Below are 229,522 nucleotides of genomic sequence, written 5' to 3'. Positions count from 1 at the left end.
TGCCTGTCAACCGAATACACGACCGCTCATCAGAAAGCCCAATGGCAATGTGCTGAGGGTCATGTTTGGTCGGCTTCGCCCTCGAACATCCTGGGCGGGAAGTGGTGTCCAAAATGCCGTGGGCGCATGCCACCTGAAGAGCAGCTCGCGCTATTTGCCAAAATAGCGCATGAGCGCGGCGGGAAATTACTCTCCACCACCTACGCCGGCTCCGATAGGCCGCTGTTATGGTCTTGTGCGCAAGGGCATTCATGGCCGGCCTTGTCCGGCAGTGTGAAACGTGGAGGCTGGTGTCCCTAGTGCCGAGGTCGGTACTCGAAAGAAGAAGCGCATGCGATTTACAGCCAGATTGCAAAAGATCGTGACGGGGAGCTGCTGTCGAAAGAATTCCTCACCACGACGGACAAACTGAGCTGGCTTTGCCACCGGGGGCATGTCTGGCAGGCGTGTCCGATCTTCGTCAAGCGTGGAACTTGGTGTCCGCAGTGCGCAATTCTCGACAGGTGTGGGCCGGAAGCGGCTCGAAAATACCTATCACCATCAAACCAGCGGGACGATGCCCTACAGCCCCAAAAACAAGCTGCCAAGCGTCGAGTAGCCACTCAACGAAAGTGAAGCGTAAAATTGTCATTAAGCTATTTCATAGCAAAGCCCATGTCATCCCACGCCCCACTCCGGTGCATCATGCATTGCCAACCCGCCAATGCATGTCAATCGCTAACATTTTGTTGGTGCTGGAACCCAACTGCGAATAAACTTCATCCTTTGAGATGAAATTTCATCCCTTGGGATGGAAGCAGCCTTCATCCAGGCAAGCATTGCCCATCAAAATTAGCAATCTGCAAACTAATTCAGCGCGCCCTTAAGCTTGGTGAAAGCAAACACCAATATCATGTGGCGGCACCAACCAACGCATCAACCGCTAGGAGAGTTACAGTGACTGCAAGTAAATCGACCATCATCTACACCCTGACCGACGAGGCGCCGCTGCTGGCGACCGCTTCTTTCCTGCCTATCATCAAGACTTTCGCTGCACCGGCAGGTATCGATGTCGTCAAGAGTGATATTTCGGTGGCAGCGCGGATTCTTGCCGAATTCTCCGACAACCTCAAGCCAGAGCAGAAAGTGCCGGACAATCTGGCCGAACTGGGCCGCCTGACCCAGCTCCCTGATACCAACATCATCAAGCTGCCTAACATCAGCGCCTCGGTGCCGCAGCTGATCGCGGCGATCCGCGAACTGCAGGCCGGCGGCTACAACATCCCCGATTTCCCGGAAGATCCGAAGTCTGATGAAGACAAGGCGATCCAGAAGCGCTATTCGAAGATCATCGGCAGCGCGGTCAACCCGGTCCTGCGCGAAGGCAATTCCGACCGCCGCGCACCAGCCGCCGTCAAGCGCTACGCCCGCAAGCACCCGCACTCGATGTCCAAGTGGAGCCCGGCTTCGCGCACCCACGTTTCGCACATGCACGGCGGCGATTTCTACGCCAGCGAAAAATGCATGACGCTGGCCGAAGCCTGCGACGTCCGCATGGAACTAGTCACCAAAGCTGGTGAAACCGTCGTCCTGAAGAACAAGGTATCGTTGCTGGCCGGCGAAATCATCGACAGCATGTTCATGAGCAAAAAGGCCCTGTGCGCCTTCTACGAAGAACAGATGGAAGATGCGCGCGAAACCGGCGTCATGCTGTCGCTGCACGTCAAGGCGACCATGATGAAGGTGTCGCACCCTATCGTGTTTGGCCACGCCGTGAAGATCTTCTACAAGGAAGCCTTCGCCAAGCACGGCAAGCTGTTCGAAGAACTGGGCGTGAACGCCAACAACGGCCTCTCCAGCGTCTACGAAAAGATCGCCACCCTGCCGGAATCCAAGCGCGATGAAGTGATCAAGGACCTGCACGCCTGCCACGAACACCGTCCGGAACTGGCGATGGTCGATTCGGCCAAGGGCATTTCCAACCTGCACGCACCGAACGACGTCATCGTCGACGCCTCGATGCCGGCCATGATCCGCCTCGGCGGCAAGATGTGGGGCGCCGACGGCCGTCCGAAGGACACCAAGGCGGTGATCCCGGAAAGCACCTTCGCCCGCATTTATCAGGAAATGATCAACTTCTGCAAGACCAACGGCGCTTTCGACCCGACCACCATGGGCACCGTGCCGAACGTCGGCCTGATGGCGCAGAAGGCGGAAGAATACGGTTCGCACGACAAGACTTTTGAAGTGCCGGCCGACGGCGTGGCGCGCATCGTCAAGACCGACGGCAGCGTGCTGCTGGAGCAGAACGTCGAGCAAGGCGACATCTGGCGCATGTGCCAGGTCAAGGATGAGCCGATCCGCGACTGGGTCAAGCTGGCGGTGAATCGCGCGCGCCTGTCGGGCATGCCGGCGATTTTCTGGCTGGACGAGTACCGTCCGCACGAAGCCGAGCTGATCAAGAAAGTCCGCGCCTACCTCAAGGAATACGACCTCGCCGGCCTCGACATCCAGATCATGTCGCAGGTACGCGCCATGCGCTACACGCTGGAACGCGTGATCCGCGGCAAGGACACCATCTCGGTCACCGGCAACATCCTGCGCGACTACCTGACCGACCTGTTCCCGATCATGGAACTGGGCACCAGCGCCAAGATGCTGTCGATCGTCCCGCTGATGGCTGGCGGCGGCATGTTTGAAACCGGCGCCGGCGGCTCCGCGCCTAAGCACGTCAAGCAACTGGTGGAAGAAAACCATCTGCGCTGGGATTCGCTGGGCGAGTTCCTGGCGCTGGCGGTATCGCTGGAAGACATGGGCATCAAGACCGGCAACAACAAGGCCAAGATCCTGGCGAAAACCCTGGACGACGCCACCGGCAAGCTGCTCGACAACAACCAGTCGCCATCGCCGCGCACCGGCGAGCTGGACAACCGCGGCAGCCAGTTCTACCTGGCCCTGTACTGGGCGCAGGCGCTGGCGGCGCAATCCGAAGACAAGGAACTGCAAGCCCATTTCGCAGTCCTGGCCAAGACACTGACCGAGAACGAGCAAAAGATCGCCGCCGAACTCAAGGACGTGCAAGGCCATGCAGTGGACATCGGTGGCTACTTCCTGCCTGACCCGAAGAAAATGGAAGCCATCATGTGTCCAAGCACGACTTTCAATGCTGCATTGAGCGCCGCGCGCGTCTGATTGCTTCGTAAGTAAAGCAAGACGGATCTGCACAGCGCTGCGGATCCGTGCTGGCAAGTTGCGGCTTGCCAGCCCCCCCCCTCTTTTCGACAATGACTTGAACGTAGTCTTGTCGCCCTACAGCACAATCAACGTTTATACTCTTAGCCGGCTTCCGGGAATCGCTAGTCATCGATGACTACACGCCAAGGGTAATCGTTCATGCCGTCTTCAGGACGGTGAGCTGGCCGCCCGACGCACGCCCCTCCCCTCAGTTTTGTAGAAGGCCCTGGCTAAAATGTCGTTTACGTTTAAATGCAGCTCATGCGATGAAGTCCATGAAGGCATGCCAAGTTTTGGCGCACATGCCCCGCTCAGCTATTACGAAGTTCCCGAGAGCGGCAGGACAGACCGTTGCGTCTTAGGCAGCGACGATTGCGTCATTGACAAGCAGTATTTCTTTGTTCGCGGATGCATTGAAATTCCCGTAAAAGGCGAAGCCGAGCCATTCAGTTGGGGCGTATGGGTCTCCGTCAGCGAAGTCAGCTATGCGGCCTGGCTCGAGCATTTTGAACAGGAAAAGCGCTCTCACATCGGACCGTTCTTCGGGTGGCTTAACGCATGGCTAAAGCCTTACCAGGACACCATAGGCCTGAAAACCATGGTTCACCTGCGCGATGACGGCATTCGTCCTTATATTGAACTTGAACCGACCGAACATCCGCTGGCCGTCGAACAACGCGATGGCATCAGCGTTGAACGCGTTGCGGAGCTTTACTCGCTCATGATGCATCAACACGATCAATGATGACCGCTAGCGGCAGTTTATCAAAACTCTATCTGGAAATTGTTCAGCAAGAGCAGCGCATCAGCCGGGTCGTATTATGCCTGGACGATAGCAACTGGATTGAGCTGACCGATATCGTCACAGAAGACGGGTTTACCGTGCCTGCGCCGCTGGGATGCCAATGCATCGTGACCGATATCTCGGATCGGCACTGGGGGCATGCGAACTATGAAATCGAATTCGCCTCGTCGTACTCGAGGGACGGAGTATTTTGGGCACGCGGCTTTCGTGAAGTGGACGGAATCCAGGGAGTGAAAACGCGGGACGCATAAAAAAACCCGCTCGCGCGAGCGAACGGGTCGTTGGATGCATTGGGCGGTAATCCTGCCACGTTTTGAAGACGCTGCCGACAGCAGCATCTTTTACCGATAAAGGAGAAGACTCCCGGAACCCAGTCCTATCTGGAAAGTGGCCCCGGCGAAAGGTGAATCTACTCGTTTATCGGTTCCTGCAAAAGGAAACGGCTGCGCCCGAAATTGCCGCGACTGCCGGCATTTTCACCGATAAAGGAGATGACTCCCGAAACCCAGTCCTATCTGGAAAGTGGTCTCGGCGAAAGGTGAATCAGCTCGTGTATCGGTTCCCATAAGGAAATCGGCCATGCCCGAAAATGCTGCGGATGCCGGCATTTTCACCGATAAAGGAGATGACTCCCAAGACCCAGTCCTATCTGGAAAGTGGTCTCGGCGAAAGGTGAATCAGCTCGTGTATCGGTTCCCATAAGGAAATCGGCCGTGCCCGAAAATGCCGCGGATGCCGGCATTTTCACCGATAAAGGAGATGACTCCCAAAACCCAGTCCTATCTGGAAAGTGGTCTCGGCGAAAGGTGAATCAGCTCGTGTATCGGTTCCCGCAAGGAAATCGGCCGTGCCCGAAAATGCCGCGGATGCCGGCATTTTCACCGATAAAGGAGATGACTCCCAAGACCCAGTCCTATCTGGAAAGTGGCCTCGGCGAAAGGTGAATCAACTCGTGTATCGGTTCCAGGGAAAGCGATAGTGCCGCGCATGTGGGACTCCATAACAATCGCACAGACGTGGAAACACCACGTTGCGCATCAGGAGAAAAATCAAGGTGGGATTTTCTTACTGAACCGGCAAGGAAGACAGCTACATCTTCCTTGCCTGGCATCTGGAGCGGGAGAAGAGGCTCGAACTCTCGACCTCAACCTTGGCAAGGTTGCGCTCTACCAACTGAGCTACTCCCGCATAAGGAGTTTCGGACGGGACTTGTCTAGCGATACAATCGCTTGGCTGCCCCGCCGGGGGTGCTGCGCCAAAATACTAATAAATACTGGTGTGCCTACCTTCCACAACCAATACATCTTACCAACTGCAAGGATGCCGATTCGGCTTCCTTTTTAACCTGGAGCGGGAGAAGAGGCTCGAACTCTCGACCTCAACCTTGGCAAGGTTGCGCTCTACCAACTGAGCTACTCCCGCGTATGGAGTCTGGAGGCGGGGGTCGGGATCGAACCGGCGTAAACGGCTTTGCAGGCCGCTGCATAACCACTTTGCTACCCCGCCAGGGGTATAACTATCGCAAAATCAAAGCAATATCGACTGGCTAGCCATCTGCCAGTCAACACGATCGGCTACTGATTTCACATAAAAAAAGGAAGCCTTTTTCCAGCTTCCTTTTTTGAATCTGGTGCAAGAGACGAGATTAACATCCCAGCCCTGTCTTTCCGAAACAAGAGACTCTACACAAGCCCGCCGTTTCGATGGACTGCATTATGCACCAGGTAGCGATACTTGGCAAGCGATATGACAAAAAGATTACCAATCGGCCATTTTCAGCCGGCTGCCGGACTGCCGCAAGCACTTTTGCAATAGCACGTTCAGCAACAGAAAATCTATCCAGAAACGACATGCGGTATCGCAGGAACACTGTGATCTATCAATCAACCCTGCAAAACAAGACCGCCGGACGAAGACATATTCTGCCACTTTTATTTATAAAAAAACAATTTTTCATGTATTTAGGATTTTACCTACGAAATATGCTGGCATTATCCTTCATTTAAAATTGTTTACTTGATAACATAAAATGTCCACTGGCCATGAAAGCCTGTGGGTGACACATCCCTTGCAAGCACTTGCCTGATCCGATTTTCTTAGGCGCCTGCCCCGGGCCTTGGGTAAGCCGCTGCTGCCATTCCACCTCGCACTATCATTTGACCAGGAAAACATAATGAACAGAAAATCAATCATCGCCATACTGCTGACCGGCTCCGCATTCGGCAGCATCGCCAACGCCGCCGACGGCACCATCAACTTCACCGGCAACATTACGACAGTCGCCTGCACCGTCGATCCGACGAGCGGCGTTACGCCCAACCCCGTCCTCCTCGGGAATGTCAGTACCACTGCCTTCCCGATTTTCGGCTCCTCCGCGGCACCAACCATGTTCAGCATCACCCTCAGCGCATGCCCGGCTACCGTCACCACTGCCAGGGCGAAATTCGACGGCCCCACCGCAGCTGGCAATCCTAACCTGCTGGCGCTGACCGGTGCGGGGAGCCCGGGCGTGGCCACCTTCGTTGGCATCGGCATCTACGAACAGGACAGCAGCACGCTGATCCCGATCGGCGCGCTGTCGGCGCCTGTCCCGGTGCTCGCTGCCAACCCCACTACCCCCATGAACTTCATCGCGAAATACGTTTCCACCGGAACGGTAACCGAAGGCACCGCCAACGCCACTAGCGCCTTCACCATCTCCTACAACTAAGACAGAACGACCCTGCCGGCGTCAGGCAGGCGATCTGGTCGCACAGTAAAAACCAGGCGTGATTTGCCGGCAACAACGACAGCAAATCACGTCCTTCAAGGAGCATACAGTGAGGTATTGGCTTACATCCGCTTGCGTGGTGGGCTGTTTCTTCGGCATCGCACAAGCTGCCTGGGCAGGTGTCGTGGTCGGCGGCACCCGCGTCGTGTATGACGGCACAAAAAGAGAAGCGTCCATCTCAGTCAATAATCCGGAAAAGGCAACCCCTTACCTGGTTCAATCCTGGGTGGAGGAAGCATCCGCCGAGGGGAACGAGAAGGCCCCCTTCCTCATTACGCCGCCGCTGTTCCGGCTCGATCCCGGACAGGAAAATGTACTGCGCGTCATCCGCACCGGTGGCAGTTTTCCGGAAAACAAGGAGTCCGTGTTCTGGCTGAACATCAAGTCGATTGCAGCTTCCGAGCAAACCGATGCCAATCAGCTGCAGATCGCCGTCAAGACCCGCATCAAATTATTCTTTCGCCCGCCAGGACTGAGCGGCAATGCGGCCGAGGCCTATAAAGCCTTGACCTTCCAGCGCCACGGCGACCAGCTGCAGGTAAACAATCCGACCTCCTATTACGTCTCTTTCTTCAGCGTCAAGATCGGTGACAAGGAAATCAAGGACGCCGGCATGGTGGCGCCGCAAGGCACCCTGAGCTGGCCGCTGCCGGCCGGCGCCTCCGGCCCGGTCAGCTGGGAAGCCATCAGCGATTATGGCGGCGTCACTGCCGCCGCCAAGGCCCCGCAATGACAAAGCAGCGCCGCCTGACCATAACTACCTTCTCCGGCACCCGTCAGCAGCATTACCAATTACCCCGGCGGCACAGCCCATGCCCATGCCGCCGAGGTGGAGATTATCTGCCATGAAAAAGTCCCACTGCTGCAAGCTCCCGCCAACCGACCTGACCGGATTTTTCAGGCGCTCGCGCTTGGCGACATTGATCACGACGCCGCTGATCCTGGGACTGGCCGCACATGCGCCGATAGCCGAGGCCAAGGATTACTTCAATCCGAACTCGCTGGAGAGCAATACCGGCGAGCAGAAGTTTGTCGACCTCAGCCAGTTTTCCTCCCAAGGCGGCCAGATTCCCGGCAACTACCGGGTCGACATCTACGTCAACGACAGCCTGCTGAGCACCCGCGACGTCGATTTTGTCGACGTCGACGGTAAGCTGCTGCCGCAGCTGACGGCGGCGCAGCTGGCAGAGATGGGAGTCAAACTGGCAGCATTTCCCGCGTTGCAGCAGCTGGCGCCGGCGCAGACCATCAGCGAGCTCGGCAAATATATTCCGGACGCCGCCAGCACCCTGAATTTCAGCCAGCTGCGGCTCGACATCAGCATTCCGCAAGCGGCTCTCAGCAGCGAAGCGCGCGGCTATGTCGATCCCAGCGAATGGGACCAAGGGTTGAACGCCGCCCTGCTGAACTACAACATCAGCGGCGCCAACACAAGGCGCGACAGCGGCGGCACCGACAACAACTACTATCTGAACCTGCGCAGCGGCCTCAATTTCAACGAGTGGCGCCTGCGCAACTATTCCGTCTACAACGACAGCAACGGCCGCAGCAGCTGGCAAAGCGCCAGCACCTTCCTGCAGCGCGATATCCAGTCGCTCAAGGGCCAGCTGACCGTGGGCGACAGCGCCACCTCCGGCGACATATTCGCCAGCGTACAATTCCGCGGCGCCCAGTTGGCTTCCGACGACAATATGTACCCCGACAGCCTGAAAGGCTTTGCGCCGGTAGTGCGCGGCATCGCCCGCAGCAATGCGCGCGTTACCGTGCGCCAGAACGGCTTCATCATCTACCAGACCTATGTGGCGCCGGGCGCCTTTGTAATTTCCGACCTGTATCCCACCTCTTCCAGCGGCGACCTGGAAGTCGTCATCACCGAAGCCGACGGCAGCGAGGGACGCTGGAAATACGCCGTGAGCGGTGGCCAGTACCGCTCACCGGTCAGCGGCAGCAGCAAGCCGGGCTTTCTCCAGAGCACCCTGATCTATGGCCTGCCGCAGGCCACGACGGTCTATGGCGGCCTGCTACTGTCTGGCAAATATGCCTCGGCCGCGCTCGGCCTCGGCCACGGCTTCGGCGACTGGGGCTCGGTCTCGGCCGACGTCACCCATGCCAGGACCGCACTGCGCGACAGCGCCAGCCAGACGGGCCAATCCTACCGCTTGCGCTATGCCAAGGACCTGGCCGCCACCGGCACCACCTTCACCCTGGCCGGCTACCGCTATTCCACCGCCGGCTTCTACGATTTCACTGAGGCCAACTATGCAGAACAGGACGTGTTCGGCGGCGGCCAGAGGCTATTCAACAAACGCAGCCGGGCCGAGCTCAACGTCAACCAGTCGCTGCAAGGTTACGGCAACTTCTACCTCAACGGCTTCCAGCAGGATTACTGGCGCCAAAACGGCTACCAGCGCAGCCTGGTCGCCGGCTATAACGGCAATTTCAGAGGCTTCAGCTACGGCATCGGCTATACCTACAGCCAGGTGCCAAGCGACGGCGGCCGCAACGGCAATCATCAGCAGCTCGCCTTCAATGTACAAATACCGCTGGGTGGCATGGGCGGCAGCGGCTTTGCCAGTTACGACCTCAACACCAGCAAACAGGGCGTCACTAGGCAGGAAGTCGGCCTCAGCGGCAGCGCGCTGGAAGACAACAACCTCAACTACAACGTCCGCCAAAGCTACGCCGACGGCCACGGCGCCGGCTCACTGAATGCCGGCTACAAGGCCAGCTACGGCGAAGCCAGTCTCGGCTACAACTACGGCAACGGCACGCAGCAAGTCAACTACGGCCTGCAGGGCGGCATCGTCGCCCACCCTTACGGCGTCACCTTCTCCCAGCAGCAGGGCGAAACCATGACGCTGGTGCGCGCGCCGGGCGCAGCCGGCGTCAAGGTGCAAAATAATAGCGGCGTCAGCACCGACTGGCGCGGCTATGCCGTGGTGCCCTATGTCAGCACCTACCGCAAGAACCGCATCGGCCTGGACACGCAATCGCTAGCGGACAATATCGACCTCGAGAACACCACCAGGACTGTGATTCCGACTAGCGGGGCATTAGTGCTGGCCAACTTCAAGACGCGCATCGGCAGCCGCGCCCTGATCGCGCTCAGCTACCTGGGCAAGCCGGCGCCCTTCGGCGCCACCGCTGTATTGATGGAAAACGGCGTGGCGTCAAACAATACCGGCATCGTCGGCTTGAATGGCGAGGTGTACCTGAGCGGCGTGCCGGATATCGGCGAGCTGCAGCTGCAGTGGACTGACGGCAGCGAGCAGCAGTGCAAGGTCAGTTTCAGCTTGCCGCCGCCAGTGGCGGATGCGGTTTCTGCGCTGCGTACGCTGCGTACTTCTTGCCAATGAACGAGAAGCCCATGATTTATTCGAGCGCCAAGCAGAGCAAAGCTGAATGACTTCACACCGGGAAAATATTGTGCATCCGAGGAAAATATCTATCATGAAAAAACTGTTATTGACGGGGATATTCTGCGTATCAGCTATCTATTCAGCAGCCTCGCAAGCGACTTGCACTTTTGTGTCAGGCACCCCAACCGACGGCGAGACAATTCGCTTCGCCAATGCCGTGGTGCAAAGAGATGCACCACTGGGTTCAACCATTGCCTCCATCGCATCCAATACAATTGGCAATCGCCCTCTGGGCTTTATGCATTGCACTATTGGACCTGCGTATGTGGCCGCCTGGGTGGCTGAGGGGATGTCTACCGTCATTTACAACGGCGAGCAATTGTTCAACGTCGGCATTCCCGGTGTGGCGATGCGGGTAATAACGCCAGGGGTACAGGGGTCTTTCGGCAAATATATCGGCCCCTTTCCAAGACTTTACCCCAGCCCGCAGGGATGCCAGCTCAATGGGGCTGGCGATGCCAATTATTGCGGGGCCTTGTGGGGCCCGGTGACGTTCCAGCTGGTCAAAATTGGCAACACTGGCAGCGGCACGATTGCCATTGCAGGATCTATCGCGACTAGCGTCCCCAGTTTTACGTACACGTACCGGTATCAATTTGGGGCATCGACAGTCAATTCTGTCGCCTGTTCGGTCACCAATACCTCCATACCAGTCCCCATGGGCAATATCAACCGCAATCAATTTACAGGAGGAGTCGGTTCAGGGGCTGGCGACCGGGATTTTACCGTCAATCTGAATTGCGACGCCAGCACCAGGGTCAACATCATGCTCGAGGGTACCGCCCACAGTTCCGGCCGCCCTGGCATGCTGGCACTGAGTCCATCATCTTTCCCCATCGCCCAGGGCGTCGGCCTGGAGCTTTCCCGCAACGGCACGCCGGTGACGCTGGGCCAGCCGATCGCCACCGGCACGGCAGCCGCGGCCGGCCCCTACACAATCACCCTACACGCACGCTATGTCCAGACCGCCGCTATCGTCCCTGGCCAAGCCAACAGCACGGCGAACTTTACCATGACTTACAACTAGCCATGTCCTGCCAGCCCGGCAAGGCACGCCTTGGCAAGTACTCCATCCGAATGAAAAATCCCTATGACGTAAGGAGAATATGATGATCACTAAAAAACATGTGTCGACAACTCTCTCTTCCTATCAATTTACGACGATAGCCGACAAGAAATTTGCCTATCTCGATCAAGGCCAGGGATTCCCGCTTTTGCTGGGCACAGCTATCTGTGGGATGCACACATGTGACAACCGCAGATAGCCGCCCTTGCTCCACACTTTCGCGCCATCGCCCTTGATTTATGGGGACATGCAAGCTGGTATTGATGGATACCTATCTCGGTTCGAAACCCGTTGCATCTCAAGCAAAATACTTGGCTTTGCTGAATCAGATTGAACAAAACGGAAAGATTTCCAGCACACTCCCAGATATGATCGTTCCTCTATTTTTTCGCCCTGGTATTGATCTTGATTCCCCGCTGCCCCAGACATTCCGCCCAGCGTTAGCGGGACTGCCGGCAGATCAGCTGTTGCACAGCATTGTTCGGCTTGGCCGCCTGATTTTCACAAGAGAGGAGCCGCCCGCGGCTGCATCAGTTTGATCCGGACGAGACGCTGATTTTGGTTGGGGAGCACGATATTCCCCGGCCACCTGAAGAAGCAATTGCAATGGCAAAAATCACTGGTTGCCGTGTTAAAACGGTTGCCGACGCAGGACATAATTCAAATCTGGAAAATCCAGAAGCAGTCACCCGGATACTGCTTGATTTCTTGCTTGATTCGTAATGGATGTTGCCCCAGCCATGTCTGGGAAGCGTACAGGTTGTAATTTCAAAATTTTATATGGTGGGCTATCATCGCGACAGAAGTGGCCGCCACGCTTTTAGCAGCGCCCATGAAAAAATCCCTTTACTCGCATGAGTTAAAGGGATTTTTATGGCCATATGACATTCTGAGGAACGCCATAAGCCTGAATCTGGAGCGGGAGAAGAGGCTCGAACTCTCGACCTCAACCTTGGCAAGGTTGCGCTCTACCAACTGAGCTACTCCCGCGTTTTTACTGCTGTTTGCTACGCCATTTCTGCATCAACTACAGAGACGACATTATAGTTGTTCTGCAGAGCTTGTCAACAAATTTGAAATTTTCCAGCAGCTTTTTTCCCAAATCGTTAACCTTGCTTCACTCCTTGTTGTTTTCACCGCTGACCGCCGTGCTTTCCTTGATCAGGGGCCAGGCCTTACGCAGATAGTAAAACATCGACCACACCGTCAGCACCGCGGCGATTAGCAACAGCACCTGTCCCCAGAAACGGGTATTGATGCCAAGCAGATCGCCATAATACAACAGCATCGGGATGGCGACCATCTGTGCGGTGGTTTTAATTTTACCGATGGAGCTGACTGCCACCGATTTCGATGCGCCGATTTGCGCCATCCATTCGCGCAGCGCGCTGATCGCAATCTCGCGGCCGATGATGACGAAAGCGATGATCGGATCGACCCGCCCCAGATGCACCAGCACCAGCAAGGCGCCGGCCACCATCAGCTTGTCGGCGACCGGATCGAGGAAGGCCCCGAAGGCCGAGGTCTGGTTCCAGCGCCGCGCCAGGAAACCGTCGAACCAGTCGGTGACGGCGGCGACGATAAAAATGATGGTCGAAGCCAGGCCCAATTGCAATGTCGTAAAACCGAGATCCGGGAGATAGAAAACGCCAACCACCAGCGGAATCAACGCGACCCGCAGCCAGGTCAGTAAAATCGGAATATTAAATGGCATAAATAGTTTTATTGGTAAGGAAGCCTCGCTGTGCTAATTATCTAGGAGTATGAAGCTATTGGGAAATAAAACCTGCAAAAGCAACAAGCAGCGCCTCAATTGCAACATATGTCCGATTACCACTTGATTTACCGGATGCGCCCAAGGTCAATGTTAACTTCCTCGGGCTCAATGCAGCTGCCGGTAGATTTCCTCGGCCAGCTGCCGCGAGATCCCTTCCACCGATGCGATATCCTCGATGCTGGCATCCGCCACGCCGCGCAGGCCGCCAAAGCGCGCCAGCAGTTTCTGGCGGCGTTTGGCGCCGATGCCTTCGATCTCTTCCAGCCGCGAGCTCTGGCGCACCTTGGCGCGCTTGGCGCGCATGCCGGTGATGGCGAAGCGGTGCGCCTCGTCGCGAATCTGGGCGATCAGCATCAGCGCTGCAGATTCCTTGCCCAGCTCGCGCGCCGCGCGGCCGTCGGCGAAGATCAGGGTTTCCAGGCCGACCTTGCGCCCCTCCCCCTTGGCGACGCCAACGATCAGGCTGATGTCCAGGCCCAGTTCAGCCAGCACCTGGCGCGCCATTTCCACCTGGCCCTTGCCGCCGTCGATCAGCACGATATCCGGCATGACGCCGTCGCCGTTCGCCACTTTTTCGTAGCGCCGCATCAGCACCTGGCGCATCGCCGCGTAATCGTCGCCGGGCGTGATGTCCTTGATGTTGTAACGGCGGTATTCGCCGTTCTGCATCGCATGGTGATGAAACACCACACAGGAAGCCTGGGTCGCCTCGCCCGAGGTGTGGCTGATGTCGAAGCACTCAGCACGCAAGCTGTCGACATCCTCGACTTCAAGACCGAGGACTTCAATCAATGCACGCGTGCGGGCCTGCTGCGAACCCTGTTCCGACAACAGCCGGGCGAGTGAAATCTCGGCGCCCTTGTGCGCCATTTCCAGCCACTGGCGGCGCTGGCCCTGCGGCTGGAACAGCAGGTTGATGCGATGGCCGCACTGCTCCATCAGCGCCACCATCAGCGCCGGCTCGTCGAATTCGGTATTCAGGATCAGGATGCCGGGAATGAACATGTCGATGTAGTGCTGCGCCAGGAAAGCCTTCAGCACCGCCGCCTCGATAGACTCACTGACAAGCTCTTCCGGATTGGGCAAGGCGCCGTCGACATGGCTGGGGAAATACGCACGGTCGCCCAGGTGACGGCCGCCGCGCACCATCGCCAGGTTGACGCAGGCGCGTCCGCCCTGGACGATGACGGCGATGATGTCGATATCGCTGTCACCCACGGTTTCCATGCTTTGCTGGTGCAGCACGCGCGACAACGAAGTGATCTGGTTGCGCACGCCGGCTGCTTGCTCGAATTTCAGTTCGGCGGCATAGGCATGCATTTTTTGCTCCAGCGCGGACAGCACTTCTGTCTGGCGGCCGCGCAGGAACTTGGCGGCATTGTCGACATCGGTCTGGTAGTCTTCATGGCTGACCAGCTTGACGCAGGGTGCGCTGCAGCGCTGGATCTGGTGCAGCAGGCAAGGCCGGGTACGGTTGGCGAACACACTGTCCTCGCAGGTGCGCAGCAGAAATACCTTTTGCAGGATCTGCATCGATTCCTTGACCGCCCAGGCATTCGGGAAAGGACCGAAGTACTGGCTCTTCTTGTCGACCGCGCCACGATAGTAGGCCATGCGCGGATATTCCTGGTTGCTGATCTTCAGGTAGGGATAGGACTTATCGTCGCGGAACAGGATGTTGTAGCGCGGCTGCAGCGACTTGATCAGATTGCTTTCCAGGATCAGCGCCTCGGCTTCGCTGCGCGTGACCGTGGTTTCCAGCCGGGCAATGCGCTCCACCATCATGGCGGTGCGCGGGCTGGCCAGGTTCTTCTGGAAGTAGCTCGAGACGCGTTTCTTCAGGTCCCGCGCCTTGCCGACATACAGAATATTGTCGGCGGCGTCGAAATAGCGGTACACGCCCGGCAGGTTCGGCAGCTTGGCGACGGTCTCCAGCACCAGCGCGCGCGGGTCGGGTATTTCAGCTTCGGTCATGGCTTCCCGCTCATTTAGCCCAGCAATGATTGCGCCAGCGACCTTGCGGCCTGGTAGCGGGCATCGGCCTGCAATGCGTCCCAGCCGAGCGCCGCGCTTTGTGGCAGCAGCGCCATAAGGCGTGCACGCGAGGCAGCGGCACGATCGTCGTTGGCAGCGCCGCCGAGTCCGCTCAGCAACTGGTCGGCCTTGTCCGGCGAATTGCAGATCAGGACCACGTCGCAGCCGGCCTGCAATGCCGCCTTGGCGCCGTCCAGCACGCCGCCGGCGGAACTGGCGGCCTGCATGCTGAGGTCGTCGCTGAAAATCACGCCGTCGAAGCCGATATCCTGGCGCAGGATGTTCAGCCATTTTTTTGAAAACCCGGCCGAGTGCTGGTCTACCTTGGAATAGATCACGTGCGCCGGCATCACCGCCGCCAGGCTCATGCCGAGCCAGTCGTAGGGCTTGACGTCCTCTTCCATGATCTGCTCCAGGCTGCGCTCGTCGATCGGTAGCGACAGATGCGAATCGCCTTCGACAAAACCATGGCCGGGGAAATGCTTGCCGCAGTTCGCCATGCCAGCCAGCGCCAGGCCGTGGTTCAGGCTTTTCGCCAGCAAGGTCACCACGCGCGCATCACGGTGGAAAGCACGTTCGCCGATGACGGTGGAATCGCCGTAATCGAGATCCAGCACCGGCGTAAACGACAGGTCGACGCCACAGGCGCGCAGCTCGCTGGCCAGCACGAAGCCGACCGCGGTGGCAGCCTTGGTCGCCGCCAGCACATCTTTATCCCATAACTGGCCGAGCAGGCGCATCGCCGGCAAGCGGGTGAAACCATCAGTGCGGAAACGCTGGACGCGGCCGCCTTCATGATCGACCGCAATCAGGATGTCAGGCCGTGCCGCATGGATCGCCGCAGTCAGCGCGCAGAGCTGGGCGCGGTCCTGGTAATTGCGGGTAAACAGGATCACGCCGCCAGTGAGCGGGTGCTGGATGCGGCGGATATCGTCCGCGCTCAGGCTGGCGCCGGCCACGTCCAGCATGACCGGGCCCAGCGCGGTTTTTGCTACAGGATTACCACCACTCATTTTTGCTCCACGCGATTTTGTTCCACAATTACAAAGGCGACCGCGTATTCGACCTCATCAGTGATCGACACCTGCGCAGTCAAGCCCTTCTGTTGCATGTATTCTTCCAGCGCCGGATTGACCACCACGATCGGCTTGCCGCTGGGGGCATTCAAGGTTTGCATGGCGCGCCAGGTCATCGGCATCTTCATGCCCAACCCGAGCGCCTTGGAAAACGCCTCCTTGGCGGCGAAGCGGGTAGCCAGGAAACGAATTCCGCGCGCTTCCACCTTGGCTTTGCGCTGCAAGTATTTTTCCATTTCCTGCGGACCGAGGATTTTTCCCGCGAAGCGATCGCCATTGCGCTGCAGCGCCGCCGCAATGCGCGGAATCTGGATGATGTCGGTGCCGATGCCGTAGATCATGCTGAATCTTTTCCTATTGAAATTTCATAAAACACGACAAAACCACAATCTAGCCTTTCGTGGTGCTTAGGCCATGCAGCTACCTGGGGTCAGAGTGAACTTTCTGCGCGCTTTTTGCAGAAACTTCACTCTGACCCCACTTAGCGGGCTACGGAGTACATACCGCGCCGCTGGAAAATAAAACCATATAGCGCATTCTGTCTTTCTCCGAATCCGTCATGTGGGGTCAGAGTCGAGTTTCGCGAAAAAGCACCGCGAAAGTCGACTCTGACCCCAGATGACTCTGTCAGCTTAGCACCATGTTTAATTCGGCCTTTCCGGATGCGCTAAGCGCGCTTTCACCATCAGCGCCTTCATTTCACTGACCGCCGCCTGCCAGCCGACGAACACGGCGTGTGCGACGATGGCATGGCCGATGTTCAGCTCGGCGATATCGGGAATCGCCGCGATCGCCTGGGCGTTGGTGTAATGCAGGCCGTGGCCGGCATTCACCTTGAGGCCGCGCCGCACGCCCTCTTGCACCGCGCGCTGCACCCGCTCCAGTTCGGCGCGCTGTTCCGCTTCATCATGCGCTTCGGCATAGCGGCCGGTGTGCAGTTCGATCACCGGCGCGCCGACTTCGGCGGCGGCCTGGATCTGATCCGCCTCAGGATCGATGAACAAGCTGACACGTATGCCCTCGCCTTGCAGCTGGCGCACCGCGGCCTGCACCTGGGTGAAATATTTCACCACGTCGAGCCCGCCTTCGGTAGTCAGTTCATGACGGCGTTCCGGCACCAGGCAGGAATCCTGGGGCTTGATCTTGCAGGAGAAATCGATCATTTCCTGGGTCACCGCCGCTTCCAGGTTCATGCGTGTGCGCAGTTGCGGACGAATCGCTTCGACGTCGGCGTCGCGGATGTGGCGGCGGTCTTCGCGCAGATGCAGGGTGATGGCGTCAGCGCCGGCTTCTTCCGCCAGCAGCGCCGCCCGCAAAGGATCTGGATAAGCAGTGCCGCGCGCATTGCGTAGCGTCGCGACGTGATCGATATTGATGCCAAGGTCGATGATCGACGATGTTGGATTGAGATAGCTCATCGGTTGCTCAGTGTATGGATGGAGTTTATCGAGTATCAAGACTGCATTAATTCTGGCGTGCTGGCAATGCCGGCGTCTCCGGCGATGCCGCTGCATGCCGTTTCCAGTTCAACACAAAGAATGCCACAGCGCCGGCCACCAGTCCCCAGAATGCGGCGCCGACGCCGAACAGGGTAACACCCGAGGCGGTAACCAGAAAGGTGATCAGCGCCGCTTCGCGCTGGGTGTCGTTAGCCATCGCCATGGTCAGGCTGTTGGCGATGGTGCCGAACAGCGCCAGGCCGGCTATCGCCAGCACCAGTTCCTGCGGGAAAGCGGCAAACAAGGCGCCGACGGTGGCGCCGAACACGCCCACCAGCAGATAGAAGCCGCCGGCCGCCACTGCCGCCCAGTAGCGCTTAGCCGGATCTTCATGCGCTTCCTTGCCCATGCAGATGGCGGCGGTGATGGCCGCCAGATTCAGCGAGAAGCAGCCGAACGGCGCCAGCACCAGCGTAGTCAGCCCGGTCCAGGTCATCAGCGGGGAAATCGGCGTACGGTAGCCGGAGGCGCGGATCACGGCGACGCCGGGCGCATTTTGCGAAGCCATGGTGACCACGAACAAGGGAATGCCGACGCCGATGATGGTGGACCAGGAAAAGCTCGGCATGGTGAATACCGGTGAGGCCCAGGCGAAATGGAAATGCTCGAAATGCAGCAGGCCGCGGCTGGCCGCCAGCCCGACTCCGATCAGCAGCACGATGATGATGGCATAGCGCGGCAGCCAGCGCTTGCACAGCAGGTAGGCCATGAACATGGCAAACACCATGACGAATTGCGGCTTCATGGCGACAAATACATTCATGCCGAAATGGGCCAGGATGCCGGCCAGCATGGCGGCTGCGATCGACAGCGGGATCTTGCCCATGGCGCGCTCGAACCAGCCGGTGACGCCGCACAAGGTCACCAGGGCGGCGGCGAACATGAAGGCGCCGATCGCGTCCGCCATCGGAATACCGGACAGGCTGGTGACCAGCAAGGCGGCGCCTGGCGTCGACCATGCGGTGACTACCGGGGCCTTGTAGCGCAGCGACAAGCCGATGCAGGTCAGTCCCATGCCGAGTCCCAGCGCCAGCATCCATGAACTGATCTGCTGTGGCGTGGCGCCGGCGGCGGCAGCTGCCTGCAAGACGATGACCGCGGAACTCGTGAAACCAACCAGCACGGTGACAAAACCGGCAGCGACGCTAGACCAAGGGAAATTTTTCATCGGCTATCAACTATTTATCGGCTACTTGTTATCCACTCAATGGTGCACTCAGCGGCTGCCCTACAACTGCATCAGATCTATCAGTATCTGGCGCGTGTTCAATGGCGCCCCTCCCAGATGATGCGCCAGCAGGAAACGCATCAGCACCTTGCTTTGCGCCTGGGTGGCGGGATCGCTGTAGTCTTCGCGCTCCATGTCGAGCAGGGTCTTGCCGCTGACCCGTGGCCAGGCATCGGCCGCGCGCGCCAGCCGCGGGCCGCGCTCGGGATCGACCACGTAGCTTTCAGCCGGATCGACCGGCTGGCGGCTGCTGGTGCAGCGGGTGAAATCGCCGGCCACGCCAGTCTGCTTGAGCAGCGCTCTTTCGAACTGGCGCAGGACGATGGGCGCCGGCTCCAGATGGGCCAGCTGATTGAGGGTGGTGACGTAATGATTGAACAAGGCGGCATGCGGATCGTCGCGCGCGACCAGCTTGACCAGCAATTCATTCAGGTAGAAGCCGCACAGCAGCGCCGACTTTTCCAGCGGCAGCAAGCCGCCTACCCATTCGGCGGCGATCAAGGTGCGGATTTCGGATTTGCCGCTCCAGCTCAGCGACAGCGGCTGGAAGGTTTGCAAAACGCCGCGCAATTTGGACAAAGGCCGCTTGGCGCCTTTGGCGACCAGCGCGATGCGGCCGTAGTCGCGGGTGAAGACATCGATGATCAGACTGGTTTCGCGATGCGGATAGCTGTGCAGGACAAAGCCTGGCTGGCCGCTGACGCGGGTATCTCGCTCCGGAATCCGGGCGCGCCGCTTGGGTCCGGCAGCTGCTGCGGTGGCGGCCGGGCCGGGGGCGATGCTGATCAACACGGCGGCATCGTCCGGCAGCGCCTGCTCGGCGTCGGCATCAGCGATGATCGCGTTCATGTCTGGCGGTTAGGCGTGTGGTGAGCGGGTGGCTTATTCGTAGCCGTAGGCGCGCAATCCGGCTTCGTTGTCGGCCCAGCCGGATTTGACCTTGACCCAGATTTCCAGGTAGACCGGACCGCCGAACAGGCGTTCCATGTCGAGCCGCGCCTGGGTGGAAATATCCTTGAGGCGTGCGCCCTTCTGGCCGATCACCATCGATTTGTGGGTGTCGCGCTCTACCAGGATCGCCGCAAAAACGCGGCGCAGATTGCCTTCCAGTTCGAATTTTTCGATCAGGACGGTGCTGGTGTACGGCAGTTCATCGCCGACGAAACGGAATACTTTTTCACGGACGATTTCGGCCGCCAGGAATTTTTCGCTGCGGTCGGTAATGTCATCCTCGCCGAACATCGGCGGATTGGCCGGCAAGTGCTTGCGGATTTCGCCTTGCAGATTGTCCAGCTGGAACCGCAGCTTGGCCGATACCGGCACCACCGCCGCGAAGTCGCGCATGGCGGCGATCTTCTGCGCGAACGGCAGCAGCACGGCCTTGTCCTTGACCCGGTCCGACTTGTTGATGACCAGGATGCATGGCACGTTAGCAGGCAACAGCGCCATCACCTGCTGGTCGGCCGGACCGAAAGTGCCGGCTTCGATGATGTACAGGATGACGTCGGCCGCTGTCAGCGTGGTGGTCACGGTGCGGTTCAGCGTCTTGTTCAGCGCATTCGAATGGCGGGTCTGGAAACCTGGCGTATCGACGTAGACGAACTGGGTATCGGCGACAGTCTGGATGCCGGTAATCCGGTGCCGCGTGGTTTGCGCCTTGCGCGAGGTAATGCTGACCTTGGCCCCGATCAGTTCATTCATCAGGGTCGACTTGCCTACGTTGGGGCGACCGACAATCGCGATATAGCCGCAACGGAAATCAGTTGCCGGCGATGCTGCGCTTGGTGCCTGGGGTGTAGAGTCTGTCATGCGGTTTTCGATTTACTCGTAGTATGGGGTGCTGCATTAGGGGTGGATACAGTCGCGCCGGCGGGATTGCCCGCTGCTGCCGCGACGGCGGTTTCGGTGACAGCATGGGCTGCCGTGCCGGCCTTGGCCGCGGCACTTGTTGGCGCAACATTTTCGGCGCTGCCGTTGGCTGCCTTGGCCGCCACCTTGGCCGGCGTTTCGGCCACGGCTTTTTCCTTGGCCGCGGCGCCAGTTTTGGCGCTGGCAACTTCTGCCGGCGCTGCCGCTACCGTTGCGGCAGGTGCATCCGGAGCGTCCGGCTGGATCGTGGCGATGCCGCTCAGTTTCAGCTGCGCGGTACGCGGCTTGGCTTTTTTTGCGGCCGAAGGGGCTTTGACAAAAGCTTTTTGCACTGCTTCCAGCGCCAGCTTGGCTGCCGCCTGTTCGCCGGCGCGACGGCTACCGCCGCTGCCGAACACCTGGATATCCAGCTTAGGCACCAGACATTCGATTTCAAATTCCTGGTTATGCGCGGCGCCATGCGTGGCGACCACATTGTATTGCGGCAAAGCGATCTTTTTCCCTTGCAGGTATTCCTGCAGCAGGGTCTTGGCATCCTTGCCCAGAGTCTTGGGATCAACCGTATCCAGGATCGGGATATACAGGGCGCGGATCACATCCCGCGCGGCGTCGAACCCGGCATCCAGGAAGATCGCGCCAAACAAGGCTTCCAGCGTATCGGCCAGGATCGAAGGACGGCGGAAGCCGCCCGATTTCAGCTCGCCTTCGCCCAACCGCAGGAACTGCGACAATTCCAGCCTCTGCGCGATTTCGTACAGCGACTGCTGCTTGACCAGGTTGGCCCGCACCCGCGACAGATCGCCTTCGTCTATCTTGGTGTAGCGGTCAAACAGCAGGGACGCGACCACGCAGTTCAGGATCGAATCGCCGAGGAACTCCAACCGCTCGTTATGCAAGGTGCTATGGCTGCGATGCGTCAAGGCCTGCTGCAATAAAGTAGCATCCTTAAAAGTGTGGCCTAGCCGATTTTGCAATAACATGAGGTCCATTTTTTTCGCCGACACCTATGGTCGCCGTCTGCTGCTGTTGTTGATTGATGCGGTTATTCGACGCCGTTATTCGACGCCGTTAGTCGACGCCGCTAGTCGATTATATTGCTGTTTTACTATTTTGCAGTGCTGCCAGCGTAGTCGATCAACAGGCTGACCGGTCCGACCAGCGGAATCTTTTTCTGGTACGCAAAGCTGATCTGGATATCGTCGCCGTTCTTGCTGATGTCCAGGTCTTTGCCCGAAATCGCATCGATATAGCCTACTTCAGCCTGCTTGTTAAATGCGTTCTGAATTTCCTGCACCGTAGTGCCGCCCGTCTTGGCGCTGACAATCGCCTTCTTGATAGAAAAATATTCGATCGTGGTCGGTGTCACCTTGGCTATCAGCACGCCAATGCAACCGAGTACCGCCAAAATAACGATCAAGCCAAATAATGTGATGCCTTGCTGCTTACGTGGTGCTACAGACATTCTTGTCATCCCTGACTCCGCTTTCGATTATTTGATTTATTTAAAGAAAGTACCAATACGCTTGAAATTACCCAGGTTCATCCAGACAAGAAATGCCTTTCCGACAATATTCTCATCCGGCACGAATCCCCAATAACGACTGTCTTCGCTGTTATCCCGATTATCCCCCATCATGAAATAATTTCCAGCAGGAACCGTACAGGTGAAACCTTCCGGGTTATAGCTACAGGCTTCCTTGTTAGGAAAATCCATCACGCCTTCCAGCGAAATCGGCGGCCGGCTGCTGCGTACCGCGATCGTATGTTGTACGTTTGACAAATTCTCTGTGTACTGCTGGGAGTAATCCAGCGTATCTTCATTCAGGTAGTCCGGCAACGGCGTATAAGAAAGAGCTTGACCATTAATTGTTAAGCGCTTGTTTTGGTAAGTTATTTTATCACCGGGCACCCCAACCACGCGTTTGATGTAGTCGAGCGACATATCCTTCGGATATTTGAACACCATCACGTCGCCGCGCTGCGGATGATTCATCTCGATCACTTTTTTATTGATGATCGGCAGACGGATACCGTAAGTGAATTTGTTCACCAGGATCAGGTCGCCCACCAGCAGGGTCGGCACCATCGAACTGGATGGAATCTTGAACGGCTCATACAGGAACGAGCGCAGGAAGAACACCATGGCGATCACCGGGAAGAAGCTGCCAGAATATTCGACCCAGGTCGGCTGGCGCAGCAAGTCTGCCTCCAGCGCGGCGCGGCCGCTGTTTTCCAGCTTGATGCCGTCGGCGCTCAGCTTGGCGTTGCGCGCATCGAATTCAGCCAGCGCGGCGTCAGCATTGGCGCGGCGCTGCTTGCTCAGGGAGAAGCGGTCATAAAACCAGATGACGCCGGTGACAATGGTAAGGACAAACAGGATTAATGCGAAATTTCCTAAGATCGATTGCAATGTCATTTTTCATCCACTTGTAAGATTGCCAGGAATGCTTCTTGCGGGATCTCGACGGAACCCACCTGCTTCATGCGTTTTTTACCGGCCTTCTGCTTTTCCAGCAATTTGCGCTTGCGGCTGATGTCGCCGCCGTAGCACTTGGCCAGCACGTTCTTGCGCAGCGCCTTGACGTTTTCACGCGAAATGATATTGGCGCCAATGGCCGCCTGGATCGCCACGTCGAACATCTGGCGCGGAATCAGCTCGCGCATCTTGGCGGCGACGGCGCGGCCGCGGTACTGGCTGTTGGCGCGGTGAACGATGATCGCCAGGGCGTCGACTTTTTCGCTGTTGATCAGCATGTCGACCTTGACCACGTCGGCCGAACGGTATTCCTTGAACTCGTAGTCCATCGAAGCATAGCCGCGCGAGGTCGATTTCAGGCGGTCAAAGAAATCCAGCACCACTTCGGCCATCGGGATTTCATAGGTCAGCTTGACCTGCTTGCCGTGATAGCTCATGTCGATCTGCTGCCCGCGCTTCTGGGTGCACAGCGTGATGACCGAGCCCACATATTCTTGCGGCATGTACAGGTTGACCGTGACGATAGGCTCGCGCACTTCTTCGATATTCGACGGATCCGGCATCTTCGACGGATTGTCGACCAGCATGATGGTGCCATCGCGCTTGACTACTTCGTAGATGACGGTAGGCGCGGTGGTGATCAGGTCCATGTCGAACTCGCGCTCGAGACGTTCCTGGACGATTTCCATGTGCAGCAAGCCGAGGAAGCCGCAACGGAAGCCGAAACCCAGCGCCTGCGATACTTCCGGTTCGTATTGCAGGGCGGCGTCGTTCAGCTTGAGCTTTTCCAGCGAGTCGCGCAACGCATCGTACTGATTGGCCTCGACCGGGAACAGGCCTGCAAACACCTGCGGCTGCACTTCCTTGAAGCCGGGCAAGGCTTCAGCCGCGGGCTTGGACGCCAGCGTGACCGTGTCGCCCACCTTGGCTGCCTTCAATTCCTTGATGCCGGCGATGATGAAGCCCACCTGGCCGGCCGACAGCGATTCGCGCGACTGCGATTTAGGCGTGAACACGCCGACGCTTTCGGTCAGATGCTGGGAGCCGGTAGCCATCAGCAGGATCTTGTCCTTGGGACGCAAGGTGCCGTTCTTGATACGCACCAGCATGACGACGCCGACGTAGTTGTCGAACCAGGAATCGACGATCAGGGCTTGCAAAGGCGCATCCGGATCGCCCTTCGGCGGCGGCACCTTGACGATCAGCGATTCCAGTACTTCGCGCACGCCGAGGCCGGTCTTGGCCGAGCAATGCACGGCGTCGTGGGCGTCGATCCCGATCACGTCTTCGATTTCGGCAATCGCATTGTCCGGATCGGCCGAAGGCAGGTCGATCTTGTTCAGCACCGGCACCACTTCCACGCCGAGATCGAGCGCGGTATAGCAGTTGGCCACAGTCTGGGCTTCCACCCCTTGCGAGGCATCGACCACCAGCAGCGCGCCTTCGCAGGCCGACAGCGAACGGCTGACTTCATAGCTGAAGTCGACGTGGCCGGGGGTGTCGATCAGGTTCAGATTGTAGATCTGGCCATCCATCGCCTTGTACGTCAAGGCCGCGGTCTGGGCCTTGATGGTGATGCCGCGCTCGCGCTCGATATCCATGGAGTCGAGTACCTGCGCTTCCATCTCGCGGTCGGACAAGCCGCCGCAAGACTGGATGATACGGTCCGCCAGGGTAGATTTACCGTGGTCGATATGGGCGATGATGGAGAAATTACGGATGTTGTTCATTGACAGACGCGATTACAAAAAAAGCGCTCTGAGCCGGGCTCAGTCCAGTGTCTTGTGTTTGGCGGCACAAAGGAATTTTTGTCCCGGACGCGGCGCGGAGCGATAGCGAACTATCGCGGGCATGCGCAACAACGTATGGGGCAAAAAGACGAGCTGTGCCGGCAAGTACGAAACACTGCACTTGTGTCCCAGGCGAGCGCCTTTTATGACAGGTTATTCAGTGCCGCCATTTTACCGGATTTCAGAGGGGAAAACCGACAAATCAAAGGCCTGAGAGTATTGCCTTCCAGTATAGCAAGGAAAGCAGATTATCAACATACTCCTATAAGTATCTTAAAAGCACCTTAAGAACAGCGTGATGCCGCGCTATTTTTGAGTATCAGTGCCGGAGTATAGATACACAAGCCGATTTAGTGCAAATTAAACAAGTAATGTAGAGCAATGTCGGTTTATTGCAAATAAATCATGGGAAATTTGAGCAGCAGGACCCTGCTTATGCGCTCAAAAATTGCTTTACCGACTCAGCATCGAGGAAATAGTGGCAGAGCTGCGTCGCTGCCTCTTCGTTATTGCTGCCCGCCAGAACCGGCACCAGCTCATCGTATTTCGCCACCAGTGCGGGATCCGCGTCGACATCAACCACGTCGACGGTGAACCAGCCCGCATCATTCCCATCCGCGGGCCGCAAGGCCAGCAGAGCTTGCAACATGTCTTCGCACAGATGGCAGTAAGACCGGCTATACAAGATGAAATGTTTTTTTGGCATGCATTCACGCTTTTAGAAAAGCCTGGCCGGAAAACAAAAAGCTGCAGACCGTACAGATCTGCAGCCCCAGACAAGAATTACCGCTTAAATCAGTTACTTGGACGCAAAGGCACGAATTGCGATGACTCGCCGCGCCGCACCAGCAGCACCGCCATTTTCTTCGGCTCAAGCTTAGCCACCAGGACGTTGAACTGCTTGGCGTCCTTGATATCGGTATTGTTCAGGCGCTGCACCACGTCACCGGCACGCAAGCCGACCTTGGCTGCGCTGCCTTCAGCCGATTCGACCTGCACGCCGCTGTCGATGCCCAGCTCTTTCTTCTTGGCCTCGTTCAAATCACTGACAATCAGGCCGAGCGCATTGGCGACCTGCTGTTCCTTCTTCGGCTTGACATCGTCGTCGCTGGCGACCTTGTCGGCAGCCAGTTCGGTGATGACGATCGGGAAGTCGCGGCTGCTGCCCTTGCGCCAGACGCTGATAGTGCCGCGCGCGCCCGGCTTGGCATTGCCGACCAGGCGCGGCAGATCGTTGGCTTTTTCGATCGCCGTGCCGTTGAATTTCAAGATGATGTCGCCCGCCTGCAAGCCAGCCTTGGCCGCCGGACCATCCGCCTCAACCCGCGCCACCAAGGCGCCTTCAGCCTTCGGCAGGCCCAGCGATTCCGCCACATCCTTCGTGACTTCGCCGATCTGCACACCGATGCGGCCGCGCGTCACCTTGCCCGAGGCTTTCAGCTGATCCGAGACGCGCATCGCTTCATCGATAGGCACGGCAAACGAAATCCCCATGAAGCCGCCGGAGCGGCTGTAGATCTGCGAATTGATGCCAACCACTTCGCCGCGCATATTGATCAGCGGGCCGCCGGAATTGCCGGGATTGACGGCAACGTCGGTCTGGATCAGCGGCAGGTAGTCGCCAGTGTCGCGCGCCTTGGCCGAAATGATGCCGGCGGTCACGGTGTTTTCCAGGCCGAACGGCGAGCCGATCGCCAGCACCCATTCGCCGGCCTTGATCTTGTCGGAATCGCCCATGGTCAGGCGCGGCAGGTTGGCGCCGTCGATTTTCAGCAAGGCGACGTCGCTGCGGGTATCCGCACCGATGACCTTGGCCTTGAATTCACGCTTGTCGGTCAGCGTGACATACACTTCGCTGGCGCCATCGATTACGTGGGCATTGGTCATCACATAGCCGTCGGCGGAGATCACGAAACCAGAACCGACGCCGCGCGGCACTTCTTCCTGCGCCTTCGGATCAACCTTGCGGCCACGCTGGCCAGGGGCCTGCGGGCGCGGCGTGTTAGGGATTGGAACGCCAAAAAAACGACGGAAGAATTCCTGCATCTCGTCGTCGCTCGGGTCGCCTGAATCGCCCTGGCCGGACCTGATTTTTTCGGTGGTGCGGATATTGACTACTGCCGGCCCGGTCTTTTCAACGATATCGGTAAAGTCCGGTAGACCGGAGACCGGTGCGGCGATTGCCTGGGGACCAATGCCGACCATGGCTGGAACAAAAAAAGCGGCAGTCGCGCTGACTGCCATTGCAGATAAAACACCACGAACCGGCCCAAGCATTTTCATAGTCATAAAGTTTTATTTGTTTTTGAGTTCAATCGAATTCGCCACCTGCCTCATCGCTGCTGGCGGCACGTCACCAACAATCGTCAACCAATAATCCCCCTGCCGCTTGCCGACAATATTCAAAGCTCCCTGCTGCAGGGAGCCTTCGGTACGGCTTTGACTGCCCGGCTCGATGAATATCGAAATCGCCACCAGCCCATCCGAAAAAATCAATTGCGATACTTCGCGTCGCGCTGCCGCCGGCGGCGGCGCGCTGGCGCTGCTCTTGGCTGGCGGGCCGTCAGTCACCAGGCGCTTGAGTTCGCGTACCTTCTTGAATCCGGCAGGCATGCCGGTGACGCTCCATTCGTTCAGATTGGCTGGATTGATGACATTGCTTTCCGTATGCCAGCTGCTGGTGTTGCCGAAACTCGGCTTCAGGCTGCGATGGTCGACATTGCCTATGCCAATCTGGGTAAATGAAATCTGCTCGATGATTTCATTCTTGCCGTTCAGAGTCTGCGCCCGCAACAACAGGCCGGAATTCTTTTCCGCCCACAGCTTGTAGCCATAGCGCATATTGTCCTTCGGCTCCAGCAGCACGGCCTGGCAATCGAAACCGGCAACCCGCCCGGTCTCGCCCAATTTTATATTGTAGTAATCGCTCAAGTCGGACGGCAGCGCGGCCAGGATGGCAGGAAAACCATCCTGGGTGACGCGCTTTTCGACGATCTTGGTTTTCGTCTCCGGCATGTAGCCAGTGACGTCTTCATTGCGCCGGATATACTCGCGCGGCTGACCGTCGAGGATTTCCAGTTTTTCTATCTCATTCCGACCTTCGAGCACATGCGTAATACGTGAAGTACGTATCTGGTTGGCCTGCTGGTAGATGAAAGTGCCGGAATAGTTCAGCTTTTGCGCCGCCGCCTGGATTTTTTTCAGCAAGGCTTGCGCATCCTGCCTGTCGGCAGCATTTCCGGCATCCGTGCTTTCCGCCTGGGCGGAAAGCACTATCATCATCGACAGCAATACTCCCAGTAATACTCCCGGCAAAACTCGCGCCTGCCGCATATTAGTTATCAGCATCAGGTGCAAATTTGGCTGGCCGTGCGTACTGCGCAGCGCTGTAAAGGGAAGGAGAGAAACGCTGATGCGCCGACAGATATTCATCCATCCGCGAATCACGCAATACTTCTCCGGCATGCGTCATGACGCGAACGTCGCCAGCATTGGACGCCAGGGCCAGTTGCGAAGTTGCCACCGCAGCAGGAGCAGGCGCCGGGGCGCTGACGATCGCCAGCTGCGGCGAAATGATGAATGCCGCCGCCGCCACTGCTGCCGCCGCCATGCCTGGCAGGGCAAAGCGCTTGATGCTGCGCCTGCCGCCTGCGACAGCGATATGCACAGGCTGGCCGCCACCGACAGCGATCTGTTCAGATGGCTGCACGGTGACGGCCAACGGCGCTGCAATGATCGTTGGCTCGGCATCGAGCCGCGCCGACATGCGCGCCGAAAAATCCGAACTCATGGTCAGCGCCATATCGTCGGAACGCAGGATATCGCCTATCTGGTGATAGACATCCCACGCATCGCGGCCGTCGGCCTGGCGCAAGGCCGCCAGCGCCATGTCAATATAGGCGCTGGATAACTCCCCATCAGCCAAGGCAGAAATCTGCTCTTGGGTCATATCTTTGGTATTCATAAGTCACCTTAAAACCTGGCCAACCCCTTCGTTCCCGAAAAACCACTATCTTTTTTACCAACGTTTGTCGATGGCCGTACCCAGCAATGGCCTCAACTTATCTGCGATAGCTTCCCGTGCCCTAAATATTCGACTGCGTACTGTACCTATGGGACACCCCATTGCCTCAGCAATTTCGTCATAACTCAAACCCTCGATCTCGCGCAAGGTGATTGCCGTGCGCAGCTCTGCCGGCAAAGCCTCCATTGCAGTATTCACGGTCTGTGCTATCTGCTTGGTGGCTAGCAAAGATTCAGGAGTGTTTATATCCCTTAGTTGCTCGCCGTCGTCAAAAGTTTCTGCTTCTTCTGAATTTGACTCGGTTGAGGTCGGCGCCCTGCGCCCCTGGGTCACCAAATAATTCTTGGCAGTATTAATACCAATGCGATACAGCCAAGTGTAAAAGGCCGAGTCGCCCCGGAACTGAGGCAGCGCCCGGTAAGCCTTGATAAAGGCTTCCTGCACAACATCCTCGGCTTCTGCCTGATCGCGCACCAGGCGCGAAACAAGACGCATTAGCTTTCGCTGGTATTTGAGAACCAGCAGCTCGAACGCCTTCTTATCGCCGCGCTGTACGCGCTCGACAAGCAGTTGATCAATTTCGCGTTCTGTCGTCAAACCCCATTCCCTTGTTTTGTTGCGACGTGCATACGGGACCGGACATAGATAGTAAGCAATAACATAAGTTCAATGAAAAGCTCATTCATTAGCCAAGCCGGCGACCCCGGTTTTGTGCGTGCCGCCGCGGTGTGCGGCAATCCAGCGGCAAGCCACGGACAAAACTCTAAAAGTATCGTTAGAAACACAATCAGGCAGTATAGCGATTGTTCGGACCGAGCCGCTAGCCAATCGGAGGCGCAGCAACAGTAAATGTGACCAGATGGTAGTGCTTTCAAGCAGCTGCACCGGCGCCGGATTTGAGATCCGGCTTATATTGCTGGCAGCAATATAAGCCATTCTGATCTGGCCGTTTGCGGCGATATCGAGTTGAATCGCGCAGCGCCCTCGATAGTAGCGCAGCATGCCGTACGCAGCTGCCGACACGCATAGTGTGGCCAGAGCGGCACGTACCGGCAATAGCAAATTGCCAACAGCGCCGCTGGCGATAAGAACGCCAACCAGCCCGGCCAGCGCGCATTCAGTCGCCACCAGGGTCAGCAGCAACCTGGACGGTTTGATAACGGTGCTGAAGGCGATTGACATGATGCCTAGCCTGAAGCGAATTTTGAACCGGTCGCCAGGGAAACCGGTTCAAAGTGGTTTTGCAAAAACTTAGATTTTGCCAAAAACCAAGGTGCCATTCGTGCCGCCAAAGCCGAATGAGTTCTTGACAGCGATGTCGATCTTCATGTCACGTGCGGTATTGGCGCAGTAGTCAAGATCGCATTCAGGATCCTGATTGAAGATATTGGTGGTCGGCGGTGAGATCTGGTTATGCAAGGCCAGCACAGTGAACACCGATTCCAGGCCACCGGCGCCGCCCAGCAAATGCCCGGTCATCGACTTGGTGGAATTCACCACCAGTTTGTAAGCGTGGTCGCCGAAAGCCGCCTTGATGGCGTCGTTTTCATTCTTGTCGCCGATCTGCGTCGAGGTGCCGTGCGCATTCAGGTACTGTACCTGGTCGGCATTCACCCCGGCGTCGCGCAAGGCATTGCCGACGCAACGGCGTGGGCCGTCCAGGCTTGGCGCCGTCATGTGGTAGGCGTCGCCGCTCATGCCGAAGCCGAGCAGTTCCGCGTAGATCTTGGCGCCGCGCGCCTTGGCGTGTTCGTATTCTTCGAGCACCAGCACGCCGGCGCCCTCACCCAATACGAAACCGTCGCGATCCTTGTCCCAAGGACGGGAAGCGGTAGCGGGATCGTCATTGCGCGCCGACAAAGCACGCGGCGAGGTAAAGCCGCCGATGCCCAGCGGCGATACGCTGGCTTCCGCGCCGCCGGCAATCATCACGTCGGCATCGCCGTACTGAATCATGCGGCCGGCTACGCCGATACTATGCAGGCCGGTGGTACAGGCAGTGACTATCGCCAGATTCGGTCCTTTCAGACCGTATTTGATCGACAGGTTGCCGGAAATCATGTTGATGATCGATGCCGGGATGAAGAACGGACTGATGCGGCGCGGGCCGCGGTTAGTCAGCTCGGCGTGTGTTGCTTCGATCAAGGGCAGGCCACCAATGCCGGAGCCGATAATGACGCCTATCCGCTCAGCATTAGCTTCAGTTACTTCCAGGCCACTGTCTTGCATCGCCTGCATTCCCGCCGCCATGCCATAGTGGATAAAAGTATCCATATGCCGTGCTTCTTTGGCCGGAATGTAATCTTCGATATTGAAGCCCTTGACCTCCCCCGCAAAGCGCGTGGAAAAGGCAGTGGCGTCAAACTTGGTGATGGCTGCGATACCCGATTTGCCTGAGATTATCGCACTCCACGCATCGGCAATAGTATTGCCGACCGGTGAAATGCAACCCAGACCGGTTATAACAACGCGACGTTCACGTGTGCGGCTCAAGCGGTTCTCCTGGATACATTCAAAGCGTGCTTAGGCTGCCTTGACGTGGGCCTTAGCGTAATCAATTGCCTGTTGCACTGTAGTGATCTTTTCAGCTTGTTCGTCAGGGATTTCCATTTCGAACTCATCTTCCAGTGCCATCACCAGTTCAACGGTGTCGAGCGAATCAGCACCCAGATCGTTGACAAACGACGATTCGATCTTGATGTCTGCTTCTGCGACGCCCAGTTGCTCAGCGACGATTTTTTTAACGCGTTGTTCGATATCGGACATGTGATGCCTCCATTAGGTTACAGAAAGTGCGCGCATTTTAGCAGGTTTGCGCATTGAAAATTTACTTTCGACATTAGTCTTTAATATTTAGCAAAACTATGTCAAAAGCTTCTAAATAGGCACTACTTACTTCCAACCCCGGACCAGACCTTACTTCGACTTGGCCAAGGATACTAGGCAAAAGCCCAATTTAGCCCATATACATGCCGCCATTCACGTGCAAGGTAGTGCCCGTGATGTAGCCGGCTTGCGACGATGCCAGGAAAGCCACAGCCGCGGCGATATCCTCTGCGGCGCCCAGGCGTCCCAGCGGAATCTGCTGCAGCAAGGCGGCGGTTTGCTGCTCGCCCAGCTCCTTGGTCATGTCGGTATCGATAAAACCCGGAGCGACGCAATTGACCGTGATATTGCGGCTGCCGATCTCGCGCGCCAGCGCGCGGCTCATGCCGGCGACGCCAGCCTTGGCTGCGGCATAGTTCATCTGGCCCGGATTGCCGGCCGAGCCGACCACCGAAGTGATATTGATGATGCGGCCGTGCTTGGCCTTTATCATGCCACGCAAGACGGCGCGCGACAAACGCCCGACCGCGGTCAGGTTGGTGGCGATCACGGCATCCCATTCCTCGTCCTTCATGCGCATTGCCAGTTGATCCTGGGTAATACCTGCATTATTGACAAGGATCGACAAGCCGCCGAATTCCTTTTGCGTCAACTCTACAGCGGCGGCACAGCCTGCGACATCGTTAACGTTGAGCATGATGCCGCGGCCGTTGCCGGCATGCGCAGCCTGCATGTATTCGGTGATGGCGGCAGCGCCGGCTTCCGAAGTCGCGGTGCCGATCACCTTGGCGCCGCGCTTGAGCAGTTCGAGCGCGATGGCGCGGCCGATACCGCGCGAAGCGCCGGTCACCAGAGCGACCTGGCCGGCCAGGTCTTGTACATCTGCAGTCTGTAAAGTCACTTGAATGTCTCCAACATTTTATCCAGCGACGCCTGGTCGACGATGACATCGCCGATCAAGCTATCATTAATACGCTTGGTCAAGCCAGCAAGAACCTTGCCCGGACCGCATTCAACCACATGCGTGACGCCTTCGGCAGCAATCTTCTGCACCGTTTCCACCCAGCGCACCGGGCTTGCGGCCTGGCGCACCAGCGCGTCCTTGATGGCTTGCGGATCGCTGACGATGGCGACATCGACATTGTTGATCAAGGCGATCTGCGGCGCTGAGAAAGCCAGATCCTGCATGTATTCACGCAAACGATCCGAGGCCGGCTTCAACAGCGAGGAATGAAATGGGGCCGAAACCGGCAATGGCAAGGCGCGTTTTGCACCTTTTTCTTTCGCAATCACACAGGCGCGCTCGATTGCACCCTTATGGCCGGCAATCACCACCTGCGCCGGCGCATTGAAATTCACCGCCTCGACCACTTCGCCCTGCGCCGCGGCCAGGCAGACCGCACGCACGTCCTCGTCAGCCAAGCCTAAAATGACGGCCATGCCGCCCTGCCCGACCGGCACCGCCTGCTGCATGGCTTGCGCGCGGAAACGCACCAGCGGCACGGCATCCTTGAACGCAATCACGCCGGCAGCCACCAGCGCCGAGTACTCGCCCAGGCTGTGGCCAGCCACCAGCGACGGTGCTTTGCCGCCAGCCGCCAGCCAGGCGCGATAGCAAGCCACCGCCGCCGTCAACATGACCGGCTGGGTATTGGTGGTCAGGTCCAGCTCTTCCTTCGGCCCCTCGGCGATCAACTTGCCAAGATCGAACTGCAGCGCTTCGGAAGCTTCCGCCACCGTGTCTTTCACTACCGGGTTATCGGCAAAACCGTTCAACATGCCAACGGCCTGCGAACCCTGGCCCGGGAAAACAAATGCGAATTTATTCATGCCTTACCTGTAGATATCAAATTTATCAAACACGCGCCGGCGTAGCGCAGCGCGCTGGCAGCAATCTGCTGCCAGATTGCACCTTAAAGCGCTCAATGCGTCTTTACATGCGCGCTAAAATTGCGCCCCAGGTAAAGCCGCCGCCGACCCCTTCCATCATGACGTTCTGGCCAGGCTTGACGCGACCGTCGCGCACTGCCTTGTCCAGCGCCAGCGGAATCGATGCGGCCGAGGTATTGCCATGCTGGTCTACCGTCACCACCATACGTTCGTTATCCAGGCCCAGCTTGCGGGCGGTGCTTTGCATGATGCGGATATTGGCCTGGTGCGGGATCAGCCAGTCGATTTCGGACGCTTCCATGCCAGCCATCAGCAAAGCTTCGTTGGCGACCTTTTCCAGCACCGAGACTGCCAGCTTGAACACCGCCTGGCCATCCATGTACAGGAATGCGCTACCCTCGACCACGCCGGAACTGACCTTGCCCGGCACGCACAGGATATCTTTATAGCGGCCGTCGGCATGCAGCTTGGTGGCCAGGATGCCGGGCTCGGCGGAACCGGTCATGACCACGGCGCCGGCGCCGTCGCCGAACAACACACAAGTAGTGCGATCTTCAAAATTCAGGATGCGCGAAAACACTTCGGTGCCGATCACCAGCACATTCTTGTGCGCACCGGACTTGATGAAGGCGTCGGCAATCGACACCGCATAGACGAAACCACTGCATACCGCCTGCACGTCAAACGCCGCGCCGCCGCTGGTGATGCCGAGCTTTTGCTGGACCACGCAGGCAGTGCTGGGAAAGCCGCCGAAATAATCCGGGGTCGAAGTGGCGACGATGATCAGGTCGATGTCCTCAGCCTGCATGTGCGCCATCTCCAGCGCCTGCTTGGCAGCCGCTACCGCCAGGTCGCTCGATTGCACATCGGCTTCGGCATAGTGGCGCGCGGCGATGCCGCTGCGCGAAAAAATCCATTCGTGGGATGTTTCAATCCCCTTCTCGGCCAACTGCGCCGTGAGTTCCTGATTGCTTACCCGCTTCGGAGGCAAATAGCTGCCGGTGCCGACAATTTTGCTATATGTAGTCATGCTGTCTTTTGTTGGGTTGATTCAGTATTGACGATTTCACCGGAAACCTCACCCGCGCCGGTATTGACTGCAGGTACAGCTGCGGCTTGCGGCATCAGCTCCGCAATCGTAGTCGCAATACGAGACAATACATCATATTTGGCTGCGTCGAATGCGCGCTGTATGGCCCACTCATAGCCATAGGCATCGGCGCCGCCGTGACTCTTGAAAACCAGCCCGCGCAAGCCGAGCAGGCTGGCGCCGTTGTAACGCGAAGGATTGAGGCGGCGCGAGATGGCCTTGATGGCGCCGCGGGCGATCACCGCGCCCAGCATGTTGAGCGCCCCGCTCTTGAATTCGGTGGTGAGCACGGACTTGACGAAACGCCCCAGGCCTTCCGAGGCCTTGAGCGTGACGTTGCCGACGAAGCCGTCGCAGACGACGATGTCGGTGGTGCCTTCGAAAATATCGTTGCCTTCGACATTGCCGTAGAAATTCAGGATGCCTTTTTCATGATCCGCGCGCAGCAGTTCGGCGGTCTGCTTGACCACTTCATTGCCCTTGATATCTTCCTCGCCGACATTCAGCAAGCCGACAGTCGGCCGCGGCTTGCCTTCCATGGCCGAAACCAGGGCCGAGCCCATCAGCGCAAACTGGTGCAGATGCTGAGGTTCGCAATCGACGTTCGCGCCCAGGTCGAGCATATAGGTCGGACCGTCTTTCTGATTGGGCAGCAGCGTGCAGATTGCCGGGCGGTCGACGCCATGCAAGGTCTTGAGAAGATAGCGGGAAACCGCCATCAGGGCGCCGGTGTTGCCGGCCGAGACGCAGGCCTGCACCTGCTGGTCCTTGACCAGTTGCAGGGCAACGCGCATGGAGGAGTCTTTTTTACGGCGCAAGGCGGTTTCGATCGAGTCATCCATCGTTACCACTTCGGATGCATGCAATACCGACAAGCGCGGGTGCGCGCTGGCCTTGTGCTTCTTCAGCTGGGCGCGAATTTCCTCTTCGAGCCCAACCAGCACCAATTCAGCTTCGGGCTGGCGATTAGCGAACGAAACTGCAGCAGGTACGGTAACCGACGGGCCGTGATCGCCACCCATGCAGTCAATAGAAATTTTAATTGTCATTGTTTTGATTCAGTGCCTACTCTAACCCCGTCATTATGAGGCAGATTGAGCGCGATTCAAAATGACGCAAGGATTAATTACGTACACATTACGCATACAAAAACGGCGCTACTGAGAAAACTCATCGCGCCGCCTTCAACCTGCATCACAAGAACAGAGATTACTCGTCGTTCTTGGTCTTCAACACTTTACGGCCACGGTAAAAGCCGTTCGGGCTGATGTGGTGGCGCAGATGTGTTTCACCAGTCGTTGGCTCGATAGCCAGCGGAGGCGCAACCAGAAAATCGTGGGCACGGTGCATGCCGCGCTTGGATGGGGTCTTCTTATTTTGTTGAACTGCCATGATAACTCCTGCTTTCTTAAGATCTAAAGTTTAACATATCCAACCCTCAGAACAGGGAAAGGCTGGATACTCCTGCCGCGTATGGAATGCGCGGATTTTACTACCTATTGCCACACCTTAGTCACACATCATCAAAATCACACTCTACGACTGTGAAAATCAGCGCGACAAATTTACCGCAATTCGTTTTAATTCTTCAAACTCTTGAGCATTGCAAACGGGGATTCTTTTTTGCTGGCTTTGAGCCCTTCAAGCGCTGACTGATCCGGACAGACCGCATGCTTGGGCGAGAGCGGCAAGGCCAGCAAGGCCTCGTCTTCAATCAATTCAATAATATTCAGTGATTTGGTGCCGACAATGACATCAATCTCGTCATTATCAAGCAGCGCATCGATTTCATCGGCGCTTTCTTCGTCTTTTGCCAACACCAGTACGGATTCCGCATCGATATCGAAGGCAAATGGCGTCAAGCAGCGTTGACACATGATCTTGATCGCGCCAGTGACCGACATCGTCAGTTGCGGGTGACCCAAGGAATCAGCACCGCCTACCAGGACCCAGTGCAGCGCGCCGGAGCGGTCTGCCGACTCATCCGCCAGGCGACCAAGGTCAGCCACGGCGATTTCGCCTTCACGGCGCTCTTTATGGCGCGAATACTCAAAGGCGTCGATTATAAAAGCACTCATAATAACGCTGAACCCAGCCGAACCCGGAAAACCTGCGATAATAACAGCCTTTTCCTTTATTCGTCAAAGTGTTAGCGTATTTTCCGCCTTTTATTGCCGGACCTGCGCTCAAATGACGAAAATCATGGCCTCTTTACAACAGACCACCGGACGACTGCACCCAATATGTTACCACCCTTGCCGCGCCTGATCCTGGGCTCCAGCTCCAAATACCGCAAAGAATTGCTTTCCCGGCTACAAATCCCCTTCGATGTCATGGTGCCGGCCATCGATGAAACCGCCCTTCCCGGCGAAACCCCGCAAGCCACGGCTCTGCGCCTGGCGCTGGGAAAAGCCCGCGCCGTGGCGCTGCTGGCGCCCGGCGCACTGGTGATTGGCTCGGACCAGGTCGCCACCCTGGACGGTGAGCAGATCGGCAAGCCGGGCGATCATGGCAACGCGCTGAAACAACTGCAGAAAATGCGCGGCCGCCGCGTCATCTTCCATAGCGCCCTGTGCCTGTGGGATGGCCGCGCAGCACAGCCGGAAAAAGCGGCGCAGATCGAAAACATCCAGACCTTCGTCACCTTCCGCGACCTGCCCGACGCCGAACTGGATGCCTACTTGCGTATCGAGCAACCCTACGATTGCGCCGGCAGCGCAAAAAATGAAGGCCTGGGCATCGCCATCCTGGAAAAAATCGAGAGCACCGATCCGACCGCCCTGACCGGATTGCCATTGATTGCCCTGACCAGTATGCTACGCCGCGCCGCCCTTCCGTTTTTTACATATAAATAATTGCGGGACAGAGTTTAAGAGCCACCGTAGCGTGGCGAGCTACTCTGTCCCCAACTAACTAGAACCCAACATGCCAGGCATTCTGTACTTGATTCCCAACACCCTCGGCCAAAGCGATGCCGCTCCGGCACAACAACTGGCCGCTGTCATTCCGACCGAAGTCCAGGCGCTGACCGCCAGGCTCGATTATTTCATCGCTGAAAACGCAAAGACCACGCGCGCGTTCCTGAAGCTGGTCGATGCCGTCCAACCATTGGTCAAGCCGCTGCAGGAAATCCAGATCGCCGAACTCAACGTGAATACCGCCAGCGCCGCCTTGCCGGCCTTGCTGGCGCCTATCCTGGCGGGCCAGGACGCCGGCTTGATCTCGGAAGCCGGCGTGCCGGCGGTAGCGGATCCCGGCGCCAACCTGGTGCGGCTGGCGCATGCGCACAACATTCAGGTGCGGCCGCTGGTGGGGCCTTCATCCTTGCTGCTGGCGGTCATGGGCAGCGGCCTCAACGGCCAGAGCTTTGCCTTCAACGGCTACCTGCCGACCGATGCCGAGCAGCGCGGCAAGCGCATCAAGGCGCTGGAGCTGCGTTCGCGCCAGGAGCAGCAGACCCAGCTGTTCATTGAAACGCCCTACCGCAACGGCGCCTTCCTGGAAGCGCTGGCCAACAGTTGCCAGGCCGGCACGCTGATCTGCGTCGCCACCGATCTGACCCTGCCTACTGAAACCATCAAGACGCAGACAGCCGCCAAATGGAAGAGCGCGCTGGCCGCCGGCAAGCACCCGGACTTCCACAAGAAACCGACTGTGTTTTTATTTTTGGCCCAGTAATGTTTATTTAAACAAGCGCCCAGGAAAATTTATCCGCGCTTTTCGTACAGCTTTTCAGGCAATGTTTTTTTTCAGCGGCAAACACGGCGCACCAAATGCAAAACGGCAACGGTATTGCGCCGTCGCCGTTTTTGCTAGTCTCGAAAGACAGGGGTTGAGAAGTCGAAAACTTCTCGGTGCCGCATCAATGATGCGGTGGTTTGTCCAGTAGTCAATAACGATTCCAAAGCAAGGGGTTGTATTGCCGTTGGAATGATTTTTTGCTACCGAAGCAATTGCAACTGGGTGGCCAACGAGTTTGCTATTTCTATAATCGCCTCCTCCGTTCGCTATTCCTTTGGTCCCTTTAATATACGCCAGGATCGCGAAGATACAAGGCGAATTACGGTAATACGGTATTACCTTATAACGCTTTCAACATTCGTTGTTTTATAAAAAACCCGCCGGCGATTTCTCGCGAGCGGGCTCGTTAAATAAAATCCAACGCGAAAATTCAATGCGAAAAAATCATTGCAGAAAACTCAACGCAGGCTAGGCCGCACTTGGTTCGCCAGCGATTGCACCACGCCGGCGCCCATCGCCACGCCAAATTTTTTCAGCACACGTTCAGGCAAACCTTCGCTCTTGGTGTAATCGACAATATCTTCCTGCTTCAAGACATCGCGCGCCACGCTGTCGACCGTGCCGTAACCGTCTGCCAGGCCCATGTCGATTGCCTTGGAGCCGCTCCAGAACAGGCCGGAGAAGGTTTCCGGCGTTTCCTTCAGACGCGCGCCGCGGCCCTTGCGGACAACGTCGATGAACTGCTGATGAATCTCCGCTAGCATGGTTTGCGCATAACCTTTTTGCGTCGTGCTCATCGGGCTGAACGGATCGAGGAAGCCCTTGTTCTCGCCTGCAGTCAGCAGGCGCCGCTCGACGCCGACCTTGTCCATCAGGCCGGTGAAGCCGAAGCCATCCATCAGCACGCCGATAGAGCCGACGATGCTGGCCTTGTTGACATAGATCTTGTCGGCCGCGGCAGCGATGTAGTAGCCGCCGGAAGCGCACATCTCATCGACCACCACATACAAAGGCTTGTTCGGATATTCCTTGCGCAAGCGGATGATTTCATCATTGATGATGCCGGCCTGCACCGGGCTGCCGCCAGGGCTGTTGATGCGCAAGATCACGCCGACCGAATCATCGGCGGCGAAAGCATTGTCGAGCGCCGGCACCACCACGCCGGCGGAGCCGTTGCCTTCCGATTCGATGGCGCCGTTGATCTTCACCAGCGCGGTATGGGCGCCGACGGTTTGCGTATCCGAGCCTTCGTAATTCAGCCCCAGCCAAAAGGCAAAACCGACCACGCCGAGGACCGCCAGCTTGAAGAAGATGCCCCAGCGGCGGCGGGCGCGCTGCTCGCGCAGCGAGGCAAACGCCAGCTTTTCCAGCAGTTCGCGTTCCCAGCCTTCTTTTTTTGCCGGCAGCGCAGTATCCACATTATCAAATTCGTTATTGCTCATGGTGCTCACTCACGTCGATTATCAGGGATCGTTCAATATGCACAGGTCGCCAGGCCAGATCAGGCTAGCGCCGGCCGCACATATTCATCAGGGATCCAGAACACCTGATCATTACTTTCTTCAACTAAAATCTTGTGCAGGCGGCCGCCGCGGCATGGACCGCCGGCGCAGCGTCCGGTTTCCGGCTCATACACTGCGCCGTGGGTGGCGCACATCAGGTACAGGCCGCTGGATTCGAAGAAGTCGCCTTCGTTCCAGTCCAGTTCCATCGCCACGTGAGCGCAACGGTTCAGGTAGGCATGTACAACATTGTCATAGCGGATGGCAAACGCCACCGCATCGTCGCCCCATGCCGTCACCGGAAAACGCACCCCCTTGCCGCGCTCCGCCAGGGCGGCAGAAGCGCAGATGGGAATGCGCAGACTATTTACGGCTTGTTCAGACATCGCTTGGCACTCTCGTTGGCAACCTGCATCAGTTTTAAATTCAGGCGTTATTAATCAGCCAGTCGTGCAGCTGCGGCGTCGACGTCGCGCTGAACAGCGGCTTCAGCGCATTCAGTTCATGCGCCGGATGGGCGCCGTACTGTACCGCGATACCGGCGGCGCCGGCATTGATCGCCATCTGCAGATCATGTGTGGTGTCGCCGATCATCACCGTCCGCTTCAGATCCTGGCCCAGCTCGCGCGTCAGTTCCTGCAGCATGGCGGGATGCGGCTTGGAGAAGGTTTCGTCAGCGCAGCGAGTGGCGTCGAACACTGACAGCAGCTTGGTTTCGTGCAAGGCGCGGTTCAGCCCGACCCGGCTCTTGCCAGTGGCGATCGCCAGGAAATAACCTTGCTGCGACAGATCGGCCAGCATTTCGCGAACGCCGTCGAACAGGGTCAGGTCCTGGTCCTGCGCCAGATAATGATAACGATAGCGCTCCACCACGCGCGGATACTGGCTGGCGTCAAGGCCCGGCATCGCTACCTGCATTGCTTCGCCCAGGCCCAGCCCGATCACATGCGAGGCCGCCTTGTTGTCCGGAATCGGCAAGCCCAGGTCCCTGGCCGCGGCCTGGATACACTTCACGATGATGGCGGTACTGTCCATCAAGGTGCCATCCCAATCAAATACGATTAAGTCAAAATTCTTTCTTGCCATATTGCCCGGCAATTGCTTGCCAGCTCCTGTTGTTGGGTTTTGCCTGCCGGCCAAAGAAGTACACAAAAACACGCAATCGGCGATCGGCAAACCAATAGATAGATAAATACTAACTGATATTCTAATCGCCCGTGGTACGTGATGGTGCCGGAGCAACATCCGATTTATTTTCCTGAGGTAAACTTTTCAGGAATTTCTCACATTCCGGCGGCAGCGGCGCCTTCAAGGTCACCGGCTTACCGGTCTCAGGATGGGCAAAGGTAATCTGATAGGCATGCAAAAACATCCGCTTCAGGGCGATGCGCTGGCCATCCGCCTTCTGCAAGGCGCGGTTCAACGCAAAATCGCCATACTTGTCGTCGCCGGCGATGGCAAAGCCGCTGGAGGACAGATGGACCCTGATCTGGTGCGTGCGCCCGGTCTTCAATTCCGCTTCCAGCAAGGCATAGTCGCCGTAGCGCCGAATCAGGTTGAAGATGGTGTGCGAAGCCTGGCCGTCGGCCTGCACCCGCACCCGGCGTTCGCCATCGGCCGCCGTATATTTGTGCAGGGCCAATTTAATATGCTGGCGCTCGTTTTGCCAATCGCCGTGCACCAATACCAGGTATCGCTTGTCGGTATCGCCGTCGCGCATCTGTTCGTGCAGATTGGTCAGCGCCGAGCGTTTTTTTGCCAACAACAAAATCCCGGAGGTATCGCGATCCAGCCTGTGCACCAGTTCCAGGAACTTGGCGTCCGGACGCGCCGCCCGCAGTTGTTCGATGACGCCATAGCTGACGCCGGAGCCGCCATGCACGGCGACCCCTGCCGGCTTGTCGATCACCAGCATATGATTATCTTCAAGCAATATCTTGAATTCCGCGCCTGGCACGACCTGCTCTTGTTTTTCAGCAATACGAATCGGCGGCACCCGGATCACGTCGCCTTCCAGCAAACGGTAGGTCTGGTCGATGCGGCCTTTATTGACCCTGACCTCGCCCGAACGCAGCACACGATAAATATGGCTTTTGGGCACACCTTTACAAATACGCAACAAAAAATTGTCGATCCGTTGACCGGCATCCTCTTCGCCTATGGTCAGCAGTTGAACTTGCAGCGGCGCCGGAGGTGGCTTCACCTCTTGCTCCACAGCTACTTTTGGCTCAGCCTTGTGCTTGGCCGCGGCTTGCGTCCGCGGCTCCGGGCGAGACTTGACTCGCCCTCCAGAAAATCTCGCTAAGTCCTTCATTTTGAATATATAATTGTTGCGCGACTGTTCAGAAACAGTTGCTGGTGTAAGAATAAAAAGACCATTCTACACAGGGGCGTCCCCATCAGCCTCGCCAATTTGCAAATTTGATGGGAAATGTGTACGCATCACCCCTGCGCGAGTCAAGGTCGCACCGTTGTTGTCATCGGATAGCGCGCACGGATGCTGAACAAGAATGTCTGGATGATTAGGATAAAGTCCGGCGAGCCCGATGCGATTCAGTCGCGACGAGCTCGCCGGTTGATGTAGTGCTTATAAACAAGTCGATTAACTTTACTGAAACCAATGCCTCATTTGGCTCTATCAAGCTGCTCACCGCCTGGCGTCATGCTCGCGATCCGCGAACTGCAAGATGCTGTGCCGGTGCACGCTGGTAGTCTTCTGTAATACGACAGCACTGTATCCGCGCCTGTGCATTGCGCCCTACGTATGTAGATCAGGCGCTGCACGCCAAGGCACCCTCCCCCCCCAGACAACTGCGTTCTCGCGTACATCCCTGTACTTTTTGGCGCTGACAGAATGCTGAAGAACAGCATCATTAAGCGCCATTGAATTGACCCAAGGGTCACGGAGCGAAAAAATGAAACGCATGTTGTTTAATGCCACGCAGCAGGAAGAACTGCGCGTGGCTATTGTTGACGGGCAAAAGCTCATCGACATCGATATCGAAACCACCGGACGCGAACAACGCAAGTCCAATATCTACAAAGGTGTGATTACCCGTATTGAGCCGTCGCTGGAAGCCTGCTTTGTCAACTACGGTGAAGAGCGTCATGGCTTCTTGCCGTTCAAGGAAGTCGCCCGCACCTACTTCAAGGAAGGCGTCGACGTCCGTACCGCATCGATCAAGGATGCCCTGCGCGAAGGCCAGGAAATCATGGTCCAGGTCGAAAAGGAAGAGCGCGGCAACAAAGGCGCGGCCCTGACCTCCTTCGTCTCGCTGGCCGGCCGCTACCTGGTCCTGATGCCGAACAATCCGCGCGGCGGCGGCGTATCGCGCCGGGTCGAAGGTGAAGATCGCCAGGAACTGCGCGAAACCATGGATCAGCTGGACCTGCCTAGCGGCATGTCAGTGATCGCCCGCACTGCCGGCATCGGCCGCAATGTTGATGAATTGCAATGGGACTTGAACTACCTGATGCAACTCTGGCGTGCTATCGAAGGCGCCGGCACTCAGGGCAAGGGCGCTTTCCTGATTTATCAGGAATCGTCGCTGGTGATCCGCGCGATCCGCGATTACTTCCAGCCGGATATCGGCGAAATCCTGATCGACACCGACGAAATCCACGACCAGGCCCAGCAGTTCATGGCCCACGTCATGCCCGACATGGTGCACCGCGTTAAGCGCTACCGCGACGACGTGCCGCTGTTCTCCCGCTTCCAGATCGAACACCAGATCGAAACCGCGTACTCGCGCACCGTACCGCTGCCATCCGGCGGCGCCATCGTGATCGACCATACCGAAGCCCTGGTTTCTGTCGACGTCAACTCCGCTCGCGCAACCCGCGGCGGCGACATCGAGACCACCGCCTTCAACACCAATTGTGAAGCAGCGGAAGAAGTTGCGCGCCAATTGCGTCTGCGCGACCTCGGCGGCCTGATCGTGATCGACTTCATTGACATGGAGAATTCGAAAAACCAGCGCGAAGTCGAAACCCGCCTGAAAGACGCCCTGCGCTATGACCGCGCGCGCGTCCAGATGGGCAAGATCTCGCGCTTCGGCCTGATGGAACTGTCGCGCCAGCGCCTGCGTCCGTCGCTGTCGGAAGGCAGCCACGTAACTTGCCCGCGCTGCAACGGCACCGGCCACATCCGCGATACCGAATCGTCCGCTTTGCAAGTCCTGCGCATCATCCAGGAAGAAGCGATGAAAGAAAACTCGGCGGCGATCCACGTCCAGGCGCCAGTCGACGTCGCAGCCTTCCTGCTCAACGAGAAGCGCGGCGAGATCCTGAAGATCGAAACGCGTCACCGGGTCAGCATCATCCTGATCCCGAACAAGCACCTGGAAACCCCGCATTACAAGCTGGAACGCCTGAAGCACGACGATCCGCGCCTGGAAGAAACCCAGGCCAGCTATGCGATGGCGGAGCAAGCCGATACCGATATCGGTTACAACAAAACCCAGAAAGAAGAAGGCAAGCCGCGTCAGGAAGCCGTGGTCAAGGGCATCACGCCAGACCAGCCGGCCCCTATCGTCGAGCGCAAGCCAGTGGAAGTCCAGCCAGTCGCAGCAGCTGCTCCGGCAGAAACCGGCTTCCTCGGCAAGATCTTCGGCTTCTTCTTCAGCAAGCCGGCGGCGCCAGTTGCTGCGCCTGCCGCAACGACCGAAACCAAGAGCGCGCAGCAGCGTGACCGTAACGATCGCGGCGACCGCAACAACCGTGGCCAGCGCGGCCGCAACCGTGGCGGCCGCAACCGCGACGGTAGCGAAGCGCGTGAAGACAGCGCCAAGAAGCCGGCAGTGACCGAGACTGCTGAAGCCAAGACCCAGCAAGCCCGTCCGCCACGTCCTCCACGCGAGCCGAGAGAGCCGCGGGAACAGCGCGAAGCAAATGAAAGCAAAGCCGACACCCGCAGCACCGAAGGCCGCGAAGGCAAGCGCGAGCGCAGCGAACGCCCACCGCGTCCGCCACGCGAAGAGCGCAAGGAAAACCTGAGCGAAGTCAAAGTCGATGAAACCTTGCTCAAGGGTGGCGTAATTGCTGCCGCCGGCGCCGGTTTGGCCGTGGCCGCCGTTGCCGAAACAGGCGACGCAGTCCAACTCGATAGCGGCCGCGTCGAAACCAAGGCAGAAGGAGACGAAGAACCACGTCGCCGCCGCCGCCGCGGTGGCCGTAACCGTAATCGTCGTGACCGTGATGCTACTGATGCTACTGAAGGCAGCAGCGAAGGTAGCGACGACATGGAAGCCGGCGAAAACGATGCAGCTGAAGTCGTTGCAGCGCCAGCCGATGCAAGCCCAGCCGCCGCTCCTGCTGTCGTCCATGAAGCCGAGCAGCCAGTCGCTGCTCCAGCTCATGCAGCGCCAGTCAGTCTGGTCAGCAACGATGTGCCGATGATGGCTTCCTCCGCGCCGCCTGTCACGCAAGAAGTTACAGCTCCGGCCCAGCCGGAGACGTTTGCACCGACAGCACTGTCGAATGCGATCGCCGCGCCGCTGGTACCGCAGGAAGTTGCCGCGGTGACGGAAATCGCCCCGGCAGCAGCAATCGAAGAAGCACCGGCGTCCGCGCCAGTGTGGATTCCAGTTGCACCAGCGCCAACGGTCGCAGAGCCTGAAGCAGTCGTGGCAGCGCCAGTAGTAGCTGATCCGGTGGTCGAACCACTGATAACGACAATTGCGGCGCCAGCCGCGGTTGAACACGTCGCGGCACAGGTAGAAGCGCCGGCCCCGGTCGTCGTTGAGCCGGCGCCAGTGGTGCTTGCACCAGCGCCGGCAGCAGTTGCGCCAGCGCCGGTAGAAGCAGCACCGGCTGAAGTCAAGGTCGCTGTATCGAGCGCCTCGCCTAAGGTGGAAGATCTGCAAACCGTTCTGGCGGCGGCAGGCCTGACACTGGCAGCGACCGACCCGAGCAAGCTGCGTGCTGCCCAGGAAGCCACTGCCGGCATCGTCGCCGCGCCACGCGTCCCGCGTGAACGCAAGCCGGCGCCGGTCCAGGTCAGCGAACCGCTGGTGCAGATCGAAACCCAGCGCTCGCAGTCCTAAGCCAGCCCACCCTGCCGGCAAGCCGGCGGGGTAACAATATGACAAGACAACAAAGGGAGTCCCAGACTCCCTTTGTCACGTCTGGCGCCGGCGCCATAGGCTGTATCTGCAGCCTGCTAGAGCCAAAAAACCATGACCATGGTATCTTGTGGAAGTTACCACCTAGTGTAGAAGCACCAGATTTTGCATACCTTCCAAGAAACACATCATGACTAAGAAAGTCATCCCGCTGATCGACAGCCGCCGCAGTTCCCTGCCGCTGCCCCTGTCCTTGCCCTCCATACTTGAAACGCCCGACGGCCTGATAGCGGATGAGCTGGGACGGCCGCTGCACGATCTGCGCATCTCGGTGACAGACCGCTGCAACTTCCGTTGCGTGTATTGCATGCCGCGCGCGGTATTTGACAAGGACTATGCATTTTTACCGCATACCGCCCTGCTGTCGTTTGAAGAAATCACGCGCCTGGCCAGCCTGTTTGTCGCCCATGGCGTACACAAAATCCGCCTGACCGGCGGCGAACCGCTGCTGCGCAAGCACATCGAAAAACTGATCGCCATGCTGAGCGCGCTGAAGACGCCGGACGGCAAAGAGCTCGACCTGACCCTGACCACCAACGGTTCGCTGCTGGCGAAGAAGGCGCAGGCGCTGAAAGACGCAGGCCTCAAGCGCGTCACAGTGTCGCTGGACGCCTTGGACGAAGATATTTTCAAACGCATGAACGATGCCGACTTCCCGGTTGCCGACGTACTGCACGGACTGGACGTGGCGCATCAGGTCGGGCTCGGCCCGATCAAGGTCAACATGGTGGTCAAGCGCGGCGTCAACGAGCAGGAAATCCTGCCGATGGCGCGCCACTTCAAGAACACCCCGTACATCCTGCGTTTTATCGAATACATGGATGTAGGCGCTTCCAACGGCTGGAAAATGGATGAAGTCGTATCCTCCGCCGAAGTAGCGCAACTGATCCAGAGCGAATTGCCGATGCAGCAGCTCGCCGCCAACTACCTCGGCGAAACGGCGCAACGCTGGCGCTATGCCGACGGCAGCGGCGAAATCGGCCTGATTTCCAGCGTCACCCAGGCTTTTTGCCACGACTGTTCGCGGGCACGCCTGTCGACCGAGGGCAAGCTGTACACCTGCCTGTTCGCCAGCGCCGGTCACGATCTGCGCGCCCTGCTGCGCAGCGAATGCAGCGACCGCGAAATCTCCAGCGTGATCGGCCAGCTGTGGCGCGCACGCGACGACCGCTATTCCGAGCAGCGCACGCAGAATACCGAAGGGCTGGCGCCGGCCCGCAAGAAAGTGGAAATGTCGTATATCGGCGGCTGAGCGGAACCTGAGCCGTGCAAACCCATGCCCACCCCGACCTTCGCAGCCTGACCACCGGCCTGATACTGGCAGGCGGCCGCGGCACGCGCATGGGCGGCGTCGACAAGGGCCTGGCGCTGCTGGACGGCCAGGCCATGGTGGCGCAGGTGATTGCGCGGCTGGCGCCGCAAGTCGGCAGCCTGCTCATCAACGCCAACCGCAACCAGGAGCGCTACGCGGCCTTCGGCTATCCGGTCTGGCCGGATGAGCAGACCGGTTTCGCCGGACCGCTGGCTGGCTTGCAGGCCGGCCTGCGCCACTGTCCTACTCCCTACCTGCTGACCGCACCCTGCGACTCGCCCTATCTGCCGTCCGATCTTTTGCTAAAGCTGGCAAAAGCTCTGCAAGACGCCGATGCTGACGTGGCGGTAGCCGTTACCATCGATGCTGACACGCAAACACAGCAACCGCAACCGGTATTCATGCTGCTGAAAAACAGTTTATTGACCGATCTCAATGACTACCTGCAAGGCGGAGGACGTAAGATAGAGGCATGGTACCGCCGCCTCAATTACAGCGAAGCGCTGTTCAGCGACGACCACGCCTTCCGCAACATCAATACCGAAGAACAATTGCAGCAGCCACCAAGAAGAACCAATTGAAACCCTCGAGCCGCCCACACCAGCCATCGTTGTCCTCCCTTACCAGCTGCCTGTCGGACTACGATCCGCAGGCCATGCCGGTGGCGCAGGCGCAGGCCATCATCCACGCCTTCATCACGCCGGTCGGCGCGATTGAAAAAGTGGCGCTGCGCAGCGCGCTGGACCGGGTGCTGGCGAACGACATCATCTCGCCCATCGACGTGCCTGCGCACGACAACTCGGCGATGGACGGCTACGCCTTCAACTCGGCCGACCTGCGCCAGGATAGCGATACCATCCTGAACGTGGCCGGCACCTCCCACGCCGGCCGCGCCCATGAAGGAACGGCGGCCCGCGGCGAAGCGATCCGCATCATGACCGGCGCCTTGATGCCGGCCGCCCTGGATACCGTGATTCCGCAGGAATTTGTACAGATCCCTGTCGGCAGCCCGGCCGGCTCGATCACAATCCCGGCAGGGGCAGTCAAGCCGGGCGCTAACAGCCGCCTGGCCGGCGAAGACCTGAAAGCCGGCACGCCGGCAATCGGCAAAGGCCGCATCCTGCGTCCTGCCGACCTCGGCTTGCTGGCCTCGCTCGGGATCGCTGAAATCCCGGTGCGGCGGCGCCTGCGGGTAGCCTTCTTTTCCACCGGCGACGAATTGCGTTCGGTCGGCGAAATACTCGAACCGGGCTGCGTCTACGATTCCAACCGCTACACCTTGTACGGCATGCTGCAACGCCTCGGCTGCGACATCATTGACATGGGCGTGGTCGGCGACGATCCGCAGGCGCTGGAAGCCGCCTTCCGCAGCGCTTGCGAAAACGCCGACGCCATCATCACCTCCGGCGGCGTCTCGGTCGGCGATGCCGACCACACCAAGCAGATGATGGCGCAACTGGGCGACGTCGCCTTCTGGAAAATCGGCATGCGCCCGGGCCGTCCGCTGGCCTTCGGCCGCATCACATCCGGCGGCAAGCAGGCGCTGTTTTTCGGCCTGCCGGGCAATCCGGTGGCGGTGATGGTGTCGTTCTACTTTTTTGCGCGCACAGCACTGCTGCAAATGATGGGCGCAGACGTCCCTCCGTTGCCGCTGATGCGCGCCACCGCGGCGGTCGCCATCCGCAAGCGGCCGGGACGCACGGAATACCAGCGCGGCATACTCAGCATGAGCGACGGCAAGTGGTCGGTACGCCCCACCGCCGCGCAAGGCTCGGGCATCCTGCGCTCCATGGCGGAAGCCAATTGCATGATCGTGCTGGCGCATGAGCAGGCCGACGTCGCCAGCGGCGACCAGGTCGAAGTGATCCTGTTCGACGGTTTGGTGTGATCCGCACCGTCCGCCAGGCGCGCTAGCGCATGCTCAGACAATACCGAAGCGATGTCCGGCAGCTGGGCCGGCCTTTCATGCTGGTGCTGCTCAGCGAGATGGCGACCCTGAGTGCGCTCCTGCTCGGCAATATCACTATCGCCTGGTGGATCGCCCAACACGGCGGCGCGCGTGACCTTGCCACCTTCGGCGTGACGGTTGCCGCCGCCAGCCTGCTGGCCATTCCCTTGCTCTCGCCCTTGGGCGACCGTTATCCCAAGAAACGCCTGATGGCGATCGGCTTCGTCGCCGTCGCCATCGAAAGCGTGGTGCTGGCGCTGCTGGCGCAAGCGGGTTTCTACCATCTGTACGCCATCATCGCCTGCGAGATGATCGGCGTCTGCGCCATGGCGATCATCATGCCGTGCGTCCAGACCATCGCCTCGGAACTGGTGCCTGCGGAAAAGCTGTCGCTGGCGATGAGCATGCAAAAGGTCAGCGGCTCGCTCGGCGGCATCATGGGTCCGGCGCTGGGCGGCAGCGTGATCGCCGCCGCCGGCGTCGCCAGCGCGCTCTGGGTGCACGTTGCCTTGCTGCTGATCGCAGCGTTTGCCGCCACCCGCTTGCCCAAGGCGCTGACAGCGAGCAAGGCCGCGGCGCTCGGCCCGGCGCAATGGCTGCATGAGCTGAAAGCAGGCCTGCGCATGAAATGGCATATCCCGCTGGAACGTCACTGGACCGCGGCGAATCTGGTGATTGGCGTGTTTTACGCTCCGACTATCGGCATGATGGCCGCCCTGAGAGTGACCAGCCTGGGCCTGTCAGCGTTCTGGCTGGGCGCGACCAACATGGGCATCATGGCCGGCATGTTCCTGGGCTTTCTTGGCTGCGCTTCTTTTTTCTCCAGAACGCTGGGGCGCTTCCGGGCATTGATAGGCGCTGCCCAGCTGCGTGCCGCCGCGCTGCTGGTGGTCGGCCTGACCACTTCGCCGCTGATGCTGGCGACGGCTTTTTTCCTGCTCGGCATCTCGCAATCGACGACCCAGTTTGTCGGCGTAACGCATCGCTTGCTGGCGACCCCGGCCGCATACCGCGCGCGCAATGCATCGGTCAACACCATGGTGTGGCAGCTGGCGTCAACACTAGGCCCGGCGGTCGCCGGCATGGCCCTGCTGCATGCCTCGGTCGCCCAATGCTATGTGCTGTTCGGCATCCTGATCGCACTGTGCAGCATCGGCCTGGCAGTGATTCCAAAAATGCGCGAATTCCTGAGCGTAGATCACGACATCGCCAACGGCTGGTATCAGAGAGAGTATCCGGCAGCGTTCGCGAACTATAATAAGTCCACCTAAGCGCGTTAATTCTGTGCAATCAAATGCCGATGGATTTTCTTTCCTCTATTCATATGACAACGAGAACCGTAGCCGATGCTGAAACCTCAGTGGCGATTGCATGCAAACTCCGTCTCGCCCATGCCGGCGACGCCGCCGCCATTAGCGCCTTGATCCGCCAGTTCACGCGCGAATTCACGATCAGTCCGAATGGCAGCGGCGCGGAGCAGTTCCTCGCATCTGTGTCCGCCGACGCTGAAACCGGCTATATCTCTGATCCACGCTACCACTACATCACAGCTTGTGCCGGCGAGCTGCTGGCCGGCTTCATCGCCGTGCGCGACCGCAGCCACGTATTTCATCTGTTCGTGGCTCCGCAATTCCAGCACCAAGGCCTGGCCACGCGCCTGTGGCATGCGGCGCTGGCAGCCGCTCCGGAGATTCGCGCCTTTACCGTCAATTCGTCGCCAGCCGCATTACCTGTCTATCAGCGCTTCGGTTTCGCTCCAATCGGCTCGCGGGTAGAAATGCACGGCATATGCTTCGTGCCCATGCGCCTGTCGCTCAGTGAAAATTAGTGGCGGCCGCCCGGCAAGAACGGCATCCCTGAACAGATTCAGCTACGCCCGAACGCCTGGCGATATTCATTGGGGGTCAGCGCGGTCAGCTCCTTGAACATGCGGCGCATGCTCGAATCGCTGCTAAAGCCAAGTTCGGCGCTGATGCTGCTGGCGGTGGCGGAGGTGAGAATAAGGCGCTCGCTGACCTGGTTGAGCTTGATTCGCCGCACATAGCTGGCAACCGGCAAGCCGGTGGCAATGCTGACTTTCCGCGCCAGCGTCCGTTCCGAGGCGTTCAGCTCCTGCGCCAGCCGCTGCACCGTCGCCTCGGTCGCGGGAATCTGTTCCGCCAGCGCATACAGCTTGCGTAGCAGCCGGTCCGGCTGCTCGATCAGGTTCATGGCCTGGAACACATGATGGGTGCGTTCAGGGCGCGGCAACACCATCAGTTTGGTCAGATCGCGATAGGCTTCCGTGCTGAGATGCTTCTCGATCAAGGCCTGGGCGATCGGCAGGTGGCCATTGACGCCGGAAGCGGTCGCCGTGCGCGGATTGAAAATACTGGTGCGCTCGCTCTGCCACAGGACTTTCGGATGACGCTGTCGCATGGCATCGGCCAGCCACCAGGTCACCGTCGCTCTTTGCCCATTCAGCCTGGCCGTTGCAGCGAGCAGACAGACACCGGTGCAATAGCTCCACAACATGACGCTTTTCCGCAATCCGGCCAGCACCCCGATCAGTTGCGCGCTGGCGACAAGTTCGGCGCTTACCTGCTGCTGCGACTCCGCCCAGAACCCGGGCACCAGGATGGCATCCAGAGCGGCATCCTGAATTGTTGCGCCGGCGTTCAGCGCCTGGCCGTGCGCACATTCGACGGCGCCGGCTTGCAGCGCAACGAAAAACACCTCAAACAGACGCGCCCCTTCGCGCCGGTTCGCCGCATGCGCCAGATCGGCAAAGGCAAACAGTCCTGCCGGCATGCATCCCGGATACAGCAGCAAACCGATGCGCATGGGCGGCAAGGCAGGATTGGCAGAAATTGATCGTTTTATGTCCATTCTCGCCATTTTAGCTTTACCCACGGAGCCGCACAATGTGTCATCCACCCCTGACAAAACTAGGAATCACCATGAAAATAACCCAGCTCCGCAATGCCACGGTCGCGCTTGAAATTGGCGCCTGCAGGATCCTGGTTGATCCGATGCTGGCAGCTAAAGACGCCTTGCCGCCGCTGAAATTCCTCGGCCAGCGGCAGCGCAATCCCATCGTCGGCCTACCCGCAGAGACCAGCGCCGTGCTGGATTCGGTAACGCATTGCTTGATCACCCATTGCCAGAAGGGGCACTTCGACCATCTCGATCGCGCCGCAACGCAATGGCTGCGAAGCCGGCAGATTCCTGTGATCTGCACCCCACACGATGCTGCGTATCTGCGCCAGCGCGGCTTGAACGTTTGTCCGCTGCCGGAGAGCCATCAAAAAGCGCAGGCTTTCCTCGGCGGCTCGATCAGCACCGTGCCATGTGCTCATGGCAAGGGCATGATCGGACTCCTGATGGAGCACGGCGTCGGCTACTTTATCGAGATGCCGGGCGAGCCCAGTCTCTACCTGTCAGGCGACACCATCCTGACACCAGCGGTACGTGATTTTGTAGCGCGCCATCAGCCGGACGTCTGCCTGATCCCGGCCGGCGGCGCAAGGTTTGACGTCGGCCACGAAATCATCATGGGCGTCAGCGAGGTCATAGAGTTCACGCTGGGGTGCAAAGGCACAGTCATTGCCAATCATCTGGAAGCGCTCAGTCATTGCCCGGTGCAACGCGCTGAACTGTCCGCCGCAGCCGTGCTGGCCGGCGTGGTGGGCCGGCTAAGGATACCGCGGGATGGCGAAAGCATGGAGTTCGAGCTTGAACCGGAGGCCTCCCGCCTGCCGGCCGGGGTCGGATGATTACAGCTTGTCCAGCGTGGCCGCATCCTGCACTCCGCCAAAATATTTTTGCAGACAATCTCTGAACACCTGCTGCTGTGGAGCAGCCTTGGAAAACATGGTCATGGATGACTGGAATTTCATGTAGTCCGGATAGCCGAAAACATCTTCCGCCGAACGGTCGTCGACGGCCGCCACCAACCGGCTGCATTCCAGCAGCCGGGGGCCCAACAATGGATGGGCAAGATAGGCACTGGCCTCGGCCAGCGAAGAGATGGCGAATTTGTGCGCCATGGGACTATGGCCCAGCCCTTCGATCTGAGGGAAAATGAACCACATCCAGTGGCTACGCTTGCTGCCTCTGCGCAGTTCTTCGCATACCATGTCGAACAGCGGCTGCTGGGCAAGCACGAAGCGTTGCAGATTATATTGATCGTCCATGGTTTTGCTCCGCAAAAACGAGATGCCCGATACCCTGCCAGAATTGAAAAAACACCTGCGGCATAAATTACCGAAAGGAAAAATGCATGATCTCTCACGTATTTGTCGGCGTCACTGACTTCCAGAGGGCGTTCCGCTTTTATTCCGCGTTCATGAAGGAACTGGATCTGCTGCTGAAATTCTGCGATGCCGGCAAACCTTGGGCAGCCTGGATGGCGGCCGGCCATGCCCGCCCCCTCTTCATTATCGGCGCGCCGTACAACGGCGCAAGCGCGGCTGCCGGTAATGGCCAGATGATCGCCCTGCTGGCGCCGAGCCGCGCCGCCGTCGACTCCGCCTATGGCTTGGCCCTGCAACATGGCGGCAGCTGCGAAGGGCCACCCGGCCTGCGCCTGGAATACCATCCGCATTACTACGGTGCGTATTTCCGCGATGCCGACGGCAACAAGATCTGCGTATGCTGCCATGACGCCCCACCTGTCCAGGCAGCTTAAAGAAAAACCTGAGCGCCACGGCAAAGCCGGACATCAATCTCTTGATGTCCGGCCGGCGAGCAACAGAACGCTATAAAAACAGGCTAGCGTCAGAAGGTATTACATTGGAACAGGCCCGGATGGCCGAAGCAGGTGGTCGTGACCGGGTAGCGTTCGACATTGTTCTTGGTGTCCAGCCGCAGCACGCAATTGCGCCATTCGTTGGAGTCGGCTTTATATCCCAGCCGCTGGCACGCCGGACCGTAGATTTGCATCATCTGGTCGACGTCTTTCTGCGCCTGCAGCGAACGTTCGGCATCCGTGGCGCAGCCTGCCAGCAGGGTGACCACGGCCAGAAAAATGAATTTGCGCATAATAAGCTCCTTGCAAGCAGCCCTGGCGGAAGGCTGCGATGAATGCCGGCGGCGAACGGATGCGCAGGAAATGCACCATCCGCACAAGCCATGCCGTGATCATAGTATAGGTCAGGGCACGGGGGGTCTCTGTTTCAGGAAATGCATTGTTGCTACCAGATGTAACTGCCGCCAAATGGGATTCCATCCAAAAAATCCGTGCTGATATTTTGCCAAGCGAAAAAATACAAATAATAATCATTCTCATTTATAATTAATCTGTGCACCGGGCTTTCCGCCACCTTGCTCACCTCTCACCTATTTTCAGCCAGCCGCACTCCCAGCGATGCCAGCCACTAAACATGCTGCATCGTTCTGGAGTACGACGTTTTGCCCAATACATATTCAAACCGCCTTACGGCGCCGAAGCTGCGTAGGCTGCCTGCGGCCGTTCACTTTGCCATCTTCGCCACGTGTGCGGCGTCCGCGCCGGCATTTGCGGAGCAGCCGCCATTATTGGCCGGCAACTACGCGGCCGCTCACCAGTTCGATGAAATATCGGTGACGGCGACCCGCAGCGAAACCGCGGTGTCGCAGACGCCCAGCAGCATCTCGGTGATCAGCGCCGACACCATAGAGGAACAGCAGCCCAGGGATGTCAAGGACCTGCTGCGCTACGAACCCGGCGTGACCGTCCGCCACGGCCCATATCGTCCGACCTCCGCCGCCACTGCAGGCGGCCGCGGCGGCAACGAGGGCATCAATATTCGTGGCCTGGAAGGCAACCGCATCTTGCTGATGGAAGACGGCATCCGCCTGCCCAGTTCATTTTCATTCGGGCCGCTGGAAGCCGGCCGCGGCGACTATGTCGAGATGGACATGTACAAGCGGGTGGAAATCCTGCGCGGTCCGGCCTCGGCCATGTACGGCAGCGACGGCCTGACCGGCGCGGTCAATTTCATCACCAAGGATCCTGCCGACTTCCTGAAAATCTTCAACAAGCCGACTTACTTCTCGATCAAGCCGACCTACGACTCCACCGATGGCAGCACCTCGACCACCGCGGTGGCGGCTTTCGGCGGCGAACGCTTTGAAGGCTTGCTGATCGCCAACAAGCGTGACGGTCATGAAGTCGATACCAAGGGCACGCGCAATATCAACGGCCCGAACCGCGATACCGCCAATCCTCAGAATATCCATGGCGATGCCCTGCTCGGCAAGCTGGTGTTCAAGGCCAGCGCGCAAGACACTTTCAGCGCAGCGATCAGCCACCAGGAACAGAAGACCGACTCGGATGTACTGTCCGCTATCACCAAAAGCACCCTGGCGCTGCGCGCCAACGACAAGCTGGAGCGTAACCGCTACAGCCTGGCTTACGACTTCAAGGACAGCGCCAACCGCTATTTCCAGAACGCCCACGCCCAGCTTTACTTCCAGGAGGCGAAGAACCACCAGTTTTCCTATGAAGACCGGTTTCCGGCCGTGGACCGCACCCGCGACAACACCTACCATGAGCGCACTGTCGGCGGCTCGGCGCAAGCTGAAAGCAGCTTTGCCAGCGGTAGCCTGCAGCACAAGCTGGTGTACGGTTTCGACCTCAGCACGGCACGCATCAGCGGCCTGCGCGACGGCACCATCCCAGGCGTCGGCGAAGCGCCCTTCCCGAACAAGGCTTTCCCCAACACCGACTACACTTTGTTCGGCAGTTTCATCCAGGATGAAATCCGCCTGTCGCAGAATGGCGCGCTCAGCATCACGCCCGGCCTGCGCTTCGACGGCTACCGCCTGACGCCGCAACAGAACGATCCGGCTTATACCGGCAACCCGACCAAATCCAGCGGCAATGCGGTGTCGCCGCGGCTGGCGCTGATGTATGAAATCAGCCCTGCCCTGCTGCCCTATATCCAATACGCGCGCGGCTTCCACACGCCGACGCCGGACCAGGTCAACAACAGTTTCGGCAACCCGATCTACGGCTACGCCACCATCGGCAACCCGGACCTGAAGCCGGAAACCAGCGACACCTTTGAACTGGGCCTGCGCGGCAAGCTGAGCGGCGGCGAGAATGTCCTGCGCTACAGCATGGCGGCATTCACGGGACGCTATAGCAACTTCATCTCGCAAGAAATCGTCGGCGGCAGCGGCCGCCCCTTCATCGATCCCCTGATCTATCAGTATGTGAACCGGGCCAAGGCCCGCATCAGCGGCGCCGAAGCGCGCATCGACTGGCAGCTCGCCAACGGCATCGGCGTCAAGGCCGGCATGGCCTACACCAAGGGCCACACCGAAGGCGCCGACGGCAGCAGCACGCCGCTCGACACCGTCAACCCATTCATGGCGGTGCTCGGCCTGCGCTACGAACCGAGCGAAGTCTGGTACGGCCAGGCAGATGTCATTTATCAAAGCGCCAAGCGCCGCAGCGACATGAGCAAGCAGACCGATTTCGCGCCGCCGGCGGCGTTCGTGATGGATCTGCGCGGCGGCTACAACATCAGCAAGAACGTGGCGCTATACGCCGGCATCCACAACCTGTTCAACCGCCAGTACTGGAACTGGTCGGACGTGCGCGGGCTGGCAGACAGTTCCACCGTCAAGGATGCCTACACCGCACCCGGCCGCAGCTTCAATGTCGGCTTGAAATTCCAGTATTAACCCATCCATTTCCCGGAGGAGAACCTCATGCTTACCACCACTCGCAATCCTCAGTCCGATGCACAGCAGCTGCGCGCGCAATTCCTCGCCGCCAAGCGTGAGCAGAAACTGCGCAACCGCGACGCTGCCGCCGCCATCGGCATTACCGAAGGCGAAGCGCTGGCTGCCTGTGTCGGCGCCGAAGCAATCCGGCTGCTGCCGAATTTCATCGAGATTCTTGAAGAAGTGCCGCAGCTGGGCGCGGTCATGGCGCTTACCCGCAACGACAACGTGGTGCATGAAAAGGATGGCGTCTATGAAAAGATGAGCCACAACGGCCAGGTCGGACTGGCGCTGGGCGAAGCCATCGATCTGCGGATTTTCTACAAGCAATGGCATTTCGGCTGCGCCGTCATCGAAGAGGTTACCCGCGGGAGCGAATCCAGCTTGCAGAAAAGCTTGCAGTTCTATGACCTGCACGGCGAAGCGGTGCATAAGGTGTTTCTGCGCGAGCACAGCAACCACGCAGCTTTCGATGAGCTGGTGGCGCGCTGGCGCGATCCTCAGCAACTGGCCGGCATCACGGTTGAACCCGCGCCACCGGCCGCCATCGACAAGAATGATGCCGAAATCGACGGCGACGGCTTCCACACCGCCTGGCGCAACATGACCGACACCCACCAGTTCTTCGGCCTGCTGCGCGATTTCGGCGTCAGCCGCACCCAGGCCTTGCGCCTGGCGCCGCCGCAATTCGTCCGCCAAGTAGATAACGGCGCCGTCCGCCTGATCCTCGACCAGGCAGCGGCCAGCGGCTTGCCGATCATGGTGTTTGTCGGCAACCGCGGCATGATCCAGATCCATTCCGGCCCGGTTTCCAACATCAAGCCGATGGAGCCTTGGCTGAACGTGCTGGATTCCGGCTTCAACCTGCATCTGCGCGAAGACAAGATCGCTTCGAGCTGGGTCGTCAGCAAACCCACCAGCGATGGCGAAGTTACTTCGCTTGAACTATTCGACGCCGACGGCGGCACCATCGCCATGCTGTTCGGCGTACGCAAGCCGGGCCAGCCGGAACTGCCGGCATGGCGCGCGGCGGCCATGAGCCTGCCGCTGCTGCCAACCGAAGCCGATGCAGAGGCGCAAGCGTGAAGCATCCTGTCGATAAACAGCGGCGCATGCTGCTAGGAACGGCGGCGGCCGGCATGCTGCTGACCATGCTGCCGGCCGGCGCCGCCAACGCCAAGCCGCGCCGAGTGGCGGTGGCCGGCGGCGCCATCACCGAAGTAGTGTATGCGCTGGATGCGGGCGTCCTGCTGATCGGCAGCGACACCACCAGCACCTATCCGGCTGCCGCGCTGGCGCTGCCCAAGATGGGCTACCAGCGCGCGCTGTCGGCGGAAGGCGTGCTGTCCTTGCGCCCAGACCTGCTGCTGGCTTCGTCCGAAGCCGGTCCGCCGACGGCATTGCAGCAGATCGCCGCTGCCGGCGTACGTGTCGTCACCTTGGCGGAACAGCACGATGTGCAATCGGTGCGCGACAAGATCAGCGGCAGCGCCAAGGCGCTGGATCTGGCGTCGCGCGGCGACAGTCTGCTTAAAAACTTCGACAGCGACTGGCAGGCGGCCATGGCAGACATTCAAACCCAGCGCCAGCAACAGGCAGGAAAACCGCCATTGCGGGTGCTGTTCATCCTCAGCAACAGCGGCACTCAAGCCATGGTGGCCGGCCGCGAGACCGCCGCCGACGCCATGATCCGCTATGCCGGCGCCGTCAACGCCCTGGGCGGCAAGGATGGCTTCAAAGGCTATAAGCCGCTGACCGCCGAAAGCGCCATCGCCGCCGCGCCCGATGTCCTGATGACTACCAGCGAAGGCTTGGCTTCCATGGGCGGTCTCGAGCAGTTGCTGAAGATGCCCGGCCTCGCCTTGACCCCCGCTGCCCGCAACAAGCGCGTAATCGCCGACATGGACGCCTTGCTGCTGCTCGGCTTCGGACCGCGCCTGCCGGCGGCCCTGCGCCGCCTTGCCGCTCAACTGACTACCTGATTCATTATGTCGTCTTCTTACTCCGCCGCCGCTCACACATTAACGCCCACCGTTGCAATTTCGCCGCTGGCAATCGCGCGCCAGTCGCGCCAGCGCACGGTCCTGGCTATTCTGGCATTACTGCTGCTGGTGGTCATGGCGGTGTGCGCGGGACTGGGCGCCTATCGCATCGATCCATGGCAGGTGCCGCGGCTGTTGTGGTCAGACGCCGAACTCTCAGCGGCGGAAGCGCAGGCGCGCGCCGTGCTGCTGGATATCCGCATGCCGCGGGTGATGCTGGCGGTGCTGGTAGGCTGCGGCTTCGGCGCCGCCGGCAGCGCGCTGCAAGCCTTGTTCCGCAATCCCCTGGCCGATCCCGGCCTGATCGGCGTCTCCAGCGGCGCCGCCCTGGGCGCCGCCACTATCATTGTGCTCGGCGGCGCGCTGTGGCCGACAGCGTTAAGCGTGGTCGGCATCTATGCGCCCATGCTGGCGGCCTTTGCCGGCGCCCTGGCGGTAGCGCTGCTGGTCTATCGGATCGGCGCCGCCAAAGGCCGTCTGGCGCTGCCCATCCTGCTGCTGGCGGGGATCGCCTTCAATGCTATCTCGATGGCTGGCATCGGCGTACTCAGCTTTATCGCCGGCGACGCCCAGCTGCGCACCCTGACCTTCTGGAATCTCGGCAGCCTGGCCAGCGCGCACTGGTCCTTGCTGGCGGTGGCGACACCAATGGTCGTGCTATGTGTAGCGGCGATGGCGCGCCACTCGGCGGCCTTGAATGCCATGCTGCTGGGTGAAGCCGAAGCCCAGCACCTGGGCGTGCCGGTGCAGCGCATCAAGCGCCAGGTGCTGATCGTCAGTTCGCTGTGCGTCGGCGGCCTGGTGGCTTGCACCGGCACCATCGGCTTCATCGGCCTGGTGGCGCCGCACTGCATCCGCCTCGCCTGCGGCCCGGACCAGCGCGTGGTGCTGCCCGGCGCCATGCTGTTCGGCGCGCTGCTGACTTTGCTGGCCGACCTGGCGGCGCGCACCATGGCGGCGCCGGCGGAACTGCCCTTGGGCATACTCACTGCGCTGCTGGGCGGACCGTTCTTCATCGTGCTGCTATGGCGCCGCCGCGCACAGCTCGGCTTGTAGCGTCATCCTAAAATTTTCTGGAAAACCATCATGCTAGCGGCCATCAACCTTTCTCTGCAGCGCGGCGACAAAACCATCCTGCGCAACCTGAACCTGAGCATTCAGCCAGGTCAGATCGTGGCTTTGCTGGGCCGTAACGGCGCCGGCAAAAGCAGCCTGCTGAAAGCCATGTCGGGAGAATTCCACGGCGGGCTGCAAAGCGGCGACGCCCGCTTGAACGGACAGATATCGATAAACCATATCGCCCTCGATCAAATGAACTCGCAGCAGCTGGCGCAGATCCGCGCAGTGCTGCCGCAAAGCGTGCAGTTCTCCTTCCCCTTCACAGCGATGGAAATCGCCTTGCTGGGCCGCTATCCGCATGGCGGTAGCATGAATGATCGTCTGATTGCGATGGAAGCCCTGGCGCTGGCCGGCGCCGCCGCCCTGGCGGACCGCGACGTCACCACTCTTTCCGGCGGCGAACTGGCGCGGGTACAGTTCGCCCGTGTGCTGGCGCAGCTGCGGCCGCCGGCCAACGGCGGCGAAACGCCAGCCGCGCGCTATCTCTTGCTGGACGAACCAACCGCCGCGCTCGATCTGGCGCACCAGCATCATCTCCTGCGCACCCTGCGGCAACTGGCCAAGGAATGGAATATCGGCGTGCTGGCGATCATGCATGACCCCAACCTGGCGGCGCGCTATGCCGACCAGTTGGCCTGGCTGGCGGACGGCGCCTTGCTGGTGCAGGATACGCCGGCGCTGACCATGACGCCGCATATCGTCAGGACTTGTCTCGGGATTGAGGTGGAAGTAGTGCAGCAGGCCGGCAAGCCGCCGTTTGCGATGCCGGCTTAAATCTCAGGAATCTGAGTTCCGATCTCAGTTTTCGTCGTCAGCTAACAGGTCCGGCTCTTTCCCCAACAGCCGCTGCGCCGCTTCGCTCGGCAAGGCCTCCACCGATTTCAGCTTGCGTGCCATCTGGCGGCTGCGCACTTCGGCCTGGTCGATGTTCTTCGCAGCGCGTTCCAGCGTCAGCTTGGTGGCGGCCAGCACGTCGCCGAACTTGCCGAACTCGGTCTTGACTGCGCCCAGCACCTGCCATACTTCCGAGGAACGCTTTTCCAGCGCCAGCGTGCGGAAACCCATCTGCAGGCTGTTCAGCAGCGCCGACAAGGTCGACGGTCCGGCGATGCTGATGCGGTGCACGCGCTGCAATTCGTCGGCGAGGCCGGGGCGGCGCATGACTTCGGCGTACAGGCCTTCGGTCGGCAGGAACAGGATGGCGAAATCGGTGGTCAGCGGCGGCGACAGGTATTTCTCGGCGATGGTCTTGGCCTCAAGGCGCACAGCGCGCTCCAGCTCCTTGGAAGCCAGCGCCACGCCCTCGGCATCGGCACGGTCGGCCGCATCCGCCAGCCTTTCGTATTGCTCTTTCGGGAACTTGGCGTCGATCGGCATCCATACCGGCGTGCCGCCGTCGTCATTGCCCGGCAGCTTGATGGCGAACTCGACCCGCTCGCCGCTGCCGGGAACGGTTTCCACATTCTTGGCGTACTGCTCCGGCGTCAGCACCTGTTCCAGCAGCATTTCCAGCTGCACTTCGCCCCAGGTGCCGCGCGTCTTGACATTGGTCAGCACGCGCTTGAGATCGCCGACGCCGATCGCCAGCTGCTGCATTTCGCCCAGGCCTTGATGGACCTTCTCCAGGCGGTCGGAGACGATCTTGAACGATTCGCCCAGGCGCTGTTCCAGCGTCGCATGCAATTTCTCATCGACAGTCTTGCGCATTTCTTCCAGCCGCAAGCCGTTGTCGGTTTGCAGGTCCTTGATCCTGGCTTCCAGCGTGGCGCGCACTTCCGCCATCCGTTGCGCATTCGATTCAGTCAGCGCCGCCAGCGCCTGGTTAAGCGTATCGCCGAAGCGCTGGAGCGACTGCGCCTGTTCTTCACGGCTGGTCTGGGCCTGCTGGTTCATCGCCAGCCGCATGCCGTCGAGCTGCTGGGCGTTGGTTTCGGTAAGCTTGACCAACTGCTGGGCGAAGGTGTCGATCTGGTTGTTCTGCAAGGTGGCGACGCTGGTCATCTGCGCCGCCAGCGTTTGCTGCAGCTGGCCGAAATTGCTGCCGATTTCCTGCCGCATGTTTTGCGCGCTGGTCTGCACTTCGCCGCGCAGGTCGCGCTGCTGGCGTTCGCCACGATCTTGCTGATCTTGCTGATGGCGTTGCAGATCGTTCTGCAGCTGCGCCGGATCGGCGCCGCGCGCGCTGCGCAGGATGGCAACGATCTGCAGCACGATGATGATGGCAGCGACAGCAAGCAAGACGAGTAATTCTGATGATGGCATGTGGGCTATCTAATCTAGTTTGAAACGAACAGTTATTGTGGAGTATCGGGCTTGTTGCGCATCCAGTCGGCGGTCTGGAAGAAGGATGTCAGCAGGCGTTCTTGCAGCCATTCATCCATGCCGACATCCTGCATCGCCAGCGCCATGCAGCGCAGCCACTGGTCGCGCTCGGGCGAGGCAATGGCGTAAGGCAAGTGGCGGGCGCGCAGGCGCGGATGGCCGAATTGTTCTATATACAAATCTGGGCCGCCGCTCCAGCCGGACAGGAACCAGTAGAACTTGTCGCGCGAGCCGTCGAGGGTGGTCGGATGCAGGGCCCGGATCACGGCGAACTGCGGCTCCAGGTCCATCAGGTCGTAAAAGCGGTCGACCAGTTCGCGCAGCTTGCCGGCGCCGCCGATCAGGTCGTAGATGCTGGCCTGGGATTGCTCCTCAGGCGCTTGGGTGGTGGCAGTGGTGTCTGTAGTCATGGGGGATAATGATAGCGTAAGCGAGTGCCCTGGGTCAGAAGTTCGTTGAATAAGAAAAGTGATGAAATCGGTACCAGGCTAGGCGGATGGCCGCCCCGCACAAAACGGAGCAAGGGTGTGGTCCCTTGCGAGTATTTGCAACGACGCATGGTGCCGATTTCATCACTTTTCTTCAACGAACTTCTGGCTCAGGGCACTAGTATTATTCCCGAAATGCCGGGACGCAGTGCTGCTTCAGGCCTCGCGCAGCGTTTGCAGCGGCGGCTGACGCAACACATGGCGCAGGCCCACCCAGCCGCCGGCAAAGGTGCAGCCGGCGCCGACCGCCATTCCCGCCAGCCATACCAGCGGGCTGAAGGTCCAGGTGAAGCTGAACACATACTGCGCCAGCGCCCAGCCGATGGCGGCGGCGCCGCTGGCCGCCAGGAAGCCGGCCAGGCTGCCGATCAGGGCGAACTCTATCCATTGCGATTGCGACAACTGCTTGCGGGTCGCTCCCAGCGCCCGCAACAGCCCCGCCTCTCGGGTGCGTTCATCCTGCGAGCCGACCAGCGCCGCGTACAGCACCAGCGCGCCGGACGCCAGCGTGAACAGGAACAGGAATTCGACCGCCGCCACCACCTGGTTGATCACGCCCTGGATCTGCCGAATGACGCTGCCGATATCGACCATCGTCAGGTTCGGGAAATCGCGCGTCAGCTGGTTGCCGAAGCCGGTATGCGCATCCGCCAGGTTGAAGGCGGTGATCCAGGTTTGCGGCATGTCGTGCATCAGCCGGGGATTGAGGATGACGAAGAAATTCACCCGCATCGAACCCCATTCCAGCTTGCGGATGCTGGTCACCGGCGCGCTCACCAGCTGGCCGGCGATATCGAACTGCAGCTGGTCGCCCAGCTTCAGCTTGAGGGTCTTGGCCAGCCCTTCCTCGACCGAGGCGGCGGGCCGGCTGTCGTCGAACCATTGGCCGGCCGTGACCGTGTTCTGCGGCGGCACTTGCTGCATGGTGGACAGGTTGAATTCGCGGTCGACCAGGCGCTTGGCTTTGTCGTCAGGATAGGTGTCGGCGGTGATCGGCTTGCCGTTGACCTGGGTCAGGCGGCCGCGGATCATTGGAAACAGTTCCGGCCGCGCGATACCGATTCCCTGCAGGCGCTGGCTGATTTCTGCGCGCTGGTCGTCCTGGATATTGATCACAAAGCGATTAGGTGCGTCAGCCGGCGTAGCCTGCTGCCAGGCGCCGATCAGGTCGCCGCGGATCACGGTCAGCAGCAGCAGCGCCATCAAACCCAGCGACAAGGCGACGATCTGCACCACGGTCGCCACCGGCCGCCGCTGCAGCGCGGTCAGGGCAAAGCGCCAGCTGGGATGACGCGACAAGCCGCGGATATGGCGCGAACCCTTGAGCGCCAGCCAGCCGAGCAAGGCGAACAGGCCGAAACCACCCAGGAACCCAAGCGCGGTCAGCAAACCCAACTTGAGATCGCCGGCCTGCCACAGCAGCAAGCCGATAAAGGTCAGCGTGCCGAGGCCGTAAGTGGCCAGCACCAGCGCCTGCGGCGCATCCTGCTCGCGCCGGATCACGCGGTTGTGCGGCACATTGCGCAATTGAAGAATCGGCGGCAAGGCGAAGCCGATCAGCAGCAGCAGGCCGGTGACCAGGCCTTGCACAGCCGGGATCACGCTGGCGCTGGGCAAGTCGCTGGAGATGAATTTACCGAGCAGTTCGAGCAGCATGAAATGGGCGCCGAAGCCCAGCAGCACGCCGATCACGCTGCCGGCCAGGCCGATCAGCAGGAATTCCAGCAGATACAGCTGGGTCACCTGGTTCTGTGTCATGCCGAGACAGCGCAGCATGGCGCAGGCATCCAGATGGCGCAGCATGAAACGGCGCGCCGCCATCGCCACCGCCACCGCTGCCAGCAGCGCCGACAGCAAGCCCACCAGCGACAGGAACTGCTCGCCGCGGTCGAGGGTGGCGCGCATTTCCGGGCGGCCGTTTTCCAGGCCCTCGATGCGCACGCCCTTGACGTTCTCGCGGCTGATATCGCTTTCCACCCACTTCTGGAAATCCTGCACCTGTTGCCCCGCCTCTGCGCCTGTCCCCGCCAGCAACAGGCGATAGGTGACGCGCGAGCCATCCTGCACCAGGTTGGTCGAGGCCAGGTCGGCCATGGACAACATCACGCGCGGCGCAAAATTGATGAAGCCGCTGCCGCGGTCGGGTTCGACCACCAGCACCTTGGCGATGGTGAAGTTGCGGTCGCCCAGCTTGAGCGGATCGCCGACCTTCAGGTTCAAGGCCGTCAGCATGTTGGGGTCCAGCCAGACCGTGCCGGCGGCCGGCGTCTGGCGCGTGGCCTGACCAGCGGCGTCGGCGGCATCGGCTACCACCAGGCGGCCGCGCAATGGATAGCCTGTACTGACAGCCTTGAGCGAAGCCAGCTGCGAGCGGGCGCTGTCGCCCTCGCCGGCCAACGCCATGCTAGGGAAAACCACGGTATCGGCAAGGGTCAGGTGACGGCGCTCGGCTTCACTGCGCCAGGCGGGATTGATGTGCTGGTCGGCGGAAATCAGCAGGTCCGCCCCCAGCAGCTGGTGCGCATCGCGGCTGAGGCCGGCGCGCATGCGGTCGACAAAGAAGCCGACCGCGGACAAAGAGGCGACTGCAACAATCAGGGCTATCAGCAAGAAGCGTAATTCGCCGGCGCGCCAATCGCGCTGGGTCATGCGTAGAGACTGCAAAAAAATCATGTGGCAAGCCTTTGGAAGACCCAGCGGATACCGCGCCAAAGTTTAGGCACCAGCCAGATCGCAAACAGAAAAAACAGGAACAGGAAGGCAAACAGCAGCCAGGGATGGAAAAACGCCGCCCACAGGCCGCCAAGCACCGTCGCATCCTCGGAAAACGAGGCGGTCCAGTTGCTCAGCGGCTCTGGCGAGGTATTGATCATGGCGCGGCTGCCGGCCTTGGTAGCATGTGCGCCCAGGGCGAAGGTGCCGCCCACCAGCGCCGCCACCGTGGTCCAGGCAGGATCCATGTGGCCCATGGCCGCCACAGCCAGGATGGCGCCGGCCGGGATCCGGATAAAGGTATGGATGGCGTCCCACACCGAATCCAGGCCGGGAATTTTGTCCACCAGAAACTCGATCGCGGTCAGCAGGCCGGTCACGCCGATGACCCAAGGCGATTCCAGCACCTGCAGCGCCTGCGGCAGGTCGATCCAACCGGCGCGGCCGAACCAGCCGGCGACGAACAGCGCCATGTAGAGGCGGATGCCGCTGGCCCAGGACAGGCCGCCAGCCAGGGCGGCACTGGAAAGTGTATCGATCATGATGTCCCCTTCTCTCTCCGGATGGGTCGGTTTCAGGCATGCCTGGCGTGCATCTTCATTCTATACGACGCACAATTTAAACAAGCGTAACGTAAACCTACGCCAGCCGCCGAAGATTAGCCAGCGAGATTGCAAAATCGATGACGGATTGAGGTCCCGGCGCCACTGGCGCCTGCGGCAAACGGCGTGGCGAAGCCGCCGGCGCGTGATTATCAACAGAGGGAGCGAAAGGAAAAACGCCACCGTATCACGGTGGCGCAGGAAGCAATTACTGAGGAAATTACTGCGGATCGACCAGCCGCTCGACCTGCACATCGCCGCACTGGGCGCGATGGCGCAAAGCGTGGTCCATCAAGACCAGCGCCAGCATGGCTTCGGCAATCGGCGTGGCGCGGATGCCGACGCAAGGATCGTGGCGGCCGAAAGTCTCGACCGTGGCCGGATTGCCCTGTTTGTCGATCGATTGCTTGGGCGTGCGGATGCTGGAAGTCGGCTTGATGGCGATCGACACGGTGATGTCCTGGCCGCTGGAAATGCCGCCCAGGATGCCGCCGGCGTTGTTGGTGAGGAAGCCGTGGCGGGTGATTTCATCGCCGTGCTGCGAACCCTTTTGCGCCACGCAGGCAAAGCCGGCGCCGATTTCCACCCCTTTGACGGCGTTGATGCCCATCATGGCATAGCCGATCTCGGCGTCCAGCTTGTCGTATAGCGGCTCGCCCAGGCCGACCGGCACATTGGACGCCACTACATCGATGCGGGCGCCGCAGGAATCGCCATCTTTACGCAGAGCATCCATATAGGCTTCCAGCTGCTCGATCTGACTGCTGTTGGCGGCAAAAAACGGATTGTTGGGCACATGTTCCCAGGATTCGAAAGCGATCGGCAGCTCGCCCAGCTGGCTCATGCAGCCCTTGAACGTGGTGCCGTACTGCTGCTTCAGCCATTTCTTGGCGATCGCCGCCGCTGCCACGGCAGGCGCCGTCAGGCGCGCCGAGGAACGGCCGCCGCCGCGCGGATCGCGGATCCCGTATTTCTGCCAGTAGGTGAAGTCAGCATGGCCGGGACGGAAGGTATCGATGATATTGCCGTAATCCTTGCTGCGCTGGTCCTGGTTGCGGATCAGCAGCATGATCGGAGTGCCGGTGGTCTTGCCTTCGTAGACGCCGGACAGGATCTCGACCGTGTCCGGCTCCTGGCGCTGGGTAACGTGGCGCGAGGTGCCCGGCTTGCGGCGGTCCAGATCGGGCTGGATATCGGCTTCCGACAATTCCATGCCCGGCGGGCAGCCGTCCACCACGCAGCCGATGGCCGGGCCGTGGGATTCGCCGAAGTTGGTGACGCTAAACAGACTGCCGAAGGTATTGCCGGGCATGATAATCCAGAGAAAAAGGGGCTGAAAAGCATGATTTTACCAGCGCCACCCCTCAGGGGCTACCCGGCCGGCAAAATCATTATCTTTTCAACACCTTGATTGCAGGTCAGCCACAGCTGCCCATCTACGGCAAATCTACGGCAATTTTGCCAGCTGCGCAGTCAGCAGGTCGAAAAAACCCTGGGTATCGCCTTCGGTGATCCAGCGCGCATTCTCCGGCTTCTTGGTCGCGTGGTAGTAATCGACCACGGTGGCGCCGAAGGTCGGCCCTTCGCGGGTATCGACCTCGACATTCACCATGCGGCCCTTGAACATGTCCGGCTTGAGCAGGTAGCCGATGGTGGTGGCGTCATGCACCGGGCCGCCCGGCAAGCCGTATTGCCTGATGTCATGTTCGACATAGGCGTCGAGGATGTCGGCGGCAATCTTGCCGGCGTTGTTGCCGATCTTGCGCAGCCGTTCTATGCGTTCCGGGCTGGTCAGCATCTTGTGCGTCACATCCAGGGGAATGACGGTGAGCGGCAAACCGCTCTTGAACACCACGTCAGCCGCATGCGGATCGGCGAACACGTTAAACTCCGCCGCCGGCGTGATATTGCCGCCGTTGAAATGGGCGCCGCCCATCATGATGATTTCCTTGATGCCCTGGCGGATCTCGGGATGTTCGATCAGCGCCATGGCCAGGTTGGTTTGCGGGCCCAGGGTCACGATCGTGAGGCTCGTTGGCGGCGCCGCCAGCAGCGTCTCGACCAGGTATCGCACCGCCGAGCCTTTGGCCAGCGGCTGTTTCGGTTCAAAGATCTTGACGCCGGTGACGCCTTCGGCGCCATGCACCTCGGCGGCATAGATCGGCGCGCGCAGCATCGGCCGCGAGCAGCCGGCATACACCGGCACGTCCGGGCGGTTGGCCCATTCGCGCACCATGCGCGCATTGCGCGCGGTGTAGCGCAGCTGGACATTGCCGGCCACCGTGGTGAGCGCCTTGACATCCAGGCGGTCGCGCGCGGACAAGGCCAGCAGTATGGCGATGACATCGTCGGCGCCGGGATCGGTGTCAATGATCAGGGGAACCGGGCTGGCTACAGCGCCGGCGGCTAGCGTGGTTTGCATAGTCAGGGTATTCAGTAAAAGGCTTCCGGCCAGCAGCTTGCCGCCGCTGGTCAGGAAGCGACGGCGTGCGGCATGCACCGCTACGGCATCGTCCAACAGGGTATTTTTCAGTTTCGCCATTACTCTAATTCCTTTTCTGTCTGCGCGGTTATTTCCACTCGCCGCGTAAAGCCTGCACCTGCTGCTGCAGGTATTCCGGCGTTGCCTGGGCAGCCGCTACCGCCTCGCCCACCGCCAGCTGCAGCGCCGACAGCGGGCCGCGCTTGAAGGAACGCTGGAACGGATTGCCGCCGCTGCGGGTCCACATGCTGCCCCACAGGCCGCGTAGCGCCATCGGAATCACCGGCACCGGGCTGCGGTCGACGATTTTCTTGATGCCGCCGCGGAATTCGTTCATTTCACCGGTACTGGTCAGTTTGCCTTCCGGGAAAATGCAGACCAGGTCGCCGTCCGCCAGCGCCGCCGCGATCTGGTCGAAAGCGCGCTCCATCAATTCAGGATTTTCCTTGGCCGGCGCAATCGGGATCGCCTTGGCTGTCTTGAACACCCAGGCCAGCACCGGCACCTTGAAGATACGGTGATCCATGACAAAGCGGATCGGCCGCGGGCTGGCCGCCATGATCACGATCGCATCGACATAGCTGACGTGGTTGCACACCAGCACCGCCGCACCCTCGTCCGGGATGCGGTCGCGGTTGAAGGTGGTGACGCGGTGGATGGTGTGGATCAGGATCCAGGCGACGAAGCGCACCAGATATTCCGGCACCACGGTGAAGATGTAGAGCGCCACCAGCGCGTTCAGGATCGCCGTCACCAGGAAAATCTGCGGAATGGTGAAGCCCATGCTCAGCAAGGTCAGCGCCACCAGCGCCGCCACTACCATGAACAAGGCGTTCATGATGTTCATGCCGGCGATCGTGCGCGACAGGTGCTGGCGGTCGCAGCGGGTCTGGATCACAGCGAACAGCGGCACGATGTACAAGCCGCCGAACAGGCCGATCATCACGCAATCAAACAGGATGCGCCAGCTGCCGTGCTGCTGCACGAAGCTGCCCATGTCCACCGCGGCAGTGTTGGTGTAGCTCAGGCTGGCCAGGAACAGGTCGAGGCCGAACACCGACAGACCGATCGCGCCGAACGGCACCAGGCCGATTTCCACCTTGTGGCCGGACAGGCGTTCGCACAGCAGGGAGCCAGCGCCGACGCCGAGCGAGAACACGGTCAGCAGCAGCACAAAGACGCTATGGTCGCCATGCAGGTAGTTTTTCGCGTACAGGGGAAATTGCGCCAGGATGATGGCGCCGTAGAACCAGAACCACGAGTTGGCCAGCATGGCCAGGAACACCGGACGGTTCTTGCGCGAGAAGCTCAGGTTGCGCATGGTTTCGGTGATCGGGTTCCAGTTGATCTTCAGCCCCGGCTCGGCGGCCGGGGTCAGCGGAATGCGGCGGCTGAACAGCCAGCCGAGGATCGCGATGGCGACCGTGCCGCCGGCGACCAGCTCGATACCCCAAGGCTTGTGGACCACCAGCACCGCGCCCAGCACCTCGCCCAGCAGGATGCCGACGAAGGTGCCCATTTCGATGATGCCGTTGCCGCCCACCAGCTCGTTCGGGCGCAGCTGCTGCGGCAGGTAGGCATACTTGACCGGTCCGAAAATGGTGGAATGCACGCCCATGCCCACCACCGCCAGGATCAGCAGCCACAGGGTATGCGTCATCCAGCCGACCGCTGCGACCGACATGATGACAATTTCCAGCACCTTGACGTAGCGCGCCAGGCCGGATTTTTCGAACTTGTCCGCCAGCTGGCCGGCAGTCGCCGAAAACACCACGAAGGGCAGGATGAACAAACCCGGAATCAGGTTATTCAGCACATTGACGTCCATGCTGGTCCAGCTGATCGCCTCGTAGGTCAGGATCGTCAGCAAGGCGGTCTTGAAGACGTTATCGTTGAAAGCGCCAAAGAACTGGGTCCAGAAGAACGGTGCGAACCGGCGCTGGCGCAACAAGGAAAATTGACTGGATTTGGACATAGGTAGGCTAGGGAAAAAGCTGCGCAGTGTGGCAGTGGTGGATAGTCGATTGTTTTACAGGAGTGGCGCCAGATACGATGGCAGCGAGCAGCACTCCTGACGCCCTGGCGTCAATCCTTGTGTAGTCGTTCAAACCTGCTTTATCCGCGCTGCGCATTCTTCATCGATATCTGCTCGTTCAAAGTCCAGAAATCGTACAGCACGCCCAGCAAGAACAGTCCGCCGGTAAACAAATAGAGGATGCCGGTGAGCCACTTGCCCTGGTACATGCGGTGCACGCCGAAAAAACCGAGGAAGGTCAGCAGCAGCCAGGCCACGCTGTAATCGATGGCGCCGGCGGTAAAGCGCAGGTCGGCCTGGCGATTCATGCTCGGGATCAGGAAAACGTCGATCAGCCAGCCGATACCCAGCAGGCCGAGCGTAAAGAACCAGATGGTGCCGGTAACCGGCTTGCCGTAATAAAAACGGTGGGCGCCGGTAAAGCCGAAAATCCACAGCAGATAGCCCAGCACTTTGCTATGGGTATCGATCACGGAGCCGTCCGGACGGATATTATTCATGAATAAACTCTTTCAAATCGATAAAAATGCATTGCTTCGACCGGCCGCGACCGCAGCCGTGGCCGCCAACCCGCTATTTTGCACCAGGAACCAACAAAAAAAACCGTTTGCGGCATCTTGCTGCCGCAAACGGCTCTTCATTAATCGGATAATTCCTACTCTTCGCTAGCCGCCGGCCAGTCGCGGATATAGGCTTTCAGCATCTTGTTTTCAAAACCCTGGGCGTCCAGCACGGCTTTCGCCACGTCATAGAACGACATCACACCCAGCAAGGTGCGGGCATCCATGATCGGTACATAGCGCGCATGGCGCTCCAGCATGATACGGCGCACTTCATTGACTTCAGTATCCGGCGTCACGGTGATCGGGCTGTCGTCCATGTGCTTGCGCACCGTGTTGCTGCCTACCGCGCCGCCGTTCTGGTGAATCGCATTGAGCACTTCGCGGAAAGTCAGCATGCCGACCAGCGTACCGAACTCCATCACCACCAGCGAACCGATATCCTTTTCCGCCATCGTGTTGACAGCATCGATCAGCGGCGTTTCCGGCGTCACGGTGTAAAGGATATTGCCTTTGACTTTGAGAATTTCAGATACTTTCATGGTGCCATCCTGCCTTTGCTATGGTTGCGGGCGGCTATTAAAACCATCACGAGCGGCTCAAGGTCTGATCGAGAAGCAGAACTGTACTTTATCAATCAGTACAGTGAGCATCGCAGACCAGAGATTGCGCCGCGCAGTAGGTTTTTAGAGTTACCCTTATGCTTGTATGCAGAATGTAGCGTAAGCCAGAGCAAAAATCTACCGCGCAGCGCAGCATCCGCCCCTATATATCAAAAATAGAAGGAGACCTCCTACATCATGAGCAGCCCCCATTATCCCGGCTTCGACACCATGTCGCTGCATGCCGGCAGCGTTCCGGACCCTGCGACCGGCGCGCGCGCCACGCCGATCTACCTGACTTCGGCCTTTGTTTTCAAGGATTCAGATCACGCCGCGTCACTGTTCAACATGGAACGCGCCGGCCACGTTTATTCGCGCATTTCCAATCCCACCAACGCCGTGCTGGAAGAGCGCATCGCGGCGCTGGAAGGCGGCGTCGCCGGGATTGCGGTGGCCAGCGGCCAGGCCGCGATGCACCTGGGCCTGGCCACCATCGCCGGCGCCGGTTCGCATGTGGTGGCGTCGCGCGCGCTGTATGGCGGTTCGCACAACCTGCTGTCCTACACCATGAAGCGCTTCGGCATCGAGACCACCTTTGTCGACCCCAGCGATATCGATGCCTGGCGTGCGGCAATCCAGCCCAACACCAAGGTGCTGTTCGGCGAAACCCTGGGTAATCCGGGACTGGACGTGCTAGACATTCCGCGCATCGCCGCGCTGGCGCATGAGCATTACCTGCCGCTGATGGTGGATGCGACGTTTACCACCCCTTACCTGTTGCGGCCGTTCGACCATGGCGCCGATCTGGTGTTCCACTCGGCCACCAAGTTCCTGTGCGGCCACGGTACCGCGGTCGGCGGCCTGCTGGTGGATGGCGGCACATTCGACTGGCAGCAAGCCTATGAAAAAACCGGCCGCTTCGGCGAATTGTGCGAACCGTACGAAGGCTTCCACGGCATGGTGTTTTCGGAAGAATCGACGGTCGCGCCGTTTTCGCTGCGCGCGCGGCGCGAGGGCCTGCGCGATTTCGGCGCCGTGATGAGTCCGCACAATGCCTTCGCCATCCTGCAAGGCATAGAAACGCTGGGACTGCGCATGGAAAAGCATGTCGCCAATACGCGCAAGGTGGTGGAATTCCTGGCGGCGCATGCGGCGGTGGAGTCTGTCGCCTATCCGGAACTGCCTTCGCATCCCGGCCACGAACTCAGCAAGACGCTGCTGCCCAAGGGTTGCGGCGCTGTATTCTCGTTCAACCTGAAGGGCGACCGCGCGGCCGGCCGCCGCATGGTCGAATCCCTCAAGATTTTTTCGCACCTGGCCAATGTCGGCGACGCCAAATCGCTGGTGATCCATCCGGCTTCGACCACCCATTTCCGGGTGCCCAGCGAGCAGCTGGCCGCCGCCGGCATCAGCGAAGGCACCTTGCGCCTGTCGATCGGGCTGGAAAATGTCGAGGACCTGATCGAGGACCTGGCCTTCGGCCTGAAGATGTCGCAACGCGCTGAGCGCAAGGAGAAATAAGATGTTGCTGAAAACACATTTTCGCGGCGCCGAACACGATACCTATTGCTACACCGGCGGCAAAGCCTTCGATCCGGCGCTGCCGACCGCGGTCTTTATCCACGGCGGCCAGAACGACCATTCCGTCTGGATCCTGCAGACCCGCTATTTCGCCCATCACGGTTTCGGCGTGCTGGCGGTGGATTTGCCGGGACACGGCCGCAGCCAGGGGCCGGCGCTGGCCACCATCGAAGAATTGTCCGACTGGCTGTCCTGCCTGCTGGATGCCGCCGGCGTCAACAAGGCGGTCCTGATCGGCCACAGCATGGGCTCGCTGATTGCGCTGGAAAGCGCCGGCCGCGCCGAGAAATCCAGCCGCATCGCAGGTATTGCGCTGGTCGGCACCGCTTATCCGATGAAAGTCGCGGACGCCTTGCTGGACGCCGCCAACAATGCGCAGCAGAGCGCGATCGACATGGTGAATATCTGGTCGCACTCCACCATGTCGCCCAAGCCATCGGCGCCGGGACCGGGTTTCTATGTGCAGGGCGCCAGCCAGCGCCTGATGCAGCGCATCGCCAGCCAGTCGGCCGCCAAACCGACCGTGTTCTACACCGACTTTGCTGCCTGCAATGCCTACGCCAACGGCGAACAGGCGGCGCAAGCGATCACTTGCCCTACCCTGTTCTTGCTGGGCCAGCGCGACGTCATGACGCCGGCCAAGGCGGCCGCCGGCCTGATCGGCGCCATCAAGCAGGCCAAGGTGGTGCAGGTGGAAGCTTGCGGCCATGCCCTGATGGCGGAGCAGCCGGATGCAGTGCTGGATCAGCTGTTCAAATTTGCCAGTGCGGCGACAGTTGCAGCGGCCGCCATGGAAGACTAAGCTTAAAGGACGCAAGGATAAAGACGACCAAGTAGCAAGATCCAGCCACCGCCAGGAGACAGAATGCCTACCGTGCTTGAAAAAAAGTATGAGACTTTCGCCGAGTTCTACCCCAGCTACCTGAGCCAGCATAGCAACCGCACCTGCCGCCAGCTGCATTTCGTCGGCTCCACGCTGGCGCTGGCTTCCGTGGTCATGCTGGTATTTACCGGCAATTTTTACTGGCTGCTGGCGGCGCTGCTGTGCGGCTACGGTTTTGCCTGGGTCGGTCATTTCGCGTTTGAAAAGAACCGCCCGGCAACCTTCAGGCAGCCCTTGTATTCATTCCTGGGCGACTGGGTAATGTACTGGCAGATGCTCAGCGGCCGGGTATCTTTTTACTAACTATGTTTTATCAACAATGTGAAATCTTCTTCACAACAATGTGAACCGTTTATCCCGTAAAATTCGTTTCTTTGTTTTCCGGCATCGCCATGCATGCCATGGCGCGCCGTATAGCGACAGGAGTTTTAATGGGAACACCAGCTAGCGATCCATTACCGGCGCTGCTCAAGAAGCCAGACGCGACCGACGCCGCACCGGCCCCGGCTGCCGTGGCGCCACGCCGGCCGATGACCTCGTTCTTGATGAACTACAGCCAGCCGACTTATTCCGGCAGGGTGACGATCAGCTATTTCTGGATTTCAAGACTACCGCAGGGCGGCACGATCAAAGTTCGGGTTGGCTAGGGCCTGCAGCCTGCGTGAAATGCGCCGCCAGCGTCTGCTCCAGGCCGTGTTCGATGGCGCTTTCGACACATCGGTCGAGGCCGCTGTCGATGGCTCTGCCGGCGGCCGGATTCCATACGAACATGCGGTAGATGTCGGCCAGTTTCAGCACTTCCGTATTGGCTAGCAGGATCCAGCCGTCGACATTGATGCGCATTTTGCGGCCCCACTGGCTGCGCGTCGGCATCTCGGTCTGCACAGTGCCGACCCAGCCGGCTTCCAGCATCTGCTGCAGCAAGCTTTCCGACTCATCGAAGCCTAGCCGTGTAGCGCGCCGGATCTGTCCCGCATCAACCGCCGCCGAACTGCCGCGCATGCGGGCCTGGTGCAAGACCTGCAGCACCGCCATGGCGTCGACGAAAGCGCTGCCTGGCGACGGCACATGCCACCAGCGTTCGTACTTCACCACCGGCAGCGCGGCTGCCAGTAGCGCTCCCACCAGCGTGATCATCCACAGCATGTAGATCCACAAAAGGAATATCGGCAAGGCCGCCAGCGTGCCGTAGACCATGGTGTAGGTCGGGAACTTGATGATGTAGGCGGCAAACACGCGTTTGGCGATTTCAAAGGCGATACCGGCCAGCAAGCCGCCCCAGATCGCATCGCGCCAGTCGACGCGCTGGTTCGGCACCGCCACGTACAGCAGGGTAAAGGCGCCCGTGGTCAGCGCCACCGACAGCAGCGTATAGAACCAGCGCCCGATCCAGCTCACCACCAGGCCGTCGGCCGCCGCCGACAAATACGAGGTGACAGTGATCGAGACGCCGATCAGCAAAGGCCCGAGCGTGATGATGGCCCAGTACACCAGCACCCGGTGGATCCACGGCCGCTGCGTCTTGACGCGCCAGATGCGGTTGAACACGTGGTCGACGGTCGACATGGTCAGCACCGAGGTCACGATCAGCGCCACCCCGCCAACGGCCGACAGGCGCGCCGACTTGGTGGCAAACTGGTTCAGGTAGTCGAGAATCGTGCTGGCGAAACCGCGCGGCATCAGGTTGCGCACGAAATACTGCTCCAGCGCGGCGCGGAAGGTGCTGAACAGCGGAAACACGGTAAAAATCGCCAGCGCGATCGTCAGCATCGGCACCAGCGCCAGGATGGTGGTGAAAGTCAGGCTGCCGGCCACCTGCGGCAGGCGCTCCTCGTCCAGGCGGCGCGCCGCGAAGCGGAACAGATCGCGCAATTCCACCCAGGACAGGCCGCGCAGTCTGGAAAATTTTATTGACGTCATGCCTTACCTCATTTTGCCCGCCGCGGCACATCATGAAACCGGGCGCGGCATGCGTTTTGCACCATGAGTTGGCGCTAAAGCGCCCTATAATACCAAAATGAACTCATCTAACATTAACGTTATTACACCGATTCTGGTTTTGTACTATTCGCGCCATGGCTCGACCCGCAAACTGGCCGAACTGATCGGCCAGGGAATCGACTCGGTGGTCGGCTGCGAAGCCCGCCTGCGCACGGTGCCGGCGGTCTCCACCGTGACCGAAGCCAGCGCCCCCGATATCCCGGCCGAAGGCGCGCCCTATGTCGAACTGGCCGACCTGCATCAATGCGCCGGCCTGGCGCTCGGCTCGCCCACCCGTTTCGGCAACATGGCTTCCGCCATGAAGTATTTCTGGGACGGCACCAGCACCGAATGGCTGGCCGGCACCCTGGCTGGAAAACCGGCCTGCGTGTTCACCTCCACCGGCAGCCTGCACGGCGGCCAGGAATCGACGCTGATGTCGATGATGACACCCTTGCTGCATCATGGCATGCTGATCATGGGCCTGCCCTACACCCTGCCCGAACTGATGACCACCGCCAGCGGCGGCACTCCCTACGGCGCCAGCCACTGGTCCGGCATGAACGGCACGCAGCCGGTCTCCGCCGAAAGCCGCACCCTGGCCATCGCCCAAGGGCGGCGGCTGGCCGAAACCGCATTGAAGCTCAACCCAGCGGGGCCAAGATGACCACCAAACTGAAACCCGACACGGCAACCCACCCGCTGCCGCACGCCGCCCGCCAGCCGCGTTTCTTTTACCTGGGCGCGGTAACCAGCCTGCTGGCCCTGATCGCGCTGGGCCTGGCCTGGGAACTGGCGCTGGCGCCGCTGCGTCCCGGCGGTTCCTGGATGGTCCTGAAAGTCCTGCCCCTGCTATTCCCCCTGCGCGGCGTCCTCAAGCGCGACGTCTACACCATGCAATGGGCCTCGATGCTGATCCTGATCTATTTCACAGAAGGCATAGTCCGCGCCACCAGCGACAGCAACCTGATCAGCACAAGACTCGGCTGGCTGGAAGTAGCCCTCAGCACCATATTTTTCCTGTGCACCATTCTTTATTTACGCCCATATAAAAAGGCCGCCAAGGAAGTAGCGCAAGAAGCAATAAAGAAAGCGTCACGATAAAGCAGCCATGCAGCCTGAAACAAAGAGGCTGTGGATTTTGACGTTGGGGTTGAAGTTGTTTTTGAAGTTGCGGTTGCCGTTGCCGTTGCCGTTGCCGTTGCCGTTGCCGTTGCCGTTGCCGTTGCCGTTGCCGTTGCCGTTGCTTTTGACGTGCCCCGCATTGAGACGTTGCCAAATCCGGCGCGTGACAGCCGGGAATTGTGAGGGGCATGTTTGAGCCGAAAGCGAGTTTTGCCCCTCACCCGGCTGGCGCGCGCCGGATTTGGGGACCCGACCGGAGGGAGGGCAACGGCTTTGCGGTCGCCTTCTTTTTGGTTACTTTTTCTTGGCGAAGCAAGAAAAAGTGACTAGCTGCCGGGCTACCCCCGGCAAGCGTCCACGGAGTAGCAACCGTATTAACTAGCGACGACCGTTTAGCGAATTCCACCGTATGTACTCCGTAGCCAGTCAAATGGGGTCAGAGTAATTTTCGCAAAAGGCCGCGAAAAAAAACTCTGACCCCATTTGACTGCGGCGTGGCTGCGCATTTGACTGTTTTTTCGAAATTTTACGATATGAACAATGACGCTTTTCTTGCTGCTTGCCGTGATGCCATCGGCGACTCCCATGTGCTCACCGATGATGCCGACAAGGCCGGCTACCTGACCGACCAGCGCCAGCGCTATACCGGCCAGGCGCTGGCGGTCGTCAAGCCCGCCAATACCGAAGAAGTGGCCAGACTGGTCCAGCTCTGCAACCAGTTCCAGATCCCCATCGTCCCCCAAGGCGGCAACACCGGCCTGGTGCTAGGCAGCGTCCCCGACCAAAGCGGCCACGCAATCGTGCTGTCGCTAAAACGCCTCAACCAGATCCGCGCCATAGACCCAACAAACCACACCATCACCGCCGAAGCCGGCTGCATCCTGCAACAAGTACAAGAAGCCGCCGCAACAGCAAACCGCCTGCTACCCCTCTCGCTAGCCGCCGAAGGCAGCTGCACCATCGGCGGCAACCTCTCCACCAACGCCGGCGGCACCGCCGTCCTGCGCTACGGAAACACCAGAGAACTCTGCCTCGGACTGGAAGTCGTCACCGCCCAAGGCGAAATAATGCACGGCCTGCGCGGTCTGAGAAAAGACAACACCGGCTACGACCTGCGCGACCTCTACATCGGCGCCGAAGGCACGCTAGGCATCATCACCGCCGCCGTCCTGAAACTCTTCCCCCAGCCCAAAGTCCAGCTGACCGCTCTCGCCGCGCTGCCAAGCCCGGCCGATGCGCTGCGCCTGCTGACGCTGGCGCAAGAACGCTGCGGCGCCACCCTGACCGGCTTCGAACTGATGTCCGACCTGTGCCTGCAACTGGTCGCCAAGCACTTCCCGCAGCTGCAATTCCCCTTCGACCAACATCATCCCCACTACGTCTTGCTGGAACTATCCGACAGCGAACCCGCCCCCCATGCCAGCATGCTGCTGGAAGCACTGATGAGCGAAGCGCTGGAACAGAATATCTGCCAGGACGCCGTACTAGCCAGCTCCGGCGCCCAGTCGCGCGCCCTGTGGCAACTGCGCGAAAGCATCTCCTCGGCCCAAGCCAAGGAAGGCAAGAACATCAAGCATGACATCTCGCTGCCGATCTCCCGCATCGCCGAGTTCATCGTCGACACCGACGCCTTGCTGCAGCAGCACTTCCCGGGTTGCCGCAATGTCACCTTCGGCCACCTGGGCGACAGCAACCTGCACTACAACGTCTCGCCGCCCGACGACGTCCCGGCCGAGCGCTTCATCGAACAGCAGGCCGCCATCAACCTGCTCGTGCACGACAACGTCAACCGCATGGACGGTTCGATTTCAGCCGAGCACGGCCTGGGCGCGCTCAAGCGTGAAGAAATCCTGCGCTACAAATCGCCGGTGGAAATCGCATTGATGAAAACCATCAAGCAGGCGCTGGATCCCCTCAACCTGATGAATCCAGGCAAAGTCATTTAAAAACAGCCGCGCAAAAAGTTGCCGCCTTACAATCTGTTACACCGCCGCTGTCGTCGCATGCCCTCCAGCGGCCGTTAACCACCGATGTAAGCATCTATAAAGCAACGTGCAGAAGGCTGGACATGACCTCGACCATAAAACTCCCCGGATTGCTGTCCACGGCGCTGATGCTGGGCTGCCTCAGCACTGCCCACGCGCAAACCGCGCCGCTGAACGATTCGGAAAAAGCGCTGCATGTGCTGAACCGGCTGGCCTACGGCCCACGCCCGGGCGACGTCGACGCCGTCAGGCGCATGGGCATCAAGCGCTACATCGACCAGCAGCTGCGGCCCGACAGCCTGCCGCTGCCAGAAGAATTATCGGGAAAACTGGCAGGCTTATCGACTTATCAACTCAGCACCACCCAGCTCTACCAGCAATACGGCCCGCCCTCCTTCCCGCCCAACAGCGCCACTCCCGAAGAAAAGAACATGGCGCGCCAGCGCGCCAACAAGGACATCACGCCGCAAGCCCATTTTGCGCGCTTGTGGCTAGCTACTGAAAGCCCGCGCCAGCTGCAGGAAGTGATGACCGAATTCTGGTTCAACCATTTCAATGTGTTCGAAGGCAAAGACTGGGTGCGCTACTGGAACGGCGAGTATGAGAAAGACGTGCTGCGGCCGAATGCGCTGGGCAACTTCCGCCAGCTGCTGGGCAGCGTGGCTCATCATCCGGCGATGCTGTACTACCTCGACAACTGGCTCAGCAGCGGCGTCAACACGCCGGAAGCCAAGGGCCGCTTCAAGGGGCTCAATGAAAACTACGGCCGCGAGTTGCTGGAGCTCCACACCATGGGCGTCGACAGCGGCTACACCCAGGCCGACGTGATCGCGCTGGCGCGCATCCTGACCGGCTGGACCATCGATGAAAAAGCCATGAAGGACGGCCAGCCGGCATTTGCCTTCAATCCCAAGCGCCACGATTTCGGCGACAAGGTGTTTCTCGGCCAGACCATCAAGGGCAGCGGCGAACAGGAAGGCGAACAAGCGCTCGATATCCTGGCGCGCCATCCCGCCACCGCCCATTTCGTCGCCGCCAAGCTGGTGCAGTATTTCGTCTCCGACAAGCCGGAACCGGCCCTGACCGAGAAGCTGGCGCGCCGCTTCCTGGCTACCAACGGCGACATCAAGGCAGTGCTGCGCACGCTATTCGACAGTCAGGAATTCTGGGCCCGCGGCAATTACCAGACCCAGTTCAAGACGCCTTATCAATATGTGGTGTCGTCGCTACGCGCGACCGCGACGCCGGTGCTGAACGTCAAGCCGATCGATGGCGTGCTGAACCAGCTCGGGCAGCCGCTGTATGGCTGGCTGACGCCGGAAGGCTATAAATTCTCGGAAGAAGCCTGGCTCAATCCGGATGCTCTGCTGCGTCGTATCAATTTCGTCAACGGCCTGAGCAACGGCAAATCGCCGATCGCCCGCGCTGAAACGCCGCCGCCCGTGCCTGGCGCAGCCGCGCCGACGCCGACACCGGCGCCGATCACCTACGCCCCAATGCCGGTTGACCCGCAACAGCTGATGCAGACGCTGGCGCCGGCGCTGGAACCGCACAGCCTCGCCGCGATTACTGCCGCAGCGCCCAATCTACAGGTCGGCCTGATACTCGGCGGACCGGATTTCATGAAAAGATAGAGCCAGGAGCAAGCCATGAACCGTCGTGATTTCATACGCCAACTCGGCCTCGCCGGCAGCGGCGCCATCCTGATCCCGGTCGGCCTCTCCGGCTGCGTGGTGGCGCCGCCGAGCAAACCGCTGGCCAAGGCCAAGCCGGCGCCGCCGGTCAGCGTGGCAAGCACCGCAGACAGTCCGCTCTCGTACGGCAATCCGCTGCTGCGGCCGCATGCCGCCGGCGACGGCACGCCGCGCATGGTGGTGGTGTTCCTGCGCGGCGCCGTGGACGGCTTGAACGTGGTGGTGCCGCATGGCGATCACAATTACTACAAGGCGCGGCCGACCATCGCGGTATCGCGCCCGGGTACGCAAAACGGCGCCATCGACCTGACCGGCTACTTCGGCCTGCATCCGGCGCTGCAGCCGCTGCTGCCCTACTGGGAAGATGGCCGGCTGGCTTTCATCCACGCTTCCGGCTCGCCCGACATGTCGCGCTCGCATTTCGAAGCGCAGGACTACATGGAAACCGGCACCCCGGGCGAACACAATACCCGCGACGGCTGGATGAACCGGATGCTAGGCGTAATGCCGCCGTCACAGTCGCCAATGCAGGCGCTCACCCTTGGCGAATCGGTGCCGCGCATCCTGACCGGGCGCGCCGTGGTGGCCAACATGCCGACCGGACGCGACGCCACCCGCCCCACTCTGATCGACAAACCGGAAGTGAGCCAAGCTTACGCCGCCCTGTATGCGCAAGATGCCGCGCTTGGCAAGTCCTACCGCGACGGCATCTCGGCGCGCAAGGAATTGCTGGCCGACGCCAGCAGCTCGGAACAGAAGATGGCGAACAACGGCGCGCCGCTGCCGAACGGCCTGTCGATCGACACCGCGCGCCTGGGGCGCCTGATGCGCGGCAATCCCGAGATCCGCCTCGGCTTCGTCGCCGTCGGCGGCTGGGATACCCATACCAACCAGGGCAACGGCAGCGGCCAGCTGGCCGGACGACTGCGACCGCTGGCCGACGGCCTGGCGACGCTGGCGAACGAGCTGGGACCGGCTTTCAACGATACGGTAATTGTGGTGATGTCGGAATTCGGCCGCACCTTCCGCGAGAACGGCAACGGCGGCACCGACCACGGCCATGGCAACGCTATGTGGCTGCTGGGCGGCAATGTGCGCGGCCGCACCATCCACGGCCACTGGCCCGGCATCGATGATAAGTCCTTGAATGAGGGACGCGACTTGGCCGTCGCCACCGACTTCCGCGCCGTGCTGGCGACGCTGGCGGAAAAACATATGCGCATCGGCGATCCGGCCATGCAGAAACTGTTTCCGCAATATGGCGCGGGCAATCCGCATGCCTTGAATTTGCTGGTGTAGCCGGATTCAGGTATCGCAAATACTGCAGCTGTGGCCTTTGCAATTGTGCAGCACGCTGCTCCTGCCGGCGCCCGTATGGGTTCCCGGCCCGGCGGCTCCCCGTCCGGCCAGTTGCTCGGCGCCGTTACGCGCGCGCCAGCTTTCCGTCACACGCAGCTTGACATGGCCGCCCGTAAACATCGGTGAGGCAGGCGTGTCGCAGGCGCAATACGGACAAGCAACCGGACTCTCTAGCGCCTGCAGCGGCAACAGTCTTTCAAAGATGCCATCGCAATGGCTGCAGCGTATGTCATACAGTGGCATCGTATTGCCTCTTCAGTTAAATGCATTCACAGGAAAACCGGGCAGTATCGGTCTCACCCACCGTTGCTGCCGCGGCTGCTTCAGGGCTTGCGCCCCCAATAAGCGTTATCGTTCAACATGCCTTTCGGCGTAATATCCTGATCGAAGATCGAGGTCGGCAAAGACACCGTGCATGCGCAATTCGGAATATCGACAATTCCACCGATCCGGCCCTCTACCGGCGCCGCGGTCAGCAGCATGTAGGCCTGGCTGCCGGTATAGCCGAAGTGCGTCAGGTAATCGATAGCCTTGAGGCAAGCCTGGCGATAAGCGACAGTGGCGTCGAGATAATAGTTGACGCCATTCTCGACGCTGATCCCCTCGAAAGTCAGCCACTGTTCATAGTGCGGTTTAACGATGCTGGGCATGAAGATCGGCGAGGTGATGTTGTATTTCGCCATGCCGCCCTTGATCAGGTCGAAGCCGACATGGCTGACGCCATCCATTTCGATCGCACCGCAAAAGCCGATTTCGCCATCGCCTTGCGAAAAGTGCAAATCGCCCATGGAAAAGCCAGCGCCCTTGACATACACCGGGAAGAAAATCCGCGTGCCGGCCGACAGATCCTTGATGTCCGTATTACCGCCATGTTCGCGTGGCGGCACGGTACGCGCGGCTTCCTTCGCCATGCTGTCAAACTTGGCGCCGCTCAAGCCACGCAGTACCGCCGTGCTCGGATCCGGTGGCTTGGCCAATCCCTTGGCCGCCAGCGGCGCTTCGCGCCGGTTCCACTCGGCCAGCAGATCATGCGATGGCAGGCAGCCCATCAGGCCGGGATGGGTCAGGCCGGCTATCCGTACGCCTGGAATATGGCGCGACGTGGCGTACAAACCTTTCAGATCCCAGATCGCCTTGTCGGCATCGGGAAACGTATCCGCCAGGAAGCCGCCGCCGTTCTCTTTTGAAAACACGCCGGAAAATCCGACCGGCGTCACCGGCTGAATGTCGAGCAAGTCGATCACCAGCAGATCGCCGGGTTCTGCTCCTTCTACATGAAAGGGGCCGGTCAGTGGATGGGCACGAGTCAGGTCGACATTCCTGACATCGGAAACATCATCGTTATCCTGGATCTGGGCATCCAGGAAATCCAGCGATTCGATCAGAATCGACTCCCCCGGCTTGACCGATGACAGGAACGGCAGGTCGGGATGCCAGCGGTTATGTCCCAGTTCGGCTTGCAGCGCCAGGGGCACGCCAGGTTTGATCTTGAAATGTTGCATGCGACTCTCCTCTCGGTTAACACAATTCGTTCAATCGGCTCAATCAGGGCGGTTCATTCAGAAGGAATGCCTGGCATTGGACATTCCGGCGTGCCGGGTGCAGAACGGGTCAAGGCTTCGACCTGTCGCCGCGCCTGCTGCGGATCATTGACCCAGGTCTTGTAAAAATCGAAGGGACATTCCGCAACTCCTGCGGCAGCCTCGCCGGAATTGATCTTGCCGGTATAGCCGCGATGCAAGAGCTTGTAGAGATGATTTTGCGACTGCCAGTTGCGGCGCGCGTCACGGATCAGATTGACCGACAACTCGGCATACTGGATACCCATTTCTTCGGTTTCACACTCGCCCAGGGTGCGGCCGTCGAAGCCGATGATGGCAGAGTGGCCGAAGTACGAATAGACACCGTCGAAGCCCGCCGCATTGGCCACCGCCACGTAGACGTTATTCATCCAGGCCATCGCTTTCGACACCAGCACTTGCTGATCCTTGGCGGGATACATATAGCCCTGGCAGCGCACGATCAGTTCGGCCCCCTTCATCGCACAGTCGCGCCAGATCTCCGGGTAGTTGCCGTCATCGCAGATGATCAGGCTGATCTTCATGCCCTTGGGCCCCTCCGACACATACGTTGTGTCGCCCGGGTACCAGCCTTCGATTGGTGTCCACGGCATGATCTTGCGATACTTCTGGACAATTTCGCCATGATTGTTCATCAGGATCAACGTGTTGTAAGGCACCTTGTGCGGATGCTCTTCATGCCGTTCTCCGGTCAGCGAGAATACGCCCCAGACATTGGCTTGACGGCAGGCCGCGGCGAACAGGGCAGTTTCTTCGCCCGGGATCACTGCGGCAGTGTCGAACATTTCAGCAGAGTCATACATGATCCCATGCGTTGAATACTCCGGGAAAATGACCAGGTCCAATCCTGGCAGACCCTGCTTCATGCCCACCACCATCGCGGCGATATTGCGGACGTTGTCCAATACCTCTGCCCTGGTGTGCAAGCGCGGCATCTTGTAGTTGACGACCGCCACCCCTACCGCATCCTTGCTGCTGGAAATATCTCCATGTCTCATGTATCACTCCTGTCAATGTTCCATTTCACTCAACAACTCAACACACAACGGGCCGCTATACCGATAAATAGCGGCTGATGGTTGCCGCATCGACGTTGTCGCGCGTGTCTTCGTAGACAAAACGGCCCTTGTCGATCACCAGAAAGCGGTCGGCGATTTCCAGCGTAAAGCTCAGCACCTGCTCCGAGACGATGATGGTCAGCGCGCGTATCTTGCGGATCTCTTTCAGGCTGCGCGCTATATCCTTGATGATCGAGGGCTGGATGCCCTCGGTCGGTTCGTCCAGCAGCAGTACCTTGGGATTGGTCGCCAGCGCGCGCGCAATGGCTAGCTGCTGTTGCTGGCCGCCCGACAGGTTGCCGCCTTTACGGCTGCGCATGTCATACAGCACCGGAAACAAGGCATACAGCTCATCCGACACCTTGCCAAGCGCACTCGCCGGCAAACCGGTCTGGATGTTTTCAAGTACGGTCATGCCAGGAAAAATCATGCGGCCCTGCGGCACATAGGCAACCCCGTGCTCCACCCGCTGATAACTTTCCAGATTGCCCAGCTCCTGGCCCTCGATCTGAATGCTGCCTTCGCGCATCGGCAGAATTCCCATCAGCGTTTTAAACAAGGTGGTCTTTCCCATGCCGTTGCGGCCCATGACGGCAACGATCTCCTGCTTGGCCGCCGAGAGGTTGATATCGTGGATGACTTGGCTCTGGCCATAGCCAGAGGCGAGATGTGAAACATTGAACATAAGGACTCCACGGAATGCGTAAATGAATGGCCTGAGTTAATGACCTAAACTAATGGCCTAAATACACTTCAATCACTTTAGGATTGGCCTGCACTGACTCCATGCTGCCCTCGGCCAGGATTTTTCCCTGATGCAGCACGGTCACCTTGTGCGCAATGCTTTTGACGAACTCCATGTCATGCTCAATCACTACCACCGAACGGCCCTTGCTGATACGCCCCAGCAGTTCGGCGGTCTTTTCGCGCTCGGAAACACTCATCCCCGCCACCGGTTCATCCAGCATCAGCAATTCCGGATCCTGCATCAGCAACATGCCTATCTCCAGCCATTGCTTTTGCCCGTGCGACAGCAGATCTGCTTGCTGGTAAAGTTGCTGTTCCAGGAAAATTTCCCCGGCAACCGCCTCGACCCGCTCCACCACATCTGCGGTGCGCTTGAACATCAGGGCGCCGAACACTTTGCGGCCGCGCGGAAACGACATCTCCAGATTCTCGAACACGCTCAGGTTTTCATAAATGGATGGCGTCTGGAATTTACGCCCCACCCCGGCCTGGACAATTTCGTGTTCGCGCATCTTGGTCAGTTCGCGACTGTTGAACTGGATGCTGCCGGCGGTCGCCTGCGTCTTGCCGCAGATCAGGTCCAAAACGGTAGTCTTGCCGGCGCCATTAGGCCCGATCACCACCCGGACTTCATTTCGTTCCACATATAAATTCAAATCGTCGACCGCCTTGAAACCGTCGAAGGAAACAGTCAAGCCCTCAATCGCCAGCACCGGACGGTCGTTTGATGCGAAACCGATAGGATTACCGCTCATTGGGATGCCTCCAGATTGCCGTGGCCATGCTCAAGCTTGGCGTCCTTCTCAGGTTTTTCCGAGGGCAGTCTGGACACGACCGCCGCAGGCGCTGTTTTCTTCGCCGGCCGCCGCAGCCATCCGGTCAGGCTTGCCAGCAACGCCCTGCCATGGCTTTGATAAAGGCCCGCCAGGCCATTAGGGAAATACATGACGACGGCGATAAACAAGCCGCCCATCAGGAACAGCCACAGTTCAGGAAATGCTTCTGAAAAATAGGTCTTGCCGAAGTTCACCAGCAAGGTGCCGTACACCGCACCAAGCAATGACATGCGGCCGCCGACCGCTGCATAGATCACCATTTCGATGGAAGGCACGATGCCGACGAACGATGGCGACATGAAGCCGACCTGCAAGGTAAACATGGCGCCGCCGATGGCCGAGAACATCGCCGCGACACAAAACACGAACACCTTGAAGCTGGCGACGTCGTAGCCGGAAAAGCGCACCCGCTCTTCCTTGTCGCGCATGGCGACCAGCAAGCGCCCCAGTTTGGAGCTGAGGATGAAGCGGCCGATCAGGATGCACAAGATCAACAGCCCGGCATTCACGAAATACAAAATCAGCTTGGCCGAGTCGGTGCGGATATCCCATCCCATCAAGGTCTTCAGATCGGTAATGCCGTTGACGCCGCCGGTCAGTCCCTGCTGGCCGATAATCAGGATCGACAGGATGGCGGCGATGGCCTGGGTGACTATCGAGAAATAGACATCGCCGACGCGCCGCTTGAACATTGCCGCGCCGATCACCAGCGCCAGCAGAGCCGGCAACAACAGCACCGCCAGCAGGGTAAAGCCGAACGAATGAAACGGCTGCCACAGCAATGGCAGTTGCGTGATCTGGTTCCAATCCATGAAATCCGGAATGCCAGGAGTTGACTGGATCTTGGTGCTGAGCGGATCCGAGGCTTCCAGTTTCAGAAACATCGCCATGCAATAGCCGCCCAGCCCGAAAAACACGCCCTGTCCGAGGCTGAGGATGCCGCCATAGCCCCAGCACAGCACCAGGCCGACGGCGACAAAAGCATAGGCGAGATATTTTCCGACCAGGTTCAGCCGAAAAATATCGAACGCCAGCGGGAATACCACCAGCAACAAGCTCGCCAGAATCAACAAGCCGAGCATTCCGGACTTTCCACCTAATATTTTTTCGTATGCAGCAATCATGGAGCGCCTTTCGAGTGCATCGATTAGGTTCATTTACGGATTTTTGCGGCAAACAAGCCTTGCGGCCGCAACAGCAAAATCAGGATCACGGCCGACAGTGTCAGTACTTTGGCCATTGACCCGGTCAGGAAAAATTCCGCCGTCGACTGTGTCTGCGCGATCGAGAAGGCCGAGGCAATCGTGCCCAGCAGACTTTGCGCACCGCCGAACACCACTACCAGGAAGGTGTCGACGATGTACAGCGAACCGCTGGTCGGACCGGTGGAACCGATGGTGGTGAACGCCGCGCCGGCAATCCCGGCGACACCGCAGCCGAGCGCGAAGGTGCTGCGGTCTACCTTGCGGGTATTGATGCCGACTGCGCCGCTCATCAGACGGTTCTGCATGGTGGCGCGCACTTGCAGACCCCAGCGCGAGCGAAACAGCAACAGGAAAATCACCCCGGTCAGCACCGCAGTCAAACCCATCATGAACAAGCCGTTGATGGGTATGTCGATGTTCTCGGTCGGCTTGAACGATCCCATCAGCCAGTCCGGCAATGTAGCGCTGACCTCCTTGGCGCCGAAAATCGAGCGGAAGGTCTGCTGCATTGCCAGACTCAAACCCCAGGTCGCCAGCAGCGTGTCCAACGGCCGCTTGTACAGGCGGCTGATCATCAGCCACTCCGTGATATAGCCGACGATGTAGGCGGTGATGAAAGACAGCGCAATCGCGGCAAAGAAATAGTAAGGCTGCAGGCTAGGCGCATACAAGGTGGTCAGCTTGGACAGCAGGTAGGTAATGTAGGCGCCGATGGTGAGAAATTCGCCATGCGCCATATTGATCACGCCCATCTGGCCAAAAATGATGGCAAGTCCGAGCGCCATCAGCAGCAGGACGCAAAATACAGACAGGCCGTTGAAACCCTGCATGGCGAAAATGGCGCCGAATTCGGAGAGTGAAACCACGGTGACTCCTTACCAGGTTACAGGTGACGCGATCCGGTGTCGCGCTTGCGATACCGGATCGTTGAAACACGAAAAGAAATTTATTGATAACCTTTGGGGAAAGGATTCGGCTCGATCAGATCCGATTCGTAGATCACCTTGAACTGGCCATCCTTCTGCGCTTCGCCAATCCGGGTCTTGCTCCACAGATGATGATTGGCATGTACCTTCACATAGCCTTCAGGCGCGGTTTTCAGCTCCAGTCCCGGCGACGCCGCGACCACCTTGTCGACATCGAAACTACCGGCCTTTTCCACCGCTGCCTTCCACAGCCATGGCCCCAGGTAAGCGGCCTGGGTGACATCGCCGATGACCGAATTGGCGCCGAACTTGGCTTTGAATTCGGCCACGAATTTCTTGTTGTTCGGATTGTCCAGGCTCTGGAAATATTTCATCGAAGCGTAGAAGCCTTCGACGTTTTCACCGCCGATCCCGAGCATCTCGTCTTCCGTTACCGAGATCGTCAGCAGGTTCTGGGTCTTGGCCGTCACCCCCGCAGCCTTGAGCTGCTTGTAGAATGCGACATTGCTGCCGCCGACGACGTCGGCAAAAATCACATCAGGCTTTTTCAGTTTGATCTTGTTGATCAGCGAACCGAACTGGGTATTCCCGAGCGGGTAATATTCTTCGCCGACCACCGAGCCCTTCAGGACATTTTCAATGTGCTTGCGGGCGATCTTGTTGGAGGTGCGCGGCCAGATGTAATCCGATCCGACCAGAAAGAATGTCTTGGCTTTCTTTTCCTTGGCGACCCAGTTGAGCCCCGCCAGTACTTGCTGGGTGGCTTCCTGGCCGGTGTAGAAAACATTCTTGGATTGCTCCAGGCCTTCATAAAAAGTCGGGTAGTACAGCAAGCCGTTGTCTTTTTCGAATACCGGCAGCACCGCTTTGCGCGAAGCCGAAGTCCAGCAGCCGAACACCGCGGCGACATGATCGCTCTCCAGCAGCTTCTTGGCTTTTTCTGCAAATGTCGGCCAGTCGCTGGCGCCGTCTTCCTGGATGATCTTGATCTTGCGCCCCAGGATGCCGCCCATCGCATTGATCTGGTCGATCGCCAGCCGTTCTGCCTGGATAGAGCCGGTCTCGCTGATCGCCATGGTGCCGGTAGCCGAATGCAACTGGCCGACGGTTACTTCGGTATCGGTTATCGCCAGCTTGGTGGTATTGATTTTTGCCGTGGCCGGCGACTGCGCGAAAGCCAGTGCCGGGATTGCCATCGCGGCGCTGACTGCCAGGCCCAGCAACACTTTGCGGCGCTGGGACGACGAGATATCGGATGAAGAACGATGCGACATGCAGTACTCCTTTCGGGAGGTTACGGTTATATGGCAAAAACAAACTGGTGGCAGAGACGCTGGCAGCATTCACCGATAGGCGACTGCTGCGTCTGGTTCTGTTCGTTCTGGACTGGAGATTAGGATTTGCACTGCGGCGCAACAATACGTCGTTTGACGTAACGGCCGTAAAGCCGCCGGGAAAAACGCATGCACAGCCATGCAGCGTCAGCGCATCACGCTGGTGCGAGCGAAGGATGGGCAATTTGTCCGGCCGATGATTTTGATATTGGACAGGCAAGCAACGGCGCTCTGTTTTGGCGCGGCATGGTCTCGCCGTTATCTCCGCAACATCTTTCATCTACGTCAAATGACGTATGCCCCAGCGGCCAAATTGGTTCGAAAATTGCTTACATTGAATCCGGGTTTCAATCAGTTCTGACCGAGAAAAAGTGAAAATTTCCGCCACGCAACGTATCGTCAAGGTTCGCCGCGACTACAACACCTGGGTCGGCAACGAGACGCTGGAAGACTACGCATTGCGATTTACGCCGCTGTCATTTCGCAAGTGGTCGGAATTCCGGCTGGCCAACACCGCTCTCGGCGCAGTCTCGTTCCTCGCGCTGGAAGCCATCAGCGGCACAATTACGCTCAACTACGGTTTCACCAATGCCTTCTGGGCAATTGTCTGCGTCAGCATATTGTTTTTCCTGACAGGATTGCCGATCAGTTACTACGCCGCGAAATATGGCGTAGATATGGATTTGCTAACACGCGGCGCCGGGTTCGGCTATATCGGGTCGACCATCACATCGCTTATCTACGCCTCGTTCACTTTCATTTTTTTTGCGCTTGAAGCATCCATCATGGCGCAAGCCATCCAGCTGTATTTCGGCCTGCGGCTGGAACTGGGCTATATCATCTGCGCGCTGGTGATCATCCCGCTGGTGACCTATGGCATTACCCTGATCAACCGCCTGCAGATGTGGACCCAGCCGCTGTGGCTGATATTGCTGGCGCTGCCCTATATCTGTGTGTTGCACAAGGAGCCGGATGCACTCGCCAACCTGATGACCTTCGCCGGCAAAGCCGAGAACGGCAATACCTTCAGCCTGCTGCTGTTCGGTTCGGCGGCGACGGTGGCTTTTTCATTGATTGCCCAGATCGGCGAACAAGTCGACTTCTTACGCTTCTTGCCGGAAAAGACAGCGGCCAACCGTATCCGCTGGTGGAGCGCTTTGCTGCTGGCCGGACCCGGCTGGATTCTGATTGGCGCCGCAAAAATGATAGGCGGCGCCTTGCTGGCTTTTTTGGCGATCCAGCACGAAGTGCCGATGGAAAAGGCGGTCGAGCCAACGCAAATGTTCCTGATCGCCTATCGCTATGTATTCTCCGATCCGGCCTGGGTGCTGGCAGCAGCTACGCTGCTGGTGGTGGTGTCGCAGATCAAGATCAATGTCACCAACGCCTATGCCGGTTCACTGGCCTGGTCCAATTTTTTCGCCCGCCTCACGCACAGCCATCCGGGGCGCGTGGTATGGCTGGTCTTCAACGTGCTGATCGCTTTGCTGCTGATGGAAATCGGTGTCTTCAAGGCTCTCGAACATGTGCTGGCCTTATATGCGCTGGTCGCCATTTCCTGGATCGGCGCGGTAGTTTCCGACCTGGTGATCAACAAGCCGCTGGGCCTTAGCCCTCCACATATCGAATTCAAGCGCGCGCACCTGTATGACATCAATCCGGTCGGCGTCGGCGCCATGGCGATCGCTTCGATCTTTTCCGCAATTGCTTTGTTCGGCGCATTCGGCCAGCTAGCGCATGCAATGGCGCCATTCATCGCGCTGGGCAGCGCGATGCTGATTGCCCCCTTGATCGCCTATCTGACTAAAGGAAAATACTACATCGCCCGCCACGACCAGTTGGCCGACACCCACCGCGGCCAACTGGAATGCGTCATCTGTGAAAACACTTTCGAGACGCCGGACATGGCGCACTGCCCGGCATATCAAGGCGCTATCTGTTCGCTATGCTGCTCGCTGGATGCGCGCTGCAACGACCGCTGCAAGGAATCGTCGCGCATGCCCGACCAGATCTTCCAGACCTTGCGCGGCTTCCTGCCCGAGCGTTTCACGCTCAAACTGAATACCCGCATCGGCCACTACCTGATCGTCTTCAGTCTCTTGTCGGGCGGACTGGCAGTGGTCTTGTGGCTGCTGTATTACCAACAGGCAGTCAGCGTGCCCGGCTCGCCGGATTCGATGCTGACGGTCTTCGTCAAATTGTTTGCCTCCTTGCTAGTATTGATCGGGGTCGGTTCATGGTGGCTGGTATTGACCAATGAAAGCCGCAGCGTCGCCCACGAGGAATCGGAACGGCAAACCAACCTGCTATTGCAGGAAATCGACGCCCATAACCAGACCGATGCCGCCCTGCAGCGCGCCAAGGAAGCCGCGGAGGCCGCCAATCTTGCCAAGAGTCGCTTCGTCACAGGCATGAGCCACGAGTTGCGCACGCCGCTTAACAGCATTCTCGGCTACGCCCAGATCCTGCAGGTAGACCACGCGATTCCGGAAGGACGGCGGGATGCAATCGGCGTCATCCGCCGCAGCGGCGAGCATTTGCTGAGCCTGATCGACGGTTTGCTGGATATCGCCAAGATCGAGGCCGGCAAGATGCGGCTGGCATCAGACGAGCTAGCGCTCAACGAATTTCTCGAGCAGATCGTGCAGATGTTCAGCCCCCAGGCAGAGCAGAAGGGCCTGGCATTCCGCTTTGAGAAAATCGGCCGGATTCCTGAGGTGGTCCAGGTCGACCAGAAGCGGCTGCGCCAGATATTGATCAACCTGCTCGGCAATGCGGTCAAATTCACCGATGCCGGCAACGTGATTTTTCGCGTGCGCCACGCGCGCGAGATCACTTATTTCGAGATCGAGGATAGCGGCATCGGCATTGCTGAAGAAGACATCGCCCGCGTATTCTTGCCGTTCGAGCGCAGCAGCGCCGCCAATCTGCGCGAAGACATCGGCACCGGGCTCGGGCTGGCTATCAGCAGCATGCTGACGCACATTATGGGCGGTGAACTGTCAGTCCAAAGCAGCATCGGCCGCGGTAGTACATTTCAATTGAAGATCTATCTTTCCGAGGTGCGCTCGCCACGCCGTCGCATCAAGCTGGAGGACCAGATGTCCGGCTATCTCGGGCCGCGCAAGCGGGTGCTGGTAGTGGACGACCAGCCGTCCCAGCGTGCCGTACTGAGCGCCATGCTGGCGCCGCTAGGATTCGCGATGACCGAGGTCGCCAGCGGCGCCGCCTGCCTGGCAGAAATCGCCCGCTCCGTACCCGATCTGGTACTGCTGGATATCGCCATGCCGGCCATGGACGGCGGCGCTGTCTGCCGTGCAATACGCGCCCAAGGACATGCGACGCTGCCGATCATCATCGTTTCCGCCAATGCGTTCGAGAGCACGCCGGAACAGATCGATCCGCTCAGCTATAACGATTTTGTGGTCAAGCCGGTATCGTTCAACGACTTGCTATCGAAAATCAAGCTGCATCTGAAAGTAGACTGGATTTCCGATCCTGCGCTCAAGCCCGCCGCTCCAGCCCCCGTCTCCAGCACCATGCTGGTCATTCCTTCCAGAGAAAAACTGCAGGCGCTGGTCGAACTGGCTGCTATCGGTTACGTCAAGGGCATTCTCGGCAAACTGGATGAAATCGAGCAGCAAGATCAGGTCTACCAGCCGTTCACCAGCGAAATGCGTGAACTGGTAAAGCGCTTCCGCCTGAACGATTTCACCGCACGCATTCATGGCTTGATCCGCGATGACCTCGAGCAAGCGCCTCTCAAACAAAAAGCCGGCAGTCTTTAATGACAAGCCATGCATAAAGGAAGATCTTGGACGACAATCTCAATCACGCATCCAACCAGCATCAACGGCCGCTTACGGCACGTCCGGTGGTGCTGATTGTGGATGACATCCCGGATAATCTGGCGCTGCTGTCGGACGCGCTGGACGAGAGCGGCCATATCGTGCTGGTAGCGACCGACGGCGCCAGCGCGCTGGAAAGACTGGCCTTCATTACGCCCGATCTGATCCTGCTGGATGCGGTGATGCCAGGCCTCGATGGCTTTGAAACTTGCCGCCGTATCAAATTGCTGGATAGCGCCAGCCAGGTGCCGGTGGTGTTCATGACCGGCCTGAGCGAAACCGAGCACGTGGTAAAAGGCTTTCAGGTCGGCGGCATAGACTATGTGACCAAGCCGATCCGCCCGCAAGAAATAGTGGCGCGCGTCGCCGCACATATCAGGACAGCGCGCATGATGTCGCAGGCCAGGGACGTGATCGACGCCGCAGCACACGCCGTTATCGTGCTCGGGACCGATGGCAAGCCATTGTGGCAGACCGGCAAAGCGTCGTTCTGGCTGGAAAAATATTTTCCGCGAAGCGCCCCTCAAAGTCTTAAATTGCCGCAGCAATTGCATTTCTGGCTGAATCAGAACCTGGTGTTGCTACGCCAGACAAAGCAGATACCGCAGGCCTTGGTGATTGCCGGCGACGATGGCGAGCTCATCATCAATCTGTCCCAGAATACCCAGAGTTCCGAATTGACGTTGCTGATGGAGGAAAAATCGTTCAGCCTGCCGACTGCATTGCAGTTAGAGGCTTATCGCCTGACGCCGCGTGAAACCGACGTCCTGGCCTGGGTCTCCAAAGGCAAGACCAATCGCGACATTGCCGAAATTCTGGGCATGAGTCCGCGCACCGTGAATAAACATCTGGAACACATCTACGTGAAACTGGGAGTAGAAACGCGGGCCGCCGCTGCGGCACTGGCTATCAACAGGCAATACGACACCGGCCACACCCTGCAGTAGCGGCAAGCTAGCGGACAAGCGCCTTTATCACCGCCCATTGCCGTCTTGAAATCGGCAAGCGGTGATCGATATCGCGCAAAATGACTTGCCAGACTTCCTGCGGTTTGTCGGCATCGCCCTCGCCGTCCGGCATGTGGATGCCGCGTTCGACGCCGATGATGGCGTTGCGCGCCACCAGCGCGTTGCGATGCACCCGCACAAAGTGCGCCGCCAGTTCTTCTTCGATGGACACCAGTGAATCTTCGATCAGGTATTCCTTGCTCTTGGTGCGCAGCGTGACGTACTTCAGCTCCGCCTTCAGATACAGCACCTCGCCCATCGGTACCAGCGACATGCGGCCGCGCTCCTGCACCGCGAAATGCTGGCGCGGCAATGCCGCTGTTGCTTCTGCGCCGCTCGCTGCGGCCGGCTGCGGCGGCTGGCGCAGGCGGCTGGCGCGCGCGATGGCCTGCGCCAGCCGTGCAGCGCGCACCGGCTTGACCAGATAGTCGAAGGCTTGCACCTCGAATGCATTCAAGGCGTAGTCATCATAGGCGGTCACGAAGATGATCAGGGGCGCCTCGGCCTTGGCTGCATCCGCCTTGCTCGCCAACTGCTCGGCCAGCTGCAGGCCGCTCATGCCGGGCATCTGCACATCCAGCAGCACCAGATCCGGCGCGGTGGCGGCAATCCCTTCCAATGCAGCTTGCGCATGGGCGGCTTCGCCGACCAGGTAATGCGGACAATCGGCGACGATATCGGACAGCAGCGTGCTCAACCTGGCGCGCGCGGGCGCTTCGTCGTCGACAATGAAAATACGAGGGATCATGACGGATTATTATGATTAACGGATGGGGCAGATGTTTTCACAAGAAAACATTGTCCACGAAAAACACGAAAGCCACGAAAAAATTTTTGTCCGTGTCTTTCGTGGATGTGGATTTTTCTCAGCCCGTGGGCGCTTTGGCCAGAGCCGCTTTCACATACGGGAAGCTGGCGCGCACCTGAAACTGCCCCAGCGTGGTGCTGGTGGTCAGCTGCGCCTCGACGTCGTACAGCAGCGCCAGCCGCTCGCGGATATTTTCCAGCGCCATCTGGTTACCCTCCGGCAGCGCGGCGACGCCCTTGCCGCTATACGGATTGTAGGGATTGGTGATGACGATCTCGATCCGCTCCAGCGAATGGCTGAGCTTGATGTGGATCAGGGCCGGTTCGGTGCTCGGCTCGACGCCGTAATGGACCGCATTTTCTATCAGCGGCTGCAACAGCAGAGTCGGGATCTGCGCCCGGTACACCACCTCGTCGCTGATGCCTTCGCGTTCCCATTGCACCCGCAGGCGATCGCCCAGGCGTATTTTTTCTATCGACAGATATTGGCGGCACAGGCGGATTTCCTTTTCCAGCGTGGTCATGGCGCGGCCGTCGCGCATCAGCACGCGGATCAGGTCGGCCAGGTCTTCCAGCGCCGCCTCGGCCCGGCGCGGCTCGCTGCGGATCAGCGACAACACCGCGTTGAGGCTGTTGAACAGGAAATGCGGCCGGATCCGCGCCTGCAAGGCTTGCAGGCGTGCCTCCACCAGCACCGGTGAAAAGGCGCGCGCACGCAATTCGAAATAATGCTGCAGGCCGATGCCGAACAAGGCCGCCACCAGCGCCGCGCGCAAGACGCCGCCGGCGGCGTTGAGATGGGAAAAACCGTTCAGGAACCAGTCGAAGCCCGACAGCAGCCAGATCACCGCCATCGTCACCAGCGCCGGCGCCAGCGCGCACAAGATCCGCTGCACTACAAAAGAAAAATGGTGGGCAATCCGATGCAAACCACACAATACCGACAGCGACAGGAAACAGGCCGGCTCGACCAGCATTGCCGATTCGACAAAACTGTTGATCGCCGCAATCAGTCCGTCGCTGCGCAGCAGGACCGCCGCCATGACGGCCAGGTTCACCGCGATCAGCGCGCGAAACACCACGCCCAGGTTGCAGCCGTCGGGAATCACCAGTGCGCCGGGTTGCTGCGCCAGCGAACTATCGACGGTCTGATCAGAAAGCATAGGCGCTGGTATCGGTTAACATAAAAACAATCATAGCTTGGTTATGAGGCCTATATCGCAGGGTAAAATGCCTGTATCAAGCAGGCGCAGCCGGTTTTCGGGGGCAGTGCGAGGGTAGTGATTTATAATCGCATAATTCCTTGCCTGCTCACTGCTTACTTCACTTCTTACTCTCACGCGCGATTCAAACCTCAATTATGACAGCACAACTCTCCAAAAAAGGCGAAGCTTGGTCGGCTCGTTTCTCCGAACCGGTCTCTGATCTGGTCAAACGTTACACGGCGTCGGTATTTTTCGACAAGCGCCTGGCCGAGGTCGATATCCAGGGCTCGCTGGCACATGCCGAGATGCTGGCATATCAAAAGATCATCAGCGCCGACGATTACGCCTCGATCCAGAAAGGCATGACCCAGATCCAGGGCGAAATCGCGAGCGGCAAGTTCGAATGGCTGCTGGACCTGGAAGACGTCCATCTCAACATCGAGAAGCGCCTGACCGAACTGGTCGGCGATGCCGGCAAACGCTTGCATACCGGCCGTTCGCGCAACGACCAGGTCGCCACCGACATCCGCCTCTACCTGCGCGGCGCCATCGACGACATCAGCGGCCTGCTGCGCGAACTGCGCCTGGCGCTGCTGGACTTGGCGGAACAGCACGCCGACACCATCCTGCCCGGCTTCACCCATATGCAGGTGGCGCAACCGATCACTTTCGGCCATCACGTGCTGGCCTACGTCGAAATGTTCGGCCGCGACGCCGAGCGCATGCAGGATTGCCGCAAGCGCGTCAACCGCCTGCCGCTGGGCGCCGCCGCCCTGGCCGGCACCACTTTCCCTATCGATCGTGAACGCGTAGCGAAAACACTGGGTTTCGACGACGTCTGCCGCAATTCGCTGGATGCCGTCTCGGACCGCGACTTCGCCATCGAATTCTGCGCCGCAGCGGCGCTGGTGATGACCCACGTCTCGCGCATGTCGGAAGAACTGGTGATCTGGATGAGCCCGCGCATCGGCTTCATCGATATCGCTGACCGCTTCTGCACCGGCTCCTCGATCATGCCGCAAAAGAAAAATCCCGACGTGCCGGAACTGGCGCGCGGCAAGACCGGCAGAGTCAACGGCCATCTGATTGCCTTGCTGACCCTGATGAAGGGCCAGCCGCTGGCCTACAACAAGGATAACCAGGAAGACAAGGAACCGCTGTTCGACACCGTCGACACGATCACCGATACGCTGCGCATCTTCGCCGACATGGCGCGCGGCATCACGGTCAAGCCGGAAGCGATGCGCGCCGCCGCCCTGCAAGGCTACGCCACCGCCACCGACCTGGCCGACTACCTGGTCAAGAAGGGCCTGCCTTTCCGCGACGCCCACGAAGCCGTGGCGCATGCCGTGCGCAGCTGCGTCGACCAGGGCTGCGACCTGAGCGATCTGTCGCTGGAACAGCTGCGCGCTTTCTCGCCTTTGATCGAAGACGACATTTTCCAGGTGCTGACGCTGGAAGGTTCGGTCGCCGCGCGCGACCATATAGGCGGCACCGCGCCGCGCCAGGTGCGCCTGGCGATCCAGCATTTGCGCCAGCAGTTAGGCTGATTCAAGCGGCAGGACCGATGAATATGGCGGGAAGCGCAATGCTTCCCGCCATGCCGATTTGGCATGAGCGGCGTCAGCAGAATTGAGAAACGCCGGGTATAATTGCCGAAAAACACGCAATACCTCTCCAAAGCCGACCAAAAGTCGCCGCATCCCCCGCGTAAAACACCCGTTTTTTACCTGGCTCGTGAGTAGTTTGTGTGCCAGGAATTTCTGACCGAAAATCCCTTATACTTTGCTCACCTTCGGTGTGCCTTTGCGCGCGCCGAAATAAAAACGCTGCCGATTTCGTGCTGCACAGCGCCATTGCGCCGTGCGCTCGTATCGCTAAGAAAAACGGTCTATTGGAGGACATCTAATGCAATTCAAAACCATATTGAAATCGCTGCCATTGCTGATGCTGGCCGCCGGCCTGAGCAGCGCCGCCCACGCCGCCGACGTCAAGCTTGGCCTGGCCGCTGCCCTGACCGGCCCCGCCGCCAAATACGGCGTCGCCATCAAGAACGGCTTTACGCTGGCCGCCGACGAAGTCAACGCTGCCGGCGGCGTCAACGGCAACAAGCTGCAACTGATCATCGAAGACGAACAGGGCAAGAAAGAAGAAGCCATCAACGTCTTCAAGAAACTGATTTTCAAGGACAAGGCGCTGCTGGTGTTCGGCCCGACCCTGTCCAACTCGGCTTTCGCCGCCGACCCGATCGCCAATGCCGCCAAGGTCGTCGCCTTCGGCACCAGCAACACCGCCGACGGCATCACCGCCATGGGTCCGTTCACCTTCCGTAATTCAGTCATGGAAGCCGACGTCCTGCCGGTCACCACCCGTGCCGCAGTCAAGCATTTCGGCATCAAGAAAGTCGCCATCATCTATGGCAACGACGATGCTTTCACCAAGAGCGGCTACGACGTCTTCAAGGGCACCCTGGCCGACCAGAAGATTCCGGTCACCACCACCGAAGCCTATGCCAAGGGCGACGTCGACTTCAAGGCGCAGCTGACCAAGATCAAAGCTTCCAATCCGGACGCCATCGTCTGCTCCTGCCTGACCGAAGAAGCCGCCAACATCATCCTGCAAACCCGCGCGCTGGGCATGAAGCAGCCCTTCATCGGCGGCAACGGCCTCAACTCGCCGAAGCTGTTCGACATCGCCAAGGGAGCCGGCGACGACACCATCATGGGCAGCCCATGGTCTTCGGAAAACCTGACGCCGGCCAACAAGGCATTCATGGCCGCCTACAAGGCCAAGTTCGGCAGCGATCCGGACCAGTTCGCGGCGCAAGCTTACGATGCTCTGCACGTGGTGGCCGATGCGCTGAAGAAGATCAAGCTGAGCGGCGCCATCGACAAGGACCGCATCGCCCTGCAGCAAGCCTTGCCTGCGGTGACGATTGAAGGCGCCACCGGCAAGTTCGCCTTCCGCAAAGCCCCGGCCGTCACCGGCAAGGAAGTCGGCTACGATGCGCAGCAGGAAGCGATTGTGAATATTGCCAAGGGTGGTAAGTTCATCTTGTTGAAATAACGTAGTCAATAGGGGACAGAGTTTGTGAGTCGCCGCAGCGCGACGAACTACTCTGTCCCCTATTGACGGCGCCCGGAGAAAGAATACTGCACCAACCACGGAGAACTGTACTCCGTAGCCCGTTAAGTGGGGTCAGAGTAATTTACGACGATAAAACTGTCGTAAAAAAACTCTGACCCCACTTAACTGATTTTGTGGCTGATTTTTAGAAAAACCCTCATGCTTGAACAACAACTCATCAACGCCCTCTCGCTGGGCAGCGTCTATGCGCTGTTTGCGCTGGGCTTCACGCTGGTTTTCGGCGTGCTGGGCGTGATCAATCTTTCGCACGGCGCCATCTTCATGCTGGGCAGCTACGCCGCCCTGCTGCTGATTGAACATTTCGCATTGCCGCTATGGCTGGCGATGCTGGCCGCGATGCTGGCCTCCGGACTGCTCGGCCTGGCAGTCGACTATCTGGTGCTGCGGCCGCTGCGCGCGCGCAACGCGCCGCACCTGGCGCCGATGATCGCGACTATCGGTGTCGCCACCATCCTGACCAGTCTGGCGCAAGGTTTGTTCGGCGCTGAAAACAAGCGTTTCCCGGTCGGCACCATTCCAGAAGAAAGCTACAACTGGGGCAATCTGCATGTCACTGCGGTGCAGATCGGCATCGTCGTGATTTCCTTCCTCCTGATGCTGGTGCTGCTGGCGGTCATGCGCCGCACCCAGCTGGGCCGCGCCCTGCGCGCCATCGCCGAATCGCCGAAAGCGGCCTACCTGCTCGGCATCAATGTCGAAGGCCTGTTCTACCTGACCTCGTTCGCAGCTGCCGCCCTCGGCGGCGCGGCCGGCGTGCTGGTCGGCCTTTCCTTCAACGCCATCACGCCATTCATGGGCCAGCCGATGCTGCACAAGGGTATCGCCGTGATCATCCTGGGCGGCATGGGCGACATCCGCGGCGCCATGATCGCCGGCCTGTTCCTCGGTTTTGCCGAAGTGCTGACCGTAGCCTATATCTCCAGCGATTTCCGCGACGCCGTCGGCTTCGGCCTGCTGTTCCTGATCTTGCTGGTCAAGCCTTCCGGGATGTTCGGCAAAGTGCTGGAAAGGAAGGCCTGACATGACCGAACTGCTTACAACCATCGGCGCGGCCGGCTTCATGGACTGGTGGGACGGTTTCTGGTCGACCTATAACACCGTGATTTTCAGCCTCGGCGTCAACGCCATGCTGGCGCTGTCGATCTACGTCACCCTCTCGTGCGGCTTGCTGTCGCTGGCGAATGCCGCCTTCATGGGCATCGGCGCCTATGCCGCAGCGCTGATCAGCATGCAGACCGGCTTGCCGTTCCCGGTGGCGCTGGCGGCCGGCGGCGCACTGCCGGCGCTGGTGGCGCTGATCATCGGCATCCCCACCCTGCGCCTGTCCGGCGTCTACCTGGCGATGGCCACCCTCGGCTTTGGCGAGGTGGTGCGGGTAGTGGTGCTCAACATGGACATCACCGGCGGCCCGCTCGGCCTCAACGGCATCCCTTTGAAGACCGAGTGGTGGCATATCGTGCTGCTGCTGGCGTTGACGCTCTACATCCTGGCGCGCATGCGCCGCTCCAAAATCGGCCGCGCCTTCGAAGCCATCAAGGAAGACGAAGTGGCGGCGCGCCTGATGGGCGTCAATGTCGCCGGTTACAAGCTGCTGGCGTTCGTCGTCGGCGCCGCCATCGCCGGTGTCGCCGGCGGTCTCAATGCCCACTACACCTTCACCATCGGGCCCGGCAACTACGCTTTCGAAAACGCCGTCGAGATCCTGACGATGGCGGTGTTCGGCGGCACCGGCAGCCTGGTCGGCCCGACCCTGGGCGGCATGCTGCTGACCCTGCTGCCGGAAGCGCTGCGCGACTTCAACAGCTATCGTTCGGTGGTCAACGGCCTGATCCTGGTGCTGGTGATCCTGTATCTGCCGAAAGGCATCTGGAATCCGCGCCGGATCCGTGCTTTTTCCCAGCGCAAGCCGCAAGCTGGAGGACGCATCTAATGCTACAACTCAAGAACATCAGCAAGAACTTCGGCGGCCTGCAGGTGCTGCAAGCCGTCAATTTCGATGTACCGCAAGGCGGCATCTTCGGCCTCATCGGTCCCAACGGCGCCGGCAAGACCACCGTCTTCAACCTGATCACCGGCTTGCTGCGTGCTTCCGGCGGCGCCATCGAGTTCGACGGCCAGGATATCGGCAAGGTCGCGCCGCACAAGATCACCGAGCGCGGCATCGCCCGCACTTTCCAGAATATCCGCGTGTTCAAGGAAATGACCCTGCTGGAAAACGTCGTGGTCGGCATGCACGACCACATGGACTACAGCTTCGGCAGCGTGCTGCTGAACCTGGGCGGCTACCGCAGGATCGAAGCGCAGGCGCGCGAACGGGCGCTGGAACTGCTGTCCTGGGTGCGCCTGGACCACAAGGCGCAGATGCTGGCCGACAGCCTGTCTTACGGCGAACAGCGCAAGCTGGAGTTCGCCCGGGCGCTGGCGACCAAGCCGAAACTGTTGCTGCTGGACGAACCGGTGGCCGGCATGAATCCCGCCGAAAAAACCGAACTGATGACGGAAATCCTGAACATCAAGCAGCGCGGCTTCAGCATCTTCATGATCGAGCATGACATGCGTTTCGTGATGGGCTTGTGCGACCGCATCGCGGTGCTCAACTTCGGCCGCATCATCGCCGAAGGCAGCCCGGACGAGATCAAGAATAACCAGGAAGTGATTGAAGCCTACCTGGGCAAGGAAGACAGCGAATGACGGCTACAGCAACCAACACCCGAGCGCCGATCCTGCAGGTGCAAGACCTGGCGGTTTCCTACGGCCATATCGAAGCGGTCAAGGGCATCGATATGGTCCTCAACGAAGGCGAGATCACCGCGCTGGTGGGCGCCAACGGCGCCGGCAAAAGCACCGCCCTGCTGGCCATTTCGGGCTTGCTCAAGTCGCAGCGCGGGCAGGTGCTGCTCGGCCAGCAAGACCTGACCCGGCTGTCGCCGCACAAGATCGTCCAGAGCGGCGTGGTACAGGTCGCCGAAGGCCGCGCCACGCTTACCACGCTCAGCATCGCCGAAAACCTGGCGCTGGGCGCATACACCCGCAAGGACAAGGAAAATATCGCCCGCGACCTGGACTGGGTGTATTCCCTGTTCCCGGTGCTGCAGCGGCGCAAGGACGGCCTGGCCGGCAACCTGTCAGGCGGCGAGCAGCAGATGCTGGCCATCGGCCGCGCCCTGATGGCCAAGCCGCGCGTGCTGCTGCTGGACGAACCGTCGATGGGACTGGCGCCGCTGCTGGTACAGGAAATTTTCCGCATCGTCGAAGAAATCAACCGCACCGGGTTGACGATACTGCTGGTGGAACAGAACGTCCGCCAGGCATTGCGGATTGCCCAGCACGGTTATGTGCTGGAAAACGGCAAGATCGTGCTGGCCGACAGCGGCGTCAATCTGCTGAACAATCCAAAGGTGCTGGAAGCGTATCTGGGCGGCTGACGACATTGCAGCAAAGACAGGTCCAGCCCGGACTTCCCTGAGATCCCATGCATAAAAAAAGGTTCTTCACGGATTACCGGGATAGGCGGCTTTAATCTTCAGGAAGAAGAAGGCGCTATCCCGGTATCCGTATGCCATGCGCTTCATCACTTTGATGCGATTGTTAATTCCTTCGAGCTGCCCTGTGTGCATCGGCCAGCGTACCCTGGCTAGGATTCCACGCCAGTAGATTTTGAGCTTTTTGGCAAATTTCTGTAGCGGCTCGATGCTACTGTCATGGGCCATCTTTAGCCAGGCGCGCCAGGCGTTGCGCCAATGCCAAGCGCTAGTGGCCTGCCATAGTTCCTTCAGACTGGCCTTCATAATGTAGACCGTCATCAATGCTTTGTTTGCAGCTAGCAGTTCGTCCAATTTCGGCTGCTGCTCGGACGGCACGTTGCTGCGATTGCGCAACAACAGCCATCGGGCGCGCTTGACGACACGCCTCATAGGGAGATCGCCTTTAAGGCGATTGGCCTCGTCCACGCGCACCCTGTCGATCACCTCCCGACCGTATTTGGCAATCACATGAAACAGGTCGTAGACCACTCTGGCTTGCGGGCAATGCAGCTGGACTTCGAGGTCGAAAGCCGTATTCATGTCCATGGCCACTGCCTTTATATCGGCGCAACGCGCCGGCCCTAGCCATTCACAGAACACGCGAATTGCCTCTCTGCTACGACCCTCGCCAACCCAGAGAACGCGGCGCGTGTCGGCATCGAGGACAACCGTGGCATAGCGATGTCCTTTGAACAGCGCGAATTCATCCATCACTAGCCTGGTTGGCTGGGCGTCAGGCAGCTCAGCCAATTTACCCTCCAGGCGTTGTCGGTCGATCTTGCGCACCGTTTCCCAGTGCAGCCCGGACAGCTTGCAGACGTGAGCCGCAGGTAGCTTCTCGCACCATAGACCAACGAATTGGGCCAGACGCTGAGTAATGCGTGCGTGCCGATCCAGCCACTTCACACGCTCGGTGCGTGTGCCACAGGAATCGCAGCGCAGCCGCCGAAGATTCACCTGCAGCCACACAGAATCGCCGAGCATCGGCATGTCACGTATGAGGTCTCGTGAACTTGGGAACAAGATTGCTCACAGCCGGAGCAAATCATTGGCGCGCCGTCAGTGGGCACAAGGCTGATCCAAGTGCCGTCGTCGCGTCGGTCAAAATTCCAGACGCGAAAGCCTTCCCAGAATGGGAGGTCAAGATTATTATCCGTCATTGAAAGCGGTGGGGTTGGGTAGAAACTGTTGGTCGCACAACAAGTTTAAACTTACTTCACCGCTTTCCCATTTCTAGATTACTTCCCGATAATCCGTGAAGAACCTAAAAAAACCCGTCAACACAGGTTAACGGGTTTTTTGACGCGGATGAAAATCTGTCAAATCAAGTAGTCAGGCCGCATTGCTTATCCAGATCGACGGCAACCTTCCTCAACAAATTGTTCAGTGCGTAGTTGAGGGTAGTAACGTATTCGGCATCCGCTCCCCACATATTGGTCTTGTCGCCGGATGCACGGTATGTCTTGCTTTCAACCTTGCCGTCGGGCCGCGTGTAATCCATTTTAATCACGACCGTACCGAACAGCTTCAAGCCGACTTGCCAGGTATACGCACGGATAATCTTCGGCGACAGCGTGATGCGGGCTTGCCCGTCCGTGACGCCGGTTTTCTCGATCAGAAAGCCGAAGTCGCTCAGATTCTGCAGGCCTGCAGTGGCCCAGCCGGCAGCATCGCCGCTGATCAGGGGATTGGTGAGATTGACTCCCAGGGTGTCCTTGTTCAAACGTTCATCGACAACAGGAAGCACCTTGAGCATGCAGGCATGCGCTACCGGAACAGGGCGTACATCGGCAGCGACAGAGTCATAGTTCATGCTCAAAGGCTGCCGTTCGCCTTCGGCAGCCAGGGCGGATTGGGTCGCCAAGGCGGCGAACATGAGCGCGATGCAAGTGATCTTTTTCATCGGGTGGTCTCCTAATCAAGGCAAAAGTGAATACAGGCTGCCGGCGGCGTCGCGAATGATGACGCGTTCGCCTCGCTTGTCCACGAGCGTGCCCTTGACGGTTTTCTGATTGGCCGATGCATTCTCGCCGAAATTGAATTTGACATCCATCTTGTCAGCCTTGGCCGAAGCTGGAGCATTTTCCTTGACGTCGATCGACAGCATGGCCAGCGTCTCGTCGATGCCCTCTTTCAATTTGTCAAAAAAAGGCTTGCCGCCGTCGGCAGCCCAGGCTTTCGCGGATTGCTCTCCGCCGCCTCCCAACGCGGCCGACTGATACTTCAGGAAATTTTTATAGACCGGCTGCTGCGCACCCTTGGTCCACAAACTGGAAGCCGTAATGATGTTCAATGAACGCAGGTCCGTCGACAGATAATAATCGGTCGAAATGAACAGTTCGGCTTCGCCATCCTTCAGATTCTGGACCTGCTGCAGAACATCTTTGGCTGGCATCGCGCGCGCCGTCGTCACGACATTGATCACTTTGAACGGATACTGTTCATGCAGTTGCCGTGTCAGCTCCGGCCAATAAATCGTACGAAAATCGTAATCCTCCAGAGATTCGTACATTGCGTCCATCGCCGCCTGCAAACGCGTTTGCCTTGCATTTGTCACGGATGCATCGATCAGCGCTGGAATCAATCCTCCGCCGAGAGCGGCGGAAACGGTCGAAGGGTCGGCCCTAGCGATCACTTCGTCCTGAACCACCAGGCTACGGGCGTTGACGCTTTGGATCTTCTTGGCGTTTTCCTGGCTTAATGGAATGTATTGCGGACCGGCGCAACCGGCCAGACCAATGGCAAGCGCCATCATGGTCATGATGCTTCTAAACATGTATTCCCCCTGGTTAATTATTTTTTTGCCACGCAAATATAACTGAAAATGGCAGAAAAAAACTTGCGAGAGAATAATTAAATACAATCAGCTGTTGCAAATACAACACGCCTATGCCACACGGCCAAACGCCTTCCGTACTGTCGAAAGATGGGTGCAAATCGCAAGGTCTCCGGCGGATGCAAATGATCCGCCGGAGACCTCATGATCGGCTCAGTTTTCTTCAAAAGGCATTGAACGGCCCGCTGATCACCTTGCCCTTGGCATCGGTTGCCTTGGCGCCGGCGATGCCGACAAAGATTTTGCGGCCCAGGAAGAACGGCAAGCCATAACCGAAGGTCGCCAGGTCATCAGCACTGCTGTTATCGCCAAAGCCGTAATTGTTGTACACATAGTTCGCTGCGGCAAACGCTGAACTGTCTGCGATGCTGAAACTGACCTTGGTCGTGACCTTGCCGCCGTAGGCATTCATGGTGGCGGTTTCAGATACGGCCGGATCAGGGCAATAGCCGCTCTGGCAAACCTTCAGCGATTTGTCATAGAAATTCCAGGCGTTGGTGCCGCTGTCGATGTAAGAGAAGGTGCGTTTGCTGTTCTTGTACACTGTGTTGAGCAAATCGCCGGACGGGTCCAGCGGAAACACGGTGGCGCTGCCCAGGCCGTTATTGGTCTGGGTGCCGATGCCAAAAGTCAGGCTGCCTGTGACAGACGGCGCACCGCCCGCGGGAACCGACGGCAACTCCAGCACAACGCCATTGTTATCCTTGGCGAACAGCGTCACGACGTTGGGCAGGACATTGCGCAGGCTGCTGTCATGCACCGTGTTCGCTGCGCAGCCGCTGGCATCGCAAGCGAAGTACAAGCCGCTGTCCGCCGGGATGGCGCTGACGCCGATCAGGCCGTTGGAGCCGTACAGCGCCACCGTGTCGTTCTGGCCGCCCAGCGATGAATTGGTGCAGTCGTCAGGAATGGTCTGGAATTTGGAATCGCTGTCGCCGATCAGCTGCAGCGGCACCTTCTTTGCCGTTTCGCTGCCGATGGTGATGTCCGCGGTTTTCACTGAACCCCATACAAAGCTGCTGACATAGCCTTCACACTCGGCAATCAGCTTGCCTGAAGCGGTGGTCTTGGTCGCCAGCGCGCTCGCCAGACGGCTGTTGAGCACGGACGAGACGATGTGCAGGCCGGAGGAGCCGGTATCAACCGTGATGTGGTCGACGGTCTGGCAGTTGGTGGTGCTGCCCGGCGCGCAGATCTTCACTGAAATCGAAGGAATGTTCATGCTGCCGCCCTGGCTCGACGCCAGGATGGGCGGACCGGCATCAATCGTCATAGGCACCGAGTTGCCGGCGACCGCGGCGGCAGGCGGTTTGACGCTGGATTTTGCCTGGGACAATGCCGGCGCCATGGCGCTGATGCTTAACAAGACGGGGATCAGTAATTTTTTCATAGGATTCTCCTCTTATTGGATATCGCTGGCGGATACGCCCTGCGGCAGCTTTGCCGACAGGTAGGCTTGCCCTCCCAGCAGCCCGGGGCGGCGGCTGGAGTGGATCACCAGGCCGGCAGTCTCTATGTGCGAATTGCCGCGGCGGCCGGCGTTGCGCGCGGTTCCTTGCTGGCGCGCGGCTTCGGATTTTTTCGCCATTTGATAGTTGTCATTGCCGAGCAGTTGATGCAGGTCGGGCATGTGGGGCCCCCTCCAGGCGATGCCGAACACCTGGCCGCCGGCCGAGTATTCGCGCACCACCACACCGCCGCCGGTGGTGAATTCATCCACCGAAAATGGCGCTTTGGCGACGCCCGAGACATCCGCCTGCGCGCCCTGTTCGCTACTGGCCGCGGCTGCGGACTTCCTTTGCTGGCTGTTGGTGGTGCTTCCTTTCAGCTTGCTTTGATCGGCGGCGATCGAAGCGGTGTCTCCGCCCAGCGAGGCATAGGCGGAAAGCGGAGCGCAAACCGCCAGGCATAGAATATTGATGAATATTTTCATATCAACTCCGGTGTGTGTTTCGAATGACGACGAAAAATACTCAAGCTGGCGCGTGATTTGCGAGGCTCTTATCTGGGATGCCCGCCGAGACAGGAAAAAGGGTCATGCTGATCAGTAATAATTTGTAACCAATTGTCTCTGCGGATCTGTCGCGAGAGGCTGGCGGGCGGCGCGGTCAGGATTCGGAGTAGCGCTAACTGACTGCAATGCGCAGGCGGAATGCGGAGTGGCTAGGGAATTGGAAAACAGGCGGGGAAACTAGAATGGCGGGTGGCGCTTGCGCTCAAACGCCGGGTACTGGCAACAGCGTCAATCGAAGAACTGCATGCCTGCATAGGGCCGGTCGCGGCAGGCGCGCAAGCGGCTGGCCAGGTCGCCGACATGCGCTTCCAGCTGATGGCCGTCGGGATCGAGAAAGTAAAAGGACGCGCCCTCGCTGCGATTGTCCTTCCACTCGACTACGCCGGCTGCGCGCATGGCCGTGACAAAATCCGCAAAGGCGCCCTGCTCCACCGTAAATGCATAGTGGGTATAGTCGGCGCCGGAGATACTAGCCCGATTCGGATCGAACGACAAGCATAGCCAGAGCTCGCCCGCCGACAGATAGGCGCCGTGGTCCCAGTGGGCATGCAGGCGCATGCCCAGCGTTGACTGGTAAAAATGCACACCGCGGGCAAGATCGCTTACCGCCAGCGTCAGATGGTTTAATCCGTTCAGCATTTGTGCTCCGCACTTGCCGCCAGCATCCAGATGGATGCAGCGCTAACCCGGGTTCAAGGACGGGCGTTCAACCTGGTTTCGCCAACGGCGAAGGAAGCCTTCTGGATCCGCTCGTTGGCCACTTCGTACACGCAGATCATCTCGACCGTGCCGACGCCTTCAGGAAAATTGCGCGTGACCAGCTCGTAGTCGACCACGACGTTTGCCATGCTGGTGCGATTGATGAGACGGGCTTGCAGATCCGGCTCAGCGAACCTGGCGAGGAAACGCTGGCGCATCTGCTCCTGCCCTCGCGCCAGCAGTTCGCCATGCAGCGTGTACTGCTCGGCGTCCGGCGCGTAGGCCAGCAACAAGGCGTCGATGTCTTTAGCGTTGTAGGCGTCGAGCTGCGCCTGGACGACCTGCAGCGGGGTCTTCGAAGGTTTGGTCATTTTTGATCCGGAAAAGAATGAGAGGAAAATCCCGCTGCCCTGGTCCATATCAGCGATAAGAAGCAGTTTCGTATCGGCCATCCAGAAAAAAATCTCCATGAGACTAGCAGGATCGCATGCGCCGGGTATCACACTATACATTCCAATTTAATCACTGTCACACAGGTGACAATCAAATTTTTCAGGCGCTGTTGCCGCGCCGAGTTATTGCAAGCTGCCCCAGCGCTCAACCGCCGGTTCAGCCACCGCCCAGCGCCAGATATCGTTGCTGCGGCAGGCGCTGCCGGTGTACCAGCCGCGCTTGAGCTGATCGCCCTCGCCGCTGTCGACCGACATGATGACTTCCTTGCACAAGGCCAGCGGCGTATCGATCAGGCGCACCACTCGCACTTCGCCATGTTCGTTGGCGTAGGGGATCTGGTGCACGATCGCCCAGCGGCTGGCGTGGCCGACATCGAGGTTGCCGACGACGGCGGCGATCTCGTCCTGTTCTCCCTTTTGCCAATTGCGGAAAATGTATTTGGTAGTGGCGTCGGTGGCCGCCTGGACGCCGATGCCGACGGCGTAGCCGACCGCCGGATTGGAAGTGACGGCGCCGCTGGCGACGCCGGCGGCAGCGCCGGCAAAGCCGCCGATGCTGTTGCAGCCGCTGAGCGCCAGCGCTGTCAGCAGCACGACCGCGCCGACCATAGCGCTACGCGGTGAACGCGACAGCGGCATCACTGCAAAGCTCCCCAACGCTCGGTTGCGGGTTCGGCCGAGGCCCATTTCCAGCCCTGGCCGGCGCGACAGATGGTCGCTACATAAAATTCGCTGTCCGGCGTGTTGATCTGACCCACCAGGCCATCGACCGAAAACACGATTTCCTTGCAGCTCATGCCTTCACTGCTGATGACACGGCTCACCGTGACCCTGCCGCGTTCATTGTCTTCAATTGGCAAGGAATGCTTGATCTGCCATTTGCCGACTGCGCCAACCGCCAGTTCGCCGGCGGCCTTGGCGATGCTGTCCTGCTCTTCGCCGTGTATCTTGCGCTGCTCATATTGCAAGCCTGCGCGTGCCGCCGCCTGCACACCGAGACCGATGCCGGTCGCCATCGCAGCATTGTTGGTCACCTTGCCAGCCAGCGCGGTGCCGGCGACGCCGGCCGCGGCGGAACTGCCTTCTGTCAGTACCGAACTGCAAGCACTCAATCCCATTACCGCGCACAGCACCAGCAAACCACTAATCCGTTTTAACCGCATTCCACCATCCACTAGATAAGCCATCGATCAGATCGACGATGCATTGATAGACATCAGCCAGAGCGGCTGCAAACATTCTAGAGGAGAAAATACGGATGCGAGGCGGTCAAAGCATGGCAATTTGCAAATTTTTGTTAAATGCCGCCGACTGAAAAAACATCCTTACAAAAAATGACGTTCAATAATTTCACATGACATTACAAACCGCCGCCCATAGCCGAACCGCCGCCACCCATGCCGCCGCCCATGCCTCCTCCGCCCATGCCCTTGCCGCGTCCCTTGCCGGACGATTTATCCTTGGGCGCCGCCGAACTGCGGTCGCAGGACGCTACGTCGACACGTTGCAGCCGGTCCGCCAGGAAAGCCCTCGTCGTCTGCCGCTGCTGGTCGTCGAGCGCATCGTTCATGGTCAGCCACAGCTCGCGCAACTGGCGCCCGTCCTGGTCTGACAAGGCCGATTCCGCATCGATCGCGGCCGACAGCTGGCGCAGGTCGAGCGCCGGATTATTCAAGCCGTTCGCCATGTTCGCCTGGATCAGGTGCTGCCGTTTTTCGCGCTCGTTGATGATCCCGCGCGATTTTCCCTCCAGCTGGCGCCACAAGGTTTGCTGATTCGGGTTCAGGTGCAGATCGTCCTTCAGGCCGTCGGCTACCGACAATAGATCTTCAGTGCGAAAATCCATCACCGGCGACGCCAGCGCAGGGGCCGTCAGCCCCAGGCTCAGGCTCGCCATGACGGCCATTGAAACAAGCTTCAAGGTTGATACCAGCGGCTTTCCGTGCATTGCAGTCTCCTAGAGATCAAAACGCGTATTTAACCGGAGTTGCCATGCCAATGCGGCAGGTGAATCATTTGGTAACAGCTGGCAGCCTATTGATACAGCATGTTGCCGGGCGCAATTTGCAGCTTTAAGCGCGGATTGCTTTATTATTGCCAACTTACATTGCTATCATGTCCACACTGTCTCTTGAAGATCGATTCTCATGATAAAAATCTCTGGTCTTACCTTCGACTATCCCGGCCACCGCGCGCTGCACCAGGTCAGCCTGGAAGTTGAAGCCGGCAGCGTCACCGCGCTGGTCGGCTCCAACGGCGCCGGCAAAACCACGCTGATGCGCTGCATCGCCGGCCTCGAAACCCCGCTCGCCGGCTCCATCAGCGTGGCCGGCATGGATGTGCTGGAACAGCCGCGTGCAGTGCATAGGATCATGGGCTACCTGTCCGATTTCTACGGCCTTTACCAGGCGCTGACCGTGGCCCAATGCTTTGAATATGCGGCGGCGGCGCAAGGTTTGCCGGCGCCGGACATCCCGCAGGCGATCCAGACCACCGCACGCCAGCTGGGACTGAGCGACCGCCTGCAGCAGACCTGCGACAAACTATCGCGCGGCCTGCGCCAGCGGGTCGCCATCGGTCAGGCCATCATCCATGGGCCGAAGATCCTGCTGCTGGACGAGCCCGCTTCCGGCCTCGATCCGGAAGCGCGCGCCAGCCTGGCCGGCCTGTTCCGCCAGCTGCAAGCCAAGGGCATGACGCTGCTGGTGTCCTCGCATATCCTGGCCGAGCTGGACGAATACTCCACCCACATGCTGGCGCTGCGCGAAGGGCGGGTGCTGGAATACCGCGCCCTGCTCCATAACGGCAGCCAGCCGGGGTTGGGACAATCTCCGCAACGCTCGCTGCGGCTGACGCTGGCGCAGCCGGACCCCCGCTTGCAAGCGCAACTGGCGGCCGAGCCGGCGCTGCAAGTCAGCGCCAGCGATGAACGCAGCGCCGACTTCAATTTCAGCGGCGACGAGCATGCCCAGGCGGCCCTGTTGGCGCGCCTGGTCAGCGCCGGGCTGCCGGTCTGCGGCCTGGCCGATCAAAAGGAAAACCTGCAGCAATCCTATCTGCGTTCAGTAGCGACTTACGAAAATGGACAAACCAACAATCCAAGCAAAGCCGGGAGCGCATCGTGATCAATCCTGAATTCAAGCGTAACCTGTGGCTGCAGTTTTCCCTGCACCGGCTGATCGCCATGCCGGCCATCCTCGGGCTGATTTTCTTCACGCTCAGCATCGCCGCGGCCAATCTTCCCGGTGGCGTTGCGCTCGACAGCGTGGCGCTGATCCTGTTCGCCGGCATAGTCTGCCTGTGGGGCACGCGCAGCGCCAGCAATGCCGTGATCGATGAGATCCGCGACAAGACCTGGGACCAGCAGCGCATGAGCGCGCTCGATCCATGGACCATGACCTGGGGTAAATTGTTTGGCGCCACCGCCTTCAACTGGTATGGCGGAATCATCTGCCTGGCGGCGTTTGCAGTCACGGCAATTGCCGGCGAACGCAGCATGACCTTGAGCGCCGGCCTGACGCTGGTGGCGCTTGGCATCCTGATGCATGCCGCCACCATCGCCCTCAACCTGCACCTGATGCGCAGCGACATACGCGCCGTGCAGCGCGGCGGCATCGCCTGGGCAGTGGTGGTGATCGCGGTCATGTTCGCGCCGCCGTTCCGTTCCCGCCTCGACACCACCATCCAGTGGTGGGGCACGGCCTTTTCCTACGGCCCTTTCCTGCTGGGCAGCATGGTGTTCCTGGCCGCCCTGGCCGTCTTCGCCGCCTGGCGCAGCATGAACAGCGCGCTGCAGATCAGCACCATGCCCTGGGCCTGGCCGCTCGGCTGCTGCCTGCTAGCCGCTTACCTGGCCGGCTTCGCCGACGGCGTCGGCCTGCTGTGGATAGGCCTGCTGCTGGCCATGGCGATGACTTATGCCGCCTTGTTCACGGAAGAAAACGATATCGCGCTCTGGCAAAGGATCGTTGCCCGCATTGAAGCCGGCAACTGGCAAGGCTTCTTGCGCAGCCTGCCGATCTGGCCCAGCACGCTGCTGTTGAGCTGTTGCTTTGCCCTGCTGCTCCTGCTCAGCAACGGCCAGACGCCGCCGTTCGAGCTGCCGCCGAGCTTCGCCTACAGCCCCTTGCTGGCCGTGACGCTGGCCCTGATGCTGCTGCGCGACAGCTGCGTCTATCTGTTCTTTGCCTTTTCCAGCAAAGGCAAACGCGCCGGCGCCACCACCATCCTGTACCTGGCGGTGATCAACGGCTTGCTGCCGTTCCTGGCGCGCGTGCTGGGATTGAAGGGACTGGCGATATTTTTCATGCCGCTGCATCTCGGCAGCGCCTGGACCATGCTCGGCGTCGCCCTGCTGCACGCCGTGCTGGCCCTCGGGCTGCTCAACTGGCGCTGGCGCCAGCGGGTATTGAAAGACGACACGGCGGCCTGAGCGCCTGTCGCCTCATTTACTTGTGCGATTACTTGTGCGCTGATGCGATCAAGCCTTCGATGATCTTGTCGAGCTTGATCGCATCGGCGGCAAAGCCGCGTATCCCCTCCGCCAGTTTTTCCGTCGCCATCGCATCCTCATTCAGGGCGTAGCGGAATTCCGCTTCGTTGTAGCTGACTGCCTGCAGATCGGCGCCGGCAGCGGCATCCTGGTCCAGCGCGCGCGCCAAGGCGGCGTCACTGGCTTGCAGCTGCGCCAGCAGTTCCGGGCTGATGGTCAGCAGGTCGCAGCCGGCCAGCGCGGCAATCTGGCCGACGTTGCGGAAGCTCGCGCCCATCACTTCGGTCTCTATGCCGAAGCGCTTGTAGTAGCTGTAGATCTGCGCTACCGACTTGACGCCTGGATCGTTTGCCAGCGTGTTGGCCGACTCGTCCCAGGCCGCGCCGGCCGATTTCTTGTACCAGTCGTAGATGCGGCCGACGAATGGCGAAATCAGGCGCACCTTGGCGTCGCCGCAAGCCACCGCCTGGCAGAAGGAAAACAGCAGGGTCAGGTTGCAGCGGATGCCGTCCAGCTCCAGGATGCGCGCCGCCTGGATTCCTTCCCAGGTCGAGGCAATCTTGATCAGCACCCGCTCGCGGCCGATGCCGGCCGCTTCATACAGCGCCATGATGCGGCGCGCACGGGCCACCGTGGCGGCAGTATCGAAACTGAGACGGGCATCGACTTCGGTGGAGACCCGGCCCGGCACCACTTTCAGGATTTCCAGGCCGAAGCGCACCAGCACCTGGTCGACGATCTGATCCAGCTTACTGTCGGCGTGGGCCGTAACGGTCTCGGCCAGCAAGGGTGCATAGTCGGCTTGCTGGACCGCCTTCAGGATCAGCGAAGGATTGGTGGTGGCGTCGCGCGGCTTGAATTGCGCCAGCTGCTTGAAATTGCCTGTGTCGGCGACTACCGTCGTGTATTGCTTCAATTGCTCCAGCTGATTCATGACTAAGCCTTTTCCTTGTAAATATTTAAAAATCAATCGTGCAGGGCTTGCGCCGCTCCCAACAGTCCACGGAATTTCTGATAGCGCTCTTGCAACATCGGCTGTTGTGCGGTAACCGGCAGGAAGCGCTCTTTCACCGGCATGCCGTTTTGCAGCAAATCGGCGCCGCGCCCGGACGCCAGGAAACCCAGCTTGGCGGCGCCTATGCAAGCGCTCAGCTCGCTGCCCGCCAGAGTATGGATTTCGCGGTCGAGGATGTTGGATAGCAATTGCGCCCAATAGTTGCTGCGGGCGCCGCCGCCGACCAGCGCGCAAGCGCCGACCACCGCTCCGGCCGATTGCACCGCATGCAGCGCATCCAGCAAGCCGAAGCCGACGCCCTCCAGCACCGCATAGCCGAGCATCGCCGGCGAGCTGTCGTAACCCAGGTTCATGAAGCCGCCGCGCAGCAAGGGATCGTTATGCGGCGTGCGCTCGCCGGCCAGATACGGCAGGAACAAAGGAACGCCGGCGGCCACCGGCTGCGTCTGCGGCAAGCCGGCTTGCACCAGTTGCAGCAAAGCTTGTTCATTCGGCTGCCCCAGCAGGCCGGCGGCCCAGCGCAGGCAGCTGGCGCCGGCCAGCATCGCCCCCATGGTGTACCAGCGCTCCGGCAGCGCATGGCAAAAACTGTGGACCGCGCTGGCCGGGTTGCCGGCGGCATGATCGGTAATGGCGACGATGGCGGCGCTGGTGCCCAGCGTGATGAAGCCATGGCCGGCGGCTATGGCGCCGATACCGACAGCGGATACCGGATTGTCGCCGCCACCGCCGGCTACCGGCAATTGTTCGTGCAGTCCAAGCTGCCGCGCCGCGGCGGCGCTGAGGCCGGCCGAGACCGCGGAACCTTCCACCAGCCGCGGCAGCTGCTTCAACTGCAAGCCGCAAGCCTGCGCCATCGGCTCAAACCAATCGCGTTTTTCCACATCCAGCCAGAGCGTGCCGGCGGCGTCGGAGACATCGCTGATGCGTTCGCCGGTGAGGCGCAGGCGCAAGTAATCCTTGGGCGACAGGATGCAGGAAATCTCGCTGAATGCTTGCGGCTCATACTGCCGCAGCCACAGCAGCTTGGGCGCCGTCAGGCCGGCCATCGGCAAACTGCCGGTAACCGCCGCAAATTCGGGATGCCGCTGCTGCAGCCATTGCGCCTGGACGATGGCGCGCGAATCGTCCCACAGGATGGCCGGGCGCAGCACCCGGTCCGCCTGGTCCAGCAATACCGCGCCATGCATCTGGCCGGACAGGCCGATGCAGCAGACCCGGGCATAAGCCTGCGGCTGAGATTGCCGCAATTGCTGCAAGGCCGAGATGCAGGCTTGCCACCAATTTTCCGGATCCTGTTCGGACCAGCCGGCCTGCGGCCGCGAGATGCTCAGCCTGGCGCCGGCATGCGCCAGCACCGTGCCGCATTCGTCCAGCAGCACGGCTTTCAGTTCCGACGTGCCGAGATCAATCCCGAGTGAGATGGGACTACCCATAGATGTTGCTTTCCGGTGAAATAGTGTTCAAAGACAGCCGCATGAATTGCGGACCCGCAGCGTCGGTGCCAGCCGCACTGTCTGCTTCTTGCCGTCCGGCTCTTCGATCCGCTTCATCAGCAGTTTGACGGCGCGCATGCCCAGCTCCTTGACCGGCTGCGCCATCACGGTCAGGCGCGGCACGAAGAAATCGGCCCAGTCGAAATCGTCGAAGCCGACCAGCGCGATCTGTTCCGGCACATCGATCCTGGCGTCGCGCAGCGCGTGCATGGCGCCGATGGTCATCAGGTTGTTGGCGGCCATGATGGCGGTCGGCGGTTCCGCCAGCGTCAGCAAATGGCGGGTGGCGCTGCGCGCCGGTTCGCTGCTGGATTCGCCGTTCACCAGCAGCGCTGCGTCAAACGGCAGGCCGGCGGCAGCCAGCGCGGCGCGGTAGCCATCGATCCGTTCGTCGGTGGTGGTGAGGCCGGCGCGGCCGGCGATCAGGGCGATGCGGCGATGGCCGTGCTCGATCAGGTGGCTGACCAGTTGCTGCGAGGATTTCTTGTTTTCCACGCCGACCTGGTCGAAACCCTGCGCAATCAGGCGGTCGACCAGCACCGCCGGAATATCGTTGGCGCGCAGGTATTCCAGCGCCAGGTGCTGCGGATCGGCGGACGGCGCCAGCAGGATGCCGTCCACGCGGCGGTGATGCAGCGCCTTGACCGCGCGCAGTTCCTGTTCCGGATCGTCGCGGGTATCGACATACAGCATCATGATGCCGTGCTTGGCGCATTCGGTTTCGATGGCGTGCACGGTTTCGCTGAAATAGTGATTGGAGAGAGCCGAAATGGCGACGCCGATGGTGTTCGAAGTGGAGCGCGCCAGCGAGCGCGCCAGCGTGTTGGGTATGTAACCCAGCGCCTGGATCGCCGCCTCCACCGCGCGCACCGTCGCCGGCCGCACCTTGCGGGTGCCGTTCAAGACATGCGAAACCGTCGAAGTCGACACCTTCGCGATTCTTGCGACATCATCCATCGTAGCCAATTATTCTCCCCCTCTTTAGACCGGCGGCTGCCGGCAATCCCGCTCCGGCAACCGCCATTTTTACATCAACGCGGGCTGGACCAGCCTTTGTAGCTAGCGACATTATCATGAGTAATCAGCACCGGCGCCAGCAAAACCACCGGCTTGGCGGGACGCTTGCCGTTCAGGATGTCGTAGCCGATGGCCACTGCATCCTGCGCCTGGGCCCATGGGTCCTGGCTGGCAGAGGCCTGGATCGAGGGGCCCGACTTCAGCGCGGCTTCGATATCCGGCGCACCGTCGACTGAGGTGATGATGATGCCGCTGCGCTTGAGCTGCCTGGCGGCGAGATCGCTGCCGATCGCTTGCGGATCGTTGATGGTGAACAGGCCGTCGATTTTCGGGAAGCGCGTCAGGTAGCCTTGCATGGCGTTCAGGCCGCCTTCGCGCGAACCCTTGCCATCCTGGTCATCGGACAATATCTTGATGCCGGGAGCGGCGGCGAATACGGCTTTGCAGCCTTTGACGCGGTCGGTCACGGCCGTCACCTGCGGCCCGTTCTGGATGATCACATTGCCCTTGCCGCCCAGCTTGTCGACCAAGTACTTGCAAGCCAGCCGGCCAGCCTGCTCATTATCAGTCTGCACCGTCGCATCGACGCCTTTGGCGCCCACATCCACCGCCACCACCACGATACCGGCCTTCTGTGCTTTCTTGATGGCTGGCTCGATGGCCACCGGATCGGTAGCGTTGAGCAGGATCAGGTCGACTCCGGCTGAAATGAAGTTATCGATCTGGGTAAACTGCTTGCTCAGGTCATAGTCGGCCGACACCGCGGTGACCTTGACGTTCGGGTTGATCTGCTGTGCCTTGGCCTTGGCGCCATTGGCCAGCGTCACAAAATACGGATTGCCGAGCGAACCGACGGTGATGCCCACTGCTTTCAGTTCACGCGCCTGCACTACGCCAGAGACAGTCAAAGCCAGTGTCAGCGGCAGTATTGCGGCTAGAGCGAATTTTTTCATCATGCTTGATCTCCTGTTGCCGGTCATATGGAAATCCGGGGACAACGACCAGCTTGCCGTCCCCGGTGGTGTATCGATCTGATTAAGTCCGTGCGCCCGACTGCCGGTAGCGGTCCAGCGCCACCGCGCCGATGATCACGATGCCCTTGATGATGTATTGCCAGATATCGGAAACGCCCAGCAGCACCAGGCCGTTGGTCAGGACGGCGATGATCAGGGCGCCGATCAGGGTGCCGACTATGGAGCCGACGCCGCCGGTAAAGCTGGTGCCGCCGAGGATCACCGCCGCAATCGCATCCAGTTCATAAGACTGCCCCAGCTGCAAGCCGTTGGCGGCGGACAGGCGCGAAGCCGTCATGACGGCGCCGAGGCCGGCCAGCAGGCCGGACACCGCATACACGAACAGCAGCACCTTCCATACCTTGATGCCGGACAGCCGCGCCGCTTCATGGTTGCCGCCTACCGCATAGATCTGCACGCCAATCACGGTGCGGCGCAGGATGAACCAGGACAGCGCCACCACCACCAGCGCGATGATCACCAGCCAGGGCACGCCCAGCAGCGAATCGTTGCCGATGAAGGCGAACGGCAGGTCCGGGTTGAACACCGTCTTGTCGTCCGCCAGCAGGCGCGCCAGGCCGCGCATGGCGGTCAGGGCGCCGAGCGTGACGATGAACGGCGGCAGCCGCATGAAGGCGATCAGGACGCCGTTAGTCAAGCCCAGCAGCAGGCCGAAGCCGACGCCGGCGGCAATCCCCAGCATGCCGAACTGCGGCGACAGCGAAGCCAGCATCGCCACTACCGCCGAAGCCGCCAGGATCGCGCCTACCGAGAGATCGATGCCGGCAGTCAGGATCACGAAAGTCATGCCGGCGGCCAGCACGATATTCACCGAGGCTTGCTGGGTAATGATCGACAAGTTCTGCACGGTAAAGAAGTTTTCGCTCATCAGCGCGAAACCGAGCACCAGCAACAGCAGCACCGGCAGCATGCCGACCGTGCGCAGCACACCGCGCAATTGCTCGCGTTTGCCGATGGTCTCGGCCGTGATATTGCTGCTTGCTTGCATCATATTTGTCTCCTTGCTGTTCTGGTTCATGAATGCCGTCCTTCGCTTATGCGGCCTGCCGATCAAGCCGCCTGCGGCTCTACCTGCTGCGCGCCGGTGGCCAGTTCGATAATGTTTTCCTGGCTGATTTCGCGTCCCGAATGACCGCCAAGTTCCGCCACCAGCTCCCCTTCGCGCATCACCAGCACGCGGTCCGAGGTGCCGACGATTTCCGGCAGTTCGCTGGAAATCACCACCACGCCGACACCGGCCTTGGCCAGTTCATTGATGATGCGGTAGATCTCCGATTTGGAACCGATGTCGACGCCGCGCGTAGGTTCATCCAGGATCAGCACGTGCGGCTTGATTTCCAGCAGGCGCGCCAGCAGCACTTTTTGCTGGTTGCCGCCGGATAGCGCGCCGACGTTGACATTGCCGGAAGCGACCCGGATCGAGAGCGACTTGATCGCCTCCTCCGAACGGCGGGCGCCGCGGCCGCGGTCCAGCACGCCGCCGTAGCGGGAATCCGGCACGCAGGCGCAGACATTGATGTTGTCGCGCACGCTCATGTCGAGGAACAAGCCTTGCGCCTTGCGGTCTTCAGTCAGGTAGACCACGCCGGCGCGGATGGCGTCGGTCGGGTTGCGCAGGCTGGCAAGCGCCTGGCCCGCCACTTCCAGCGTGCCGGAGATGCGCGGATTGGCGCCAAAGATCAGGCGCGCCAGCTCGGTGCGGCCGGCGCCGACCAGGCCGGCGATGCCCAGCACCTCGCCTGCGTGCAGCTCAAAGCTGCAGCCGCGCACGCGGCGGCCGTCGGCCATGTCGCGCACCCGCATCACCACATTACCGGGATCGTAGGGTGCATGTTCCTTCTTGTAGAAACCGGAAAGATCGCGACCGACCATCATCTTCACCAGCGCCTCGGCCGAAAGATCAGCGCGCTCCAGCATGCCGACATGCTTGCCGTCGCGCAGCACCGAGACGCGGTCGGACAATTCATAGATCTCGGCCATGCGATGGCTGATGTACACGATCGCCAAACCCTCCTGGCGCAGCTGGCGGATCAAGGCGAACAAGCGGTCGGTCTCGCGCGAAGACAAGGGCGTGGTGGGTTCATCCATCACCAGGATGCGCGCATGAGCATGGATGGCGCGCGCAATCTCTACCAGCTGGCGCTCGGCGATCGACAGGCTGCTGACCTTGGTCTGCGGCCCGAAGTCGGCGCCCAGGCGCGTCAGCACATCGACGCAGCCGGCCTCCATCGCCTTGCGGTCGACCGTCCAGCCGCGCTTCAGCTCACGACCAAGGTAGATGTTTTCCGCCACGCTCAGGTTCGGACACAGGCTCAGCTCCTGGTAGATCACCGCCACGCCCAGCTCCTTGGCCGCGCGCGGGCCGTAATTGGCGACCGCCTTGCCGTCGATGCGGATTTCACCGCCGGCATCCGCCGCATGGGCGCCGGACAAGACTTTCATCAAGGTCGACTTGCCGGCGCCGTTTTCACCCATCAGGGCATGTACCTCGCCGGCATAGACCGTCAGGTCGACTTCTTTCAATACGCGCAAACCGCTGAAGGTCTTGGAGATGCCGCGCATCTCCAGGATGGGTGTGGTTGCTGGTTTCATAGGCTGCCCCTCAATCTGACTGAATGATCAGTTTCAAATAAAAACACGGATAGCAGGATGCGGCATCGGCATGCTGTCAAGCAATTACCAATGAACGGCAAAGCTCCGGCGCGAGCGAATGCTCAATATTGGTATTTTTTGACAAGGGACGACGAGGTCGAATCACCTCGTAGCGGTGCGGGATTTTCATTTGTCTCCTGGCGCTTATGCTTTTTTACCTAGGCCGCCGTAACCGGAAAATGCAGCCGGCGGCCTGATTTGAGACCAATATTAGTGCAAAGCAAGCGCTTGCGCAAGCGCTTGCTTTTTTGCCGTCAAAGTCAGCTAAATCGAACTTAACGCTTTCTTAACCTAAACCTGGCAAAGCGGTGCTACTCTTTACTGCCAAGCTTCCATGACAAGAATTCCGCTCATAAAAGCAGCTCAACGCAAAGATTCCATCCGTGTACGAATAACTCCATCTAAAAAGGGACACTGCATGAATAATGTGAAAGCCGGCCAGCAAACGCCATTGATCCCAGATACGAATAGCGCGAAAATCATCAGCCAATTGTTTGAACACGCCGGCATCCATCTCAACGGCGACCAGCCCTGGGACATGCAGATCCACGATCCGGCGTTCTTTCAAAAGATGTTTGCGACCTGGGAGCTTGGCATCGGCGAGTCGTATATGGATGGCGACTGGGATTGCGAGCAGCTGGACGAGTTCTTCTTCAGGGTCACCAGCCACGACCTTGAACAAACGGTGGTCGGCCCGGCAAAAATCGGCTTCTTCCTGGAAATCCTGCGGCAAAAATTCTTCAACGTGCAAAGCCGCAAGCGCGCCTTCCAGGTCGGCGAACAGCACTACGACATCGGCAACGATCTGTTTGAAAAGATGCTGGACTCCAGCATGACCTACACCTGCGGCTACTGGCCCAAGGCCGAGAACCTGGAGCAGGCGCAGCTGCACAAGCTCGACTTGATCTTCCGCAAGCTGGAACTGAAACCGGGCGAGCGCCTGCTGGATATCGGCTGCGGCTGGGGCGGCCTGGCGCGCCATGCAGCGCAACACTATCAGGCGGAAGTGGTCGGCATCACGGTTTCAAAGGAGCAGCAGAAACTGGCGCAAGAACGCTGCGCCGGGCTGCCGGTCGCCATCGAACTGATCGATTACCGCGAGCTCACAGGGCAATTCGACAAAATCGTTTCAGTCGGCATGTTCGAGGCTGTGGGCGCAAAAAATTACGACGAATACTTCGGCGTCGCCGCCAGGCTGCTGAAGCCGGACGGCCTGTTCCTGCTGCATACCATCGGCAATTACGAGACCGAAAAAAAGCGCGACGTCTGGCTCGACAAGTACATTTTCCCGAACGGCCACCTGCCCTCGGCCAAGGAAATCACATATGCGCTGGAAGGGAAATTCCTGATACAGGACTGGCACAATTTCGGCCAGGACTACGACCGCACGCTGATGGCGTGGTGGGATAATTTCGAGAAAGCCTGGCCGACGCTGCAAGACAAGTACGGCGAGCGCTTCTACCGCATGTGGAAATACTTCATCCTGTCCTCGGCCGGCTTTTTCCGCTCTGGCCAGGGACAGCTGTGGCAGCTGGTGCTGAGCAAGCGCGGCCGCAAGGGGCAGTACCGCTCAGTGCGCTAGCGCAGCGGATGACTCATCCGGCGTTATTGGCGCCCCCCCCAACTACGCGTCCCGAGCTAGGTGCCCCCGTCATTCCCGCGAACGCGGGAATCCAAGTTGCAGAATATGGCAGTGAAAATGGATTCCCGCGTCCGCGGGAATGACGGGGACACGTAGTTGGGGCGCCTAGCTCGGGGCGCGCAGCTGGGGGCGCCTAGACGGCGCTTTTTTAAGCGCGGTTTAATTGCCGGCGACAGTCATGCTTTCAATCAGCACCGAACCGGTCTGCTTGGTGCCGCGGATCAGGGTATCGGCGCCGATGGCGACGATCTGCGCCAGCATGTCCTTCATGTTGCCGGCGATCGTGATTTCCTCGACCGGATACTGGATGACGCCCTTCTCCACCCAGTAGCCGGAAGCGCCGCGCGAGTAATCGCCGGTGACGTAATTGGTGCCCTGCCCCATCAGCTCGGTGACCAGCAAGCCGGTATCGAGCTTCTTCAGCATCGCCTTGAAATTATCGGTGGCCTTGGTCAGCGAGGAGGTCATGCTGAGGTTATGCGAGCCGCCGGAATTGCCGGTGGTTTTCATGCCCAGCTTGCGCGCCGAATAGGTCGACAGGAAGTAGCCCTGCACCACGCCGTCCTTGACCACGTCGCGGCGCTGGGTCTTGACGCCCTCCTCGTCGAAAGGCGCGGAACCGACCGCGCCGATCACGTGCGGATCTTCGACGATCTGGATATGCGGCGCAAATGCCTGCTGGCCCAGGCTGTCCAGCAGGAACGACGACTTGCGGTACAGCGCGCCGCCCGACACCGCCTGTACGAAAGCACCCAGCAAACCGGCCGCCAAGGGAGCCTCGAACAGCACCGCGCACTTGCGCGTATCCAGCTGGCGCGCATTCAGGCGCGCCAGGGCACGCTCGGCGGCGTAGCGGCCGATGGCTTCCGGCTTGGCCAGCTGTTTGGCGTCGCGCATCGAGGAATACCAGTCGTCGCGCTGCATGTTGCCGCCCTTGCCGGCGATGGGCGCCACCGAAATGGTGTGGCGCGAGAACGGGTAGCCGCCCATGAAGCCGCGCGAATTGGCGCTGACGAAGTGCGATTGCTGGGCGTAGACGCCGGCGCCTTCGCTGTTGGTGATGCGCTTGTCGACGGCAAATGCTGCCGCTTCGCAACGTTTCGCCAGTTCCACCGCCTCTTCGGCCGAGATCAGCCACGGCGAGCAAAGTTGCAAATCCCGGGGATTCATTTCCAAAGTATCAACATCCGGCAAGCCGGCACAGTCGTCTTCGGCGGTGAAACGGGCGATGTTATAGGCCGCTTCGACCGTATCCTGCAAGGCTTTGGCTGAAAAATCCGAGGTGCTGGCATTGCCGCGCCGGGTATGGCCTTCCTCGCCCAGATAGACGGTGACGCCCATGCCTTTGTCTTTGTTTTGCTCGATAGTTTCGACGCTGCCCTTGCGTACGCCCACCGACAAACCACTGCCTTCGCTGATTTCAACGGCGGCGCCGGAAGCGCCTTTTTCCCTTGCATAACGCAAAACATCCTGCGCCAGCTGTTGTAATTGGTCTTGACTATGGATAAATACGGAGTCGCTCATGGGTCGGTTTTCTTCGAATTAGGTATAAAACGGTTATCATAGCAGTCGTTTACAGTATGGAAGCACCCTTTACATCATGCCAAATCCCAATCGGGGCTCCTGCGGCTTTCAGTCCAGCGAGTTCGAACAAGAATACGACCGTCCCTCCAAGTCCCAGCTCAAGCGCGAGATGACTGCCTTGCAGAAGCTCGGCGAAGAACTGATCGCCGAATCGCGCGACCGCGTCAAGCGGGTGCCGATGCCTGAAGATGTGCGCGACGCCATCCTCGAATGCCAGCAGATCAAGGACCACGAAGGCCGCCGCCGCCAGACCCAGTACGTCGGCAAGAAAATGCGCACCCTGGAGCCGCACGAAATCGCCGAGATCCAGAAAACCCTGGATAGCTGGCGCGGCCTGTCGAAAGCCGACACCGCCGCCATGCATGCGCTGGAGCGCCACCGCGACCGCCTGCTGAAGGACGACGGCGCGCTCACCGAGCTGCTGGCGCACCATCCGGAACTGGACGTGCAGCACGTGCGCACCATGATCCGCAATGCCCGCAAGGAGCAGGCCGAGAACAAGCCGCCGAAAGCGTACCGCGAGATTTTCCAGCTGCTGAAAGAATTGCAGAAATCGTCAGGTAACCAGGACGATATCGACGCCGAAGACGACGACGAGCAAGATGAGCACAATTAATCCTGAAACGAGCCTGAGCCTGAAAATCGGCCTGGTATCGATTTCCGACCGCGCCAGCACCGGGGTTTACCAGGACCAGGGCATCCCTGCCCTGCAGGATTGGCTGGCGGCTGCGCTGCTCAGCCCGTGGCAGGTGGAAACCCGCCTGATTGCCGACGAGCGCGCGCTGATCGAGCAAACCCTGATCGAGTTGACAGATAAGCATCATTGCGACCTGGTGCTGACCACCGGCGGCACCGGCCCGGCGCGGCGCGACGTCACGCCGGAAGCGACGCTGGCGGTGGCGACCAAGGAAATGCCAGGCTTCGGCGAACAGATGCGCCAGATCAGCCTGCAATTCGTGCCGACCGCGATTTTGTCGCGGCAAGTCGCCGTGATACGCGAAACCGCCGACCACGCCGCTCTGATCCTGAACCTGCCAGGACAGCCGAAAGCCATCAAGGAAACCCTCGAAGGCCTAAAAGATGCCGACGGCAAGCAGAAAGTGTCCGGCATCTTCGCCGCGGTGCCTTACTGCATCGACCTGATCGGCGGTCCGTATATCGAAACCAATGAAGTGGTGTGCAAGGCGTTCCGGCCGAAATCGGCGCTCAAGCCTGCCTAGGCGCCCTCTTTACCCAACTCTTTTCAGCGGACAGCATCCATGTCGCCAGCGGTTTTCAGCAAATTCAACAAGCACAGCAAACCTCGTTTCAGCCACACCCTGCTCCTTCCGCTACTGGCGATAAGCCTGAGCACGCCGCTGCAGGCGCAAACCCTGCATCTGATCAACGAGTATCCGGCGACCTCGGTCACGGCCGCCGCCGACCTGCAGTTTGCCGACACCGTCAGGCAGCTGGCTGCCGCGCTGCCGGCCGACGCGCTGGCCATCATCACCCAACAGGAAGCGCAGAATCCCTTCAAAGGCAGCGCCCAGGTCGGTGCCTTGAGCGACGGCAAGGTTGAAATGGCGACGCTGTTTGCCGGCATCGCCGGCGCCAGCGACCCTTTCTTCCTGCTGTCTGCGCTGCCGTTTACGGTCGGCGGCTTCGACGACGCCAGGGCGCTCGCCAACTGCGCCCAGCCGGCGGTCGAACAGCATTTGCAAAAATTCAATGCCCACCTGCTGTATGTCACGCCATGGCCGCCGTCCGGCATCTGGTCTGCCACGCCCGTGACCGACCTGGCGGCGCTGCAGGCGCTGCGCATCCGCACCTATGACGACAACAGCCGCGTCGTGTTCGAGCACGTCGGCGCCCATAGCGAGAACCTGCCTTTTTCGGCGGTCCCTGCCAAGCTGGCGGCCGGCGAACTGAACGCCGTGCTGTCCTCCGGCGACGGCGGCGCCGGCAACCGCCTGTGGGATCAGCTAGGCAACTTCAGCGCCATCAGCTACGCCATCCCGCTCAGCTACACCGTGATCAACCAGGATGTCTGGCAGCAACTGAAGCCGGAGCAGCAAGCCGTGCTGAGCGAGGCAGCCAAACGCACCGCGGACGCGTCCTGGAACAAGGTCAAGGATCGCATCGAAGCAAATTACAGCCGCATGCGCGAACACAAGATGACGCTCAACCTGGCGCCGGCGCAAGAGCTGCAAGACAGCTTGCGCAAGGCGGCCGCCAGCCAGGTCGCGGCCTGGCAGCAAAAGGCCGGCGCCGCCGGGATCGTCGAACAATGCCTGAAGGGCGTTGCGCAATAACACCGCCGCCTGGCCGGCACTGGAGAAATCGATGATCAGCAAGCCGCAACAGCAAGGTACGCGCAGGAATTTCATGCAACTGGCGTTGGCCGCAGGAAGCGCTGCCGCGCTGCCGTGGCTAGCGCAAGCGCAGGCCCAGACTAGCGCGCCGCTGGCGGCCGCCGGCGACAAGGGCACGCGCCTGATCCTGCTCGGCACCAAGGGCGGCCCGACACCGTCCGCCCTGCGCGCGGCGCCGGCCAATGTCTTGCTGATCGACGGCCAGCCGTATGTGGTGGATTGCGGCAACGGTGTCGCCCTGCAGCTGGTCAAGGCCGGCGTCAAGCTGCCTCGGATCCGCGATATTTTCCTGACCCACCAGCACTCCGACCACAATGCCGACCTCGGCAACCTGGTGCTGCTGGCCTGGGCCACTGGTCTGGCGACGCCGGTGCAGATGTACGGACCGCCCGGCATGCGTCGCATGATGGACGACTTCGTCCGCATGAACGCGATCGACATCGCCGTCCGCATCAAGGAAGAAGGCCGGCCGCTGCTGCGGCCGCTGATCAAGACCCATGAATTCAGCGGCCCGCGTGTGGTGCTGGAAAACGACCAGGTCAAGGTGACCGCCGCCCTGGTCGACCATTACACGCTGAAACCCGCCTTCGCCTACCGCTTCGACAGCAAGGACCGCTCGGTCGTATTCTCCGGCGATACCGCCTACAACGAAAACCTGATCCAGCTAGCCAAGGGCGCCGACGTGCTGGTGCATGAAGTGATGTACCTGCCGGCACTGGAAAAGCTGATGCGCACCGTCGACAATGCGCCGACCCTGCTCGACCACCTGGTGAAGAGCCACACCAGCACCGCGCAAGTCGGCCTGGCGGCGGCGCGCGCCGGCGTCAAGACGCTGGTGCTGAGCCACTTCGTGCCCGGCGGCGATCCAAGCATCAGCGATGAGATGTGGTCAGCTGAAGCGCGCAAGCAATTCAGCGGCGAAATCATCGTCGGCAAAGATCTGATGGTGATCTGAGCCGCTGCTACCGTTTTCATTACCCCTTAATTTTTCAATCAGGATCCGGACCAACTCATGTCAAGCACACTCGAAACCCTGGAAATTTCCACTTCTGAAAAACCAACTACCGCCGTCATCTGGATGCACGGCCTCGGCGCCGACGGCTCCGATTTCGTCCCCATCGTCAAGGAACTGGACCTGAGCGGCTGCCCCGGCATCCGCTTCGTCTTCCCCAGTGCGCCGGCGATCCCGGTGACCATCAACAACGGTTACGTGATGCCGGCCTGGTATGACATCCTCTCCAGCGACCTGGTGCGGCGCGAAGACGAAGGCGGCCTGCGCAAGTCGCAAGCCGACATCGAAGCCTTGATCGCGCAACAGATCGCACTCGGCATCGCGGCCGACAAGATCGTCCTCGCCGGTTTTTCGCAAGGCTGCGCGATGACGCTGCAGACCGGCTTGCGCTACCCGCAAAAACTGGCCGGCCTGATGTGCCTGTCCGGCTACCTGCCGCTGAACGACAAGATCGCCGCCGAACGCCACGCCGCCAACCAGCACACGCCGATTTTCCAGGCCCATGGCCGCGCCGATCCAGTGGTGCTGGTCAACCGCGCGGAAATGTCGCGCGACTTGCTGCAGCAACTGGGTTACAGCGTCGAATGGCATGAATACATGATGCAGCACTCGGTCTGCGCCGAAGAAGTCGCCGATATCGGCAACTGGCTGCGCCGTGTGCTGGCCTGAGCAAGACCCCCGGCTGAAGCGGCCATCACGGCGCCTTGTGTTGACGCCCCCGCCTACTACCCCGCCCTCCATTGGCGGGGTATTTTTTTGAAAGTTGCATTTTGGAAACGACAGACCTATCATGGCGCCAGCACTGGACGCCTGATGAACGCGGATATCCCGAACCGCCCTTGGCGCTTGCGAGGAAAACATGAACAAGACTGGACTTCTGCTAGCTCTATGCGCATCTTTTACCCATGCCGCCGATACCGGCAAGGCCGCCGAGCAGCAGCGCCAACAAGGCATGCTCTTGAAAACGATTACGCCGATTTACAGCCAGCTGCTGATAGTAAACTCGCCGCCAGGCTTCAAAACTGCATTTGAAAACACCCAGGGCCCGCGCTATATACGGGAAGCGGTGCCGGAAAAAGAAAATGTCGATGAATGGACCCAGATGGTCACCATCACCGGTTTCAAGGACCTGGCGTTGAATCCGCAAGTCAGCCCGCAATCATTTGCAGTCAACATGGCGGCCGGCTTCCAGCACGCCTGCCCGACCTCATTCAGCGGCCAGGAAATCGGCATCGGCAAGATCAGCGAACGCGACGCCTTCGTCCTGGTCGCCTCCTGCGGCACTTCTCCTACCACGGCCGGTAAAACCAGCGAAGCGGCAGTGATCGCGGTAATCAAGGGCAGCAGCGACTATTACACGATTCAATGGGCCGAACGCGGCGCGGTGTCCGCCACGCCGCTTGCCATCGATGTCGGCAAATGGACAGAGAAATTCAGGCAGCTGAACCCGATCAAGCTTTGCCCGGTCGTGGCTGGCGAGGCGGCGCCGTATCCGAGTTGCGTCAATTAGACTTTCAACTTCACATCACGTGGAGATAACTATGTGGACTCATGAAGAAAGCATCGAAACCAGCGCTGCACCATCCCGCGTCTGGGCGCTGTTCGCAGACGTCGCACGCTGGAAGGACTGGAACGCAGGTATCGAGAGCATCGAATTGCATGGGCCGTTCGTTACAGGCGCCAGTTTCACGATGCGGCCGCCGGGACAGGATGCCCTGACCAGCACCTTGATTGAAGTCAAATCCAACGAAAGCTTCATCGACGAGACCGTGGTGGATGAAACTCGGGTGCTGGTCAGCCACAGACTGGTGCTGCTGCCGTCCGGCCGCACCAGGATAATTTACAACACGGAGATCAGCGGACCGGACGCAGATGAAATCGGCCCTATGGTGACCAATGATTTCCCCGATGTGCTGGCGGCCCTCAAGAAACTGGCCGAGCAATCTTGAGATAGACTCTCATAGCCATTCTTTTTCGCAGAATACAAAGGATTCCATGAACAAGACATTCCAGACCTTTTCCCGCCGCCGCCGCGATGTGCTGCTGAGCGCGCTTTCCGCGGCTGCAGTCACCGCCCTGCCCGGCATCGCCCGCGCCCAGGGCAAGGACGCCAGCCCGGCCGACCATAAATTCAACGGCATGCTGGCTGACTTTGCCGAGGAAATCCTGCACCTGTCGCCGACCTCGGCGACTTCGCTGGGGCTCGATTCCGGCGCCCGCGCCGCGCTCAAGTCGCGCTTGCAGGATGCGTCTCCGGCCGGCGATGCGCTATGGGCTAGCCAGGTGAAATCGATGCTGGCGCGCATGCATGCGGTAGACCGCGCCAAGCTCAGCGCCGATGCGCAAATCCGCTACGACAGCGTGCGCTATGCCGCCAACGAAGGCGTGGACGGTCTGCGCTTTTCCTACGGCGGCGCGGCCAGCGGCTTCTACGGCGGCACCACTCCTTTCCCGGTGACCCAGCAGGATGGCGCCCTGATCGCCGTGCCCGAATTCCTCGACTCGCAGCACCACATCGCCAACGCCGCCGACGCTGAAGCCTATCTCGAACGAGTAACGGCGATGGCGCGCCTGCTCGACCAGGAAAGCGCGCGCATCGAGGAACAGGCCGGCAAAGGCGTCATGCCGCCCGATTTCATTGCCCGCACCGCACTGGCCCAGCTGCAGAACTATCGCAACACGCCGGCAGCAAGGCAAAAGCTGGTGACTTCGATCACCCGCCGCACCCGCGAGCTCGGCATCGAGGGTGACTGGGAAGCGCGCGCGACGGCGCTGGTGAACGGCAAGGTATATCCGGCGCTGGAACGGCAGATCGCCAGTTTTTCGAAAGCCACCGCCAAAGCCAGCGACGTCGCCGGCGTGCAGCGCTTGCCGGACGGCGCCGCGTATTACGAATGGGCGCTGAAACTGGGCACCACCACTACCCGCAGCGCCGCCGAAATCCACGCCATCGGGTTGGAGCAGAACAAGGCGCTGCAGGCGCGCATCGACACCATCCTCAAGGCGCAGGGCATCAGCCAGGGTACGGTAGGCGAACGCCTGCTGGCGCTGTCCAAGGATCCCAAGCGCTTCTATGCCGACGACGACCAGGGCCGCGAGCAACTGATCGCCTATTGCAACGAGCGGGTTGCCGCAGTGCGCCTGCTGATGCCGAAGATCTCGCACCTGGACCTGAAGGCGCCGCTGATCATCAAGCGCGTGCCGGCCGATATCGAAGCGGGCGCCGCGCTGGGCTATATGAATTTCGCGGCGCTGGACGGCTCGCGGCCGGCGATTTATTACATCAACCTGAAATCGACCACGCTCTGGCCGAAATCGGAAATCGCCACGCTCACTGCTCACGAAGGCATTCCTGGCCATACCTGGCAGGGGGCGTATCTGGCGGAACGCCATGTGGAGCTGCCGCTGATCACCTCTATGATGGGCTTCAACGCCTTTATCGAGGGCTGGGCTCTGTATGCCGAGCAGCTGGTGGACGAGTTCGGCATCTATGCGCACGATCCATTCAGCCAGATCGGTTATCTGCAGGCGCAGCAGTTCCGCGCCTGCCGCCTGGTGGTCGATACCGGGCTGCACGCGATGAACTGGACGCGCCAGCAAGCGATCCGCTTCATGGTCGAAAACTGCGGCCGCGGCGTCGCCGCCATGACCAGCGAAGTCGACCGCTACTGCGTGTCGCCGGGACAGGCTTGCGGCTACAAGATGGGACACAACGAGATCCTGCGCCAGCGCGACCGCGCGAAACAGGTGCTGGGCGCCCATTTCGACCTGGCCGGCTTCAACGATGCGCTGGTGAAAAGCGGCGGCGTGCCGCTGACGGTATTGCCGACGGTGATCGATCGCTACATTGCCGGCGTCAAGGTCAGCGCATGAGTATCAGCGGCGACGGCAGGCAATCCTGCCGTCGTCGCTGCATCGGCTCAGGCCTGCAGTTGCGGCGTGTAGCCGGCGTCCTTGATGGCTTCGGCCAGTTCCGCAGCGCTGGCCTGGCTCTGGATAGCCACCGTGTGGCTGTCGATCTTGATATCCACCTTGGCGCCGGCATCGACACCGTTGATGGCCTTGGTGATGCGGCCGGCGCAATGGCCGCAAGTCATGTCCTGCACAGTGAATTGAATCATGTTTTGCTCCGTGGGTGAGTTTATCGTTACACCCACTATAAACCTTCCCACGGTAGCAAGGTCAAGCCCGGATTCGAGCCACCAAGATCAGTTGAGGCCGTTCTTGCCTTCGATTTCATTGGCTTTCAGACCGCCCAGGCGCGCATGCAGGCGGCCGCGGGTAGCCACGGCAAACGCCACCACCACTTCATCGGCGTTCGGCGCGTCGAAGAACTGGCTGGTGACGGTGTCGTAGTGCGACGGCACATACAAGGCATTCTTGTGCGCCAGCGGAATATCCAGCTCTGCGCCTGGCACGCCGCGCTTGCCGGCGGACGGGATCCAGGCCTTGCCGCCGCCGATCGCTTCGCGGATAGGCATCACCATGGCTGGCGTCAGGAAAGCGTTGCCGTGTTCGTATTCGCCGGCGATGCCGACGATGCAAGCCTTGCCATAGCTTTCCAGCTCTTCCCCTGCCAGCGCAGCGACGATGCGGCGGCCGAATTCGCGGCCCAGCGCGGGAGAGTTCGCCAGGATCAGGTCCAGGTTGTCGCTGAAACGGCCTGCGTAAGGATTGTGGATGGCCGCGGCGATGACGATCTTGCGCAAAGGCTTGCCGTCGGCCAGCATGCCGTTTTCATTGGCCAGCGTGTCGTCGATCTGGGTGTACCACTTGCGGATATGATAATTCTCGAAATTGGCTGGCTTGGACATGATGCGTTCCTGACAAGTTAACTGGTGGATGATGCTTTGGACAGGAATCCTAACTTGCCAGCACCCTCCGCCATATAGCGCAACGCGTATAGCCGGTAGAGCTTTCCAGCGCAAAAAACGGCAAAAAGCGCGGGCGGTTAAAATTGTGCTTGACCTTCCCATCGTTGGAAGGTCCATCATCAAGCTATCCCCACTCCCTGAACCGAGTCCACCATGAGCAGCACCCAAGCATTGACCGAATTCCAGTTAGCGATAGAAGGCATGAGCTGCGCCTCCTGCGTTTCCCATGTCGAAAAGGCCTTGCGCAAGGTCGCCGGCGTGCAGGATGTCAGCGTCAACCTGGCGACCGAACTGGCCACCGTGCAAGGCGACAGCGCAACCGCCATCGGCCCGCTGGTGGCGGCGGTGGAAAAAGCCGGCTATGTGGTCAAACAAGAGGAAGTCACGCTCGCCATTGAAGGCATGAGCTGCGCATCCTGCGTCAGCCGGGTCGAGAAAGCCTTGTACAAGGTGCCGGGAGTGCAAAGCGTGGCGGTCAATCTGGCCAGCGAAAAAGCCACCCTGAGCACCGCTGGCGTAGTGCCGCTGGAAAGTCTGATTGCAGCGGTGCAGGCAGCGGGCTACGAAGCCACGCTGCCGTCATCCGCGGCAGATGCCGCGGTGCCCGGCGCCGGCAAACCTGCATTGCCGAGCTGGTGGCCGGTGGCCGCCGCAGGCGTGCTGACGCTGCCCCTGATCCTGCCGATGCTGCTGATGCTGCTGATGCCGTTCGGCGGCGACGGCGCCCTGCCCGGCTGGTGGCAGCTGGCGCTGGCGACGCCGGTGCAGTTCTGGCTCGGCGCCCGCTTCTACCGGGCCGGCTGGCGCGCGCTGAAGGCGGGCAGCGGCAATATGGATTTGCTGGTCGCGCTCGGCACCAGCGCCGCCTGGGGCTTGTCGCTGTATCTGCTGCTGACGGAGGCACATGGCGCCATGGCGCATCTGTATTTCGAAGCATCGGCCGCGGTGATCACCCTGGTGCTGCTCGGAAAATGGCTGGAGACCCGCGCCAAGCGCCAGACCGCCGACGCCATCCAAGCCTTGAATGCGCTGCGTCCGGAACGGGCGACGGTGCGGCGCACTCAAGGCACGAACAGCGTCGACCATGAAATCGCCGTCGCCGCCTTGCAGCTGAAGGACGTGGTGGTGGTGCGCGCCGGCGAACGCATCGCGGTGGACGGCCTGGTGCTGGAAGGCCAGAGCCAGGTCGACGAATCCCTGCTGACCGGCGAAAGCCTGCCGGTGGAAAAACAAGCCGGAGACAGGGTTACCGCCGGCGCCATCAACGGCAGCGGCCTGCTATTGGTCACGACTACCGCCATCGGCGCCGAAACCACGCTGGCGCGCATCATCCGCATGGTCGAGCATGCGCAGGCCGCCAAGGCGCCGATCCAGCGCCTGGTGGACCAGGTCAGCGCGGTGTTCGTGCCGGTGGTGCTGGCGATTGCCTTGCTGACCTTGCTAGGCTGGGGCTTCAGCAGCGGCGACTGGCAGCAGGCCTTGCTGAATGCGGTAGCGGTGCTGGTGATTGCCTGCCCTTGCGCACTGGGACTGGCGACGCCGACCGCGATCATGGCCGGCACTGGCATCGCGGCGCGCTTTGGCATCCTGATCAAGGATGCGGAAGCGCTGGAAATCGCGCACCGCATCAGCGTCGTCGCTTTCGACAAGACCGGCACCCTGACTGTCGGCCATCCTACGCTGCTCAACTACCTGCCTGCAGCGACCGGTGCAGACGCCGCCAGCGATCTGCTGGCGCTGGCGGCGGCAGTACAGCGCAACAGCGAACATCCGCTGGCGCGCGCCGTCATCGCCGCCGCCAGCCAGGCCGGCATCGCGCCGACGCTGACCACCGGCAAAGTGCAGAGCGTCGCCGGACGCGGCGTGCAAGCCAGTATCGGCGACATCCAATGCTTCCTGGGCAGCAGCCGCTGGATGCATGAGCTGGGAATGGATACCGCAACGCTGGCCACAGCGGCCGCCGGATTGGAAGCGGAAGGCCGCACCATTTCCTGGCTGGCGACCGAGCAGGATGGCCTGCGCACGGTGAACGGCTTGCTGGCGTTCGGCGACGAAATCAAACCCACTGCCAAGGCCGCGATCAGGCAATTGCAGCAGCAGGCTATCCGGGTCGCCATGCTGAGCGGCGACAACCGCGGCAGCGCCAATGCAGTCGGACGCCAGCTTGGCATCAGCGAGATCCATGCCGAGATCCTGCCTGCCGACAAAGCCAAGGCTGTGATTGACTTGAAAGCTGGCGGCGCCGTGGTGGCGATGGTCGGCGACGGCATCAACGATGCGCCGGCGCTGGCGGCGGCCGATGTCGGCATCGCCATGGCGACCGGCACCGACGTCGCCATGCAGGCCGCCGGCATCACGCTGATGCGCGGCGATCCGGGCCTGGTGGCGGACGCCATCGACATCTCGCGCCGCACCTACAGCAAGATCCGCCAGAACCTGTTCTGGGCTTTCATCTACAACCTGATCGGCATTCCGCTGGCGGCGCTGGGCTACCTCAATCCGGTGCTGGCCGGCGCCGCCATGGCCTTCAGCAGCGTCAGCGTAGTCAGCAACGCCCTGCTGCTGCGCCGCTGGCGGCCTGCTGCGCATCTGCCTGTCAATCTGTCTGCCAAGGAGGCATCGCATGACAACTAAAGCCATAAATATCGGCGACGCCGCCAGCGCTTCCGGCGTCTCGGCCAAGATGATCCGCCACTACGAAGAGATCGGCCTGATCCCGGCCGCCAGTCGCAGCGATTCCGGCTATCGCACCTATGCCGAGCGCGATGTGCACCTGCTGCGCTTTATCCGCCAGGGCCGCCTGCTGGGCTTCTCGATGAAGCAGATCGCCGAGCTGATCGGCCTCTGGCTGGACCAGTCGCGCCCCAGCAGCAAGGTCAAGCAGCTGGCGCTGACGCACATCGCCGAACTGGACGACAAGATCAAGGAACTGCAGGCGATGAAGGGCACGCTGGAGCAGCTGGCCTGCCATTGCCACGGCGATGCTCGGCCGGATTGCCCGATCCTCGATGGCCTTGCGAAATTATAATTCGATGCTAAAATCCAGACCATGTTTTCCCTGAACCGCCTGAAGAACCTGTTGATACTGCTGTTGGCGCTGGCAATCCCCTTGCAAGGATATGCGGCGGCGGCGATGGTTTTCTGTGGCCAGGAAAAACCTGTCGTAGCGAGTGTCGCCGGCCATGCCGGCATGGCGCATCATCATGCCGAGGCGCAAAACGCCGGCCAGGCGCAGCATGGCGATTCCGATCATGCGGCCTCGCACGACAAGTCCTCCACTTCATGCAGTTCCTGCGCAGCCTGCTGCGTTGGCGTGCTGCCGGTCAATGCGCCGCTCACCGCCGTGCTGCCTTTGCCTGTGATTCATCCTGTTGTTTTCCCACTGTCGGGTTTCGTCGGCTACACGCCGGAAAACCCTGAACGCCCCCCTTCACTCCTCGCCTGACGCCGTCATTCCAAGTTCTTGCTGCATGCCCTGCAGCGGCAGCTTGCCAGACAGCCGATACAGCAACCGTAGCCGTCGTACACGCCTGTGAGCGTGCTCGCCAACGCTGGTGCATCGCGCTGCATTTGATTCGTTATCGAGGATGCCATGTTCATTTTTTTACGCAGGCGCGTGCTGCCTGCCGCGCTGCTGGCCGTCCTGGCCGGTTGCGCCAGCCTGAGTCCTGACCAGGGTTTCGGCGAGGTCGCCGCGCTCGCCAAGCCCAGCCTGGGCCAGACGCCGCCGCGGGCGCGCTCCGATGAAGAGCGTGCCGCCAGCCGGCAAATGGTGCAGCAACTGCTGCAAAAACCGCTCTCGGTCGACGCCGTCGTGCAGATTGCCCTGCTCAACAACCGCGGCCTGCAAGCCGACTATGAAGCGCTGGGCATCGCCGAAGCCAGCTGGGTGCAGGCCAACCGCCTGCCAAATCCCGGCTTCAGCTTCGGCCGTACTAGCAGCGGCGACGACATCAAGATAGACCGCAGTTTTTCCATGGCGGTGATGGGCTTGCTGACCTTGCCGCTGACTGCCCGCATCGAAGCCCGGCAATTCCAGGTCAGCAAGCTGAACACCGCCAACCGCATCCTGCAAGTTGCCGCGGACACCCGCAACGCTTACTACCAGAGCGTCGCCGCCAGCCAGAGCGTACGCTACCAGGAACAGGTTGAAAGCGCCGCCGCTGCCGGCAGCGAACTCGCTGAGAAAATGGCAAAGGCGGGCAATTTCAATCAGCTGGAACTGGCGCGCGAACAAGCGTTTCATGCCGACGCCGTGACCCAGCTGGCGCGCTCGCGGCAGCTGGCGGTGGCGGCGCGGGAACAACTGATCCGCCTGCTAGGCCTGAGCGGCGAGCAAAGCGGATTCACGCTGCCGCAGCAGCTGCCCGAGCTGCCCAAGCAGCGCCCTTCCTTGCAGGATAGCGAACAGCTGGCAATGGCGCAGCGGCTCGATATCGCGGCAGCGAAACTGGAAGTGGACGGCTTGCAGCAAACCCTCGGACTGAACCGCGCCACGCGTTTCATCAACGTGCTGGAACTGGCTTATCTGCACAATTCCGAACCGGGCGCCTCGCGCGAAACCGGCTACCGGGTCAGCCTTGAGATTCCCCTGTTCGACTGGGGCGGCGCGCGCGTCGCCAAATCGGAAGCGATCTACATGCAAGCCGCGCAGCGGCTGGCGGAAACCGCCTTGAACGCGCAATCGCAGGTGCGGGTTTCCTATGCCGATTACCAGAGCGCCTACGACCTGGCGCGCCACTACCGCGATCAGGTGCTGCCGCTGCGCAAGCGCGTCTCGGACGAATATCTGCTGCGCTACAACGGCATGCTGTCCAGCGTCTTCGAGCTGCTGGCGGACGCCCGCGAACAAGCCAATGCGGTGAATGCCGCCATCGACGCCAGCCGCGATTTCTGGATGGCGGACAACGCCATGCAGCTGGCGCTGGGCGGCCCCGTCAACCAGCCGCCGCAAAGCGCGGCAAGCGCCAATCCACAAGGAAAATAAGCATGAGCCATTTATCGAGACGCGCCTTTTTGCAAGGCTCCGCGCTGGCGGTCAGTGCCGGCGCGGTCAGCCGCATCGCCGCCGCCAGCCTGCCCGAAGCCGTAATACAAACCCAGGCCGGCACCCAGCCGCCGCTCAACCCGGCCAGCGGCCGCCCCTATCAGCCGGTGGTCACCCTGAACGGCTGGACGCTACCCTGGCGCATGAACAACGGCATCAAGGAATTCCATCTGGTGGCGGAACCTGTAGTGCGCGAGATCGCACCCGGCATGAAGGCCAATCTGTGGGGCTACAACGGCCAGAGTCCCGGGCCGACCATCGAAGTAGTGGAAGGCGACCGCGTGCGGATTTTCGTCACCAACAAACTGCCCGAGCATACCTCGGTGCACTGGCACGGCCAGCGCCTGCCCAACGGCATGGACGGCGTCACCGGCCTGACCCAGCCCGGCATCAAGCCCGGCAAGACCTTTGTCTATGAGTTTGTGGCGCGGCGCGCCGGCACTTTCATGTACCACCCGCATGCCGATGAAATGGTGCAGATGGCGATGGGCATGATGGGCTTCTGGATCACCCATCCGAAAGATCCCTCGTTCATGCGGGTCGACCGCGATTTCGTGTTCCTGCTGAATGCCTACGATATCGAACCCGGCGCCGCCACGCCGCGCGTCAATCAAATGACCGATTTCAACCTGTGGACCTGGAACAGCCGCGCCTTTCCCGGCATCGATCCGCTGGTGGTGCGGCAGCACGACCGGGTCCGCATCCGGGTCGGCAACCTGACCATGACCAACCATCCCATCCACCTGCACGGCCACGAATTCGTGGTGAGCGGCACCGACGGCGGCTGGACCCCGCCCGCCAGTCGCTGGCCAGAGGTCAGCGTCGACATCGCCGTCGGCCAGATGCGCGCCATCGAATTCGACGCCAGCGAGCCGGGCGACTGGGCCCTGCATTGCCACAAATCGCACCACACCATGAACGCCATGGGCCACGAGGTGCCGACCATGATCGGGGTCGACCAGAAATCGGTGCTGAAGAAAATCAACCAGCTGATCCCCGACTACATGGTGATGGGCGACAAGGGCGGATCCATGGGCGAAATGGAAATGCCGCTGCCGGACAACACCCTGCCGATGATGGGCGGCCAGGGGCCCTACGGCTCGCTGGAGATGGGTGGCATGTTCAGCGTAGTCAAGGTGCGGGCCGGACTGGCGCGCAACGATTACCGCGATCCCGGCTGGTATCGCGCGCCAGCCGGCAGCGTCGCTTATGAATGGCAAGGCGCAGCTGCCGATTTGCCGGCCGCCGGCAGCCCCCGTCCAGCGGCATCAGACGCTGCAGACAAGGAGACGGTCGTCAACGTCGTCAAGCCTGCCGCACATCGCCATCAATAGAATATTATATTTTTATTAATCAAAGGAGTCATCCATGAAAACTTCCCTCTTTATCTCCCTGCTCTGGTCCGCTTCACTGGTTTTCGCCGGCGCCGCGCATGCCGACGCCGGCCACCATCACGCCGACAGCGATGACGCCATCGGCCAGCCCGGCCTGATGGTCGACGTCACGCGCACCGTCAAGATCGACATGGGCGACAACATGCGCTTCACGCCCGCCGACATCCGCGTCAGGCAAGGCGAAACCGTACGCTTCCTGGTCAGCAACAGCGGCAAGCTGAAGCATGAAATGGTGATCGGCAGCGCGGCCCAGCTGGCGCAACACGCGGCGCTGATGCGCAAGATGCCGGAGATGGAGCATGAAGACCCTAACCAGGTGACGGTCGAGCCAGGCAAAAACGACGAGCTGGTGTGGAAGTTCGACCGTACCGGCACGGTGGATTTTGCCTGCCTGGAGCCGGGGCACTACGAAGCCAGCATGGTTGGAAAAATCGTCGCCGCGCCCGCCAAAGCCTCGTCCAATTGAGCAAAAATTCCAAAGCAATAGCATTTTGACATTTGGTAACGAGCTGTAAAAAGCCGGTACTTTTTGCCTGCGGTCGCCGAGTATGGACCTCTGAAGCGGCGCTTGATAAGCGCTCGGGCGGCCGCATATAGGGTAAAACAGCGAGAGTATTCTCAGCCATCCCCCGGCATAAGCGATGTCAACATGCCAAATTGAACACACCGAACACTTCAGTTTGAAAGGATCAAGATCATGCAATACTTGCAAATATTCGTCATTCTCACCACCCTGATCGTCGGCATCCCTCTTAGCAGCATGGCAAGCGCCAGCGACGCCAAGGAAGTGCAAACCACGCCAGCCGACGAAACCGCGCTGCCCATGGTCGCCGGAGAAATCCGCAAGGTCGATACCGGCAACGGCAAGATCACCATCAAGCACGATGAAATCCCCAACTTCGGCATGCCCGCCATGACCATGCTGTTCAAGGCCGGCGATCCGGCCATGCTGGAACAGTTCAAGACGGGCGACAAGATCAGGTTTGCGGTCGACAAGGTGGATGGTGCCTTGACCATCGTCAGCCTGGAGCTGGCGGCGGAATAAGCCAGGATCGCGGTCTTATGGACGCCGGTTGACTATCCGGATATCCGGCGCCTCATTCGCCGGATTCACCAGTTCCAGCGTGACCACCGGCCCTTTGCGCGGGTCATGCAGGAAGGTGATCCTCACCTTGTGCGCAGTCTCGATGCCGGCAAAATCCCTGGCCAGTATCCTGGTCACCGTCGGCAATTCCTCCGAACCGAGGGCGAAGGCATCGCTTTCGTTCTGCTGGTCGGAAGGGATGTGACCGTTCTTGTAGATACAGGCCACGGCTTGCTCGGCGGCGATGCCATTGCTCATGAGAAATGAATCGTTGACCATGAACAGGGCTGGCGGGATCTTGGCCAGGTCCAGCCGGCTGACGTCCGGCCAGTCGTTCTTGGTGATCACTTTGCCGCCCTCGTAATATTTGGCGACAAACTGGTCGCCCATGCAGGGCAGGTGTTCCGTCGCCGCCTCTGCGTGCTGCAACAGCTGTTGCACATCGGCGGGCTCAAATTCCACAGTAATCGTATTTATCATGGCCGGATTATCGCATTGCAGGCGGGATTCCGGGCCAGTGCGCAGACAAGTCTTGCCCCTGTTCACGCAGCGCCATCCAGCCTGTCCAGGCCGCCGGCGATAAAATTGGCGCCAAACTATCGAATCCCTGCAGTCAATACCACGTCCTGTATATAATGTGCGGCATGGAAAACCCCAATGAATTCGTAGAATGGCTGCGCTCTGTCGCGCCGTATATCCATGCCTTCCGCGGCAAGACCTTTGTGGTCGCCTTTCCGGGCGAACTGGTGACCGCCGGCGCGCTGCCGGTGCTGGCACAGGATCTGTCGCTGCTGCATGCGCTTGGCATCAAGGTAGTCATCGTGCACGGCTCGCGGCCGCAGGTGGAAGAGCAGCTGGCGCTGCGCAATGTCGAAGCGCGCTTTCACAACGGCTTGCGCATCACCGACATCGCCGCCCTCGAATGCGCCAAGGAAGCGGCCGGCGAACTGCGCCTGGATATCGAAGCCGCATTTAGCCAGGGCTTGCCCAACACGCCGATGGCGCATGCGGCCATCCGTATCATTTCCGGCAATTTTGTCACTGCCCGTCCGCTCGGCGTGATTGATGGCGCCGACCTGCAGCTGACCGGCGTGGTGCGTAAGATCGACTACGACACCATCCATCCGATCCTGAACGCCGGCGGCCTGGTGCTGCTGTCGCCGCTGGGCTTCTCGCCGACCGGCGAAGCATTCAATCTGACCATGGAAGACGTGGCTGTCGCAGCGGCGATTTCCCTCCGTGCCGAAAAATTGATCTTCATCAGCGAAACGCCGCTGATGAAGGATGCCGGCGAGACTGAAATCCGTGAACTGTCTTCGCACCAGGCGCAAGCCGTGCTGGACAGCGGCTGCCTGCCGGCCGATTCCGCCTTCTACCTGCAGCACGCCATCAAGGCCTGTAATGCCGGCGTGCCGCGCGCCCACGTGGTGCCCTTCGCCACCGACGGCTCGGTATTGCTGGAACTGTTTACCCACGATGGCGTGGGCACCATGATTTCCTACGAAAACCTGGAAAGCCTGCGCGAAGCCACGATTGAAGACGTCGGCGGCATCCTGAAGCTGATCGAACCGCTGGAAGCCGACGGCACGCTGGTCAAGCGCGGCCGCGAACTGATCGAGCGCGAAATTCATTACTTCTCGGTGATCGAGCATGACGGCGTGATCTTCGGCTGTGCCGCGCTGTATCCCTTCCCGTCGGAACGCATGGCGGAAATGGCTTGCCTCACCGTCAATCCGGAAGTGCAGGCGCAAGGCGACGGCGAGCGCATCCTCAAGCATATGGAAAGCCGCGCCCGCGCGGCGGGCTTCAGCAAGCTGTTCGTGCTGACCACCCGTACTTCGCACTGGTTCCTGCGGCGCGGCTTCGTCCACGCCACGGTCGACGACCTGCCCAAGGACCGCCAGCACATGTATAACTGGCAACGAAAATCGCTGGTATTGATCAAGACTCTTTAAAATCAAGATCAGGCGCCAGTCGAACCATCCTCCAATCTATTGATCTTATTAGTGAGCCTGTTGCCCGGGCTCGCATCATCTACAAGGAAAAACCATGGCACGCACCATTCATTGCATCAAGCTCGACAAAGAAGCCGAGGGCCTCGACTTCCCTCCTTACCCGGGCGAACTGGGCAAGCGCATCTATGAGAGCGTTTCGAAAGAAGCCTGGGCCGGCTGGCTCAAGCACCAGACCATGCTGGTCAACGAAAACCGCCTGAACCTGGCCGATGTGCGGGCTCGCAAATACCTGGCGGTGCAGATGGAAAAGCACTTCTTCGGCGACGGCGCCGACGCCGCTACCGGCTATGTGCCGCCAACGGAATAAGCAGGCTTTACAGAAGAACTCCCTTCCCGCCCTCCTCTGCGCCAAAACAAATGTTGCTTGTTTTGGCGCAGCAGCAGCATCTCCCGCCGGCAGCCCTGCCGCAACTCACATTCCGATCCAAGCTCCCTCTTTGATCAGGGTTTGCGGCCTGACTTATGCAGGAACAACATTGTTCACCATGCCATTCACACTGACCTTCACCGCCGATTTGTCAGGCGCCTTGTCGGCAATGATGCTGTACGAGGTCACCACGCCGTTGCTCCAGGCGCAGCTGACCTTGTAGCCGCCCCTTGCGCGCAAGCCGGTAAATGAGCCCGCGGCCTGCCAGGCGGCGGGACATGCCGGCAGCAATACGATGACGCCCTCATGGCTTTGCAACAGCATCTCGGCAACCGCACCGGAAATGCCCAGGTTGCCATCTATCTGGAACGGAGGGTGCGAGCAAAACAGGTTATTCATGGTGTTATAGGTCAGCAGGCCACGCAGCATCGTTTGCGCCCGTTCGGCATCTCCCAGCCGTGCGAACAAGGCGCAGCGCCACGGCCAGGTCCACGAGCGGCGGCTGTCGCCCGACACGGTGGCCGCGGTGAACGGCGCGCCCGCCTTCTCGCCGCAGCGCGCCTTGAGCGAAACCAGGGCAGCGGCGGCGAAGGCGGGGGTTTTCGAGACGGTGACCTGGCGGCCCGGATACACGGCAAACAAATGCGAAGTGTGGCGGTGGATATCGTTGGGATCGTCAATGTCTTCCTGCCATTCCTGCAACTGGCCCCAGCTGCCGACCTTGTTCGGCGCAAGGTTTGCCTGCATGGCCGCTATCGTGGCTTGATAATCCGCGTCAAGGTTCAGAACCTTGGCCGCATCCTGATAATTCTGGAACAAGTCCCAGATGATCTGCTGATCGTACATCACGCCATCTTCGACCGGTCCGTGTTCCGGCGACCAGCCATTGGGCGACACCAGCTTGCCGTCGGCGCGTGTCTTCAGACGGCCTTCCCAGAACTGGCAGATCTCCTTGATGATCGGATACGCCGTATTTTTCAAATAATTTCTATCCTGGGTGAACGCAAAGTGTTCGAACAGGTGCAGCGCATACCAGGCGCTGGAGACATTGTTCCAATCCCAGCTGTTGCCACCAAAAATGCTTTGGCTGGTACGCGCCGTCCAGCCCTTCACATTGCTGCCGAACTGCTTTTTCGAAGCGATGCGGCAAGGTTCGGCCGCCTGGCCGACGAAATCGATCAATGGCAAATGGCTGTCCGGCAAGGCGGTGCTTTCCGCTCCCCAGTAGTTCATCTGTATATTGATATTATTATGATAATCGCTATGCCAGGCCGGGCTGTTGGAGTTGTTCCATAAGCCCTGCAGATTGGCTGGCAAGCCGCCGGCGCGCGAACAACTGGCCAGCAGATAGCGGCTGTAGTTGAACATCGTCTGTTCCAGCGTCGGGTCTGAGCTGCTGCCGGAACTTCCATAAGCACTCAGGCGCACATCTGTCGGCAGATTCTTCAAGGAGGCTGCGCTGCGGCCCCAGTTGACGTCCACTGCCGCCATCAGAGGCTGGAAATCCGAAAAATGCGAGGCGTACAGATTGGCGAACGATAGCGCCGCAGCCGCGCCAAGGCTTGCATTGGCCACGGCGAGCGGGTCGCTGCCGCTGCGCCAGCCGCCGCTATAGCTCGCCGCGTAATTGGTCCTGGCATCCAGCAGCAGCAGAATGCTGTCGCAGCCGCTGAACTTGATATTCGCACCGCTCTGCGTAGCGCTGCCATTGCTGCGGATCAAGCGCGCCTTGGCGGCGTACTTCAGGCTGTTGTCGGCCAGGCTGTTGCTGAAGGACAGGCTTTCTTCATTAGCTGAAACCAAGGCCGTGATGGCGTCGCCAGATTGCCCGGACGCCAGCTGCAACAGGCCGGACAAGCCTCCCGGCGTTTCCGACCGCAGCTGCATGACGATCAGGTTGTCGGCCTTGCTGGCAAACGTCTCGCGGATGAAATAATTGCCGCCGTAAAGATAGCTGGTGGTCTGCAGGCCGTTCTGCAGATTCAGGCGCCGTTCGTATTCGCAGGCGACAGCCTTGCCTGCGGTGGTAAACGCTGAGCCGTCCAGCACAACATCTGCAATCTGGAAATGTCCCTTCTTGGGATCGCCAGCGCCTGCATCCGCCGGGCATTTGGAGGTATCAAAGCTGAAGCGCCAGTAGCGATAGCCGGTCGAACCGCTCAATGCAAAAGTCTGCTGCATCCCGCGCGCCGAGAACGGCGCTATCGATTTGCTGTCCAGCTGGGTCCAGCTGACGCCGTCGTTCGAGCCCGCCAGCGTCCAGATCTGCGGGTCGCGCGCGGGTACGTCATTGGCGCTGGTCAGGGCATAGCTGGAAATGGTCTGTGCCGCTCCCAGATCCATCTGCCATTGCACGATCTCGCCCGGATTCACGAACACGCACCATTTGGTATCCGCCTTGCCGTCGACAGAACTGTCGATGCGCTCGCTGCCGGAACTGGTCAGCGCGCCCATGCCATGGCCGGACGGCGAGAAAGCATAGAGCGACTGCGACGACGGGTTTTGCAACAGGCTCACGCCGTTCAATCCTATTTCCGCAATCTGGAAATGACCTTCGTTGAGCGCGGCTGCCGATACCGTGAAATCGATCTTGTAAAAACTAAATGCAGTGGCGTTTGAAAACGTGTAGCTATTTGCCTGCCCCCGGTTGGCGAACGGGGTGGCCGTGAAATTCTGGCTATCCAGCACAGTCCAGCTGCTGCCGTTATTGGAACCGGATACCACCCACTTGAGAGGATCCCTTGCAGGCACGTCGTTGGCGGAAGTCAGTGTGTAAGTGGAAATTACGGCGGCACCGGAGAGCGTTGCCTGCCAGGTGACCAGGTTCGGCGGACTGACGATGCACCACTTGCTGCTGAGATTGCCGTCAACGGTGGACAAGATGCCCTCGCCTGCACTGGAAGCGCTGGCGCTGACATTCGGCGAAGTGATCGCCGGCGGCAGGCTGGCGCCCAAGGACAGAGAAAGGTTGCCGAAGTTCTGATAGCTGCCGAAGGGATCGCCATAGTCAGCGCCATCATAATTGTTGGTGCCGGTCCACAAACTCTGCTCATTGAATTGCATCTGCTCCAGCAGCACGCCGCCCGCCAGCATGGCGCCTGCGCGGCCATTGCCGATCGGCAGCCAGGTGCTGGCCCAGTCGTTGCCGGCAGCCTGGTAGAACAGGTTCTGGCTGGCGTTGCCGGCGATCGGCGCGGTCCGCGCTATGCCGGGCAGATCGGCTTTGCTACTGGCCTTGGGGGTGGCAGACGCAATCGCTGCATTGGGACTGTCGGCACTGCCGCCGCCGCAAGCGGCCACCAGCGGCGATGCCGCCAGCGCCGTCATCTGGCTCAGCAATTTGCGCCGCGAGGGATTGGCCGGTACGCCTTTAGCCGATGTGATCGTTGCAGCGACAGCAGGAAGAAATTCAGCATTTTTTCTTTTCGTCATGACGCTCGTCTCCAGTTATGTAGCAGCCCCGATTTGAAAATTTCTTCAACGTCCGCACCATCCATGCCCGGGCCAGAGGCTGAATGCAATCAAAAAAAGAGGCAACAGCGACATTGCTGTAACTGCTGCCTCAACCTCGGAGATCCGGCAAGATCGGCGAGACGCTAGCAAGACCCGCGACTTATGCCTTAGAACGAATGGCTGATACCGGCATAGCCGCCATTCTGCGCATGTCCCGGCAAAGGATTGTCGAACTCGGTGCCAAAGTCGGCATTGCCTTTGTTGCGCACCGTGCCGACGGCCGCGTACAACAGCGTACGTTTCGACAGGTTGTAATTGGCGCCAACCATGAACAGGCTGGCGCTGCCGGCGTCATGGTTGAGCTTGGCGTGGAAGGCGCCGCCGATCAGGGTCAGGGCCGGCGTCACTGCGTAGTTGGCGCCTATCCAGTAGTGATTCAGCTTGTCGGGCGCAGTGGGCGCGGCGGTATCCGGAGCAGAGATATTCTCGTAGCCGGCAAACAGCTTCAGCTGATCTATCGTGTAAGTGCCGCCCACGATCAGATCCTTGGACGCCGTGTAGACATCGGTATAGCGGCCATTGGTGTCGCGGATCACGTCATAAATGCCGCGCAGTTCAAGACCGCCGTTGGTGTACACCAGGGAGATGCCATCGCTGCGGCCATTCTTGGTGGAACCGGCTTTTTCGCCCAGGCTGGTCTGGGCGGTGGCGTTGAAGCCGCTCCAGGTCGGCGTCTGGTATTCGATGACGTTGTTGGCGCCAGGCCAGTTGCGGCCCTTGACCAGGCTGGCGGTGCCCATGAATTGCTGGCCGGTCGGATCGAGGTACCAGACGTCGTTGACGATGAACAGGTTCTTGCCGAACTTGATCGAACCGGCGCCGCCGTTCAGGCCGACGTACGAACGCCGATTGAACAAGGCGCTGCCGTTGGTGGTGCCCTTGGTGGCGTCGAAGCCGGATTCCAGCAGGAAGAAGGCGCCCAGGCCGCCGCCCAGGTCCTCGGTACCCTTGAAGCCGATCATGCTGGTGCCCCACTGGTTGCCGGAAGCCGCCAGCTTGCTGCCGGTCTGGCCGGTCAAGTTGCCGCTGGCGTCTTTCAGGGCGACGCTGCTTTGGTAATCGACGCCGGCATCGACCCGGCCGTAGATGGTGACGCTGGTCTGTGCCTGCGCCTGGCTGCAGGCAGCGCCGATCAGCACAGTGGCTGCCGCCGCCTGCATGCACTGCAATGTAAGTTTTTTCATGTTGAGTCCCCGTTATAGTTAAATTTTGTCCGACCGCCCTCCTCTCAGCACCGGAGATAGAGTCGAACCTTCGTTAGAAGCCTGATGCATGATCCCAGCGCGCAGCAGATCGCAACCGGCATTGGCGTCGATGACGCCAGCTACCGGCAGCACCCGTCACGGGAGTCTGCTATTGCACTGGATTGCCGGGCCACCGCCTATTGGCTGTGGCCCGTGATGGAGCCTGAAAGATCAGTCGTAAAGCACGGCAGCAATCTTGGGGTCGCTGATGTTGCTCTTGTCGTACCAGTAGAAGCCGGTGTCGATCACCTTAGGCAGCTTCTCGCCCTTGAGCGCCTTGACCGCAGCTTCCACGGTCTTGTAGCCGATGCCGACCGGGTTTTGCGTGATGGCGCCGGCCATGCTGCCGTCGCGGATTGCGTCTTTCTGCTGCTTGCCGGAGTCGTAGCCGACGATCACCAGCTTGCGCTTCATTTCCTTGACGCCGTTGAGCACGCCGATGGCCGAGCCTTCATTGGTGCCGAAAGCGCCCTTCAGGTGCGGATAGGCTTGCAGGATGGACTTGGTGATCTCAGTCGACTTCAGCTGGTCGCCGGCGCCGTACTGGATGCTGACGATCTTGATCTTGGGATAGGCTTTCATGCGCTCGACGAAACCGTCGCGACGATCGATGCCTGTGCGGCTGGTCTGGTCATGCGCCACCACCGCCACTTCGCCTTCCTTGCCGATCAGTTCAGCCATCTTGTCGGCCGCCAGCGCTGCTGCCGCCTTGTTGTCGGTGGCGGCAGTGGTCACCGGGATGTCGCTGTCTACGCCCGAGTCAAACGCGACAATCGGGATGTGCGCGGCCTGCGCCTTCTTCAGCAATGGCAAGGCGGCCTTGCTGTCCAGCGCGGCGAAGCCGATCGCCTTCGGCTTCTTGGCCAAGGCTGCCGACAGCATGTCGATCTGCTTGTCGACCATGGCTTCGGTTTCCGGGCCTTCGAACGATACCTTGACATTGAGATCCTTGGCAGCCTGCTCGGCGCCGGACTTCACTGCCTGCCAGAATTGATGCTGGAAGCCCTTGGAAATCAGCGGAATATATACTTCATCCGCTGTCGCCGCGGCGCTGAATCCCAGCGCAAGCGCCAGGCCGATGGCAATGTTCACTGCTCTTCTCTTTATCATTTCAAGTCTCCTCTATGGTTATCAACGACGGGCTTGGCTGCGCTTGCCCGGAACTTCATGTACACGTACAAAACCTGTTCATGCTCTTTTCTTGATGCTCGTTTTTTTTCACTGGCGCCGGCGGCGCAGGATATCCATGTACACCGCCAGGATGATGATGACGCCGGTCACCACGGTTTGCCATTCCTGCGCCACCGACATCATGCGCAGGCCGTTGATCAGCACGCTCATGATGAAGGCGCCGATGATGGTGCCGAGGATGGTGCCTGTGCCGCCCGACAGCGAAGTGCCGCCGATCACCACCGCTGCGATCGCATCCAGCTCGTAGCCCTGCCCCAGCGCCGGCTGCGCCGAATTCAGGCGCGATGCGATCAGCAGGCCGGCGATGCCGCAGATGGCGCCGCTGAAAGTATAGATCGCCACCTTCCAGAAATCGACGTTGACGCCCGACAGCCGCAACGCTTCTTCATTGCTGCCCAGCGCAAAGGTATAGCGGCCGAAGATGGTCTTGGTGAGAATCACGCCGGCGGCGATCGCCACCAGGAACAGGATGAGCACGGCGTTAGGAATCGGCAGCGCCGGAATCAGGCTGCCGATCAATGAATCCTGCGAGATGGCCGAGAAGCCCGGCGTATCGTTGAAATAGATCGGCTTGGTGCCGGAAATCACCAGCGACAAACCCTTGAGCAGCATCATCATGCCCAGCGTGGCGATGAAAGGGGGAATCTTGAGCTTGGCCACCAGCACGCCGGAAATCCAGCCGCACAGGGCGCCGAAGAAAATGGCGGCGGCGATGCCGACATAGATCGGCAATCCCATATAGGTCAGGAAGACGCCGGCCATGACCGCGCAGAAGGTCATCAGCGTGCCTACCGACAGGTCGATGCCGGCAGTGATGATGACGAAGGTGCAGGCAATCGCCAGCACGCCGTTGACGGCGGTCGACTGCAGGATGCTGACCAGGTTGTCGATCTCAAGGAAATTGGAGGAGGCAAAGCTGAAAAACACCAGCAATGCCAGCAGGCTGGCGAACGCCAGCAGCTTCTGCCGCGTGGCGGGATGGAAGATCTTGGCCTTGAGAGCCGCGAGCGCGCCCTGGCCGGGCTGCTGTGCCTGCGACGCGGGATTCTGGGTATTTGCCATGGTGGTTTTCATCGTAGGTAAGTGATTCGGGTGTCAGGCAGCTTGGGCCGTGCGCTGGCCGTCGCGTTTATCGTCGCGCAATGTCGCCAGCTGCATGATCTTTTCCTGCGAAGCTTCGGCGGCCGACAGTTCGCCGGTGATGCGGCCCTCGCACATGACTACGATGCGATGGCTCATGCGCAGCACTTCCGGCAACTCCGAGGAAATCATGACAATCGCCTTGCCCTGCTCCGCCAGGCTGTTCAGCAGCTTGTAGATTTCGCTCTTGGCGCCGATATCGATGCCGCGCGTGGGTTCGTCGAAAAACAGGATATCGCAATCGCGCAGCAGCCATTTGGCGATCACGATCTTTTGCTGGTTGCCGCCAGACAGCAGGCGTACCGGCTGGTCGACCGAGGGCGTCTTGATGCTGAGCTGGCGCACGTAACCCTGGGCAGTAGCGCGGATTGCCGCCTGATCCAGGAACAAACCCTGGCTCAGGAACCGGTTCATGCTGGACATGGCGACATTGGTCTTGACGTCCAGCCCGGTAGCCAGGCCGAAATGCTTGCGGTCTTCCGACAGGTAGCCGATGCCGTGCGCCACAGCATCCCTGGGCGACCTGATCGATACCTTGGCGCCGTGCACCAGAATCTCGCCGGCATCGATGCGGTCGGCGCCGAAGACGGCACGCGCAACCTCAGTGCGGCCGGCCCCCATCAAGCCGGCAAAGCCGAGGATCTCGCCTTTGCGCAGGCTGAAATTCACATCCTTGATAAAGGCGCCGCGCTGCAGGCCTTTGACCTCCAGCACGATCTCGTTGCCGGAAGTGTCGGGCACCTGCGGTCCGCTGTTGTCGATCTGGCGCCCTACCATCATGCCGATGATGGTTTCCATGGAAGTGGTGGCGGTAGGCACGGTGGCGATGTACTGGCCGTCGCGCATGACCGTGACGCGGTTGGAGATTTGCCGCAATTCGTCCATCTTGTGCGAGATGTAGATGATGCCGACGCCATGCGACTGCAGTTGCCGGATGATGCGGAACAGGTCCTCTATTTCCGCATTATTGAGCGCCGCGGTCGGTTCATCCATGATCAGCACGCGCGAATCGAAGGACAAGGCCTTGGCGATTTCCACCATCTGCTGCTTGGCCACGGTCAGCTCGCTCACCAGCGTGGCAGGATCGAGATCCAGGCGCATGCGCTTGAAGATTTCGCGCGTTTTACGGTTCAGCGCTTCTTCGTCGAGAAACATGCCGAAACGGCCGCGCGGCTCACGGCCGATGAAAATGTTTTGCGCCGCGGTCAGGTGGTTCATCAGGTTCAGTTCCTGATGGATGATGCCTATGCCCAGCGCCTGCGCCGCGCGCGGAGTGGGGATCTCCACCAGATGCCCTTCGATGCGGATCTCGCCGCTATCCTTGGGGTAGACGCCCGCCAGCACTTTCATCAAGGTCGATTTGCCGGCGCCGTTTTCCCCCATCAGCGCATGCACTTCGCCGCGCTGCAGGTCGAAACGGCAGTTGTCCAGCGCGAGCACGCCGGGGAAGCGCTTGGTGACGTTTTCCAGGGAAATGATGTAGTCCGACGGCGCGGCCTCGGCCTGCCTGTCTTCGCCCGGGTTTTCTGATTGCTGCATATCTACTCTCATGATGCACGGCTGGCAGCAAGGCCGGTCGCGTTAAATCAATCTATCAAGGTGCGTGCAAGCGCCTGCCCCCTGTCGAGTCGTATCAGGCCGGGCCGCGTCAGGTCAAAGCCCTGTCCAGATGGCTGTAACCGCCATCCACGTACACCCACTGCCCGGTGGTATGCGAGGCGCGCGGCGACAACAGGAACACCGCCGTATCGGCAATCTCTTCCGCCGTGGTCAGGCGCTTGCCGAGCGGGATCTTGCCGGTGATGGCAGCCAGCTTTTCCTCGGGATGGTCGAAGCTGGCAATCCAGTTGCGGTACAGCGGCGTCATTACTTCCGCCGGGATCAAGGCGTTCACCCGCACCCCGTCGTTCGCCAGCGCCGCCGCCCATTCGCGCGTCAGGGAAAGCTGGCCGCCCTTGGCGGCGCAATAGCCGCTGGTGTTGCCCTGCCCGGTCACTGCGGTTTTTGAGGAGATGTTGACGATGGCGCCGCGGCTGGCTTTCAGATGCGGCACGCAGTAATGCGCCATGGTGTAGTAGTGGATCAGGTTCTTTTCCAGCGATTCGACGAAGGCCGCGCGGCCCGCATCGAGGCCGATGTTGTCATTGATGCCGGCGTTGTTCACCAGGCCGTCGAGATGGCCGAATTCCGCCACGGTTTGCGCCACCGCCAGCCGGCACTTGTCCTCGTCCATCAGGTCGAGCTGGATGATGCGCGCCTTGTCCTGCAGGGCCAGCAGCGCCGTCTTGAATTCCGGCGCCGGCTGGCTTTTTCCCAGGATGACGGGAATCGCGCCTTCGGCCGCCAGCTGCAGCGAAATCGCGCCGCCGATGCCGGCGCCGCCGCCGGTGACGATCACCACTTTTCCTGCTAAATGTAAGTCCACCGTGCCATCTCCATTTTTATAGTTATTTTTTCACATATTCTTTATAGAACAACTGCCGGCAAATTCCAACCGGCAGCCTTGCCTGCTCAAGCCCGGAACTGGTATTTCTCCAGCGATTCCGGCTTCATCGTAATCGAAAACCCCGGTGCGGTAGGCGGCATGTAGTTGGCGTCCCGGATCACGCAAGGATCGACAAAATGCTCATGCAGGTGGTCGACATACTCCGTCACCCGCCCTTCCTTGCTGCCGGATATGCACACATAGTCGATCATCGACAGATGCTGCACATACTCGCACAAGCCGACGCCGCCGGCATGCGGACATACCGGCAATTTGTATTTGGCCGCCATCAGCAGCACCGCCAGGATTTCGTTGACCCCGCCCAGGCGGCAGGAATCGATCTGCACCACGTCGATGGCGCCGCGCATGATGAACTGCTTGAAAATGATACGGTTCTGGCACATTTCGCCGGTGGCGATCTTGACCGCGCCTATGCCTTCGCGGATCTTGCGGTGTCCTTCGACATCGTCCGGGCTGGTCGGCTCTTCAATGAACCAGGGCTTGGCAAAAGCCAGCTGATTGACCCAGGCGATGGCCTGGTCGACTTCCCACACCTGGTTAGCGTCGATCATCAGTTGCCGATCCTGGCCGATCACCTCGCGGGCGATGGTGACGCGGCGGATATCGTCGGCCAGGTCGCGCCCGACCTTGAGCTTGATATGGTTGAAGCCGCTGTCTATGGCCTCTTGGCACAGGCGCCGCAACTTGGCATCTTCATAACCCAGCCAGCCGGCCGAGGTGGTGTAGCAGGGATAGCCTTCCTGCTGCAGCGAACGGATGCGCTCGGCCTTGCCCGGCTCCTGGGCGCGCAGCAACGCCAGCGCCTCTTCGGGCGTGATGCAGTCGGTCAGGTAGCGGAAATCGATGGCGCGCACCAGTTCTTCGGGCGACATGTCGGTCACCAGCTGCCACAGCGGCTTGCCTTCGGCCTTGGCCCACAGATCCCAGACCGCATTGACCACGGCGCCGGTGGCCAGGTGGATGGCGCCCTTGTCCGGGCCGATCCAGCGCAGCTGGCTGTCGGAGGTGATGTGGCGCCAGAAGCGCCCCATGTCGGCGCTGATCCAGTCCAGCTTGAGGCCGACCACCAGGTGCTCCATGGCCTTGATGGCGGCACAGCAGATTTCATTGCCGCGGCCGATGGTGAAGGTCAGGCCGTGGCCTTCCAGGCCTGGCTGGTCGGTTTCCAGGATCACGTAGGCGGCGGAATAATCGGGATCGGGATTCATGGCGTCCGAGCCATCCAGCATTTGCGAGGTAGGGAAACGCACATCCAGTACGCGTATCGAGCGAATTGTGGTCATCGTGGTGCTCTTCCTGGTCAAAGTGAGATGGTGCGCTGGCGCTGCTCGCCCAAGCCATCGATGCCCAGCCGCATCACCTGGCCCGCGCGCAGATAGAGCGGCGGCTTTTGCCCGAGGCCGACGCCCGGCGGCGTCCCGGTGGAAATCACATCGCCCGGCTGCAGGCTCATGAAACGACTCAGGTAGCTGACCAGCGCCGGCACCCGGAACACCATGGTGGCGGTATTGCCGTTCTGATAGCGATGGCCATCCACCTCCAGCCACAAATTCAACGCGTGCGGATCCGCCACTTCATCGGCGGTCACCAGCCAGGGGCCGAGCGGACCGAAAGTGTCGCAGCCCTTGCCCTTGTCCCAGGTACCGCCCAGTTCCAGCTGGTACTGGCGCTCGGAGACATCGTTGATGACGCAATAGCCGGCGACATGCTTGAGGGCGTCCGCTTCCTCGATATAGCGGCCGCCGGCGCCGATCACCACGCCCAGCTCCACTTCCCAGTCGGTCTTCAGCGCGCCGCGCGGGATTTCGACATCGTCGTCCGGGCCGCAGATGGCGCTGGTCCACTTATTGAACACCACCGGTTCCTTGGGTACTTCCATGCCCGATTCTGCGGCGTGATCGGAATAGTTCAAGCCGATGCAGATGAACTTGCCGACCGCCCCCACGCAGGGGCCGAGGCGCAAACCCTGCTGCGGCGTGCCATCCACCAGCGGCAGGCGCTCCAGGTCCAGAGTCCGCAATTTATCCAGCTCCGCGGGCGCCAGCCAGTGGCCGGCGATATCCGCCACCACACCGGACAAGTCGCGCACGCGTCCCTGCATATCCAGCACGCCGGGCTTTTCCTGGCCCTTGGGGCCGTATCTCAACAACTTCATGGCTTCGCTTTCCTAGTCCTGGTTAATCAACTATCAGGTTCGTATTCAATTGGAATGAATCAGGGTCAATTGGACCAGCCGCCATCGATCAGGTGGATGGCGCCGGTGGTAAATGAGGATTCGTCGGAGGCCAGGTACAACGCCAGCGCTGCGATCTCTTCGGCCTTGCCGACCCGCCCCATAGGCTGGCGGGCGACAAATGCAGCCTGGATCTCGGCGATCTCCTTGCCTTGCAGCTGGGCCTGTTCCTTGATGCGCGCTTCCAGCGACGGCGATTCCACGGTGCCCGGGCAGATGGCGTTGCAACGGATGCCGCCGGCAACGAAATCGGCAGCGACCGCCTTGGTCAGGCCGATCACCGCGGCTTTGGTAGTGCCGTAGACAAAACGGTTCGGCACGCCTTTCACGCTGGAAGCTGCCGAGGCCATGTTGATGATGGAGCCGCGGCCCTGCGCCAGCATGCCCGGCAACAGCGCCTGGATCAGTCGGTACATGGAGGACACATTGAGATTCCAGGAAAAATCCCAGTCCTTTTCGCTGCAGTCGAGAATGCTGCCGTGGTGGACGTAGCCGGCGCAATTGAACAGCACGTCGAACGGCGCCTCCGCTTGCGCCAGCGCAGCCACCGCCTTGGCGTCGGTGACATCGAGATGCTGGGTGGTGAGTGCACCGCCGGCAGCACGTGCCAGCGCGGCGGTTTGTTCCAGGGCGGCAGGGTTGATGTCGGTCGCCAGCACCTGCCCGCCTTCGCGGGCGAACATCAGGGCGCTGGCGCGGCCTATGCCTTGGCCGGCAGCGGTCACCAGGATGCGCTTTCCTTGCAATCTCATTGCTTCTGTCTCCTTGTTGTTTTATCCGGACTTGGCGGCGCTTCTTGCAAAACCTGCTGCGAAACCCGCTTATTGGTCCATTGGTTGGACCAATAATAGTGCTTAAATTTTGCCTTTGCAATCAAAATATGCAGGCCGCATGCCATCGCAACGTTTGACATTCGAGCCTATTGTGCACGAACCGCCTGCCGGGATTTGCTGCGCTAGCCCCGTAAATATCTCTTTTTCCTTTGCCTCTATGGCAAAATAAACAAGGTTTGTTTTATCCGAAAACAGCAACCCTGCCGTCAAAATCCGAATCCATATTCTTTACATCCGCCCTTAGCGTATATTTGTCCATCCACCTCTCCACAGATCGGAAATTTCATGCATTTATTCCGTAAACGTCCCTGGTCAAACCGGCTGTTGTCCTGCCTGCTGGCCGCGGCCTGCGGCATCGGCTTCACCGGTGTCACAGAAGCCGCCACCGCGTTGCCGGCCGGCGTGACCCAAGGGCCGTCCGCCGAAGGCATCACCGAATACCAGTTTGCCAACGGCTTCAAAGTCTTGCTGTTCCCCGATGCGTCCAAGCCTACCGTCACCGTCAACATGACCTACCTGGTCGGTTCGCGTTTCGAGAACTACGGCGAAACCGGCATGGCGCATCTGCTGGAACACCTGATGTTCAAGGGTACGCCAAACCACCCTTCGATTCCCAAGGACTTCAGCCAGCGCGGCATGTCGTTCAACGGCACCACCAATGTCGACCGCACCAACTACTATGAAATCTTCCAGGCCGGCGACGACAACCTGAAGTGGGCGATCAACATGGAAGCCGATCGCATGCTGCACTCCTTCATCGCCCGCAAGGACCTGGACAGTGAAATGACGGTGGTACGCAACGAATACGAACAGGGCGAAAACTCGCCGTTCGGCGTGCTGATCAAGCGCCTGCAAGGCGTCGCCTACGATTGGCACAACTACGGCAAGCCGACCATCGGCAACCGCAGCGACATCGAAAACGTCAAGATAGAAAACCTGCAGGCTTTCTACCGCACCTACTACCAGCCCGACAATGCGGTGCTGCTGATCGCCGGCAAATTCGATCCGGCCACCACGCTGGCATGGGTCAACCAGGCCTTCGGCAAGCTGCCTAAGCCGACCCGCAAGATGCGCGACTTCTGGACCGTGGAGCCGACCCAGGATGGCGAGCGCAGCGTCACCATACGGCGCCAGGGCGACGTGCAGATTGTCGCGGTCGCCTACAAGATCCCAAGCGAACTGCACGCCGACACCGACGCCCTGGCGTATGCCGGCTCTATCCTGGCCGATACGCCGAACGGCCGCCTGCACAAGTCGCTGGTCGAAACCGGCAAGGCCACCGCGGTGTTCAACTATGAAATGACCGGCTATGCGCCTGGCCTGGAAATCATCGCAGCAGTGGTCAAGAAGGGCGAGCCGATCGAACCGGTGCGGCAAGCGCTGATCGACGGCGTCGAGCAATTTGCCAAGACCCCGCCTACTGCCGAAGAAATTGAACGCGTACGGCTGGCCAACGCCAACGCTTTCGAGAAGCTGCTGAACGACCACCAGCGCGTCGGCGTCGCCATGTCCAGCACGATTGCACTGGGCGACTGGCGTCTGCTGTTCCTCGGCCGCGACCGCTCCAACAAGGTCACCTCTGCACAAGTGGCGACAGCGGCAGCACACTACTTCACACGTGACAACCGTACCGTCGGCCTGTTCCTGCCGGAAGACCAGCCGCTACGCGCGGACGTCCCCGCCGCACCCGGCCTGGCCGAGGTCCTGAAAGACTACAAACCGGCGCAGGCCATCGCCGACGGCGAAGTTTTTGATCCTTCGCAAGCGAATATCGATACCCGTACCCAGCGTTCGCAGATAGGCGGATTGAAAGTCGCGCTGCTGCCGAAGAAGACACGCGGCGAAACCGTCTCGGTCAATCTCGATTTGAAATGGGGCGACGAGAAGAGCCTGTTCGGTAAGAAGACCGCATCCGAGCTGGCCGATGCGATGCTGATGCGCGGCAGCACCACACTGAGCCGCGAACAGCTGGCCGACGAGTTTTCCAAGCTCAAGATCAGCGGCGGCCTGACCCAGTTCCAGACTACCCGCGCCAACCTGCCGGCCGCCTTGAAGCTGGTTGCCAGCGTGCTCAAGCAGCCGCGTTTCGATCCGGCGGAATTTGAACGCCTGCGCAAGGAAGCCCTGGTCGGACTGGAAGCTGCGCGCAACGAGCCGAACACGCTGGCGGCGGAAGCCATCTCCGAGCACTTCAACCAGTATCCGCAAGGCCACTGGCTGGCGGCGCAAAGCACCGCCCAGCAGATCGCCAGCATCCAGGCCGCAAAGCTGGCCGACGTCACTGCCTTCCATCATGATTTCTACGGCGCGTCGCAAGGCGAGCTGGCGATCGTCGGCGATTTCGACGTCGCCGCGGTGACTAAGGTGGTGCAGGACGAGTTCGGCAGCTGGAAGAGCGCTGCGCCCTACCAGCGTGTTATCCGCCATAACTTCGATGTGGCGCCGATGCAGAAAGTGATCAACTCGCCGGACAAGGAAAACGGCTTTTACGTGGCGCGCCAGAACCTCGATATGCGCGACGACGACGCCGATTATCCGGCCATGATGGTGGCCAACTACCTGTTCGGCGGCGGCAGCCTGAAATCGCGCCTGATGGACCGCGTGCGGCAAAAAGAAGGCCTGTCCTACGGCATCGGTTCCTCGGTAGAAATCAGCGCCATCAGCCGCGCCGCCCGCTTCGCGGTACAAGCCATCGCCGCTCCGCAAAACCTGGAGAAAGTCGATCTGGCAGTCAAGGAAGAACTGGCGCGCGTACTGAAAGAAGGCTTCAGCGCCGAAGAACTGGCGCGCGCCAAATCCGGCATCCTGCAGGAAAACCAGCGCGCCCGCTCCCAAGACAGCGCCCTCAGCGCCGGCTGGACCAGATACCTGGACCTCGACCGCACCTTCGTCTGGAGCAAGCAGATCGAAGACAAGATCAGCGCCCTGACAGTAGAGCAAGTCAACGAAGCCTTCCGCAAACACATCGACCCAAGCAAGCTGAGCGTGGTGATGGCGCGCGATGAAGTAAAAGCAAAGGCGGCGACAGCAGTAGCAGCAAAACAGTAAAACAGCAAAACCAGGCAGCAACCAAAAAGCCGCTGGCGGTTCGCAGAAAAATGCGAACTGTCAGCGGCTTTTTCTTTTGGTGTTGATGTTGCTGTTGCTGTTGCTGTTGCCGTTGCCGTTGCCGTTGCCGTTGCCGTTGCTTTTGACGTTGGGGTTGCTTTTGAAGTACCCCGCATTGAGACGTTGCCAAATCCGGCGCGTGTCAGCCGGGAATTGTGGGGGACATGTTTGAGCCGAAGGCGAGTTTTGTTCCCCACCCGGCTGATACGCGCCGGATTTGGGGACCCGACCGAAGGGAGGGCAACGGCTTTGCGGTCGCCTTTTCTTTGCTTACTTTCTTTTGGCCGGGCCGCGCAGGCAAGCAAAAGAAAGTGAGCGGCTGCCGGGCCGCTCCCGGCTAGCATCCACGGAGTAGCAACCGTTTTAAGTAACGACAACCGCAAATCGAATGCCACCGCACGTACTCCGTGGAACGTCAAATGGGGTCAGAGTAATTTACGACGATAAGGCTGTCGTAAAAAAACTCTGACCCCATTTGACTCAGCCGGTGATGCGACCGCGACTGCGGCCGCTCATTTAACTACGGCGTGGGATGCAGCAGCGACCGGCGGCGGGCGTAGCCGAAATAGACTACGAATCCGATCGCCAGCCAGCACAGGAAGGCAATCCAAGTCACTGCCTGCAAATGGAACATCAGAAACACGCAAAACCCGATCGCCGCCAAAGGCACGAACGGCACCCCCGGACAACGAAACGCCCGCGGCAGATCCGGCCGCGTCCGCCGCAACACCAGCACCGCCACAGCGATCAAGGAAAACGCCATCAAAGTCCCGATATTGATCAGCTCAGCCAGGATATTCAAAGGAATCAAAGCCGCAATGAAGGCAAACACAATACCCACCAGCCAGGTAGTAAAGAAAGGCGTCGCAAAACGCGGATGAATGCTAGACAGCCTCTTAGGCAGCAAACCATCCCGCGACATCGCAAACAGAATCCGCGTCTGCCCGTAAGTCATCACCAGGATCACCGTCGTCATGCCGATGATCGCCCCCAGGTCGACAAACCCCGCCACCCAGTTCTCCCCCGCATACTGCAAAGCCAGCGACACCGGATGATCGACCCCGGCAAATTTCTGGAACGGCACGATACCCGTCATGACCCCAGCCACCACCACATACAGCAAGGCGCAAATCCCCAGCGAAGCAATGATCCCCACCGGCAGATCGCGCGCCGGATTCTTGACCTCCTCGGCCGCCGAAGTCACCGCATCGAAACCGATGAAAGCAAAGAACACGATCGCCGCGGCGTTGAACACGCCGTCATAACCGAACGGCAGATACGGCTGCCAGTTGGCCGGCTGCACATGGCCGACGCCAACCACGATGAACAGTAGCACCACCGCGATCTTGATGAACACCATGATGTTGTTGGCGCGCGCCGATTCACGAATGCCGAGCGACAGCAAGCCGCTGATCACCAGCAGTATGCAGAACGCCGGCAGGTTGAACCAGGTAGTCACGCCAGGCACGGCGCCCGGCGCCGCCGTCAGCACGGTCGGCAAGCCGATGCCGAAACCGGACAGCAGCGATTGCATATAGCCCGACCAGCCCACCGATACCGCCGAGGTCGCCAGGCCGTATTCCAGCATCAGGTCCCAGCCGATGATCCAGGCCACGATTTCACCCATGGTCGCGTAGCTATAGGTATAGATCGAACCGGACACCGGCACGGTGGAAGAAAACTCGGCATAGCACAGGGCTGCGAAACCGCAGGCGATAGCAGCCAATATGAATGACAGCGACAGACCCGGTCCGGCCAGCAAGGCGCCGCTGCCGGTCAGCACGAAAATACCGGTGCCGACAATCGCGCCGACACCCAGCAAGGTCAGGTCCATGGATCCCAGCGTGCGCTGCAGACCGCTATCGGTGCGACTGGAATGGATCATCTTATCCAGATCTTTGGTACGAAATAAACTCATGCAGCAACTTCCTTTGAAAACGACGGCATCGCCCCAAGCCAACGCTTGAGCGACGGGCGCTTCTCCACGACAAACCGGGAAAATAATGAAAAAGGCAAGAATTATACTTGCTGCCGCCTTGCAACCCCAAAATGACAATTAGCGCCGGCGCGCTGGTTCCCTGGCCGGCATGGTTCCCTGGCAAGAAAGACAGCTGTCCGGCAGCGGATTTAGTGCACATTTGAACGCCGAAAACTTCGCCGCAAGCGCACATTCCGGCTTTGCCGCACAAAAACGCGACCAGTCCACTTATCAAAAAAACAGTCTGGGCAATATTAATATAAATTAATATAAACAATGCCTTAGCTGTAACTTGAGCGCACCAGAACGAGACCACAAATTTATTAAAGCAATACCAGTTAGATACAGATTGACAGCCACTTTTGAGGCTCTTACAGTGCGCTTAATTCGATATTTCCATATGGAAATATCGAAGACGAATAAGACATTGCCCGTTGCCTGCAAATACGCGCATAGGCAAGGTGCACGACGGCGGCAATTGCTACAGCTTCGGTTTTGACTCACATCGCTTAGCTAGTCTGGACATGCCTTCCGGCAGCTGGTCTCCCACGCTGCCCGACCAACCTTCTCAGGAGAGAAAATTGAAACGGAAACTCATACAGGGCCTCATGCTTACGCTTGCATGCAGCGCCATCATGGCCGGCGGCGCCGAGGCCAGTCCCTTGATGGCGGCAAGCGCGCAGGCAGCAACGACGGTGGCTTGTTATGCGGCATGGAACGCCAGCACGGCGTATACCGGCGGCGCCACCGTCAGCTACAACGGCGTCAACTACAAGGCCAACTGGTGGACCCAAGGGAACAATCCTTCGACCAGCAACGGCGGCTCGGGCAGCGGCCAGCCATGGACCATCGTCGACAACTGCGGCGGCGTCGTCACGCCTCCACCTCCTCCGCCACCACCACCGCCGCCTCCTCCGGGCGGCGGCACCACACCGGCCGGCTTCGTTTTCAGTCCGTACAAAGATGGCAACATCAACCTGAACTGGAATACCTATGCCATGAGCACCGCCGTCACCGGCTCCACGCAGACGGTATTGAGCGCCATGCCAGCCAAGCTCACGACCCTGACCTGGGCCTTTGCCACCGGCGCCTGCGGTAGCGAAAACTGGGGCGGCGTATCGGCATCGGCCTTCGCCGCAGCCAATGTGCAAGCCTTCGTCAACGCCGGCAAGAAGTACATTGTCTCCACCGGCGGCGCGGCAGGTTCCTTCACTTGCACCAGCGATGCCGACTTCAAGAAATTCATCCAGACCTACTATTCGGCCAACCTGGTCGGCATCGATTTCGATATCGAAGCCGGACAGACCACCGCCGATATCAACAATCTGGTGCTGCGGGTGAAAAACGCGCAGGCGGCTTATCCCAACCTGCGCTTCAGCTTCACGGTGGCTACCCTGGGTGGCAATGTCTCGCCTAGCCTCGGCTACTATGGCGTGCAAGTGATGCAGTCGATCCAGGCTTACGGCCTGACCAACTACACCATCAACCTGATGGCGATGGACTATGGCAGCCCGGCCGGCGGCAACTGCATGCTCAACAGCAGTGGCGGCTGCGACATGGGGGCGTCAGCGGTGCAATCGGCCATCAATCTGCACAACCAGAACGGCGTGCCGTACAAGCAGATCGAAGTGACGCCCATGATAGGCGGCAACGATTCGGCGAATGAAACCTTCTCCATCGCCGATGTCGCAACGCTGGTCAACTTCGCACAGCAGAACGGTCTGGCCGGCATCCATTACTGGTCCTTCGATCGCGACCGCGATTGCGCGCCAGGCTCGGCTTCGCCGACCTGCAATACCTATGGTACGGCGGGCACGCTGGGCTTCACCAACGCCTTCATCTCGAGGCTGGGCCTGTAAGCCAGGCACGCAGCATGAAGCAAGAGCCGGCTCTGCGGAGCCGGTTTTTTTTGCCTGATGCAATGCGGATGTTATTATTTGCTTAACAGCTACCGTTTCATGTCGTTTCAAAAAGAGCCAAGATGAAAGTTTCGCACCCCGCAGTCGCTATCCTCGCCGCCGCCGTCTTGTCAGGCTGCGCCTCTACCTGGGTCCATCCGAGCAAGCCCTCCACTGAGCTTTATCCCGACGAGTTCGCCTGCAAGCAGGAAGCCATGCGCATCTATCCGATCGTGGTGGTGAACCAGTTCAACCCAGGCATGCAAACGCCGGGAAATACCTATTGCAAGAAAAACGATAACGGCGAAACCAGGTGCACGACCTACCCTGGCATGTACACGCCGCCCAGCTATTCGCAATACGATATCAATGACCGCGAGCGCGACGAGATGGTGAAATCCTGCCTGTACGCGCGCGGCTGGCATCTGGAGTAGGCAAGAAGAATATCTTGCCCGGACGGGCAAGACGGATTATTTCGGCGGCAGCAAGCCGGCCGCCACCTTGTCCAGCAAGACCGCATTGCGGTCGGCCGACAATTGCCAGAACATGGCGCCGCCCAGGCCCATCTGCTTCAGATAGTTGATCTTGTAATCCAGCGATTCAGGATCGTCGTAGCTGACGAATTCGCCGGTATCGGGATTGAACAGATAAGGCACCTTGGCCGCATCGTTCCAGTAACGGGTAAAGCCATTGCGGTTCACCAGCGTGGCGGCGATGTCGCTGTAGTCTAGTTCGCCCTCCTCGGTGCTGCCGCGTCCCTTGCCGTCGCAATCCTGATGCTGGCCGTGCTGGAGCGCGCCGCATTTCTTCCAGCTGTAGCCGTAGAAAGGCATGCCCAGCACCAGCTTGGCGGCCGGGATGCCGTCATGCAAAGCCATCTCCACCGTGCTGCTGACATTGAACTTGGGATTGGCTTCGGGCCGCGCCAGCGCCGGATCGTTGTACAGGGGCGCGACGTGGCCGGCAAACTTGTTCCATGTGCCGCTGAAGTCGTAGGTCATGATGTTGACCCAGTCCAGGATCGCCGCCACCTTGGCCATTTCGGCATTCTGGAAAAACGCCTGGTTGTTGCCGACCGCGGCTGTCAGCAGATAGCTGCGATGCTCCTGCCTGCCGGCGCTGTCGAGCTGCTCGCGCAAGGCTTGCAGCAACAGCGTGTAGTTCTGCTTATCCTCTGGCCGCATGGCATTGCCGGCATCGCCGCCAGCCACCGGAAACTCCCAGTCGATGTCGACGCCGTCAAAGCCATTCTTGCGGATGAAATCCAGCGCGCTGGCGGCAAACTTGCGGCGCGCCTGCGGCGTCAGCGCGACATTGGAAAAGTCTTTTGAACCGGCCCAGCCGCCGACCGAGATCAGGATTTTCAGGGCCGGGTTGCGCTGCTTCAGGGCGCGCAGCACGACAAAATCGCGCGGTCCCTGCTCGGCGCTGATGGCCTGGTCCGCCGCGACTTCGCCATCCTTGATGACGGCGAAGGCGTAATTCAGATGCGTGATTTTGCCGGGATCGATATCCGCGGCCGAGTATTGACGCTGCGAAGGTAAATAATAGGCAACGACTTTGTACGCCGGCTGGCTGTCTGCAGCCGCCGGTGCAGCCGCGCTCGCCAGCAGCGGCAGCATGGCCGTCATCAACATCGACAATCTCATCAGTTTCATCGGGCGCTCGCTCAGTAATATTAGAAATCGCAGTTCGACGCCAGGGCCGGCGTCATTGCGGGTACGGTATCGATCCGGTGGGCGCCGGCCTTGCGGTAGGCGCCGACGGCGGCATCGACCTGCGCCGGCGACAGCAGTTGATCCTTGGCGTGCAGCACCCAGGCCACGTCCTGCTGGTAGCTGCGCTGGGCCTTGCTGTCGGCCAGCACGCCGCTAGGCGAAAACCACAGGTTGAAATTGATCGACATCGGCTGCGCCGGGTAATTGCGGCCACCGTGTTCGTCGAGCTGCACGCCATCCAGGAAATAGCGGATCTTGCCGGCCGCGACCTGCATCAGCACCGTGTGCCAGCCGCCCAGCGCGCGCTGTTCTTCGTGCACCTGGTTGAAAGCATTCCAGGGTTCCATCTGCACCGTCTGCCAGGACACGCTGTACAGGCGGCTGTGCGGATTGCCCCAGCCGCCGTTGGGCAGATACTCCCAGTCCAGTTCGCTGTACTGCGGATCGAAATCATGCTTGAGCGGACTGGAGGTATAGAAGGACTCGACCACCAGGTCGCCGCCTGGTCCCGCCAGCGGCGCATCGCTGAAACGTATGCGGGCGGCGTAGGTGCCTTCGAAATACTTGCGCTGATGGCAGAGCTGTGCCTGGAAGGTGCCCTGCGGCGTGCCGTCGGTGCGCGCATTGAGGCGCACCAGGCGCGCGCCGCCGGTTTGCGGGTCGTCGACCAGACTGACCGTATCCGGCCCCCACAGCCCATGCTCTATGCCGGGATGGCCCTGCTGGTCGCGGATCTTCCAGCCGCCAGCCACCAGCGCCGTGGTGTCGGCATAGTGGAAATCGTCAAAGAAGATCGGATCGGCAGCGGCCATGGCGCCGCCCGCCGCCAGCGAGCATGACAGCGCCAAGGTCAACGCCAATGAGTCACATTGAAAATGCCGCATCGCTAGCTTGCCGCCTGCGCCGCATCGCCGTCGGCCTTTTCATGGCGCCCGATCGGCACGATGCGCGACAGCAGCAGCACCGGTATCGCCGACACCAGCACCCACAGGAAAAAATGCTGGTAACCGAGCGCCGCCTGCACCGAACCGCTGACGATCTTGAACAACACATAGCCCAGCTGCATGATGCCGGTGCCCAGCGCGTAGTGCGCCATCTGGTACTTGCCGACCGCGACTTCCTGCATGATGAAAAGGATCAGCCCGACGAAGCCGAAGCCGTAGCCGAACATTTCCAGGCTCAGGGCGGCGCCGATCACACCCAGGTTGGTGGGCATGGCGGTGCTCAGGAAAAAGTAAGCCAGGTTCGGCAGGTTCATCGCCAGGATCAGGAAGAACATGCTGCGCTTCAAGCCGCGCCAGGCAGTGAAATAGCCGCCCAGCAGGCTGCCGCCGATGAAGGCAACCGTGGCCAGCGTGCCGTACACGGCGCCGACCTCCGCTGTCGCCAGCCCGAGGCCGCCTTCAGCGCGCGCCGCCCGCAGGAACAGCGGGCCGATGGTGGTGATCTGGCCTTCGCCGGCACGGAACAGGATGATGAACAGGATAGCCAGCCAGATGCCCGGCTTCTGGAAGAAATCGATGATCACTTCGCGCAAGGTCAGCCAGACACCCTTCATGCCGCCAGCCGGACGGGCCGGATTACGGCCGGCCGGCAAGGCCCACAGATGATAGGCCGCCAGCAGCAGCATGCTGAGCCCTAGCATGCCGAAGATCAGGCTCCAGGCTTGCGCCACCGCCATGTGCTTCTCGAAATAGCCGGCCAGCACCACCAGCCCGCCCAGCGAAAAGAAGCGCGCCACATTGTAGAAGCCGCCCTGCCAGCCGGCGTAAGTCGCCTGCTGGGTCGAACTCAGGCTGGCGATATACAAGCCGTCGGCCGCGATATCATGCGTGGCGGAAGAAATCGCCACCAGTCCCAGCAAGGCAATGCTGACTGCAAAATAGTTCGGCAAATGCAGCGCCAGCGCCACCAGCCCGAGGCTGGCGCCGCCAAAAAACTGGAACAGCAGGACGATCGCCTTCTTGCTGCGCGCCGCCTCCAGGAACGGACTCCAGAGCGGCTTGAAGACCCAGACGAAACCCAGCATGCCGGTCCACAGCGCGATCTGGTCGTTGCCCATGCCCATGCTCTTGTACATCAGGCCGGCGATGGTCGCCACCACGAAATACGGCAAGCCTTCGGCGAAGTACAAGCTCGGCACCCAGAGTGCCGGATGATGCTCTTTCTTTTCTTCGATGCGCATGTCGACAGCCGCCGTGGGTAGGATGATCGATTCCTGATTGCCGAGTTGGTAAGCCATTCTGGTTCCTGAGGTTTATTGCGGGCCGCTGGCCATGGATGCTAGAGGAATCCTGCCTTCTGCGGCCTGGGTTCCTGCCAGCCAGTCGGCCACGGCCTCCAGCGCCGCATCGGCGAAGCCGTAGCTGATCAGCGCCGGCGCGGCGATGTCCAGAGTCTGGAACGGATTCCACAGCGCCAGGTGCAGATCGGGACGCCAGTCCTTGCGCGCCCGTTCGCCGTAGCGCAAACGCGTGGTGGAGGCCAGGATCACGGTTCTGCCATCGTCCGGCAGCGAACTCCAGTCGAAGCTGTCGTCATCGTCGAAGGTCACCAGCTCGACATCGTAGCGGCGCGCCAGCAAGGCTGCCACCGCGCTGGCCGGCAACCCGGCTTCGGCGACGCCGTCGCCGGCTGCGTCGGCGCAGGCCAGCAGGCGCACTTTGGCGCCATCAGCCAGCGGTTGCGGATTGCCGCTCACAGTCAGGCCGCGGCGCCAGGCTGAGGCCATCAGGCGCCGGTCTTCTGCCTCCGTGAGATAGCTGTCGGCGGCACAAGGGTAGGCAGCCGACAGCGCATCGAGACGTGCCAGACGGGCGTCGATGCCGGCGCGGTCCAGATTGCCGCCTTCCTCGGCTACGGCCAGCGCCGCCGTCAAGGCCGCCAGTGTCTCTTGCTGCGTGTCGCGGTTGCCGAGCGCCATGACCATGTCGGCGCCGGCCGACAAGGCTTGCACCGCTGCATTGCCTACGCCGTAGCGGCCGGCGATGGCATGCATGTCCATGCCGTCGGTAATGATGACGCCGCGGTAATCCCATTCGGTGCGCAGCAGATCGGTCAGGATCTTGCGCGACAAGGTGGCCGGATGCTCGGCGTCCAGCGCCGGATAGACGATGTGCGCGCTCATCATGGCCGGCGCCCGGTGCGCGGCCTTGAACGGCGCCAGCTCCAGCGCATCCAGCGCGCTGCGCGGCTTGTCGACGGTAGGCAGGTCGCGATGCGAATCGACGTGGGTGTCGCCATGGCCGGGGAAGTGCTTGACGCAGCACGCCACGCCTTCCGCCAAGCTACCCTCCATCCACGCCAGCGCCAGTTCGGTGGCGCGTTGCGGATCGGAGCCGAAGGAGCGCTCGCCGATCACCGGATTGGCCGGATTGTTGTTCAGGTCCAGCACCGGCGCAAAATTCCAGTTGAAGCCGAGCGAACGGATGCCGCGCGCCACCGCCGCCCCGACCGCCTGCGCCAGCGCCAGGTCGTTGCCGGCGCCCAGCGACATCGCCGCCGGCGGCGCCGGCAGCCAGGTAGCGCGCACCACCGCGCCGCCTTCCTGGTCGATGCCGATCAGTGCCTTCGGTCCCATCACGGCGCGCAGGTCGGCGGTCAGCTTGCTCAGCTGCGCAGCGTCGGCCATGTTCTGGCGGAACAGGCAGACTGCGCGGATATGGTTGTCGCGCAAGAACTGCGCGGTATCGTCGTCCAGCACCGTGCCCGGAAAACGGATCATGATCAGTTGCCCGGCGCTTTCACGCGCGCTGCGGCCGGGCTTGCTTGCAGTGTTACTCATGTTGCATCTCCATCACGCCGGGACAGCACCGGCGCAAACTTGTTATGTTGCCTGGCTCAGTTTTCTCAATTATTGATACTTTCTTAAATCACGACAAATCCCCCGTAGGGTGGGCACTCCGTGCCCACGCGGACGCGACCGAACACGCATATCCGGAACATGAATGCCTGCGACACTGCGTGGGCACGGAGTGCCCACCCTACAACATCGATTCTCAGGATGATGGCTTGTCCTGTTTTATGAAATTCTCAATAGCTCAGTTTGTCTTCGTGACCTTGCTCAAATGACGCGGCCGGTCCGGATCAAGGCCGCGCGCAATCGACAGATTGGCCGCCATCACATAGAAGGCCTGGATCGCCGCGATCGGATCCAGGTCCGGCGTCGGCCCTGTCGGCAAGGTCAGGTCGCGTTCATTGATATCGGCCGGCGCTGCCAGCAATACGCGCGCGCCGCGGCCGCGCATTTCTTCCGCCAGCTTGAGCAGGCTGGCCTGGGTCGGTCCGCGCGTGGCGAAAATCAGCAAAGGGTAGCCTTCGTCGATCAAAGCCATCGGGCCATGCTTGATCTCGGCGCCGCTGAATGCTTCGGCTTGCAGCACCGAGGTTTCCTTGAACTTCAGCGCCGCTTCCAGCGCCACCGGGAAACTGGCGCCGCGTCCTACCACCATGATTCTGGAAGCCGGCGCCAGCACCTCGATCGCTGGCGACCAGTCCACTTCAGTGGCTTTTTGCAAGGCTTCCGGCAAGGCTTCGATCTGCGCCAGGAATTCGGCATCGCCCTGCCAGTGCCCCACCAGCCGCGCTGCCGCCACCAGGCTGGTGATGAAACTCTTGGTTGCCGCCACGCTCAGCTCCGGGCCGGCATGCAAGGGCAGTGTCCATTCGGCGCTGGCGGCCAGCGGCGAAGCCGCATCGTTCACCAGTGCTACCGTAGTGGCGCCGCCTTCGCGGAAATAACGGATCGGTTCGATCACGTCCGGACTCTGCCCGGATTGCGACACTGCGATCGCCAGCGCATCGCGCGTCAGCAGCGGCGATTTGTACAGCGTTACCAGCGACATCGGCAGCGAGGCGACGATGCGGCCCAGGCGCGCCATGATCAGGTAGGCGCAGTAATTGGCGGCGTGGTCGGAACTGCCGCGCGCCACCGTCAGCACGCTGGCCGGTTGCGCCTGGCGCAGGCGGGCGGCCAGCGCGGCGTAGCTGTCGCCGTCGCGCGCCAGCTGTAAAACCACGTGGTCGGCGGCCGAACACGCTTCCTGCAACATCAGTGAACTAAACATCTGTGAGACCAATCTGCTCTCCCTCTACATATACTTTGGTTAAATTGAGTTTCCGGTCCAGTACCACCAGATCGGCATGACAACCGCTTGCCAGGCGGCCGCGTTCCGGCAAGCCGAGATGATCGGCGGCGTAGGTCGAAACCCGGCGCGAGGCATCGGCCAGGTCGAGACCGAGGCCGACCAGGTTGCGCAGGGCCTGGTCCATGGTCAGCGTGCTGCCGGCCAGGGTGCCGTCGGCCAGCCTGACGCCGCCCATGCATTTATGTACCTGCTGGCGCCCCAGCATATAGTCGCCGTCGGGCATGCCAGTAGCGGCGGTTGAATCGGTCACGCAGTACAGGCGCGGAATCGAGCGCAAGGCAGCCTTGATCGCGCCTGGATGCACGTGCAGCAGGTCGGGAATCAGTTCCGAGTAGCGCGCATGCGCCAGCGCGGCGCCGACCATGCCCGGCGCGCGCGCCTGGAAAGGGGTCATGGCGTTGAACAGATGCGTGAAACCGGAGGCGCCGTGCGCCAGCGCCTGGACGCCGTCTTCGTAACTGCCCAGGGTATGGCCAATCTGTACCCGCATGCCGGAATCGCTCAGCATCCGCACCACCTCCAGGTGGCCGGCGATTTCCGGCGCCACCGTAATCAGCTTGACCGGCGCCAGCGCGCTCAGCCGCGTCACTTCCTGCAAGCTCGCCGGCTGCGCAAAATCGGGCTGGGCGCCGAGCTTGCCAGGATTGATGTACGGCCCTTCCAGATGCACGCCCAATACCCGCGCGCTGCCGGGACGGCGTGTGCGGCAAGCGTGGCCGCAGGCTTCCAGCGCACTTTCGAGGTCACTGAGCGGCGAGGTCATGGTAGTGGCGAGCATGCTGGTGGTGCCATGCCGCGCGTGGATGGCGGCGATGACATCGACGGCGTCGCCGCCGTCCATGATGTCCTTGCCGCCGCCGCCGTGCACATGCAGATCGATGAAGCCGGGCAGGATGTAGGGATCGAGGTTGTCGGCAGGATCGACCGGCATGCCGTCGATCGCCGTGATGCGGCCATCGAAATGCAGGCTGCCGCTGATCCAGCCTTGCGGCGTCAGGATATTGCCTCTCAGCGTCACGCTGGGCAGATCATTGCCGTGGCTCGATGCGCCGCCTGGGTGGCGGCCATCAGTCATCGCCGCAACTCCGCAACGAAGTCGTAGTAGTCGCTACGGCAATAGGAATGCGACAGCTCGATCGCCGCACCGTTTTCCAGATAACCGACGCGGGTGATATGCAGCATGGCGGCGCCGGTCTTGATGTCGGCCAGCTTGGCCTGGTCGGCGCTGGCGTTGATGGCGCGGATATGCTGCAGGGCGCGCACCGGCGCCACGCCGAGCGTCTCCAGATGCACATACAACGAATCGGTCACGGCTTTCGGATCCGGCAGGTACAAGGCGGGGATGGTGGTGGTTTCGATCGCCATCACCACATCGTCGGCGGTACGCAAGCGCTTCAGGCGCGACACCACGGTATTTGGCGACAGGCCCAGCGCCAGGATTTCTTCGGCGACGGCAATCCCGGTCTCGCGCAACAGCCATTGCGAACCCGGCCGGAAGCCGCGCTGCCGCAGTTCTTCGCTGAAGTTGGTCAGGCGCGACAAAGGCTGTTCCAGCTTGGGCGTGATGTAGGTGCCGGAACCGCGCTTCCGGATCAGCATGCCGCGCTCGCACAAGACATCGATAGCCTTGCGCGCGGTCACCCGCGAGATTTCCAGCGATTCCGCCAGGATCCGTTCGGAAGGCAGCGCTTCATCCGGCTGCCAGACGCCGCCGTTGATCTGCTCCGACAGCCGGTTGACCAGTTGCAGGTACAAAGGCGTGTCGCTGGCGCCATCCGGCTTGAGTTTTTCTATCTGAGCTAGCATGTTTGCTTCCCTTTTAATCTTTGGTCGATTAAGCGTAAGGCGCCCGCTGCGGCATCTGCATGCGGCTTGACTACCAGCGCCAGCAGCGGCTCCGGCAGGTATGGCTGTAAATGCGCGGCGAGGCCGCCGCACAGTGCAATCGGTAACTCTCCATCAGGATCAAGGGCGGCGGCTATCCGCGCTATTTCCTCGCCGGCGGCCAACATCAGCTGGCCTGCCGCGGCGTCGCTGGCGGCATGCTGGATCACCAGCGGCGCCAGTTGCGCATAACTGGTCTGGCTGGCGCTGGCCAGCCAGGCAAACATGCTGTCGTGATGACTGTCAAAGTGCGCGCCGCGGGCCTGGTTGCTGCGGTCGCAGAAATGGATCAGCGCGCGGGCAAAGTCGCTGCCAGGGGCGCGGCCGTCCAGCACATGCTGGGCGTGGGTAATGGCGCGCATGCCGAGCCAGGCGCCGCCGGCTTCGTCGCTGGCGGGAAAGCCCCAGCCACCTACTTCGCGCCGCTTGCCCTCGGCAGTCAGCACTTCGCCGACGCTGCCGGTGCCGATGGCGATGATCACGCCGGGCCGGCCCTGATGCGCGCCTACCAATGTGGTGAAGGCATCGGTTTCGATCACGGTATCGCGGAAGCCCGGATTGCTGGCGGAAAATTCGGCTGCCCATTGCTTGTTGTTGACGCCGGCCAGGCCGAGACCGATGGCCATCCTGTCGAGCGCCGGCCGCACCAGGCCCGCGGTCGCGAATGCTGCTTGCAGCGCCTCCAGCACTGCCGACCAGGCGGCTTCGACGCCATGCATCAGTCCGGAAGGACCGCCGCTGCCCGTCGCCAGCAGCGCAGCAGCGCCGCCATCGTTGCGGGCCAGGCGCACGCGGGTGCCGGTGCCACCTCCATCGACGCCAATCAGATATTCAATCATGTTGTTGCATCCATCGCTTTCATCTGCCACTGGCATTGTTCTTATTAGTGGAAACAAACTGGATTTACTTTATGGGGACAGAAAGCGGCTGTCAATCGGCCTTTAAGTGGTATTAAAAAATAAGCCAAAATACCACTTGAAAGCCGTGTTTTCTGATTAAAAAAATACTATTTACTACTCCATGAACTGCTCGTTGCCGACGATGCCGATCTTGGTGACGCCCAGCCGCTGCGCCGACGCCATCACGGCAGCGACCGACTTGTACTCCACCAGCTTGTTCGGACGCAGATGCACTTCATCGATATTACCGCCGGCGACCACCGTTTTCAGACGGTCTTCCAGCTCTGCGCGGTTGGCCATCGGCGTGCCGTTCCACATCACCGTGCCGCTCGGATCGATATCCACCGTGTCGACCACTGGCAGAGCCAATGGCGGCGGCGGATTACCGGTCGGCATGTTCAGCTTGATCGCATGATTCTGGATCGGAATCGTAATGATCAGCATGATGATCAGCACCAGCATGACGTCAATCAGCGGCGTCATGTTCATTTCCATCATCGGTTCCGGATCATTGGCGTTGCCGCCGGAAGAACCTACATTCATACCCATTTGATACTCCTAATATTCCAGGGCGGGCTCCTGCACCCACCCTACTTCTTTCCCCGATAAGGGGATTATTGATACTTTCTTAAATCACGACAAATCCCCTGTAGGGTGGGCACTCCGTGCCCACGCGGACGCGACGGGGCGTGCAGCCCGGAACACGCATATCCGCGGCACTGCGTGGGCACGGAGTGCCCACCCTACAACATCGATTCTCAGGATGATGGCTTGTCCTGTTTTATGAAATTCTCACTAGTTGCGCGCAGGCGGTTCGGTAATGAACCCGATCTTGGCGATCCCTGCCCGCTGCGCAGTCAGGATTACCTTGCCGATGTATTCATACTTGGTTTGCTGATCGCCGCGGATATGCAGTTCCGGTTGTGGCACTTCTACCGCCACTTCCTTCAGTTTCGACAGCAAAGTCGCGGTATTCGGCACCAGTTGCTCGTTCCAGAACATGTCGCCTTGCTTATTCACCGCCAGGTTGATGTTCTCTGGCTTGGTCTTATAAGGTTCGTCGAATTCGTTCGGCAGCTTCACTGGAATCGTATGTGTCACCACCGGGATCGTGATCAGGAAGATGATCAGCAAGACCAGCATGACGTCGACCAGCGGCGTCGTGTTGATCGTGCCGATCACTTCGTCTTCATCCCCATCGGGAGAGCCGAGTGACATCGCCATGATTAGCCAACCTTTTTATTGATGTGAGCAACCTGGCCAGCCGAGCTCGAGGACATCACGCCGCTCAGCAGGACCGAGTGCAGGTCAGCACTGAACGAACGGATTTCTTCCATTGCGCTCTTGTTGCGGCGGACCAGCCAGTTGTAACCCAGAACCGCAGGCACAGCCACTGCCAGACCGATCGCGGTCATGATCAGCGCTTCACCGACCGGACCGGCAACCTTGTCGATCGACGCCTGGCCGGCGATACCGATCGCTGTCAGCGCGTGGTAAATACCCCAGACGGTACCGAACAGACCAACGAACGGTGCAGTCGAACCGACGGTTGCCAGGAATGCCAGGCCGTCTTGCAGGCGGCTTTGCACTTTTTCGACCGAACGCTGGATCGACATCGTCACCCAGGTGTTCAGGTCGATCTGTTCCAGCAAGGCGCCGTCGTGGTGCACAGTGGATTTCTCGCCATTCTCGGCGATAAAGCGATAAGCGCTGTTCGGCTTCAAGCCAGCCACGCCGGCGGCGACCGTGCCGGCTTTCCAGAAAGTCTTCTTGGCGTTTTGCGCCTGGCCCATCAGTTTTACCTGTTCGATCAGCTTGGTGATGATGATGTACCAGCTGCCCATCGACATCAGGACCAGGATGATCAGGGTGCCGCGGGCAACGAAGTCGCCGCCTTTCCACAGCGCGTCCAGGCCGTATGGATTGTCGACGGTTTCCTTGGCTGCCGGAGCCGGCGGCGGAGTTGGGGTATCGGCCAGCGATGCAGCGGCAGTAGCCGCCGGAGCCGGTGCAGCAACGGCCGCTGCGGATGCAGCCGGGGCCGAAGCCGCGGTTTGCGCAACGGCGAACGGTGCCGACAGCGCCGCGGCAGAAATCATCAGGGCTGTGGCCAGGGCGGATAAGCGATTACGTGTGATAGACATGCTGTTGCTCCAAATTTTAGAAAGTAGATTGCCGCAATCGCGACGTGGTGTAAGGCTTGCGCCGTTCGATGTTGAGCCTACTCAAGCTTCCAGACATACTGCATCTTGGTCGAAGACTGCACCGCTTTGCCGTCGGCCATAGCCGGCGTGAAATGACACAGGCTCCAGGCTTTCACCGTAGCCCGGTCCAGATCCTTGAAACCGCTGCTCTTTTCAACCGCGGAATCGAGCACATTGCCGTCGGCGCCGATAGTCAGCTTGACCGTGACCATGCCCTCTTCCTCATTGCGCAAGGAAGTCCGCGGGTATTCCGGCTTCTCGCAATTTCCTGCAATCTTGGCGCTGGTGTGCGCCGGGCCGGCCTCGCCGTTAGTGGCTGGCTGCGCCACGGATGTCGGCAAATCGTTGCTCGGCGGTTTGACATTGGTGACCGCGGCAATCACATTGTCTGTGGGTGGCGGCGTGACCTTGACCTCGGGTGGAGGAACGAATGGCGGCGGCGGCGCGACCGATTTTGGCGGCGGCGGCACTGGCTTGTCCGGTGGTGGCGGGGGCGGCGGCTTGATCTCTTCGATGATCTTGGTTTCGACCGGTTGCTGGATCACTTCCACAACCTTGCGCGCCAATCCTGTAAGAAGTCCATAAATCAGAAGAACATGCAGAACAACAACAACACTGATGCCGACTACATTCTTGGAGGGGTTTTTCCCATCCTGCGCGAAATCCATACAACGACTCCTGTTTGTTTGCCTGACTGCGGGCAATCTCGGTATTGACAACGACATCGGCGCGGCATGTCGCCTGTCGGCGTCCTGAACTTGTACTGGTTTGCTGGTAATTACATCGAACCGTATCTGACCTGAGCGGTAAAAAGACCGGAGAGCGTTTTCATCAAAGCCAAGCTGCAACAAAGTCCGGTCATCAGCGCTCTCCCGGCAAAATCAACGTCAACTCTTACTTCAACCGCACACAACTTCAGTTGCTGCCGGCATGCCACGTACAGCGGCGGCATGCCGGCAGTTTGCTACTAGAACTTCAGATGGGCATTCAGGTAGAACTGGCGGCCGTTCTTGTAGAACGCACGTGGCTGGTCTTCGCTCAGCGCGTAGTACTTGAGGGTCGGGTTGTTCAGGTTCTGCGCATCCAGCGTGAAGGCCAGCTGTTCGCTGTACTTGTAGCCGAGAGACATGGCCAGGGTGCCGACGCCGGCTTGAAAGAACGCTGTGCTGCGATCCAGGCCGCTGTAGAAGGCGCTGCGGTAGTTATACGAGATGCGCGCATTGAAGCGTTCATCTTCGAAATAAGCCGTCAGGTTGGCGGTACGTTTCGAAGCGCCGACCAGTGGACCGTTGCTGGCGTCATAGGCGTTGATGAAAGTGGCGTTGGTGGCAAAACCGAAGTTTTTCCCCAGCGGCATTTCATAGGCGAGCTCGATACCGTTGACCGTGCCGCTGGTATTGGTTGGCACAGTCAGCACATAATCCGCCATGTAATTGGCAGGATGGTCAGGCGTGCTGGTGACATAGCTTCTTGTGACGCTGCCCAGGCCGACATAGCTGGTCAGATTCATGTTGAAGATACTTGCCGACACCAGCGAGCGCGGAGCAAAGTACCACTCCACCGATGCATCGAAGTTGTTCGAAGTGATAGGCTTCAGGTCTGGATTGCCGCCGCTGCCGGAACCGATGGCGCCGAATTGCGCCGGTGGCGACAACGTCACTTGGCCGGCCAGGGAGGAGTAATCCGGACGCGTCATGGTCTTGGATGCGGCAAAACGGGCAACCACATCCTTGCTCAGATCGAACTTCAAGTTCATGCTTGGCAACACGTCGTTGTAAGTATTGTCGTCGTGCTGCCTGACGAACGGACCGAAAGCAGAAGTCGTGATCGCACCTGGCGCGCTAGCTGGCGCGGCGACGTTGGAGATGACGCTCTCTTTAGTCTGCACGAGACGCAAGCCGATATTGCCGCTCCAGTGATCACCTTCGAGATTGCCCTGCAGGTAACCAGCTGTATTTTTTTCCTTGACCGAAAACTCGGAATTCCAGTCTTCACGCGTGACCGGATCGCGATTGGTGAAGGCGTTATACGCTGCCAACTGGCCTGGCGTGTAATACCAGACATTGGTGGGGAAGCCACTACCCAGGCCGCTGCCGAAATTGGATGGGAAATTTTGGAAGCCCTGCGGGAAATTGGCTGGATTGCTGGCGCCAGCCGCCGGACCCTGACCAATCACGCCATCGGAACTGCGCTTGTGGTCGTTATAACGCAAGCCAAACTGAACTGTCCTCAACGCTCCCAGGCCGGCGGAATATTCGCCATCAATCTGTGCCCAGTTTTCCTTGTCCTTGACATCGACGTTCTGATCGCCAAAGATCCAGCCGAACGCTGTAGTGCCGGTGTTAGGGCTGGCGTTGTTAGTAGCGCCCAGGTTCCAGTTGGCGGCGGTACCGATACCGTTCAACTGGTAACCGGCGCCGGCGCCAACGCCGACATTCCATTCAGCGACGTTCTGAGTAGGCGTCTTGCCTTCGCCGGTAGAAGTGCCCAGCTTGGTGGTGAAGTTCAGCGAATCAGTTGCGCGCCACTTGGTGCCGAGCTCGATGAAATTTGAGCTGGCGCTTTCGTCCGGACGTGAAATCTGGTCGTAGACGCCGTAGTTGGTGCCCGCTACTGGAGAAAAAGTAGCCGATGTCAGCGTATTGTTTTTCACCGTGTAACCAGGATTCGGCGATTGGCCGGCGCCGGCGTTGATGACCTGCGCGCCCCAGAATTCATAACTCCGATTGTAGTTGGCAGCCTTCATTTCTGAAGTAAAGCCGTTGATATCGAAAGAAAAATCGTTGCTGACCTTGAACTGGGCATCGATCAAGCCGCCGGTGCGCTTGCGCTGCTGCTCGAACAGCGCCGAGTTGATCAGGTTAGGCGCATACACGCCCGCCAGGTCGGGATGCGCGGTAGCGATGGCGCTGCCCGGAGCGATCTTGGTATAGCCGAGGATTTCCTGCCCTTGCCGTTGCAGATGGCGCTCTTCCGAAAATGCCTGCACCAGGATGCCGAAGGTGTTCGCGTCGTTTTTCCAGTTCACCAATGCGCTCATCTGCGGATCGGTCTTGCCCGGCAAATCGGCATACACGGCGCCGAGGGTTGCTTCAGCAGTAAATTGCTTTTTGAACTCCAGCGGCTTACGGGTAATGATGTCGACCGAACCGGCGACCCCGCCTTCTACCAGGCTGGCTTCAGAGCTCTTGTGGACCACCACCGAACCGACCAGTTCGGAAGGCAGCATCGTATAGCTGACGCTGCGGCCGACCTGGCCAGACTGGTCCAGCACGAACCAGTCACCGGAGGCGACGTTGTGGCCGTTGATCAGTGTCTGCGTCAGGCTCGGACTGGTGCCGCGCATGCTGACACGGTCGGCTTCGTCGAAGCCGCCTTCAGTAGCGCCGGCGTTACCGATGGTGACGCCAGGCACGCGCGACAGCGAATCGGCAACGTTCTTGTCCGGCATCTTGCCGATGTCTTCGGCTGTGATGACTTCCACGTGCGAATCGGCATTGCGTTTTTGAGTCAGGGATTTTTGCAGCGAACCGCGAATGCCGCTGATGGTGACCTGCTCGATCTGGCCACCCTTGTCGGTAGCCTTGCTGTCAGCTTTTGCAGCTGCATCATCCGCTTGCTGCGCATACGCCGGCATGGCTGCCGCCATTACCAGCAGTGCAACGGCAGATGCTATTGGTGTTAAATTCTTATTCACTTACTGTTCTCCCCATCGATTGCGGCCCAGCCTATCTGACGCAGGCCATTTTTCATTTACTTCTCCACGATGCGGTTTGACGTTGCTTCAAGCCGGCAAAGGGAGAACCTTTTTTCGATACAGTCGCCAATACAACAAGACCTACCCAACAAGACGCCGCATGTCACCGCGGGTGCTTCCACTTCACCGCCAGTTCCTTCTCCAAAGACCTGACTGCCAAGATGCCGTGCGTACTCTGCCCCGCACATCACCCCAACCTGCCTTGCGTCCAAGCTTCAAAATTCCATTTAGAAACGTTGTGCTGAGGACACTCTATGGACCGGAAAAGTGGCTGTCAATAGGCATTCAACTGGTATTACATAAATAAATTATTGGTATCAAAAAACACAATTCGTATAACTATATATACCGTTGTTTACATTCACTATTTCGCAAACTACATGAGTGTTGTTTAGTCGACTGGACTGGTCGCTTTTTTTGAAAAGATGACCTGAAAAAAATGGATTTTTCTCAAAAATGAAAATTATTGGATTTTTTGTTGAACTTCTTTCACATTGACGTATCTGTTGTTTCAACAGACATTTTCACAAGCTTGAAATTTCGATTTTTCCCTATGAAAACAGGGGCTTATAACGGGTATGAAAATGACACTCCCGCGATATAAAAAAGATATTTAATTAAATTAAAGATAATGTTTCGTGATTTTTTTATATACTTTTCATAAAAATATATAAGCCGTCACATGAATCAAGCGGCCTTATCCAAGGTGCTAAACAACGCTGCATTGCAGCATCATTTAAACCGTTGAATAAATGATCAAGACCAGTTTGTATTGGTAGTTTTTTTGTAATACCACTTTGGTGCGTAAATACCCAAAATGGTGAATAAGATTTGCCGCAGATACAGTCACGGCAATGCGGCCGCAACGATAAATTGAGCAGCATGAAGGGCTGAATGCAGCGCTTCTCTTACGGCGAGGCATGGCCTCGAGCCGCATACGGCCGTCGCTGGCCGGCGACCCTGGAAGGATCAATTTGGTGCATCGCAAAATGCTCACACGGCCAGTTAGCGGCAACGGCGGCAGGCAAGCCGGTGTGTTTGCCGGGTCAGGAGATGACTTCTCAACCCATCCACAGACAAAAAAGCCCCAGGCGCGCGACGCCTGAGGCTAGACGATCAGGAAAATTTCCTGGTCAAAGTTCTTTAAAAGTCGATCAAGAAACCCGCGCCTATCGATTTTTGCGAATAGTTGTAATCGATCAGGCTTTCGCCGTAACCGGAAAACAAATGCACATAGCCCTTTAAATTGGTCGTGACCGGGAATGCCCAGCTAGCCTGGACTGCCCCGTGGCCGGTCTGGAAATTGCGGCGCGCCAGCAGCGAATATTCGTAGCCGTCCTGGCGGTAGGTAGCGCGCACGTCGCCATGCCCCAGGTAGTCGACGATATCGATGTTGTCGTTGTTGGCCTTGGCGTTATCGAGGCGCTTCCAGATCCTGGCCGACAGCGCCAGCTTGCCGTACTCGGCGCCCAGCTCAGTATAGAAACGGTTCCAGCTGCGCGACAAGGTCGATGACTGGCCGTTGGACTGGTGTACCAGTCCGAAATTGAGATAACGGAAGTTGAAGTCGCCGAACTTGACCGTCAAGGGCAGCGTCGCAATCAGTTCAGGCTGGTAATTGGTTTCGCGAAACGGGCTGGAGTTGGCCCGGTTATACGCTTGCCAGAAACTCTGCTGGGTGTAGGCCAGCCACAGATCGAGCGGACTGCCGGCGATGTTTTCCGCCATCTTCATCTTGAAGCTGAACTGGTAGGTCAGCTCCACTTTTTGCTGATCCAGTCCGTTCGGCGTGTTTTGGTTGAACGGCGCCTGGTTGGTCGAGCTGCTGTAATTGGCCAGCAGCACGTAATTGTCCAGGTAAGACTTGAGGGAGAACACGCCGCGCTTGGCGTTGGGGTCCAGCTCCCAGCTCTGCACAGTGTGCGAAATCTGCTCCGCGCCGCGCTCTGTCGTGCTCTTGCCGGTGACGGCTGCAGGCACCGGCGCAGTTGCGGCGGCAGAGACAGCCGGCGGGTCGGCGGCAGCAGGCATGGCCGCGTCCGCCGTGGCCTTGGCCAGGGCGTCAAAACAGCCCAGGCGCGCGCCGGCATCAGCCAATGCCGAGCAGTGCGCCAACTGCTGTTCAAGCTCGGCCGCATGCAGTAGCGCCGGCGACATGCAGCTGAAAGAAAGAAGGATGATTTTTACGTTTCTATTCATGGGAAATTCTAGGAGAGGCGACATGACGCAGACCGGCCTTGAGCGGCGGTCAAAAAGTCTCCATTATCGCCAACTTATCCCGCCACGCTGAAAAACATGGCAAATCCGATTGCCGGATAGACTCCCGGCAACAATCCAACGCCAGCTTGATTTAGTTGCCTTAAGCAACTATATTATAGCCTTAAGCAACTTGATGAAATCATATGACTATCGAACAACTGGATGACCGCGCCAATATGGTCCGGCATTTCAACCGCTTTTATACCGACAAGATAGGCGTGCTTCACGAGCACTTGCTGGACAGTGTATTTTCCCTCACCGAGTTGCGCATCCTGTACGAGCTGGCGCACCGGTCAACGCTGACGGCGGCGGATCTGGCGCGTGAGCTGAGCCTTAATCCCGGCTACCTGAGCCGCGTGATATCCGGCTTCGAAAAAAAGGGCCTGCTCGAACGTGTGCGCTCGGAGGCCGACGGCAGGATTGCGCAGCTGCGCCTGACCGAGCTCGGGCGCGCTACTTTCGCACCGCTGAATGATGCGTCTCAGCGCGAAGTCGCTGCCATGCTAGGGAAATTATCGGTGCCGGAACAGCATCAGCTGGTCGACGCCATGCAGCAGATAGAAGGCCTGCTGGGCCAGCGCACCTCTTCCTATCTGCTGCGCGATCCGCGGCCGGGCGACATGGGCTGGGTGGTGCATCGCCACGGTGTGCTGTACGCGCAGGACTATGGCTGGAACTCGGATTTCGAAGCGCTGGTCGCCGACATCGTCGCCAACTACATGCGCGATTTCGACGCTGCTTCTGAACGCTGCTGGATCGCCGAGAAGGACGGCAAGGTGGCCGGCTCCGTGTTCGTCGTGCGCCATGATGAAACCACGGCCAAGCTGCGTATGCTATACGTCGAGCCAAGCGCGCGCGGCATGGGAATGGGCCGGCGGCTGGTCGAGGAATGCCTGCACTTCGCGAAATTCGCAGGTTACAAGAAGATGCTGCTGTGGACCAACAGCATCCTGGTGGGCGCCCGCGATATCTACACGAAAGCGGGTTTTGAAAAGATCGCTGAGGAATCCCATCACAGCTTCGGCAAGGATCTGGTTGGCGAGACCTGGGCGCGCGATCTGTGAGCGTGATTGATCAGCTTTGCAGGGCGCTCAACGCTTAAGGCCGAGGCACCGCGTCGATGCCAACGACACTGGCATCGGCGGCGCCATGTCCTGCTGAAATCAGCTGGTCCATTCTGGCCGCGATCGCAGGCAATGCCGCCATCGGCCGCTTGCCTGTCGTCTCCAGCATCAGCCGCACATCCTTGCGCGCCATCGCCAATTCGAAACTCGGGGTGAAATTACCCTTGGCCATGTTCACCCCGCGATTCGCCACCATCCCGTTCAGGTCCAGCAGGCCAAGCAGCTTGATGGCGTCCTCGCCGTTAACGTCGCTCGCCCGCGCCAGGGTAAGCACGTCGGCCATCACCGCAGAGAGGCCGATAATCATGGCATTGCCAAACAGTTTGTTGGCGGCGGCAAGGTCAGCGCGCTCGCCCATGTATTCGAGACGCCCGGTCATTTTGGCGAGATCCGCCTGGACCGATTCGAACAGCGCCTTCGGCCCCGCGGCCATCATCGAGCCTTGAGCATTGCGAGCAGCAGCCGGCCCCATGAAGACTGGGCAGTGCAAATACTTCACTCCGGCAGCATGCAAGCGTGCGGCACGTTCGGCCGTGAGCGCAGGTAATGTCGTAGTGTGATCAATCAGGATCGTGTCGGCAGATAGTTCACTGCGGATCGCCGCAATAACTTCCTCCACCACTGCGTCATCCTTGAGTACGATATGCACTCTTGAGGCAGTCCGCACCGCTTCGGCAGGCGTCGCTGCCGCCTTCACGCCGAACTGGGAAAGAGCTTGTGCTTTGTCGATGGAGCGATTCCATGCGGTGACCGAATCGCCTCGTTTTGCGGCGGCTTCCGCGAATGCGCTTCCGAGCAAGCCGGTGCCGAGAAAAGCGATATTTGCCATGATCGTGTTCCTTGTAAATTGAGCCTGAACAGCAGAGTGTCGAAATATAACACCGGATCAATTTAACGGTTTGCGACCGACGGTTTTGTGATGGGTTGATACTTGAGGACTACTCGATTCCTTATCGGCCGATAGCTATTCGCCCAATTCAACAGTCATCAGCGTAGCCGCATACTCAATGGTTTTCTTATAGTCTGGCATGCTGGGATGTGTGCTGTTTGCCAGTGCCGTCAAACTGTTCTGGAACACCCGCTGGTTGGCCGCCGGATCTCCTGCCTTGACGTTAGTCAGATAGTCGCGAACGTCGCGGATGGCGAGAAGCACGGAGAAGCGGATGTCTTCGCCGTAAAGCGCCAGCGTCGCGCATCCCAGGATTTTTTCGATGCTCTTGTTGAGATATGTATCGTTGATGAGCGCTTCCATTTCAAGTCCCCTAAAAAACACTGCTCAGCAAAATCATCGTGGAAACCACGCTGCGCTGTCCAATGTTAAATAAGCGATTTCACAATCATTATCAAATTTGTTAAATCGAGAGAAATATTTAATGACTGGCGGCATTTTTCAGCGCCCTGTTCTGCTCATAAGCAGCCAGTTCCAGGGATTTCAAGCTATCACTAGTGACAGCATATTTCCATGCAGCAACGTGATTTAATGGCCGCTCATATCCGAGGGATATGCGCCGGGCATGGCTAGCGGAAAAGCTTTCAATAATTAAGCCAGTCATCGTTTTTGCATCTGTTGGCTATTGCCTCCCTTTAAGAAGCACGCTTAAAACCATGGATGGATTAATCATGAAATCTAATGTCGTCTACACCGATTCGAAAATCTCCAAAGAAAAGGCTTCTTTTGCGCCAGCAGCCGGATATGACTCAGGCTGGGTAGATGCCAACAACCAGACCAATCACAACATGGCGTTTACCCATGGATTGGGCAGGTCGCCGACGCAAGTCACAGTGCTGTTCTCGCCTGATCAGGAAACCTCCTATCCCTTGCAATGGTCGTGGAATCCGGAGAATTCCGGCAGTCCGGTAACAATCTGGTTCAACGATCATACGGTGCAGTGTTCCATTTGGAATGGATCGTCATTGCATGGCGCCTGGAACGGAGCAACCGGCCAGTGGACCAACTGGAGCACCGGATATTTGCGGGTCTTTGCTTCCTGATCCAGGCAACAGGTAAGACTTAGCCGATTGCACTGGCGCCTGTCAAGGCGGAGGCAATTGGCTGCTACTTTCCGATCCAGTCAAGGATGAACGGCAACCAGAATGCTGGATTTCACCCTCTCGATCAGCAATGCATCCATGGAACCGCGCCACCAGCGCATTGCAAGCGCCTTACGGCGTGGATGGCCGACAATAATAAGATCGATCTCCAATGCATCCGCGAGCGCACCGATGACCTCGACCGGCTCGCCCATCTGGAGATGAGGCACCACATCGAGTCCGGCATCGGCCATCAGCGCCTGCCCCCGCTCTAACTCTTGCTCCATCATCTGACTATTGGTAGTGAATGCAGTCTCGGGGGCATAGCCTCCCGCCATGCCATACGGACAAAGCTGAACCACCGCCAGCAAATGGATTTCTGTCGAAGGCGGCGGGTTGATGCGAATACATTCGTGCAATGCGGACTGACTCTCCGGAGTGCCGTTATAGGCAACCAAAATTTTCTTGTACATGACATCCTCCTGCCGCTGCCGGCCCATCGCATGCGGATAGATCAAGCGATACGGCTATTGTGCGCCCTTTGCATTTCAGCGCACGAAATTCCCTGTCGATGCGCATGAACGGCTAATCTTTGGCCCGTTTTTTTCGCATGGCAGCGCGCAAGACACATATCAGGCACGGGATCTTCGGCATTGTCCGAGGAAAAATGATCCGCAAGCAAAGTCGAGTTTCTCTCGCCCTAGCCAATATATCGTATTATGATATATTATCCATCCCAAAGAATACCACCACTCCAGAGAACCGAGCATGCAATCCCCGTCCTTAACCAAGCAAGACTTTGAAGCCCTGTCGACATTTCGTTACCAGCTCCGAAAATTCCTGCGCTTCAGCGAAGAAGCGGCGCAGAGCGAAGGTGTCACACCACAACAATATCTGCTGTTGCTGCATGTAAAAGGAACGCCCGGGCGCGACTGGGCCAGCGTCGGCGAGCTGGCCGAGCGCTTGCAATCGCAGCATCACAGCGTGGTGGCGCTGATCTCGCGTTGTGAAAAGCTGAAGCTGGTGCAGCGCCGCGGTAGCGACGTCGACCGCCGCCAGGTCAATATCCACCTGCTGCCGGACGGCGAACGCTGCCTGGCCAAGCTGGCGGAACTGCACCGTGCCGAGCTGAATACCCTGACCGATATTTTCCGCGTACCCACTATCAACATCTGAGAATTTCATCATGTCTTCGAACCATCACTCGCACAAACGGGATTTCGCGGCCGATACGCGCCTGCTCAGGATTTCATTGATCGCGGTGGTCATCGGCGGCTGCGGCACCCTGGCGGCATATGCCCTGCTGAACCTGATCCGGCTATTCACCAATCTGTTCTTTTATCAGTCGCTGTCCTTCGCCGCGCGCTCGCCAGCCGGCAATCATCTGGGCCTGTGGGTAATTTTGCTGCCGGTGCTTGGCGGCTTGATTGTCGGCCTGATCGCTCGCTTCGGCTCTGAAAAAATCCGCGGCCATGGCATCCCGGAAGCGATCGAAGCGATCCTGTTCGGCAAAAGTAAAATGTCGGCCAAGGTAGCCATACTCAAGCCGCTGTCGTCCGGCATAGTGATCGGCAGCGGCGGCCCGTTTGGCGCGGAAGGCCCGATCATCATGACCGGCGGCGCCATCGGTTCGCTGATCGCTCAGCATTTCCACCTGACAGGAGCCGAACGCAAGACCCTGCTGGTAGCCGGCGCTGCAGCCGGCATGACTGCCGTATTCGGTACGCCGGTGGCGGCAGTGCTGCTGGCGGTGGAATTGCTACTGTTTGAATTGCGGCCGCGCAGCCTGCTGCCAGTGATCGTCGCCTGCGCGGTAGCCGGATTCACTCGTCCGCTGCTACTGGACACCGGTCCGCTGTTTCCATTGCAGACGCCGGAAATCGGCCCCAGCGCCCTGTTCTCCTGCGTCGTCGCCGGCATCCTCGGCGGCGCCTTGTCGGCACTGATGTCGACTGCCTTGTACCGGGTCGAGGATCTGTTCAACAAATTGCCGATCCACTGGATGTGGTGGCCTGCGCTGGGCGGCATCGCAGTAGGCATAGGCGGCTATTTCGAGCCGCGTGCGCTGGGCGTCGGCTACGATGTCATCGGCGATCTGCTGAACGGCAATCTGCTCATGCAAGTCGCCTTGAGCCTGCTGCTGGTGAAAGCCGTGATCTGGGTCATCGCGCTCGGCTCCGGCACCTCCGGTGGCGTATTGGCGCCGCTGCTGATTATCGGCGCCGGCCTCGGCACGGTACTGGCGCCATGGTTGCCGGGCGGCGACGCCCATCTGTGGCCGCTGGTGTGCATGGCCGCGGTACTGGCAGGCGTGCTCGGCGCACCGCTCACCGCAGCGGTCTTCGCCTTCGGCCTCACCCATGACACCAACGCCCTGCTGCCGCTGCTGCTGACCACCGGCGTCGCCTACGGCTTCACCGTCCTCACCATGCGGCGCTCGATCATGACCGAGAAGATCGCCCGCCGCGGCTACCACATCTACCGCGAATACGGCGTCGATCCGTTGGAACGCCAGCACGTAGATGAGGTCATGACGCACGCGACAGTGGCAATCCCCGCCAGCCTCACTATCGAGGAAACCCTGGAGCGCTATTTCGGCGCGCAGCAAATGCATCGCTGCTACCCGGTGGTCGATATCGAGTACGGTTTGCTGGGAATGATCGAACGCAGCAGCTTCAGCCCGCAAGCCGATGGCAGTAATCCGCTGACAACCTTGTTCAATCCCGCATATCTGGAGCAATCCGCTGCCCTGGTCGCGCTGCCGTCCGAAACCTGCCGCATCGCGGCGGCGCGCATGGCGACGCACCACCTGGAACGGTTGCCGGTGGTCACTGATCTGCAAAGCCGCCGCCTGATCGGCATCATCAGCCGCAGCGACCTGATCAAGCCGTCGCGGCTGTTTTTTGATGAAGAGCAAAAACGCGAACGGCTGTTAAGCTGAGCCAAGGGATGTATATGAATTCAGCGATGCATTGGCTGGAAGGATTTGCACACGGACCGGCGGCGAAAATGATGCAAGGATTTTCTGCATCGATGAAGTGAGCTCCAGCGATTACAGCAGGCAGAAACGACAACGGACCAGCTACCAAGCAAGTAGTTGGTCCGTCTTTTTTTGGTTGCGGGAGGAGACGGGATCACCAAAAAAAATGACGGCGGTTTTAAAGTGACAAATTTTGACCGCCAGCGGACATTTATTTGCAGTACTTGTTTTTGACTATGGTGAGCACAACGGCGTTTCCTGGCCGTGGCACGAATGTTGCCTTAAGGAATCTTTTATTTTCGACGGACACAAGCAATGCCTTTCTCCCCTCTTCCAACCAAGCGTCACTCACTGGCTGCCGCCGCCACCCTCTCATTGCTGTTGTCCGCCTGCGGCGGCGGCGATGGCGCCAATAGTTCCGGCACGTCCAGCACAGCCGTGGCTCCCAACCCGGGAACATCGACCGCACCGACGCCACCCGGCACTGTGACGACACCGACTTCGCCAGCTACACCACCTGGCACTGCCACCACGCCGACTCCGCCAGTTGCGCCTCCTGGTACAGCGACGACGCCGACCACGCCCGTTGCTAGCGGTACGCTGTCACTGAACAGCATTGAATTGGCCCAAACGCATGTCATTCCTCCAGCGGGCCGTACGATGAATACAGCCAATGGCAAAAGCCGGACCTTGAATTTGCTCGCCAACCGAGCCGCGTTGCTGATGGTCGAGCCGACCACGGCAGGCGGCAGCATTCAAGTCGAGATAGCAGGCGGCAACCTCGGCAGCCTCGTTCTGAATACGCCTGACAAATTGCCGGCAACGGATAACGGCATGCCCAGCTATTCAACCAGCAAATACAGCGTGCTGTTGCCTAAAGAGTGGATACAACCGGGAACTACGTTGAAGATCACCCGCGGTAACGAGGTGAGCACAGTGCCATTGACCGTAACCGCCGGCGTCAATCTGAAAGTGAGAACCGTACCGGTCTTTTTCTTCGGCGCTACTCGCGCTATGACAGACGCAAATCACGAACAATTAGGGATGGATGGGAGCAGCATCGCTCTCGACTATGTCCAGGAAATTCCTGTGGCAGCAGTGGATGGCGTAACTTCAGGGGATCTGCCGTTCAATGATTTCGTCCTGCCTCCCACCGGCACTGCGGCTGCGCAAGCCTATTCTTCTTTCGCGGCGGCGAGGACTTCGCCTGGCGCGGACGGTTATGTGCTGATGGGACAGATGCTCAGCGTCCTTCCCGAATTGCGCAGCGTGACTGCGAACAACGACCACAATCTGAATGTCGCCTATTGGGCGCCCATGGTGCTGGAAGATCCTCTCACCGGAAAGCTCATCGGCATGGGCGGCGGCCTGACCAGCGTGGGCGCCGGAAATGCCGATGGCGATTCCGACAATTATGGCGGCATCTTCGTCCATGAGATGGGCCATGGTTACGGCATGTCGCACGCAGGCGACATGTACAACAGCGGCACGTTTCCCTATCCAGGCGGCAGCTTGTCCGGATCAAGCTGGGGTTATGACGCAGTTCGCAATCAGCTGCTGTCCCCAGTGCTGCCTGCCTTGCCATGCAAATCCAGCGGCCGACAGCTGGATGCTGCGGGACACTGCTATCGGCAAGACCCGATGCAAGGCGGCAGCGGCGACCATCCGGCGGGCTATCGTTGGAGCATGTTTGCCGATTACAGTAGTGCGCTGATACAGGGATGGATGAACGGTCGTATCGTTTATGATCCGGCCGCGGCTAGCGGTGCATTCCGCTTTAGCAGCTGGTCGGCAGCCCAAGGCGCATACGTCGACGCCAGCTCCACAGTAAGTCAGTTGCAACGAGATATGCAAGGCAACCAACAGGTGGTAACCGTGATGGGCAACATCTCCAAAACCGATGCCACTCTGAATCGCCTGGCGGTAAGCACGGCAGGCCAGGGAAATATACCGCACACCTTTGATCCGACCAGCCAGCCTGATTGGGATCAAATGAAATTGAAATATGCGAACTACTGCCAAAATACAGGATGCGACTATACGCTGCGCGCGACGTTTGCCGATGGCAGCACGCAAAATGTATTGCTGCCAAAGGGCTATCATCAAAACAACAGCAACACTGTGAATCCGAACTCGGACAACCCGCTTAACGGCGCAAGTTTCATCCGATTCGCCGTCAACTTCAGCGCCGCCAAAAGCCTGGCGCGACTGGATTTGTATGTGACGGAGTTTGGCGCTAAACCTGCCTTTAGTGCAGCCAATGCGGCCAACCTGGTCAATCCGATTGTCAGCTGGGTCACGCATTGATAACCATGCGAGAAGCAACGGGGAAAACAAGCAAGAAAGATGTGCGGCAAGCGGCCAGATAACGCTGCCCCGCTAAATCGTATCTTCGCGCCCGGTCGACTTGTCGACCGGGCTTTTTTGCCGTTTTACACGGACTGAGATTTCTTAAAACCGAGACGCGGTTTCGATTCCCGCCGCCGCCACCATTGCAAATCACTTCAGACCGTCGAAGAACGCGCATTCAACCAGATGCTTGTAGAGAAACTTACGGGCAACGGACGAAAGAAAAAAAACTAAGCAGAAATGACAGCGGACCAACTACTAAGCAAGTAGCTGGTCCGTCTTTTATTGGTTGCGGGGGCAGAATTTGTACGTTATATACCAATTCGACTGAAGTAGCGTGTCGCCCTACGGATGTAGTTCGGGCACCTATGAGGAAATGAGCCATGAATCTCTGATTTCAAAAACGGTGCAATACAAGTACCCCTGCTTTTGAAAAATGCTCGATAAGATATAGGATTAATGACTTGTTACGATCGGAAGCTCAATTATGCTTGCACTTATTGTCGTCGCCAATCCGAACTCAAATAGCATGAGTCATGCCATGGCAGCAGAATCTCAGCAAACGCTCCAGCAACTCGGCTATCAACTCGTCATTCACGATCTCTATGCGGAACAATTTGATCCGATTCAAAGAAATAATGAAAGTCAAAACAATACCTCCCACGATCAGCTCGTCGAACAGCATTGTTCCGAGATTTCTCGCGCCGATTTGATATTGATTTTTCATCCCAATTGGTGGGGGCAACCTCCTGCAATCCTCAAAGGCTGGGTAGATCGAGTACTTAGGCTCGATACAGCTTACCGATACGAAGAGAATACCGATTTTTCAGGCTTGCCAATTGGATTATTGAGGGCCAAGTGCGCTCTTGTTTTCAATACTTCGAACACGCCAATGAAGCGTGAGATGGCGGTATTCGGCGATCCCCTTGAGCAGATTTGGCGCAATTGTATATTTGATCTTTGTGGCGTTAAAAATTTTATCAGACGGATGTATGGCCCTGTATCGGGAAGCACACCCGAGGAGCGCGCACGTTGGCTTGCCGAAATCAAAGATCTAATTAAGAACGCAGCCTAGGTGGAAAATATATCTAGTTCATATAAGAATCTGTACTTTTGACGGCGGCGGGTTCGATTCCCGCAGCCTCCATCATTACAAACCACAACCGGCTATCGTCGGGAAAACCAAATTGAACTACAAGACGATGAAGCTTAAGCCAAAATGAAAACGGACCAGCTACTAAAACTAGTAGCTGGTCCGTCTTTAATTGGTTGGGGCGGCGGGATTTGTACGTTATCTACCTATCCGCTTGAAATAGCGCCACAACCAGATCTGATGGCCCTAAGCCTTGGCGGCCTTGGCCCCGCCCCATAGCGAACCCGGGTTGGTGCGATCCGGATAGAGTTCCAGCATTTGGTCGTAGAGCTCGCGGGCTGTCGTCGTCGCCTCGTCCAGGCGGTTGAAATCGAGGAGGTATTGGCGCGTCGCCTGGATATGCCGGAGGTCGCTGTCTGGTTTTAGTACACCATGCCCGGCGATCACCGCGCGCGGATTCAGCGCTTCGATTTTATCGAGTGCACCCAACCAGTCGAGGCGCCCTTGCTTGTTCGACTCCGCCAGGTAGAGATGAGCACCGTTATAGACGGCGTCTCCGGATATGACCAGGTCGATGGACGGAACATGCAAGCATGTTGAGTGATCGCAATCGGTGTGCCCGATATCCACCACCACAATCTTGTGCCCTTCCAGTTCGAACTCATTGCCTTCCAGCACGTCGGCGGCGATTAGCTCTTTCGGGAGCTGTCCCGGCCAAAGTCGTTCCCAAACGTTCTTTACCATATCCGGGGCGATCGTGGCATGCATGGCCTTGACCACCTGTGGAGGGGCAACAGCCCGCGCACCTGGGAAGCGATCAAGCAACAGCTTCAAGCCGCAAAAATGGTCGGGATGGGCATGGGTGATGTACACCATGGTGAGGTTCTTCCCGCTGGCTGCGATCCAGTCAGCCAGTTCTTCGTTCTGCTCGTTGGGAAGAAAAGTATCGACCAGCATGGCATCCCGCTCGCCATAGAGCAGAGTGACCGTGTTGGTTATCCAGATGAGAGATTCCGTGAGAGATTCATTGCCCGGTGGCACCCGGCTGGGATCGCTGTTGCGCTTCTTGACCAATAGCTCCCACTGCAACGCCGCATTGTTTGTTTTGGCTTCAGTCATGGCAATACCCTCATGTGATTGGCTGATTGCTGGGTCGAGATGGCTACCGAATCAACGGAGACATCCGAGGAACGAACCGGTAATTCAAACTGACGGAGATAGACCGAGGTGGTCACGGGAAATTAGCGCGAACCTCTTCCACCCTGGCCCGCACCACACCTGTTTTCGCAGAAGTCTTTAGCATAAGTAGCGATGGCGTCAAACGCAAGCGCAATTCAATACAGTGTCAGCCGCCTGCGTGCACGGACAACAGACTAGCCTGCAACAGTTCACGTTCGCTCTAAAAAGCATGCGGCAACAGGGGCTTTGGGATTATTTCCCCTGCAATTAGCTATCGATAAGTTAGGCGTTGTTTATGTAGTTACCACATCAAAAACACGCCTGAGAAGCCCACTCCCCCTTTACTTTCAAACGTCACATTGGGTAACAATTAGTGTCAATTTGACAAAATATTTCTTGACGACATAATGAAATATGCCTAAGTTACTTCAATGCACAAATGATTGACCCCGATCCCTCCTGATTCATTTCACCATGCTGGTGAGATATCACTAGACTCTTGCCGACCAAGTTAAATTTCAACGGAGAAGTTCAACTATGTACACTTCAAGAATTCGTATGGCGTTGGTCACAGTGCTGTTTACCGCTTCGGGCATGGTCCATTCGGGTGACCCAACACCGACAATTAACGCCGCAGGAAAACCTTCGACACCAACTTCAGGAACTACTATGGAAAGCAATAAGCAGGTAGCCCTTCATGCATTGACCGGGGCATTCATTGATCGAGATCCAAGTGTCGTCGACAAATACTTCGCCGCAAACTATATCCAGCATAACCCCACTATCTCAAGTGGCCCGAATGCGATAAAGGAACTGATCCCCAAATTGCCCAAGGACTTTTCTTACCAGCCGGGTATGGCGGTGGCCGAAGGCGATCTGGTGATGGTCCACGGTCGTTACGTTGGTTGGGGACCGAAGCCAATGGTCGCCGTCGACATATTCCGCTTGAAAGACGGCAAGGTGGTTGAGCATTGGGACGTCTTGCAGGAGGAAGTCCCAGCATCAGCCACCGCTAGTGGCAACCCAATGTTTTCTTCATCGGAAGCAAAGTGACCAGCCTAGAGCGGCGTTTGTACATCAGGACGGCTAGATGATTATCAATTTTGCGAGCAAAGGAACAAGCTCGTCGCAATCCGGCGGTCCATTGAAACTGATGCCAGTCAACAAAAAGCATTGGCGCCGGATGTTGCCCGCCTGTTCAAAGAAATGCTGATGGACCTATCTAGCGCGCTGCAAGACAACAGACCAGCGGTCTCATACTATTCTGCGCGGTATCTTCGGAAAAATGGAAATTGAACCGCAAGGCGATGAAGTCTGAGCCAAAATGAAAACGGGCCGACTACTAAGCAAGTAGCTGGTCCGTCTTTTTTGGTTGCGGGGGCAGGATTTGTACGTTATCTACCGATACGCCTCAAATAATTGCTTTGTTCATTAGCATTGCGTCACCGTCGTCGACTGCTAGATCTAAAAAAGCACGGCCCGCGAGAATACGGGCTTTGCCGCACTTCCTCCTCCGCTCACCAATGGATGATCGTTGACCACCTTACCTAGCATCGTAGGCCGCTCCATATTATTCATTTTCACGCCTATCTAGTGCGATATCTTGCCATTCGTCAGGCATGACGATTTTTGCATCAAGCCCTGAGTGCTCCTTCAATAAATAAAGTAGATTTCCACCGTCGAGTAGCTCCAAAGGCTTCCCGTTCGCAAAATCAAATGCTGCTTTCCCGTAGCCGCTTGTTGTTACCAATATACCTTTCGATGCGCCCTCATTCTGCATAGTCCCGTATAAATCGCGAACTGCACTTACGCCAACGGTGTTTTTGTAGCGTTTTGCTTGGATAACCACTTTCCCCCCAAAAATGGGGCGCGGGTCAAACGCCACACAATCGACGCCGCCGTCGCGCGACGCTTGAGTCATCTTGGTATCTAGCCCCATTTTTTGAAATAAATTGGTGATAAGTGATTCAAAATCACCTGGGGTCAGATCCATTAAATTTGATCGGTAGTCCAAGGTCGACAGTACGTCAGATTCCTGTACAAATCTTGCATCAAACATGTTCAGTTCAAGAATCGGCCTTACGGGCGCTAATTCACCAGGGCTCTTTGAAAATGATGCTTTCAATTCTCGAAGACACGGAATGGCTTCAGCTTTTTGTAAATCGATATTGTTAATTGCATCCCTTGTTACACGAACAGTAACCAAACACGGTCTAATCCCCTTTCCGGTGCTTGGGTTGATCGTATCTACATAGCCACTCAAAACCACTGTGTCTACTAAGCAAAGGTCATCCGATGTAAAAACCTCCCACAAGCAACGAAGAGTTGTTTGGGCGACGACCTCACTGTAAATTGAACGACGCTGGTTTTCCGGACGGGCAGATTCTGTAATAGAGTCGCTTGTTTTGACGTACTTATAGGTTTTTACCATTGGTACGACGTCATTCATTTTTGGAAGAGCGTATTCAATAACCAACTGCTTTGATTCTGCAACGTAGACGGCTCGTGAGTCTCGTGGAAATCCTTCGGGGTAATCGCTGCTTTCTAGTACTGTTCTAAAATATTCCGCAACCGCTTCGGGCTCTCCCTTTACAATTGCTCTTTGCCATTTATCGATTTCGGCATTAGCATCCTTTGCAATCTTTTCTGCTTCATGCACTTGACGACCATACGCTTCTTCCAGTTTTTGGACAGAGGTCTTTCTGGTTGCTTCTTTAAGCTTATAGTCGGCAAGCATTTTGTCGTGAAACCGTTGTGACTCTAGGCGCTTCGCGTCATAGGCCTTCTTCACAGGAGGGAGCCAGGCAATCAAGATGTTTGGTTTAGGTGTTGCCTTCTCAGAAGGAGGCAAAAGTGGAGTAGCGAGGCTCCCGAGATCCAGTTTGCATTCTTTAGGAGCAACTCGCAGGCTATCAAAATTTAGACTTGGGGCCGTATTCATACCCTCAACTAGTAAGGTATTTAATACTTCAATCGAATCATTGATTTCATCGTTTTGATCGTCTACTTCGGCAATACGATCCTCTGTATATTGCCGCTGTCTTTCCTTTTCTTCACGCTTGTTGTCGCGCTCCATTTCCCTCGTTAATCGAGCTTGCTCTCTCAACATCCGAGCGCGCTCTCTTGTAGTTGCTTGGGCGCTTCGTTGAGCTTGCTTGCCTGCTTCGCGCAAAGCAGTAACAAATAGGTTTCGAGCCATTTTAATGATTGTGGTTAGATGTTTAGTTTTGCCCTGCGAAGTTATACCGATGCATGTTCCATTCAGAGCGCATTAAACGGCAACAGACTAGCGGAAATCCTCCCTGCGACGGCTGCATTCATCTAATGCCTCTTGATTATTGCATATTATCAACATTGCAAATCACTTGTCAGTCAAACCATGCGCCTAGCTTGGCATCACCTGATGCAGCGATATAGTGCAGCTCACGCTCACCGTTGTTTCAAAATTCCAACAACAGTGTAAATTCTTGCAAAATCCACCACTTGCAAACATTTCTCAATGGCAACCGAATACGTTGGCGGTTATGCTTTAATGAAGCATTTATCAAGTAGAATGCTCTGTCTGAATTATCAAAAAAACATTCTTATTGATAACGGTTCAATTTCGAGGAACCCCGTATGAGTAGTTTGCTTCAATCCTTATCGGCCTTGATACAAGGGCGACAGAACAGCCGTATCCTGCGCCTGTCGTTTCCCCATGACGATGGGCCGCAAGCGCAACTCCTGGTTAACAAACTCGATGCCGTCGAAAGTCTGTCGCGGGACTTTGATTTTTCCGTTGAGCTGCTTTCTGACGACGCTGGCCTGGCTCTCAAAGACCTGCAAGGAAAGCTGTTTTGCGTGGAACTGGTCAAGGCTGACGGCAGCCTCCGATATTTTTCCGGTTACTGTTTCGAGTTCAGATTGACTCGCACGGATGGGGCTATCACCTTCTACCAGGCCAAACTAGGTCCGTGGACACAGTACCTGCGCCTGCGCAAGGACAACTACATTTTTCACGGTAAGACGCTGGGCGAACAGATCGACATCATCTTCAAAGACTACGGCACCCTGCCCGACTGGGATTTCCAGGTTAGCGGCGAAGATCCAATATTTACAGATGCCTTTCAGTTTGACGAAAGCGACCATAATTACATACACAGACGCCTTGAAAATGCCGGCTTGCTGTATCACTTCCAGCACAGCGCGCAAGGCCACAAGCTGATCATCAGCGACGACTCGACGCGCGCGGAACCGATAGACGGCGGCCCCGAGATCCGTTTCCAGCGCCATGGCGGCGCCACCGAAGAAGACGGCATAGGCGAGTTTTCGCCAGTGCGCCAGATCGTTCCCGGTTCCGTATCGATAGGCGGCTTCAACTTCAAGAACCCAGTGCCGATCAATGCCGGCGTGCCGACCCTGAACAAGCAAGGCAGCAGCGTCCTTGATATCGAATCCTATGAATATGTGGGCGCCTACGGCGTCAAGAACACACAAGGCGCTGACCAGCTGTCACGGCGCCGTATGGAAGAGATTGAAGCGAAAGGCAAACACTTTGAAGCCGCAGGCAATAACCGCTCTGTCATCCCTGGGTACTGGTTCCGTTTGAGCGGCCACTATGGTCATAAAGAGGCAGGGAAAAATGAATTCCTGATCCTGACGGTAAGCCATACGGCAACGAATAATTATCTGCAAGAGACAACAGAGAAATCTGCCTACAGCAATACTTTCACCTGCATTCGTAAAACCATTCCCTGGCGACCCGGCCGCCAGTTCAACAGCGTCGACACCAGGATCACGTTCCCGCAAACCGTGACGGTCGTCGGTCCGTCAGGCCAGGGCAGCGTCCATACTGATGAATTCGGCCGCATCCGGGTCCAGTTCCACTGGGACCGCATCGGCAACAACGATGAACGCAGCTCCGCCTGGGTGCGTGTCGCCAGCTCTTGGGCCGGCGGCGAACTGGGCGCCAAATCGATTCCCCGGGTCGGCTCGGAATGCCTGGTCCAATGGCTAGACGGCAATCCCGACCGGCCCATTGTCACCGGCAGCGTCTACAACCAGCGCAACATGCCGCCCTGGAAGCTGGCGACCCAGCAGTCATTGATGGGCTTCAGAAGCCGCGAATTGACACCCAACGGCGGCAACCAGCCAGGAGGGAGAAGCAACCACCTGGTGCTGGACGACACCAACGGCAAGATCCAGGCACAGCTGAAAAGCGATCACCAGCATAGCCAGCTGAGTCTGGGTAGCATCACCCGGATTGAAGACAATGCCGGGCGCAAGGATGCACGGGGTGACGGCTGGGAATTGCGCACAGACGGCCATGGCGTAGCGCGCTCAGCCAAGGGGATGCTGATTACCACCGAGGCCCGCAACAACGCTGCCTCACACATCAAAGACATGGGCGAGACCGTGCAGCGCCTGACTGCCGCGCGTGACCAGCACGAGACGCTGGCGGATGCTGCGCAGCAGGCTGGGGTGCAGGAGAAGCAAGGACAGCAGGCCGAAGTTGCGAAAATCCTCAAGGCACAGAATGATGCGATCAAGGGCAGCGGCGCAAGCGATAGCGGCAGCTTTCCAGAACTATCCGCGCCGCACCTGGTGCTGGCCAGTCCCGCCGGCATTGAGACCACGACGGCGCAGTCGACCCATATCTCCAGCGACCAGCACACTGCCATCACAACCGGCAAAAGCTTGTCGATTGCCAGCGGCGACAGTGTATTTGCCAGCATCGGCAAGACCTTCCGTTTGATGGTGCAAAAAGCCGGCATGAAGTTGGTAGCCGCCGCCGGGGACATCGATGTACAAGCTCTGTCGGACAGCATCAATATTTTGGCAAAATTGAACATCACGCAAACGGCCAATCGCATCACCATCACCGCCAAGGAAGAAGTCATAGTCAATGGCGGCGGCAGCTATGCCAAGTTCAATGCCGGCGGCATCGAGCACGGCACCAATGGTGCATATGTGGCACATGCCGCGACGCACAGTTTGCCAGGGCCGAAGAGTTTGGGGGCGCCAATGTTGCCAATAGCGCAGAGAACCAAAGTCATCACCAAGCGCCAAATCTCCATTTGAAATTTGTAAAAGCGAGAATTAAATAATGCTGATTAGCCCTCCCTTTTTGACCGGCGAAACTGAAGAAAATAAAATACTGGAGAATGGATTACGTCCGGTCGATTCGCGTGAATCAACTACCTCTGCTCCTGAGGGAAATTTTCCGGTCAGCCAATCTTTGCTATGGCACACCGGTATGCATTTACAAGCACCGTCTGCCGACAATGGCTATGCATCTGCACGAGCCATTGCTGACGGCAAGATAATCTATGTGAATAAAGCACGAACTAGGGTCACCGACGCGGCCGATGGACAAGCCTATAATCCGTTTGGCAAAGAGGCAAGTTGGACAGATAACGGCATGGTCATCATTGAGCATGAGACCGAAATAGGCGCAGAAGGTAACACGGCAACTACAGTAAAATTTTATTCGTCCTACATGCATCTGTCAGAGATCAAGTCGAGTATTACTGAAGGTCAGAAAATTTACCGCAAGGACGTGATCGGCTCTTCAGGCTGTGTCTATCTACACAATGGGCAATGCGAGCTGGCGATATCGTGCGATGACGACAATTTAAAAAAAATAATTGGCCGCGATCTAGCGTGGCAAGACCCCACCACGGCGCCAACAAAAGATGGTAGAACAGATGCGGTATTTGGCGATATCTATATCTATCTCCCTGAAACAACGCCAACGTCAACTACTGCACCAACTCAGCATTTACGCGACAAACCTGCGCCGGCAGCGCCACCTTCAGCGGCAGCAGTAGCTCCTACCGCTGCGGCGAACACGCTGGCGGCTGCTCAATGGGTAAAAATAAATTTTGATACTGAGGGTGCGGCCCCCGGCTCTTGCGCCATCACAACCTATAGCACCGCTGGAGTAAAGATCGGCACCTGCGATCCCGAGGGGGACTTTGAATATAACCTGTATACAGAAGCCAAAAGGCGCCACGATAGAGCCATGCAGACCACTGGGACCGTAAGCAGCCCCAGCGGCTGGTATGAGTTGCTGCGCTTCGGCAGAAATATTGGCACAAGTAGCAAAGCGGAAGACAAAGATCCGTTGCCCAGCAACGCCGCTCACTGGCGACAAATCAAGACCGTCGCCGGTCAAAAAATTTGGGCTGATCTTAACGCGCCAGGCACGTTTAAATTCAGTGACGCCGATTTTCTCCCTATGATGGGCTGGAATTGCTACGGCGATGACGCACAACCAGATGATCAACGCTGTGATTCCGCCAAAATGAAAGACTTGATCGCAGATCCTCAAGATCCAGGTAGCAAGAGCGACAACGTCAAACTGGCCGCGCGCATTGGCGACCCCGCTGTACTCCCTAAACTGGCGCGCACGATCTGTAAATTTCCCAATGAATGGGACAAGAGTACGATAGCTGCACGATATGAATGCTTGCGCAAGCAACCAGATCAGCCCGATGATCCAGAGGGCTGGGCAGAGGTGATTAAACACCTGCAAGTGATGGGTCTCGCAGGCTTGCCGGCCGACTTTAAGGCTGCGCAATGGCATTTCCATCCAGCAGAATTCGTGCGCCATTTTAGAAAATGTGAATGGCTAAGCCAGGACGAAATCGTCCGAATCATACGCAAGACAGTTGTGGATAACAAAGGCAAGGAAGCTGAAACATTCACGATTGCCCACGTGAAAAATAATTTAAATAATTCGTCAAATACCCGCCCTGCCAATCTGCACAATGCGTTGCAAAAGACGGTACGTAAATACAGGATGGGACCGCGTCGTCGCACAGCACATTTATTTGCTCAATTGGCTGAAGAAACTGGCCGTCTTAGCACAATGGTTGAAGGTGGTCCCGATAGCTATTTCAACAAATACGAGCCTGGGCAACCTGAAGGAAAAAAAATCGGCAATACCCAACCTGGTGACGGTATACGTTTTAAGGGAAGAGGGATTATTCAGCTGACAGGACGAACCAATTATGAGAACTTCGGCAACTACAAAGACGCATCATTTTTAACTGATAGCGCAGCGTTGTCATTGGCGACCCACGCGGATTTGACCTGTGATGCAAGTGGCTCATATTGGGCATCGAAGCAACGCTATAACCTCGACAGTAAAAAGCATCTTGTCCCGAACGGGAAGCTGAGCATTAATTACTGGGCAGATCAAGGCACAACCAATGCAGATGCCAAGAATTTGACTAAGTGCATTAACCCTGGCACCGTGCATTTCGATGAAGTCCGCTGGCCGTGCTTTGAACACGCCTGGCATGCTCTAAATGACGCGACCGTAGCACCTACGAATTTCCAACCGATTTTGGCCTAAGGAAGATAAGAATGAAAAAAACAATTCTGTTAGCTGTCTGTTTTTTTATGCAAAGCCTGCTCCCTGCATATGCTGCTCAAGCAGGAAAATTCGCCTATTGTGGTGGTCTTCTCAAATTTAATATTCCTGATTTCTTTGACAAGCCATCGATTGAAAAGCAATCAGGACCAATCACTTGCAAAGACGGCTTTATCATCAAAAGTAAAGTAGGAAATAAAAAAGAAACCGTTGATATTAGGAAAAGTACCGACTATTTTATGATGCCAAAAGATTTTAATGAAGAATTTCTGGCGCAATTTAAAGAGAACTACCCTCAACGTTTGAACTTTAGCTACAACATTCAAAACAAGAATGGATCGACTACGGTACTAACGTTTTATTGGCTGGATGACACCGGAAGACTGAAAAAAATAGATAAAGAATTTTATTTCGGGAAGCAAGATTCAATGTCTGCTCATCTTTCCTACGCGGCCAATCCCAATGACTCCAATGATGTTTTATTTATGAATGCTTTGGAGCAGTTATTTCTTTCCATGGAAATTGACTGGTAATGACCTAAATGCGACGTCACTCCAAAATCGCTCCTCCGACTCAGAACGTGATGCAATCTATGAGATCCATTCCTGCAATGATCGGTGCGTATCTTTGCCTGTCCATTTCCCTGCCAACGCCTATCGCCCAGGCCAGTGGAGTTGAATCTGACTTGCGTTGCTTCGCAGGGACTTCCCCGCAAAAGACTAAACTTGAGATGATGCGATATTCCGACGATGCCCACGGCTGGACGGGTGGATATGTCAAATATGGAAAAAACAAACCTGCAATTGCGATCGTCTATGTATCAAGCAAAACGTTGGATCAACCTGAGGGGCGCCCTGCATATTTTGAAAGCACATGGGTGGAAATTGCCACGTCAGAGGTGACAGGAAAATATATTGTTGGCTCCCAGGGCGCCAACGTTTATTCGCTTGAGTACGTGAGTCGTAAATCCGATAAAAAATATTCATTTGATGAAACTGTTGAACGGAATTTTACGGATGATGGGTGTAAGTGGTAGAGAACAAGGTCTTGAACAGCGATCTTGGTCAACCTGGGGTGTCGCGATAGATTAGTAACAACTACCAACGCAGCCAAATTCAACAATTTGTTCAATCAAGGATTTGTGAAGAAGAATGCTGACAGCGTACCAACAGTAAATTCCAGGCAGAAATGAAAACGGACCAACTACTAGGCAAGTAGCTGGTCCGTCTTTTATTGGTTGCGGGGGCAGGATTTGAACCTACGACCTTCGGGTTATGAGCCCGACGAGCTGCCAGACTGCTCCACCCCGCGTCTGAATATAAAAAGCCTTAAGCGTATTCCACTTAAGGCTTCATGCGTAAGAATGGCATGGACTGCTTGCCTTCTTACTGTAACTGGTTGCGGGGGCAGGATTTGAACCTACGACCTTCGGGTTATGAGCCCGACGAGCTGCCAGACTGCTCCACCCCGCGTCTGAAGAATGAAAGTATATAACGTATTGCATTGCAATGCAACAGATACTGACAATTGTATTAAGGAAGCATATGAGGATTGGCCAATGCTAAACTCCTCAACTACCCTGTTATGCTAGATATTATTCCCAATCAACACGATCAGGACCCGCTTCCCGACCGTTCAAACTAATTACCGGTGTCTATGAAATTCTGTTCCGAATGCGCGCATCCAGTCAGCCTGCAAATCCCGCCGGACGACAACCGCATGCGTTATGTCTGCGGCAATTGTGGCGCCATTCATTATCAAAATCCGAAAATGGTGATCGGCTCGATTCCGGTCTGGGAACGGAATGGTGAATTGCGCGTGCTGCTGTGCAAACGCGCGATTGAACCGCAATACGGCTTCTGGACCTTGCCGGCAGGCTTCATGGAAAACGGCGAAACCACCGGCGCTGCGGCGCAGCGTGAAACCGAGGAGGAAGCCGGTGCACGCATTCAGCTGCACGAGCTGTTTTCCTTGCTGAACGTGCCGCATGTGCACCAGGTGCACCTGTTCTACCGTGCCACTCTGCTGGATATCGATTATGCAGCCGGCGTCGAAAGCCTGGAAGTGGCCCTGTTCACGGAAGCTGAAATCCCGTGGGAAGACATCGCCTTTCCGACTGTCGAGATCACCTTGCGCGCCTTCTTCGCCGACGTCAAAAAAATCCGCCAGGAAGGTGGCCATTTCAGCTTGCATACGCAGGATATTTTCAAACCCATGCGCCCAGGCCTGGCGCCCAAATAATTCATAGCGCCGGAGCCGCCATGATCCCCTGGCTTGAGCTGGACAGTCCATTTCCCGACGTCAGCACCGCTCTCACCGAGGAGGACGGCGCCGGCGGCTTGCTGGCGGCAGGCGGCGATCTGTCACCGCGGCGCCTGCTGGACGCCTACCGCCATGGCATTTTTCCCTGGTTCTCGGAAAACCAGCCGATTCTCTGGTGGAGCACCGATCCGCGCATGGTGCTGTGGACCGAACGCCTCGCCATCTCCGCCAGCCTGCACAAGACCTTGCGCAAGGTGCATCGCAGCATGCACTCCCCTCATGGCGACCGCCGCTGGCAAGTACGTTTCGACTTTGCCTTCGAACAGGTAATGCGCGCCTGTGCAGCGCCACGGCGCGACGGCGCCGGCACCTGGATTTCGGAAGACATCGTGGCCGGCTACCGCGGCTTGCACAAGCTCGGCTACGCCCACTCCTCGGAAGTGTGGCTGGACGGCAAACTGGTCGGCGGCGCTTACGGCGTCAGCATCGGCCGCATGTTCTACGGCGAATCGATGTTTACCCGGGTCAGCGACGCTTCCAAGATTGCCCTCGCCTATCTGGTGCATTTCCTGCGCCGGCATGAAGTCGGCATGATCGATTGCCAGCAGGAGACCGGCCACCTGGCGTCTCTGGGCGCGCTGCCGATCCCGCGCAGCGAGTTTCTGCGGCACTTGCGGCAAGCCACCAACCATCCGCAAATCCACCACTGGCAGCCGCTGCCGCTGTTTCACGATTAATCAATTGCAAGTCCTTATGCAAATTGGAATTACGGTGTAAATTACTAGTGTCAGTACCGCAATGAAAATGCTACTTTACGTTTATCCAGCCAGACAGCCAAACGAGATGAACACCAAAGATTCAGATCAGCCGGAATGCACATGACGCACTTAAAAGATCTGCCATTTTCGACGCTGCAGTTCTACGCCACCGCGCCCTATCCGTGCAGCTACCTGGAACACCGCCAGGCGCGCTCGCAGGTGGCGACGCCGTCGCACCTGATCAATGCCGATGTCTATTCCGAACTGGTAAAGAACGGTTTCCGCCGCAGCGGTATTTTCACCTACCGCCCCTATTGCGACGGCTGCCAGGCGTGTACGCCGGTGCGCACGCTGGTGGCCTCGTTCCAGCCCAACCGCAGCCAGCGCCGCGCCTGGGACCGGCACAGCCATCTGACCACGCTGGTCACCAACCTGGCGTATGTCAACGAACACTACGATCTCTACCTGCGCTACCAGACCGCGCGCCACAGCGGCGGCGGCATGGACCAGGACAGCCGCGACCAGTACGCGCAGTTTCTGTTGCAAAGCAAGGTAAATACCCGGCTGGTGGAATTCCGCGATGCCGACGGCACCTTGCGCATGGTCAGCATCATCGATGTCCTGAATGACGGTTTGTCATCGGTCTATACCTTTTACGATCCCGACGTACCCGGCGCCTCCTACGGCACCTATAACGTCCTGTGGCAGATCGGCCAGGCCAGGCAGCTGGGCATGCCCTATGTCTACCTCGGCTACTGGATAGAAGAAAGCCCAAAAATGGCCTACAAGGTCAACTTCCAGCCGCTGGAAGCGCTACAGCAAGGGCAATGGAGTGCGTTAAAATAGCTGCCGCTGAACGTAACACATGCAGCGCACGCAAGCTTGGCTTGCGGCGCTGTCTTTTCGCTAATTTCCCGTCAATCTGCACCCTTTTTTACAGCTGCCTCTATCGTGCCTGCCAAACTCCTGTATGCCTTCGCCCGCCCTGCCCTGTTCTCACTTGATCCGGAAGCCGCCCATAATCTGACCTTGCCGGCCCTGCGCCGCGCCGCCGCGCTGGGGCTGACCTCGCTGCTGGGCAAGCCCGCGGCCGATCCGCGCACCGTGATGGGCGTCACCTTCCCCAATCCGGTCGGGCTGGCGGCCGGGCTGGACAAGGATGGCGCCTACATCGACGGCCTGGCGGCGCTCGGTTTCGGCTCGATTGAAATCGGCACGGTGACGCCGCGCGCCCAGCCCGGCAATCCGAAGCCGCGCATGTTCCGCCTGCCGGCTGCCAACGCCATCATCAACCGTATGGGCTTCAACAATGGCGGCGTCGACGCCTTCATCGCCAATGTCCAGGCTTCGCGTTTCTACCAGGAACGCCAGGGCGTGCTCGGGCTGAACATCGGCAAGAACGCCGACACGCCGATCGAACGGGCCGCCGAAGACTATCTGTATTGCCTGGCAAAAGTCTATCCCTACGCCAGTTACGTGACGGTGAATATTTCCTCGCCCAACACCAAGAACCTGCGCCAGCTGCAAGGCGCGTCCGAACTCGACGCCCTGCTGGCGCAGCTGAAGGAAACCCAGCAACGGCTGGCCGAGCTGCACAAGCGCTACGTGCCGATCGCGCTGAAGATCGCGCCGGACATCGATGCCGAGCAGATCAAGACCATTGCCGATGCCTTGCTGCGGCATAAGATCGACGGCGTCATCGCCACCAACACCACCATCAGCCGCGACGCCGTGCGCGGCCTGCAGCACGAAAACGAAGCCGGCGGCCTGTCCGGCGCGCCGGTGCTGGCGCTGTCCACCAGCGTGGTGCGGCAGCTGCACGGCGAACTGGGCGATGCCCTGCCGATCATCGGCGTCGGCGGGATTTTCAGCGGCGCCGATGCCCAAGCCAAGATCGCTGCGGGAGCATCGCTGGTGCAACTGTATAGCGGCCTGATTTATCGCGGCCCTGCGCTGGTGCGCGAATGCGCGGCGGCGCTGCGCCAGAAAAGCTGACGCCAGCGAGGTAGCGGTGTGAGCGCTACCGCAGATACATAAGATCGCCGCCGTCCTTCATCAAGCCTCGTCCGGCTTCGCTTCCGATTTACGCGGGCGACGGCTGCGCGCGGCGGGCTTGCGGGGCGTTTTTGCCGGCTTGACCGCTGCTTCCTCCGGTGGCTGAAGCGGTGCTTCGACAGCTGCCGGCGTTTCCGTCGCAATATTGACATCCTGCGTGGCATCCTGTGCGGCAACTTGCGGCACAGCCGCTGCGGTTTTCTTTTCGGCCGGCTTGCGGCCTCCGCGGCCCTTGCGGCGGGCTTCCGGTTTGGCGCCGTTGTCTTCAGCTTCAGCGGCAGCTGCCACTGTCGCCAAGACCGCTGTGGCTTCAGGTACTTTTGGCTGCGGCGCTTCCCCCGGCTGATCCGCTGCGACTTCGCTGGCAATCGTGGCGCCATTATTGCCGCTACTGCCGCTACCACCACTACTCCGATACACGTAAGTCCCCGATTTCTCGTCGCGGCCGAATTCGAGCAGACCGCGCGCCTGCGCTTCCTCCAGCAAATTGCCGAAGGCACGGAAGCCGTAGTATGACTCGCTGAAATCGGGCTTGCGCCGTTTGATCGCCTCTTTCAACACGGAGGCCCACATCTTGCCGCTGTCGCCGCGTTCGGATACCAAGGCATCGAAAGTCTCAACCGCCATGTCGATCGCCTGGTTCCTGCGCGCCTCCAGCTCTGCCTTGCGACGCTTTTCTTCGTCGGGCGAACGCTTGGCCGCCGGCTGCGTTTCCCGTGTACCGCGCCTGGCGGCTGTGCGCCGGCTCTCACGGACCAGGTCATCATAAAAAATGAATTCGTCGCAGTTGGCGACCAGCAGGTCGGAAGTCGATTGCTTGACGCCAACGCCGATCACTTGCTTGGCGTTCTCCCGCAGTTTGGAGACCAGCGGCGAGAAATCGGAATCGCCGCTGATGATGACGAAGGTATTGACGTGCGACTTCATGTAGCAAAGATCAAGCGCGTCCACCACCAGGCGAATGTCGGCTGAATTCTTGCCAGACTGGCGCACATGCGGGATTTCGATCAGCTCGAAATTGGCCTCGTGCATGGTGGCCTTGAATTCCTTGTAGCGTTCCCAGTCGCAATATGCCTTCTTGACAACGATACTGCCCTTTAGCAGGAGCCGCTCCAGCACCGGCTTGATGTCGAACTTCTCGTATTTTGCATCGCGTACGCCGAGCGCGACGTTTTCAAAGTCGCAGAACACTGCCATGCTGAGGTTTTCCGGGGATGAGGCCATAAATTTATTGTTTTCCAATGATGGGGGACTTGACGGGCTGGGCTTGACGGGTTGGGCTTGACACTCATGCGCTACAGCAGACATCCAAGCCATCGATTATAGCCAACAATGCAGGGCAGATGAGATGCGGCAAGCGGCTGGCGCCCAATACAAGTTACCCACAGAAATTGTGAACATGCCTGTGGATAACTCCATCGCCTAACGATCAAGTCATTGATCTATATGAGTTTTCTGCCGCTGGTACGGAAACACGCAAAAAAAAGCCCGCCAGGCCTTGCGGCGGCGGGCTGAATCCGAACCTAAAGAGGGATTCGGAGGAGACAAACGAATCGTAGCGTCGCAATATGACGGCACTGTGACCTGGGTGCCGTTGACAGTTGTTTAGAGCAGCTTCTCGGATCAGGCGATCTTCAGGACGCGCTCTTCAAAATCCACCTTGTGCACGCTGCTGCCGGCGCTGTGCGGCTCCGCATGCAGCGCTTCGATGATGTCTTCGCGCTTCAGTTGCGGCGCAAACTGCAAGATGAAATCATAGGTGTAGGAGCGCAGATAGGCGCCGCGCCGCACCGCCAGGCGGGTCACGTTGGAGGCCAGCAGATGCGACACATCGATCGTGCGCAAGCCGTTCTGGCTGCTGTGCTCGGTCGCCATCGACGCCACCAGGCCTATCCCCAGTCCGAGCGCGACATACTGCTGGATGACGTCGGAATCCATCGCCGTCAGCACGATGTCAGGCGTGATTCCCGCAGTGCGGAAGGCATCGTCGATATGGCCGCGGCCGGTGAAGCCGATGTCGTAGGTGATCAATGGGTAGGCAGCGAGGTCAGCCAGGCTGATCGGTCCGTCGACCGCCAGCAGCTGATGGCCGTCCGGCACCACCAGCACGTGGCTCCATTCGTAGCACGGGAAAGAAATCAATTCCTTGAACTGGGTCAGGCCCTCGGTGGCGATGCCGACATCGGCCTTGCCCGAGATCACCCAGTCGGCGATATGCTCAGGCGAGCTTTGCTGCAAGGCGATGCGGACATCCGGGAAACTGGCGCGGAAACCCTGCACCACGCGCGGCAAAGCGTAGCGTGCCTGGGTGTGGGTGGCGGCAATGGTCAGGGTGCCGCTGGTTTCGCCGGAATATTCCTGGCTGGCCTGGCGCAGGTTTTCTGCCTCCTGCAACAGCCGTTCGACGATCTTCAGGATGCCCTTGCCGGGATCGGTCAGGCCGATCAGGCGCTTGCCGTTGCGGATGAAGATATCGACGCCGAGCTCTTCTTCCAGTTCGCGGATCTGGCGGCTGACGCCCGGTTGCGAGGTGAACAGGACATTGGCCACTTCAGTCAAGTTGAAGCCGCAACGGGCGGCTTCGCGGATCGAGCGTAATTGCTGGAAATTCATTTTATTCTCCTTAGCGGATGGAAGGCTGATCGACGAACACCTGCAGGCGGCGCGGACGCACCAGCAGAGTTTCGCCATCTTTTAAATTGAGTTGCTGGAAGCGTTCGCTGGAAATCACGGCTTCGATCAGGCCAGCGTCGCCGTTGTCATTGGCATCGCGGCGCTGCAGTTCCAGCTGCGCCAGCGGGCCGATGGCGTGGGCGCGCTTGAGCCGCACCACGATGCCCTCACCGCCAGCGCTGTAGCGGTCGATCTCCAGGTCATGCGGGCGCACATAACCGATGCCTTGCGCATCTTCCGCTTCGGCATGGTCGGGCGCGGCGAAACGCATGCCGCCGCTGTCCAGCACGCCTTGGTGCACGCGGCCGTGAAACAGGTTGACGTTGCCCAGGAATCCATACACGAAAGGCGAAGCCGGATTGTCATAGACCTGCTGCGGCGCGCCTACCTGCTCCACATTGCCCTTGTTCATCAGCACGATCTGGTCTGCCACTTCCAGCGCCTCTTCCTGATCGTGGGTGACGAAGATGCTGGTGACGTGCAGCTCGTCATGCAGGCGGCGCAGCCAGCGCCGCAGCTCCTTGCGCACCTTGGCGTCGAGCGCGCCGAAGGGCTCATCCAGCAGCAGCACGCGCGGCTCCACCGCCAGCGCTCGCGCCAGGGCGATGCGCTGGCGCTGGCCGCCGGACAGCTGCGGCGGATAGCGGTCGGCCAGCCAGTCCAGCTGGACCAGCTCCAGCAGGCGCGTGACCTTGTCGCGGATCACGGCTTCACTCGGACGCTGGGCGCGCGGCTTGACGCGCAAGCCGAAGGCGATGTTTTCAAAGACGGTCATGTGCTTGAACAAGGCATAGTGCTGAAAGACGAAGCCGACCTGGCGTTCGCGCACATGGCGCGCCGAAGCGTCTTCGCCTTCCAGCAAGACCTGGCCGCTGTCCTGCGCTTCGAGGCCGGCGATAATCCGCAGCAAGGTGGTCTTGCCGCAGCCGGACGGTCCCAGCAGCGCGGTCAGTTCGCCGGTCGGGAATTCCAGCGACACATTATTCAGGGCGACGAATCCGCCGAAACGCTTGTTGATATTGCTTACCTGGATGCTCATGCTTGCCCCTGTCCTGATTGATGTATCGGCTGATGCAGCGGCTGATGTAGCAACGGCGCCGTTTCGCGCAAGCGCCATTCGATGAACGATTTCAGCGCCAGCGTCAGCAGCGCCAGGAACGCCAGCAATGAAGCCACCGCGAAGGCGGCCTGGAAGTTGTATTCGTTGTACAGGATCTCGACCTGCAAGGGGATGGTGTTGGTCTCGCCGCGAATATGCCCGGACACCACCGACACCGCGCCGAACTCGCCCATGGCGCGCGCATTGCACAAGATCACGCCGTACAGCAAACCCCACTTAATATTAGGCAAGGTGACATGGCGGAAGGTCTTCCAGCCGGAAGCGCCCAGCACCAGGGCGGCCTCTTCCTCTTCGCTGCCCTGGGCCTGCATCAGCGGAATCAGCTCGCGGGCGACAAACGGAAAGGTCACGAACACGGTCGCCAGCACGATGCCCGGCACGGCAAACAGGATCTTGATATCGTGCTCGCGCAGCCATGGGCCGAACCAGCCTTGGGCGCCGAACAGCAGGACATAGATCAGGCCGGAAATCACCGGCGACACCGAGAATGGCAGATCGATCAATGTCAGCAGGATGTTCTTGCCGCGGAATTCGAACTTGGCGATGGTCCAGGAAGCGGCGATGCCGAACACCAGGTTGAGCGGCACTGCAATCGCGGCGGTCAGCAAAGTCAGCTTGATAGCGCTGACCGCATCCGGTTCGATGATCGCCGCCAGATAAGCTTCCCAGCCTTTCTTGAAGGCCTCGGCAAATACCGACAGCAGCGGCACCACCAGGAACAGGGTGAGGAACAGCAGCGCCACTGTCATTAACAGCGTGCGCACCCACAACGGTTCCAGCGTCGCATTTGGCACATGGACAGGTTCGCCGCGCGGCTGCGCCCTGGCGGCGGGCGGCGTAGTTGCGGCATTAACGGCGGCCGGATTGAAATTGCTGGCGCTTGCGCTCAAGTCAGTCTCCTATGCTTTCACCGACTGGCCGCGCTTGCGGGTCCAGGCTTGCAGTACGTTAATGGCTAGCAGCAGCAGGAACGATACTGTCAGCATGACAACAGCGATCGCGGTGGCGCCGGCGTAATCGTATTGCTCCAGTTTGGTAATGATGAACAAGGGCGTGATCTCCGACACCATCGGCATGTTGCCGGCGATGAAGATCACCGAACCGTATTCGCCGGTGGCGCGGGCGAAGGACAAGGCGAAGCCGGTCAGCAAGGCCGGGAAGATCGTCGGGAAAATTACCCGGGTAAAAGTCTGCCAGTGATTGGCGCCCAGGCTGGCGGCGGCTTCCTCCAGCTCTTTCTCTGCATCTTCCAGCACCGGCTGTACGGTCCGCACCACGAACGGCAGGCCGATAAAGGTCAGCGCCACCAGCACCCCTAGCGGGGTAAACGCGACCTTGATGCCGAGCGGCTCCAGGTACTGGCCGATCCAGCCATTGCTGGAATACAGCGCGGTCAGGGCGATGCCGGCCACCGCGGTGGGCAGAGCAAACGGCAGGTCGACCAGGGCGTCGATCAGCTTCTTGCCGGGAAATTCATAACGCACCAGCACCCAGGCCACGATGCCGCCGAAAAAGGCATTCAGCAGCGCTGCTAATAAAGAGGCGCCGAAAGTCAGGCGGTAGGAAGCCATCACCCGCGCCGAAGTGACGGCGGCGATGAAACCGTCCCAGCTCAGGGTGAAGGTTTTGAGGAACACGGCCGACAAGGGGATCAAGACGATCAGGGCCAGGTAGAACAGTGTAAACCCGAGCGACAGGCGGAACCCGGGCATCACGCGAAACGGTGCGGCTGGCTTGGCAAGGTTGTTGGCGGGAAAAACAGCGGCGCTCATGCATCGTCCTCTTATTACAAATACGGCTAAAGAACGATGATATTCTCATCGGTTTGTTATAAAGAGAACGAACTTTTTTGCATGTGCATAGAATCAATTTGCATAAGAGAAATACCGAATATCCCAGTTCAGCACATATTTCGTTGCTTTTGAGGCAACTAAAAAATGCCGGGATTTTCCCGCAAAACCACCTCTTGCGGGGCTAGCAGCCTCTCAGACCGCCAAAAGCAAGAAAAATCCAATGCAGCCCAGTCCCGCTTTTTTGTATTCTGTCCCGCATTTCCTGCAACTTGTCGCAAGCAGCTGGCGACTTGTCCTGCCCCTCCCTAAAGTGACGACATGCAACAACGTCAGCCACCTAAGCAAGTCATCAAGTCACTTAACGGAGAATACAAATGAACACAGCAAACAAAGCCCTGATCGCCATCCTGTCCATCGCTACCCTGGCTATCGGCGTCAGCTCGGCACAGGCAGCACCGCAGCAAGCGGAAATCTCGACCCTGCCAACCATCACCATCATCGGCAAGCGTCCAGTCCGCAGCGACCTGCTGGCAACCGTGACCATCGTCGGCAAGCGCCTGACAGCGCAAGAAAAGCTGGCCCTGGCGCAACAGGACGACTGCCTGCCAACTGTCACCGTCATCGGCAAACGCCTGAACCGCGAACCGAAAGTCATGGCGCAGCAAGAAGGCAATCACAAGAAAGCGGTCATCTAAGACCTTTATCTGCCACTTGAACATCGTTTAGTCGCAGATCCATCCCCGGAGAATGCAAATGAACACATCATCTAAATTGCTGGTCGCCGCCACCCTGTTAGCGACCTTGAGCATGAGCGCAGCACCAGCCATGGCCGCCGGAGCAGCCAAGCAGGCCGCCGCCAAGTCGGACGACATCCCGCTGCTGATGCCGCCCATCGTCATCATCGGCAAGCGCCTGACGGCGGAAGAAAAAGCCATGTATGCAGCGCAGGACCGCGCGCAGAACATGAAGAAAATAGCACGCAAGAAAAACGCAACTACCGCGCTCAGCGCGCTTTGACACCTAATTCCGTATAGCAAAACGACCAGACTGCCGTGTCGGTTCCGTTTAAAATGACGGCAACTTTGAAAGTTGCCGCACAACCTGGTTTGCCACTCTATGACTCCTGAATCGCTAGACTCACTGAAGAAAAATGCTTCCACTGCCACAGTCTATCTGTCGCAGACCTTCGATAAGATAGCGAGCTGGGTTACACAACTCTCATGGTGGAAGTTTTTCCTGTTTGCGATACTGGTCATGATAGGCGCCAGCATTCTGCAGGAAACGCTGTTTTCTTCGAATGAAAACGTGGTGATCATCGACCGCGTCAGCCGGCATGACAGCAAGGCCAGCAAAGCGGCCAAGGCCGGCAAGGGCAATGCCGACATCCGCATCGACGGCAGCGGCGTCCATATCAAGGCATATACCTACGACGACAGCAACGACGCCGCCAGCACGCCGGCCTCGGCCGCAGTGGCCGCCAGCACCGCATCCGACGAAAACGGCAACGCCGGCGACAAGGTAGCGCCACCGGCAGCGCCGCTGGCTTCCGACTCCGGGCAAGAACCCAAGGAACCACCCGCACCGCCTGCGCCGCCGGCCGCACCTAACGCCGCCAGCCTCGACCTGAAACTGCCGCCGGATGCCGCCCAGGATGTGAACCAGGCGATCAACGACGCGGTGGCCGCGATCCATGAAGCGGCGGCCGAAAAAGCCGAGCAGCAGGTCGCCCGCTACCAGAAGAAGTCGTCCGAATGGTTTGTGAATTTTGTGCTGCTGCTGCTGCTTGGCCTGTTCGGCACCAAGGCTCTGATGGGCGGCAAGAAGCGCGCCGAAGCGCGTGCCCAGGCAGCCAACGCCGCCGCCGAGCACGCCAACCTGCAGCGCGAAGTATCGGAAGCCAAGATGCAAATGATCCAGGCCCAGGTGGAACCGCATTTCCTGTTCAACACCCTGGCCTCGGTCGACTACCTGATCGAAACCGATCCGCCGCGCGCCTCGGCCATGCAAAAACGCCTGATCCAGTACCTGCGGGCAGTGCTGCCGCAAATGCGGGAAACCGCCACCGTCACCACGCTCGGCCGCGAAGTCGACATCGTGCGGGCTTACCTGGACTTGCTGAAGATGCGCATGGAAGAACGCCTGATCGTCGACATCCAGGTTTCCGACGGCCTGCGCAGCGCCGCCTTCCCGCCGATGATGCTGCAGTCGCTGGCGGAAAACGCCATCAAGCACGGACTGGAAAGCAAGACTGACGGCGGCACCTTGCGCATCAAGGCCGAAGTCGCTGACAATAAGCTGCGCGTCAGCGTGACCGATGACGGCCTCGGTTTCGGCGCCGTCACCAGCAACGGCACCGGCCTGGGATTGCAAAGTATCCGCGATCGCCTCAAACTGCTGCACGGCAACGCTGCACAGCTGGAGATTGCACCCAACACACCGAGCGGCGTATGCTCGACGATTGAAGTGCCTTACCAGGTCGTCGGCAACGGTAAGAAAGCGTAAATCCACGACTCAAATTCGCCACAGAAGCAACAGGAGCACATATGAAAGCGCCATCACGTTTTGCCCTCTTTTTTGCACTGGCCGCCGCCGCAATGATTCCATTGCTCGGCTACAGCTCCAGCGCGGCTGCGGACGTGACCAAGACGGAACGCCAGGTAGGCAGTTTCCAGCAGGTCGAAATCATGGACGCAGTGAACGTCTACCTGACCCAGGGGCCGGCCAAGCCGGCCGTGATCGAAGCTGAAAGCGGGCTCGCTTCACGGGTCCGGCTGGATGTCAGCGGTTCGGTGCTGCGCGTGATTTTCAGCGGCAGCAGCCATCACGACATCAACGTCTACCTCACCGCACCTGACGTCAACGGTCTCAGCATCTTTGGCTCGGGCGATCTCAAGGTGGTCGGCAAGCTGAGCGCGAAGGACGCCATCAAGATCTCGATCGCCGGTTCCGGCTCCGTCAACGGCGAGCTGAATTCGCCCAACGTCAATGCCTCCATCGCCGGTGCCGGCGATATCAAGGTCAAGGGCAAGACCCGCGATCTGCGCGTCTCGATCGCCGGCAGCGGCGACTATGACGGTTTCGACCTGATGGCGGAAAGCACCCACGTGTCGATCGTCGGCAGCGGCGACGCCCATGTCTATGCCAGCAAGCAGCTGTCGGTTTCCACCGCCGGCTCCGGTGATGTATCCTATCTCGGCGACCCGCAGGTGCGCTCCAGCATCATGGGTTCCGGCTCCGTCAAGAAACGCTGAATATTTGTTAGAATCCGCCTATGCCTACTGCAATCATTGCCGATGACGAGCGCCTGATGCGCGACCAGATCCGCCTGCGCCTGAGCCAGGCATGGCCGGAACTGGAGATCGTCGGCGAAGCCAAGAATGGCGATGAAGCCATCGAACTGGTCGACCAGCTGGAACCTGACTTCACCTTCCTCGACATCCGCATGCCCGGCAAGACCGGCTTGCAGGCAGCGCAGGAAATCGGCGGCAAGAGCCACATCGTTTTCATCACGGCGTACGACGAATACGCCATCGAAGCCTTCGAACACGGCGCCGTCGACTACATCCTGAAACCGGCCGAAGCGGAACGCCTGGGGCTGACCGTGACGCGCCTCAAGGCGCGCCTGAGCACGAGTGCTGCACCGACCGACATGAGCTCGATGCTGACCCAGCTGGCCAAGCAGATGGGGATCGCCACCAAGCCGGTTTACCTGCAATGGATACAGGCCAGCATCGGCCAGCAGCTGCGCCTGATTCCGGTGCAGGAAATCCTGTTTTTCCGTTCCGATGAAAAATACACCAGCGTCCAGACCGCCACCTACGAAGCGCTGATCCGCAAGCCGGTGCGCGACCTGGCGGAAGAACTCGATCCCGACCTGTTCTGGCAGATCCACCGCGCCACGCTGGTGAACGTGAACGCCATCGACGGCATCACGCGCGACATGCGCGGCCGCCATCAGGTACTGGTCAAGGGACATACGGAAAAGCTGGAAGTGAGCCGCAGTTTCATCCATCTGTTCAAGCAGATGTAGGGCGCCTCCGGCTCAGAGCCGTACCGTCATTCCCGCGAACGCGGGAATCCATTTTCACTGCCATATCCGGCAACCTGGATTCCCGCGTTCGCGGGAATGACTGGGCTGCATAGGCTGGGCTGCATAGGCTGGGTCGCATAGGCGGGGTCGCCTAGACCGGGGCGCGCGACTGTCAATGCGTTTGCAGGAATTCCACCGCCCGTTCCAGCACCTCATCGCGGCCGGCCCTGATTCCAGCCAGGGTGGGCGCAACCTTGATATCGGGCTGCAGGCCGACCCGCTGCAGCTGGCGGCCGTCGGCGTGACGTACTTCCTGGCCGGAGAAGGAAACCGTGATGGCGCCGGGCAGAACCAGTCTGCTGATATCGCCATTGGCGCCGGCGCTGGCGCTGCCGATAAAGGTGATGGGCGTGGCGGCCTCAAAGAAAAGGCCGGCGTGCTCTGCCTGGCTCTGCGTACTTTCATCGATCAGCATCACCACCTTCCCTTGGTACAGGGGCTTGCCGGCGTTAGGCTTGGGCAGAGACTGCTGGATGGAGTTGAGGCTGTTCTCTCCCGAGGGAAAAGCGGTCGCAACCCGGCGCGAAATATTTGCAGCGAATTTTGCGCCATTGACGTTAAGCCTGGAAGCGATTCGCCACAAGGTGCGGCGCGGATAGCCCCGCATATCGAGGATCAGGGCGTCTGTCTGCATGAGAGCGTCGAACATGGCGTCGACATCTTTCAGCTCCAAACGATCGAGGTCAGCGTAGCCTATATTCCCGGGCAAGATCTTGAAGATCGCGCCATCACGCCTGGCATTCCAGAATTTCCACAAGGCAGTCGAACGCGGAAGCATCACTTCATGCTGGTTCCCGCCCGCATCTTCGATCAATGTCTTTGCCGCACTGCCATCGGCGCCGGCAAGCGCATAAGGAAGCGCATCACGCACGCGCCCCGCTGCGCTGGATCCGGCGGTAATTTTTTTCAGCTGACCGATACGTTGCTGAATGTCTTCACCGTCGACCGCCACGACAACATCGCCCACCTTCACCTGCGCATTCTTCTTAAGCTCCTGGTCGGTTATTTCCGTAATCGCGACACGATTTTCGACGCTGGCCAAACGCACGCCGGCCGGCGCTTCGCCAACCAGAGAGGCGTGCTCGGGGCCGTCGACCCGAACGTGGCTGTCATCCAGCCAGGTCGCCATTTCCGTCAAGGCAAGAGCATACTCGCGGCCGTCGCGCACCGTCTCCATGCGGGCAAGGAATTCAGGCAAGGCGTCATTCCATGGCCTATCCGTATAGGCCAGGTAGGGGAAGAATTTATCCATGGTCGACCACAGCTTGATCACGGCCAGCTGGCGCCAGGGCAAGGCTGGAAACCTCATCTCGGGATAACTCTGCGCAATCTGCCGTACCGGCATTGCAGCCCTCATGGAGTATGCCGTGGCCCTGCCCGGCTTGACGCCGCTTCCAAGCAGCTTCAGCGCAGCCCTGGCCGCTGGACTGCCGGCGCTCGCAGAGCGGTCCGGCGCCACGCTGGCATCGGCGCCGACACCGCTAGCGCCGTCTGCGAATATCAGTTCAGCGACGCTATAGTTGATGCCGGCTTTGCCGCCGTCGACCGTAATAGCTCTGACCGGGACAGCCCATGCGGCCGAGAACTGGCCTTCCGCCAGGATCCAAGCCTTGCCTGCGCGCTGCAAGGCTAGCGCGGCAAGAGGAACCCGGTTCAGCTGATTGACGATGAACACCATCGGCACGGCATGCGCGCCCTTCGCGGGCAGCAGCCGCACGGTTTCCAGCGTCAGGCTGGCGGAAGAGTATCCGCCGGTGGTAATCCCGCGTTCAGGCAGGAAACCGGTGTGATAGCGATACCTGGTTGCCGGCAGCAGCAAGGGTTGATCGATAAGATTGGCAATCAGCTCATCGGGAAGCTCCATGCCGTAGCCATCGTCGGCGCTTTCCCTGGTCGGACGCATGTCGACGATCAGTTTTTTGGCGCGCGCCGCAACCTGCCCTAGCGCCGCTTGAAGCAGCGGATCCACGCCGTTGATCGGGCGCAAGCTGCCGAGCGCATGCAGGTGCAGCAGTGCGACGTCTCCAGGCAGCCATTCCAGGATTTCCTGTGGAATATCCTTGCTGACGTAGTTGGGCTCGTCTATGGTGAAAACCTGGAACGCCGGGTCGTGCAGCGGCCGCATCAAGGCCGTCACCGCGTCCAGAAAGGCAGGCGTCGTGCTGGCCGCTTCAGCTTTAGGCAAAGCGTCAACCAGCGCCAGATCCCAATCGATGTCGCCGCCGGCCAGCGCCGGACTGTACCATTTAACGTCGCTCCAAAGCTGTGCTATCGCCGTTAACCGCTGAATGGCAGTAGGCTCAACTGCCTGCGCCTGCCCCGCCGCTGCCAGAAAAAACAAAATCGCAAAGCCACGGCGCATGTACATCCTTTTATCTGAATTTTTGGCTACAAGAGCTTGGCTTCCTTCACGTGCCTAAGCCAGCAACGCCTTGACGAAATCCTTCTTGGCGCCGGGCGGCGGTATCTCGAACTGCAGCGCCTTCTCGACATGATGCAAGTGGTGCAGCATCAGTTCCACGGCTTTTTCAGTGTCGCCGGCCTTGGCGGCCTGCAGGAATTCCACATGCTCGTCGGAGGAACAGGCGGCATCGCGGGTGGACTGGTACAGCATGGTGATCAGTGAGCTGCGGCCGGCCAGCTTGGTGAGGACGTCGGTCAGCACCTGGTTGTCGACGACGCGCGCCAGCAGGATGTGGAAATCGCTCAGCAGGCGCGAGCGGATTTGCGGGTTTTCCTTGGACAGCGCCTCGCGCTCCTGCTGCAGGTGCTGCTCCAGCGTTGCATAATCGGCAGCGCTAGCCTTGGCGACGAATTCGCGCACCAGCGCGGCTTCCAGCACACGCCGCACGAAAAATATCTGGCGTGCTTCTTCTTCGGTCGGGCGGCTGACGAAGGCGCCCTTGTCGGGCACCAGGTCGATCAGCTTGTCCTTGGCCAGCATCACCAGCGCCGCCCGGATCTTGGTGCGGCTGACGGAGTACAGGCGCGCCAGCGCTTCTTCCCGCAGCTTGGTGCCGGGCGGCAGGCGCTGCTCGGCAATCGCCGTCGTGATGTCGGCGGCGATATCGTCAGAACTGTCGGCGCCGGGTGGGCTGGAAGACAGGCTCATGTTCTCGATTTCCTTGAAGCGTGGTTCTAAAGTCCAAAATTGTACTATGCGACACCTTATATTATAAAAATAAGAATCCGATGCGGCCGGCTGCAAGCGCCGCCGGCCGTCCTGCTTTTGCTTACGCCGGCCGGCTATCGCCTGCCACGTGCAGCGTAGGCGGCAGCTCATCCTCCAGCGGCGGCCGGGCGCCATTCAGCACCGCATGCGCACGGGCGCGGTCGATATCCTTTTCCCATACCGCCACCACCACGGTGGCGACGCAGTTGCCGAGCAGGTTGCCGAGCGCACGGGCAATCCCCATGAACCAGTCGATCGACAGCACCAGCACCAGCCCGACCACCGGAATCGCCGGAATCGCCGACAAGGTCGCCGCCAGGATCACGATGGCCGAACCGGGCACGCCGTGCGCACCCTTGGAGGTAATCAGGGCGACGGCCAGGATCGCCAGCAGATCGGTGATCGAGAGCGGCGTATTGGTGGCTTGCGCAATGAATACGGCTGCCAGGGTCAGGTAGATGGAGAAGGCGTCCAGGTTGAACGAGTAGCCGGTCGGGATCACCAGGCCGACGGTGGAACCCTTGATGCCCATGTATTCCAGCTTGCGCATGATCTGCGGCAGCACGCTGTCGGAAGAGGCCGTCGCCAGCACCACCAGCAGTTCCGCGCGCAGGTACTTGATCAGCTTGAAGATGCTGAAACCGGCCAGGCGCAAGATCGTGCCGAGTATGGCAAACACGAAAACCACCACCGCAAAGAAGTACAGCAGCACCAGGAAGCCCAGTTGCTGCAGCGAACCGACGCCGTACTTGCCGACGGTGAAGGCAATCGCGCCGAACACGCCCAGCGGCGCCAGCCGGATGATGAAAGACATGCACTTGAAGAAGGCTTCCGACATGCTGTGCACGATGGTGACAATCGGCGCGGCTTTCTCGCCGATGAGCGACAGGGCGGAACCGAAAATGATGGAAAACAGCAGCACTTGCAGCACATCGCCGGAAGTAAACGCGCTCACTACGGTATTCGGGATGATCTTCATGACAAAGTCGGCGAAACCCATGCCCTTGACCTGCTTGGCGGTCTCGACATAGCCTGACAAGGCATTCGCGTCTAGCGTATCGGGATTGATGTTCATGCCGACCCCGGGATGAAAGACAAACGCCAGCAGCAGCCCCAGCACCAGGGCCACGGTAGTGACCACTTCAAAATAGATCAGGGCCTTGAGGCCGACCCGCCCTACCTTCTTCAGCTCGCCCGCGCCGTAGATGCCATGCACCACGACACAGAACACGATCATCGGGATGATCATCTTGACCAGTTTGATAAAGCCGTCCCCCAACGGTTTCAAGCTTTCTCCGAATTTGGGGAACAGCACCCCAACCGCAATACCGATCACAAGTGCTATCAGCACCTGGCCAAACAGTGATTTATAAAAGCGCCGCACGTCTGTCTCCTGATTGTTTTGTTTGGTTTATACCAATTTTGGTTTGTCAGGCCTTGATGAAATAGGCTGCATCCCGGATTCAATATAATGCATTCACTTATTGTATGCAATAATTGAATTCAACTTAGTTTGAGCGTATGATCGCAAAAAAACCAATAACAGCACCTGATCGGCAGTAAAAAACAACTACTTGGCAAGGAGATAACCATGCAAGAACCCTGGAACGGCTGCGGCGAGCAGATCATGGCCTGGGCCGACGAGCTGGCGCAGCACAGTGAAGCGCCCGGCATGCTCACCCGCACTTATCTGACTGCAGCGCACCACGCGGCTGCGGCGCAGCTGGCGGAATGGATGTGCGCCGCCGGCATGAGCGTGCGGCGCGACATGGCCGGCAATGTCATCGGCCGCTACGAAGGCTTGAGCGCCGACGCTCCGGCCCTGGTCACCGGCTCGCATTTCGATTCGGTGCGCAACGGCGGCAAATACGACGGCAACCTCGGCATCCTGTTGCCGATCGCCTGCATCGGGCAATGGCATGCGGCCGGCAAGCGCTTCCCGTTTGCGCTGGAAGTGATCGGCTTTGCCGAGGAAGAAGGAGTGCGCTTCAAAGCCACCCTGCTCGGCAGCCGCGCCGCCGCCGGCACCTTCGACCTCAGCGTACTGGACAACCTGGACGACAGCGGCCAGAGCATGCGCGACGTCATGGCCGCTTCCGGCTTCCACGCCAGCGGGCTGGGCAAGGCAGCCTACGCGCCGGCTGCGCTGCTGGCGTTTGTCGAAGTGCATATCGAACAAGGCCCTGTGCTGCTCAACAATGACTTGCCGCTGGGCGTGGTGAGCGCCATATCCGGTGCTTCGCGCTTCATGGTGGAAGTGGAAGGCCTGGCCGGCCATGCCGGCACGGTGCCGATGGAAATGCGCCGCGATGCCGCCATGGCGGCCGCGGAAATCGGCTTGTATATAGAACAGCGCTGCCACGGCACGCGCGGACTGGTCGGCACCGTCGGCCAGTTCAATGTACCGAACGGCGCCGCCAACGTGGTGCCTGGAAAAGCTGTCTTCTCTATCGATATCCGCGCCGAACAAGACCCGATACGCCAGGCGGCGGTAAACGATGTGCTGGCGCAGATCGAACAGATCGCCGCGCGCCGCCATGTCGCGATCCAGATCCGCAAGACCCACGAGGCAGCCAGCGTACCGTGCGCCCCCCGGCTGCAACAGCAGCTGGCCAGCGCCATTGAAGAGTGCGGGTTAACGCTGCGCCACCTGCCTTCGGGGGCGGGCCACGATGCCATGGCGATGGCTGCCATCACCGACGTCGCCATGCTGTTTGTCCGCTGCGGCAACGGCGGCATCAGCCACCATCCGGATGAAATCATGAGCGCCGCCGACGCCGCCCTCGGTGCCCGGGTATTCAGCCGCTTTGTCGAAAATTTTAAAAACTGACCACTTTTGGATCTCAACATGACTACTACCACCATCACCATCGACGGCTTCAACCTGAGCGCCCAGCAAGTGGTCGACGTCGCACGCGCGCCGCACCTGGCGGTCACCTTGGCCGACTCTTCACGCGCTGCGCTGAAGGAAAGCCGCGACTACATCGAATCGACCTGGATGCACGACGAAGCGCCGATGATGTACAGCTTCAACACCGGCGTCGGCCTGCTGAAAGACACCCGCATCAAGGTGGAACATATCGAACTGTTCCAGACCCAGCTGATCAAGGCCCATTGCGCCGGCCTGGGCGAGCCATTCTCAGAAGAAGTCAGCCGCGCCACCATGCTGTTGCGCGCCAACGCCTTCGCCAGTAATTATTCGGCGCCGCGGGTTGAAGTGGTGGACCGCCTGCTGGCCTTCCTGAATGCCGGCATCCATCCGATCATGCCGCAAAAAGGCTCGGTCGGCGCCTCCGGCGACCTCGCGCCTTTGTCTTATCTGGCGGCGGCGATCGCCGGCTTCGATGAAGCCGAAGTGATGTACCAGGGCCAGCGCATGAGCGCGCCAGAGGCGATCATCAAGGCCGGTGTCGGCGAGGTCAAGTTCGACCTGAAAGCCAAGGACGCATCGGCCCTGATCAACGGCTGCACCGCTTCATTGGCCGTGGCCGTGCTGGTGGCGCACGATGCGCGCAACCTGCTGAGCGACGCCTGCCTGTCGCTGGGACTGACCCTGGAAGCCATGCGCGCCGAAATGGCGGCTTTCGACCATCGCATCCAGCAAGCCCGTCCGCACGCCGGCCAGATCAAGACCGCCGCCATCATCCGCAAGCTGCTGTCGGGTTCCACCCGCACCACGCATGAAGCGCGCTCGGTGCAGTTTCCGGAAGAATCGCGCCGTACCGACATCCCTTACAGCTCACGCATCCAGGACGTCTACTCGCTGCGCTGCTCGCCGCAAGTCTACGGCCCGGTATTCGATGCGCTGGACTATATCGATAACATCGTCGACAAGGAAATCAATTCCGCCACCGACAATCCGCTGATTTTCGACAAAGAAGGCGGCGGCTTCGAGATCATCTCGGGCGGCAATTTCCACGGCCAGTACCTGGCGCAGGCGATGGACTTGCTGGCGATCGCGATCGCCGATCTGGGCAGCATCTGCGAACGCCGCATCGCCCGCCTGATCGACCCGACCCTGTCGTGGGGCTTGCCACGCAACCTGATGAGCGGCGTGCGCGGCGTCAATACCGGCTATCCGGTGGTGCAATGCTCGATGAGTTCGCTGGTGATGGAAAACCGCACCCTGTGCATGCCGGGCAGCGTCGACAGCATCCCGGCCAAGGGCAACAGCGAAGACCACGTCTCCAATTCGACCTGGTGCGCGCGCAAGGCTGCCACCGTGGTGGCCAACACGCAGTACATCGTCGGCGTCGAAATGCTGCTGGCGGCGCAGGCGCTGACCATGACGGAAGACCTGCTGCCGGGCTTCGTGCTGGGAACGGGCACGCAGGCGGCCTACCAGGAAATCCGCCGCCAGATCCCGGCCTGCCTGGACGGCGACCGCTGGTTCCATAACGATATCGCGGTGGCGCAGTCGTTCGTGGTGAGCGGTTCGGTGCGGAATGCGGTGGTTGAGGAGATCGGCGAGTTCGTCTAATCAGAACTTCATAAAATGCGGCAAAACCGCCGCCGGCTTTTTCGCCGCGCCTGACATATGCAGCTAACTGGGGTCAGAGTGAACTTTCTGCGTGCTTTTTGCAGAAACTTCACTCTGACCCCACTTAGCGAGCCACGGAGTGCATACCGAAAAAAAACCACGTGATGCACTCTGCTTTTTTCCGAATCCGTCATGTGGGGTCAGAGTCGAGTTTCGCGAAAAAGCACCGCGAAAGTCGACTCTGACCCCAGATGACTTTGCCCCAGATGACATTAGCGGGTAGCGATGGGAAGCGCTTTATGCGCTTGCCGTTGCAGTTCACCAGAGAGGGTAACCAATCGCTGCAACAGCGATTGGCCATAAATCCAGTCGCCCAGGTTGGACTCGGCATTGATATGTCCCAGCGCGCCGGCGTCGATGTAATCGGCGCCCCAGATCTTGGCCCAGTGACGGGCGCGACCGCTTTCCATCCAGGGGTCGTTGAGGCTGCCGACCACGATCGCCGGCACCGGCAACCGGCCGCTGACTTCCGCGCTGACGTCGAACTTGTCGGGATCGGCCGGCGCCACCAGCAGCGCGCCGGCCAGATTCGGCACATCGTTCAAGGCGCTGTGGATGGTCGTCAGGCAGCCGAAGCTGTGGGCGATCGCCAGGGTCGGCTGGTCCGTGCCGCGCAACTGCTGCTGCAAGCGCTGCGACCAGACTTCCAGCACCGGCGTATCCCAGTGCGCCTGCTCGACCCGCTCGAAGTTCGGATACAGCCGCTGCCAGCGCGATTGCCAATGCTGCGGGCCGCTGTTATACAGCCCGGGCACCACCAGCACACGAAACGAAGACAACGCCGCCATGATCAGGCGCCTCCAAGGTCTATACCTGCCGTCGATAAGCCATCCGGCTGCACCGGCGTTTCGGCGGATACAGCAAAAGCACGCAATGCAGCCTGCGGCAGGTCCCACAGGAATCCCTGCGCCTGCAAAGGCAGCGCGGCGATCCTTGCCAGCTGCTGCAGCACTTCCAGGTCGCGCGCCTTTTCCAGGCGTTTGAAAATCACCTGGATGCCGCGCGCCGCGCATTGCTCCAGCAGGCGCGTGGTTTGTTCGTCATGGGTGACGCCGCGCGCATCGATCTTGATCACATCCGGCCTCACCTTCTCCAGCAAAGCGGCGGCCTGGGTTACATCATCGGCATTCACCGCCAGGCGGAAGTGGTTGCGCCGGTAATTATCCAGCACGTAGTTCAGCAGCCAGCCCTGGTTTTCCGTAATGGTCGGCAGCTGCAGCACGATTTTTTCATGCGGCAGCTGCAGCAGGTTCAGGATACGCCGAAACGCCATGCCATGGTTGCTGTCGACCGCGGCCAGCAAGCGCGCATGCACGCTCAGGTACAGATCGCCCGCCGCGGCCTCGGGCTGCCGATAGAAATTGATCGAATGCAGCATGCGGCACAGCCGGTCCAGCTCTATCGATTCGTCGTCGCTGGCGGCATGGTCCAGCAGCTTCCACAGATACAGGCCGTTGTCGCTGGCGGAGTAGCTGTGGGCAAAGCCTTCATGGCCGATAATGGCGCCCTTGCCGACCAGCGCATCGATCTGCCGCACAGGCTGGAACACGCTGGTCAGCGTGGTGTTGAAATACCGGCCCTGGGCCCGGCCGTCGGCATCCAGCCAGACCCGGCAATCGCTGCGGACTTCGTCGTGAGCGCCGCCGTGATTGACGCTATGCAGACGGGCGAGATATTGCTCCAGGGCGGGAAAAGTCATGGCATCTCCGTGGTCAAGACAGGGGCATCAGATCTTGGCGATCGAAACTTCGGTCGCCTTCACCAGCGCTACCACCTCGGTGCCGATCACCAGCCCCAGGTCCTTGACCGAACGGGTGGTGATCACAGAAGTGACGATGCCGGCCGGCGTCTCGACGTCGACTTCCGACACCACGGTGCCTTCGATGATGGCCTTGATCTTGCCCTTGAACTGGTTGCGTACATTGATGGCTTGGATAGTCATGATATTTTCCTGAAAGATGAAATGGGATAAATGGATACTGCTGGCAGACTGTAAAAGTCAGAGTTTAGCGATCGAGACTTCAGTGGCTTTTACCAGCGCCACCACTTCCGATCCGACCACCAGCCCGAGGTCGCGCACCGAGCGTGTGGTAATCACCGACGACACGATGCCGGACGGGGTTTCAATATCGAGCAGGGACAAAACCTCATCCTCGGTAATGGTGTGAATCTTGCCGCGGAACTGGTTGCGGACGTTAATTGCCTGGATGCTCATGGTTTCTCCTTTGGTAATACGGTTACGTCAAAAAAATCTAGACTGCCCAGCCGACTTGGCTGAACGTGCGTTGTAGAGACAGGTCGCCCAGCACGGAATCGGGCTGCGCCGCCGGATGTTTCAGCACGCGCGCCAGGATTCGTTCCTCCAGTTGCGCGAAGGCCAGGTTGCCGCGGACGCGCGGGCGCGCCAGGCTGATCCGCTCATCCAGCGTGATCTCGCCGTCTTCGATCAACAGCACACGGTCGGCCAGTGCAATCGCTTCCTGCACGTCATGCGTCACCAGCACCGCGGTAAAACCGCGACTCTTCCACAGCGATTCGATCAGCTGCTGCATCTCGATGCGTGTCAAGGCATCCAGGGCGCCTAGCGGTTCATCCAGCAGCAGCAATTCCGGCTCATGCACCAGCGCCCGCGCCAGCGCCACCCGCTGCCGCTGGCCACCGGACAGGACCGCCGGCCACTCGTGGGTGCGGTCTTCCAGGCCAACCTGCGCCAAGGCTTTGATCGAAGCCTGCGAAGCGCGCGGCAAACCCAGGCCGACATTGCTCAGCACCCGCTTCCAAGGCAACAGCCGCGAATCCTGGAACATGATGCGGATCTCCGGCTCCGGATCGCGCTGCCCGGCGCGTTCAAAACCAATGCGACCCTGGCTGGCTGTTTCCAGCCCAGCGATCAGGCGCAGCAAGGTGCTCTTGCCGCAGCCGCTGCGGCCGACTATGGCGACGAATTCACCCGCCGCGATCTCGACATCCAGGGTCTTCAATACTTCGCGCTCGCCATACGCTTTGGAGACGGCGCTTACCTGGATGGCTATGCCGCGCGTGCCATGCCGAGCTGCACTTTCTACTTCCGCATGTTCAACAAGATCAATTTGCATGTTGGTGTCCACCCTAGACAAGATTCGTTCGTAATACATGGTGCTTGCTGCAAGCTGCTTACTGATAGCCGGGATGCCAGCGCAGCCAGTAGCGCTCCAGGCCGCGCGCCAGCATGTCGGCCAGCTTGCCCAGCAAGGCATACAGCAGGATGCCGACCAGCACCACATCGGTCTGCAGGAATTCGCGGGCATTCATGGTCATGTAGCCGATGCCGGCCTGCGCCGAAATGGTTTCGGCGACGATCAGCAATACCCACACCAGTCCCAGCGCAAAACGCACGCCGACCAGGATCGAGGGCAAGGCGCCCGGCAGGATGACATCGCGGTACAGGGGCCAGCCGGACAGGCCGTAACTCCTGGCCATCTCGATCAAACCCTTGTCGACCGAACGGATGCCGTGGAAGGTATTCAGGTACACCGGGAAGAACACCCCGATCGACACCAGGAACAGCTTGGAAGACTCGTCGATCCCGAACCACAGGATCACCAGCGGAATCAGCGCCAGCGCCGGAATATTGCGGATCATCTGGATACTGGTGTCGAGCAGGGTTTCCGCCCGCTTGAAAGTCCCGGTCAGCAAACCCAGCAGCAAGCCCAGGCCGCCGCCCACCGCAAAGCCGGAAATCGCCCGCCAGGCGCTGATGCGGACATGGGTCCACAACTCGCCGGAAACCGTCAGCGACCAGGCCGCGCGCGCCACCGCCCATGGCTCAGGCAAGATCCGGCTCGACAGCCAGCCGGCCTTGGCCGCGAGTTCCCAGCCCAGGATCAAGAGCAGCGGCAGCAGCCATGGCAATAGCCGCTCCCGCCATATGCGCAAACCGCCCTGTGCATTGCCGGATTTCGGCTTTTTTGCCAGCGTCGGTGCCGCCATTGTGCTACTAATGATTGCGCTCATATGGCCTCCTTCAACTTTGCGATGCTTTCGGCAGCAAGCCGTTGGCGATGACTTCGCCGAACGGTCCGGTCAGGGCCTGCTCGCCGGACGCTGCACGGCCCTTGCCCAGCAAGGGGAACACCAGCTCGGCGAAACGATAGGATTCTTCCAGGTGCGGATAGCCGGACAGGATGAAAGTATCGATGCCCAGATCGGCATATTCCTGCATGCGCGCCGCCACGGTTTCGGCATCCCCCACCAGCGCGGTGCCGGCGCCGCCGCGCACCAGGCCGACCCCGACCCACAGGTTGGGCGAGACTTCCAGCTTGTCACGGCGGCCGCCATGCAGCGCCGCCATGCGCCGCTGACCTTCCGAATCCATCTTGGAAAATGCCGCCTGCGCGCGCGCGATGACGTCGTCGTCGACATGGCTGATCAAATCTTCCGCCGCCGCCCAGGCCGCCTGATTGGTCTCGCGCACGATCACATGCAAGCGGATGCCGAAGCGCACCGTGCGGCCATGCCTGGCGGCGCGGGCACGGATATCGGCAATCTTTTCCGCCACCGCCGCCGGCGGCTCGCCCCAGGTCAGGTAGACATCCACCTGCTCCGCCGCCAGCTCATGCGCCGGCTCCGAGGAGCCGCCGAAATACAAGGGCGGATATGGTTTCTGCACCGGCGGATACAAGGTCTTCGCGCCCTTGACCTTGATGTGCTTGCCGATGAAGTTGTAACCGCCCTCGCCGCCTTCGCCGGACAAGGCGCCGCGCCAGACCTTGAGAAATTCCGAGGAAATCTCGTAGCGCTCGGCATGCTCCGCAAACAAGCCATCCGCTTCCAGCTCCGCCTGGTCGCCGCCGGTAACGACATTGATCAGCAGGCGGCCGTTGGAAAGGCGGTCGAAAGTCGACGCCATGCGAATCGCCAGCCCCGGCGTGCTGAGGCCGGGACGGATCGCCACCAGGAACTTCAGGCGCTGGGTGAAACCCAGCAGGCTGGATGCCACTACCCAGGCATCCTCGCAGGAGCGGCCGGTCGGCAGCAGGACGCCGTCATAGCCGAGGGTATCGGCGGCTACCGCGATTTGCTTCATGTAGTCGAAGTTGACCGGACGCGCGCCTTGCGAGGTGCCCAGGTAACGGCTGTCGCCGTGAGTCGGGATAAACCAGAAAACGTTCATGACTGCTTCCATGTGTATTAATGAATGAGCGGATCTACTGCTTGGCGACGGCTGCAGCTTTCGGCTGCCAGACAATATCGGCCACCTTGATCGCGCGCGGAATCAGGCCGATTTCCTTGAAGCTGTCGGCCACGCGCTGCTGGTCCGTCACCATGGCGGCATCTATCACGGTCGTCGGCGACGGACTGGCGCGGCGGCTCAGGAATAGCTGCACGGTGGCCAGGTCGAGGCCGCTGACATCGGCGATCAGCTGGGTAACCTCCTTGCGGTTCTGCAGCACGTAGCGATCGGCCTTGGTCAGTTCATCCAACAGGTTCAATACGGTGGCCGGATAGTTCTCGGCAAAGCCGCGCGCCGCCAGATAGAAGGAATTATTGTTCGACAAGCCGCGTCCCGTGCTCAGCACATGCGGCTTGAAACCCAGTTCGGCGGCGCCGTAATATGGATCCCAGATGGCCCAGGCATCGACGCTGCCGCGCTCAAACGCGGCGCGGGCGTCGGCCGGCGCCAGGTAGATCGGCTGAATCTCGTTCCACGCCAGGCCGCCTTTCTTCACCGCCTGCAGCAGCAGGAAATGGGCGCTGGAACCTTTTTGCACGGCGATCCGCTTGCCCTTCAGGTCCGCCAGTGTCTTGATCGATGACGCCGCCTGCACCAGGATCGCCGAGCTTTCCGGCTTCGGCGGCTCCGCGCCAACGTACAGCAAATCCTTGTTGGCGGCTTGCGCAAATACCGGCGGACTGTCGCCGGTCAGGCCGAAGTCCAGGCTGCCGGCCGACAACGCTTCCAGCAGTTGCGGACCGGCGGGGAATTCCAGCCAGACGATCTTGCTGTTCTTAAAACGCTGCTCCAGCGTGTTGCGCTGTTTCAGCACCACCAGGTTGACCGCGCTCTTCTGGAAGCCTATGCGTATCTGTTCCGGTTCCTTCTTGTCCGCTACCGGCTGGGCATGCACATGGTGGGCCGGTACAACAAGGGCAACGGCCAGCAACAACGCCAGTTGGAGTTTTTTCAGGAACGGACGACGGAAAATCAATATGCTTGTCATGATGCGCTGCCTCAGATCTTGTTGGACAACACGGCGTCGCGGGTCGAGATTTTCTTCGGAATCAGCTTCAGCTCGTAAAAGGTATCGGCGATTTTTTGCTGCTCGTCCAGCACCTTGCTGTCGACCGGTTTGTAGATATGCGCATAGTGCCGCAGGCCGGTTTCGATCACTTCCGGATCCAGGCCCTGGATAGGCGCCAGCTGCGCTGCCGCCTCCTTGTAATTGGCGCGTATCCACTGGCCTTCCTTGCCGACTTCTTCCAGGATTGCATTCACCACTGCCTGGTTCTTCTCGGCGTATTTGCGCGCGCTCAGGAAAAACTGGTGGTGATTCACCACGCCGCTGCCGCTGGCCAGCACACGGGCGTCGATCTGCTTGATGGCGGCGGACTGGAATGGATCCCAGATGGCCCAGCCGTCCACCGCGCCGCGTTCAAATGCCGCGCGCGCATCGGCCGGCGCCAGGTAGATAGGCTGAAATTCGCTGTAGCCAACGCCGCCCTTCTGCAACAAGCTGATCACCAGCCAATGGACATCCGAGCCTTTGTTGAAAGCGATTTTCTTGCCCTTCAATTCCGCCAGCGATTTGATGGGAGAATTTTTCGGCACCAGGATGCTTTCCGCTTCAGGCGTCGGGATCTCATAGGCGCTGTAGACAAAATCGGCGCCGGCCGCCTGGGCGACGATAGGCGGCGCTTCGCCGACATAGCCGAAATCGACCGAGCCGACATTCAAGGCTTCCAGCAATTGCGGACCGGCGGCAAACTCAGCCCATTTCACTTCAATGCCTTGCGCCGCCAGCCGCTTTTCCAGGGTGCCGTGGGCCTTCAGCAGCACCAGCGTACTGGCGGCCTTCTGATAGCCGATGCGCAGCAGCTGCTTGCTTTCGGCTTGCGCCAGTTGCGGCGCGCCGGCCACTAGTGCGCCAGCTGCGACTGCGGAGAGCATGGCGAGCACGTGGCGCCTGGTGTGTCGGTTCTTGATCGTATCGGTCATTGCTGGCTTTCTGATGGATAGCTGTTTCTTTGGGCAAAGCGCTCCCCCTCCGCTGGCTAAAGCGGATTTCAATCAAGCGGGAGCGGGATCTAAATTAGCCGGATGCGCTATACGCTACATCGCACCTGTGAAAATGGAATCGGGTTGAACTCATGGGCGCCGACCTTTTGCAGCGCCAGCAAGCTGTCCG

General features: G+C 59.5%; 209 protein-coding genes, 6 tRNA genes and 2 pseudogenes (2 of these 217 cut by a window edge). 89 read left to right on the top strand and 128 right to left on the bottom strand.

Translation table 11 applies throughout. The features are described from left to right. The 4 genes from BCF11_RS27670 to BCF11_RS19750 form a co-directional block, all read left to right on the top strand. A protein-coding gene (locus BCF11_RS27670) for a zinc-ribbon domain-containing protein (RefSeq protein WP_143751382.1) crosses the window boundary here: on the top strand, positions 1–300 show its 3' end. The gene continues 816 nt to the left of window position 1, outside the view; the window shows 300 of its 1,116 coding nt (coding positions 817–1,116); its start codon lies beyond the left edge, outside the window; its stop codon occupies positions 298–300. Between the two features lie 636 nt (positions 301–936). After that, complete coding sequence (locus BCF11_RS19760; protein ID WP_098496256.1) at positions 937–3,171, top strand: NADP-dependent isocitrate dehydrogenase; 2,235 nt, start codon at positions 937–939, stop codon at positions 3,169–3,171. Between the two features lie 277 nt (positions 3,172–3,448). Then, the gene (locus BCF11_RS19755; protein ID WP_098496255.1) at positions 3,449–3,958 is read left to right on the top strand and encodes a DUF2199 domain-containing protein; all 510 of its coding nucleotides are present in this window, start codon (positions 3,449–3,451) and stop codon (positions 3,956–3,958) included. Beyond that, the gene (locus BCF11_RS19750) at positions 3,955–4,269 is read left to right on the top strand and encodes a hypothetical protein (protein WP_098496254.1); all 315 of its coding nucleotides are present in this window, start codon (positions 3,955–3,957) and stop codon (positions 4,267–4,269) included. The genes BCF11_RS19755 and BCF11_RS19750 overlap by 4 nt, the downstream gene beginning before the upstream one ends. Before the next feature lie 861 nt (positions 4,270–5,130). Here the strand turns inward: BCF11_RS19750 and BCF11_RS19745 are convergent. The 3 genes from BCF11_RS19745 to BCF11_RS19735 form a co-directional block, all read right to left on the bottom strand. Further along, positions 5,131–5,206, bottom strand: a tRNA-Gly gene (locus tag BCF11_RS19745). Between the two features lie 158 nt (positions 5,207–5,364). Further along, positions 5,365–5,440, bottom strand: a tRNA-Gly gene (locus BCF11_RS19740). A gap of 10 nt (positions 5,441–5,450) precedes the next feature. Beyond that, positions 5,451–5,524 (bottom strand) — tRNA-Cys (locus tag BCF11_RS19735). A gap of 667 nt (positions 5,525–6,191) precedes the next feature. Between BCF11_RS19735 and BCF11_RS19730 the strand changes: the two genes are divergently transcribed. The 6 genes from BCF11_RS19730 to BCF11_RS28670 all read left to right on the top strand — a co-directional run bounded on the left by BCF11_RS19730 (position 6,192) and on the right by BCF11_RS28670 (position 11,996). After that, on the top strand, positions 6,192–6,728 hold the full coding sequence (locus tag BCF11_RS19730) for a fimbrial protein (protein WP_098496253.1): 537 nt from the start codon (positions 6,192–6,194) through the stop codon (positions 6,726–6,728). A gap of 109 nt (positions 6,729–6,837) precedes the next feature. Further along, positions 6,838–7,521: a molecular chaperone gene (locus tag BCF11_RS19725; protein ID WP_199110943.1), complete on the top strand. Its 684-nt coding sequence runs from the start codon at positions 6,838–6,840 to the stop codon at positions 7,519–7,521. 112 nt (positions 7,522–7,633) lie between these two features. Continuing rightward, positions 7,634–10,144 carry a fimbria/pilus outer membrane usher protein gene (locus tag BCF11_RS19720; protein ID WP_199110941.1) on the top strand — a complete coding sequence of 837 codons (2,511 nt, stop codon included), beginning with the start codon at positions 7,634–7,636 and terminating at the stop codon, positions 10,142–10,144. A 94-nt stretch (positions 10,145–10,238) separates the two neighbouring features. Further along, complete coding sequence (locus tag BCF11_RS19715) at positions 10,239–11,234, top strand: fimbrial protein (RefSeq protein WP_158229236.1); 996 nt, start codon at positions 10,239–10,241, stop codon at positions 11,232–11,234. Between the two features lie 302 nt (positions 11,235–11,536). Next, entirely contained in the window at positions 11,537–11,812 is a 276-nt protein-coding gene (locus tag BCF11_RS28675; protein ID WP_369827795.1) for a hypothetical protein, read from the top strand. Positions 11,813–11,879: 67 nt separating this feature from the next. Then, a complete protein-coding gene (locus BCF11_RS28670) occupies positions 11,880–11,996 on the top strand; it encodes an alpha/beta fold hydrolase (protein ID WP_369827794.1) in 117 nt (38 codons plus the stop codon). 191 nt (positions 11,997–12,187) lie between these two features. Here BCF11_RS28670 and BCF11_RS19705 read toward each other — a convergent pair. The 27 genes from BCF11_RS19705 to BCF11_RS19575 all read right to left on the bottom strand — a co-directional run bounded on the left by BCF11_RS19705 (position 12,188) and on the right by BCF11_RS19575 (position 36,861). Further along, positions 12,188–12,263 (bottom strand) — tRNA-Gly (locus BCF11_RS19705). Between the two features lie 127 nt (positions 12,264–12,390). Next, on the bottom strand, positions 12,391–12,987 hold the full coding sequence (gene pgsA, locus BCF11_RS19700) for a CDP-diacylglycerol--glycerol-3-phosphate 3-phosphatidyltransferase (protein WP_098496249.1): 597 nt from the start codon (positions 12,985–12,987) through the stop codon (positions 12,391–12,393). A gap of 168 nt (positions 12,988–13,155) precedes the next feature. After that, positions 13,156–15,024, bottom strand: coding sequence for an excinuclease ABC subunit UvrC (uvrC, locus tag BCF11_RS19695; protein ID WP_098496248.1), 1,869 nt, complete (start codon positions 15,022–15,024; stop codon positions 13,156–13,158). 14 nt (positions 15,025–15,038) lie between these two features. After that, positions 15,039–16,097: a beta-N-acetylhexosaminidase gene (gene nagZ / locus BCF11_RS19690; RefSeq protein ID WP_098496247.1), complete on the bottom strand. Its 1,059-nt coding sequence runs from the start codon at positions 16,095–16,097 to the stop codon at positions 15,039–15,041. Beyond that, entirely contained in the window at positions 16,094–16,501 is a 408-nt protein-coding gene (gene acpS / locus BCF11_RS19685; RefSeq protein WP_098496246.1) for a holo-ACP synthase, read from the bottom strand. Before acpS ends, nagZ (BCF11_RS19690) begins: the two co-directional genes overlap by 4 nt. A 303-nt stretch (positions 16,502–16,804) precedes the next feature. Further along, entirely contained in the window at positions 16,805–17,578 is a 774-nt protein-coding gene (gene pdxJ / locus BCF11_RS19680) for a pyridoxine 5'-phosphate synthase (RefSeq protein WP_098496245.1), read from the bottom strand. Positions 17,579–17,624: 46 nt separating this feature from the next. Further along, positions 17,625–18,827, bottom strand: coding sequence for a benzoate/H(+) symporter BenE family transporter (locus tag BCF11_RS19675; protein WP_098496244.1), 1,203 nt, complete (start codon positions 18,825–18,827; stop codon positions 17,625–17,627). A gap of 60 nt (positions 18,828–18,887) precedes the next feature. Next, on the bottom strand, positions 18,888–19,736 hold the full coding sequence (recO, locus tag BCF11_RS19670) for a DNA repair protein RecO (RefSeq protein WP_098496243.1): 849 nt from the start codon (positions 19,734–19,736) through the stop codon (positions 18,888–18,890). A 33-nt stretch (positions 19,737–19,769) separates the two neighbouring features. After that, positions 19,770–20,696 (bottom strand): GTPase Era, encoded by a 927-nt coding sequence (gene era / locus BCF11_RS19665; RefSeq protein ID WP_098496242.1) that lies wholly within the window; start codon positions 20,694–20,696, stop codon positions 19,770–19,772. Next, positions 20,693–21,745 carry a ribonuclease III gene (gene rnc, locus BCF11_RS19660; protein WP_098496241.1) on the bottom strand — a complete coding sequence of 351 codons (1,053 nt, stop codon included), beginning with the start codon at positions 21,743–21,745 and terminating at the stop codon, positions 20,693–20,695. Before rnc ends, era begins: the two co-directional genes overlap by 4 nt. A gap of 116 nt (positions 21,746–21,861) precedes the next feature. Next, positions 21,862–22,227 (bottom strand): DUF4845 domain-containing protein, encoded by a 366-nt coding sequence (locus BCF11_RS19655; protein ID WP_098496240.1) that lies wholly within the window; start codon positions 22,225–22,227, stop codon positions 21,862–21,864. A 27-nt stretch (positions 22,228–22,254) separates the two neighbouring features. Next, positions 22,255–23,172 (bottom strand): signal peptidase I, encoded by a 918-nt coding sequence (gene lepB / locus BCF11_RS19650; RefSeq protein WP_098496239.1) that lies wholly within the window; start codon positions 23,170–23,172, stop codon positions 22,255–22,257. Next, on the bottom strand, positions 23,169–24,962 hold the full coding sequence (lepA, locus tag BCF11_RS19645) for a translation elongation factor 4 (protein ID WP_061939070.1): 1,794 nt from the start codon (positions 24,960–24,962) through the stop codon (positions 23,169–23,171). The genes lepB and lepA overlap by 4 nt, the downstream gene beginning before the upstream one ends. A 493-nt stretch (positions 24,963–25,455) precedes the next feature. After that, positions 25,456–25,728 (bottom strand): glutaredoxin family protein, encoded by a 273-nt coding sequence (locus BCF11_RS19640; RefSeq protein ID WP_098496238.1) that lies wholly within the window; start codon positions 25,726–25,728, stop codon positions 25,456–25,458. A gap of 89 nt (positions 25,729–25,817) precedes the next feature. Continuing rightward, complete coding sequence (locus tag BCF11_RS19635; protein ID WP_233212549.1) at positions 25,818–27,266, bottom strand: DegQ family serine endoprotease; 1,449 nt, start codon at positions 27,264–27,266, stop codon at positions 25,818–25,820. Positions 27,267–27,317: 51 nt separating this feature from the next. Then, positions 27,318–28,355 carry a MucB/RseB C-terminal domain-containing protein gene (locus BCF11_RS19630; protein WP_098496237.1) on the bottom strand — a complete coding sequence of 346 codons (1,038 nt, stop codon included), beginning with the start codon at positions 28,353–28,355 and terminating at the stop codon, positions 27,318–27,320. 1 nt (position 28,356) lies between these two features. Further along, positions 28,357–28,986, bottom strand: a complete 630-nt coding sequence (locus BCF11_RS19625; protein WP_098496236.1) for a sigma-E factor negative regulatory protein — start codon at positions 28,984–28,986, stop codon at positions 28,357–28,359. Positions 28,987–29,040: 54 nt separating this feature from the next. Then, positions 29,041–29,643 (bottom strand): RNA polymerase sigma factor RpoE, encoded by a 603-nt coding sequence (gene rpoE, locus BCF11_RS19620; RefSeq protein ID WP_098496235.1) that lies wholly within the window; start codon positions 29,641–29,643, stop codon positions 29,041–29,043. Between the two features lie 81 nt (positions 29,644–29,724). Then, positions 29,725–30,228: a flagellar hook-length control protein gene (locus tag BCF11_RS19615; protein WP_098496234.1), complete on the bottom strand. Its 504-nt coding sequence runs from the start codon at positions 30,226–30,228 to the stop codon at positions 29,725–29,727. 69 nt (positions 30,229–30,297) lie between these two features. Further along, positions 30,298–31,539 carry a beta-ketoacyl-ACP synthase II gene (fabF, locus tag BCF11_RS19610; RefSeq protein WP_098496233.1) on the bottom strand — a complete coding sequence of 414 codons (1,242 nt, stop codon included), beginning with the start codon at positions 31,537–31,539 and terminating at the stop codon, positions 30,298–30,300. Between the two features lie 30 nt (positions 31,540–31,569). Beyond that, positions 31,570–31,812, bottom strand: coding sequence for an acyl carrier protein (gene acpP, locus BCF11_RS19605; RefSeq protein ID WP_038487422.1), 243 nt, complete (start codon positions 31,810–31,812; stop codon positions 31,570–31,572). A 190-nt stretch (positions 31,813–32,002) separates the two neighbouring features. Then, positions 32,003–32,773 (bottom strand): 3-oxoacyl-ACP reductase FabG, encoded by a 771-nt coding sequence (fabG, locus tag BCF11_RS19600; protein ID WP_098496232.1) that lies wholly within the window; start codon positions 32,771–32,773, stop codon positions 32,003–32,005. Then, complete coding sequence (gene fabD / locus BCF11_RS19595; protein ID WP_098496231.1) at positions 32,770–33,702, bottom strand: ACP S-malonyltransferase; 933 nt, start codon at positions 33,700–33,702, stop codon at positions 32,770–32,772. Before fabD ends, fabG begins: the two co-directional genes overlap by 4 nt. A gap of 103 nt (positions 33,703–33,805) precedes the next feature. Next, positions 33,806–34,792: a beta-ketoacyl-ACP synthase III gene (locus BCF11_RS19590; protein WP_098496230.1), complete on the bottom strand. Its 987-nt coding sequence runs from the start codon at positions 34,790–34,792 to the stop codon at positions 33,806–33,808. Then, on the bottom strand, positions 34,789–35,901 hold the full coding sequence (plsX, locus tag BCF11_RS19585; RefSeq protein ID WP_098496229.1) for a phosphate acyltransferase PlsX: 1,113 nt from the start codon (positions 35,899–35,901) through the stop codon (positions 34,789–34,791). Before plsX ends, BCF11_RS19590 begins: the two co-directional genes overlap by 4 nt. A 160-nt stretch (positions 35,902–36,061) precedes the next feature. After that, complete coding sequence (rpmF, locus tag BCF11_RS19580; RefSeq protein WP_014006864.1) at positions 36,062–36,244, bottom strand: 50S ribosomal protein L32; 183 nt, start codon at positions 36,242–36,244, stop codon at positions 36,062–36,064. Positions 36,245–36,432: 188 nt separating this feature from the next. Further along, a complete protein-coding gene (locus tag BCF11_RS19575) occupies positions 36,433–36,861 on the bottom strand; it encodes a DUF177 domain-containing protein (protein ID WP_369827792.1) in 429 nt (142 codons plus the stop codon). A gap of 234 nt (positions 36,862–37,095) precedes the next feature. Between BCF11_RS19575 and BCF11_RS19570 the strand changes: the two genes are divergently transcribed. Together BCF11_RS19570 and BCF11_RS19565 are read left to right on the top strand one after the other, a co-directional pair. Further along, positions 37,096–37,707, top strand: coding sequence for a Maf-like protein (locus tag BCF11_RS19570; protein WP_098496227.1), 612 nt, complete (start codon positions 37,096–37,098; stop codon positions 37,705–37,707). A gap of 70 nt (positions 37,708–37,777) precedes the next feature. Beyond that, positions 37,778–38,530 (top strand): SAM-dependent methyltransferase, encoded by a 753-nt coding sequence (locus BCF11_RS19565; protein ID WP_098496226.1) that lies wholly within the window; start codon positions 37,778–37,780, stop codon positions 38,528–38,530. Between the two features lie 521 nt (positions 38,531–39,051). On the opposite strand, the gene BCF11_RS19560 is transcribed toward BCF11_RS19565, so the two are convergent. From BCF11_RS19560 to BCF11_RS19545, 4 genes are all read right to left on the bottom strand, one after another. Beyond that, complete coding sequence (locus tag BCF11_RS19560) at positions 39,052–40,035, bottom strand: S49 family peptidase (RefSeq protein ID WP_098496225.1); 984 nt, start codon at positions 40,033–40,035, stop codon at positions 39,052–39,054. A gap of 59 nt (positions 40,036–40,094) precedes the next feature. Beyond that, positions 40,095–40,481: a Rieske 2Fe-2S domain-containing protein gene (locus tag BCF11_RS19555; protein WP_098496224.1), complete on the bottom strand. Its 387-nt coding sequence runs from the start codon at positions 40,479–40,481 to the stop codon at positions 40,095–40,097. Positions 40,482–40,521: 40 nt separating this feature from the next. Next, positions 40,522–41,181 carry an HAD-IIIA family hydrolase gene (locus tag BCF11_RS19550; protein WP_098497593.1) on the bottom strand — a complete coding sequence of 220 codons (660 nt, stop codon included), beginning with the start codon at positions 41,179–41,181 and terminating at the stop codon, positions 40,522–40,524. Between the two features lie 121 nt (positions 41,182–41,302). Further along, positions 41,303–42,409, bottom strand: a complete 1,107-nt coding sequence (locus tag BCF11_RS19545; protein ID WP_098496223.1) for an RluA family pseudouridine synthase — start codon at positions 42,407–42,409, stop codon at positions 41,303–41,305. 601 nt (positions 42,410–43,010) lie between these two features. On the opposite strand from BCF11_RS19545, the gene BCF11_RS19540 reads away from it, so the two are divergent. From BCF11_RS19540 to BCF11_RS19515, 6 genes are all read left to right on the top strand, one after another. Beyond that, positions 43,011–46,139: an Rne/Rng family ribonuclease gene (locus BCF11_RS19540; RefSeq protein ID WP_098496222.1), complete on the top strand. Its 3,129-nt coding sequence runs from the start codon at positions 43,011–43,013 to the stop codon at positions 46,137–46,139. A gap of 208 nt (positions 46,140–46,347) precedes the next feature. Continuing rightward, positions 46,348–47,469, top strand: coding sequence for a GTP 3',8-cyclase MoaA (moaA, locus tag BCF11_RS19535; RefSeq protein WP_098496221.1), 1,122 nt, complete (start codon positions 46,348–46,350; stop codon positions 47,467–47,469). A 14-nt stretch (positions 47,470–47,483) separates the two neighbouring features. Then, positions 47,484–48,110: a molybdenum cofactor guanylyltransferase MobA gene (gene mobA, locus BCF11_RS19530; RefSeq protein ID WP_098496220.1), complete on the top strand. Its 627-nt coding sequence runs from the start codon at positions 47,484–47,486 to the stop codon at positions 48,108–48,110. Between the two features lie 74 nt (positions 48,111–48,184). Continuing rightward, on the top strand, positions 48,185–49,417 hold the full coding sequence (glp, locus tag BCF11_RS19525) for a gephyrin-like molybdotransferase Glp (RefSeq protein ID WP_098497592.1): 1,233 nt from the start codon (positions 48,185–48,187) through the stop codon (positions 49,415–49,417). A 29-nt stretch (positions 49,418–49,446) separates the two neighbouring features. Next, on the top strand, positions 49,447–50,748 hold the full coding sequence (locus BCF11_RS19520; protein WP_098496219.1) for an MFS transporter: 1,302 nt from the start codon (positions 49,447–49,449) through the stop codon (positions 50,746–50,748). 53 nt (positions 50,749–50,801) lie between these two features. Further along, positions 50,802–51,305, top strand: a complete 504-nt coding sequence (locus BCF11_RS19515; protein WP_158229235.1) for a GNAT family N-acetyltransferase — start codon at positions 50,802–50,804, stop codon at positions 51,303–51,305. 38 nt (positions 51,306–51,343) lie between these two features. Here the strand turns inward: BCF11_RS19515 and BCF11_RS19510 are convergent, their stop codons facing one another. Then, positions 51,344–52,345, bottom strand: coding sequence for a GlxA family transcriptional regulator (locus BCF11_RS19510; RefSeq protein ID WP_233212548.1), 1,002 nt, complete (start codon positions 52,343–52,345; stop codon positions 51,344–51,346). A gap of 71 nt (positions 52,346–52,416) precedes the next feature. On the opposite strand from BCF11_RS19510, the gene BCF11_RS19505 reads away from it, so the two are divergent. Continuing rightward, the gene (locus tag BCF11_RS19505) at positions 52,417–53,232 is read left to right on the top strand and encodes an MBL fold metallo-hydrolase (protein WP_098496217.1); all 816 of its coding nucleotides are present in this window, start codon (positions 52,417–52,419) and stop codon (positions 53,230–53,232) included. Here BCF11_RS19505 and BCF11_RS19500 read toward each other — a convergent pair whose 3' ends face one another. Further along, a complete protein-coding gene (locus BCF11_RS19500) occupies positions 53,233–53,652 on the bottom strand; it encodes a DUF1810 domain-containing protein (RefSeq protein ID WP_098496216.1) in 420 nt (139 codons plus the stop codon). It abuts the gene before it with no gap. An 86-nt stretch (positions 53,653–53,738) separates the two neighbouring features. Here BCF11_RS19500 and BCF11_RS19495 point away from each other — a divergent pair, with 86 nt between their 5' ends. Then, on the top strand, positions 53,739–54,146 hold the full coding sequence (locus BCF11_RS19495) for a VOC family protein (RefSeq protein WP_098496215.1): 408 nt from the start codon (positions 53,739–53,741) through the stop codon (positions 54,144–54,146). Positions 54,147–54,235: 89 nt separating this feature from the next. Here BCF11_RS19495 and BCF11_RS19490 read toward each other — a convergent pair whose 3' ends face one another. Further along, positions 54,236–54,499: a hypothetical protein gene (locus BCF11_RS19490; protein WP_098496214.1), complete on the bottom strand. Its 264-nt coding sequence runs from the start codon at positions 54,497–54,499 to the stop codon at positions 54,236–54,238. Between the two features lie 369 nt (positions 54,500–54,868). Between BCF11_RS19490 and BCF11_RS19485 the strand changes: the two genes are divergently transcribed. From BCF11_RS19485 to BCF11_RS19465, 5 genes are read left to right on the top strand one after another with little or no spacing between them, the layout of a single operon-like run. Then, on the top strand, positions 54,869–57,130 hold the full coding sequence (locus BCF11_RS19485; protein WP_369827790.1) for a TonB-dependent hemoglobin/transferrin/lactoferrin family receptor: 2,262 nt from the start codon (positions 54,869–54,871) through the stop codon (positions 57,128–57,130). Positions 57,131–57,157: 27 nt separating this feature from the next. After that, positions 57,158–58,258 carry a hemin-degrading factor gene (locus BCF11_RS19480; protein ID WP_098496213.1) on the top strand — a complete coding sequence of 367 codons (1,101 nt, stop codon included), beginning with the start codon at positions 57,158–57,160 and terminating at the stop codon, positions 58,256–58,258. Positions 58,259–58,284: 26 nt separating this feature from the next. Next, positions 58,285–59,154, top strand: coding sequence for a hemin ABC transporter substrate-binding protein (locus BCF11_RS19475; protein ID WP_369827863.1), 870 nt, complete (start codon positions 58,285–58,287; stop codon positions 59,152–59,154). A gap of 6 nt (positions 59,155–59,160) precedes the next feature. After that, positions 59,161–60,270, top strand: a complete 1,110-nt coding sequence (locus tag BCF11_RS19470; protein ID WP_098496211.1) for an iron ABC transporter permease — start codon at positions 59,161–59,163, stop codon at positions 60,268–60,270. A gap of 30 nt (positions 60,271–60,300) precedes the next feature. Beyond that, positions 60,301–61,107: an ATP-binding cassette domain-containing protein gene (locus BCF11_RS19465; protein ID WP_098496210.1), complete on the top strand. Its 807-nt coding sequence runs from the start codon at positions 60,301–60,303 to the stop codon at positions 61,105–61,107. Positions 61,108–61,131: 24 nt separating this feature from the next. Here the strand turns inward: BCF11_RS19465 and rmuC are convergent, their stop codons facing one another. The 9 genes from rmuC to BCF11_RS19420 all read right to left on the bottom strand — a co-directional run bounded on the left by rmuC (position 61,132) and on the right by BCF11_RS19420 (position 72,076). Further along, positions 61,132–62,595, bottom strand: coding sequence for a DNA recombination protein RmuC (gene rmuC / locus BCF11_RS19460; protein ID WP_098496209.1), 1,464 nt, complete (start codon positions 62,593–62,595; stop codon positions 61,132–61,134). A 32-nt stretch (positions 62,596–62,627) separates the two neighbouring features. After that, complete coding sequence (locus BCF11_RS19455; RefSeq protein WP_098496208.1) at positions 62,628–63,065, bottom strand: group II truncated hemoglobin; 438 nt, start codon at positions 63,063–63,065, stop codon at positions 62,628–62,630. A 234-nt stretch (positions 63,066–63,299) separates the two neighbouring features. Further along, on the bottom strand, positions 63,300–65,792 hold the full coding sequence (locus BCF11_RS19450) for an ABC transporter permease (RefSeq protein ID WP_233212546.1): 2,493 nt from the start codon (positions 65,790–65,792) through the stop codon (positions 63,300–63,302). A gap of 20 nt (positions 65,793–65,812) precedes the next feature. Then, positions 65,813–66,397 carry a DUF4126 domain-containing protein gene (locus BCF11_RS19445; RefSeq protein ID WP_098496207.1) on the bottom strand — a complete coding sequence of 195 codons (585 nt, stop codon included), beginning with the start codon at positions 66,395–66,397 and terminating at the stop codon, positions 65,813–65,815. Positions 66,398–66,677: 280 nt separating this feature from the next. Beyond that, the gene (aroC, locus tag BCF11_RS19440; RefSeq protein WP_098496206.1) at positions 66,678–67,769 is read right to left on the bottom strand and encodes a chorismate synthase; all 1,092 of its coding nucleotides are present in this window, start codon (positions 67,767–67,769) and stop codon (positions 66,678–66,680) included. Between the two features lie 135 nt (positions 67,770–67,904). Then, entirely contained in the window at positions 67,905–68,999 is a 1,095-nt protein-coding gene (locus BCF11_RS19435; protein ID WP_098496205.1) for a nucleoside hydrolase, read from the bottom strand. A 28-nt stretch (positions 69,000–69,027) separates the two neighbouring features. Beyond that, on the bottom strand, positions 69,028–70,914 hold the full coding sequence (locus tag BCF11_RS19430) for an MFS transporter (protein ID WP_098496204.1): 1,887 nt from the start codon (positions 70,912–70,914) through the stop codon (positions 69,028–69,030). Positions 70,915–71,054: 140 nt separating this feature from the next. Then, positions 71,055–71,474, bottom strand: coding sequence for a TM2 domain-containing protein (locus tag BCF11_RS19425; RefSeq protein ID WP_098496203.1), 420 nt, complete (start codon positions 71,472–71,474; stop codon positions 71,055–71,057). Between the two features lie 155 nt (positions 71,475–71,629). Continuing rightward, entirely contained in the window at positions 71,630–72,076 is a 447-nt protein-coding gene (locus tag BCF11_RS19420; RefSeq protein WP_098496202.1) for a CBS domain-containing protein, read from the bottom strand. A 258-nt stretch (positions 72,077–72,334) separates the two neighbouring features. Here BCF11_RS19420 and BCF11_RS19415 point away from each other — a divergent pair, with 258 nt between their 5' ends. The 4 genes from BCF11_RS19415 (at position 72,335) to BCF11_RS19400 (ending at position 75,247) form a co-directional block, all read left to right on the top strand. Beyond that, positions 72,335–73,657, top strand: coding sequence for an O-acetylhomoserine aminocarboxypropyltransferase (locus tag BCF11_RS19415; protein WP_098496201.1), 1,323 nt, complete (start codon positions 72,335–72,337; stop codon positions 73,655–73,657). Position 73,658: 1 nt separating this feature from the next. Next, entirely contained in the window at positions 73,659–74,519 is an 861-nt protein-coding gene (locus BCF11_RS19410) for an alpha/beta fold hydrolase (protein WP_098496200.1), read from the top strand. Positions 74,520–74,582: 63 nt separating this feature from the next. Further along, positions 74,583–74,903 (top strand): DUF962 domain-containing protein, encoded by a 321-nt coding sequence (locus BCF11_RS19405; RefSeq protein WP_098496199.1) that lies wholly within the window; start codon positions 74,583–74,585, stop codon positions 74,901–74,903. Between the two features lie 128 nt (positions 74,904–75,031). Further along, entirely contained in the window at positions 75,032–75,247 is a 216-nt protein-coding gene (locus tag BCF11_RS19400) for a hypothetical protein (RefSeq protein ID WP_098496198.1), read from the top strand. Here BCF11_RS19400 and BCF11_RS19395 read toward each other — a convergent pair. Next, the gene (locus BCF11_RS19395) at positions 75,228–76,520 is read right to left on the bottom strand and encodes a YihY family inner membrane protein (RefSeq protein WP_098496197.1); all 1,293 of its coding nucleotides are present in this window, start codon (positions 76,518–76,520) and stop codon (positions 75,228–75,230) included. The two genes, BCF11_RS19400 and BCF11_RS19395, sit on opposite strands and share 20 nt — an antisense overlap. 97 nt (positions 76,521–76,617) lie before the next feature. Between BCF11_RS19395 and wrbA the strand changes: the two genes are divergently transcribed. From wrbA to BCF11_RS19370, 6 genes are all read left to right on the top strand, one after another. Next, positions 76,618–77,247 (top strand): NAD(P)H:quinone oxidoreductase, encoded by a 630-nt coding sequence (gene wrbA / locus BCF11_RS19390; protein WP_098496196.1) that lies wholly within the window; start codon positions 76,618–76,620, stop codon positions 77,245–77,247. After that, positions 77,244–77,684 (top strand): DUF2069 domain-containing protein, encoded by a 441-nt coding sequence (locus tag BCF11_RS19385; protein ID WP_098496195.1) that lies wholly within the window; start codon positions 77,244–77,246, stop codon positions 77,682–77,684. The genes wrbA and BCF11_RS19385 overlap by 4 nt, the downstream gene beginning before the upstream one ends. Positions 77,685–77,714: 30 nt before the next feature. After that, complete coding sequence (locus BCF11_RS28035; protein WP_158229234.1) at positions 77,715–77,888, top strand: hypothetical protein; 174 nt, start codon at positions 77,715–77,717, stop codon at positions 77,886–77,888. Between the two features lie 350 nt (positions 77,889–78,238). Further along, positions 78,239–79,651 carry an FAD-binding oxidoreductase gene (locus BCF11_RS19380; protein WP_098497589.1) on the top strand — a complete coding sequence of 471 codons (1,413 nt, stop codon included), beginning with the start codon at positions 78,239–78,241 and terminating at the stop codon, positions 79,649–79,651. A gap of 122 nt (positions 79,652–79,773) precedes the next feature. Continuing rightward, the gene (locus BCF11_RS19375; protein ID WP_098496194.1) at positions 79,774–81,324 is read left to right on the top strand and encodes a DUF1800 domain-containing protein; all 1,551 of its coding nucleotides are present in this window, start codon (positions 79,774–79,776) and stop codon (positions 81,322–81,324) included. A gap of 15 nt (positions 81,325–81,339) precedes the next feature. Continuing rightward, positions 81,340–82,683, top strand: a complete 1,344-nt coding sequence (locus tag BCF11_RS19370) for a DUF1501 domain-containing protein (RefSeq protein WP_098496193.1) — start codon at positions 81,340–81,342, stop codon at positions 82,681–82,683. A 6-nt stretch (positions 82,684–82,689) separates the two neighbouring features. Here BCF11_RS19370 and BCF11_RS19365 read toward each other — a convergent pair whose 3' ends face one another. The 8 genes from BCF11_RS19365 to urtA all read right to left on the bottom strand — a co-directional run bounded on the left by BCF11_RS19365 (position 82,690) and on the right by urtA (position 90,369). Next, on the bottom strand, positions 82,690–82,986 hold the full coding sequence (locus tag BCF11_RS19365) for an FmdB family zinc ribbon protein (RefSeq protein WP_098496192.1): 297 nt from the start codon (positions 82,984–82,986) through the stop codon (positions 82,690–82,692). Positions 82,987–83,066: 80 nt separating this feature from the next. Beyond that, positions 83,067–84,245, bottom strand: a complete 1,179-nt coding sequence (gene fmdA, locus BCF11_RS19360; RefSeq protein ID WP_098496191.1) for a formamidase — start codon at positions 84,243–84,245, stop codon at positions 83,067–83,069. A gap of 53 nt (positions 84,246–84,298) precedes the next feature. Further along, positions 84,299–85,321, bottom strand: a complete 1,023-nt coding sequence (locus tag BCF11_RS19355) for an aliphatic amidase (protein WP_098496190.1) — start codon at positions 85,319–85,321, stop codon at positions 84,299–84,301. Positions 85,322–85,376: 55 nt separating this feature from the next. Continuing rightward, entirely contained in the window at positions 85,377–86,066 is a 690-nt protein-coding gene (urtE, locus tag BCF11_RS19350) for an urea ABC transporter ATP-binding subunit UrtE (protein ID WP_098496189.1), read from the bottom strand. 49 nt (positions 86,067–86,115) lie between these two features. After that, positions 86,116–86,883: an urea ABC transporter ATP-binding protein UrtD gene (gene urtD, locus BCF11_RS19345; protein ID WP_098496188.1), complete on the bottom strand. Its 768-nt coding sequence runs from the start codon at positions 86,881–86,883 to the stop codon at positions 86,116–86,118. Then, complete coding sequence (urtC, locus tag BCF11_RS19340; protein ID WP_098496187.1) at positions 86,880–88,088, bottom strand: urea ABC transporter permease subunit UrtC; 1,209 nt, start codon at positions 88,086–88,088, stop codon at positions 86,880–86,882. The genes urtD and urtC overlap by 4 nt, the downstream gene beginning before the upstream one ends. A gap of 29 nt (positions 88,089–88,117) precedes the next feature. Then, entirely contained in the window at positions 88,118–89,035 is a 918-nt protein-coding gene (gene urtB / locus BCF11_RS19335; RefSeq protein ID WP_098496186.1) for an urea ABC transporter permease subunit UrtB, read from the bottom strand. Positions 89,036–89,115: 80 nt separating this feature from the next. Next, a complete protein-coding gene (gene urtA / locus BCF11_RS19330; protein ID WP_098496185.1) occupies positions 89,116–90,369 on the bottom strand; it encodes an urea ABC transporter substrate-binding protein in 1,254 nt (417 codons plus the stop codon). 189 nt (positions 90,370–90,558) lie between these two features. On the opposite strand from urtA, the gene BCF11_RS19325 reads away from it, so the two are divergent. Genes BCF11_RS19325 through BCF11_RS19315 form a run of 3 tightly spaced genes read left to right on the top strand, consistent with a single transcriptional unit; the run spans position 90,559 to position 95,224 of the window. Further along, positions 90,559–90,804 (top strand): hypothetical protein, encoded by a 246-nt coding sequence (locus BCF11_RS19325; protein ID WP_143751381.1) that lies wholly within the window; start codon positions 90,559–90,561, stop codon positions 90,802–90,804. Beyond that, positions 90,801–94,217 carry an ATP-binding protein gene (locus tag BCF11_RS19320; protein WP_098496183.1) on the top strand — a complete coding sequence of 1,139 codons (3,417 nt, stop codon included), beginning with the start codon at positions 90,801–90,803 and terminating at the stop codon, positions 94,215–94,217. Before BCF11_RS19325 ends, BCF11_RS19320 begins: the two co-directional genes overlap by 4 nt. 26 nt (positions 94,218–94,243) lie before the next feature. Further along, positions 94,244–95,224 (top strand): response regulator transcription factor, encoded by a 981-nt coding sequence (locus BCF11_RS19315; protein ID WP_233212545.1) that lies wholly within the window; start codon positions 94,244–94,246, stop codon positions 95,222–95,224. A 7-nt stretch (positions 95,225–95,231) separates the two neighbouring features. Here the strand turns inward: BCF11_RS19315 and BCF11_RS19310 are convergent, their stop codons facing one another. Next, on the bottom strand, positions 95,232–96,032 hold the full coding sequence (locus BCF11_RS19310) for a LytTR family DNA-binding domain-containing protein (RefSeq protein ID WP_098496182.1): 801 nt from the start codon (positions 96,030–96,032) through the stop codon (positions 95,232–95,234). A gap of 118 nt (positions 96,033–96,150) precedes the next feature. Continuing rightward, positions 96,151–97,254 (bottom strand): histidine kinase, encoded by a 1,104-nt coding sequence (locus tag BCF11_RS19305; RefSeq protein WP_098496181.1) that lies wholly within the window; start codon positions 97,252–97,254, stop codon positions 96,151–96,153. Between the two features lie 197 nt (positions 97,255–97,451). Here BCF11_RS19305 and argH point away from each other — a divergent pair, with 197 nt between their 5' ends. From argH to BCF11_RS19275, 6 genes are all read left to right on the top strand, one after another. After that, entirely contained in the window at positions 97,452–98,846 is a 1,395-nt protein-coding gene (argH, locus tag BCF11_RS19300; protein WP_098496180.1) for an argininosuccinate lyase, read from the top strand. 358 nt (positions 98,847–99,204) lie between these two features. Continuing rightward, on the top strand, positions 99,205–100,362 hold the full coding sequence (locus tag BCF11_RS19295) for an ABC transporter substrate-binding protein (protein WP_098496179.1): 1,158 nt from the start codon (positions 99,205–99,207) through the stop codon (positions 100,360–100,362). Positions 100,363–100,581: 219 nt separating this feature from the next. Further along, the gene (locus tag BCF11_RS19290; RefSeq protein WP_098496178.1) at positions 100,582–101,463 is read left to right on the top strand and encodes a branched-chain amino acid ABC transporter permease; all 882 of its coding nucleotides are present in this window, start codon (positions 100,582–100,584) and stop codon (positions 101,461–101,463) included. A gap of 40 nt (positions 101,464–101,503) precedes the next feature. Further along, on the top strand, positions 101,504–102,373 hold the full coding sequence (locus BCF11_RS19285) for a branched-chain amino acid ABC transporter permease (RefSeq protein ID WP_199111180.1): 870 nt from the start codon (positions 101,504–101,506) through the stop codon (positions 102,371–102,373). Beyond that, positions 102,373–103,134 (top strand): ABC transporter ATP-binding protein, encoded by a 762-nt coding sequence (locus BCF11_RS19280; protein ID WP_098496176.1) that lies wholly within the window; start codon positions 102,373–102,375, stop codon positions 103,132–103,134. The genes BCF11_RS19285 and BCF11_RS19280 overlap by 1 nt, the downstream gene beginning before the upstream one ends. Further along, on the top strand, positions 103,131–103,868 hold the full coding sequence (locus BCF11_RS19275) for an ABC transporter ATP-binding protein (protein ID WP_098496175.1): 738 nt from the start codon (positions 103,131–103,133) through the stop codon (positions 103,866–103,868). The genes BCF11_RS19280 and BCF11_RS19275 overlap by 4 nt, the downstream gene beginning before the upstream one ends. 66 nt (positions 103,869–103,934) lie before the next feature. On the opposite strand, the pseudogene BCF11_RS19270 reads toward BCF11_RS19275, so the two are convergent. The 10 genes and pseudogenes from BCF11_RS19270 to BCF11_RS19225 form a co-directional block, all read right to left on the bottom strand. Beyond that, positions 103,935–105,127: pseudogene (locus BCF11_RS19270) on the bottom strand (ISL3 family transposase). Positions 105,128–105,291: 164 nt separating this feature from the next. Continuing rightward, positions 105,292–105,870: a hypothetical protein gene (locus BCF11_RS19265; protein ID WP_098496174.1), complete on the bottom strand. Its 579-nt coding sequence runs from the start codon at positions 105,868–105,870 to the stop codon at positions 105,292–105,294. A 15-nt stretch (positions 105,871–105,885) separates the two neighbouring features. Continuing rightward, positions 105,886–106,743, bottom strand: a complete 858-nt coding sequence (locus BCF11_RS19260) for a hypothetical protein (protein ID WP_143751380.1) — start codon at positions 106,741–106,743, stop codon at positions 105,886–105,888. Between the two features lie 223 nt (positions 106,744–106,966). After that, a complete protein-coding gene (locus tag BCF11_RS19255) occupies positions 106,967–108,193 on the bottom strand; it encodes a DUF3443 family protein (protein ID WP_098496172.1) in 1,227 nt (408 codons plus the stop codon). A gap of 12 nt (positions 108,194–108,205) precedes the next feature. Continuing rightward, complete coding sequence (locus tag BCF11_RS19250) at positions 108,206–108,736, bottom strand: DUF2844 domain-containing protein (protein ID WP_098496171.1); 531 nt, start codon at positions 108,734–108,736, stop codon at positions 108,206–108,208. Positions 108,737–109,045: 309 nt separating this feature from the next. Further along, complete coding sequence (gene fos / locus BCF11_RS19245) at positions 109,046–109,456, bottom strand: fosfomycin resistance glutathione transferase (protein ID WP_098496170.1); 411 nt, start codon at positions 109,454–109,456, stop codon at positions 109,046–109,048. 53 nt (positions 109,457–109,509) lie between these two features. Continuing rightward, complete coding sequence (locus tag BCF11_RS19240) at positions 109,510–109,887, bottom strand: nuclear transport factor 2 family protein (RefSeq protein ID WP_098497587.1); 378 nt, start codon at positions 109,885–109,887, stop codon at positions 109,510–109,512. 204 nt (positions 109,888–110,091) lie between these two features. Beyond that, complete coding sequence (locus tag BCF11_RS19235) at positions 110,092–110,607, bottom strand: hypothetical protein (protein ID WP_199111178.1); 516 nt, start codon at positions 110,605–110,607, stop codon at positions 110,092–110,094. Further along, positions 110,607–111,131 carry a hypothetical protein gene (locus tag BCF11_RS19230; protein ID WP_233212543.1) on the bottom strand — a complete coding sequence of 175 codons (525 nt, stop codon included), beginning with the start codon at positions 111,129–111,131 and terminating at the stop codon, positions 110,607–110,609. The genes BCF11_RS19235 and BCF11_RS19230 overlap by 1 nt, the downstream gene beginning before the upstream one ends. A gap of 197 nt (positions 111,132–111,328) precedes the next feature. Further along, on the bottom strand, positions 111,329–111,916 hold the full coding sequence (locus BCF11_RS19225) for a hypothetical protein (protein ID WP_098496167.1): 588 nt from the start codon (positions 111,914–111,916) through the stop codon (positions 111,329–111,331). Between the two features lie 199 nt (positions 111,917–112,115). Between BCF11_RS19225 and BCF11_RS19220 the strand changes: the two genes are divergently transcribed. Both BCF11_RS19220 and BCF11_RS19215 read left to right on the top strand, forming a co-directional pair. After that, positions 112,116–113,093 (top strand): ABC transporter ATP-binding protein, encoded by a 978-nt coding sequence (locus BCF11_RS19220; RefSeq protein ID WP_098496166.1) that lies wholly within the window; start codon positions 112,116–112,118, stop codon positions 113,091–113,093. Further along, positions 113,090–114,400, top strand: coding sequence for a hypothetical protein (locus tag BCF11_RS19215; protein WP_098496165.1), 1,311 nt, complete (start codon positions 113,090–113,092; stop codon positions 114,398–114,400). The genes BCF11_RS19220 and BCF11_RS19215 overlap by 4 nt, the downstream gene beginning before the upstream one ends. A 28-nt stretch (positions 114,401–114,428) precedes the next feature. Here BCF11_RS19215 and tal read toward each other — a convergent pair whose 3' ends face one another. The 6 genes and pseudogenes from tal to BCF11_RS19185 all read right to left on the bottom strand — a co-directional run bounded on the left by tal (position 114,429) and on the right by BCF11_RS19185 (position 121,614). Next, complete coding sequence (tal, locus tag BCF11_RS19210) at positions 114,429–115,394, bottom strand: transaldolase (RefSeq protein ID WP_098496164.1); 966 nt, start codon at positions 115,392–115,394, stop codon at positions 114,429–114,431. A 32-nt stretch (positions 115,395–115,426) separates the two neighbouring features. After that, positions 115,427–116,899, bottom strand: a complete 1,473-nt coding sequence (gene xylB / locus BCF11_RS19205; RefSeq protein WP_369827862.1) for a xylulokinase — start codon at positions 116,897–116,899, stop codon at positions 115,427–115,429. Between the two features lie 39 nt (positions 116,900–116,938). Further along, positions 116,939–117,928 carry a LacI family DNA-binding transcriptional regulator gene (locus BCF11_RS19200; RefSeq protein ID WP_233212692.1) on the bottom strand — a complete coding sequence of 330 codons (990 nt, stop codon included), beginning with the start codon at positions 117,926–117,928 and terminating at the stop codon, positions 116,939–116,941. Between the two features lie 74 nt (positions 117,929–118,002). Further along, positions 118,003–118,944 carry an ABC transporter substrate-binding protein gene (locus BCF11_RS19195; RefSeq protein WP_233212542.1) on the bottom strand — a complete coding sequence of 314 codons (942 nt, stop codon included), beginning with the start codon at positions 118,942–118,944 and terminating at the stop codon, positions 118,003–118,005. A gap of 79 nt (positions 118,945–119,023) precedes the next feature. Further along, positions 119,024–119,944 (bottom strand): annotated as a pseudogene (locus BCF11_RS19190) (ribose ABC transporter permease); the annotation flags it as partial. 128 nt (positions 119,945–120,072) lie between these two features. After that, complete coding sequence (locus tag BCF11_RS19185; protein ID WP_098496160.1) at positions 120,073–121,614, bottom strand: sugar ABC transporter ATP-binding protein; 1,542 nt, start codon at positions 121,612–121,614, stop codon at positions 120,073–120,075. 478 nt (positions 121,615–122,092) lie between these two features. On the opposite strand from BCF11_RS19185, the gene cfa reads away from it, so the two are divergent. After that, positions 122,093–123,256, top strand: a complete 1,164-nt coding sequence (cfa, locus tag BCF11_RS19180) for a cyclopropane fatty acyl phospholipid synthase (RefSeq protein ID WP_098496159.1) — start codon at positions 122,093–122,095, stop codon at positions 123,254–123,256. Between the two features lie 219 nt (positions 123,257–123,475). Here cfa and pmbA read toward each other — a convergent pair whose 3' ends face one another. Beyond that, entirely contained in the window at positions 123,476–124,840 is a 1,365-nt protein-coding gene (gene pmbA / locus BCF11_RS19175; protein ID WP_098496158.1) for a metalloprotease PmbA, read from the bottom strand. Positions 124,841–124,916: 76 nt separating this feature from the next. Here pmbA and yjgA point away from each other — a divergent pair, with 76 nt between their 5' ends. The 8 genes from yjgA to BCF11_RS19135 all read left to right on the top strand — a co-directional run bounded on the left by yjgA (position 124,917) and on the right by BCF11_RS19135 (position 132,139). Then, positions 124,917–125,516, top strand: coding sequence for a ribosome biogenesis factor YjgA (gene yjgA / locus BCF11_RS19170; protein ID WP_062113552.1), 600 nt, complete (start codon positions 124,917–124,919; stop codon positions 125,514–125,516). Further along, positions 125,503–126,120, top strand: coding sequence for a molybdopterin adenylyltransferase (gene mog, locus BCF11_RS19165; protein WP_098496157.1), 618 nt, complete (start codon positions 125,503–125,505; stop codon positions 126,118–126,120). Before yjgA ends, mog begins: the two co-directional genes overlap by 14 nt. 39 nt (positions 126,121–126,159) lie before the next feature. Further along, positions 126,160–127,194: a TRAP transporter substrate-binding protein gene (locus BCF11_RS19160; RefSeq protein WP_098496156.1), complete on the top strand. Its 1,035-nt coding sequence runs from the start codon at positions 126,160–126,162 to the stop codon at positions 127,192–127,194. Positions 127,195–127,267: 73 nt separating this feature from the next. Beyond that, positions 127,268–128,209: an MBL fold metallo-hydrolase gene (locus BCF11_RS19155; RefSeq protein ID WP_098497585.1), complete on the top strand. Its 942-nt coding sequence runs from the start codon at positions 127,268–127,270 to the stop codon at positions 128,207–128,209. Positions 128,210–128,266: 57 nt separating this feature from the next. Continuing rightward, entirely contained in the window at positions 128,267–128,935 is a 669-nt protein-coding gene (locus tag BCF11_RS19150; RefSeq protein WP_098496155.1) for an alpha/beta hydrolase, read from the top strand. Between the two features lie 190 nt (positions 128,936–129,125). Then, positions 129,126–129,776 (top strand): hypothetical protein, encoded by a 651-nt coding sequence (locus tag BCF11_RS19145; protein ID WP_098496154.1) that lies wholly within the window; start codon positions 129,126–129,128, stop codon positions 129,774–129,776. Positions 129,777–129,807: 31 nt separating this feature from the next. After that, the gene (locus BCF11_RS19140; RefSeq protein WP_098496153.1) at positions 129,808–130,215 is read left to right on the top strand and encodes an SRPBCC family protein; all 408 of its coding nucleotides are present in this window, start codon (positions 129,808–129,810) and stop codon (positions 130,213–130,215) included. Between the two features lie 46 nt (positions 130,216–130,261). Beyond that, positions 130,262–132,139: a DUF885 family protein gene (locus BCF11_RS19135; protein WP_098496152.1), complete on the top strand. Its 1,878-nt coding sequence runs from the start codon at positions 130,262–130,264 to the stop codon at positions 132,137–132,139. A gap of 47 nt (positions 132,140–132,186) precedes the next feature. Here BCF11_RS19135 and BCF11_RS19130 read toward each other — a convergent pair whose 3' ends face one another. Next, on the bottom strand, positions 132,187–132,387 hold the full coding sequence (locus tag BCF11_RS19130) for a heavy-metal-associated domain-containing protein (RefSeq protein WP_098496151.1): 201 nt from the start codon (positions 132,385–132,387) through the stop codon (positions 132,187–132,189). Positions 132,388–132,474: 87 nt separating this feature from the next. Continuing rightward, positions 132,475–133,080, bottom strand: a complete 606-nt coding sequence (locus BCF11_RS19125) for an amino acid synthesis family protein (RefSeq protein ID WP_098496150.1) — start codon at positions 133,078–133,080, stop codon at positions 132,475–132,477. A gap of 213 nt (positions 133,081–133,293) precedes the next feature. On the opposite strand from BCF11_RS19125, the gene BCF11_RS19120 reads away from it, so the two are divergent. From BCF11_RS19120 to BCF11_RS19090, 7 genes are all read left to right on the top strand, one after another. Then, positions 133,294–135,774 carry a heavy metal translocating P-type ATPase gene (locus tag BCF11_RS19120; protein ID WP_098496149.1) on the top strand — a complete coding sequence of 827 codons (2,481 nt, stop codon included), beginning with the start codon at positions 133,294–133,296 and terminating at the stop codon, positions 135,772–135,774. 4 nt (positions 135,775–135,778) lie between these two features. Continuing rightward, a complete protein-coding gene (gene cueR / locus BCF11_RS19115; RefSeq protein WP_098497584.1) occupies positions 135,779–136,168 on the top strand; it encodes a Cu(I)-responsive transcriptional regulator in 390 nt (129 codons plus the stop codon). 21 nt (positions 136,169–136,189) lie between these two features. After that, positions 136,190–136,585, top strand: a complete 396-nt coding sequence (locus tag BCF11_RS19110; RefSeq protein WP_098496148.1) for a hypothetical protein — start codon at positions 136,190–136,192, stop codon at positions 136,583–136,585. A 147-nt stretch (positions 136,586–136,732) separates the two neighbouring features. Next, entirely contained in the window at positions 136,733–138,127 is a 1,395-nt protein-coding gene (locus BCF11_RS19105) for a TolC family protein (protein WP_098496147.1), read from the top strand. Positions 138,128–138,129: 2 nt separating this feature from the next. Beyond that, a complete protein-coding gene (locus BCF11_RS19100; protein WP_098496146.1) occupies positions 138,130–139,521 on the top strand; it encodes a multicopper oxidase family protein in 1,392 nt (463 codons plus the stop codon). A 34-nt stretch (positions 139,522–139,555) separates the two neighbouring features. Continuing rightward, positions 139,556–140,047 (top strand): plastocyanin/azurin family copper-binding protein, encoded by a 492-nt coding sequence (locus tag BCF11_RS19095; protein WP_098496145.1) that lies wholly within the window; start codon positions 139,556–139,558, stop codon positions 140,045–140,047. 231 nt (positions 140,048–140,278) lie between these two features. Then, on the top strand, positions 140,279–140,626 hold the full coding sequence (locus BCF11_RS19090) for a copper-binding protein (RefSeq protein WP_199110929.1): 348 nt from the start codon (positions 140,279–140,281) through the stop codon (positions 140,624–140,626). 15 nt (positions 140,627–140,641) lie between these two features. Here the strand turns inward: BCF11_RS19090 and BCF11_RS19085 are convergent, their stop codons facing one another. Continuing rightward, positions 140,642–141,145 (bottom strand): hypothetical protein, encoded by a 504-nt coding sequence (locus BCF11_RS19085; protein ID WP_098496144.1) that lies wholly within the window; start codon positions 141,143–141,145, stop codon positions 140,642–140,644. A 164-nt stretch (positions 141,146–141,309) separates the two neighbouring features. Here BCF11_RS19085 and argA point away from each other — a divergent pair, with 164 nt between their 5' ends. Together argA and BCF11_RS19075 are read left to right on the top strand one after the other, a co-directional pair. Next, positions 141,310–142,620 (top strand): amino-acid N-acetyltransferase, encoded by a 1,311-nt coding sequence (gene argA, locus BCF11_RS19080; protein ID WP_098497582.1) that lies wholly within the window; start codon positions 141,310–141,312, stop codon positions 142,618–142,620. Between the two features lie 94 nt (positions 142,621–142,714). Then, entirely contained in the window at positions 142,715–142,987 is a 273-nt protein-coding gene (locus BCF11_RS19075) for an oxidative damage protection protein (RefSeq protein ID WP_061938913.1), read from the top strand. Between the two features lie 153 nt (positions 142,988–143,140). Here the strand turns inward: BCF11_RS19075 and BCF11_RS19070 are convergent, their stop codons facing one another. The 9 genes from BCF11_RS19070 to BCF11_RS19030 form a co-directional block, all read right to left on the bottom strand. After that, positions 143,141–146,479 carry a glycoside hydrolase N-terminal domain-containing protein gene (locus BCF11_RS19070; protein ID WP_199110927.1) on the bottom strand — a complete coding sequence of 1,113 codons (3,339 nt, stop codon included), beginning with the start codon at positions 146,477–146,479 and terminating at the stop codon, positions 143,141–143,143. 188 nt (positions 146,480–146,667) lie between these two features. After that, on the bottom strand, positions 146,668–147,744 hold the full coding sequence (locus BCF11_RS19065; RefSeq protein WP_098496143.1) for a porin: 1,077 nt from the start codon (positions 147,742–147,744) through the stop codon (positions 146,668–146,670). Positions 147,745–147,975: 231 nt separating this feature from the next. Beyond that, entirely contained in the window at positions 147,976–148,914 is a 939-nt protein-coding gene (locus tag BCF11_RS19060) for an ABC transporter substrate-binding protein (RefSeq protein ID WP_098496142.1), read from the bottom strand. 108 nt (positions 148,915–149,022) lie between these two features. Further along, complete coding sequence (locus BCF11_RS19055; protein ID WP_098496141.1) at positions 149,023–150,057, bottom strand: ABC transporter permease; 1,035 nt, start codon at positions 150,055–150,057, stop codon at positions 149,023–149,025. A gap of 33 nt (positions 150,058–150,090) precedes the next feature. Then, positions 150,091–151,674 carry a sugar ABC transporter ATP-binding protein gene (locus BCF11_RS19050; protein ID WP_098496140.1) on the bottom strand — a complete coding sequence of 528 codons (1,584 nt, stop codon included), beginning with the start codon at positions 151,672–151,674 and terminating at the stop codon, positions 150,091–150,093. Positions 151,675–151,783: 109 nt separating this feature from the next. Then, positions 151,784–152,560, bottom strand: coding sequence for an SDR family oxidoreductase (locus tag BCF11_RS19045; RefSeq protein WP_098496139.1), 777 nt, complete (start codon positions 152,558–152,560; stop codon positions 151,784–151,786). An 86-nt stretch (positions 152,561–152,646) separates the two neighbouring features. After that, positions 152,647–153,924 carry an L-fuconate dehydratase gene (locus BCF11_RS19040; RefSeq protein ID WP_098496138.1) on the bottom strand — a complete coding sequence of 426 codons (1,278 nt, stop codon included), beginning with the start codon at positions 153,922–153,924 and terminating at the stop codon, positions 152,647–152,649. A gap of 17 nt (positions 153,925–153,941) precedes the next feature. Further along, the gene (locus tag BCF11_RS19035) at positions 153,942–154,796 is read right to left on the bottom strand and encodes a fumarylacetoacetate hydrolase family protein (protein WP_098496137.1); all 855 of its coding nucleotides are present in this window, start codon (positions 154,794–154,796) and stop codon (positions 153,942–153,944) included. Positions 154,797–154,861: 65 nt separating this feature from the next. Then, on the bottom strand, positions 154,862–155,626 hold the full coding sequence (locus tag BCF11_RS19030) for an SDR family oxidoreductase (RefSeq protein ID WP_098496136.1): 765 nt from the start codon (positions 155,624–155,626) through the stop codon (positions 154,862–154,864). A 366-nt stretch (positions 155,627–155,992) separates the two neighbouring features. On the opposite strand from BCF11_RS19030, the gene BCF11_RS19025 reads away from it, so the two are divergent. After that, positions 155,993–158,755: a pitrilysin family protein gene (locus BCF11_RS19025; RefSeq protein ID WP_098496135.1), complete on the top strand. Its 2,763-nt coding sequence runs from the start codon at positions 155,993–155,995 to the stop codon at positions 158,753–158,755. A gap of 580 nt (positions 158,756–159,335) precedes the next feature. Here the strand turns inward: BCF11_RS19025 and BCF11_RS19020 are convergent. Then, the gene (locus BCF11_RS19020; RefSeq protein ID WP_098496134.1) at positions 159,336–160,733 is read right to left on the bottom strand and encodes an amino acid permease; all 1,398 of its coding nucleotides are present in this window, start codon (positions 160,731–160,733) and stop codon (positions 159,336–159,338) included. Between the two features lie 641 nt (positions 160,734–161,374). Here BCF11_RS19020 and BCF11_RS28355 point away from each other — a divergent pair. After that, positions 161,375–162,652, top strand: coding sequence for a glycosyl hydrolase family 18 protein (locus BCF11_RS28355; protein WP_304441868.1), 1,278 nt, complete (start codon positions 161,375–161,377; stop codon positions 162,650–162,652). A 122-nt stretch (positions 162,653–162,774) separates the two neighbouring features. Continuing rightward, the gene (locus BCF11_RS19010) at positions 162,775–163,125 is read left to right on the top strand and encodes a hypothetical protein (RefSeq protein WP_098496133.1); all 351 of its coding nucleotides are present in this window, start codon (positions 162,775–162,777) and stop codon (positions 163,123–163,125) included. Positions 163,126–163,161: 36 nt separating this feature from the next. Here the strand turns inward: BCF11_RS19010 and BCF11_RS19005 are convergent, their stop codons facing one another. From BCF11_RS19005 to BCF11_RS18940, 14 genes are all read right to left on the bottom strand, one after another. Next, positions 163,162–164,349 (bottom strand): glycoside hydrolase family 18 protein, encoded by a 1,188-nt coding sequence (locus tag BCF11_RS19005; protein ID WP_098496132.1) that lies wholly within the window; start codon positions 164,347–164,349, stop codon positions 163,162–163,164. Positions 164,350–164,369: 20 nt separating this feature from the next. Further along, complete coding sequence (locus BCF11_RS19000; protein ID WP_098496131.1) at positions 164,370–165,269, bottom strand: glycoside hydrolase family 16 protein; 900 nt, start codon at positions 165,267–165,269, stop codon at positions 164,370–164,372. Between the two features lie 26 nt (positions 165,270–165,295). After that, positions 165,296–166,651 carry an MFS transporter gene (locus tag BCF11_RS18995; RefSeq protein ID WP_369827789.1) on the bottom strand — a complete coding sequence of 452 codons (1,356 nt, stop codon included), beginning with the start codon at positions 166,649–166,651 and terminating at the stop codon, positions 165,296–165,298. A 15-nt stretch (positions 166,652–166,666) separates the two neighbouring features. Beyond that, entirely contained in the window at positions 166,667–168,193 is a 1,527-nt protein-coding gene (gene nagZ / locus BCF11_RS18990) for a beta-N-acetylhexosaminidase (RefSeq protein ID WP_098496130.1), read from the bottom strand. A gap of 256 nt (positions 168,194–168,449) precedes the next feature. Continuing rightward, positions 168,450–169,475, bottom strand: coding sequence for an SIS domain-containing protein (locus BCF11_RS18985; RefSeq protein ID WP_233212541.1), 1,026 nt, complete (start codon positions 169,473–169,475; stop codon positions 168,450–168,452). After that, on the bottom strand, positions 169,468–170,631 hold the full coding sequence (gene nagA / locus BCF11_RS18980) for an N-acetylglucosamine-6-phosphate deacetylase (protein WP_098496129.1): 1,164 nt from the start codon (positions 170,629–170,631) through the stop codon (positions 169,468–169,470). The genes BCF11_RS18985 and nagA overlap by 8 nt, the downstream gene beginning before the upstream one ends. Further along, positions 170,628–171,362 (bottom strand): GntR family transcriptional regulator, encoded by a 735-nt coding sequence (locus BCF11_RS18975; protein WP_061938885.1) that lies wholly within the window; start codon positions 171,360–171,362, stop codon positions 170,628–170,630. Before BCF11_RS18975 ends, nagA begins: the two co-directional genes overlap by 4 nt. Beyond that, a complete protein-coding gene (locus BCF11_RS18970) occupies positions 171,356–172,279 on the bottom strand; it encodes a BadF/BadG/BcrA/BcrD ATPase family protein (protein WP_098497577.1) in 924 nt (307 codons plus the stop codon). The genes BCF11_RS18975 and BCF11_RS18970 overlap by 7 nt, the downstream gene beginning before the upstream one ends. A gap of 174 nt (positions 172,280–172,453) precedes the next feature. Then, the gene (locus tag BCF11_RS18965) at positions 172,454–172,888 is read right to left on the bottom strand and encodes a biopolymer transporter ExbD (protein ID WP_098495918.1); all 435 of its coding nucleotides are present in this window, start codon (positions 172,886–172,888) and stop codon (positions 172,454–172,456) included. A 246-nt stretch (positions 172,889–173,134) separates the two neighbouring features. Then, positions 173,135–173,563, bottom strand: coding sequence for a biopolymer transporter ExbD (locus BCF11_RS18960; protein ID WP_098495917.1), 429 nt, complete (start codon positions 173,561–173,563; stop codon positions 173,135–173,137). Positions 173,564–173,565: 2 nt separating this feature from the next. After that, on the bottom strand, positions 173,566–174,483 hold the full coding sequence (locus BCF11_RS18955; protein ID WP_098496128.1) for a MotA/TolQ/ExbB proton channel family protein: 918 nt from the start codon (positions 174,481–174,483) through the stop codon (positions 173,566–173,568). 77 nt (positions 174,484–174,560) lie between these two features. Continuing rightward, positions 174,561–175,211: an energy transducer TonB gene (locus tag BCF11_RS18950; RefSeq protein ID WP_098496127.1), complete on the bottom strand. Its 651-nt coding sequence runs from the start codon at positions 175,209–175,211 to the stop codon at positions 174,561–174,563. Between the two features lie 299 nt (positions 175,212–175,510). Then, positions 175,511–178,240 (bottom strand): TonB-dependent receptor, encoded by a 2,730-nt coding sequence (locus tag BCF11_RS18945; protein WP_098496126.1) that lies wholly within the window; start codon positions 178,238–178,240, stop codon positions 175,511–175,513. Between the two features lie 1,203 nt (positions 178,241–179,443). Next, entirely contained in the window at positions 179,444–180,499 is a 1,056-nt protein-coding gene (locus tag BCF11_RS18940; protein ID WP_233212540.1) for a phospholipase A, read from the bottom strand. 203 nt (positions 180,500–180,702) lie between these two features. Between BCF11_RS18940 and BCF11_RS18935 the strand changes: the two genes are divergently transcribed. Further along, positions 180,703–181,623, top strand: coding sequence for a bifunctional helix-turn-helix transcriptional regulator/GNAT family N-acetyltransferase (locus BCF11_RS18935; protein WP_098496124.1), 921 nt, complete (start codon positions 180,703–180,705; stop codon positions 181,621–181,623). 34 nt (positions 181,624–181,657) lie between these two features. On the opposite strand, the gene BCF11_RS18930 is transcribed toward BCF11_RS18935, so the two are convergent. The 3 genes from BCF11_RS18930 to BCF11_RS27665 all read right to left on the bottom strand — a co-directional run bounded on the left by BCF11_RS18930 (position 181,658) and on the right by BCF11_RS27665 (position 183,236). Beyond that, entirely contained in the window at positions 181,658–182,512 is an 855-nt protein-coding gene (locus BCF11_RS18930) for an NAD(P)-dependent oxidoreductase (RefSeq protein WP_098496123.1), read from the bottom strand. 135 nt (positions 182,513–182,647) lie between these two features. Next, entirely contained in the window at positions 182,648–182,935 is a 288-nt protein-coding gene (locus BCF11_RS18925; protein ID WP_098496122.1) for a hypothetical protein, read from the bottom strand. Positions 182,936–183,053: 118 nt separating this feature from the next. Beyond that, positions 183,054–183,236, bottom strand: coding sequence for a hypothetical protein (locus tag BCF11_RS27665; protein ID WP_143751377.1), 183 nt, complete (start codon positions 183,234–183,236; stop codon positions 183,054–183,056). Positions 183,237–183,288: 52 nt separating this feature from the next. Here BCF11_RS27665 and BCF11_RS18920 point away from each other — a divergent pair, with 52 nt between their 5' ends. Next, a complete protein-coding gene (locus tag BCF11_RS18920) occupies positions 183,289–183,675 on the top strand; it encodes a hypothetical protein (protein WP_158229233.1) in 387 nt (128 codons plus the stop codon). An 80-nt stretch (positions 183,676–183,755) separates the two neighbouring features. Here the strand turns inward: BCF11_RS18920 and BCF11_RS18915 are convergent, their stop codons facing one another. Continuing rightward, on the bottom strand, positions 183,756–184,187 hold the full coding sequence (locus BCF11_RS18915) for a universal stress protein (protein WP_098497576.1): 432 nt from the start codon (positions 184,185–184,187) through the stop codon (positions 183,756–183,758). A 295-nt stretch (positions 184,188–184,482) separates the two neighbouring features. Between BCF11_RS18915 and BCF11_RS18910 the strand changes: the two genes are divergently transcribed. Both BCF11_RS18910 and BCF11_RS18905 read left to right on the top strand, forming a co-directional pair. Continuing rightward, the gene (locus BCF11_RS18910; RefSeq protein WP_098496120.1) at positions 184,483–184,890 is read left to right on the top strand and encodes a MarR family winged helix-turn-helix transcriptional regulator; all 408 of its coding nucleotides are present in this window, start codon (positions 184,483–184,485) and stop codon (positions 184,888–184,890) included. Between the two features lie 10 nt (positions 184,891–184,900). Beyond that, positions 184,901–186,655, top strand: coding sequence for a chloride channel protein (locus tag BCF11_RS18905; protein ID WP_098496119.1), 1,755 nt, complete (start codon positions 184,901–184,903; stop codon positions 186,653–186,655). 383 nt (positions 186,656–187,038) lie between these two features. Here the strand turns inward: BCF11_RS18905 and BCF11_RS28030 are convergent, their stop codons facing one another. Next, the gene (locus BCF11_RS28030; RefSeq protein ID WP_158229232.1) at positions 187,039–187,311 is read right to left on the bottom strand and encodes a hypothetical protein; all 273 of its coding nucleotides are present in this window, start codon (positions 187,309–187,311) and stop codon (positions 187,039–187,041) included. Between the two features lie 106 nt (positions 187,312–187,417). On the opposite strand from BCF11_RS28030, the gene BCF11_RS18900 reads away from it, so the two are divergent. Together BCF11_RS18900 and BCF11_RS18895 are read left to right on the top strand one after the other, a co-directional pair. Next, on the top strand, positions 187,418–189,001 hold the full coding sequence (locus BCF11_RS18900) for a M66 family metalloprotease (protein ID WP_233212690.1): 1,584 nt from the start codon (positions 187,418–187,420) through the stop codon (positions 188,999–189,001). 529 nt (positions 189,002–189,530) lie between these two features. Continuing rightward, a complete protein-coding gene (locus tag BCF11_RS18895) occupies positions 189,531–190,118 on the top strand; it encodes an NAD(P)H-dependent oxidoreductase (RefSeq protein ID WP_098496117.1) in 588 nt (195 codons plus the stop codon). Between the two features lie 264 nt (positions 190,119–190,382). Here the strand turns inward: BCF11_RS18895 and BCF11_RS18890 are convergent, their stop codons facing one another. Beyond that, positions 190,383–191,255 carry an MBL fold metallo-hydrolase gene (locus tag BCF11_RS18890; protein WP_098496116.1) on the bottom strand — a complete coding sequence of 291 codons (873 nt, stop codon included), beginning with the start codon at positions 191,253–191,255 and terminating at the stop codon, positions 190,383–190,385. Between the two features lie 597 nt (positions 191,256–191,852). Between BCF11_RS18890 and BCF11_RS18885 the strand changes: the two genes are divergently transcribed. Next, positions 191,853–192,368: a nuclear transport factor 2 family protein gene (locus BCF11_RS18885; protein WP_233212539.1), complete on the top strand. Its 516-nt coding sequence runs from the start codon at positions 191,853–191,855 to the stop codon at positions 192,366–192,368. 517 nt (positions 192,369–192,885) lie between these two features. On the opposite strand, the gene BCF11_RS18880 is transcribed toward BCF11_RS18885, so the two are convergent. Continuing rightward, on the bottom strand, positions 192,886–194,391 hold the full coding sequence (locus tag BCF11_RS18880; RefSeq protein ID WP_158229230.1) for a restriction endonuclease: 1,506 nt from the start codon (positions 194,389–194,391) through the stop codon (positions 192,886–192,888). Positions 194,392–194,933: 542 nt separating this feature from the next. Between BCF11_RS18880 and BCF11_RS18875 the strand changes: the two genes are divergently transcribed. Genes BCF11_RS18875 through BCF11_RS18860 form a run of 4 tightly spaced genes read left to right on the top strand, consistent with a single transcriptional unit; the run spans position 194,934 to position 200,710 of the window. Next, the gene (locus BCF11_RS18875) at positions 194,934–197,375 is read left to right on the top strand and encodes a type VI secretion system Vgr family protein (RefSeq protein ID WP_098496113.1); all 2,442 of its coding nucleotides are present in this window, start codon (positions 194,934–194,936) and stop codon (positions 197,373–197,375) included. Positions 197,376–197,400: 25 nt separating this feature from the next. Beyond that, positions 197,401–199,656 (top strand): M23 family metallopeptidase, encoded by a 2,256-nt coding sequence (locus tag BCF11_RS18870; RefSeq protein ID WP_143751376.1) that lies wholly within the window; start codon positions 197,401–197,403, stop codon positions 199,654–199,656. An 11-nt stretch (positions 199,657–199,667) separates the two neighbouring features. Continuing rightward, entirely contained in the window at positions 199,668–200,207 is a 540-nt protein-coding gene (locus tag BCF11_RS18865; RefSeq protein ID WP_098496111.1) for a hypothetical protein, read from the top strand. Between the two features lie 59 nt (positions 200,208–200,266). Continuing rightward, positions 200,267–200,710 carry a hypothetical protein gene (locus BCF11_RS18860; protein ID WP_143751375.1) on the top strand — a complete coding sequence of 148 codons (444 nt, stop codon included), beginning with the start codon at positions 200,267–200,269 and terminating at the stop codon, positions 200,708–200,710. A 198-nt stretch (positions 200,711–200,908) separates the two neighbouring features. On the opposite strand, the gene BCF11_RS18855 is transcribed toward BCF11_RS18860, so the two are convergent. Together BCF11_RS18855 and BCF11_RS18850 are read right to left on the bottom strand one after the other, a co-directional pair. After that, a tRNA-Met gene (locus tag BCF11_RS18855) sits at positions 200,909–200,985 on the bottom strand. A gap of 84 nt (positions 200,986–201,069) precedes the next feature. Further along, positions 201,070–201,146: transfer RNA gene (locus tag BCF11_RS18850), tRNA-Met, on the bottom strand. Between the two features lie 184 nt (positions 201,147–201,330). Here BCF11_RS18850 and BCF11_RS18845 point away from each other — a divergent pair. The 4 genes from BCF11_RS18845 to BCF11_RS18830 all read left to right on the top strand — a co-directional run bounded on the left by BCF11_RS18845 (position 201,331) and on the right by BCF11_RS18830 (position 204,689). Further along, complete coding sequence (locus tag BCF11_RS18845; RefSeq protein ID WP_098496109.1) at positions 201,331–201,915, top strand: NUDIX hydrolase; 585 nt, start codon at positions 201,331–201,333, stop codon at positions 201,913–201,915. A 20-nt stretch (positions 201,916–201,935) separates the two neighbouring features. After that, the gene (gene aat, locus BCF11_RS18840; RefSeq protein WP_098496108.1) at positions 201,936–202,673 is read left to right on the top strand and encodes a leucyl/phenylalanyl-tRNA--protein transferase; all 738 of its coding nucleotides are present in this window, start codon (positions 201,936–201,938) and stop codon (positions 202,671–202,673) included. Positions 202,674–202,814: 141 nt separating this feature from the next. After that, positions 202,815–203,540, top strand: coding sequence for an arginyltransferase (locus tag BCF11_RS18835; protein ID WP_098496107.1), 726 nt, complete (start codon positions 202,815–202,817; stop codon positions 203,538–203,540). A gap of 105 nt (positions 203,541–203,645) precedes the next feature. Then, complete coding sequence (locus BCF11_RS18830; protein WP_098496106.1) at positions 203,646–204,689, top strand: quinone-dependent dihydroorotate dehydrogenase; 1,044 nt, start codon at positions 203,646–203,648, stop codon at positions 204,687–204,689. Positions 204,690–204,749: 60 nt separating this feature from the next. Here the strand turns inward: BCF11_RS18830 and BCF11_RS18825 are convergent, their stop codons facing one another. The 5 genes from BCF11_RS18825 to cysT form a co-directional block, all read right to left on the bottom strand. Next, positions 204,750–205,973, bottom strand: a complete 1,224-nt coding sequence (locus BCF11_RS18825; protein ID WP_098496105.1) for an NYN domain-containing protein — start codon at positions 205,971–205,973, stop codon at positions 204,750–204,752. A 399-nt stretch (positions 205,974–206,372) separates the two neighbouring features. Beyond that, positions 206,373–207,362 carry a CysB family HTH-type transcriptional regulator gene (locus tag BCF11_RS18820; protein WP_098496104.1) on the bottom strand — a complete coding sequence of 330 codons (990 nt, stop codon included), beginning with the start codon at positions 207,360–207,362 and terminating at the stop codon, positions 206,373–206,375. A 10-nt stretch (positions 207,363–207,372) separates the two neighbouring features. Further along, positions 207,373–208,461, bottom strand: a complete 1,089-nt coding sequence (locus tag BCF11_RS18815) for a sulfate/molybdate ABC transporter ATP-binding protein (protein WP_098496103.1) — start codon at positions 208,459–208,461, stop codon at positions 207,373–207,375. Continuing rightward, positions 208,458–209,336 (bottom strand): sulfate ABC transporter permease subunit CysW, encoded by an 879-nt coding sequence (cysW, locus tag BCF11_RS18810; RefSeq protein WP_098497575.1) that lies wholly within the window; start codon positions 209,334–209,336, stop codon positions 208,458–208,460. Before cysW ends, BCF11_RS18815 begins: the two co-directional genes overlap by 4 nt. Before the next feature lie 105 nt (positions 209,337–209,441). Then, positions 209,442–210,314 (bottom strand): sulfate ABC transporter permease subunit CysT, encoded by an 873-nt coding sequence (cysT, locus tag BCF11_RS18805; RefSeq protein WP_098496102.1) that lies wholly within the window; start codon positions 210,312–210,314, stop codon positions 209,442–209,444. Positions 210,315–210,709: 395 nt separating this feature from the next. Here cysT and BCF11_RS18800 point away from each other — a divergent pair, with 395 nt between their 5' ends. The 5 genes from BCF11_RS18800 to BCF11_RS18780 all read left to right on the top strand — a co-directional run bounded on the left by BCF11_RS18800 (position 210,710) and on the right by BCF11_RS18780 (position 214,365). Next, the gene (locus BCF11_RS18800; protein ID WP_098496101.1) at positions 210,710–211,030 is read left to right on the top strand and encodes a hypothetical protein; all 321 of its coding nucleotides are present in this window, start codon (positions 210,710–210,712) and stop codon (positions 211,028–211,030) included. Between the two features lie 58 nt (positions 211,031–211,088). Further along, the gene (locus BCF11_RS18795; RefSeq protein WP_143751374.1) at positions 211,089–211,352 is read left to right on the top strand and encodes a hypothetical protein; all 264 of its coding nucleotides are present in this window, start codon (positions 211,089–211,091) and stop codon (positions 211,350–211,352) included. Positions 211,353–211,451: 99 nt separating this feature from the next. Continuing rightward, positions 211,452–212,837 (top strand): sensor histidine kinase, encoded by a 1,386-nt coding sequence (locus BCF11_RS18790; RefSeq protein ID WP_098496099.1) that lies wholly within the window; start codon positions 211,452–211,454, stop codon positions 212,835–212,837. Between the two features lie 41 nt (positions 212,838–212,878). Further along, positions 212,879–213,586: a head GIN domain-containing protein gene (locus BCF11_RS18785; RefSeq protein ID WP_098496098.1), complete on the top strand. Its 708-nt coding sequence runs from the start codon at positions 212,879–212,881 to the stop codon at positions 213,584–213,586. A 20-nt stretch (positions 213,587–213,606) separates the two neighbouring features. Further along, the gene (locus BCF11_RS18780; protein ID WP_098496097.1) at positions 213,607–214,365 is read left to right on the top strand and encodes a LytTR family DNA-binding domain-containing protein; all 759 of its coding nucleotides are present in this window, start codon (positions 213,607–213,609) and stop codon (positions 214,363–214,365) included. 172 nt (positions 214,366–214,537) lie between these two features. On the opposite strand, the gene BCF11_RS18775 is transcribed toward BCF11_RS18780, so the two are convergent. From BCF11_RS18775 to BCF11_RS18765, 3 genes are all read right to left on the bottom strand, one after another. Beyond that, positions 214,538–216,793: a S41 family peptidase gene (locus tag BCF11_RS18775; protein WP_098496096.1), complete on the bottom strand. Its 2,256-nt coding sequence runs from the start codon at positions 216,791–216,793 to the stop codon at positions 214,538–214,540. Positions 216,794–216,841: 48 nt separating this feature from the next. Next, positions 216,842–217,537, bottom strand: coding sequence for a GntR family transcriptional regulator (locus tag BCF11_RS18770; protein WP_199110925.1), 696 nt, complete (start codon positions 217,535–217,537; stop codon positions 216,842–216,844). Positions 217,538–217,658: 121 nt separating this feature from the next. After that, entirely contained in the window at positions 217,659–218,981 is a 1,323-nt protein-coding gene (locus BCF11_RS18765; protein WP_098496095.1) for a C4-dicarboxylate transporter DctA, read from the bottom strand. Between the two features lie 207 nt (positions 218,982–219,188). Between BCF11_RS18765 and BCF11_RS18760 the strand changes: the two genes are divergently transcribed. Both BCF11_RS18760 and hutH read left to right on the top strand, forming a co-directional pair. Beyond that, positions 219,189–220,427: an allantoate amidohydrolase gene (locus BCF11_RS18760; protein ID WP_098496094.1), complete on the top strand. Its 1,239-nt coding sequence runs from the start codon at positions 219,189–219,191 to the stop codon at positions 220,425–220,427. An 18-nt stretch (positions 220,428–220,445) separates the two neighbouring features. Beyond that, a complete protein-coding gene (hutH, locus tag BCF11_RS18755; protein ID WP_098496093.1) occupies positions 220,446–222,077 on the top strand; it encodes a histidine ammonia-lyase in 1,632 nt (543 codons plus the stop codon). Positions 222,078–222,349: 272 nt separating this feature from the next. On the opposite strand, the gene BCF11_RS18750 is transcribed toward hutH, so the two are convergent. The 10 genes from BCF11_RS18750 to ssuE all read right to left on the bottom strand — a co-directional run. Continuing rightward, positions 222,350–222,925: an alpha/beta hydrolase gene (locus BCF11_RS18750; protein WP_098496092.1), complete on the bottom strand. Its 576-nt coding sequence runs from the start codon at positions 222,923–222,925 to the stop codon at positions 222,350–222,352. Positions 222,926–222,927: 2 nt separating this feature from the next. Next, positions 222,928–223,836, bottom strand: a complete 909-nt coding sequence (locus BCF11_RS18745) for an EAL domain-containing protein (protein ID WP_098496091.1) — start codon at positions 223,834–223,836, stop codon at positions 222,928–222,930. Between the two features lie 27 nt (positions 223,837–223,863). Beyond that, the gene (locus BCF11_RS18740) at positions 223,864–224,079 is read right to left on the bottom strand and encodes a molybdopterin-binding protein (RefSeq protein ID WP_014007003.1); all 216 of its coding nucleotides are present in this window, start codon (positions 224,077–224,079) and stop codon (positions 223,864–223,866) included. Between the two features lie 57 nt (positions 224,080–224,136). Next, positions 224,137–224,352, bottom strand: coding sequence for a molybdopterin-binding protein (locus BCF11_RS18735; protein ID WP_098496090.1), 216 nt, complete (start codon positions 224,350–224,352; stop codon positions 224,137–224,139). A 37-nt stretch (positions 224,353–224,389) separates the two neighbouring features. Next, the gene (locus tag BCF11_RS18730; protein ID WP_098497573.1) at positions 224,390–225,232 is read right to left on the bottom strand and encodes an ATP-binding cassette domain-containing protein; all 843 of its coding nucleotides are present in this window, start codon (positions 225,230–225,232) and stop codon (positions 224,390–224,392) included. Positions 225,233–225,290: 58 nt separating this feature from the next. Then, a complete protein-coding gene (gene ssuC, locus BCF11_RS18725; protein WP_098496089.1) occupies positions 225,291–226,130 on the bottom strand; it encodes an aliphatic sulfonate ABC transporter permease SsuC in 840 nt (279 codons plus the stop codon). Between the two features lie 10 nt (positions 226,131–226,140). Then, the gene (ssuD, locus tag BCF11_RS18720) at positions 226,141–227,289 is read right to left on the bottom strand and encodes an FMNH2-dependent alkanesulfonate monooxygenase (RefSeq protein WP_098496088.1); all 1,149 of its coding nucleotides are present in this window, start codon (positions 227,287–227,289) and stop codon (positions 226,141–226,143) included. 34 nt (positions 227,290–227,323) lie between these two features. Further along, positions 227,324–228,337, bottom strand: a complete 1,014-nt coding sequence (locus BCF11_RS18715; RefSeq protein ID WP_098496087.1) for an aliphatic sulfonate ABC transporter substrate-binding protein — start codon at positions 228,335–228,337, stop codon at positions 227,324–227,326. An 11-nt stretch (positions 228,338–228,348) separates the two neighbouring features. Continuing rightward, entirely contained in the window at positions 228,349–229,332 is a 984-nt protein-coding gene (locus BCF11_RS18710; RefSeq protein WP_098496086.1) for a sulfonate ABC transporter substrate-binding protein, read from the bottom strand. 107 nt (positions 229,333–229,439) lie between these two features. Further along, positions 229,440–229,522: the 3' end of an NADPH-dependent FMN reductase gene (gene ssuE / locus BCF11_RS18705; RefSeq protein WP_098496085.1), read on the bottom strand. Its footprint extends 508 nt past the window's final position; 83 of the gene's 591 nt are visible here — the last part of the coding sequence; the start codon falls outside the window, past its right edge; the stop codon is at positions 229,440–229,442.

It is taken from the genome of Collimonas sp. PA-H2 (assembly GCF_002564105.1).
In the GTDB taxonomy this organism is placed as follows: domain Bacteria; phylum Pseudomonadota; class Gammaproteobacteria; order Burkholderiales; family Burkholderiaceae_D; genus Collimonas.
This window is presented reverse-complemented; position numbering and strand designations above follow the sequence as displayed.

What these genes read in the sequence shown, in the direction of transcription:
- BCF11_RS19755 (WP_098496255.1), top strand. Translation starts at nt 3,449, where the DNA reads ATGTCGTTTACGTTTAAATGCAGCTCATGCGATGAAGTCCATGAAGGC.
- BCF11_RS19750 (WP_098496254.1), top strand. Translation starts at nt 3,955, where the DNA reads ATGATGACCGCTAGCGGCAGTTTATCAAAACTCTATCTGGAAATTGTT.
- BCF11_RS19730 (WP_098496253.1), top strand. Translation starts at nt 6,192, where the DNA reads ATGAACAGAAAATCAATCATCGCCATACTGCTGACCGGCTCCGCATTC.
- BCF11_RS19720 (WP_199110941.1), top strand. Translation starts at nt 7,634, where the DNA reads ATGAAAAAGTCCCACTGCTGCAAGCTCCCGCCAACCGACCTGACCGGA.
- BCF11_RS19715 (WP_158229236.1), top strand. Translation starts at nt 10,239, where the DNA reads ATGAAAAAACTGTTATTGACGGGGATATTCTGCGTATCAGCTATCTAT.
- BCF11_RS28675 (WP_369827795.1), top strand. Translation starts at nt 11,537, where the DNA reads ATGGATACCTATCTCGGTTCGAAACCCGTTGCATCTCAAGCAAAATAC.
- BCF11_RS28670 (WP_369827794.1), top strand. Translation starts at nt 11,880, where the DNA reads ATGGCAAAAATCACTGGTTGCCGTGTTAAAACGGTTGCCGACGCAGGA.
- pgsA (WP_098496249.1), bottom strand. Translation starts at nt 12,987, where the DNA reads ATGCCATTTAATATTCCGATTTTACTGACCTGGCTGCGGGTCGCGTTG.
- uvrC (WP_098496248.1), bottom strand. Translation starts at nt 15,024, where the DNA reads ATGACCGAAGCTGAAATACCCGACCCGCGCGCGCTGGTGCTGGAGACC.
- nagZ (WP_098496247.1), bottom strand. Translation starts at nt 16,097, where the DNA reads ATGAGTGGTGGTAATCCTGTAGCAAAAACCGCGCTGGGCCCGGTCATG.
- acpS (WP_098496246.1), bottom strand. Translation starts at nt 16,501, where the DNA reads ATGATCTACGGCATCGGCACCGACATCATCCAGATTCCGCGCATTGCG.
- pdxJ (WP_098496245.1), bottom strand. Translation starts at nt 17,578, where the DNA reads ATGAGCTATCTCAATCCAACATCGTCGATCATCGACCTTGGCATCAAT.
- BCF11_RS19675 (WP_098496244.1), bottom strand. Translation starts at nt 18,827, where the DNA reads ATGAAAAATTTCCCTTGGTCTAGCGTCGCTGCCGGTTTTGTCACCGTG.
- recO (WP_098496243.1), bottom strand. Translation starts at nt 19,736, where the DNA reads ATGAACGCGATCATCGCTGATGCCGACGCCGAGCAGGCGCTGCCGGAC.
- era (WP_098496242.1), bottom strand. Translation starts at nt 20,696, where the DNA reads ATGACAGACTCTACACCCCAGGCACCAAGCGCAGCATCGCCGGCAACT.
- rnc (WP_098496241.1), bottom strand. Translation starts at nt 21,745, where the DNA reads ATGGACCTCATGTTATTGCAAAATCGGCTAGGCCACACTTTTAAGGAT.
- BCF11_RS19655 (WP_098496240.1), bottom strand. Translation starts at nt 22,227, where the DNA reads ATGACAAGAATGTCTGTAGCACCACGTAAGCAGCAAGGCATCACATTA.
- lepB (WP_098496239.1), bottom strand. Translation starts at nt 23,172, where the DNA reads ATGACATTGCAATCGATCTTAGGAAATTTCGCATTAATCCTGTTTGTC.
- lepA (WP_061939070.1), bottom strand. Translation starts at nt 24,962, where the DNA reads ATGAACAACATCCGTAATTTCTCCATCATCGCCCATATCGACCACGGT.
- BCF11_RS19640 (WP_098496238.1), bottom strand. Translation starts at nt 25,728, where the DNA reads ATGCCAAAAAAACATTTCATCTTGTATAGCCGGTCTTACTGCCATCTG.
- BCF11_RS19635 (WP_233212549.1), bottom strand. Translation starts at nt 27,266, where the DNA reads ATGGCAGTCAGCGCGACTGCCGCTTTTTTTGTTCCAGCCATGGTCGGC.
- BCF11_RS19630 (WP_098496237.1), bottom strand. Translation starts at nt 28,355, where the DNA reads ATGCGGCAGGCGCGAGTTTTGCCGGGAGTATTACTGGGAGTATTGCTG.
- BCF11_RS19625 (WP_098496236.1), bottom strand. Translation starts at nt 28,986, where the DNA reads ATGAATACCAAAGATATGACCCAAGAGCAGATTTCTGCCTTGGCTGAT.
- BCF11_RS19615 (WP_098496234.1), bottom strand. Translation starts at nt 30,228, where the DNA reads ATGTCAATCGCCTTCAGCACCGTTATCAAACCGTCCAGGTTGCTGCTG.
- acpP (WP_038487422.1), bottom strand. Translation starts at nt 31,812, where the DNA reads ATGTCCGATATCGAACAACGCGTTAAAAAAATCGTCGCTGAGCAACTG.
- fabD (WP_098496231.1), bottom strand. Translation starts at nt 33,702, where the DNA reads ATGAATAAATTCGCATTTGTTTTCCCGGGCCAGGGTTCGCAGGCCGTT.
- BCF11_RS19590 (WP_098496230.1), bottom strand. Translation starts at nt 34,792, where the DNA reads ATGACTACATATAGCAAAATTGTCGGCACCGGCAGCTATTTGCCTCCG.
- plsX (WP_098496229.1), bottom strand. Translation starts at nt 35,901, where the DNA reads ATGACAATTAAAATTTCTATTGACTGCATGGGTGGCGATCACGGCCCG.
- rpmF (WP_014006864.1), bottom strand. Translation starts at nt 36,244, where the DNA reads ATGGCAGTTCAACAAAATAAGAAGACCCCATCCAAGCGCGGCATGCAC.
- BCF11_RS19570 (WP_098496227.1), top strand. Translation starts at nt 37,096, where the DNA reads ATGTTACCACCCTTGCCGCGCCTGATCCTGGGCTCCAGCTCCAAATAC.
- BCF11_RS19565 (WP_098496226.1), top strand. Translation starts at nt 37,778, where the DNA reads ATGCCAGGCATTCTGTACTTGATTCCCAACACCCTCGGCCAAAGCGAT.
- BCF11_RS19560 (WP_098496225.1), bottom strand. Translation starts at nt 40,035, where the DNA reads ATGAGCAATAACGAATTTGATAATGTGGATACTGCGCTGCCGGCAAAA.
- BCF11_RS19555 (WP_098496224.1), bottom strand. Translation starts at nt 40,481, where the DNA reads ATGTCTGAACAAGCCGTAAATAGTCTGCGCATTCCCATCTGCGCTTCT.
- BCF11_RS19550 (WP_098497593.1), bottom strand. Translation starts at nt 41,181, where the DNA reads ATGGCAAGAAAGAATTTTGACTTAATCGTATTTGATTGGGATGGCACC.
- BCF11_RS19545 (WP_098496223.1), bottom strand. Translation starts at nt 42,409, where the DNA reads ATGAAGGACTTAGCGAGATTTTCTGGAGGGCGAGTCAAGTCTCGCCCG.
- BCF11_RS19540 (WP_098496222.1), top strand. Translation starts at nt 43,011, where the DNA reads ATGAAACGCATGTTGTTTAATGCCACGCAGCAGGAAGAACTGCGCGTG.
- moaA (WP_098496221.1), top strand. Translation starts at nt 46,348, where the DNA reads ATGACTAAGAAAGTCATCCCGCTGATCGACAGCCGCCGCAGTTCCCTG.
- glp (WP_098497592.1), top strand. Translation starts at nt 48,185, where the DNA reads ATGCCGGTGGCGCAGGCGCAGGCCATCATCCACGCCTTCATCACGCCG.
- BCF11_RS19520 (WP_098496219.1), top strand. Translation starts at nt 49,447, where the DNA reads ATGCTCAGACAATACCGAAGCGATGTCCGGCAGCTGGGCCGGCCTTTC.
- BCF11_RS19515 (WP_158229235.1), top strand. Translation starts at nt 50,802, where the DNA reads ATGACAACGAGAACCGTAGCCGATGCTGAAACCTCAGTGGCGATTGCA.
- BCF11_RS19510 (WP_233212548.1), bottom strand. Translation starts at nt 52,345, where the DNA reads ATGGACATAAAACGATCAATTTCTGCCAATCCTGCCTTGCCGCCCATG.
- BCF11_RS19505 (WP_098496217.1), top strand. Translation starts at nt 52,417, where the DNA reads ATGAAAATAACCCAGCTCCGCAATGCCACGGTCGCGCTTGAAATTGGC.
- BCF11_RS19500 (WP_098496216.1), bottom strand. Translation starts at nt 53,652, where the DNA reads ATGGACGATCAATATAATCTGCAACGCTTCGTGCTTGCCCAGCAGCCG.
- BCF11_RS19495 (WP_098496215.1), top strand. Translation starts at nt 53,739, where the DNA reads ATGATCTCTCACGTATTTGTCGGCGTCACTGACTTCCAGAGGGCGTTC.
- BCF11_RS19490 (WP_098496214.1), bottom strand. Translation starts at nt 54,499, where the DNA reads ATGCGCAAATTCATTTTTCTGGCCGTGGTCACCCTGCTGGCAGGCTGC.
- BCF11_RS19480 (WP_098496213.1), top strand. Translation starts at nt 57,158, where the DNA reads ATGCTTACCACCACTCGCAATCCTCAGTCCGATGCACAGCAGCTGCGC.
- BCF11_RS19475 (WP_369827863.1), top strand. Translation starts at nt 58,285, where the DNA reads ATGCTGCTAGGAACGGCGGCGGCCGGCATGCTGCTGACCATGCTGCCG.
- BCF11_RS19470 (WP_098496211.1), top strand. Translation starts at nt 59,161, where the DNA reads ATGTCGTCTTCTTACTCCGCCGCCGCTCACACATTAACGCCCACCGTT.
- BCF11_RS19465 (WP_098496210.1), top strand. Translation starts at nt 60,301, where the DNA reads ATGCTAGCGGCCATCAACCTTTCTCTGCAGCGCGGCGACAAAACCATC.
- rmuC (WP_098496209.1), bottom strand. Translation starts at nt 62,595, where the DNA reads ATGCCATCATCAGAATTACTCGTCTTGCTTGCTGTCGCTGCCATCATC.
- BCF11_RS19455 (WP_098496208.1), bottom strand. Translation starts at nt 63,065, where the DNA reads ATGACTACAGACACCACTGCCACCACCCAAGCGCCTGAGGAGCAATCC.
- BCF11_RS19450 (WP_233212546.1), bottom strand. Translation starts at nt 65,792, where the DNA reads ATGACCCAGCGCGATTGGCGCGCCGGCGAATTACGCTTCTTGCTGATA.
- BCF11_RS19445 (WP_098496207.1), bottom strand. Translation starts at nt 66,397, where the DNA reads ATGATCGATACACTTTCCAGTGCCGCCCTGGCTGGCGGCCTGTCCTGG.
- aroC (WP_098496206.1), bottom strand. Translation starts at nt 67,769, where the DNA reads ATGCCCGGCAATACCTTCGGCAGTCTGTTTAGCGTCACCAACTTCGGC.
- BCF11_RS19435 (WP_098496205.1), bottom strand. Translation starts at nt 68,999, where the DNA reads ATGGCGAAACTGAAAAATACCCTGTTGGACGATGCCGTAGCGGTGCAT.
- BCF11_RS19430 (WP_098496204.1), bottom strand. Translation starts at nt 70,914, where the DNA reads ATGTCCAAATCCAGTCAATTTTCCTTGTTGCGCCAGCGCCGGTTCGCA.
- BCF11_RS19425 (WP_098496203.1), bottom strand. Translation starts at nt 71,474, where the DNA reads ATGAATAATATCCGTCCGGACGGCTCCGTGATCGATACCCATAGCAAA.
- BCF11_RS19420 (WP_098496202.1), bottom strand. Translation starts at nt 72,076, where the DNA reads ATGAAAGTATCTGAAATTCTCAAAGTCAAAGGCAATATCCTTTACACC.
- BCF11_RS19415 (WP_098496201.1), top strand. Translation starts at nt 72,335, where the DNA reads ATGAGCAGCCCCCATTATCCCGGCTTCGACACCATGTCGCTGCATGCC.
- BCF11_RS19410 (WP_098496200.1), top strand. Translation starts at nt 73,659, where the DNA reads ATGTTGCTGAAAACACATTTTCGCGGCGCCGAACACGATACCTATTGC.
- BCF11_RS19405 (WP_098496199.1), top strand. Translation starts at nt 74,583, where the DNA reads ATGCCTACCGTGCTTGAAAAAAAGTATGAGACTTTCGCCGAGTTCTAC.
- BCF11_RS19400 (WP_098496198.1), top strand. Translation starts at nt 75,032, where the DNA reads ATGGGAACACCAGCTAGCGATCCATTACCGGCGCTGCTCAAGAAGCCA.
- BCF11_RS19395 (WP_098496197.1), bottom strand. Translation starts at nt 76,520, where the DNA reads ATGACGTCAATAAAATTTTCCAGACTGCGCGGCCTGTCCTGGGTGGAA.
- wrbA (WP_098496196.1), top strand. Translation starts at nt 76,618, where the DNA reads ATGAACTCATCTAACATTAACGTTATTACACCGATTCTGGTTTTGTAC.
- BCF11_RS19385 (WP_098496195.1), top strand. Translation starts at nt 77,244, where the DNA reads ATGACCACCAAACTGAAACCCGACACGGCAACCCACCCGCTGCCGCAC.
- BCF11_RS19380 (WP_098497589.1), top strand. Translation starts at nt 78,239, where the DNA reads ATGAACAATGACGCTTTTCTTGCTGCTTGCCGTGATGCCATCGGCGAC.
- BCF11_RS19375 (WP_098496194.1), top strand. Translation starts at nt 79,774, where the DNA reads ATGACCTCGACCATAAAACTCCCCGGATTGCTGTCCACGGCGCTGATG.
- BCF11_RS19370 (WP_098496193.1), top strand. Translation starts at nt 81,340, where the DNA reads ATGAACCGTCGTGATTTCATACGCCAACTCGGCCTCGCCGGCAGCGGC.
- BCF11_RS19365 (WP_098496192.1), bottom strand. Translation starts at nt 82,986, where the DNA reads ATGCCACTGTATGACATACGCTGCAGCCATTGCGATGGCATCTTTGAA.
- fmdA (WP_098496191.1), bottom strand. Translation starts at nt 84,245, where the DNA reads ATGCAACATTTCAAGATCAAACCTGGCGTGCCCCTGGCGCTGCAAGCC.
- BCF11_RS19355 (WP_098496190.1), bottom strand. Translation starts at nt 85,321, where the DNA reads ATGAGACATGGAGATATTTCCAGCAGCAAGGATGCGGTAGGGGTGGCG.
- urtE (WP_098496189.1), bottom strand. Translation starts at nt 86,066, where the DNA reads ATGTTCAATGTTTCACATCTCGCCTCTGGCTATGGCCAGAGCCAAGTC.
- urtD (WP_098496188.1), bottom strand. Translation starts at nt 86,883, where the DNA reads ATGAGCGGTAATCCTATCGGTTTCGCATCAAACGACCGTCCGGTGCTG.
- urtC (WP_098496187.1), bottom strand. Translation starts at nt 88,088, where the DNA reads ATGATTGCTGCATACGAAAAAATATTAGGTGGAAAGTCCGGAATGCTC.
- urtA (WP_098496185.1), bottom strand. Translation starts at nt 90,369, where the DNA reads ATGTCGCATCGTTCTTCATCCGATATCTCGTCGTCCCAGCGCCGCAAA.
- BCF11_RS19325 (WP_143751381.1), top strand. Translation starts at nt 90,559, where the DNA reads ATGCACAGCCATGCAGCGTCAGCGCATCACGCTGGTGCGAGCGAAGGA.
- BCF11_RS19310 (WP_098496182.1), bottom strand. Translation starts at nt 96,032, where the DNA reads ATGATCCCTCGTATTTTCATTGTCGACGACGAAGCGCCCGCGCGCGCC.
- BCF11_RS19305 (WP_098496181.1), bottom strand. Translation starts at nt 97,254, where the DNA reads ATGCTTTCTGATCAGACCGTCGATAGTTCGCTGGCGCAGCAACCCGGC.
- argH (WP_098496180.1), top strand. Translation starts at nt 97,452, where the DNA reads ATGACAGCACAACTCTCCAAAAAAGGCGAAGCTTGGTCGGCTCGTTTC.
- BCF11_RS19295 (WP_098496179.1), top strand. Translation starts at nt 99,205, where the DNA reads ATGCAATTCAAAACCATATTGAAATCGCTGCCATTGCTGATGCTGGCC.
- BCF11_RS19290 (WP_098496178.1), top strand. Translation starts at nt 100,582, where the DNA reads ATGCTTGAACAACAACTCATCAACGCCCTCTCGCTGGGCAGCGTCTAT.
- BCF11_RS19285 (WP_199111180.1), top strand. Translation starts at nt 101,504, where the DNA reads ATGGACTGGTGGGACGGTTTCTGGTCGACCTATAACACCGTGATTTTC.
- BCF11_RS19280 (WP_098496176.1), top strand. Translation starts at nt 102,373, where the DNA reads ATGCTACAACTCAAGAACATCAGCAAGAACTTCGGCGGCCTGCAGGTG.
- BCF11_RS19275 (WP_098496175.1), top strand. Translation starts at nt 103,131, where the DNA reads ATGACGGCTACAGCAACCAACACCCGAGCGCCGATCCTGCAGGTGCAA.
- BCF11_RS19265 (WP_098496174.1), bottom strand. Translation starts at nt 105,870, where the DNA reads ATGAAAAAGATCACTTGCATCGCGCTCATGTTCGCCGCCTTGGCGACC.
- BCF11_RS19260 (WP_143751380.1), bottom strand. Translation starts at nt 106,743, where the DNA reads ATGTTTAGAAGCATCATGACCATGATGGCGCTTGCCATTGGTCTGGCC.
- BCF11_RS19255 (WP_098496172.1), bottom strand. Translation starts at nt 108,193, where the DNA reads ATGAAAAAATTACTGATCCCCGTCTTGTTAAGCATCAGCGCCATGGCG.
- BCF11_RS19250 (WP_098496171.1), bottom strand. Translation starts at nt 108,736, where the DNA reads ATGAAAATATTCATCAATATTCTATGCCTGGCGGTTTGCGCTCCGCTT.
- fos (WP_098496170.1), bottom strand. Translation starts at nt 109,456, where the DNA reads ATGCTGAACGGATTAAACCATCTGACGCTGGCGGTAAGCGATCTTGCC.
- BCF11_RS19240 (WP_098497587.1), bottom strand. Translation starts at nt 109,887, where the DNA reads ATGACCAAACCTTCGAAGACCCCGCTGCAGGTCGTCCAGGCGCAGCTC.
- BCF11_RS19235 (WP_199111178.1), bottom strand. Translation starts at nt 110,607, where the DNA reads ATGCCGCTGTCGCGTTCACCGCGTAGCGCTATGGTCGGCGCGGTCGTG.
- BCF11_RS19230 (WP_233212543.1), bottom strand. Translation starts at nt 111,131, where the DNA reads ATGCGGTTAAAACGGATTAGTGGTTTGCTGGTGCTGTGCGCGGTAATG.
- BCF11_RS19225 (WP_098496167.1), bottom strand. Translation starts at nt 111,916, where the DNA reads ATGCACGGAAAGCCGCTGGTATCAACCTTGAAGCTTGTTTCAATGGCC.
- BCF11_RS19220 (WP_098496166.1), top strand. Translation starts at nt 112,116, where the DNA reads ATGATAAAAATCTCTGGTCTTACCTTCGACTATCCCGGCCACCGCGCG.
- tal (WP_098496164.1), bottom strand. Translation starts at nt 115,394, where the DNA reads ATGAATCAGCTGGAGCAATTGAAGCAATACACGACGGTAGTCGCCGAC.
- BCF11_RS19200 (WP_233212692.1), bottom strand. Translation starts at nt 117,928, where the DNA reads ATGGATGATGTCGCAAGAATCGCGAAGGTGTCGACTTCGACGGTTTCG.
- BCF11_RS19195 (WP_233212542.1), bottom strand. Translation starts at nt 118,944, where the DNA reads ATGATGAAAAAATTCGCTCTAGCCGCAATACTGCCGCTGACACTGGCT.
- BCF11_RS19185 (WP_098496160.1), bottom strand. Translation starts at nt 121,614, where the DNA reads ATGAAACCAGCAACCACACCCATCCTGGAGATGCGCGGCATCTCCAAG.
- cfa (WP_098496159.1), top strand. Translation starts at nt 122,093, where the DNA reads ATGAATAATGTGAAAGCCGGCCAGCAAACGCCATTGATCCCAGATACG.
- pmbA (WP_098496158.1), bottom strand. Translation starts at nt 124,840, where the DNA reads ATGAGCGACTCCGTATTTATCCATAGTCAAGACCAATTACAACAGCTG.
- yjgA (WP_062113552.1), top strand. Translation starts at nt 124,917, where the DNA reads ATGCCAAATCCCAATCGGGGCTCCTGCGGCTTTCAGTCCAGCGAGTTC.
- mog (WP_098496157.1), top strand. Translation starts at nt 125,503, where the DNA reads ATGAGCACAATTAATCCTGAAACGAGCCTGAGCCTGAAAATCGGCCTG.
- BCF11_RS19160 (WP_098496156.1), top strand. Translation starts at nt 126,160, where the DNA reads ATGTCGCCAGCGGTTTTCAGCAAATTCAACAAGCACAGCAAACCTCGT.
- BCF11_RS19155 (WP_098497585.1), top strand. Translation starts at nt 127,268, where the DNA reads ATGCAACTGGCGTTGGCCGCAGGAAGCGCTGCCGCGCTGCCGTGGCTA.
- BCF11_RS19150 (WP_098496155.1), top strand. Translation starts at nt 128,267, where the DNA reads ATGTCAAGCACACTCGAAACCCTGGAAATTTCCACTTCTGAAAAACCA.
- BCF11_RS19145 (WP_098496154.1), top strand. Translation starts at nt 129,126, where the DNA reads ATGAACAAGACTGGACTTCTGCTAGCTCTATGCGCATCTTTTACCCAT.
- BCF11_RS19140 (WP_098496153.1), top strand. Translation starts at nt 129,808, where the DNA reads ATGTGGACTCATGAAGAAAGCATCGAAACCAGCGCTGCACCATCCCGC.
- BCF11_RS19135 (WP_098496152.1), top strand. Translation starts at nt 130,262, where the DNA reads ATGAACAAGACATTCCAGACCTTTTCCCGCCGCCGCCGCGATGTGCTG.
- BCF11_RS19130 (WP_098496151.1), bottom strand. Translation starts at nt 132,387, where the DNA reads ATGATTCAATTCACTGTGCAGGACATGACTTGCGGCCATTGCGCCGGC.
- BCF11_RS19125 (WP_098496150.1), bottom strand. Translation starts at nt 133,080, where the DNA reads ATGTCCAAGCCAGCCAATTTCGAGAATTATCATATCCGCAAGTGGTAC.
- BCF11_RS19120 (WP_098496149.1), top strand. Translation starts at nt 133,294, where the DNA reads ATGAGCAGCACCCAAGCATTGACCGAATTCCAGTTAGCGATAGAAGGC.
- BCF11_RS19110 (WP_098496148.1), top strand. Translation starts at nt 136,190, where the DNA reads ATGTTTTCCCTGAACCGCCTGAAGAACCTGTTGATACTGCTGTTGGCG.
- BCF11_RS19105 (WP_098496147.1), top strand. Translation starts at nt 136,733, where the DNA reads ATGTTCATTTTTTTACGCAGGCGCGTGCTGCCTGCCGCGCTGCTGGCC.
- BCF11_RS19100 (WP_098496146.1), top strand. Translation starts at nt 138,130, where the DNA reads ATGAGCCATTTATCGAGACGCGCCTTTTTGCAAGGCTCCGCGCTGGCG.
- BCF11_RS19095 (WP_098496145.1), top strand. Translation starts at nt 139,556, where the DNA reads ATGAAAACTTCCCTCTTTATCTCCCTGCTCTGGTCCGCTTCACTGGTT.
- BCF11_RS19090 (WP_199110929.1), top strand. Translation starts at nt 140,279, where the DNA reads ATGCAATACTTGCAAATATTCGTCATTCTCACCACCCTGATCGTCGGC.
- BCF11_RS19085 (WP_098496144.1), bottom strand. Translation starts at nt 141,145, where the DNA reads ATGATAAATACGATTACTGTGGAATTTGAGCCCGCCGATGTGCAACAG.
- argA (WP_098497582.1), top strand. Translation starts at nt 141,310, where the DNA reads ATGGAAAACCCCAATGAATTCGTAGAATGGCTGCGCTCTGTCGCGCCG.
- BCF11_RS19075 (WP_061938913.1), top strand. Translation starts at nt 142,715, where the DNA reads ATGGCACGCACCATTCATTGCATCAAGCTCGACAAAGAAGCCGAGGGC.
- BCF11_RS19070 (WP_199110927.1), bottom strand. Translation starts at nt 146,479, where the DNA reads ATGACGAAAAGAAAAAATGCTGAATTTCTTCCTGCTGTCGCTGCAACG.
- BCF11_RS19065 (WP_098496143.1), bottom strand. Translation starts at nt 147,744, where the DNA reads ATGAAAAAACTTACATTGCAGTGCATGCAGGCGGCGGCAGCCACTGTG.
- BCF11_RS19060 (WP_098496142.1), bottom strand. Translation starts at nt 148,914, where the DNA reads ATGATAAAGAGAAGAGCAGTGAACATTGCCATCGGCCTGGCGCTTGCG.
- BCF11_RS19055 (WP_098496141.1), bottom strand. Translation starts at nt 150,057, where the DNA reads ATGGCAAATACCCAGAATCCCGCGTCGCAGGCACAGCAGCCCGGCCAG.
- BCF11_RS19050 (WP_098496140.1), bottom strand. Translation starts at nt 151,674, where the DNA reads ATGCAGCAATCAGAAAACCCGGGCGAAGACAGGCAGGCCGAGGCCGCG.
- BCF11_RS19040 (WP_098496138.1), bottom strand. Translation starts at nt 153,924, where the DNA reads ATGACCACAATTCGCTCGATACGCGTACTGGATGTGCGTTTCCCTACC.
- BCF11_RS19035 (WP_098496137.1), bottom strand. Translation starts at nt 154,796, where the DNA reads ATGAAGTTGTTGAGATACGGCCCCAAGGGCCAGGAAAAGCCCGGCGTG.
- BCF11_RS19030 (WP_098496136.1), bottom strand. Translation starts at nt 155,626, where the DNA reads ATGAGATTGCAAGGAAAGCGCATCCTGGTGACCGCTGCCGGCCAAGGC.
- BCF11_RS19025 (WP_098496135.1), top strand. Translation starts at nt 155,993, where the DNA reads ATGCATTTATTCCGTAAACGTCCCTGGTCAAACCGGCTGTTGTCCTGC.
- BCF11_RS19020 (WP_098496134.1), bottom strand. Translation starts at nt 160,733, where the DNA reads ATGAGTTTATTTCGTACCAAAGATCTGGATAAGATGATCCATTCCAGT.
- BCF11_RS19010 (WP_098496133.1), top strand. Translation starts at nt 162,775, where the DNA reads ATGAAAGTTTCGCACCCCGCAGTCGCTATCCTCGCCGCCGCCGTCTTG.
- BCF11_RS19005 (WP_098496132.1), bottom strand. Translation starts at nt 164,349, where the DNA reads ATGAAACTGATGAGATTGTCGATGTTGATGACGGCCATGCTGCCGCTG.
- BCF11_RS18995 (WP_369827789.1), bottom strand. Translation starts at nt 166,651, where the DNA reads ATGGCTTACCAACTCGGCAATCAGGAATCGATCATCCTACCCACGGCG.
- nagZ (WP_098496130.1), bottom strand. Translation starts at nt 168,193, where the DNA reads ATGAGTAACACTGCAAGCAAGCCCGGCCGCAGCGCGCGTGAAAGCGCC.
- BCF11_RS18985 (WP_233212541.1), bottom strand. Translation starts at nt 169,475, where the DNA reads ATGTTTAGTTCACTGATGTTGCAGGAAGCGTGTTCGGCCGCCGACCAC.
- nagA (WP_098496129.1), bottom strand. Translation starts at nt 170,631, where the DNA reads ATGACTGATGGCCGCCACCCAGGCGGCGCATCGAGCCACGGCAATGAT.
- BCF11_RS18975 (WP_061938885.1), bottom strand. Translation starts at nt 171,362, where the DNA reads ATGCTAGCTCAGATAGAAAAACTCAAGCCGGATGGCGCCAGCGACACG.
- BCF11_RS18970 (WP_098497577.1), bottom strand. Translation starts at nt 172,279, where the DNA reads ATGATTGAATATCTGATTGGCGTCGATGGAGGTGGCACCGGCACCCGC.
- BCF11_RS18965 (WP_098495918.1), bottom strand. Translation starts at nt 172,888, where the DNA reads ATGGGTATGAATGTAGGTTCTTCCGGCGGCAACGCCAATGATCCGGAA.
- BCF11_RS18960 (WP_098495917.1), bottom strand. Translation starts at nt 173,563, where the DNA reads ATGGCGATGTCACTCGGCTCTCCCGATGGGGATGAAGACGAAGTGATC.
- BCF11_RS18955 (WP_098496128.1), bottom strand. Translation starts at nt 174,483, where the DNA reads ATGTCTATCACACGTAATCGCTTATCCGCCCTGGCCACAGCCCTGATG.
- BCF11_RS18950 (WP_098496127.1), bottom strand. Translation starts at nt 175,211, where the DNA reads ATGGATTTCGCGCAGGATGGGAAAAACCCCTCCAAGAATGTAGTCGGC.
- BCF11_RS18940 (WP_233212540.1), bottom strand. Translation starts at nt 180,499, where the DNA reads ATGAATAGAAACGTAAAAATCATCCTTCTTTCTTTCAGCTGCATGTCG.
- BCF11_RS18935 (WP_098496124.1), top strand. Translation starts at nt 180,703, where the DNA reads ATGACTATCGAACAACTGGATGACCGCGCCAATATGGTCCGGCATTTC.
- BCF11_RS18930 (WP_098496123.1), bottom strand. Translation starts at nt 182,512, where the DNA reads ATGGCAAATATCGCTTTTCTCGGCACCGGCTTGCTCGGAAGCGCATTC.
- BCF11_RS18925 (WP_098496122.1), bottom strand. Translation starts at nt 182,935, where the DNA reads ATGGAAGCGCTCATCAACGATACATATCTCAACAAGAGCATCGAAAAA.
- BCF11_RS27665 (WP_143751377.1), bottom strand. Translation starts at nt 183,236, where the DNA reads ATGACTGGCTTAATTATTGAAAGCTTTTCCGCTAGCCATGCCCGGCGC.
- BCF11_RS18920 (WP_158229233.1), top strand. Translation starts at nt 183,289, where the DNA reads ATGGATGGATTAATCATGAAATCTAATGTCGTCTACACCGATTCGAAA.
- BCF11_RS18915 (WP_098497576.1), bottom strand. Translation starts at nt 184,187, where the DNA reads ATGTACAAGAAAATTTTGGTTGCCTATAACGGCACTCCGGAGAGTCAG.
- BCF11_RS18910 (WP_098496120.1), top strand. Translation starts at nt 184,483, where the DNA reads ATGCAATCCCCGTCCTTAACCAAGCAAGACTTTGAAGCCCTGTCGACA.
- BCF11_RS18905 (WP_098496119.1), top strand. Translation starts at nt 184,901, where the DNA reads ATGTCTTCGAACCATCACTCGCACAAACGGGATTTCGCGGCCGATACG.
- BCF11_RS28030 (WP_158229232.1), bottom strand. Translation starts at nt 187,311, where the DNA reads ATGCTGTTCAGTGACAGCGTACCGCTAGCAACGGGCGTGGTCGGCGTC.
- BCF11_RS18900 (WP_233212690.1), top strand. Translation starts at nt 187,418, where the DNA reads ATGGTCGAGCCGACCACGGCAGGCGGCAGCATTCAAGTCGAGATAGCA.
- BCF11_RS18895 (WP_098496117.1), top strand. Translation starts at nt 189,531, where the DNA reads ATGCTTGCACTTATTGTCGTCGCCAATCCGAACTCAAATAGCATGAGT.
- BCF11_RS18890 (WP_098496116.1), bottom strand. Translation starts at nt 191,255, where the DNA reads ATGACTGAAGCCAAAACAAACAATGCGGCGTTGCAGTGGGAGCTATTG.
- BCF11_RS18885 (WP_233212539.1), top strand. Translation starts at nt 191,853, where the DNA reads ATGTACACTTCAAGAATTCGTATGGCGTTGGTCACAGTGCTGTTTACC.
- BCF11_RS18880 (WP_158229230.1), bottom strand. Translation starts at nt 194,391, where the DNA reads ATGGAGCGCGACAACAAGCGTGAAGAAAAGGAAAGACAGCGGCAATAT.
- BCF11_RS18875 (WP_098496113.1), top strand. Translation starts at nt 194,934, where the DNA reads ATGAGTAGTTTGCTTCAATCCTTATCGGCCTTGATACAAGGGCGACAG.
- BCF11_RS18870 (WP_143751376.1), top strand. Translation starts at nt 197,401, where the DNA reads ATGCTGATTAGCCCTCCCTTTTTGACCGGCGAAACTGAAGAAAATAAA.
- BCF11_RS18865 (WP_098496111.1), top strand. Translation starts at nt 199,668, where the DNA reads ATGAAAAAAACAATTCTGTTAGCTGTCTGTTTTTTTATGCAAAGCCTG.
- BCF11_RS18860 (WP_143751375.1), top strand. Translation starts at nt 200,267, where the DNA reads ATGAGATCCATTCCTGCAATGATCGGTGCGTATCTTTGCCTGTCCATT.
- BCF11_RS18845 (WP_098496109.1), top strand. Translation starts at nt 201,331, where the DNA reads ATGAAATTCTGTTCCGAATGCGCGCATCCAGTCAGCCTGCAAATCCCG.
- aat (WP_098496108.1), top strand. Translation starts at nt 201,936, where the DNA reads ATGATCCCCTGGCTTGAGCTGGACAGTCCATTTCCCGACGTCAGCACC.
- BCF11_RS18835 (WP_098496107.1), top strand. Translation starts at nt 202,815, where the DNA reads ATGACGCACTTAAAAGATCTGCCATTTTCGACGCTGCAGTTCTACGCC.
- BCF11_RS18825 (WP_098496105.1), bottom strand. Translation starts at nt 205,973, where the DNA reads ATGGCCTCATCCCCGGAAAACCTCAGCATGGCAGTGTTCTGCGACTTT.
- BCF11_RS18820 (WP_098496104.1), bottom strand. Translation starts at nt 207,362, where the DNA reads ATGAATTTCCAGCAATTACGCTCGATCCGCGAAGCCGCCCGTTGCGGC.
- BCF11_RS18815 (WP_098496103.1), bottom strand. Translation starts at nt 208,461, where the DNA reads ATGAGCATCCAGGTAAGCAATATCAACAAGCGTTTCGGCGGATTCGTC.
- cysT (WP_098496102.1), bottom strand. Translation starts at nt 210,314, where the DNA reads ATGAGCGCCGCTGTTTTTCCCGCCAACAACCTTGCCAAGCCAGCCGCA.
- BCF11_RS18800 (WP_098496101.1), top strand. Translation starts at nt 210,710, where the DNA reads ATGAACACAGCAAACAAAGCCCTGATCGCCATCCTGTCCATCGCTACC.
- BCF11_RS18795 (WP_143751374.1), top strand. Translation starts at nt 211,089, where the DNA reads ATGAACACATCATCTAAATTGCTGGTCGCCGCCACCCTGTTAGCGACC.
- BCF11_RS18790 (WP_098496099.1), top strand. Translation starts at nt 211,452, where the DNA reads ATGACTCCTGAATCGCTAGACTCACTGAAGAAAAATGCTTCCACTGCC.
- BCF11_RS18785 (WP_098496098.1), top strand. Translation starts at nt 212,879, where the DNA reads ATGAAAGCGCCATCACGTTTTGCCCTCTTTTTTGCACTGGCCGCCGCC.
- BCF11_RS18780 (WP_098496097.1), top strand. Translation starts at nt 213,607, where the DNA reads ATGCCTACTGCAATCATTGCCGATGACGAGCGCCTGATGCGCGACCAG.
- BCF11_RS18775 (WP_098496096.1), bottom strand. Translation starts at nt 216,793, where the DNA reads ATGTACATGCGCCGTGGCTTTGCGATTTTGTTTTTTCTGGCAGCGGCG.
- BCF11_RS18770 (WP_199110925.1), bottom strand. Translation starts at nt 217,537, where the DNA reads ATGAGCCTGTCTTCCAGCCCACCCGGCGCCGACAGTTCTGACGATATC.
- BCF11_RS18760 (WP_098496094.1), top strand. Translation starts at nt 219,189, where the DNA reads ATGCAAGAACCCTGGAACGGCTGCGGCGAGCAGATCATGGCCTGGGCC.
- hutH (WP_098496093.1), top strand. Translation starts at nt 220,446, where the DNA reads ATGACTACTACCACCATCACCATCGACGGCTTCAACCTGAGCGCCCAG.
- BCF11_RS18750 (WP_098496092.1), bottom strand. Translation starts at nt 222,925, where the DNA reads ATGGCGGCGTTGTCTTCGTTTCGTGTGCTGGTGGTGCCCGGGCTGTAT.
- BCF11_RS18745 (WP_098496091.1), bottom strand. Translation starts at nt 223,836, where the DNA reads ATGACTTTTCCCGCCCTGGAGCAATATCTCGCCCGTCTGCATAGCGTC.
- BCF11_RS18740 (WP_014007003.1), bottom strand. Translation starts at nt 224,079, where the DNA reads ATGACTATCCAAGCCATCAATGTACGCAACCAGTTCAAGGGCAAGATC.
- BCF11_RS18735 (WP_098496090.1), bottom strand. Translation starts at nt 224,352, where the DNA reads ATGAGCATCCAGGCAATTAACGTCCGCAACCAGTTCCGCGGCAAGATT.
- BCF11_RS18730 (WP_098497573.1), bottom strand. Translation starts at nt 225,232, where the DNA reads ATGCAAATTGATCTTGTTGAACATGCGGAAGTAGAAAGTGCAGCTCGG.
- ssuC (WP_098496089.1), bottom strand. Translation starts at nt 226,130, where the DNA reads ATGAGCGCAATCATTAGTAGCACAATGGCGGCACCGACGCTGGCAAAA.
- ssuD (WP_098496088.1), bottom strand. Translation starts at nt 227,289, where the DNA reads ATGAACGTTTTCTGGTTTATCCCGACTCACGGCGACAGCCGTTACCTG.
- BCF11_RS18715 (WP_098496087.1), bottom strand. Translation starts at nt 228,337, where the DNA reads ATGACAAGCATATTGATTTTCCGTCGTCCGTTCCTGAAAAAACTCCAA.
- BCF11_RS18710 (WP_098496086.1), bottom strand. Translation starts at nt 229,332, where the DNA reads ATGACCGATACGATCAAGAACCGACACACCAGGCGCCACGTGCTCGCC.